This window comes from Sphingobacterium wenxiniae, assembly GCF_900116225.1.
GTDB classification, from domain to species: Bacteria; Bacteroidota; Bacteroidia; order Sphingobacteriales; family Sphingobacteriaceae; genus Sphingobacterium; species Sphingobacterium wenxiniae.
The window spans coordinates 57,672-273,004 of the sequence record NZ_FOZZ01000007.1; the positions used below are offsets into that span (position 1 = coordinate 57,672).

The 215,333-nt window shown below is 41.5% G+C and carries 166 protein-coding genes (1 of these 166 only partly in view); 75 read left to right on the plus strand and 91 right to left on the minus strand.

All coding sequences use genetic code 11. The features are described 5' to 3' along the window. The 9 genes from BM375_RS10455 to BM375_RS10495 all read left to right on the plus strand — a co-directional run. Positions 1-2,155 carry the 3' portion of an ABC transporter permease gene (locus tag BM375_RS10455; protein WP_093365860.1) on the plus strand. Its footprint begins 245 nt before the window's first position, so only the last 2,155 of its 2,400 coding nucleotides appear in the window; its start codon lies beyond the left edge, outside the window; its stop codon occupies positions 2,153-2,155. Between the two features lie 81 nt (positions 2,156-2,236). Beyond that, positions 2,237-4,636, plus strand: a complete 2,400-nt coding sequence (locus BM375_RS10460; protein ID WP_093365861.1) for an ABC transporter permease — start codon at positions 2,237-2,239, stop codon at positions 4,634-4,636. A 115-nt stretch (positions 4,637-4,751) separates the two neighbouring features. Then, positions 4,752-7,166 carry an ABC transporter permease gene (locus BM375_RS10465; RefSeq protein ID WP_093365862.1) on the plus strand — a complete coding sequence of 805 codons (2,415 nt, stop codon included), beginning with the start codon at positions 4,752-4,754 and terminating at the stop codon, positions 7,164-7,166. A 249-nt stretch (positions 7,167-7,415) separates the two neighbouring features. Continuing rightward, on the plus strand, positions 7,416-9,803 hold the full coding sequence (locus BM375_RS10470; protein WP_093365864.1) for an ABC transporter permease: 2,388 nt from the start codon (positions 7,416-7,418) through the stop codon (positions 9,801-9,803). Between the two features lie 303 nt (positions 9,804-10,106). Continuing rightward, a complete protein-coding gene (locus BM375_RS10475) occupies positions 10,107-11,072 on the plus strand; it encodes a DUF4097 family beta strand repeat-containing protein (protein ID WP_093365865.1) in 966 nt (321 codons plus the stop codon). A gap of 58 nt (positions 11,073-11,130) precedes the next feature. After that, positions 11,131-13,539: an ABC transporter permease gene (locus tag BM375_RS10480; protein WP_093365866.1), complete on the plus strand. Its 2,409-nt coding sequence runs from the start codon at positions 11,131-11,133 to the stop codon at positions 13,537-13,539. A 1,391-nt stretch (positions 13,540-14,930) separates the two neighbouring features. Then, complete coding sequence (locus BM375_RS17595) at positions 14,931-15,062, plus strand: hypothetical protein (protein WP_262987263.1); 132 nt, start codon at positions 14,931-14,933, stop codon at positions 15,060-15,062. Between the two features lie 60 nt (positions 15,063-15,122). Further along, the gene (locus BM375_RS10490; RefSeq protein WP_093365868.1) at positions 15,123-17,519 is read left to right on the plus strand and encodes an ABC transporter permease; all 2,397 of its coding nucleotides are present in this window, start codon (positions 15,123-15,125) and stop codon (positions 17,517-17,519) included. A 169-nt stretch (positions 17,520-17,688) separates the two neighbouring features. Beyond that, complete coding sequence (locus BM375_RS10495; RefSeq protein WP_093365870.1) at positions 17,689-20,070, plus strand: ABC transporter permease; 2,382 nt, start codon at positions 17,689-17,691, stop codon at positions 20,068-20,070. A 270-nt stretch (positions 20,071-20,340) separates the two neighbouring features. On the opposite strand, the gene BM375_RS10500 is transcribed toward BM375_RS10495, so the two are convergent. After that, positions 20,341-21,003: an ABC transporter ATP-binding protein gene (locus BM375_RS10500; RefSeq protein WP_093365871.1), complete on the minus strand. Its 663-nt coding sequence runs from the start codon at positions 21,001-21,003 to the stop codon at positions 20,341-20,343. Between the two features lie 270 nt (positions 21,004-21,273). On the opposite strand from BM375_RS10500, the gene BM375_RS10505 reads away from it, so the two are divergent. Then, positions 21,274-22,233 carry a glycoside hydrolase family 43 protein gene (locus BM375_RS10505; protein WP_093365873.1) on the plus strand — a complete coding sequence of 320 codons (960 nt, stop codon included), beginning with the start codon at positions 21,274-21,276 and terminating at the stop codon, positions 22,231-22,233. A gap of 29 nt (positions 22,234-22,262) precedes the next feature. Here BM375_RS10505 and BM375_RS10510 read toward each other — a convergent pair whose 3' ends face one another. The 8 genes from BM375_RS10510 to BM375_RS10545 all read right to left on the minus strand — a co-directional run bounded on the left by BM375_RS10510 (position 22,263) and on the right by BM375_RS10545 (position 38,305). Then, complete coding sequence (locus BM375_RS10510) at positions 22,263-23,423, minus strand: glycoside hydrolase family 76 protein (RefSeq protein WP_093365874.1); 1,161 nt, start codon at positions 23,421-23,423, stop codon at positions 22,263-22,265. Positions 23,424-23,488: 65 nt separating this feature from the next. Then, positions 23,489-25,762: a GH92 family glycosyl hydrolase gene (locus BM375_RS10515; protein ID WP_093365876.1), complete on the minus strand. Its 2,274-nt coding sequence runs from the start codon at positions 25,760-25,762 to the stop codon at positions 23,489-23,491. 50 nt (positions 25,763-25,812) lie between these two features. Continuing rightward, entirely contained in the window at positions 25,813-28,077 is a 2,265-nt protein-coding gene (locus tag BM375_RS10520; protein WP_170852639.1) for a GH92 family glycosyl hydrolase, read from the minus strand. 56 nt (positions 28,078-28,133) lie between these two features. Beyond that, positions 28,134-30,203, minus strand: coding sequence for a glycoside hydrolase domain-containing protein (locus BM375_RS10525; RefSeq protein ID WP_093365879.1), 2,070 nt, complete (start codon positions 30,201-30,203; stop codon positions 28,134-28,136). A gap of 33 nt (positions 30,204-30,236) precedes the next feature. After that, complete coding sequence (locus tag BM375_RS10530; RefSeq protein ID WP_212611671.1) at positions 30,237-32,540, minus strand: GH92 family glycosyl hydrolase; 2,304 nt, start codon at positions 32,538-32,540, stop codon at positions 30,237-30,239. Positions 32,541-32,560: 20 nt separating this feature from the next. Then, complete coding sequence (locus tag BM375_RS10535; protein ID WP_093365881.1) at positions 32,561-33,247, minus strand: basic secretory protein-like protein; 687 nt, start codon at positions 33,245-33,247, stop codon at positions 32,561-32,563. A 296-nt stretch (positions 33,248-33,543) separates the two neighbouring features. Beyond that, positions 33,544-35,184 (minus strand): RagB/SusD family nutrient uptake outer membrane protein, encoded by a 1,641-nt coding sequence (locus BM375_RS10540; RefSeq protein ID WP_093365883.1) that lies wholly within the window; start codon positions 35,182-35,184, stop codon positions 33,544-33,546. Positions 35,185-35,254: 70 nt separating this feature from the next. Next, a complete protein-coding gene (locus BM375_RS10545; RefSeq protein ID WP_244525876.1) occupies positions 35,255-38,305 on the minus strand; it encodes a SusC/RagA family TonB-linked outer membrane protein in 3,051 nt (1,016 codons plus the stop codon). Positions 38,306-38,604: 299 nt separating this feature from the next. On the opposite strand from BM375_RS10545, the gene BM375_RS10550 reads away from it, so the two are divergent. From BM375_RS10550 to BM375_RS10560, 3 genes are read left to right on the plus strand one after another with little or no spacing between them, the layout of a single operon-like run. Further along, positions 38,605-40,020, plus strand: coding sequence for a sensor histidine kinase (locus tag BM375_RS10550; protein WP_093365886.1), 1,416 nt, complete (start codon positions 38,605-38,607; stop codon positions 40,018-40,020). An 8-nt stretch (positions 40,021-40,028) separates the two neighbouring features. Further along, positions 40,029-40,736, plus strand: coding sequence for a response regulator transcription factor (locus BM375_RS10555; protein WP_093365887.1), 708 nt, complete (start codon positions 40,029-40,031; stop codon positions 40,734-40,736). Between the two features lie 55 nt (positions 40,737-40,791). Further along, positions 40,792-41,640, plus strand: coding sequence for a transglutaminase-like domain-containing protein (locus BM375_RS10560; protein ID WP_093365889.1), 849 nt, complete (start codon positions 40,792-40,794; stop codon positions 41,638-41,640). On the opposite strand, the gene BM375_RS10565 is transcribed toward BM375_RS10560, so the two are convergent. Then, positions 41,624-42,736, minus strand: coding sequence for a hypothetical protein (locus BM375_RS10565; RefSeq protein WP_093365890.1), 1,113 nt, complete (start codon positions 42,734-42,736; stop codon positions 41,624-41,626). The two genes, BM375_RS10560 and BM375_RS10565, sit on opposite strands and share 17 nt — an antisense overlap. 79 nt (positions 42,737-42,815) lie before the next feature. Here BM375_RS10565 and BM375_RS10570 point away from each other — a divergent pair, with 79 nt between their 5' ends. The 14 genes from BM375_RS10570 to BM375_RS10635 all read left to right on the plus strand — a co-directional run bounded on the left by BM375_RS10570 (position 42,816) and on the right by BM375_RS10635 (position 54,395). Beyond that, entirely contained in the window at positions 42,816-43,529 is a 714-nt protein-coding gene (locus tag BM375_RS10570; protein WP_244525877.1) for an epoxyqueuosine reductase QueH, read from the plus strand. 53 nt (positions 43,530-43,582) lie between these two features. Then, complete coding sequence (locus BM375_RS10575) at positions 43,583-44,131, plus strand: YceD family protein (RefSeq protein ID WP_244525878.1); 549 nt, start codon at positions 43,583-43,585, stop codon at positions 44,129-44,131. 14 nt (positions 44,132-44,145) lie between these two features. Then, positions 44,146-44,337 carry a 50S ribosomal protein L32 gene (rpmF, locus tag BM375_RS10580; RefSeq protein ID WP_093365892.1) on the plus strand — a complete coding sequence of 64 codons (192 nt, stop codon included), beginning with the start codon at positions 44,146-44,148 and terminating at the stop codon, positions 44,335-44,337. Positions 44,338-44,441: 104 nt separating this feature from the next. After that, positions 44,442-45,380 (plus strand): phosphate acyltransferase PlsX, encoded by a 939-nt coding sequence (gene plsX / locus BM375_RS10585; RefSeq protein ID WP_093365893.1) that lies wholly within the window; start codon positions 44,442-44,444, stop codon positions 45,378-45,380. A 5-nt stretch (positions 45,381-45,385) separates the two neighbouring features. After that, positions 45,386-46,381: a beta-ketoacyl-ACP synthase III gene (locus BM375_RS10590; protein WP_093365895.1), complete on the plus strand. Its 996-nt coding sequence runs from the start codon at positions 45,386-45,388 to the stop codon at positions 46,379-46,381. Between the two features lie 64 nt (positions 46,382-46,445). After that, positions 46,446-46,934 (plus strand): acetyl-CoA carboxylase biotin carboxyl carrier protein, encoded by a 489-nt coding sequence (gene accB / locus BM375_RS10595; RefSeq protein ID WP_093365896.1) that lies wholly within the window; start codon positions 46,446-46,448, stop codon positions 46,932-46,934. A gap of 81 nt (positions 46,935-47,015) precedes the next feature. Further along, positions 47,016-48,374, plus strand: a complete 1,359-nt coding sequence (gene accC, locus BM375_RS10600) for an acetyl-CoA carboxylase biotin carboxylase subunit (RefSeq protein ID WP_093365898.1) — start codon at positions 47,016-47,018, stop codon at positions 48,372-48,374. Positions 48,375-48,459: 85 nt separating this feature from the next. After that, the gene (gene tatC, locus BM375_RS10605) at positions 48,460-49,329 is read left to right on the plus strand and encodes a twin-arginine translocase subunit TatC (protein WP_093365899.1); all 870 of its coding nucleotides are present in this window, start codon (positions 48,460-48,462) and stop codon (positions 49,327-49,329) included. Positions 49,330-49,410: 81 nt separating this feature from the next. Further along, positions 49,411-49,845, plus strand: coding sequence for a ribose 5-phosphate isomerase B (gene rpiB / locus BM375_RS10610; RefSeq protein WP_093365901.1), 435 nt, complete (start codon positions 49,411-49,413; stop codon positions 49,843-49,845). Positions 49,846-49,936: 91 nt separating this feature from the next. Continuing rightward, a complete protein-coding gene (locus BM375_RS10615) occupies positions 49,937-51,502 on the plus strand; it encodes a M28 family peptidase (protein WP_244525879.1) in 1,566 nt (521 codons plus the stop codon). A gap of 120 nt (positions 51,503-51,622) precedes the next feature. Beyond that, on the plus strand, positions 51,623-52,471 hold the full coding sequence (locus tag BM375_RS10620; protein WP_093365902.1) for an ABC transporter ATP-binding protein: 849 nt from the start codon (positions 51,623-51,625) through the stop codon (positions 52,469-52,471). After that, complete coding sequence (locus BM375_RS10625; protein WP_139227561.1) at positions 52,458-53,267, plus strand: hypothetical protein; 810 nt, start codon at positions 52,458-52,460, stop codon at positions 53,265-53,267. Before BM375_RS10620 ends, BM375_RS10625 begins: the two co-directional genes overlap by 14 nt. Before the next feature lies 1 nt (position 53,268). Then, a complete protein-coding gene (locus BM375_RS10630) occupies positions 53,269-53,628 on the plus strand; it encodes a GntR family transcriptional regulator (RefSeq protein ID WP_093365906.1) in 360 nt (119 codons plus the stop codon). Beyond that, entirely contained in the window at positions 53,625-54,395 is a 771-nt protein-coding gene (locus BM375_RS10635) for a hypothetical protein (RefSeq protein ID WP_093365908.1), read from the plus strand. Before BM375_RS10630 ends, BM375_RS10635 begins: the two co-directional genes overlap by 4 nt. Before the next feature lie 141 nt (positions 54,396-54,536). Here the strand turns inward: BM375_RS10635 and BM375_RS10640 are convergent, their stop codons facing one another. The 4 genes from BM375_RS10640 to arfB all read right to left on the minus strand — a co-directional run bounded on the left by BM375_RS10640 (position 54,537) and on the right by arfB (position 58,141). After that, positions 54,537-55,394: a hypothetical protein gene (locus BM375_RS10640; RefSeq protein ID WP_212611665.1), complete on the minus strand. Its 858-nt coding sequence runs from the start codon at positions 55,392-55,394 to the stop codon at positions 54,537-54,539. Between the two features lie 6 nt (positions 55,395-55,400). Continuing rightward, a complete protein-coding gene (locus BM375_RS10645) occupies positions 55,401-57,017 on the minus strand; it encodes an energy transducer TonB (RefSeq protein WP_093365912.1) in 1,617 nt (538 codons plus the stop codon). 2 nt (positions 57,018-57,019) lie between these two features. Continuing rightward, complete coding sequence (locus tag BM375_RS10650; protein WP_093365914.1) at positions 57,020-57,391, minus strand: BlaI/MecI/CopY family transcriptional regulator; 372 nt, start codon at positions 57,389-57,391, stop codon at positions 57,020-57,022. 339 nt (positions 57,392-57,730) lie between these two features. Further along, positions 57,731-58,141: an alternative ribosome rescue aminoacyl-tRNA hydrolase ArfB gene (arfB, locus tag BM375_RS10655; protein ID WP_212611666.1), complete on the minus strand. Its 411-nt coding sequence runs from the start codon at positions 58,139-58,141 to the stop codon at positions 57,731-57,733. Positions 58,142-58,342: 201 nt separating this feature from the next. Here arfB and bshA point away from each other — a divergent pair, with 201 nt between their 5' ends. The 4 genes from bshA (at position 58,343) to BM375_RS10675 (ending at position 61,948) form a co-directional block, all read left to right on the plus strand. Then, positions 58,343-59,482 (plus strand): N-acetyl-alpha-D-glucosaminyl L-malate synthase BshA, encoded by a 1,140-nt coding sequence (gene bshA / locus BM375_RS10660; protein WP_093365916.1) that lies wholly within the window; start codon positions 58,343-58,345, stop codon positions 59,480-59,482. A 77-nt stretch (positions 59,483-59,559) separates the two neighbouring features. Then, positions 59,560-60,264, plus strand: coding sequence for a UMP kinase (gene pyrH, locus BM375_RS10665; protein ID WP_093365918.1), 705 nt, complete (start codon positions 59,560-59,562; stop codon positions 60,262-60,264). A gap of 28 nt (positions 60,265-60,292) precedes the next feature. Next, positions 60,293-60,856, plus strand: a complete 564-nt coding sequence (gene frr / locus BM375_RS10670) for a ribosome recycling factor (RefSeq protein ID WP_093365919.1) — start codon at positions 60,293-60,295, stop codon at positions 60,854-60,856. 117 nt (positions 60,857-60,973) lie between these two features. Then, the gene (locus tag BM375_RS10675) at positions 60,974-61,948 is read left to right on the plus strand and encodes a sugar phosphate isomerase/epimerase family protein (RefSeq protein ID WP_093365921.1); all 975 of its coding nucleotides are present in this window, start codon (positions 60,974-60,976) and stop codon (positions 61,946-61,948) included. Between the two features lie 31 nt (positions 61,949-61,979). Here the strand turns inward: BM375_RS10675 and purE are convergent, their stop codons facing one another. From purE to BM375_RS10705, 6 genes are all read right to left on the minus strand, one after another. Continuing rightward, positions 61,980-62,489, minus strand: a complete 510-nt coding sequence (purE, locus tag BM375_RS10680; protein ID WP_093366125.1) for a 5-(carboxyamino)imidazole ribonucleotide mutase — start codon at positions 62,487-62,489, stop codon at positions 61,980-61,982. Positions 62,490-62,546: 57 nt separating this feature from the next. Further along, complete coding sequence (locus BM375_RS10685; RefSeq protein WP_093365922.1) at positions 62,547-63,689, minus strand: 5-(carboxyamino)imidazole ribonucleotide synthase; 1,143 nt, start codon at positions 63,687-63,689, stop codon at positions 62,547-62,549. Between the two features lie 16 nt (positions 63,690-63,705). Continuing rightward, positions 63,706-64,212 carry an NADH-quinone oxidoreductase subunit B gene (locus BM375_RS10690; RefSeq protein ID WP_093365924.1) on the minus strand — a complete coding sequence of 169 codons (507 nt, stop codon included), beginning with the start codon at positions 64,210-64,212 and terminating at the stop codon, positions 63,706-63,708. An 8-nt stretch (positions 64,213-64,220) separates the two neighbouring features. Then, the gene (locus tag BM375_RS10695; RefSeq protein ID WP_093365925.1) at positions 64,221-64,802 is read right to left on the minus strand and encodes an NADH-quinone oxidoreductase subunit A; all 582 of its coding nucleotides are present in this window, start codon (positions 64,800-64,802) and stop codon (positions 64,221-64,223) included. A gap of 95 nt (positions 64,803-64,897) precedes the next feature. Continuing rightward, positions 64,898-66,247, minus strand: coding sequence for a signal recognition particle protein (ffh, locus tag BM375_RS10700; RefSeq protein WP_093365927.1), 1,350 nt, complete (start codon positions 66,245-66,247; stop codon positions 64,898-64,900). A 167-nt stretch (positions 66,248-66,414) separates the two neighbouring features. Continuing rightward, complete coding sequence (locus tag BM375_RS10705; protein ID WP_093365928.1) at positions 66,415-67,107, minus strand: zinc metallopeptidase; 693 nt, start codon at positions 67,105-67,107, stop codon at positions 66,415-66,417. Between the two features lie 198 nt (positions 67,108-67,305). Between BM375_RS10705 and BM375_RS10710 the strand changes: the two genes are divergently transcribed. Beyond that, positions 67,306-67,677 carry a DUF488 domain-containing protein gene (locus tag BM375_RS10710; protein WP_093365930.1) on the plus strand — a complete coding sequence of 124 codons (372 nt, stop codon included), beginning with the start codon at positions 67,306-67,308 and terminating at the stop codon, positions 67,675-67,677. A gap of 57 nt (positions 67,678-67,734) precedes the next feature. Here BM375_RS10710 and BM375_RS10715 read toward each other — a convergent pair whose 3' ends face one another. From BM375_RS10715 to BM375_RS10725, 3 genes are all read right to left on the minus strand, one after another. Then, positions 67,735-68,322: an RNA polymerase sigma factor gene (locus BM375_RS10715; protein WP_093365931.1), complete on the minus strand. Its 588-nt coding sequence runs from the start codon at positions 68,320-68,322 to the stop codon at positions 67,735-67,737. Positions 68,323-68,602: 280 nt separating this feature from the next. Next, complete coding sequence (locus tag BM375_RS10720; RefSeq protein WP_093365933.1) at positions 68,603-69,874, minus strand: serine hydroxymethyltransferase; 1,272 nt, start codon at positions 69,872-69,874, stop codon at positions 68,603-68,605. A 719-nt stretch (positions 69,875-70,593) separates the two neighbouring features. Then, entirely contained in the window at positions 70,594-71,130 is a 537-nt protein-coding gene (locus tag BM375_RS10725) for a DUF7935 family protein (protein ID WP_139227563.1), read from the minus strand. Positions 71,131-71,221: 91 nt separating this feature from the next. Between BM375_RS10725 and BM375_RS10730 the strand changes: the two genes are divergently transcribed. From BM375_RS10730 to BM375_RS10740, 3 genes are all read left to right on the plus strand, one after another. Further along, positions 71,222-71,575 carry a HesB/IscA family protein gene (locus BM375_RS10730; protein ID WP_093365936.1) on the plus strand — a complete coding sequence of 118 codons (354 nt, stop codon included), beginning with the start codon at positions 71,222-71,224 and terminating at the stop codon, positions 71,573-71,575. An 88-nt stretch (positions 71,576-71,663) separates the two neighbouring features. Beyond that, the gene (hemL, locus tag BM375_RS10735; protein WP_093366127.1) at positions 71,664-72,965 is read left to right on the plus strand and encodes a glutamate-1-semialdehyde 2,1-aminomutase; all 1,302 of its coding nucleotides are present in this window, start codon (positions 71,664-71,666) and stop codon (positions 72,963-72,965) included. Positions 72,966-73,045: 80 nt separating this feature from the next. After that, complete coding sequence (locus tag BM375_RS10740; protein ID WP_244525880.1) at positions 73,046-73,858, plus strand: hypothetical protein; 813 nt, start codon at positions 73,046-73,048, stop codon at positions 73,856-73,858. A 39-nt stretch (positions 73,859-73,897) separates the two neighbouring features. Here BM375_RS10740 and argC read toward each other — a convergent pair whose 3' ends face one another. The 4 genes from argC to BM375_RS10760 all read right to left on the minus strand — a co-directional run bounded on the left by argC (position 73,898) and on the right by BM375_RS10760 (position 77,460). Next, positions 73,898-74,917, minus strand: coding sequence for an N-acetyl-gamma-glutamyl-phosphate reductase (gene argC / locus BM375_RS10745; protein ID WP_093365939.1), 1,020 nt, complete (start codon positions 74,915-74,917; stop codon positions 73,898-73,900). Between the two features lie 155 nt (positions 74,918-75,072). Beyond that, positions 75,073-75,519, minus strand: coding sequence for a GNAT family N-acetyltransferase (locus tag BM375_RS10750; RefSeq protein ID WP_093365941.1), 447 nt, complete (start codon positions 75,517-75,519; stop codon positions 75,073-75,075). Next, positions 75,519-76,703, minus strand: a complete 1,185-nt coding sequence (gene argG / locus BM375_RS10755) for an argininosuccinate synthase (protein WP_093365942.1) — start codon at positions 76,701-76,703, stop codon at positions 75,519-75,521. The genes BM375_RS10750 and argG overlap by 1 nt, the downstream gene beginning before the upstream one ends. 40 nt (positions 76,704-76,743) lie before the next feature. After that, positions 76,744-77,460 carry a GNAT family N-acetyltransferase gene (locus BM375_RS10760; RefSeq protein ID WP_093365944.1) on the minus strand — a complete coding sequence of 239 codons (717 nt, stop codon included), beginning with the start codon at positions 77,458-77,460 and terminating at the stop codon, positions 76,744-76,746. Positions 77,461-77,955: 495 nt separating this feature from the next. On the opposite strand from BM375_RS10760, the gene BM375_RS10765 reads away from it, so the two are divergent. After that, entirely contained in the window at positions 77,956-78,189 is a 234-nt protein-coding gene (locus tag BM375_RS10765) for a hypothetical protein (protein ID WP_093365946.1), read from the plus strand. An 11-nt stretch (positions 78,190-78,200) separates the two neighbouring features. On the opposite strand, the gene BM375_RS10770 is transcribed toward BM375_RS10765, so the two are convergent. The 3 genes from BM375_RS10770 to BM375_RS17190 all read right to left on the minus strand — a co-directional run bounded on the left by BM375_RS10770 (position 78,201) and on the right by BM375_RS17190 (position 80,973). After that, a complete protein-coding gene (locus BM375_RS10770) occupies positions 78,201-78,431 on the minus strand; it encodes a hypothetical protein (protein WP_093365947.1) in 231 nt (76 codons plus the stop codon). A gap of 96 nt (positions 78,432-78,527) precedes the next feature. Next, positions 78,528-80,651 carry a S9 family peptidase gene (locus tag BM375_RS10775; protein ID WP_093366129.1) on the minus strand — a complete coding sequence of 708 codons (2,124 nt, stop codon included), beginning with the start codon at positions 80,649-80,651 and terminating at the stop codon, positions 78,528-78,530. Between the two features lie 154 nt (positions 80,652-80,805). Beyond that, positions 80,806-80,973 (minus strand): hypothetical protein, encoded by a 168-nt coding sequence (locus tag BM375_RS17190; protein ID WP_170852640.1) that lies wholly within the window; start codon positions 80,971-80,973, stop codon positions 80,806-80,808. A gap of 42 nt (positions 80,974-81,015) precedes the next feature. Between BM375_RS17190 and BM375_RS17020 the strand changes: the two genes are divergently transcribed. After that, complete coding sequence (locus tag BM375_RS17020; RefSeq protein WP_139227565.1) at positions 81,016-81,264, plus strand: hypothetical protein; 249 nt, start codon at positions 81,016-81,018, stop codon at positions 81,262-81,264. Positions 81,265-81,541: 277 nt separating this feature from the next. Further along, positions 81,542-83,170, plus strand: a complete 1,629-nt coding sequence (locus BM375_RS10785) for a S8 family peptidase (protein WP_093365950.1) — start codon at positions 81,542-81,544, stop codon at positions 83,168-83,170. Between the two features lie 61 nt (positions 83,171-83,231). Here the strand turns inward: BM375_RS10785 and recA are convergent, their stop codons facing one another. The 8 genes from recA to BM375_RS10830 form a co-directional block, all read right to left on the minus strand. Then, the gene (recA, locus tag BM375_RS10790) at positions 83,232-84,257 is read right to left on the minus strand and encodes a recombinase RecA (protein WP_093365951.1); all 1,026 of its coding nucleotides are present in this window, start codon (positions 84,255-84,257) and stop codon (positions 83,232-83,234) included. A gap of 68 nt (positions 84,258-84,325) precedes the next feature. Next, complete coding sequence (gene nth / locus BM375_RS10795) at positions 84,326-84,985, minus strand: endonuclease III (RefSeq protein ID WP_093365953.1); 660 nt, start codon at positions 84,983-84,985, stop codon at positions 84,326-84,328. A gap of 442 nt (positions 84,986-85,427) precedes the next feature. Beyond that, entirely contained in the window at positions 85,428-85,949 is a 522-nt protein-coding gene (locus tag BM375_RS10805; RefSeq protein ID WP_093365956.1) for a hypothetical protein, read from the minus strand. Between the two features lie 73 nt (positions 85,950-86,022). Beyond that, on the minus strand, positions 86,023-87,003 hold the full coding sequence (locus tag BM375_RS10810; RefSeq protein WP_093365958.1) for a deoxyhypusine synthase family protein: 981 nt from the start codon (positions 87,001-87,003) through the stop codon (positions 86,023-86,025). Positions 87,004-87,296: 293 nt separating this feature from the next. Next, positions 87,297-88,271: a cadherin repeat domain-containing protein gene (locus tag BM375_RS17195; protein WP_170852641.1), complete on the minus strand. Its 975-nt coding sequence runs from the start codon at positions 88,269-88,271 to the stop codon at positions 87,297-87,299. Positions 88,272-88,286: 15 nt separating this feature from the next. Then, the gene (locus BM375_RS10820) at positions 88,287-89,837 is read right to left on the minus strand and encodes a RagB/SusD family nutrient uptake outer membrane protein (protein ID WP_170852642.1); all 1,551 of its coding nucleotides are present in this window, start codon (positions 89,835-89,837) and stop codon (positions 88,287-88,289) included. Positions 89,838-89,855: 18 nt separating this feature from the next. Next, on the minus strand, positions 89,856-92,864 hold the full coding sequence (locus tag BM375_RS10825; protein ID WP_093365962.1) for a SusC/RagA family TonB-linked outer membrane protein: 3,009 nt from the start codon (positions 92,862-92,864) through the stop codon (positions 89,856-89,858). A 25-nt stretch (positions 92,865-92,889) separates the two neighbouring features. Further along, positions 92,890-94,788, minus strand: coding sequence for an alpha-amylase family glycosyl hydrolase (locus tag BM375_RS10830; RefSeq protein WP_093365964.1), 1,899 nt, complete (start codon positions 94,786-94,788; stop codon positions 92,890-92,892). Positions 94,789-95,188: 400 nt separating this feature from the next. Here BM375_RS10830 and BM375_RS10835 point away from each other — a divergent pair, with 400 nt between their 5' ends. After that, complete coding sequence (locus tag BM375_RS10835; RefSeq protein ID WP_093365965.1) at positions 95,189-96,499, plus strand: MFS transporter; 1,311 nt, start codon at positions 95,189-95,191, stop codon at positions 96,497-96,499. A gap of 288 nt (positions 96,500-96,787) precedes the next feature. Here BM375_RS10835 and BM375_RS10840 read toward each other — a convergent pair whose 3' ends face one another. Further along, positions 96,788-97,801 carry a LacI family DNA-binding transcriptional regulator gene (locus BM375_RS10840; protein ID WP_093365967.1) on the minus strand — a complete coding sequence of 338 codons (1,014 nt, stop codon included), beginning with the start codon at positions 97,799-97,801 and terminating at the stop codon, positions 96,788-96,790. A gap of 12 nt (positions 97,802-97,813) precedes the next feature. Continuing rightward, positions 97,814-98,911, minus strand: coding sequence for a mandelate racemase/muconate lactonizing enzyme family protein (locus tag BM375_RS10845; protein ID WP_093365968.1), 1,098 nt, complete (start codon positions 98,909-98,911; stop codon positions 97,814-97,816). Positions 98,912-99,425: 514 nt separating this feature from the next. Here BM375_RS10845 and BM375_RS10850 point away from each other — a divergent pair. The 3 genes from BM375_RS10850 (at position 99,426) to BM375_RS10860 (ending at position 102,582) form a co-directional block, all read left to right on the plus strand. Next, positions 99,426-100,385 carry a helix-turn-helix domain-containing protein gene (locus BM375_RS10850; RefSeq protein WP_093365970.1) on the plus strand — a complete coding sequence of 320 codons (960 nt, stop codon included), beginning with the start codon at positions 99,426-99,428 and terminating at the stop codon, positions 100,383-100,385. 718 nt (positions 100,386-101,103) lie between these two features. Continuing rightward, a complete protein-coding gene (locus BM375_RS10855) occupies positions 101,104-101,721 on the plus strand; it encodes a hypothetical protein (RefSeq protein WP_139227567.1) in 618 nt (205 codons plus the stop codon). Between the two features lie 159 nt (positions 101,722-101,880). Beyond that, a complete protein-coding gene (locus BM375_RS10860) occupies positions 101,881-102,582 on the plus strand; it encodes a hypothetical protein (RefSeq protein ID WP_093365973.1) in 702 nt (233 codons plus the stop codon). Between the two features lie 70 nt (positions 102,583-102,652). Here BM375_RS10860 and BM375_RS10865 read toward each other — a convergent pair whose 3' ends face one another. The 5 genes from BM375_RS10865 to BM375_RS10885 all read right to left on the minus strand — a co-directional run bounded on the left by BM375_RS10865 (position 102,653) and on the right by BM375_RS10885 (position 106,579). Beyond that, positions 102,653-103,402 carry a YoaK family protein gene (locus BM375_RS10865; RefSeq protein WP_093365974.1) on the minus strand — a complete coding sequence of 250 codons (750 nt, stop codon included), beginning with the start codon at positions 103,400-103,402 and terminating at the stop codon, positions 102,653-102,655. After that, positions 103,386-103,874, minus strand: coding sequence for a hypothetical protein (locus BM375_RS10870; RefSeq protein WP_093365976.1), 489 nt, complete (start codon positions 103,872-103,874; stop codon positions 103,386-103,388). The genes BM375_RS10865 and BM375_RS10870 overlap by 17 nt, the downstream gene beginning before the upstream one ends. Then, positions 103,867-104,379, minus strand: a complete 513-nt coding sequence (locus BM375_RS10875) for a hypothetical protein (protein WP_093365977.1) — start codon at positions 104,377-104,379, stop codon at positions 103,867-103,869. The genes BM375_RS10870 and BM375_RS10875 overlap by 8 nt, the downstream gene beginning before the upstream one ends. Positions 104,380-104,510: 131 nt before the next feature. Continuing rightward, positions 104,511-105,866 carry a sensor histidine kinase gene (locus BM375_RS10880; protein WP_093365979.1) on the minus strand — a complete coding sequence of 452 codons (1,356 nt, stop codon included), beginning with the start codon at positions 105,864-105,866 and terminating at the stop codon, positions 104,511-104,513. A 5-nt stretch (positions 105,867-105,871) separates the two neighbouring features. Continuing rightward, positions 105,872-106,579, minus strand: a complete 708-nt coding sequence (locus tag BM375_RS10885) for a response regulator transcription factor (RefSeq protein ID WP_093365981.1) — start codon at positions 106,577-106,579, stop codon at positions 105,872-105,874. A gap of 480 nt (positions 106,580-107,059) precedes the next feature. Here BM375_RS10885 and BM375_RS10890 point away from each other — a divergent pair, with 480 nt between their 5' ends. Both BM375_RS10890 and BM375_RS10895 read left to right on the plus strand, forming a co-directional pair. Beyond that, on the plus strand, positions 107,060-107,509 hold the full coding sequence (locus BM375_RS10890; RefSeq protein WP_093365983.1) for an HYC_CC_PP family protein: 450 nt from the start codon (positions 107,060-107,062) through the stop codon (positions 107,507-107,509). A gap of 126 nt (positions 107,510-107,635) precedes the next feature. Beyond that, the gene (locus tag BM375_RS10895) at positions 107,636-110,233 is read left to right on the plus strand and encodes a TonB-dependent receptor domain-containing protein (protein WP_093365985.1); all 2,598 of its coding nucleotides are present in this window, start codon (positions 107,636-107,638) and stop codon (positions 110,231-110,233) included. A 20-nt stretch (positions 110,234-110,253) separates the two neighbouring features. Here BM375_RS10895 and BM375_RS10900 read toward each other — a convergent pair whose 3' ends face one another. Then, positions 110,254-110,847: a Maf family protein gene (locus BM375_RS10900; RefSeq protein ID WP_093365987.1), complete on the minus strand. Its 594-nt coding sequence runs from the start codon at positions 110,845-110,847 to the stop codon at positions 110,254-110,256. A gap of 1 nt (position 110,848) precedes the next feature. Then, positions 110,849-111,367, minus strand: a complete 519-nt coding sequence (locus BM375_RS10905; RefSeq protein WP_093365989.1) for a KdsC family phosphatase — start codon at positions 111,365-111,367, stop codon at positions 110,849-110,851. A gap of 954 nt (positions 111,368-112,321) precedes the next feature. Between BM375_RS10905 and dprA the strand changes: the two genes are divergently transcribed. The 4 genes from dprA (at position 112,322) to accD (ending at position 116,346) form a co-directional block, all read left to right on the plus strand. Next, positions 112,322-113,419 carry a DNA-processing protein DprA gene (gene dprA, locus BM375_RS10910; protein ID WP_093365991.1) on the plus strand — a complete coding sequence of 366 codons (1,098 nt, stop codon included), beginning with the start codon at positions 112,322-112,324 and terminating at the stop codon, positions 113,417-113,419. A 24-nt stretch (positions 113,420-113,443) separates the two neighbouring features. Beyond that, positions 113,444-114,979, plus strand: coding sequence for an MFS transporter (locus BM375_RS10915; protein ID WP_093365993.1), 1,536 nt, complete (start codon positions 113,444-113,446; stop codon positions 114,977-114,979). Between the two features lie 4 nt (positions 114,980-114,983). Further along, positions 114,984-115,211, plus strand: coding sequence for a DUF6814 family protein (locus BM375_RS10920; RefSeq protein WP_093365995.1), 228 nt, complete (start codon positions 114,984-114,986; stop codon positions 115,209-115,211). A 292-nt stretch (positions 115,212-115,503) separates the two neighbouring features. Then, positions 115,504-116,346 carry an acetyl-CoA carboxylase, carboxyltransferase subunit beta gene (gene accD, locus BM375_RS10930; RefSeq protein WP_093365997.1) on the plus strand — a complete coding sequence of 281 codons (843 nt, stop codon included), beginning with the start codon at positions 115,504-115,506 and terminating at the stop codon, positions 116,344-116,346. Between the two features lie 41 nt (positions 116,347-116,387). Here accD and BM375_RS10935 read toward each other — a convergent pair whose 3' ends face one another. Next, the gene (locus BM375_RS10935; RefSeq protein ID WP_244525881.1) at positions 116,388-116,732 is read right to left on the minus strand and encodes a hypothetical protein; all 345 of its coding nucleotides are present in this window, start codon (positions 116,730-116,732) and stop codon (positions 116,388-116,390) included. 186 nt (positions 116,733-116,918) lie between these two features. On the opposite strand from BM375_RS10935, the gene BM375_RS10940 reads away from it, so the two are divergent. After that, a complete protein-coding gene (locus BM375_RS10940) occupies positions 116,919-117,254 on the plus strand; it encodes a MerR family transcriptional regulator (RefSeq protein WP_093365999.1) in 336 nt (111 codons plus the stop codon). Positions 117,255-117,256: 2 nt separating this feature from the next. Here BM375_RS10940 and BM375_RS10945 read toward each other — a convergent pair whose 3' ends face one another. Both BM375_RS10945 and BM375_RS10950 read right to left on the minus strand, forming a co-directional pair. Continuing rightward, complete coding sequence (locus BM375_RS10945) at positions 117,257-117,751, minus strand: metallophosphoesterase family protein (protein WP_093366001.1); 495 nt, start codon at positions 117,749-117,751, stop codon at positions 117,257-117,259. A 33-nt stretch (positions 117,752-117,784) separates the two neighbouring features. Then, positions 117,785-118,492, minus strand: a complete 708-nt coding sequence (locus tag BM375_RS10950) for a tRNA1(Val) (adenine(37)-N6)-methyltransferase (protein WP_093366003.1) — start codon at positions 118,490-118,492, stop codon at positions 117,785-117,787. Between the two features lie 205 nt (positions 118,493-118,697). Between BM375_RS10950 and BM375_RS10955 the strand changes: the two genes are divergently transcribed. The 4 genes from BM375_RS10955 to BM375_RS10970 all read left to right on the plus strand — a co-directional run bounded on the left by BM375_RS10955 (position 118,698) and on the right by BM375_RS10970 (position 120,994). After that, a complete protein-coding gene (locus BM375_RS10955; protein WP_093366005.1) occupies positions 118,698-119,012 on the plus strand; it encodes a hypothetical protein in 315 nt (104 codons plus the stop codon). Positions 119,013-119,432: 420 nt separating this feature from the next. Further along, a complete protein-coding gene (locus BM375_RS10960) occupies positions 119,433-120,470 on the plus strand; it encodes a hypothetical protein (RefSeq protein ID WP_139227569.1) in 1,038 nt (345 codons plus the stop codon). 67 nt (positions 120,471-120,537) lie between these two features. After that, entirely contained in the window at positions 120,538-120,738 is a 201-nt protein-coding gene (locus BM375_RS10965) for a hypothetical protein (RefSeq protein WP_093366009.1), read from the plus strand. Next, positions 120,728-120,994: a type II toxin-antitoxin system RelE family toxin gene (locus tag BM375_RS10970; protein ID WP_093366011.1), complete on the plus strand. Its 267-nt coding sequence runs from the start codon at positions 120,728-120,730 to the stop codon at positions 120,992-120,994. Before BM375_RS10965 ends, BM375_RS10970 begins: the two co-directional genes overlap by 11 nt. Positions 120,995-121,004: 10 nt before the next feature. On the opposite strand, the gene mutS is transcribed toward BM375_RS10970, so the two are convergent. Then, entirely contained in the window at positions 121,005-123,611 is a 2,607-nt protein-coding gene (mutS, locus tag BM375_RS10975) for a DNA mismatch repair protein MutS (protein WP_093366012.1), read from the minus strand. Positions 123,612-123,717: 106 nt separating this feature from the next. Between mutS and mtgA the strand changes: the two genes are divergently transcribed. Then, positions 123,718-124,458 (plus strand): monofunctional biosynthetic peptidoglycan transglycosylase, encoded by a 741-nt coding sequence (gene mtgA, locus BM375_RS10980; RefSeq protein ID WP_093366013.1) that lies wholly within the window; start codon positions 123,718-123,720, stop codon positions 124,456-124,458. 46 nt (positions 124,459-124,504) lie between these two features. On the opposite strand, the gene BM375_RS10985 is transcribed toward mtgA, so the two are convergent. The 6 genes from BM375_RS10985 to BM375_RS11010 all read right to left on the minus strand — a co-directional run bounded on the left by BM375_RS10985 (position 124,505) and on the right by BM375_RS11010 (position 134,134). Then, positions 124,505-125,830 (minus strand): DUF5125 domain-containing protein, encoded by a 1,326-nt coding sequence (locus BM375_RS10985; protein WP_093366015.1) that lies wholly within the window; start codon positions 125,828-125,830, stop codon positions 124,505-124,507. 56 nt (positions 125,831-125,886) lie between these two features. Continuing rightward, the gene (locus tag BM375_RS10990; protein ID WP_244525882.1) at positions 125,887-127,380 is read right to left on the minus strand and encodes a glycoside hydrolase family 30 protein; all 1,494 of its coding nucleotides are present in this window, start codon (positions 127,378-127,380) and stop codon (positions 125,887-125,889) included. A 9-nt stretch (positions 127,381-127,389) separates the two neighbouring features. After that, a complete protein-coding gene (locus BM375_RS10995) occupies positions 127,390-128,907 on the minus strand; it encodes a RagB/SusD family nutrient uptake outer membrane protein (RefSeq protein WP_093366016.1) in 1,518 nt (505 codons plus the stop codon). 18 nt (positions 128,908-128,925) lie between these two features. Continuing rightward, entirely contained in the window at positions 128,926-131,898 is a 2,973-nt protein-coding gene (locus BM375_RS11000) for a SusC/RagA family TonB-linked outer membrane protein (protein WP_212611668.1), read from the minus strand. Positions 131,899-132,105: 207 nt separating this feature from the next. Next, positions 132,106-133,623: a DUF6377 domain-containing protein gene (locus BM375_RS11005; RefSeq protein WP_093366018.1), complete on the minus strand. Its 1,518-nt coding sequence runs from the start codon at positions 133,621-133,623 to the stop codon at positions 132,106-132,108. Positions 133,624-133,726: 103 nt separating this feature from the next. Then, positions 133,727-134,134: an RNA-binding S4 domain-containing protein gene (locus BM375_RS11010; RefSeq protein ID WP_093366020.1), complete on the minus strand. Its 408-nt coding sequence runs from the start codon at positions 134,132-134,134 to the stop codon at positions 133,727-133,729. Between the two features lie 136 nt (positions 134,135-134,270). On the opposite strand from BM375_RS11010, the gene BM375_RS11015 reads away from it, so the two are divergent. From BM375_RS11015 to BM375_RS11040, 6 genes are all read left to right on the plus strand, one after another. Further along, positions 134,271-135,092: a 2,3,4,5-tetrahydropyridine-2,6-dicarboxylate N-succinyltransferase gene (locus tag BM375_RS11015; RefSeq protein WP_093366022.1), complete on the plus strand. Its 822-nt coding sequence runs from the start codon at positions 134,271-134,273 to the stop codon at positions 135,090-135,092. Positions 135,093-135,160: 68 nt separating this feature from the next. After that, positions 135,161-135,733: an L-threonylcarbamoyladenylate synthase gene (locus tag BM375_RS11020; protein WP_093366024.1), complete on the plus strand. Its 573-nt coding sequence runs from the start codon at positions 135,161-135,163 to the stop codon at positions 135,731-135,733. Between the two features lie 11 nt (positions 135,734-135,744). Beyond that, the gene (locus BM375_RS11025) at positions 135,745-136,221 is read left to right on the plus strand and encodes a DUF4920 domain-containing protein (RefSeq protein WP_093366026.1); all 477 of its coding nucleotides are present in this window, start codon (positions 135,745-135,747) and stop codon (positions 136,219-136,221) included. A gap of 61 nt (positions 136,222-136,282) precedes the next feature. Further along, positions 136,283-137,122: a dihydropteroate synthase gene (gene folP / locus BM375_RS11030; RefSeq protein ID WP_093366028.1), complete on the plus strand. Its 840-nt coding sequence runs from the start codon at positions 136,283-136,285 to the stop codon at positions 137,120-137,122. A 12-nt stretch (positions 137,123-137,134) separates the two neighbouring features. After that, positions 137,135-138,427 carry a branched-chain amino acid transport system II carrier protein gene (gene brnQ, locus BM375_RS11035; protein ID WP_093366030.1) on the plus strand — a complete coding sequence of 431 codons (1,293 nt, stop codon included), beginning with the start codon at positions 137,135-137,137 and terminating at the stop codon, positions 138,425-138,427. A gap of 16 nt (positions 138,428-138,443) precedes the next feature. Further along, positions 138,444-139,202: a class I SAM-dependent methyltransferase gene (locus tag BM375_RS11040; RefSeq protein ID WP_093366032.1), complete on the plus strand. Its 759-nt coding sequence runs from the start codon at positions 138,444-138,446 to the stop codon at positions 139,200-139,202. 78 nt (positions 139,203-139,280) lie between these two features. Here BM375_RS11040 and metG read toward each other — a convergent pair whose 3' ends face one another. Next, positions 139,281-141,350, minus strand: a complete 2,070-nt coding sequence (metG, locus tag BM375_RS11045; protein ID WP_093366034.1) for a methionine--tRNA ligase — start codon at positions 141,348-141,350, stop codon at positions 139,281-139,283. A 134-nt stretch (positions 141,351-141,484) separates the two neighbouring features. On the opposite strand from metG, the gene BM375_RS11050 reads away from it, so the two are divergent. After that, positions 141,485-142,390 carry a S66 peptidase family protein gene (locus BM375_RS11050; RefSeq protein WP_093366036.1) on the plus strand — a complete coding sequence of 302 codons (906 nt, stop codon included), beginning with the start codon at positions 141,485-141,487 and terminating at the stop codon, positions 142,388-142,390. 239 nt (positions 142,391-142,629) lie between these two features. Beyond that, positions 142,630-144,231, plus strand: a complete 1,602-nt coding sequence (gene pckA, locus BM375_RS11055; RefSeq protein WP_093366038.1) for a phosphoenolpyruvate carboxykinase (ATP) — start codon at positions 142,630-142,632, stop codon at positions 144,229-144,231. A 149-nt stretch (positions 144,232-144,380) separates the two neighbouring features. On the opposite strand, the gene BM375_RS11060 is transcribed toward pckA, so the two are convergent. The 16 genes from BM375_RS11060 to BM375_RS11135 all read right to left on the minus strand — a co-directional run bounded on the left by BM375_RS11060 (position 144,381) and on the right by BM375_RS11135 (position 161,648). Further along, complete coding sequence (locus BM375_RS11060) at positions 144,381-144,842, minus strand: ABC transporter ATPase (protein WP_093366040.1); 462 nt, start codon at positions 144,840-144,842, stop codon at positions 144,381-144,383. A gap of 50 nt (positions 144,843-144,892) precedes the next feature. Beyond that, positions 144,893-145,435, minus strand: coding sequence for a DUF420 domain-containing protein (locus BM375_RS11065; RefSeq protein WP_212611669.1), 543 nt, complete (start codon positions 145,433-145,435; stop codon positions 144,893-144,895). A gap of 1 nt (position 145,436) precedes the next feature. Next, positions 145,437-146,156: an SCO family protein gene (locus BM375_RS11070; RefSeq protein ID WP_093366042.1), complete on the minus strand. Its 720-nt coding sequence runs from the start codon at positions 146,154-146,156 to the stop codon at positions 145,437-145,439. A 14-nt stretch (positions 146,157-146,170) separates the two neighbouring features. Continuing rightward, positions 146,171-146,551, minus strand: a complete 381-nt coding sequence (locus BM375_RS11075; RefSeq protein WP_093366044.1) for a cytochrome C oxidase subunit IV family protein — start codon at positions 146,549-146,551, stop codon at positions 146,171-146,173. Between the two features lie 119 nt (positions 146,552-146,670). Next, positions 146,671-147,408: a cytochrome c oxidase subunit 3 gene (locus tag BM375_RS11080; protein ID WP_093366046.1), complete on the minus strand. Its 738-nt coding sequence runs from the start codon at positions 147,406-147,408 to the stop codon at positions 146,671-146,673. A 9-nt stretch (positions 147,409-147,417) separates the two neighbouring features. Continuing rightward, positions 147,418-148,002: a cytochrome c oxidase subunit 3 gene (locus BM375_RS11085; RefSeq protein ID WP_093366048.1), complete on the minus strand. Its 585-nt coding sequence runs from the start codon at positions 148,000-148,002 to the stop codon at positions 147,418-147,420. A gap of 6 nt (positions 148,003-148,008) precedes the next feature. Beyond that, entirely contained in the window at positions 148,009-148,914 is a 906-nt protein-coding gene (cyoE, locus tag BM375_RS11090) for a heme o synthase (protein ID WP_093366050.1), read from the minus strand. A 71-nt stretch (positions 148,915-148,985) separates the two neighbouring features. Further along, the gene (locus tag BM375_RS11095; protein ID WP_093366051.1) at positions 148,986-150,029 is read right to left on the minus strand and encodes a COX15/CtaA family protein; all 1,044 of its coding nucleotides are present in this window, start codon (positions 150,027-150,029) and stop codon (positions 148,986-148,988) included. Positions 150,030-150,107: 78 nt separating this feature from the next. Next, positions 150,108-151,982 carry a cytochrome c oxidase subunit I gene (locus BM375_RS11100; RefSeq protein ID WP_170852644.1) on the minus strand — a complete coding sequence of 625 codons (1,875 nt, stop codon included), beginning with the start codon at positions 151,980-151,982 and terminating at the stop codon, positions 150,108-150,110. Between the two features lie 26 nt (positions 151,983-152,008). Then, complete coding sequence (locus BM375_RS11105) at positions 152,009-153,337, minus strand: cytochrome c oxidase subunit II (protein ID WP_093366055.1); 1,329 nt, start codon at positions 153,335-153,337, stop codon at positions 152,009-152,011. 42 nt (positions 153,338-153,379) lie between these two features. Further along, positions 153,380-154,615: a quinol:cytochrome C oxidoreductase gene (locus BM375_RS11110; RefSeq protein ID WP_093366056.1), complete on the minus strand. Its 1,236-nt coding sequence runs from the start codon at positions 154,613-154,615 to the stop codon at positions 153,380-153,382. Between the two features lie 19 nt (positions 154,616-154,634). After that, on the minus strand, positions 154,635-155,264 hold the full coding sequence (locus BM375_RS11115) for a c-type cytochrome (RefSeq protein WP_317614818.1): 630 nt from the start codon (positions 155,262-155,264) through the stop codon (positions 154,635-154,637). Next, positions 155,257-155,793, minus strand: a complete 537-nt coding sequence (locus BM375_RS11120; RefSeq protein WP_093366059.1) for a DUF3341 domain-containing protein — start codon at positions 155,791-155,793, stop codon at positions 155,257-155,259. The genes BM375_RS11115 and BM375_RS11120 overlap by 8 nt, the downstream gene beginning before the upstream one ends. Positions 155,794-155,799: 6 nt before the next feature. Then, positions 155,800-157,284 (minus strand): NrfD/PsrC family molybdoenzyme membrane anchor subunit, encoded by a 1,485-nt coding sequence (nrfD, locus tag BM375_RS11125; RefSeq protein ID WP_093366061.1) that lies wholly within the window; start codon positions 157,282-157,284, stop codon positions 155,800-155,802. A gap of 29 nt (positions 157,285-157,313) precedes the next feature. After that, complete coding sequence (locus tag BM375_RS11130) at positions 157,314-160,325, minus strand: TAT-variant-translocated molybdopterin oxidoreductase (RefSeq protein WP_093366063.1); 3,012 nt, start codon at positions 160,323-160,325, stop codon at positions 157,314-157,316. A 39-nt stretch (positions 160,326-160,364) separates the two neighbouring features. Next, complete coding sequence (locus BM375_RS11135) at positions 160,365-161,648, minus strand: cytochrome c3 family protein (RefSeq protein ID WP_093366065.1); 1,284 nt, start codon at positions 161,646-161,648, stop codon at positions 160,365-160,367. A gap of 297 nt (positions 161,649-161,945) precedes the next feature. On the opposite strand from BM375_RS11135, the gene BM375_RS11140 reads away from it, so the two are divergent. Then, positions 161,946-162,440, plus strand: coding sequence for a methionine-R-sulfoxide reductase (locus tag BM375_RS11140; RefSeq protein ID WP_093366067.1), 495 nt, complete (start codon positions 161,946-161,948; stop codon positions 162,438-162,440). Here the strand turns inward: BM375_RS11140 and BM375_RS11145 are convergent. Further along, entirely contained in the window at positions 162,415-163,434 is a 1,020-nt protein-coding gene (locus BM375_RS11145) for a LacI family DNA-binding transcriptional regulator (protein WP_093366069.1), read from the minus strand. The two genes, BM375_RS11140 and BM375_RS11145, sit on opposite strands and share 26 nt — an antisense overlap. Before the next feature lie 529 nt (positions 163,435-163,963). Between BM375_RS11145 and BM375_RS11150 the strand changes: the two genes are divergently transcribed. After that, entirely contained in the window at positions 163,964-166,204 is a 2,241-nt protein-coding gene (locus BM375_RS11150; protein ID WP_093366071.1) for a GH92 family glycosyl hydrolase, read from the plus strand. Between the two features lie 205 nt (positions 166,205-166,409). Next, the gene (locus tag BM375_RS11155; RefSeq protein ID WP_093366073.1) at positions 166,410-166,739 is read left to right on the plus strand and encodes a DUF493 family protein; all 330 of its coding nucleotides are present in this window, start codon (positions 166,410-166,412) and stop codon (positions 166,737-166,739) included. A 37-nt stretch (positions 166,740-166,776) separates the two neighbouring features. Here BM375_RS11155 and BM375_RS11160 read toward each other — a convergent pair whose 3' ends face one another. Both BM375_RS11160 and pnp read right to left on the minus strand, forming a co-directional pair. Then, a complete protein-coding gene (locus tag BM375_RS11160; protein WP_093366075.1) occupies positions 166,777-167,685 on the minus strand; it encodes a hypothetical protein in 909 nt (302 codons plus the stop codon). Positions 167,686-167,773: 88 nt separating this feature from the next. Beyond that, positions 167,774-169,933 (minus strand): polyribonucleotide nucleotidyltransferase, encoded by a 2,160-nt coding sequence (gene pnp, locus BM375_RS11165; protein ID WP_093366141.1) that lies wholly within the window; start codon positions 169,931-169,933, stop codon positions 167,774-167,776. Between the two features lie 177 nt (positions 169,934-170,110). On the opposite strand from pnp, the gene BM375_RS11170 reads away from it, so the two are divergent. Together BM375_RS11170 and BM375_RS11175 are read left to right on the plus strand one after the other, a co-directional pair. Beyond that, complete coding sequence (locus tag BM375_RS11170; RefSeq protein ID WP_093366077.1) at positions 170,111-171,889, plus strand: aminopeptidase P family protein; 1,779 nt, start codon at positions 170,111-170,113, stop codon at positions 171,887-171,889. 69 nt (positions 171,890-171,958) lie between these two features. Then, positions 171,959-174,211 (plus strand): family 20 glycosylhydrolase, encoded by a 2,253-nt coding sequence (locus tag BM375_RS11175; RefSeq protein ID WP_093366143.1) that lies wholly within the window; start codon positions 171,959-171,961, stop codon positions 174,209-174,211. Between the two features lie 38 nt (positions 174,212-174,249). Here BM375_RS11175 and BM375_RS11180 read toward each other — a convergent pair whose 3' ends face one another. The 3 genes from BM375_RS11180 to BM375_RS11190 form a co-directional block, all read right to left on the minus strand. Beyond that, entirely contained in the window at positions 174,250-174,981 is a 732-nt protein-coding gene (locus BM375_RS11180; RefSeq protein ID WP_093366079.1) for a hypothetical protein, read from the minus strand. 587 nt (positions 174,982-175,568) lie between these two features. Next, complete coding sequence (gene bla, locus BM375_RS11185; RefSeq protein WP_093366145.1) at positions 175,569-176,321, minus strand: BlaB/IND/MUS family subclass B1 metallo-beta-lactamase; 753 nt, start codon at positions 176,319-176,321, stop codon at positions 175,569-175,571. 69 nt (positions 176,322-176,390) lie between these two features. Continuing rightward, positions 176,391-178,154: an alpha-L-fucosidase gene (locus BM375_RS11190; protein WP_093366081.1), complete on the minus strand. Its 1,764-nt coding sequence runs from the start codon at positions 178,152-178,154 to the stop codon at positions 176,391-176,393. A gap of 212 nt (positions 178,155-178,366) precedes the next feature. Between BM375_RS11190 and BM375_RS11195 the strand changes: the two genes are divergently transcribed. Together BM375_RS11195 and BM375_RS11200 are read left to right on the plus strand one after the other, a co-directional pair. After that, the gene (locus BM375_RS11195; RefSeq protein ID WP_093366083.1) at positions 178,367-180,652 is read left to right on the plus strand and encodes a GH92 family glycosyl hydrolase; all 2,286 of its coding nucleotides are present in this window, start codon (positions 178,367-178,369) and stop codon (positions 180,650-180,652) included. A 71-nt stretch (positions 180,653-180,723) separates the two neighbouring features. After that, positions 180,724-183,093, plus strand: coding sequence for a glycoside hydrolase family 3 N-terminal domain-containing protein (locus BM375_RS11200; RefSeq protein ID WP_093366085.1), 2,370 nt, complete (start codon positions 180,724-180,726; stop codon positions 183,091-183,093). 69 nt (positions 183,094-183,162) lie between these two features. Here BM375_RS11200 and BM375_RS11205 read toward each other — a convergent pair whose 3' ends face one another. From BM375_RS11205 to BM375_RS11225, 5 genes are all read right to left on the minus strand, one after another. Beyond that, entirely contained in the window at positions 183,163-184,200 is a 1,038-nt protein-coding gene (locus BM375_RS11205; RefSeq protein ID WP_093366087.1) for a sialidase family protein, read from the minus strand. 13 nt (positions 184,201-184,213) lie between these two features. After that, positions 184,214-185,650 carry an alpha-L-fucosidase gene (locus BM375_RS11210; protein ID WP_093366089.1) on the minus strand — a complete coding sequence of 479 codons (1,437 nt, stop codon included), beginning with the start codon at positions 185,648-185,650 and terminating at the stop codon, positions 184,214-184,216. Positions 185,651-185,840: 190 nt separating this feature from the next. Further along, positions 185,841-187,427 carry a SusD/RagB family nutrient-binding outer membrane lipoprotein gene (locus BM375_RS11215; protein WP_093366091.1) on the minus strand — a complete coding sequence of 529 codons (1,587 nt, stop codon included), beginning with the start codon at positions 187,425-187,427 and terminating at the stop codon, positions 185,841-185,843. Positions 187,428-187,432: 5 nt separating this feature from the next. Beyond that, complete coding sequence (locus tag BM375_RS11220) at positions 187,433-190,744, minus strand: SusC/RagA family TonB-linked outer membrane protein (protein ID WP_212611670.1); 3,312 nt, start codon at positions 190,742-190,744, stop codon at positions 187,433-187,435. Between the two features lie 4 nt (positions 190,745-190,748). Continuing rightward, positions 190,749-191,933, minus strand: coding sequence for an ROK family transcriptional regulator (locus BM375_RS11225; protein WP_093366095.1), 1,185 nt, complete (start codon positions 191,931-191,933; stop codon positions 190,749-190,751). A 248-nt stretch (positions 191,934-192,181) separates the two neighbouring features. On the opposite strand from BM375_RS11225, the gene BM375_RS11230 reads away from it, so the two are divergent. Both BM375_RS11230 and rpsO read left to right on the plus strand, forming a co-directional pair. After that, positions 192,182-193,396 (plus strand): acyltransferase family protein, encoded by a 1,215-nt coding sequence (locus tag BM375_RS11230; protein WP_093366097.1) that lies wholly within the window; start codon positions 192,182-192,184, stop codon positions 193,394-193,396. 208 nt (positions 193,397-193,604) lie between these two features. Continuing rightward, positions 193,605-193,883 carry a 30S ribosomal protein S15 gene (gene rpsO / locus BM375_RS11235; RefSeq protein ID WP_093366099.1) on the plus strand — a complete coding sequence of 93 codons (279 nt, stop codon included), beginning with the start codon at positions 193,605-193,607 and terminating at the stop codon, positions 193,881-193,883. A gap of 56 nt (positions 193,884-193,939) precedes the next feature. Here rpsO and dacB read toward each other — a convergent pair whose 3' ends face one another. Further along, on the minus strand, positions 193,940-195,373 hold the full coding sequence (gene dacB, locus BM375_RS11240; RefSeq protein ID WP_244525883.1) for a D-alanyl-D-alanine carboxypeptidase/D-alanyl-D-alanine endopeptidase: 1,434 nt from the start codon (positions 195,371-195,373) through the stop codon (positions 193,940-193,942). Positions 195,374-195,522: 149 nt separating this feature from the next. Here dacB and BM375_RS11245 point away from each other — a divergent pair, with 149 nt between their 5' ends. The 4 genes from BM375_RS11245 (at position 195,523) to BM375_RS11260 (ending at position 206,332) form a co-directional block, all read left to right on the plus strand. Then, entirely contained in the window at positions 195,523-197,796 is a 2,274-nt protein-coding gene (locus BM375_RS11245) for an NADP-dependent malic enzyme (RefSeq protein WP_093366101.1), read from the plus strand. Between the two features lie 2 nt (positions 197,797-197,798). Beyond that, positions 197,799-198,383, plus strand: a complete 585-nt coding sequence (gene ruvA, locus BM375_RS11250; RefSeq protein WP_093366103.1) for a Holliday junction branch migration protein RuvA — start codon at positions 197,799-197,801, stop codon at positions 198,381-198,383. A 308-nt stretch (positions 198,384-198,691) separates the two neighbouring features. Next, positions 198,692-205,717 carry a T9SS outer membrane translocon Sov/SprA gene (sov, locus tag BM375_RS11255; protein WP_244525884.1) on the plus strand — a complete coding sequence of 2,342 codons (7,026 nt, stop codon included), beginning with the start codon at positions 198,692-198,694 and terminating at the stop codon, positions 205,715-205,717. Positions 205,718-205,849: 132 nt separating this feature from the next. Further along, complete coding sequence (locus BM375_RS11260; protein WP_093366105.1) at positions 205,850-206,332, plus strand: GAF domain-containing protein; 483 nt, start codon at positions 205,850-205,852, stop codon at positions 206,330-206,332. A 3-nt stretch (positions 206,333-206,335) separates the two neighbouring features. Here the strand turns inward: BM375_RS11260 and BM375_RS11265 are convergent, their stop codons facing one another. The 5 genes from BM375_RS11265 to BM375_RS11285 form a co-directional block, all read right to left on the minus strand. Then, positions 206,336-207,250: a WD40 repeat domain-containing protein gene (locus BM375_RS11265; RefSeq protein WP_093366107.1), complete on the minus strand. Its 915-nt coding sequence runs from the start codon at positions 207,248-207,250 to the stop codon at positions 206,336-206,338. Between the two features lie 85 nt (positions 207,251-207,335). Next, a complete protein-coding gene (locus BM375_RS11270; RefSeq protein WP_093366109.1) occupies positions 207,336-208,997 on the minus strand; it encodes a YfgM family protein in 1,662 nt (553 codons plus the stop codon). A gap of 558 nt (positions 208,998-209,555) precedes the next feature. Then, positions 209,556-210,791, minus strand: coding sequence for an OmpA family protein (locus tag BM375_RS17485; protein WP_244525885.1), 1,236 nt, complete (start codon positions 210,789-210,791; stop codon positions 209,556-209,558). A gap of 886 nt (positions 210,792-211,677) precedes the next feature. Next, on the minus strand, positions 211,678-212,688 hold the full coding sequence (locus BM375_RS11280; protein ID WP_093366113.1) for a PorP/SprF family type IX secretion system membrane protein: 1,011 nt from the start codon (positions 212,686-212,688) through the stop codon (positions 211,678-211,680). A gap of 143 nt (positions 212,689-212,831) precedes the next feature. Further along, positions 212,832-215,333: DUF7507 domain-containing protein (locus BM375_RS11285; RefSeq protein ID WP_139227571.1), on the minus strand; the 2,502-nt coding region annotated here is incomplete at its 5' end.

The window sequence follows — 215,333 nt, forward strand, 5'->3', positions numbered from 1 at the left end:
AACGATGTTGAGTGATATTCCAGAAGTTAAGGCTTTTGCCCGTTTGGTACGATTGGATTTTACAGGTTTTGGTTCTGTCAACGCAAATGAAAAAAACTTTTTTGAGAAGAATATATATCTGACCGATTCTTCCTTCTTTGACATCTTTGATGTTGAATTTACAGAAGGGAATAAACAATTGGCTTTCAAGCACCCTAAGAGTGTTGTTATTTCCGCAAGTAAAAAAGAAAATATGTTTGGTAATGAACCTGCTTTAAACAAAAAGCTAATTATCAACCAACAAGACACGCTTACGATTTCCGGTGTTTTCCAAGATTTACCACAGAATAGTTCATTCGAAAGCGATATTTTTTTAAATATGATGGATTCCTGGATGGGTAAAAATGTACACTGGTCAAATGCCAGCTATTATACCTTTTGCTTGCTGAATAGCAACGCCAATCCTAAAGATATCGAACAAAAAACAACAGCATTTATTGAAAAATACGTTCCCAAAGATCGCCAATATTACACAAACTTTTTCTTACAGCCTTTATCACAAGTTTACTTGCATTCTCAAGATCTGCGTGATAACATGTCCACACGCACAGGTAGTATCGATGCTGTAAAGACCGTCTTCATACTCGCCATGCTGATTATATTCATCGCTTGTATCAATTATATGAATCTGGCAACGGCCCGCTCACAGAAGAATGCCAAAGAAGTGGGTGTAAACAAAGTACTTGGGGCACACCGCAGTCAAATAAAATTCCGGTTTTATATGGAAACAGGTATTCTCTCTTTCTTTTCCATATGCTTAGGATTGCTGTTGGCCACATCAGTACTGTCTGTATTTAACACCATTATTGGCACCAATATACATGTTGCACAGTTGTTTAGCCTAGAGAATATAGGCATTGCCTTATTGATATGGCTTGTTATAACGCTTGTGGGTGGCAGTTACCCTGCTTTCTTGATGGCCAATATCCCAAGCCTGTCGTTGATGAAGAACATCATCACACAGAGCAATATTGCCCAATACATACGTAAGGGCTTAGTCGTTTTCCAATTTACCTGTTCTATTGTACTGATTATCGGCGTGATAATCATATCCTTACAAATGCGTCATGTTGCGGATAAAGATTTAGGTTATCAGCCATCCAATATCGTCACGATTCCGATCAGGTCCATTAACACAATGGACAAGTTCAATACGATCAAGCAGTCGATCCAGAACTTATCGGGTACAGCCAGTATCGCTACCTTGCAGACATTCCCTGGTTTTGGAGAAAGCGGCAAAACCATGCACCGCCGTGGAGAGACTAACGAGGGTTTACCCGTCAGTACCTCGAGTAGCCGAGGACCAGTCGTTTCTGCACTAGGCTTACACCTGCTTGCAGGCACCGATCTACCGGAAGAGCTAGCCGCTACAGATTCAACCTGCTATGTGCTGGTTAACGAAGTCGTATCAGCATATCTGGGTTATGAAAACCCTCAAGACGCTGTAGGTCAACGTATACCTACTGAAATGTCTCCCAATTCCGTTATCAAGGGCGTTGTGCGAAATTTTAACTTTACCAGTTTAAAAGAAGCTGTGGGGGGCTATATTTATTACCGTATGCTTAGACCAAACGAAAGTTACCGCTATTTTCTAGTACGCTACAATACGGACAACGTCGCTCCCTATGTCGCTCAAATCCAGCAGATATTTAATCAGCAATTACCGGATGCCGCCTTTGACTATCAGTTTTTGGATGAGCATATCAAGAACTATTACACGGCCGAAAGCCGTACAAACAATATCATTACGTCTTTTTCTATGCTCACGATATTCATCGCCTGTTTAGGACTATTTGGATTGGCGGCATTCACCGCAGAGCAACGGAAAAAGGAAATAGGCGTACGGAAAGTATTGGGGGCCAGTATCTTCAAAATTGTTCGTTTACTTTCAGGAAATTTTGTCAGCCTAATTAGTATAGCCCTTCTAATCGCTATACCTTTAGGGTGGTGGGTATTCTCAGGCTGGCTACAAGATTTCAACGACAAAATTACTATTCCGTGGTGGTCATTCGCCCTTGCCGGCGGGTTTGCTATCGGTATAGCATTGATGACGGTAGGCTATCAAGCTGTTAAAGCCGCCAAAGCCAATCCTGTGGATAGTTTAAGGGATGAGTAGTTGGTAGTAATGACTATTGAGATAAAGGAATAAAGAGCAAAGACAATAAACCGACAACTGATCACGAATAATTTAATAACAATGATAAAGAACTATCTCAAATTTGCCTTTCGTAACCTTTGGAAAAGCAAAGGTTATGCAACCATCAATATTCTGGGGCTGGCTGTAGGGCTAACCAGTTTTTTGATCATTCTTTTATACCTCAACCATGAATTGAGTTATGATAGATGGAGTCCAGAATTAGAGAAAGTATTCAAGGTCTCTCTCCGGGACGCTGATAACGATATTTCCTCGAATACACAGGCACCTTTAGCCGCTTTACTTCAGGAAAAAACACCTCAAATCGAAGCAGCTACCAAAATTTCAACAGATGTAACCTTTGAAGTGCCACTCGCTGCGGGAGAAAATGTTATTTCGCAAGCGGGAACAATTTCTGCCGATTCATTATTTTTCAAGGTATTCCCCTACAAAATTGTGGAAGGCGATGCACGAACACCTTTGCATAAACCAAATGCCATGGTTATTAGCGAGCATATAGCGGCAAAGCTCTTTGGCACGGAAAATCCTATCGGAAAGACAATAAAGGTATTCAATTCATTTGAATGCGAAGTAACGGCTGTCATAGAACGTCCAGAAGGCCCTTCACATTTAGATATCGAATTAGTATATCGTTCGCCCTACGAAAAGAACAACTATCATTGGGGGAATTGGTCTTATTACACCTATATTAAAATCAAAAACCCATTGCCTACCGACGTGGTGGAAACCACAATAGATCAGATTTATTATACCGAGAGGGTTATGAAGGATAAAACCTTGTCTTATCATGAATTTCGGAAATCGGGGAAACAGGAGGGGCTATTTGTAGATGCGGTGCATGATATACACAACTTTCCTAAACACGGGACAAGCAACATGACTACACTCTCGATCCTATTGTTATTGGCAACCTTACTTCTTTTTGCAGGAGCCGTCAATTTCAGTAACCTGTCCATTGCCTCTTCCTTACGAAGAGCAAAAGAGGTCGGTGTAAAAAAGGTACTAGGCTCTAGCAGGGCGAGGCTATTTTGGCAATTTATGGGCGAAATCGCCATGCAATGCCTTATTGCGCTGGCTATATCTATGTTGCTTTTACATATTGCCCTACCTTATTTCAATCAGGAATTCCAAGTTTCATTAAATATTTTTGGCAACCAATTCTCGTGGAATCTGCTTTTACAAATCATCTTATGCTTGTTTGCGGTTACACTGCTATCTGGACTATACCCTGCTTTTTTTCTCTCACGTTATAACACTGCTAAAGTGCTAAAAGGCGATTATTCCAGTGGCAAACAAGGGCTCGCGCTTCGAAACACCCTGATTGTTGTGCAATTTGTGGTTGCCGCATTTTTTATCATTGGTATAGCGGTGGTAAACCGCCAATTGAATTATATGCAACATTTCGACAGAGGTTTTTCTGGAGAGCAGGTGTTAAGCATACGGGCTCTACTGATGAAAACCCGAGAAGATGATTTCGATAAAGTAAAGAACGAACTTCTACGCATACCGGGCGTAACATCTGTAGCGAAAAGCACGAAAGTCCCTGGCGATCAGTTTGCTGACACCGCAACTATGAATTTTAAGCATGAGGGAGAGTCGTACCGTCTTGGCTCGGTTAAAGTGAGTAAAGATTATTTCGAAACACTCCGTATCGCACTTATAGACGGTAGATACTTCAATGATAGTCAAGCTGATCAAAGCACACGTTCAGCCATTATCAATGAGACCGCAGCACATAAGCTGGGGTTACAGCAGGCTGGTGGGAAATATATTGCCTACCCTAATTGCGACAGCATACCCATCGAAGTCGTGGGTATCGTGAAAGATTTTAATGTACTAGGTTTGGAACAGCAGATACAACCCGCTGTATTTACTATTGGCAACCAAGCTTGCATGTTCCAATCAGGGGGCGCAATTCTCGTAAAACTCAATGGTCCTGATGTACAGAAATCTGTTGCCGCTATCGAAGAGCTGTGGAAGAGCATAGAGCCAGGGTTTCCGATCCGATACGCTTTCTTAGATGAAAATTTTCAACAATTGTTTGCCAGCCATCTACGCTTACAGCGCATCGTTGCTTTTTTCGGGACCACCGCTATTGCCATCGCCATGATCGGGTTATTTGCTTTGACAGCTTTTTTAATAGGAAGACGTACAAAAGAAATCAGTATCCGTAAAATATTAGGCGCGAATACCTCCGAACTCAGTTTGTTGCTTGGCAAAGACTTTATCCGCCTTATCGCCATTGCGGTATTGATTGCTCTGCCATTAGGTTGGTGGGCTGCGAATGAATGGCTGCAAAATTTTGCCTATCGTATTCCGCTGAACGCTTGGTTGTTTGCTATGGCTGCATGTAGTGTAATGGTCATTGCCACATTTACTATAGGCATCAATATTATAAAAGTATCTCGTGCAAATATCGCCGAGAATCTACGAGATGAGTAGGTGATAGTAGTGGGTATTGCAAATTAGGTATTGAATATTGAGGTAGAGTACAAAAGAACAAAGACAATAAACTGATTACTGACAATTGTCCGCTGATCACAAAATAACTTTTAACATGAAAACATTTTTTAAAACTGCTTTTCGGCATATCAAGAAGAATAAGTTAATCACAGCGATCAATATCATGAGTCTTTCCATTGGGATCTGTGCCACTTTGATTATTTTCCTGATGGTGCGTTATGAATACAGCTTTGATAAGCATCTTCCGCATGGGGATCGGGTGTATAGGGTTGTCAGTAATGGTGATTTTAAAAGTGCTGCGGTGCTGGTTCCCATGATCCGTGCTATAGATGAGGAGATCACGGGACTGGAGGCAGTAGCTCCGCTATTCCAGATATACGAAACTAAGCTAAAGATTAAGCAAGCGGGAAAGGATGATCTAAAAATATTTCCGAAAGAAAAGGGCCTCATCTTCACCGATCAAGACTATTTCACCATTTTTCCGCATCAATGGCTATCCGGCCATGTACAGAATCTCACTCAGGCCAATCAGATTGTACTGAGCGAGGAGAATTTCCACCGCTATTTTCCAGGAATACCTGTTGCTGAATCTGTCGGAAAAACGATTTGGTATGCCGATAGTATACCCCTACAGGTGGCCGGCGTGGTCGCAGAAATGAAAGAGAACTCCGATTTCAAATACAAAGGCTATATATCTATAGCCACTATTGCGGCCAGCGAAAGCTTGAAAGAATATCACAATTGGGATGCGTGGAGCAATTATAACGATACCTATAATTGCCTTGTCCTGCTCAATCCCGGGACAAGGCCTGTTGCTGTGCAAAAAAGCATAGACGGAATTATACGGAAATACAAAAAGCCTGTTGCCGGAGCCTGGAAAGATGAATTTCTACTGCAACCCTTGAAAGACGTGCACTTTAATGCGGAATACAACTATAACGCTGTCAAACCTGCTACTTTACGGAATCTTATCTTCTTGGCGATATTTTTACTGGCCTTGGGTGCTATCAATTTCATCAATCTCTCTACGGCGCAATCTATAGAAAGAGCCAAGGAAATCGGTATTCGTAAGACCTTGGGAAGCAACAAGGGTAGTCTTATAAGTCAGTTCTTAATGGAAACGCTTATCGTCTCGGGTATAGCAACGGTATTATCCATTCTTTTACTACCTATATTGGTGCATGCTTTTGAAGGATTTCTCCCCAAAGGATTTACTGTAAGTAACATTCCAATTGGCGCGACGGCCGCTTTTCTGCTTATTCAACTGGTGGGCGTAACCTTACTGGCCGGTTTTTATCCGGCTTGGGTTATGACGGGCTATGCGCCTGTACTTGCCCTGAAAAATCAGGTGTCTAAAAACTCGAACCTTTCCCGCAGTGCTTGGGTACGAAAAGCACTGACCATTTTTCAATTTACATTAGCACAGGTATTTTTAATTGCTGTGCTTTTCGTCAGCAAGCAAATCAACTTTGCGACACAAATGGATATGGGTTTCCGTAAGGATGCGCTTATTAACTTTTACGTCCCTGATATAAACCGTGCTAACAAAGGTGACATCTTAAAAAACAAATTGATGGAGATACCCGAGATTAAAGCGGTAAGCTTTGGTAACCAATCACCTGCGTTCCAAGGAATGATGACCAGTACGCTCCAGTATGACGCATCGACCAAAGAGGATAAAAACATTTCGTTCGATGCGCGCAATGGTGATGAAAATTATATACAAGTATATGACATTCCATTAGTGGCCGGACGGAATGTGCGTGTATTGGATTCCGCCAATTATTTTGAGGCATTGGTCAACGAAAAGATGTTGCCACTCCTTGAAGTCAATTCTCCGGAGGAAGCTATCGGAAAAACATTTACGGACGGACATTATACTATTGTTGGCGTGATGAAAGATTTTAATATCGGTTCGGCGCACACTGAAATCCGTCCGACGATGTATTGGAGCCGCAAAGGCGGCTATGTCATGCACATTGCTTTGGACAAAGAGCATCCATCTACATGGAAAACAGCCATCGCCAAAATGGAAAAAGCATTTACGGAAATTTATCCGGAAAGCCCGTTCGAATATAAATTTCTGGATGAAACCATTAAAGGATTCTATCAGACTGAACTTAAACTCTCCAAATTACTCAACTGGGCTGTAGGGCTCTCGGTGGCCATCGCTTCGCTTGGGTTGTTCGGCTTAGCCATGTTTACGGCTAACCAACGCACGAAGGAAATCGGCATCCGTAAAGTGTTGGGCGCTTCCGTCACACAGATTATCGTGATGTTGCTGAAAAATCTGGTAATCCTAGTTTTGATAGCCTGCATAATCGCCATTCCTATTGCGTGGTATTTTATGAACAAATGGTTGGAAGACTTCGTGTACAAAACGCCCTTAAGTTGGTGGGTATTCGCTATAGCATCGATGAGCTTGCTGACCGTAGCCATCCTCGTTCTGTCAACAAGAACCTACTATGCTGCCAAAGCCAATCCTGTGGATTCCCTGAGGGATGAGTGATGATAGTAGTGAGTATTGGATATTGAGACTAATAAATACGTCCCCCCGCAATCGCGTAGTGTTGAGCGAAGCGCACTACGGATGGGAATAAATAAAAGGTAGTCTGAGACTACCTATCATGGGAAAGTCCTTAAACACCCTTCGGAAGTCTAAGGACAGTGAAAAAACACAGACCTATAAGGTTTTCAGAAACTTTATAGGTCTTAAATAGAACAGTTAAACTATTAATCGATTAAACGCTGAATCAGTATGTTGAAAAACTATTTAAAAACCACATTTCGCAACTTTGTCCGTAATAAAGGCTATACAGCGATAAATATCCTTGGTTTGTCCATCGGAATGGCGGCAGCAGTCTTGATTCTGTTGTGGATACAGAATGAAATGAGCATGGACCGCTTCCATGAAAAGGGAGACCGTACGTATGTGCTGTATAACCGCAATCAACAATCTAATGGAAATATTGCAGCGTGGGACGTCACGCCTCGAATATTGGGACCGACCTTGAAGGCTGATTATCCGGAAGTAGAGGCATACAGCCGATTAAGCCGGACAGAATCCGTTTTCACCGTTGATGATAAGAATATCAAGTCTACCGGACAATTCGTAGATGCTGATTTCCTGTCCATGTTCTCTTTTCCTATGATGCAGGGAGATAGCGAGCAGGCGTTGAGCGATACCTATAATATCGTCTTGACCAAGGGGTTGGCCAAAGCGCTTTTTGGGGACAATGAAGCAATAGGCAAGACAGTGGTACTCGATAGCAAGCAGCCGTTGCTCGTAACCGGTATTTTGGAAGACTTACCTAATCATACACAATTCAGTTTTAATTATCTCCTCTCCATGAAATATTCAGATGTCTTGGAAGGAGGTGAAGATACCAATTGGGGCAACAATTCAACAAAAACCTATGTCATGTTGAAGGAGGGAACATCACAGCCGGTATTTGATGAAAAAATCAAGAATGTGAAGAAAGACTATACAAAGGCCGATATCTTTCCATCTACGCACGAGGTTTTTACCCATTCGTTAAACGATTATTACCTCTATAACAAGTCCGAAAATGGCAGAATGGTTGCTGGTAATTTGGTGACAGTACGTCTGTTTGGCGTCATCGCTACCCTTATTTTGTTGATCGCTTGTATCAACTTTATGAACCTCAGTACTGCACGGAGTGAAAAACGGGCAAAAGAAGTTGGCATCCGTAAAGTTGTGGGCGGAGCACGCAAAGGATTGATTATGCAATTCTTAAGTGAGAGTATGTTATTGAGTTTGATATCCCTTGTCATTGCACTGGTAACGGTTGCCTTGGTGTTGCCTTATTTTAATCAATTGGTACAAATGGAATTATCCATTCCGGTACAAAATCCGTTGTTTTGGTTGTTCGGGCTGTTGTTTGTTTTGTTCACTGGCCTAGTTGCTGGGAGCTATCCGGCCTTTTACCTTTCTTCATTCAATCCGGTAAAGGTATTGAAAGGCACATTTCGGCAGGCCAAATCAGCACTTACACCACGAAAAGTATTGGTGACCATTCAGTTTACCTTTGCCATTGTGTTATTAATAGCGACTATTGTCATTTCCAACCAAATACGCTTCGTCACGGAAAGGGAAGCGGGCTACGATAGAGAGCAGTTGATTTATCTCGACTATGACGTAGCGCTCCCAAAACATATCGAGTCAGTAAGGCACGAATTGGAAAATCAGGGCAGTATTCTGTCCATGACGGTGACCAGCAGTCCGATTACACAAGTCTGGAGTCTAGGAGGTGGATACGAATGGGAAGGCAGTAACGAAAGTGAAGAAGGAGTAGATTTCGTACGTATAGGAGCGAATGCTGATTTTGTAAAGACCATGGGTATTGAGTTAGTTGCGGGACGGGATATCGACGTCAGAAAGTTTCCTTCGGACAGCACGGCCATGCTTATTACAGAAACAGCTGCTAAAGCGATGAACATGGACAACCCCGTTGGCAAAAGAATGAATTATAAAGGTAGTACGGAATATATGCCTATAGTAGGCGTCATTAAGGATTTTATTATCGAGTCGCCTTTTCAGGCGAAGATAAGGCCACTGCTCGTCCAGGGCCCAAAATTGTCTTGGGAAAGCTTTGTTCACCTCCGGCTCAATCCGGCTAATTCAATACGGGATAACCTGAACACCATCGAACGGGTGTTGAAGAAGTACAATCCTAACGTTCCGTTTGGTTACACTTTTGTGGATGAGGCTTACGCCCAAAAATTCAGTCGAGCCGAACGCACCTATAAATTGGTGATTCTCTTTGCCGGTTTGACTATCTTCATTTCCTGCTTGGGTTTATTTGGTTTGGCAACCTATATGGCCGAAAGCCGTATCAAGGAAATCGGCGTACGTAAAGTATTGGGCGCATCCGTTTTTCAGATTACGCGTTTGCTTTCCAAAGAGTTTTTGGCATTAATGCTCTTAGCCTTTGTGATTGCCTCTCCCATTGCATGGTATGTGATGAACAAATGGCTGGAGGACTATTCTTATAAGATAGGAATTTCATGGGGAATATTTGCCTTTGCGGTGTGTATCACAGCCTTGATTACGTTGTCAACAGTGAGCTGGCAAGCGATTCGGGCAGCGATGGCCAATCCGGTGGATTCCTTGAGGGATGAGTAATCCTCCCTGCTGTCCGTAGTGTTATAGTGTTAAGCCAAGCGCACTACAGATAGAATATTAGAGCAAAAGAAATGATATAAGCAGCTGCATAGTACACTTTGATCTCACTGTACTTCCCGCTGTTTCCCTATCATTGGGATAGAACAGAAAAATGTCCGTTACCGAACAGCAACTGTTCGGTAACGGACACTAAGCAAAAACAAAACAACCTATATCACAACAACTTACACTTTTGGCAAAGCTATTGTCCTGTGATTATTAAAAATAACACATATTCATTAATAGCATTTAACCACAAATAACATGAAAACATCCTTACTGACAGCCTCTTTGATTTTATGGGTTTCCTTCTTGGTCGCTCAACAGAAAGAGGTAACTTACGTAGAAAAAGATTTTACGGCATCGACCGTGCAGAAATTAGAAGCCAGTACATCGGGCGGTTCCATCAAAGTAGAAGGCGGAAATAACAGCAAAGCCACAGTGGCCGTTATCCTCAGCCCGAATGGTAATAGCCGTACGAAAGGCGGAGACCTTCAAACACTCTTTGAAAAAGAATATGATCTGGAACTGGAGGTTAAAAATGGTGTATTAGTAGCCAAAGCGAAACGTAAAAATAATAGAGGTAACAATCCGTTATCTGTCTCTCTACGCATATCAGTTCCAAAAAAGATTGCATCCGATATAAATACGGCAGGCGGTAGTATTACATTAAACAATCTGGAAGGAAATCAGAACTTTCAAACGGCTGGTGGTAGCCTAACGTTATCCCAACTCGCTGGAAATATCAAAGGACAAACAGCTGGCGGAAGCATACGATTGGCGGATAGTCAGGGCGATATTGGTGTGACTACAGCTGGCGGATCTATCAGATTGGATAACATCCGTGGTACAATCAGCGCGAACACTTCAGGTGGATCCATCACTGCCAAAGATGTCTCCGGCACATTGACAGCATCAACTTCGGGAGGAAGTATCAGCTTAGACGCATGTGAAGGCAATATTCAGGCAGGTACATCCGGTGGCAGCATCAACGCATCCGTAACCAAGGTAACCAAATCACTGCAACTATCAACCAGTGGCGGAAGTGTACGAATTGCAGTACCTAAGGGCGCTTATGATGTAGACCTTCACGGTTCTCGAGTAGACCTTGCCGGTGGAGATTTTAATGGAACAAAAACAAAGAAATCCATACAAGGAAAATTAAACGGAGGGGGATCGTCTATTACTGCAAGTAGTTCAAGTGGTAGCGTCGCATTGTCTTGGTTGTAAATATACGCTCAGGTGATTGAGAATAAAAACATCAGGACAGATTAAACATATAAACAACATGATAAAGCACCATTTTAAAATCGCATGGAGAAGCCTATCAAAGAGCAAAATGCTCAGTGGCATTCATATTTTCGGTTTAGCCATTGCCATCGCAGCGGCTACTTTGCTTTACCTGACAGCGATGTACGAACTGTCCTATGATAAATTCATCAAAGATTATGATCGAATAGGTCTGGTCTACTTCCAAACCCAACCCGAAGGTAACGTTCATGCTAATGCTACCACTCCGGCTCCAGTTGGACCTTTGTTGAAAGCCGAGCTGCCGGAAATAGCATACCTCAGTCGATATTATAACGGCGAAATATTTCTGCGCCATGGCGACAAACAAATATCATCCAACACCAAATTTGTAGATGCCGATTTTCTGGATATATTCAATTTCAACACCATCCAGGGAGATAACAAAGCATTGACAGAAATGGATAATATTGTGATAGATGATGCGATGGCGCAAAATCTGTTCAATAGTACGGATGTAGTCGGGAAACAGGTCGAGGTCTATGCCAACGGAGAATGGCAGCCAAAGACAGTTAGTGCTGTTATCGAACGCCTTCCCTCCAATTCCAGCCTCAACTTCAGCAGTTTGATGCGCTTTGAGCAAAAAGCGGATTATCAAGACCGGAAAGAAGATTGGAGTCATCAGGATCACAATATCTTCGTGAAAGTGAAATCATCAAAAATCAATGATAAAGCTTTCAGTAAATCCGCTCTTACATTTATAGAACAGCATTATAAAAGTAGCCAGGATGTATTGAAACGCAATGGCGGCTTGCCAGACAAAAATGGAAATTATCTTTCGCTACATCTCCTCCCGATGGCGAGGTACCACCTCAACAATCTCGGGTTGGGCGAAGCCGGATCCCCTACTTTCCCATGGGTTCTGTTGATTATATCTGGTTTGATTTTATTTGTCGCATGTTCAAATTTCATCAATCTTTCTTTAGCCAACTCCCTGAGCCGAAACCGCGAAATCGGAACACGCAAAACCTTAGGCGGCACGGTTGCACAATTGGTTAAGCAACTTTGGACAGAAGCCTTTGTGCTATGTTTGATTGCTTTGCTGCTGGGGCTGGGGCTGGCATGGCTTATCTTGCCGGAATACAATGCTAATATGAACTACAAGCTGAGCATTGCACAGCTGATTGATACACGAAATCTTATCATTTTTGTAGGGATATTTACCCTACTCACGCTTTTTGCAGGTGGCTATCCAGCATGGCGCATTGCCCGAACCAATATTATCCAAAACCTCAAAGGCGCGGCCGTAGTCAAAGCCGGACGCCTACGCAACAGCCTTACAGTCCTGCAATTTGCCATTGCCATGGTATTGATTGTTGCTACGACGGTCATCAGCTCTCAACTGCATTACATCGCCAACCGACCTTTGGGTTTTGATAAATCCGAAGTGATCAGTATTCCGATTGGAAGTGGTATCGATCACGATCAGGCGCTTCAGCAGATGCGCAACGAACTATCTTCTCTGCCATGGGTGCATAGTGTCAGCGCTGCCGATATGAACATCGGACGCGGACGCGATGGAAGCACAGGTACCAGTACCTTGGGCTTTGAACATGAAGGAAAGCAACTCCACACCAACTTTATGAGTATTGACTTTGATTACTTAGAGACTTTAGGTATCCAATTAGTTGCCGGACGTGATTTCGACCGCTCTTTCGCTACCGATACAGCCGCTGTTATCATCAATAAACAACTAGCTGAGCAGCTTGGAGGTGTTGACAAAGTACTGGGCGATGCACTCAATCTCAACGGAAAACCACCTATTATCGGCATTATCGATGATTTCAATTTTCAGGATTTGAAAAGAAAAGTAGAACCGCTCACACTAATCAACAGGCAGGTTGGTTTCCCTATCGAATATATCTTCGTACGTTTGAAAACCAACAATCTGTCAGAAAGCATCAACAAAGTCGAGCAAATCTGGAAGAAAGTAAATCCGCAAGCGAGAATCAGTCCTTCGTATTTAGACGAAAACACCGATAACATGTATAAAACCGAGCAGCGCTTCTCGCGGATTGTCATCGGTGGCGCAACGGTGGCTATCGTCATCTCCTGTCTTGGTTTATTTGCTTTGGCGCTATTGATGATTAACCGTCGGGTTAAAGAAATCGGTATCCGCAAAGTATTGGGTTCTTCCGTTTCGGGCATTGTGATGTTGTTATCCAAAGATTTTGTGGTTTTACTCCTGATTGCCTTTGCTATCGCAACGCCACTCGCTTGGTTGATGATGAACAAATGGCTCGAAAATTTTGCGTACCATGTGAATATCAGTTGGTGGATGTTTGCACTTGGCGGTATCAGTACCATTTTCTTAGCTTTATGTACCATCAGTATACAGGCTATCAAAGCGGCTACCGCCAACCCTGTGGAGAGTTTGAGGGATGAGTGAGGACAGTAGTGAGTATTGGGTATTGAGACTAAAAAACGAGACCTCTCCTATCCGTATTGGAAAAACAGCCCCCTGCTATCCGTAGCGTTGAGCGAAGCGCACTACGGATGGGATAAATAAAGGGTAGTCTGAGACTACCTATCATTGAAAAGTCTTTAGACACCCTTCGGAAGTCTAAAGACAGTAAGGGAGGAACCCTCTCTCGTTTGAGCATAGCGGTAACGAGGATGTTATTTATAGATTCTGTTTGTGAAGAATCTGCATACTCGTTGCAAACGAGTACGGGGTTTTGGAAAAAACACAGACCTATAAGGTTTTCGAAAACCTTATAGGTCTTTTGAATCCTGCTATCCTACTGTTGAGCGAAGCGTACTACGGATGGGGTAAATAAAGGGGAGTCTGAGACTACCTATCATTATAAAGTCCCTAAACACTCTTCGGAAGTCTAAGGACAGTAAGAGAATGAATGCAGGATAATCATCCCAGAGATGCAATACGACCGCTTCTTATACAATTTTTCAAGTACGTTCACTCCGAAAACACCTGTAACTAACTATATTTCAAAGAACAATATTAAATTTTAATGAGACAGCCATGATAACAAATATAGAATGGGATATATGCTGAAAACGAAAAAAAGCGTGCCATTTTTGTACGCTTTTTCCGAAAATTCTGGCACGTTTTTACCACATTGTTTTTTGCTCTTATCCCCCAATACCTTATCTACAAAGGCTTCATGGCTACTTTATATTTTTCATGAAAAATGCCACATTTCCCTTGGGTTTTATGGATTTCCCCTTGGGATTTATAAAAATTCCCTTGGGATTTAGTCTTTTCTCCTCGGGATTTATCTCAAACGCCTTGGGGTTTAAAAAGAATAAACAGGAGAAAAGTACGAACCCCTTGGAAAGTGCCACACTTCCCAACAGCTTTCTTGTCGTTTCCATAGGTAATACCTCATTTCCCTTAGATAAAGGGACAATCCCATAGGGGAATACCTCTCCTCCCCAGGGATTAGACATAAAGTACAGAGGGAAATTGATTTATTCATAGGGATTATTGACATTTACCTATCATTTGTATATCATTTCCTCTCTCACAGGGCTGCGTGTAACAGTATCTTGTTACTCCTGTCATTAATTTAGCGAAAATATATCATTTCGACAGTAGGAAAACCCGAAGGCTCTGCGAAGCAAAATATAAATAGACCGTATAAAGTAGATGCTTCTCCTCTTCAGTTCACATCCGCATCAAGTTTAAGGAGATACTGTGCACTTTATGTCATACTGAGCTTGTCGAAGCATCTATTAACTCTTCTTTTTTAGAGAGTCATGACAAGAAAACGGGCATACATCTCTTAACTTAATGACATTGGACTTGCGACAGAAAGGATGACGAAGAAAGAAATACCTTCACGCTTTGCACTGTTCGGTATCGAACAACTACTGTCCGATATCGAACAGTTCTCAGAAATACGTATTTCAAAACACCCTTATTCACAAACAGTTACATTTATGGCTTAGCGATTGCAAAAAGTTATAAAACAAGAAGTAATCTCACAACGCACATAATTTCAGAAAAAGATGACAAAAAATTTTTTCCTATTCTTTTGGCGTAATCTACAGAAAAACAAGCTGTTTACTTTTCTCAATATCTTGGGATTAGCGCTTGGTTTCGCGGGTTTTATTCTATCCTACCAATACATCAATCGTGAAACAGGTTACGATAAATGGAATGCTAATTATGACAACATTTTCCTTGTGGGATTGACAGTCCATGGGCAATATACCGATCAAACTGCAGGCACTTTGGCTCCAGCCATTGAACAAAATTTTCCGGAAGTGATTCGTGCGGGCAGAAGAATTGATTTCTTTTATGGCGGTTATCCTGTTTTTGGAGAGCGAACCATCCTTGTCAACAAGACAACACAGGTCGATTCAGCAGCCGCTCATATATTTCAAGTAACTTCCAAGACAGGACCGCTTTATAAATCCACAGAACAAGAGGCGGCAACATTAGTCACCCAAGAGCTCGCCGATCAACTATTCCCCGACGACCAATCGTTTGACATCCCCAAAAAAATTCCTGTGGTATCGATACCTATGGGGATATATGAAGCAATTTATGGGATCAGTGAAGAACGTTTGCCCTCTATCTTGGATTATGATCTTCTATTCATTCGCGATATCCACACAGGAGAAGGCGATCCATTCACTTATCAGACATTCATACAAACAGAACCTGGTACAAATATCCATACACTGACAGAAAAAATAAACAACCTTTACCAAAAAGAAATCTCTAAACTTGATAAAGCACGCTCATCTGCATATTCCAACGGGCAGATATATCTTGACCCATTATCCAATTTACACCTTCGACCGAAGCACGGCAGCAATACACCATATTTGACAGTATGGTTATTAGGTATTTTATCTCTTGTCATCCTATCTCTTGCAGCTGCAAATTTTGTGAACGTCATATTAGCTCAGGCCGATAAACGAGCAAAGGAAATAGGGCTCAAAAAAGTTTTCGGTGGTCAGCGTTCCACCATTGCTCTGCAATTTTTATTCGAAGTTTTTTGCCAATGTTTATTAGCAGCAGGCATTGCTTTCCTATTGCTTTTATTAACAGGCAATATTTTAGCTAAGTGGTTTCAAGACGACCTTATAAAAAATATGCTGACGTTAACAACGGCAAAGCAACTAACACTGGCAATCTTATTGACGACTCTATTATCAGGGGTATACCCCGCATTCGTCTTATCGGGCTACCAACCTGTCCGTATGCTTAAGGGTGGATTACAGACAAATCCGCAGCGTTTAGGTTTTCGCAACGGTTTACTGATTTTCCAGTTTGTCATCGCCACGGTATTTATTGCCGGAGCGCTTGTCGTACGTGGGCAGATTGGTTATATCCGCTCTTCGGATAAAGGGTTTGACACCGCCCAAATCATAACCTTTAAAGGAGTGGGTATGTTCTATGACAACAAATTGGACGGTCAATTTCATGGGCTCAAATCTCGATTACTGCAAGATCCGAACATCGCTTCCGTGTCCGCTATGAGCAATGTACCCGGCGTATTATCCGATCTCCCACCGAGTAAGCAGTTTACGTATATCGACACAGAAGTGGAAATGGATCATATCAACATTGATTTGGAATATTTCAATACACTTGGTATAGAAACTGTCCAGGGTAAAAGCACGATCACATTTGACCAACTGTTGCAAGACAGCACCAGGCATTATGCTGTTATCAATGAAACTGCTGCAAAAGAATTGGGATGGACGAATACGACACAGGCAAAAATCACAGGCTGCGATGTAGATTTCACTATCATCGGGATTGTCAAAGACAGTAAAACTTATGGCTTTGAAAATTTGGTCACTCCTACCCTTTATTCCTACAAAGACGAATGCGGGCCTGGTCATTTCAAAAGTGCGTTACTGGTCAAAACCAAAGAAGGAAAGGTAAAAGAAGCTATACAAGCCGCAGAACGCGAATGGGCAAAAAACCCATCTGCCGAATCTCTTCCGTTGGAATTTGAATTCTTAGACCAACAATATAAACAACTGCATGCCCGTCAAGAAAGGTTAGAACAGGTGTTATATGGTTTCACATTTTTATCTATTATCATAGCGGCTTTAGGCCTATTCAGCATGTCGGCCTATCAGATCAATATCCGTAAAAAAGAAATGAGTATCCGGAAAGTTCTTGGAGCGTCTATAATTCAGCTTTTTGTACAACTGAACAAGCCTTTCCTTAAGGTCATTATGATCGCCAATCTACTTGCTATCCCAATCAGTTATTTACTTTTAAAAAATTGGTTAAATAATTTTGCATACAGAGTATCTTTCAATCCTTGGGTATTCGTTTGGGTTGCATCGGCTATTGTGATAATATTAATCTTATCCATATCATACCAGTCTGTTAAAGCTGCAAGAGCCAACCCAGTAGATAGTCTGAGGGATGAGTAAAGACAGTAATGAGTAGTGAGTATTGGGTATTGAGAACTAAAAATGTGTCCCTACGATCCGTAGTGTTGAGCGAAGCGCACTACGGATGGGATAAATAAAGGGAAGTAAGAGTAGGAATAAAAAAATTAAAATCGGTTAATTACTTAACCGATTAAAACAGATAAACATTATGTTAAAAAACTACATAAAAATAGCATTTCGTAACCTATGGCGTTATAAGGCATTTTCGTTCCTAAATATCAAGGGTTTGTCAATCGGCTTAGCATCCAGTATCCTCATTCTGCTATGGGTGGCGAACGAGCGAAGTTACGACAGCTTCCATGAGAATGCGGCTAAAACCTATCGGATTACCAGTGGATTAGCGGATGATTTTCGAGCAGCGACCGTGCCTCCTCCCTTAGCTCCCGAACTCCTGCAAAAGCTACCGATAGTAGATAATTACCTTCGCCTTAGTCATCCCGTAAATTTCGCATTTGAGCGTGATGGTAATCGTTTCGAAGAAAAACGGGGATTCTATGCAGACAGTACATTTTGGGATTTCTTTTCATTTGCTGTGGTAGATGGGGAGAAAAAAACAGCGTTTCACCAGCCTGATGCTATTCTGATTACTGAAAGCATGGCCAAAAAGTATTTTGGCCAGACCAACGTTGTCGGTCAATCCATCATACTGGAAAACAGAAAACCACTAACAGTAACTGCTGTTTTTGCCGACCTCCCCAGCAACTCCCACCTGCAATTCGACTACTTGCTCCCGATGGAGCATATTGAAAAAGAAAGCTGGATGAATGATGCAAAACAAGATTGGCGAAATTTTGTTAACTATGCATACCTCAAGCTTGACGATTCTTTTGTGCCGACCAGCACTGCTATCCATCAACTCGAGCAACAAATCCAAGAGGTGTTCAGTAAACATGTAGACGGTTCGATGCTCAAAACAACATTCCAGCTCCAAGCCATGCCGGATATCCACCTGCATTCTACCAATTTACAGGTAGATTTAGCAGGGCGCAGCAATAGCCTTTATGTGGACACCCTTTTCATGGTCGCGCTGTTTATTCTGGTCGTTGCTTGTATCAATTTCATGAACCTATCTACAGCTCGCTCCGCCCGACGAGCAAAGGAAGTCGGATTGAGAAAGGTCATCGGAGCCGAACGTACACAGATCATCATTCAATTTATGGGCGAATCGCTTCTCATTACATTCCTCTCCTTTGTCATCGCCATAGCATTGGTCTGGTTGGCACTGCCGGGTTTTCAGGTGCTCATCAGCAAGACATTGGAAATCCACTTATTTGACCCGAATGTGTTATTGACTTTATTGGCCATTGCTTTAATAACAGGATTGATTGCGGGAAGCTATCCAGCCTTGTACCTCTCTGGATTTACCCCTATCAAAGTACTCAAAGGCGTATTGACTTCAGGCAAAAGGGGGCATGTTGTATTTAGGAATACATTGGTGGTCACTCAATTTATCGTATCCATGTTTCTATTGGTGGGCACCATTGTCATCTACCAACAACTCAATTTCGTGAAGAACCGCAATCTCGGCTTTGACAAGTCCAACTTGGTATACGTCGAGATGAACGGCGAAGTCTGGGGCAAGCAATCTACCTATAAGGATGCCTTGGCGAGCAACCCACTGACGGCGGATTTCACAGTCAGCGATGTCGTGCCAACCAATCTGAAAAGCGGTACGGTAGATTTTTACTATGAAGGCAAAGACCCCAATTCGGAATTGATTGCTCCCACAATGGATGTCAGTGAGAACTTTATAGAAGCATTTGGCATGGAGATGGTCTCAGGACGCTCTTTCTCCAAGAGTTACAACGATTCGAGCAATTATATTATCAATGAAAAATTAGCAAGCATCATCGGTTATACGCCCGAAGAAGCTATCGGCAAGCCCTTTGCGTTATGGTCAAATAAAGGGCAAATTGTCGGTGTAGTGAAAGACTTTAGTTTCAAACCTGCTTCCAAAGCAATTGAACCATTAATACTTTCTTACAATCAGTGGGGAGGAATGTTTATCATTAAAGCAAAACCCCAACAGTTGGAAGCGACTATCAATGCATTGGAAAAAATACACGCCGATCTCAATCCACATTTTCCTTTTACGTATGGGTTTGTTGACCAGGAACTGGATAAACTCTACGAAAGTGAACATCGATTGAGTAATCTGTTCAATCTTTTTGCTGCATTGGGTATTTTTATATCCTGCCTTGGGCTGTACGGCCTGTCAGCTTTCATGGCTGAAAAGCGTATCAAGGAAATTGGTATCCGCAAGGTTTTGGGTTCTTCCGTCACAGGTATTGTTTACTTACTGACAAAGAGCTTTATTGGTTTGTTGGCTTTGGCAATCGTAATATCAATCCCAATAGCATGGTACGGAGCATCCAGATGGTTAGATAGTTTTGCCTTTAAGATTGACATCAACTGGATGATATTTGGCTTGGCTGCTAGCCTTACCTTTATCGTCGCACTGCTTACCATCGGTTATGAATCGATTAAAGCTGCAAGAGCTAATCCTGTAGATAGTCTGAGGGATGAATAGTCCTACAAACAAAGGCAGACGAAAACGTTAACAGGCCAGCATACCAAGGGTATACAAAGAGAGCCCTTCGAGCATCAATATATCAAAACAATCTAAGACAGAATAACGCACTGATCTCAATCATATCCAGACGTACCTTTGCCATTAACAAGAAACCTAACCGAAATAGGTAAAATTAGCAGCGTAATCATCATTTTTCAGAACTTTGCACAAGAGAGAAAGTTCCTTGCGCAAGGTTTTAAGTATCGAAAACCTATAAAGAGTTTTTCCCTACTGTTTTAATTGGCCGTCCAATAGACTAATTATACGGTCACCATACTCGGCATTCTTTTCGGAATGGGTCACCTGAATAATGGTAACTCCATCCTCATTTAGGCCTTTGAACAGCTCCATCACCTCCTCTCCTTGACGGGAATTAAGGTTACCAGTCGGTTCATCCGCAAAGATCACTTTTGGCGCCCCTGCCAATGCCCTAGCGATACCGACAATCTGCTGTTGGCCTCCAGACAGTTGGCTTGGGAAGAGATCCTTTTTCCCAACAATACCAAACTTATCCAAAAGATCTCCCACGATAGCTCTGCGTTCTCCGGATGAAATGCTTTTGTAAATCAAAGGAGTCTCGATGTTTTCATAGACAGTTAGTTCGTCAATCAGGTGATAAGATTGAAACACAAAACCAATCCTCGACTGAAACAGCTCTGCTCGCTTTCTATTTTTCATAGCATAAACATCCTCTCCCATGAAATAATACTTCCCTTCACTAGGGTCATCCAAATTACCTAAGATATGCAATAGCGTGGATTTCCCTGACCCTGATGGGCCCATAATTGAGACGAATTCGCCTTGCTCTATAGTTAAGTTAATGTCTTTCAATACAAAAGCACGTGCTCCTCCTACGTTATACCACTTAAAAATTTCCTTTAGTTGGATCATTGTTCTTTATTTTTTGTTGATTCTAAGATAAGCACACCAAGAATATAGCCAAAACTACAATGAATTCATTTTCAAATACTTTTATAAAAACTATACTTTAGCACTGTCCGATATCGGACATATTCTGTCCGCTTTTGGACAGTACCAACTCCTGTTAGAGAAGAGTAGCTTTTTCTCAACGTATCTACTCCAAGGGGATTGGGAAATTGCTCACTATGAAAAATGCTTGTATTTCCCTATCTTTAACTTTAAATCATCCATAAAATCCATATGAAAGCTTTAAAAACAGCCCTAACCATTGGTTTATTAGGTCCTCTCACATCCCTTATCGCACAACAAAACCCCATATTCCCGGGCAACTACGCCGATCCGGAAGGTATCGTCTATGACAATACCTATTGGGTGTTCCCAACCTATTCGGCACCGTATGGTGAGCAACTTTTTTTTGATGCTTTCTCATCGAAAGATCTTGTCAACTGGCAAAAACACCCACGTATTATAGACAACAAAGAAGTAACTTGGGCGCATCAAGCTATGTGGGCTCCGGCGGTCTTGGAAAAGGATGGAAAATATTACTTTTTCTTTGCAGCAAATGATGTACATGAAGGTGAGATAGGTGGCATCGGTGTAGCTGTAGCTGATAATCCAGCAGGACCATACAAAGACCTTTTAGGCAAGCCACTCATTAATAAAATTGTCAACGGAGCCCAACCCATTGACCAATTTGTTTTCAAGGATAAAGACGGGACATACTATATGTACTATGGAGGATGGAAACACTGCAATATGGTAAAGCTTAAATCAGATTTCACCGGACTGCTTCCATTCGACGATGATACGTATTACAAAGAGGTCACACCCGAAAACTACGTCGAAGGACCATTTATGTTCATCAAAGATGGTAAATATTACTTTATGTGGTCGGAAGGTGGCTGGACAGGACCGGACTACAAAGTTGCCTATGCTATTGCTGATTCACCGTTTGGTCCATTTGAACGGATAGGTACTATACTGGAACAGGATAACGAAATTGCTACCGGAGCTGGCCATCACTCTGTAATCAAAGTGCCCAACGAAGAAAAATATTTCATCGTTTATCACCGTCGCCCACTTGGCAAGACAAGTGCGCACGACCGTGTGACCTGTATCGAAGAAATGCACTTTGACGATAATGGACTTATCTTGCCTATCAAGATGACATTTGAAGGAGTAAAGCATCCCTTGGAATAGGGGAATGCTTTCTGTTTGTTACCAAGCAATCAAGGCTGCTCTATCTTATCAAGTGTAGCAGCTAGTCGTGCTTGCATTTCTACCATAGCAAATTGATTGAGCAACCATTTTTTTCCACCTCGCTGTTGTAGGCTCCAATCTGTGTCGAACAAACCTTGACCATCACGCATATATTGCCATGCGAACTCCATATTCTTGCAGAAGGTATGTAGATAGTCTGCATTACCGTCTATATGATAAAGCTCAATAAAACCTCGCAACATAATCGCATTAAACCAGAGGTTGCCTGACTTAAATCGAGGGTAGTCAGTATCGTGATACGTGTCAAAAAAGAAATCGTAACTAGCCGAAGCTACACGTTGCGCATCCTCTTTATATTCCTGTTTGCCCGTAATTAGATACAGTAAAGAGGCCGCTTGTATCATCTGACCCGAATTGTAGGAATACTTCGTTTTGTCTACATAGCCTTGTAGATTGATATTGTCGTAGTACAAGTGGTCTACTGTATCCTGTAAATGTTCTTGCGTCCAATGATAAAGTGCTTTTCCTTTCTCAAGAAACTTATTCTCCTTTGTTGCTTGATAGAGCTTCAATGCCAATACACTTCCGGGAGCATTTGAACAGGTGTTTTTTGACTCTTTACGTTGCTCGCACCAGTAAATCCCCCCTCCAAGTTTATCGTCTGTCCCACTTTCAATGAAAGTCCATATCGCTCTGCCTTTTTCGAGATAGGTTTCATCACCCGTTAACATATACATATCAACAAAATCTATTCCTATCCAAATATTATCATCGTAGAAACGATCAGATGTTTTGGCCGTGTTGATGTAGGATGCATAAGCAAACGGTTCTCTCATATCGTAGTAGTTACCTAATCCTATGAGTACATGCTTTTCGATATGCTCCTTAATTTCCACATCGCTCTCCAATTCGTACCTTGCTACTTGTGCTGACAAACCGCCAGAAAAAGGCCAGAGATAAGAGTAGATATTGACTCCCTCTGCATCGGTAACTAAATAGTCCGCTTTGTAATTCTCATCAAATGGATAATGTTCTCGAAATAATTGCAACGACCCCACACCATAATATTTATAAATGGAATCAAGTGTACTAGAACTATATTGCTTGAAGTCTTGGCTATAGCCATAGAGACTCCAGAGCACACATACCAATAGAATAATAGGTTTCATAGTTCACAATAGTTTATCGTTGTTAATAAATCATACACCTACGCAGAAAACCGCACAAACGCCTACTACGGCATTTTAAACGAAGGTGGTGAATCATCGAGCTGTGCCCCCCACTTGGTATTAGGATGTTTACCCATGACTAGAACTAGCTCACCACCTTTTGCCAAGTCGTCGTGTGCGAACCATGTTTTTGTCCACTTTTCTCCGTTAAGATAGGCTTCCTGTATATACTTATGTTCTTTAGAATAATTTTTTGCACTAACCGTAAATACTTTTCCGTTGGAAAGAGTTATGGAGGCTTTTTCAAAAAAAGGCGATCCGATTGTATACATAGGCATACCTGGAGTTACCGGATAAAAACCCATCATCGAGAAAACAACAAATGCCGACATTCCACCTCCGTCTTCATCACCAGGCACTCCCATCAAATCATTACGAAACCATTGGTGTAGTAGTGTACGGATACGCTTCTGCGTCATCCAAGGTTGACCAACGTAATTGTACAAATATGGAATGTGCAAGCTGGGCTCATTGGCCATAGAAAATTGTCCGACATTCCCTGTATGATCCGGAAGTTGGCTATAGAATTGGTATTTACCCTTCCCTAGTGGTTCACGAAACGTTTGATTGAGGTTGCCAGCAAATGATTCACGTCCACCCATCAATTGGACAAGGTCCGCTACATTGTGCGGCACATCCCAACGGTAAATCCATGCATTATTCTCTCCATAATAATCTCTAGCGCCCTGTCCTCCCGAATACCGATAATCAAAGGGTTCAATAAAAAATCCCTCCTTATCTTTCGGATGAAAAAAACCGGTTTCATGGTTATAGACATTTCGATAATTAAGAGCTTGCTTCCTAAAGTATTGTTCATCGTCCTTCTTTCCCAACGCCTCAGCCAACTCAGCCAAGCACCATTCATCATAAGCAGTACCTAGAGTTACTGCTATAGGTTGTCTCTTTTCAAATCGATGAACCTCGGGGACGCTTTCCTTTTCTTGGGGAGCCAATGCCGGGATATATCCATGTTCTCGGTAAAAATTGTCCAACCAACCTGCAGAATCGGCCGACCAGGGTGCCAATGTCTTCTCCATAATGGCATTACGAGATGCTTGATAAGCTTTTTCAAGATCAAAAGACCGCAATCCTTTTGCGTATGCATCTGCTATAGTAGCGACCCCATGATTCGAGTTCATACGTCTAGAGTCCCCATTAACTTCGGGAAAAGTTGGCAACCAAAAATTATCCATTTGCTCAGCCATCCGTATGAAGGAATTGATAATATCCGACTCGATCTGTTCGTCTATCAACACACGCAATGGATGTGTAGCGCGATAGGTATCCCAGATCCAGTCATCGGTATAGAAGTCTTGCTCATCCTCGTGAACTTTGCCGTCGAAAGCACTAAAGTAACGACCATCTTCAGTTAAGTTAATGGCGCGTTCGAAACAACGGTATAGGGAAGTGTAAAAAACCACCTTATCATCCTTGTTAGCCCCTTGTACCTCTATTTTTCTTAGTGCCTCATTCCACTTCGAGCGACCATAATCAGCAACTGTTTGGAGGTCAAAAGTCTTGATTTCCCTACGAAGATTACGTTCGGCTTGCTCTTGATCGATAAAAGATATGCCATAGCGAATGTGTACACTCTGTACGTCTCCTCCAAATTCCAATGCTGATGCGACATTTTTACCTTCACCTTCGGTTAACGCCTCATCAATGGCTCCTTCTGAAGTCAACAAACCGCTACGGATTGGCAGGACATCTGTCTCCGCGAAGAGGTAGACGGTCGTATTATTGCCTAAGTTTTGAGAGGCATATACCTTATTTCCTTCGACCCGCAAATGTCCATTTCTGGTATTGAAAATTAAATAAGAAGGGGCCGATTTGGCAAATTGAACATGATAAATGGCCGACTGGTGCGATGGTGCATACCGAATATGGGTTGCTGATTCATCCAAGTCTACCTCATAGTAATAGGGTTTAACAACTTCGTTATCGTAAGAAAACGGATATATTTTCTTTAAGTTTGTTCCATTTGCGACCTGTATCGGGCTAAGATTGAAAGCTGAGCTGCCACGATGGCTCGTCACGATCAATGGAAGTCCATTAATCTGATCCGATGTGTAATCATAACGCTCTGGATATACACGCAGCATACTGTTTGGAAGATGGATAGTCGGATAAGTCGGCACCAGCAGATGACTAATATTTCCCATATGCACATTCACATAATCGACTGGTTCCAGATCAGCAGTTCCCACGGATGCTCTTCGTGTTGAGCACCCATTCAACAACACTAATAATATGCATATATATCCTATTCTTAAAAACATAGCTCTTTTTCCTTAACTAAACTATAATACCTTCGTTACTTTTCCGTCTACTAATCTTTTTTAGGTTTGGCTCCCATTCTAAATTGAAGGTGGCCACCATTGATAATATCACTATGCTTTAAAGTATATCCGCTAAGAGACTTGCCATTAAGTAATACCTCTTGCACATACATATTCTTATCGCTTTGATTGACAGCCTCTATCTTAAATACTTGGCCATTTTCCAGATTGATAGCAGCAGATTCCACCAATGGTGCCCCCAACCAGTACTCTTCCGATCCAGGAGAAACGGGATAGAAACCCAAGCTACTGAAAAGGTACCAAGCACTCATCTGTCCACAGTCATCATTTCCTCCAAGTCCATCCGCGCCATTGTGATATTGGTCTTTTAAAATTTTCCGCACCCATTGTTGGGTCTTCCAGCCTTCGCCAGCAATTTGGTATAGGTATACAACATGATGGGCTGGTTCATTTCCATGTACATAATTACCAATGATTCCTTCTCTGGTAATATCCTCGGTATTTTCAAAGTACTTATCCGGCAAGTGCATCGTAAACAGAGAGTCTAAATAATTGGAAAGACGCTCTTTTCCTCCCATAAGTTCCATCATTCCCTCAGGGTTGTGTGGCACATACAGACTATAGTTCCAAGTATTACCTTCGATGAACCCCTGCCCATGTGTCTCCAATACATCAAATTCCTTTCTAAACGTCCCATCGGCGCGTTTTGGACGCATAAATCCAATCGAAGCATCGTACAGGTTACGCCAGTTTTCAGATCGTTTTATAAAAGTCTCAAATACATCTTGGCGGCCCAGATATTTTGCTAGTTGAGCTATGCACCAGTCATCATAGGCATATTCCAAAGTATTGGATACTGAAGTTCCATTTTTTTCATCTGGAATAAAGCCTAAATCAATGTATTCCCCTATTCCTTCATAACGTCGGAAGTTTGCCGTAGTGACACAGGCATCCAAAGCTTTGTGCGCATCACCTTTGTATACACCTTTTATAATCGCATCAGCAATTACCGAAACGCTATGGTAACCGCTCATACACCAATTCTCATTGGCATAATGGCTCCAAATTGGCAACATATTCAAAACGCTTTGATCATAATGGGCTATCATAGATTGCACAATATCAGAATTGCGTGATGGGTTGACAATATTCATATAGGGATGAAACGCACGAAATGTATCCCAAAGAGACAAAGAGGTGTAATTCGTAAAACCTTCAGCCTTATGTATTTGATAGTCCTGCCCCCGATACTCTCCATTCACGTCCATATACTCTGTTGGCATCAATGCCGCGTGGTACATTGACGTATAGAAATTGACATAGTCTTCATGTTTTCGCATCTTGACCTCGATACGTCTGAGTTCACTTTCCCACAAATCCTGCCCTTCTCGCATTGTCTTGTCAAAATCCCAATGTGGTACTTCAGCTTCCATATTGGCCAAAGCGTTGTCCATGCTAATGGGAGAAAGTGCCAACTTCACCTGTACCTGCTCGCCCACTTCTACATCGAAGTCGAAGTGCATACGTATCTTACTCCCTGCGATATCAGCAAAATTGTCCGATTGATCAAATTTTCGCCAAAAGCCTCTATATACGGGCATTTCCTCAAGATTCTTGCTGCCATAGCTTTTAAAAGGCTTGGAAAATTTCATCGCAAAATGTACCACACGCGTGCGGGCCCATCCATTGGTCTGACGATACCCCACTACAGTACTGTCATTTAACACACGAGCGACAGTCCATACCGTTTTTCCATCGTAGTTATATATACCATGCATCAAATCTAAGATGATGTGACTTTGTTCCGACTTGGAAAATGTATAACGATGGAATCCTACACGACTACTCGTTGTCAGTTCGGCCGTAATATCATGAGCATCCAACTTTACTTTATAGTAATTGGCAGCAGCAAATTCATTGTCGTGACTATATAATGATCGGTAACCACTTCCAGGTACATCCGCCGTACCTGGATTCAATTTCAGCTCACCACTGGTTGGCATAATTAGGAAGTCCCCAAGATCAGCGTGTCCAGTCCCACTAAAATGTGTATGACTAAACCCCACGATAGTTGGATCATCGTACTTGTATCCAGCACAATATTTGTATACATCTGGATTATAACTACCATTCACTGCGTAAGAGATCGTATCGGTATCCGGACTCAACTGTACCGCACCAAATGGCACGGTAGAACCCGGGTAAGTATGTCCCATCTTAGCAGTCCCTATCATAGGATCAACATAATCTACTAGCCTTCTCTCAGGGGATTGACCGAGCGTTACTGTTTGCATAGCAAAAAACAAACAAGTATAGGTGAAAATATTCTTATATATCATTTCAATTCAATTTATTGATCTAGCTGGCTTTGCCATTGGTTTTGAACACCAAAATCGACATTGGGTATAGAGGAAGCATAAACTGTAAGCTCGCCTCCAAGAACAATCTCTTCGTGTGTCAACCAGTTTCGATCTAAAGGCCGTCCATTCAGAAATACCTTATCAATATATCGTTTATCGGATCCGTAATTTTCTACTTTTATTGAAAAGGCAGTTTTCTCGTTAATATGTAGCGCTGTTTGTTCAAATATGGGCAAATGGATATAATAAACTGGGTGGCCAACAGCAGCAGGATACAGACCCAAGCTAGCCCACACAAACCAAGCAGACATAGCGCCGGCATCATCATCCATCGTCCGTATAAATGCTTTGGGCTGATTTTTAAATATGCGGTCTATTTCAGCTCCGATTCCCTTACTGTTATCATTAAAGTAATGGTTGATGACCGTATCCAAGGCCATTTGGTGCATCCAGAATTGAGCTTTCCAAGGTTGTTGACTAGCCTGATACATAGCTGGAACATGTAAATCAGGTTCATTTGCCCTATTGAAATAATCATGATCAAAGAAATCATCCAAACCATCAAGATACGGGCGATCTCCCCCCATTAATTCCTTGAGCCCCTTTAGGTCGAAAGGAACGGACCATCTATATTGACGAATGGTGCCTTGATACATTTTCCGAGCGGACATTCTATCCACGTCTGACCTAGACAGGTCTGAAAACTCTTCAACCCAACGCTGACGATATGCAATAGATTTATCTAAATAGTATTTGCGCTTATGGCTATTTCCCATAATACCATAGATATGCCCTAACGCCCAACGGTCATAGGCCGTCTCGAGAGACTTATCCGGTGTAACATCTTCCAACCGATCGACTTCTATTTTCAGGGAGTCAATAATCGAGGGGAAATCCACGTCATATCCCTTTCTATAGGCATCTAATAAGACAACAATCGCATGCTCTGTACGTACCGTGTTAGATGGTTCATTCTGTGTCGCAAAATCTTTCTTTCCATATGGGTAAAGATTAGCTATCGAAGATACAATAGGCTGATACAATTCTGGATATAGAACACTCAGAAAGGGAAGTTGCGTCTTGTAATTATCCCATATTGCCCAACCGTTATAACGATCTATGACAGTTTGTTGTAAGCCGCCATCTATGGCTCTATAGGAACCTGAGGCTGAAGAAATCTTATAAGGAGACTGTAAGACTCGATACAACAGGGAATAGAACAGTGCTTCCCTTCCCTTCTCTCCCTTGACTTCAACCCTTCCTAACAACTGATTCCAATCTCTAAAACTAGTTTCAGCCATTTCTTGAAAAGATTCCCTCCGCACATTTTGTCTAGCATCTTCCTCGCTAACGGCCGAGAAGCCTATATAAACGTTAAAATCAGAAGCTTTGGTCTTTGTCTTAGCCTTTAATTTGGCGTCTTCCAATTGTTCCCAATCCACGGGCTTATCGACATATAATGCATAGTAAAACGTATAAATTCCCACATGACATGTAGTCTTAGACCTTAGCGTACCGATAAGCCATTGGCCATCAACCTTGTGAGTTTCGGAAACAAAAGCCCTATTGAATGAGTGTGACAGATCTACGTAAAGGCCTCTCTGTTGAGCGGCATCGCCAAATTGATAGTGGTGCATTCCAGCATTTCCCAACACAGCCATCGACGCATGGAGACCGTTCGTAAATTTGACCTGATAACTTCCCGGTCGACCGGTATCATACACTTTCTCTAATGGATTATGGAGATCCCCTTCATCCAATGAGCGGAGGGGCTTTACAAATAAAAGCCCCCCACTTCCTTGACAACCTACTCCTTCGAAGCGATTATGGGTAAACCCATAAAATCGCTTTGCCAAATATTCATACCCTGTATGCGTCGTTGGATAGGTTTGCGCTCCGATGCTTAAAGCTGAAAACGGATAGGATGCAGCAGGTGATAGCTGTCCGTGATCTCCTGAGGAACCCAAGAATACATTGACCAAACTAGCTTGATCTTGACTTTGGGCACATACATGAGAAAATCCAAAGCTTACAAATAGCACAAATAAGAATTTATACATAGTTGCAGTTTTTAAAAAACTTCCCAAGACTACTTATTCTTTCTCCATTTCTATGGTAAGTGAATATGGGAAAGCTGCTGGATCGACACCTCTACTCTTATTAGGCTCGCTACCCATTCTAAAATCAATCGTCGCACCATTCAATAGCGTTTCATGCGTTAAAAAATTCTTTTTATGTGCACGACCATTAAGGTTCAATTCCTGTACATAACGATTATCCTTACCATTGTTATTCGCTTGAATAGATATTGTTTTTCCATTCGGAAGGTTGACCTCAGCTTTTTCGAACAATGGGGCTCCAAGGATGTATTCATTCGTCGCAGGACAAACAGGATAGAAACCTAGCGCCGAAAACACATACCACGCAGAGGTTTGCCCATTATCCTCATCTCCACAATAACCATCAGGGTAAGGTGTGTACATACGATCCATAGTTTCTCTTACCCAATGTTGCGTTTTCCAAGGCTGTCCGGCATAATTATATAGGTAGATCATATGCTGGATAGGTTGATTGCCGTGAGCGTACTGCCCCATGTTCGCAACCTGCATCTCCCTTATTTCGTGGATGACACCTCTGTAATAGCTTTCGTCATATATTGGCGGAAGAGTAAAGACTGAATCCAACTTGTTTACAAAAGATTGATGTCCTCCCATTAACCTCGCCAATCCTTCTACATCATGAAATACAGACCAGGTATAATGCCAGCTATTCCCTTCGGTAAATGCATCGCCCCATTTGAAAGGGTTGAATGGCGTCTGGAATGAGCCATCTTTATTCTTACCTCGCATTAACCCTGTTTGCGGATCAAAAAGATGCTTGTAATTCTGACTACGTTTTCTATAAAGATCGATATCTGCTTTTGGCTTGTTTAGGGCTTTAGCCAATTGATAGATAGCGAAATCATCATACGCATACTCTAAGCTCCGTGCCGCACTTTCATTAATCTTTACATCATAGGGTACATATCCAAGCTCAACATAATAAGGAGCCCCCGCACGACCGACAGCCGTCATCGGGCCTTCGTTGTTAGCACCTTTCAACAATGCTTCATATAATGTCTCGATATCGTATCCACGAAGTCCCTTGATAAAAGCATCAGAAACTACAGATGCCGAATTGTTTCCGACCATGATATTGGCATATCCTGGACTACTCCACTCTGGCAACCATCCACCTTCTTTATAGGCATTAACCAATCCCTCCTGCATCTCGACATTGATCTCGGGATAAACAAGGTTTAAGAAGGGATAAAGGGCCCGGAATGTGTCCCAAAAGCCTGTTCCTGCAAACATACGTCCAGAAAGCACCTTGCCATTATATGGGCTCCAGTGGATAATTTCATCCTGCTCGTTGATCTCATAAAGTTTATTCGGAAATAACACAGTGCGGTATAGACATGAATAGAAGGTTTTAATCTGATCGTGTGTTCCTCCCGCAACCTTCACTCTGCTGAGGATCTTATGCCAAAGATCCTTGGCTTCACGCTTAACCTGGTCGAAATCCTTATTCGTTAGCTCGCGTTTCAAGTTAAGCTCCGCTTGGTCATAACTAATGAATGAGGAGGCTACCCGCATATTAACCACGTCACCTCTCTTCGTCTTAAATCCTACGATCGCGCCTGTGTGATTAGCATTGGCTTCCTGAACATCACCTGCCTGAAAAACACTGTCCTTCCAAATTTTTGTAAACTCGACATCTTTATCGAAATAGATGACAAAATAGTTTCTGAAATTCTCGTACTTGCCACGGCTATATCTACTGGAATAACCAATAATCTTGTTTTCCTCCGGAATAAATTTGACTTCAGATCCACGGTCAAATGCATCAATTGAAATAAAAGAACTATCGCTTTCGGAAAAGGTAAAACGAAAAATCGCCGCCCGCTCTGTAGGTGTTATCTCGGTCGTCACGTCAGCATCGGCGAGATATACACTATAGTAATAAGGCTTTGCTGTCTCTGATTTATGCGAAAACCAGCTCGCACGTTGATCCTGATCAATTACTGGACGATGGCTCCCCGGCATAATAGAGAACTGACCATAATCATTCATCCACGGAGAGGGTTGGTGGGTCTGTTTGAATCCCCTAATTTTGTCGGCTGCGTAGCTATACATCCAGCCGTCCCCCATCTTCCCCGTCTGGGGACTCCAAAAATTCATACCCCAAGGCACAGCGATTGCCGGGTAAGTATTTCCGTTTGAGAAAGACACTTTCGAATCTGTACCCATCAGTGTACTGACCCATTCTTCTGGACGATCTATCTGATCGATCTTTTGTGCATAAAGATGGCTGTACGAACCACAGACCAGCATAACAAGTACAATTAAAACTCTCATCATATCGATTCTATATTATATTAGTTTATTACTATATTTTCTTTCTCGTATGCATCCCATAACTGATCTAAAGTCATCTTGGTATTATCAACCCAGATAACATCGCTGTACTCCTTATTACGCAGGGCAACATCCAATTTCTTTACTATCCCTTTTTGCTTATTCAGCTCGATCCACTTCAGGAAGCGCGCTGCAATACGATAACTATTGGTATAGTGTTGACCTTCTTTGAGATCTGGCAAAGACCAATTTGCACCGGTATTATTAACACCATACTTATCCCTAACATAGTCAGCGATTCCCTCTACCAACCATCCCGGCCCACTTCTTGGTGGATACGCCTGCACAATGTGCATCACTTCATGGGTCACAACATCGATATCTTCTGGATTCTTTTCCAACCAACCTTGACTTATCACAACCCGTCCATTATGGGCGTATGCGACTCCATCATATGTGGTATCTATCGTAATCGTGACTTTTCGTGGCGAATTTTCATTAAAATCATTGACTAGCTTGGGATAAACCTGATAAAAGACGCCTTCGAGACGCGCCAAATACTTTTGACTAAAATAAGGATTTTCAGCAATTATTTCTACTTTATATCCTTTATCCGAATCAACTTGAGCGCAGACTTTTTTTAAGGGACTCCCTAAAACGACAATTGACAGAATAATAACAAAAATTTTTAATGCGTGTCTATACATAGTGTAAAATTAGTTTATTAATTAAAACGTGAATCTATTCTTTAGTTACTTAGAATAAGTAGCCGAAAATAGTCTAAAACAGACTATTCTCCTGTTAATAGATTTTAAAAGAATTGTTAATGCATCATCCAATTTTTTTGAAATGCCCAATTCTATATGTAATCATACGATAACAAACAATATCACTTCATTGAATAGGGTTGAATCAACAAATAAAAAAGAGAACTTCACAATGTTAAAAAAGAGCCGTGCACCCAGTAAAGGTACACTGCTCTTTTCGAACCTGAAACATCAATCTAACTTCCTGGATAGCCCGTATTTTGAACCAGATTAGGATTCATATCTCTCTGCTGCTGCGGAATAGGAAATAAAGTCTTAGTCGCATCACTTCCCTGATGATCCCACCAAGAAGCCGTGTGGAACTTACCAAAACGGATCAAATCATTTCTTCTAAACCCTTCAAAAATAAACTCTCTTCCACGTTCTGCTAATAACTCATCTAGTGTTAAACTTGAAGTTTTATAAGCATGGCTAGACCAATCCTGCTCTGTAAACGCTCTCTTTTTACAGGTGTTTATCAATTCAACAGCTTCTGCGGTAGCTATACCATTATTCTTACGAATTAATGCCTCTGCTTTGGCAAAGTACACCCATGTTAAGCGATATATATTCCAATCTGTGTTATTATAATCCTCATCAATCGGTGTGCCGTCATGTCCTTGCACTTGATTACCCAATTTGTATTTATTGAATCTTATACCGCTATTCTCTTCTCCATCGCTCATAGTAGAAGATGTTCCGTTATTGGAAATCCGTCGAATCTCATCCACAAAAACCAAAGGTTTTCCGTTATATTCTTCAGATCCTAAAACAGGCTCTCCCGTTCCAAAATTAAATTGAGCCCCCTGTAATAACCATTCCTTTTTTCTCAGATCAGCATCTTGATAAGTGCTGTAAACACCAGGGATTAATACAATACCGTTGTTCCCATTACGACCACCGCCATAAATCTCTCTTTGTTTAAAATGGAAAAATTCACCTGTCCAGGAAGGCTGAAAATTAGCCCTCGTGTAATCATAAGCAATCGAGAAGATAACTTCTTTTGACAAATGGTTTGTATTGACAAACTGATCTGTGATATTAGGATCTAAGGCCATAACGCCATTTTGTCCTCCACCTTCACCATTGATTAGTTTATCCGCCGCGGCAATACAATCATCCCAGCGCGCCTCTCCAGTCCAAACCTCTGCGTTTAGATAAAGCTCTACCAACATAGCGTAGGCAGCAGCCTTACTTACTCTACCCATCATTTCTGAAGATAAAGCTGGGAGTGCGCCTACATTCTCTAAGATTTCAGTTTCAATAAAACGAAAAACATATTCCCTTGGCATTGTCTCAGGTTGCGTTGGTACTCCTACCTGAGTCACCACAGGTATATTGCCAAAAAGATCCATTAATTTAAGATAATGAAAGGCCCTTAACACCTTTAACTCTGCTATAAAAGCAGCTTTTTCACTATCAGATATTCCCATAGACGCACTTTCACGAGACTCCAAGTTCTCTATTGGATCGTTGCATAGCCCCATCCCCCAGAACATCAATCTCCAGGCATTATTCAAGCCACCTTCATCAACAGTCCAAGTGTGGTAATGTAAACGCTTCCATTTTCCTCCATCTTCACCGTGTCGTCCTTTAGTAGGCCAGGCCAATTGATCTGCAGACAATTCAGCGGGCCTCCACCAACCATCTTGCCCAGATGGTGTGACCCACGCATTTGCATGCGTGTACGGTCTCAGAACTGCCGATAGCACCTCATTACGATTGTTGTAAAAATTATCCGTCAACATCTGGTCATAAGCATTCTCTGTAAGGTCGGTACAGCTCGTGACAGAAAGAATCAACCCAATTAAACCAATTTTAAATATTTTCAATTTCATCTGTATATCTTTTGATTAATTCACATCCTTTATTTATATAGTATGTGCAAAATGTAATTGTGACTATTGTTTAAAAACCGAAATTAACGCCCATCAAGAAAGAACGAGTGCTTGGATAAGCTCCTCTACTGTCAATGCCTGGGCCTAATCCTGTATCCGAAATAAAGTCTGGATCATTACCCGAATAACCAGTGATAGTAGCTAAGTTCTGTCCAGTAAAATAAACCCGTAGATTACGCACATAGTTAGTAGGTAATTTGAACGTGTACCCAATCGTAACCTCATCCAATTTCCAATGACTACCATTTTCAATATAATAATCAGAATACATGTAGGTATCATCTATTTCGCTATACTTTGTAAATGCATCCCGCAATAGGTTCCCCTGCCACGCTTTATTACCATAAGTCAAAGCCATGGTATTCAGGATATCATAACCAAACTTCCCACGCATAAAAACTCTCAAATCAAATCTCTTATAAGAAAACGTATTATTTAAGGACAAATAATACTTTGGCACTGCATTACCTATTGGTGCAAGGTCAGTTAATTCGCGATTCCTTGAATTATTGATTTGGTCATTACGCACGGCCTCTCCGTCTTTATTATAAAACAACCATTTACCTTCCTCAGTAAAACCTGCAAATCGTTTACCCCAAAACTGTCCAACAGGCCCTCCTTCGTACGTAACAATAGCATCCCCCAGAGCACCAGCCCCACCAATACTTCCAAAAGTCTTATAATCAAGTGTATAAATATCATTGGAGTAACTATCTAATGTGTTCCTAGTTGTACTACCGACAAGATCAACCGACCATGTAAAATTAGGTCTACTAATCGCATTATAACTCAGTCCCAGTTCAATACCTTTTGAAGATATAGTACCCACATTGGTATATATATTCGACTGAATATATGGAGGCTGTGGTGTGGTGTAGGTATCTAATAAGTCTACAGTTTTTCGCTGAAAGAGATCCAAGCTACCACTCAATTTGCTGTTGAAAAGAGCAAAATCTAAACCGATATTATATTCCTTTTTCGTTTCCCATCTTAAATTCGGGTTAGGGTTCCTATTGGGGCCATAAGTTTCCCGATATGCTTCATCAGGATAAAGGTACCTTCCACCACCACCTAAAGTCACACGAGACGCATTGTTACCGAATCCAGAGTTACCAGTCTCACCATAACCTGCCCGTAATTTCAGGTAACTAACAAAATCGACATCCTGCATAAACTCTTCATCAGAAACATTCCAAGCCGCCGATACAGCAGGAAAGTATCCCCATTTATTATTTTCCCCGAAGCGAGAAGATCCTTCTCTACGAACAATCGCCTGCAACATATACTTATTAGCAAATGAATAATTCGCACGTGCAAAAAATGCGATGAGCGTATTATCATTTTTAAAGCTACCAATTCCAGCTTTACCATCTATTAGTGCAGTTCCCTGCCCTAGATTATCTTCATGAAAAAGATCATTAATGAATCCTCTATTTGACGCACTCATTCCTTCTTCGATGTAATAACGATAGCTATATCCACCTATAACAGACAAACTATGCCGATCGGCAAACGATGTATTGTACTGTATAGTAGGCTCAAAGGCATAGGATTGGGAAAGAAAATCACTTTTGGCCGCATATGCCCCACCTTCGTAGTCAGAATTCTCCAAAGAGTTTTCGCTACCTTGCGGTCTAAACTGGCTATCATTCCAAGAATTTCTCTGATACGATCCAAAAACCGATGCCCTAAGCCCTGGGATTATATCAAGATCAGCTTTAAAATCCGCAGCAGTAGTCTGTTGCTTTCTACGGCTAGTCTCTTGCATCAATCTAGCATACTCATTCGTACTCTGCAAATCAAAATAATAAGAACCATCATCATTAAAATTAGAAAAGGTTGGATTTTTGAAAAGCTCACTTTCCCAACCTCCGCCACCTAATAAATTTGCATTATTAAAGTTCGTTGCTAGATTAATCATCACATTCAAACGGTCCTGTAGACCACGCTGATTCATATTCAACCGTGCTCCAAACTCCTGCCGTCCATTCTCCAAACCAATACCTTCTAAGTTTCTATAATTCACACTAGCTCTGTAGTTGCTATTATTGGTTCCTCCGGACATCGCAATATTGTGATTATGTGACAAGTTTTCATGATTGACGAGCATATCATAAAAATCAGTATTATATCCTCTATCTACCCGGCTTTCTGAAAGTTGGCCTGATGCGATTTTTTCACGAAACTCGTCTGCAGATAATACATCTGGCTTCCGCTGCACATACTCTTTACGTAGATAACTACTATATGTAAACGTAGGAGGGCCGGCCTTACCTTTTTTTGTCGTCACCAAAATAACGCCAGCATTTGCACTTGATCCATATATGGCAGCTCCAGAGCCATCTTTCAGAACATCGATAGACAAAATATCATCTTGTTGGAGTAGGTCCATATTTCCTCCTGGGATCCCATCAATTACATACAAAGGACTTGCTGATCCCGTGACAGTTACAACACCCCGCAATTGCACAGCTGGACTTGAGTTTGGATTGGAGCCGCTAGTACGTGTCACCTGCAAGCCTGGAACCTTACCCTGGATTAGGTCAAGCGCATTTCTAGAACCGCTCTGTCTGAATTGAGATGTATCGACATGGGCTACAGATGAGGTAATCTCCCGTTGCTTCATACTACCATAACCTACCTGAACAACGATCTCTTCCAAACTCCCGATATCTTCTTGTAATGAGACATTAATCTGCTGTGTATTACTGACGCTGACCTCGCGCGACATATATCCGATAGATGAAAAAACTAAAATAGATCCAGAAGGAGCCTGTATAGAATAGCGTCCATCTTCATCCGTAGAAACTCCTTGCGCACTACCCTTCACCACAACAGAAACTCCTACTAAAGCTTGGCCCGTAGCCCCATCACTTACTTTACCTGTAATTGTTTGCTGGTCGTCAACCGTACCCGCAAACCCTTTATACAGTCGTGATTCTGTCATATCAGAAGCCATAATCGCAGAACCTTTTGACTCCATGGCTGATACAGCAAAGAATACTAAGAGCATACTATTCCTAGCATGCCGATTAACAACGTTACTTAATGTATATTTCATATATTATATTTATTTTGGTTAAAAAACCGCTTTATTGATTAAAGTTCGAACAGGTTAATTATTCACGATTAATTACAAGATATAAAGCAAAAAAACATCAGGTGCTTAAATCATCATTACCACCTTTTTGGTTAGCTAAAAGTAGCAGGATTATCACAACAACACTGTTAACAAAAAACAAAAGGATTGTTAATAAAATGCTAACCAGGAATTATACATGCTTTTACAAAGGCTACACCTGTTTCTTAGTCTAAATTTTTTCTTAGTTTTAGCCATAAATTGATCGTAACAGCATTTAGATGATTAAACAAGCTTCCGGTAAGACACTCTATACAGCTATCGTATTAATCAGTTTCATTGTTCTGATTGGTCTACTCGTGCATCTAACCTATAATACGTTTGTATTAAATGAGCAACAGTATCAAAAAACCGAAAAACTTTTAATGAAGGAGTACTATAGCAAGAGTATAAGGAATGACAAACTATATCCCGGTGGTCAGAAGATCCTCGACTATCATTTGAATGTAGCGACTCTGCACAGTATAGACTCATTGTACAAGCAAGAGAGTGTACACCTACAACCCACTATAGATAACATATACCGCCAGCTAGTTCATGATCTCAAGGAGAACAACACCATGGACACTGTATTTGATAATATTAAAGAACTGTATCAACTTGATGGCGAATGGGAATATACCCTAATAATCAATAGGATAAGTGTTACAATTTCTGATGGAAAAAAAATAGACATCTACAAACATCCAAATGATAAGCTTGACCTGATTGATGGTATCCGTATTGGTGGCGAGTTATTAACTATAAAAGCAACTAATCTCATCAGTAATATTATAGTAAGTTCACCTGAAGACTATTCTCATGAGATTAATTTCATACTGTATGCTGACAGAAATGACCGAAAATGGGTCGTATTCAAATTAGTAGCCCCCATATTTTTATTTGGGGTAGCTTGTATCGCTGCGATCATCGTCATCTACTTTATCACTTATAAGAATTGGATCAGACAAAAAATGTTAGCTGATATGAAGTCTGATTTTGTAAATAGCATTACTCACGAGTTCCATACACCTATATCGACTATTCTAATTGCTAACAAAAACCTGCAAAACAATCCGCAGATCAACAACCATCCTGTCATCGTCTCGATTACCAGTATCATCGAACGTCAGTCTATTCGGCTACAAAAGCTCTTTTCTCAAGTATTAGACATTACTTCTATGGGTGGATATGCCATTCAAAAGGAAGAGGTGAACTTAAGAGAATTACTTAAAAATACGGTTACCGACTACAAGCTAAATATTAAGGACAAGAATACGACAATCATTTTCAGCACAGATGATATCAACATAGACATAGGATTGAATCCATTCTTTTTTACAACTATGATCGTCAATCTATTAGAAAATGCGGTCAAGCATAACCTCAAAGATTCAAAGCTTATCGTGGTCGAATTGCGCGATAAAGGAAAAAACATAGAAATCAGTATATCCGACAACGGCGAGGGCATAGCTGATAAAGACATATCGAACGTATTTAAAAAATTTCATCGTTCAAGTCAGACCAAAACCAATGGTCTCGGATTGGGACTCTATTATGTTAAGCAGTGTGTGCAAAATCATGGATGGACGATGGGTGTAAGTAGTGAAGAGCGGGTCGGATCCCGTTTTATTTTGACCATCCCCAAAAAACAATAAAAAGAAAAATGAAGCCTAAGATTTTATATATAGAAGATGAGCAAGACCTTGGAGGAGTTACTAAACAATACCTTGACCTTATGGAATTTGAAGTGACCTGGTGCCTATCAGGAGAGTCTGCATATAATGCGTTTCTCAACGACACATTTAACATTGTCGTTATTGACATCCAACTTCCGGACATGGATGGTTTCTCGCTTGCAAAACGTATTGTTGACCATGACAAGGATGTGTACTTTCTATTCCTAACTGCAAGAAACCTTAAACAGGACAAGATGAAAGGACTTCTCTTAGGAGCCATCGACTATATTGTAAAACCTTTCGATATTGACGAGCTCGTCTTACGCATGAAAAACATTGTTTCCAAGCAACTGATTACCAAACCACTATACTCTTCCCCTAATGAAAAAACTGTCAAGCTAGATGATGTGGTCTTTAATTCGGACAAGTTATCGCTATCCGTTGGCAATGGCCCCAGCACCATGCTCACACTCCGCGAGGCAGAACTATTTGAATATTTCTGTAAAAACAAAAACAGCATCATAAAACGGGAAGATATCCTGATCAATGTTTGGGGCGAAGACGATTACTTCTTGGGGAGGAGCCTTGATGTATTTGTATCTAGACTCCGTAAGCTACTGTCCAAATCAAAATCTATTAAAATAGAGAACGTCTATGGTGTCGGATTCATTCTATCGGCATCTGATTCGAAGTAGTTTAACAAACAGTACACTTTCTTGGTTACTTGCCTAATATTCACTACTTTCGTACATGACCAACAGTGAATACAACGCAATTATCTCCTTGTTGGACGATCCAGACAAGGACATTTTCCACGAAATCGAACATAAATTGATTACATGTGGACCAGAGGTTATTCCATCTTTGGAACAATCTTGGGAGGAATCTTTTGATGCCTTTTTACAAACGCGTATAGAGCAAATTATCCATAAAATACAGTTTAACCAGATTAAAAGCGATTTACAGCTTTGGGTCATGAGTAATAGCAGAGACTTATTGGAAGGCCTTCTAATCGTCAACCGATATCAATATCCAAACCTAAACGAAGAAGAGGTCTACGCAAAGATAGCCGAATTGCGCAGGGATGTTTGGTATCACCTCATATACGATATGAGTCCTGTTGAAAAGGTAAAATTACTGAACAATATCCTTTTTCGTGAATTTGGCTTGTCGGGAAACACTTCGGACTACCACGCTCCGCAAAATTCATTTATCAACAAGGTACTGGAAACAAAGAAAGGCAATCCAATTTCTTTGGCCTGCCTATATAGTTTGATAGCCCAGCGACTGGACATCCCGATCTATGGGATAAATCTTCCCAAACATTTTGTTTTGGCTTACATGAAAGAAGAAAATCCGGAGGAGGTACTTTTTTATATCAATGTATTTAACCGTGGACAGATTATGCGTGAAGATGATATCGTCTCCTTCCTCCGCCAGCTCAACCTTCCGGCAAGCGAAGAGTTTATAAAACCTTGTGACAATCTCGCTATTATCAAGCGTGTATTACGCAACCTGATAGCCGCCTATACACACATCGATAACCTGGAAAAAAGACAGGAGGTCCAACTCCTATTGGATCTTATTGACCCAGCGTAGAGTCATCTCTCGCGTCAAGCGCCAGTCCGACCGGTGTCTGTACCGTATTTAATTCCTTATCTGGAGCGACATTTCCATCATCGCTTATCTTAAATCGAAAAACTTTCTTAGCGCTGCTATCTGCTACATACAGATATACACCGGAGGCCCGTCTGTCCAGTTCTATATCCACAGGCATCTGCAATCCCGTGTTTGTTCCTGTAATAATACGTGTCGGGGTAATACGTTCCTGACTGGATAGAGAAGAGAAATTATCAAAAATCAAGATACGTCCTTGTCCCACAGCTGATTCATTCGGGTAGTCTGTCAAAGCCAATACATCTTTAATCATATCGTAGGAAATACCACGGATATTATGCGAACCTTCTACAGTAAGAGTACGTGTTGGTGTTAACGTACCGATGGAGTCCGCTTTGTTATAGGGCACTTTCGCAATATCTTCCACCACATAAATCCCACCATTCGTCCCTCTTTTAGAGAGATACAAATCATTATCTGCGTAAGCAATGTCATAAAAATCCATATCCTTAGCGATGAGTTTTATCAAAGGCTTGGTATGCCCATTCTTTGCTTGCGGACGCTCCACGATATATAACGTAGGAAGCATCTCTTCCCGATTCTTATCCAGCCCTCCTCGATTAGCAATGAAAAAATATTGATTCGTCCTGCTATATCCCAGCCCCGTTACCTCTGCAAATAGATAATTCCCCAACGAGCTCCTGTTTGTTGGAAGTCCGGTTGTCTGTCCGATCTCCATAGCGTGAATCGCCGTATCTGGATTAACACCTCCATTGGAACTGGATTGAAACAACGTTTTCAAAAAAGGCTCAAAGTATATTACCCCTCCCCCTTGCGCATTCGAAATGTGTCTGTAATTTATATCAAAATTATCATCATCTGCAGGATATACAATACGCACATTCCTTACCTGCTCACTTGTCGTTCCTGCACGGTTAAACTCCTCAATGGAAATATACAATCTGGAAAAACTCTCTCCTTCGGTGTCTGGTTCAGCATCATCCCTTTCACAGGCACTCATTCCAACCAACAAAAACAATATTGCAAACAATTTATATAAGGGAGATAACTTTGACATCTTTAACATTTTAACTTGTTACAAAAGTATAAAATTAAACGCTTTGTAAGCAATGAAAGCGACAACAGGATGTTAAGTTTTGCAAAACTTTACAGATTTGCGTAAAATTGCACCTTATTTCGATGCATTTATGGACAAGAAGGAATTTAATCGGGAAAAACTGGAGCTACCTAAAGAGGGCAAGAAGCTATTATTGCATTCTTGCTGTGCGCCCTGCTCTGGGGAGGTGATGGAAGCATTGATTTCTTCAGATATTGACTTTACCATCTACTTCTACAATCCTAACATCCATCCACGCAAAGAGTATGACTTACGGAAAGAGGAAAACATCCGTTTTGCAGAAAAATACAATATCCCTTTCATTGATGCCGACTATGATGTAGATCATTGGTTCGATCTGGCCAAAGGTATGGAACATGAGCCTGAACGTGGAGTCCGTTGCACCATGTGTTTTGATATGCGTTTCGAGAAGACGGCAGAATATGCAGCTGCAAATGGTTTTGACGTAATTTGCAGTTCTTTGGGTATTTCCCGCTGGAAAAACATGGAGCAAATCAATGATTGTGGTCTTCGTGCCGCAGCCCGTCACCCCAATATGGAATACTGGACGTTCAACTGGCGCAAAAAGGGAGGGTCAGCACGTATGCTGGAAATCAGCAAACGCGAGAAATTTTACATGCAGGAATACTGTGGCTGCGCCTATTCGCTTCGCGATACGAACAAGTGGCGTATGGCCAACGGGCGCGAAAAAATAGAGTTGGGCAAAAACTACTACGGAGACGAGGAACAATAATTTTGCAAAAAGTTTCCTTCTTATCAAAATAATAATTAATTTTGCAGGCTCAAATGCAGATTGTGAAACATCTAAAACAATATAAGATACCTTTCTCAGGCTTGGCCTCAGGAAAACACGATTTTGAATTTGAGATTGACGATAAGTTCTTTGACTGTTACGAACATTCCTTAGTAAAAAAGGGTTCATTGAAAGCACATGCTGAACTGCAAAAGCAGGAGAACATGTTGATTGTCAACTTTGGCATTCAAGGCAATATCAGCTTGACTTGCGATATCTGTTTAGCGGAATTTGACGCCCCTTTGCACTTCACGGAACGTACTTTGGTGAAGTTCACCGAAGAAGATTGGGAAAATAACACCGAAGAGGTGGTCGTACTGTCCAAAACAGATTACGAATTGAACATTGCTGATCTACTTTACGAATTCATCAACGTACGCGTGCCTTACTATAGCAAATGCTCGGAACAAGGCAACAACATTAGCTGTGACCCCGAGATGCTATCCCGGCTGAATACAGCTGAAGCAGAGGACGGATCGGCATCGACAGAAGAAAAAATTGACCCGCGTTGGGCAGCATTAAAGAATATTAAAAATAACTAAAACACAAATACGAGATGGCACATCCAAAACGTAAGACTTCTAAAACAAGAAGAGACAAAAGAAGAACACATTATAAGGCTGAAAGACCTACATTGACAGTATGTAAAGAAACTGGTGCAGTTCACACTCCACACCGTGCTTACACAGTTGATGGCAATGTATACTATAACGGTAAGTTAATTATTGACAACACTGCAGCTGTCTAACGACATCATTCAAAAGCGAACATCCCAAATAGGTATAAAAAATTTAATTTTTATACTTCAATTTGGGATGTTTTTGCGTATTATTGATTTATAAATAATAACGAATGAAGATTGGTTTAGACGTTTTAGGGGGTGATTATGCTCCCGAATCTAACATTTTGGGCGCTATTGCCGCTCAAAAAACATTAAAAGACGATCAACGTCTTGTCCTTTTTGGTGACCAGGAGGATACCGTGGAGCGCTTGAAACAAGCCGGTGCAAACCCCGACGACTTTGACTTCATCCACGCTCCTGATGCAATCAGTATGCACGAGCATCCTACGAAAGCCATTTCCCAAAAGCCAAATTCCAGCATAGCTAAAGGATTTGTGCTACTCAAAAACGGTGACATAGACTCTTTTGCTTCTGCCGGAAATACCGGAGCCATGCTGGTCGGAGCCGTGTTCAGCGTAAAAACTATTCCCGGAGTCTTAAGACCTGCCATTGCGACGAACGTTCCTAAATTAAAAAGCGGATTCGGGCTTCTGCTCGATGTTGGTGCAAATGCAGATTGTAAACCCGAAATGTTGAACCAGTTTGCCATCCTGGGCAGCCTATACACCCAGCACATATATGGCATACAAGATCCTAAAGTCGGACTGCTTAACATTGGCGAGGAAGAAGAAAAAGGAAACAACTTAACAATATCAACCTATCCCCTACTCAAAGAGAACGATAAGATTAATTTTATAGGTAATGCAGAAGGCCGTGACTTATTTACGGATCTGGCAGACGTATATGTCTGCGACGGCTTTACGGGCAATGTTGTCCTAAAACTTGCCGAGTCATTCTACGTTGTCACCTTAAAGAAAGGGATGAAGGACGATTTCTTTGATAGATTCAACTATGAGCAATACGGCGGCAGCCCTATTCTAGGTGTAAATGCACCGGTCATTATTGGTCATGGCATTTCAAGCCCTGAAGCTATCAAGAATATGGTTTTACTTTCACGCAATATGATCGAATCTCAAGTTGTAGACAAGATCAGGAGCGCTTTCAATTAAAGATTATGTCAAAAATTCATGCTGCTATTACTGCGGTAAACGGGTATGTTCCAGATTATGTTCTTACGAATCAGGAACTGGAAACGATGGTAGATACCAACGATGAGTGGATTGTCACACGTACCGGGATCAAAGAAAGAAGAATCCTTAAGGGTGCAGGAAAAGCGACTTCGGATCTGGCTGTACCAGCGGTAAAAGGACTGCTCGAAAAAAGAGGAATCTCTGCTGAGGAAATCGAATTAATTATTTTTTGTACCAGTACAGCGGATATGATGTTCCCAGCTACGGCGAATATCCTGGCTGATAAAATCGGCGCAAAAAATGCTTGGGGTTACGACTTGCAAGCAGCTTGTTCCGGTTTCTTGTTCGGATTGACAACCGGCGCTCAGTTTATCGAGTCCGGAAAACATAAAAAAGTATTGGTTGTTGGTGCTGATAAAATGTCGGCCGTAGTCAACTATCAGGATCGTAATACTTGTATCCTATTTGGTGACGGTGCAGGCTGTGTTTTGTTGGAACCCAACGACGAAGGAAATGGCGTAATCGATGCCGTATTGAAAACAGACGGATCGGGAGGCCCTTTTTTGAATATTAAAGGGGGAGGTTCATTAAACCCTGCGTCACAAGCTACCGTAGAAGCTGGCCTACACTATGCATTCCAGGAAGGACGTACAGTGTTCAAATTCGCCGTAACCAATATGGCGGAAGTAGCAGCAGAGGTAATGGAAAGAAACAATCTAACCTCGGAGGATGTAAACTGGCTGGTACCGCATCAAGCTAACAAACGTATCATCGACGCTACTGCAGAGAGAGCTGGATTACCCGAGGAAAAAGTCATGGTGAACATCCATAAATATGGAAATACCACAAGTGCAACCATTCCACTTTGTTTATGGGAATGGGAAGATAAACTCAAAAAAGGTGATAATCTGATATTAGCTGCATTTGGTGGCGGTTTTACTTGGGGTTCTATTTACCTCAAATGGGCCTATACGAAATAATAATATTTGTATTATCTTTATCAATTCAACTAAAAGAAATTTAAACATAAAACCTACTAACGATATGAGTATGGATATTAAACAAATTCAAGACCTGATTAAATTTGTTGCGAAGTCGGGCGTGAATGAAGTCGCTATTGAAGAAAAAGACTTTAAGATTACCATAAAGACAAATCAAGAGCCTACGTATGTTACTGCTACAGTACCGGCTCCGGTAGCTGCTTTATCTGCACAAGCTCCTGTGGCTGCTGCTACACCAGCTGCAGCACCAACAACACCGGCGGCTCCTGCTGCTGCAGAGAACAACAGCAATTTGATTACTATCAAATCACCAATGATTGGAACATTCTATCGTGCTTCAGGACCAGACAAACCAACCTTTGCTAATGTAGGTGACGAAATTGCTCCGGGCAAAGTTTTGTGCATCATTGAAGCTATGAAATTGTTCAATGAGATTGAATCGGAAGTTTCAGGTAAAATCGTTAAAATCTTAGTAAACGATGCACAGCCTGTAGAATTTGACCAACCATTATTCTTGGTTGACCCATCATAAGCGTAGTGCGATATGCGTACTGGGATATCTCTATACGCATATCGCATATCACAATACTCTATAATTTCCAAATCATAGCAGATGTTTAAAAAAATATTAATAGCCAATAGAGGGGAAATTGCCCTCCGTATTATTCGTACATGTCGTGAGATGGGAATCAAAAGTGTCGCTGTATATTCGACAGCCGATAGGGACAGCTTACATGTGCGTTTTGCGGATGAAGCCGTGTGTATCGGTCCTCCTGCGAGCAAAGATTCCTATTTGAGCATTCCCAATATTATCTCGGCAGCCGAATTGACTAATGCTGATGCTATCCACCCGGGTTACGGATTTTTATCTGAAAATGCTAAATTTTCGGCTATCTGTGCAGAATATGGCATCAAGTTCATTGGTGCTACAGCCACACAGATCGAACAGATGGGAGATAAAGCTTCGGCAAAAGACACCATGAAGAAAGCTGGTGTACCTACCGTGCCGGGTTCTGATGGTTTAGTACCCGATGTAAAAACAGGTATTAAATTAGCTAACGAAATCGGTTACCCGGTCATTATCAAAGCTACTGCAGGTGGTGGTGGACGTGGTATGCGGATTATCTGGAAAGACGAAGAGTTCGAACCCAATTGGGATTCAGCACGTCAAGAGTCCGCAGCTGCATTTGGCAATGACGGTATCTATTTAGAGAAATTTGTGGAAGATCCACGTCATATTGAAATCCAAGTTATCGGTGACCAATACGGAAAAGTGTGCCATCTTTCAGAGCGTGACTGTTCGATACAGCGCCGCCATCAAAAATTGGTGGAAGAAGCCCCTTCTCCATTTATCACGCCTGAACTGCGTGCAACAATGGGTGAAGCTGCAATCAAAGGTGCACAGGCAGTAAACTATGAAGGTGCCGGAACAATTGAGTTCTTGGTCGATAAACATCGGAACTTCTACTTCATGGAGATGAACACCCGTATACAAGTAGAGCATCCTGTAACAGAAGAAGTCATCAACTTCGACTTGATTAAAGAACAAATCAAAGTTGCTGCCGGTATCCCTATTTCCGGAAAAAGCTACGAGCCAACGATGCATGCCATCGAATGTCGTATCAATGCAGAAGACCCATTCAACAATTTCCGTCCTTCGCCAGGTAAAATCACCAACTTCCACTCTCCTGGTGGACATGGCGTGCGTGTGGATACGCACGTATATTCTGGATATACAATTCCACCAAATTACGACTCCATGATTGCAAAACTTATCTGTGTCGCACAGACGCGTGAGGAAGCGATCAACACGATGGAACGGGCCTTGAGCGAATTTGTGATTGAAGGTATCAAAACCACGATACCATTACATCTACGATTAATGCGCGACCCGAACTTTAGAGCGGGTAACTTTACCACTAAATTCATGGAGACTTTCGATTTGACGGAGTATCCTGATGAAGAGGTTTAATAAAATTTCTTTTACAAAAGACGAAAATACCATTCTTATGGATAAGAATGGTATTTTTGTTTGTTCCGGAAAATAAAACATTACGATGTCGAAGTCTAACGCACTTATAAAAGCAATAAAAGAAAAAGGAAAAAATTTAGAAGCAGAAATGTCTTTTTTTGACCATTTAGAGGTCTTAAGATGGCATATTATCCGCTCCGTTATCGCTATTGCAGTTTTTGCTCTCCTCTCCTTCACATTTTATGATTTTGTGTTCAACGAAATCATTATGGGGCCAAAAAAACTTGATTTTTGGACATATCGCATGATGTGTAAAGTCGGCGTACTGCTGAATTTGGATGGATTCTGCGTAGAACGGATTCCTTTTAGTCTTATCAATACAGAAGTCGCAGGTCAGTTCATGTTGCAGATTAATTCCTGTCTACTGATGGCATTAGCCATGGGCTTTCCTTATTTGCTATTCGAAATTTGGCTTTTTGTAAAACCAGCTTTGACCGATGTAGAACGTAGTTCAGCAAGAGGATTTGTATTCTATGCAACAGTCTTGTTTTTACTAGGTGCTTTGTTTGGTTATTATATTGTCGTGCCGTTGTCTATTAACTTTTTGGCAAATATTTCCTTGAGTAGTGAGATCACCAATCAGATTATGATTGATTCATACCTCTCTACCGTAGCGACATTAACTTTAGGCTGTGGGGTTATTTTCCTATTGCCGATTTTGATTTTCATCTTATCCAAATTAGGGCTGATGACACCAGCCTTTATGAGGGCCAGCAGACGCTATGCCGTCGTTATTATCCTCATCATAGCGGCTATCATTACACCTACAGCGGATGTGATTACCTTATTGACAGTAAGTGCGCCGATGTTCCTGCTGTATGAACTCAGTATTACGGTCTCGGCTAATGTTCAGAAAAGAAAAGAGTTGGCAGAAAAAGAGTTTTATAATAAATAGGTAAATACGTGAAATTATAAGTTAGTTTAACAATTTCACAGTTTAACGATTCAACAGTTTAACAACTTAACAAAAAATACGATGTCTAAAAAAATTGCAATCGGAAGCGACCACGCAGGCGTGGAATATAAAGCAGCTATTGTAGATTTCTTGAAAAACGAAGGTTATGAAGTGGCTGATTTTGGACCTACGTCCACAGACTCGGTTGATTATCCCGATTTTGCCCATCCTGTCGCCAACAGTGTAGAGCAAAGTGAAAATGACTTGGGAATCCTTATCTGCGGAAGTGCTAATGGCGTTGCGATCACAGCTAACAAACACCAAGGTGTGCGTGCAGCCATTGCTTGGCAGAATGAAATCTCAGCTTTGGCGCGTCAACATAACGATGCAAATGTCGTTTGTATTCCGGCACGTTTCATTGATATAGAATTAGCAAAGAAAATTGTGCACACATTCCTGACAACCGATTTTGAAGGCGGCAGGCATGCCAACCGTGTAAACAAAATATCCTGTTAGAAAAAAAATTAAAACCTATAAGGTTTTTGAAACCTTATAGGTTTACAGGCGATGTTTATAAAAAACATACAACACCAAAAAAAACGAAAATATGATGATAAGACAATGGATTAAACCTTTACTTTTAGTTCCTGCTTTATACAGCTGTGCTTTAGCTCAAGACCCCGTACAGCTAAAATATGCGGAACTAATGACACAGGAATCTGCTAAAAAACATTTGACCATCCTTGCTTCTCCGGAATTTGAAGGTAGAGGCACTGGACAAAAGGGTGGAGAAAAAGCAGCGAACTATATTGCAGAGGAGTTTAAATCTTACGGATTACTTCCTGTCGTTGGTGAAAGTTATTTTCAACCCGTCCATCTACTGAAAACGTCTTACGTGGTAGAAAATTTCACCATCAACGGACAGAACCTGGAAAATGGTAAGGATTTCTTCATTCAAGGTGATAACCAGAAAGCAGACTTCAACAGCGATGAAATTGTTTTCGTAGGCTACGGTATTCAAGATCCCAAACATAATGATTTAAAAAATCTTGATATTAAAGGAAAAGTTGTTTTGGTCATCAACGAAGGCGAACCTACGGATGCCCAAGGAAACTCTGTAATTACCGGAACCTCTAAAAAATCGGAATGGTCAACCAGTCGCTTCAAAAGACTTCAGGAATTGACAAAATTACAGCCAAAGCTCATCTTGGCAACAGGGTCTGGCGTAGCACAGATGATAGAACGTTTCGGTGCTCGAATGACTGGTGGGCGGTATTCCTTGGATTTAGGGGAGCAGGAAAATGTTGGATCAGCCAATACTCCAGTTGTGAACATCAAAGAGGAAACTGCAAATCAGATTTTAGCAGCTAAACAAACGACAGTTGAAGCCCAAAAGCAACAACCCTCTTCTTTCACCGTGAAAGCAAATCTTCAAGCCTCTATGGGTGTAGCACAGGAGAAGCTTTTCGATCCGAACGTATTGGGTTTATTGGAAGGATCAGACTTGAAGGACGAAATCATGGTGATCTCCGGGCACTATGACCATGACGGCATTTTGCCCGATGGCACTTTCTTCCCGGGAGCTGATGATAATGGTTCCGGAACAGTTGGTGTAATGGAAATCGCACGTGCTTTTGCGCAAGCAAAAAAAGACGGACATGGTCCACGTCGCAGTTTGCTCTTCATCGGCTTAGCTGCCGAAGAAAAAGGGTTATTAGGTTCAAAGTTTTACGTAGAAAATCCTATTTTCCCTTTGGAAAATACCGTAGCTTGTATCAATCTGGACATGATTGGCCGCATCGATGATAAACATCTCAATGGCAACCACAATTATATTCACGCCATCGGTTTGGATAAGCTTAGCTCTGAAATGAAAGCCGTAGCAGAAAAAGCCAATGATACTTACATACAAATGGAACTGGATTATATGTACGACGACCCGAACGATCCGTTGCGCCTGTATTACCGATCAGACCATTACAATTTTGCGGAAAAAGGAATCCCTTCGGCATTTTTCTTTTCTGGTCTTCACCGACATTACCATACACCGGAAGATACGGTCGATAAAATCGACTTCCCGATGATGGTAAAGCGTGAAAAGCTTGTTTTCCATACAGTTTGGGATATCGCAAATCGGGATAAACGACTTCCAGTCGATTCAAATAAACAGTAAATAAAAAATGCCTGCTTTAGTTAAGCAGGCATTTTTATTTTCATTTTCCCTTGCAAGATTAAAATCTATCTTTATTTTTGTAGTGTATTAATATACTAATACACTACAAATATAAACGCTATGATTAGAATAGACAATCTTTCATTTCACTACAAAAAGGATATTACCATCTTTGATAATATCAGCACCAGCATTCTCCCAGGGCATATATATGGACTTTTGGGATTAAACGGTATAGGCAAAACCACTTTACTAAAGCTCATTTGTGGCTTGTTGTTTCCTAAAGGAGGTTCCATAAACGTAAATGATTTCACGCCTTCCGAGCGAGAAGTCTCTTTTCTCTCCGATGTTTATTTCGTAACGGACGAAGTGGATTTGCCCAATTGGAGTATTGCCAATCTGATAACGATATACGGCCCGCTTTACCCAAAGTTTGACAAAAGGTATTTCAATGAAATATTATCCGCTTTTCAAGTAGACAATAGGGAGAACCTCAACGACCTCTCCTATGGCCAACGCAAAAAAGTGAACATCTCTTTTGCTTTAGCGACCAATGCCAGTCTATTATTGATGGACGAACCAACAAATGGTTTGGACATCCCCTCCAAAACCCAATTCCGAAAGATCATTGCTAAGCATATTTCGGACGATAAGACAATTATCATTTCCACACATCAAATTCGGGATATTCATCATTTGATTGACCATCTGCTCATTTTACAGAAACACCATCTGATATTGGACGAATCTATATACGAGCTAAGCCAGAAAATCAAATTCCAGCAAGGAAATTTTGAAGATGCACTTTACACAGAAGCCAGCTTAAATGGCAACATAAACATCCTGACGAATCCAAACAATGAAGACAGCTCTTTTGACATCGAGCTATTCTTCAACGCCATTCATGAAAATCCGACATTCCTCCAAACATTAAAAACCATTAACACACACGGCCATGCAGCACATTAGTCCTTTTAACCGCCTTCGGCTATGCCTGAGAGAATTCTGGGAATTGAATTATAAGAAGATTCTATCCATTCCACTTGTGATTCTTATTTTCTTTCTCCTGCTTTTATTGTGGCCGGGAAACTACCTTTACACCCTTATCTTTAACCCGAAAATGGCCGAAAGTCCGGGGTATTTCCTTGCAGCGATGGAGAGTGGATATGGAAGAGCTCGTGTCATCATATTATGCTTGATTCCTATATTCCTGATTTTGGTTTCCAACAGCTACCTCAAAAGTTTAAAAACAAGCGTTTCTTATGCCGTCAGGCCTTTCAGCAATCTGGATAGGGTCTTCTGCTTATGGATATACGCCCTATTTATTATCGGATTATCAATATTCAGCGTTTACCTATACGACATCATCACAGTATCTGTTTTTAAATCAACATATTACGACAAAACACTAATACTCTTAGAAGAGCAAGGGAATCTATATCCGAAATTCCAATTCGGATCGTTTTTTATGCCTCTTGATGCAAAGATCTACTTTGCCGTGAGTGGCATTATACTTCTGTTATTGCCTTTTTATCATCTCGCCTATTTCCTGTTCCAGAAAAACAGCCTGCTGTGGTCGGTCTTATTGTATATCCTCATCATTGTTGGCTCGATATATATATATGTAAAATTCATTATCAACTATTATTTCATTATTCCGTTTCATCCCGTAATCACTTCAACTATTTATGGGGTTATGGTATGTATTGTACTGGCGCTATTTGTAGCATCCTTTAAAGAAAAGTTAAAAGAAAGGGAGGTATAAGATGCAATTTCAGACAGACAAAGCCATCTATATCCAAATCGCCGAATATGTGATGGAGAAAATACTGACCGGCACCTGGGAATTGGATGGAAAAATACCGTCAGTACGTGACCTCGGTGGAGAAATCGAAGTAAATCCGAACACGGTTATGCGGGCTTACGATAAGCTACAGCAACAAAACATCATTTACAACAAACGGGGATTGGGATTCTTTGTTGCAGCAAATGCTATTTCCCTCATCACCAACGAAAGAAAGCAACATTTCATTGAAAATGAAATTCCTCAAATTTTCCGTACGATGGAATTGCTACAAATTTCCATCGACGATATTGTAGAACTTTATAACAAGCACACATCATGAAAAAATCTATTATACTCTTCATCGCAGCAACAGGCATTGCCGTTTCTCTATACCTTTTCCCATCTTTATATGGCAATGTAATCATGAAAGATAACAACCAGCCTGCCGATGGACTATCCAAATTGTGGATAGGTAAGAGAGATTTACGCCCAGTAAAACCGTTGGATAGCGAGATAACTATCGTGAAGATAATTGGGAATAGCCATGATCTTTTCCTCAACGTAGGACAAGCCGACAGCTCTACCTTGAACAGTAGAGAGGTAAATCGTTACCGCTATTATATACATCAAGATACGCTGTTCATCGAGATGAAAGGAAACGGTAATCTTTTTGTCGAAACAAAAGATAAGATAAAAGAGTTTATTATCCAGAACACCAATCTGCGCGTCGTCTGTCAAGGAGAATATCCTGCGCTTAAAATTGCTCTCGACCAGCAAACCAGAGCAAATATTACTAGCTCCGAAGCCTTTAAGGGAGCGTTCGTAACAATCGACAGTCTAGACATCAAAGCTGCCGATGAATCGGTCATTAATTTAGCGGCTATCAAAGCACATCAAATAAAAGCCCAAATAGATAATGCCGAAATGAATTACGATTCTTCATTACATGTCGACACGATGGTGGTAGCATTGAATGGAAGAAGTACCGTTAAATCCTCAAACCATACAGAAGAACAGAAAGTTAAAAACCTCACTATCTCGGGCAATCAGCAGTATTTCAAAAAAGAATTCGCAGGCAAAGGTGTACAGATCATAACAAAACCTTAATAAGGTCCGATATAGAGAGCATAACCGAAAATAACTAAAAACAGAAGGTGTCTCAAAAGTATTCACAAGTCTAAAAACACAGATTACTTGCGTTAAGCGGGCAATCTGACGATAGCTGAACTTTTTGGACACCTTTATGATTTATCCGATTATTATTTCCTCCTCCCAGACAACCTCCCCATCCAATGTGGTGTATTGCAAGGAGTAACTTCCGGCACAGATGCGAAAAGCTCCGATTCGATAGCCTGGATTCAATAAGGTATAATAAACCAATTTCCCGCTTTTATCTGTTGCCTTCAGTACCCGATAATCCGTGGTACTGCCAAACTTTTCTGGAATTTCATACTCATGATGATATACCTCCGAATCATCTGGGCAGCTTTCCACAGCCTTCAACTCACCTCCATAAAAAGCACCAAAATCATTAAATTTTGAGACGTTGGCCAATACCACTTTTTCTATCGCAGGATGCGATTCTTCTTTGGGGAAGATATAGATAAGACTCAGATACTTCTCCTCAAAAAGTTTTTCAGAAATAGGAATTACCGCATGATGTATCTCATTTTTCCGTTCTACAATCCGTTCTTCAAACCACTTTCCTTCCCCTGTAACCTTACGCTGCATCCGTCCCAAGTCCAGCAATTGCTCTCTCCCGTCCCGACTTACAGCATCTGTATTAACTAATGCAATAAGCTGATAACCCATCGGCACGGTATTTTTGAAAAGTACAGCATAGACATCTGTATTGTAGCCCAGTGTTCGAAGAAGTTTCTTTTGGTTCAAAGATAGTTTCTCCGCTTTTAATGGTGACGGGTCTACTTGCCACTCAATCTTTTCAAACATCATACTATCTAACCGGACAGTAAGACGCTCGTCAACATTGATAAAATATGGATAACCTTTCACCATGAACCCATTGGGCACCTGCTTGTACGATCTGCAACCGCAGAGTGATAGTACTAAATATAGTAAGATCAGTCTCGTCAACACCTGCAACATGCCCGACTATGGTTGAAGATTTATAGTTAGCGGGAAGCTAAAACTTGAACGAACAGGTTGTCCTGCAATTACAGCAGGATGCCATTTCTCTGCTTTCTTCAATACTGCAATAAGTGCTTCCGCTGTTCCGTATCCCGGATCTTTTACAGCTTTGAAAGTAGACAAGCTTCCATCTTCTTCAATCACAAACGATACTTCCATCTTGCCCTTCACTCCGACATCAATCGCTTCCTGCGGATACTGGTAATTCTCCTGTACCCATTTACGGAATACTGCTAAACCTCCCACAGGATCGGGGTGTACATTTACTTCAGAAAGATTTTCTGTAGCAGCATTTGATGGATTACTGCCTTTTTTAGGTGTAATTTGTGCCGGTATTTTTGGAGACTCATCGGATTCCAGATTAAGTGTCATAGGCAGGACATACGATACCCTTACCTTTTTCCCATTATGGATTCCCGGCATCCACTTATCCGCCTTCTTCAACGTTTCTATTAACGCTTCTGCTGTGCCGTATTTTATATCCTTTACAACCCCAAATGTGGATAAAGAACCATCTTTCTCCACCACAAATGAAACCTCCAGACGTCCTTTGATACCAGCATCTATGGCTTCTTGTGGATACTCATAACTAGCCAAAATCCACTTACGAAACCCATCCATACCTCCTTTAGGCTCTGGTTTCATCTCCAAATCTGAAAATGCAATAATAGTATCTTGTCCTGTAGATAACGGAAGATGCTCAATAGCATCATCCCTATCAAGGTGCAGATTGGTTATATTTCCAATACTTTCTTTCATACGATGGCTGAGCGAATCGTTAAACCCCACTGCTACACCCGACACCAACAACCCCATTGGCAGAATAGCGATATATTTCCACCGATTAATTCCTTTTGATTTATGCTTAAATAACATTTTAATACGTTTCTTTAAAAATGAATGATTAGAAAACTCATGCTCCAATGTTCCTGCAGGCACCCGAAGCGCATTCGTGACCAACAACTCGGCATATTGCACTTTATCAACCGCACATTGCTCATCGGCAATACATTCATGCTGCAATTTCAGTTCCTTGATGTACCAATGAAGAACGGGATTGAACCAGTTAAATATCCGTACAACTTCCAGAAACAGGATATCATAACTATGACCTTGTTGCACATGCACCTTCTCATGGCTATAAACTGTAGATGGTGAGAAAACATTCTTACCGATAAAAATCCGGTTAAAGAAAGAAAAGCTATGGTTCTCCTTCTCGTTTTGCCTCACCAAAGATGATAGTCCATACAAACGCCAGCACAACCAAAGGAACATAACAACCACACCTATTCCATAGGCTATACCGACCCATTGCATGGGGCTGATTGCCTGCCTTGATTGTGAATCCGTTGACAGAACAATCGCGTCTGCCTCCGTGAAATTCACCATCCGCAAAGGTTCGTACATGTCTTTGTGTGCACTTAAATCCAACATCTGTAATAAAGGCATACAAATAGATAAGATTACTGCGCTCAATAGATAGATCCGGTTCCACTGAAAAAAAGTCAATGGTTTCAAGGCAAGCCTATATAATCCGAAAAACAGGACTAAAGATATATTGACTAAAAGTAAGTACACCATGATTATTTTTTGTTGCGTTGAATGATATGCAGGATTTCATCAAGGTCTTGAATGCCTAATTGTTGTTCCTCCAAGAAAAATGAAAGCATGCTGCTTGCTGAATTATCAAAATAATTGTGCAAGAGTTTTCCTGTGATTATTTTCTTATATTCTTCTTTGCTGATCTTGGGGATATAGCGATGGCTTTTCCCATAAGACTCGTGATCTACGAAACCCTTGGTCTCGAGAATCCGAATAATTGTCGATACTGTATTGTACGCAGGTTTCGGCTCAGGCAAACGTTCCACGACATCTTTCACAAATCCCCCTCCCATTTCCCAGAGTTCCTGCATAATTTGTTCTTCTGCTTTTGTTAATTCTTTCATGTCACTCATGATACCATGTTTATTAATAAAGACAATATTGCCTATAATCGATTATACAGTCAAACATATAACTAAAAAAATAGTTTTAAAACTAAATTTTTAGTTTATTGCACAACAATCTGAAATACAGAAATATAAATTAATAAAACAACATCAAATGTCACTTTATTTATAAATGGAGTTACAACATATCCAAACTTTTCACTCATCAGATACAAGCTTGCAAAGGCGAAAGTTTAAACATTATTTCAAACAAAGGAATCCTACACAGGTAGAATAGACTCCTCAAAGATGCCGTCTATCTCCTAGGTTACGCTACGCTAAATTTAAGGGAATACATAATGACGCTCAATCCCAGCGTTGATTTTTACGGCGGTAAGCCTTTTTCTGTCCTTGTTTCTTTTTACGGTCTAAACGTTCCAGCACCTTAGATTTAGGTATTTTGGTAGCGATACGTTTTTTCTCTGGGCGGAGTGCTACTTCGAGCAGATTAAAGAAACGTTCGATTACTAACGCCTTGTTCCGCATTTGGCTTCGGTCATCGGACGCTTCCAACATAAGCACACCTTCTTTTGTCAAGCGGTGTTGCAGTCTTTTGATCAGCAAAGCTCTTTCTCCGTCAGTCAAATAAATTGAAGCACCAATATCCCATATCAAAGTGACTTTTGATTCCACTTTGTTCACATGTTGCCCACCTGCTCCACCCGACCGCGAAGTTTTGAATTGCAATTCCGAAAGAATATGTTCTTTGTCAATCATTGCGATAAACTTAGTAAAAAATATACAGCTTTCACACAACACCTCTCTGCACAACAGGTCGGGTAAACAAAATTTTGCACAATTATGGCACAGCACAAAGAAGAAAGTTCCGCAATAAATCCTTAATTTGCATTAGTAAAAAAGCATTCTTGGTACAAGGTGTGATCAGTTAGAAGAGAGAATTCTTTAAAAATAACACATATGAAAATAGGTATAGTATGTTATCCCACATTTGGTGGTAGCGGTGTGGTCGCTACCGAATTAGGTAAAGCACTGGCATCCAATGGACACGAAATACATTTCATCACCTATTCTCAACCTGCGCGATTAGATTTTTTTTCTGAAAACCTCTATTATCATGAAGTCGCTGTTGCACAATATCCGCTGTTTGACTTTTCTCCCTACGAATCCGCATTAGCAAGTAAGCTAGTGGATGTGGTGCGTTTTGAGAAATTGGATCTCCTGCATGTGCATTACGCTATTCCTCATGCCTCGGTTGCCTATCTTGCCAAACAAATATTAGCCACTTATGGCATTCATGTCCCTGTCGTAACTACATTACACGGAACGGATATTACCTTGGTAGGAAAAGACAAAAGTTTCAGCCCGGTAGTCACCTTCTCCATTAATCAATCGGACGGTGTAACGACAGTATCGGAAAGCCTGAGGCAACAGACATACGATTCTTTTGACATTAAACGTGATATTAAAGTAATCCCGAATTTTATTGACTTCTCCCGCTTTCACAATAAAAACCGTGAGCATTTCAAACGAGCCATAGCTCCTGGTAACGAACGTGTATTGACGCATACATCAAACTTTAGGAAAGTAAAGAATACTCAGGATGTTATCCGTATCTTCCAGAAAGTTAATGAACAGATTCCAAGCAAATTGCTGATGGTAGGTGATGGCCCTGAGAGACGGAATACAGAAGAGTTAGCAAGACAATTAGGTGTGAGCCAAGATGTACGCTTTCTTGGTAAGCAAGATGCCATAGAAGAAATCTTATCGGTTTCCGATTTATTCTTGATGCCTTCCTCTTCCGAAAGTTTTGGATTAGCTGCTTTAGAAGCTATGGCGTGTCATGTTCCCGTAGTATCAACCAATACCGGGGGGCTTCCAGAGTTAAACGTATATGGAGAAAGTGGCTTCCTTAGCGATATAGGCGATGTGGAAGATATGTCGAAGCATGCCATTTTTATCTTAGAAGATTGCGACCGCTTACAGCAGTTTAAAGAAGCAGCTTTTCAACGTGCAAAAGAATTCGATTTGCCTAAAATATTACCACTCTACGAAAATTATTACGAGCAGGTTTTACAGGATTCTAAGAAAAACGCATAAAAAGGCAAATATAATCGCTGAAGCGTTTAAAAAAAGTTTTATCTTTGGCTTTTGGAAATATTCCAAAAAAAGCAATCATGAAATATAAACGTATCCTACTCAAACTCAGCGGAGAAGCCTTAATGGGCGAACAAAGTTACGGCATCGATATCAATCGCGTACAACAATATGCAAACGATATCAAAGAAATTCACAGCCAAGGTCTTGAAATAGCCATCGTTATCGGTGGTGGTAACATACACCGAGGAATGAGTGCTGAACAAGCTGGGATGGATCGTGTACAAGCAGATTACATGGGTATGCTCGCTACGGTAATCAACAGTATGGCATTGCAAGATGCCCTGGAAAAAATCGAGCTAAAAACCCGTTTGCTTACGGCGATTAAGATGGAGCAAATTTGTGAACCTTTTATTCGTCGTCGTGCGGTACGACATCTTGAAAAGGGTCGTATTGTTATCTTTGGAGCAGGAACAGGCAACCCCTACTTCACTACCGATACAGCTGCCTCACTTCGCGCTATAGAAATCAATGCTGATGCCGTTTTGAAAGGTACACGTGTAGATGGAATTTATACTGCCGATCCAGAAAAAGACCCTACAGCGCAACGTTACGACAAAATCTCCTTCCAGGAAGTATACGAAAAAGGCCTTAATGTTATGGACATGACAGCCTTCACACTATGTCAGGAAAATAACCTTCCTATTATTGTATTCGATATGAACAAACCCGGAAACCTAAAAAAACTGGCTAACGGCGAACATATCGGCACGATTGTTAGTTAATTTATTTTGTAAAAGAAACACGAAAGATATGAACGAACTAATCTCCTTAGAATTAGACGACTGTAAAGAAAGTATGGCGAAAGCCGTTACGCACACGGAATCAGAATTAACCAAAATCAGAGCTGGAAAAGCTTCTCCATCTATGTTAGATGGCATTTCAGTCGATTACTATGGTAGTATGACCCCACTTTCTCAAGTGAGCAACATCAATACGACTGATGCTCGTACCATCGTCGTTCAACCATGGGAAAGAACGTTAATTGGTACTATTGAGAAAGCAATTATTGACTCCAACATCGGGTTGAATCCACAAAACGATGGATCTATCATCCGCCTAGCAGTTCCTCCTTTGACTGAGGAAAGACGTCGTGACTTAGTAAAAAAGGTGAAAGAAGAAGCTGAAAAGGGCCGTGTTGCCATTCGTAATATCCGTAAAGATACGAACGAGGGGATCAAAAAATTGAAAAACGATGGTGCTTCGGAAGATGAAATAAAAACAGGGGAAGCTGAAGTTCAAAAATTAACCGATGCCTATATCGTTAAAGTTGATCAATTGGCCGAGCTTAAGGAAAAAGATATTATGACGGTTTAAGTCTAAAAAAAATCAATATATAAAAAAAGGATTCTTAACTGATAAGAATCCTTTTTTTATAGCGTTATTTTATCTAACTTGAACTATTATAAATCATGTCTTAAAACAAACATACGTATGCAAAACTCAAGAAGAACATTCTTAAAGCAAGCTGGCTTAGGCTTGTCTGCAGCTTTCCTGAGCCCATATTTATTTTCATGCGGCAATAGCAAAGCGGGCAATAGCCCATTTCACAACTTAGGCGTACAATTATTCTCCGTTCGCGACCTTATCTCACAAGACCCTACCAAAACTCTAGAAACCATTGCAAAAATAGGTTATAAACACGTAGAAACTTTTGGTGTGGATGCAGCCAACGAAAAGTTTTGGAATCTCCCTGTCGATGAACTTAAAAAAGTTTTGGACGACAACAACCTGAAGACGCATAGTGGACATTACGATATGTCCAAATACTTAAGCCGAAAACACGAAGAAAAAGAAAACATCGAGAAATACATAGAAATTGCCCATAAGCTTGGACAGGAATACGTAATTGCACCAGTCACACCGATGGACGATTTGAATAATCTACAAGTCGAAGATTATCAATATGCAGCGGAACAGCTGAACAAGGCTGGTGAAATGGCACAAAAAGCTGGCATAAAAGTAGGCTATCACAATCATTTTTGGGAATTCAGGACTTTCGCCAACGGCACTAAAGGATTAGATATTCTGATTGCATTTACCGATCCGAACTTAGTACATTTTGAGCTTGACCTTTATTGGACAGAGAAAGCTGGATTTAGTCCACAATCCTATTTTGAAAAATATCCCGGCAGATTCAACTTATGGCATGTCAAAGATATGGACAAGCAATTCACTAAACCAGTAATTGGCGAAGAGTTTGATAAAAGCGGATTTATGGACATCATGAAAGAGATACGCTACACCGAGGTAGGAAGTGGTGCTATCGACTTCATCAACATTGCCAATTACGCAGAAAAAGCAGGGTTGAAATACGCTTTTGTGGAGCAAGATGATATTTATATGCCAAATAAGTTCGAAAGCTTAAAGAAAAGCTACGATTACGTACAGAAATTTTTGGCCAAATAGTTAATTTTTAATTGGGGATTATAACCCCCAATTAAAAACTTGTATTCTCTACCTCAGTTGCAGTTTTCTCTACAGCTTCTTTCAATTCTTGTTTAAAGCTTTTTACATTTTCTGCGATAGATACATCTGAAGTAGCCAATATCTGTGCTGCCAATATTCCCGCATTCTTTGCCGCATTCAATGCAACTGTTGCTACAGGGATGCCATTTGGCATTTGCAGGATAGACAATACCGAATCCCAACCATCAATGGAATTGGAAGATTTTACTGGCACACCAATAACGGGTAAGTGTGTAATAGATGCAACCATCCCTGGAAGATGTGCAGCTCCTCCCGCTCCGGCAATGATAACCTTTAATCCTTTTTCTGCTGCCGAAGCTGCATAATCAAACATACGCTGTGGTGTACGATGTGCCGAAACAATGGTTACTTCAAACGGTACATTCAGTTTTTTCAATACATCAATCGCATCCTGCATAACGGGAAGGTCTGATTTGCTTCCCATAATGATGCCTACTTGAGCTTTATTTTCTGGATTCATATTTATCGTATTTTTAGCCCCCTTACGGCTGGTGCACGCGTGCCGCATGTGCTAACATTATGCTTTTACCTTTAATATTTCTTGTATAAACCGTGCGTTTTTAATAGCCTCATCCCGGTCATCATTCACTATACATACATGTCCCATTTTCCGAAAAGGCTTTGTATATTTTTTACCATAAAGGTGTACAAATACGCCCTCTATACCCAATGCTTCTTCAACTCCGTCGTATTTGGCCATACCTTCATAATTAGGCTCCCCTAATAGATTAATCATAACAGCATTCGTACGAACTGCTGTAGAGCCTAAAGGCAGATTAAAGATAGCACGTAAATGTTGTGCAAACTGTGACGTGATATTTCCTTCAATCGTCTGGTGTCCGCTATTATGTGGTCGAGGAGCTAATTCATTTACCAAAATCTGCCCATCCTTCGTCAAGAACATTTCCACCGCAAGAAGTCCTACAATTTGCAAGTCATCCGCTATTTTTTTTGCAATTTCCTCCGCCTGTGTCTGAATTTCAAAACTTAAGGTCGATGGAGAAATCAAAAACTCTACCAGGTTGGCTTCAGGGTTAAACTCCATTTCTACTAAAGGGAATGTAGACACTTGCCCTTTATCATTACGTGCTACAATGACAGCAATTTCCTTTTCAAAATCCACCAATTCCTCTACTAAAGATGGCTCCTCAAAGGCTGTGGCAATAGCTGCTACATCGTTAATTTTCCTAACGCCTTTACCATCATAACCATCCTTACGTAACTTTTGAATATAAGGAAGGGAGATATGTGTGTCATGTAGATTTTCCTTATTGGAAATCAACTGAAATGCTGCTGTAGGAATACCGTTCTGCTTAAAAAACTGTTTCTGCAAGCCTTTGTCCTGAATCAGGCGAATAACCCGAGATTGCGGATAGACCATCACCCCTTCCTCTTCCAGCTTTTCCAAAGCATCGACATTAACTTTTTCGATTTCAATGGTAATCATATCCAGGTCTTTACCAAAGTTATAGACTGTCTCAAAATCACTTAAAGAACCTGTTTCAAAACGATTACATAATTTACGGCAAGGTGCGTTCTTATCAGGATCCAATACATGGACATTGACATTGTAATTGATAGCCTCTTGAATCAGCATGCGGCCCAATTGACCACCACCGAGGATACCTAACTGCAATTCGCCATAAAAATCTTTTGCCATAATATCTATTAATAAATTAAACTTGCTCAGGAAAATATTGCTCCTGAAGTATACTTTCTTTTTCTATTTTCTTTTGTAACTCTAAAAATGCACCAATCAATGCTTCTGGTCTCGGCGGACAGCCCTGCACATAGACATCCACAGGGATAATCTTATCCACTCCCTTGACAACATGGTAGCCATGTTGCCAATATGGCCCTCCACAGTTGGAACAGGACCCCATGGATATAACGTATTTCGGTTCAGGCATTTGCTCGTATAATTTACGGATACGGTCTGCCATTTTAAAGGTAACTGTTCCCGCAATAATCATCACATCACACTGCCTTGGCGAAGGGCGAGGAAACACACCCAATCTATCCAAATCATAAGTAGAGGCCATCGCCCCCATCATCTCAATGGCACAACAGGCGATACCGAAACTTACAGGCCACAACGAAGATAATCTAGCCCAATTCAGCAGGTCATCCATCTTAGCAATGATAACTCCTCCGTTCTGTTGTTGACTTTCAGGCATACTCATAGCAGGGCTCAATTAGTTTTCTTGAATTTGGGACGAAAACCTAAACCTGCTGTAGCGGGTTTAGCTTGTTCAGCAGATTTTTCTTCCTCCGCAACCATGCGGTGATCTCTCAAAAGATATTGCTTTTCATTTATTGCTCGGTAAGCCTCTGCTGGAATGCCAACCTTAACTTTTGGTGTCTGATGCGCTGGTTTTATCCATGCGACATCACCTCGCTTCCAAACATAGATTAAACCAACAACCAAAATACCGATAAATATCGCCATCTCTACTAAAGTAAACCAGCCCCATCGTGCATCTGCAGCAATCAACGCCTTATTTCCGAAGACTGTCGCCCATGGAAACACAAAAATCAACTCCACATCAAAGAGGAGGAAGACTAAGGCTATGACATAAAATCTGGGATTAATCTGTACCCAAGCACTGCCCGTGGTTTCTTCTCCACATTCGTATGTGCTGAGTTTCTCGGGATTCGGTTTTTTAGGAGATATAATTTTCGACAAAAAGATGGTTGCGCACACCAATAGAGCACCTACTATACCTATAAGTAGTATTTTTCCATATTCCGATAGCTGCGCGGGGTCATCCATATTGCAAAATTAGCAATTATTTTTTTATTTAGCTGTAGGCTTTAAGCAGTAAGCTATAAACTTTGGAGTTCATAACTTACCACATAGCATATTATTTATCGCCCTAAGCCGCCACCTGGCATTTTAGGCATATTACGCATCATCTTGGCTGCCATTCCGGGGTTAGACATTTGCTTCATTACCTTACGCATATCAGCAAACTGTTTCATCAATTTGTTGACCTCATTGAGGTCCGTTCCAGACCCTTTAGCGATGCGTAGACGACGTTTTTGGTCGATAGCATCAGGATTTTCACGTTCAAATGGTGTCATCGAATCGATAATAGCCTCAATAGGTTTGAATGCATTGTCATCGATTTCAACATCTTTGATAGCTTTGCTCACCCCTGGTATCATACCCATCAAGTCCTTCATATTACCCATCTTCTTGATTTGCTGAATTTGGGATTTGAAGTCATTAAAGTCAAATTTATTCTTACGTATCTTCTTTTGAAGTTCAGCAGCTTGTTTTTCGTCAAACTGTTGTTGCGCACGCTCCACTAAGGAAACCACGTCACCCATCCCCAAAATACGGGAAGCCATACGGTCAGGGTGGAAAACATCCAAGGCTTCCATTTTCTCCCCGGTACCGATAAATTTGATCGGTTTATTAACAACAGATTTTATGGAAAGCGCCGCTCCACCGCGGGTGTCACCGTCTAATTTGGTTAACACAACTCCGGTAAAGTCCAATCTATCGTTGAACGCCTTTGCTGTATTGACCGCGTCCTGTCCGGTCATGGCATCCACCACAAACAAAATCTCATGCGGTTGCGTAGCCTCTTTAACCGCTTTGATCTCCGTCATTAAGGCTTCATCGATCGCTAAACGACCAGCCGTATCTATAATGACAACATTATTGCCATTACGCTTCGCTTCCTCAACCCCTTCTTTAGCAATCGCAATAGGGTCAGTAGATTCACGGTTCACATATACAGGTACATTGACCTGCCCGCCCAATACCTGCAATTGGTCAATAGCTGCAGGACGATAAACGTCACCCGCCACCAACAGAGGTTTCTTTCCTTTGTTTTCCCGTAAATAATTAGCCAATTTACCAGAGAACGTTGTTTTACCCGCACCATTCAAACCTGCTATAAGAATTACGGTAGGATTTTTGGAAATCTCCAATTCCGTCACTGTTCCGCCCATCAAAGACGTCAGCTCATCGTTCATGATTTTGGTCAGCAATTGCCCCGGCGAAATACTTGTTAGTACATTCTCCCCCAGTGCCTTTTGCTTCACATCGTCTGTAAAACTCTTGGCTGTTTTATAGTTCACATCGGCATCCAATAACGCCTTGCGAATCTCTTTCATCGTCTCAGCGACGTTTATCTCCGTAATGCTTCCTTGTCCTTTTAATACTTTAAAGGCTCTATCTAATTTATCCTGTAAATTCTGAAACATGCTAATTTCCCGTGTTTTATCTTTTTCTCTACTAAATGACAAAGGTACGAAATAAATAGCTATTCAGCTATAGGCAAAGGGCTGTGAGCTACTAAAAAAGGCATAAGTATTCAACTTATGCCTTTTCAATATATGCATTACGCCATGCGCAACACGATAACATTTCTTTAATCTCTTCTTGCGAAAAGGATATAAGCATAGTACAACAACGTGACCAATGCTGATAACGCTGCAACCACGTAGGTCATAGCGGCCCATTTCAAGGCATCTTTAGCACCATCATGCTCTTCGCGACTATGTGTAATGTTCGCTGTTTCTAACCATTTCAAAGCTCTGCCTGACGCATCAAACTCCACTGGAAGGGTAACGAATGAAAACAAAGTAGTCAAAAACAACGCTCCTACACCTATTGCCAACACCCATGGGTTACCTCCGAAAGCCATCAACAAAACACCGGCCATCAAAACCCAGGAAGTTAATCGCGACGCGATACTAACCACCGGTACCATCGCTGAGCGGAACTGCAACCAAGAATAGGCTGTAGCATGCTGAACCGCATGTCCGCATTCGTGCGAAGCCACCGCAGCAGCAGCAACACTACGTCCATGGTACACCTCCGGACTTAGGTTTACTGTCTTATTGGTCGGATTGTAATGGTCAGAAAGCTGTCCTTGATTTGCTACATGAATCTGCACATCATAAATACCGTTATCCTGTAGCATCTTTTGAGCCACTTCTGCACCGGATAAACCGGATGACAAAGGCACTTCCGAGTATTTCTTAAATTTACTCTTAAACCGTGACTGCACTATCCAACTGATTAATGCAATACCAATAAATAATATCCAATATATTCCCATAATCCTTTATTTTCTTTTTTACTGTATTGTTCAAATTTTATTCCACTACACTTTTCGCTGTCACATTTTCTTTCCTAAGATAGGAAAAACAAGCAATTACGCCAAAAACCAACTTTAAGTGGGTTCATTTATGACAAAATGACCATAAAACAAACAATTTCTGTTTAATTCTGTTGTCCTACCAAAATTAATAGCACGATGAACCCCAAAATTTTCATTAAACGGATATACGAGGACTTCGATGAGAAGGACGGTTATCGTGTATTGGTTGATAGGTTATGGCCAAGAGGTGTAAAGAAAGAAGATGCTCATTTAAACGAATGGGCAAAAGACCTCGCTCCTTCTACTGAAGCACGGATTGAATTTGGTCATATACCTGAGCATTGGAATACATTTAAGCAGCGTTACAACAAAGAGCTTGATGCAAATGATCAGATCGCACATTATTTAGAAAAGTGGGAAGAACAGTCCTCCATCACACTTTTATATGCCGCAAAAGATACCATACGTACACACGCGCTTGTGCTTCAGGAATATTTGGAGAAAGCGTATGGGGCAAGAAAAGAATAAAAAAAAGCTGTTTCAAAAAGAGGATTAATCCTCTTTTTGAAACAGCTTATCCCCTTTCTACAATTGAAAAGCTATATTGTTCTCTTCGATCATCTTCCGAAGATTGTTCAATGCATAACGCATACGGCCTAATGCTGTATTGATACTTACATTTGTCACATCTGCAATATCTTTAAAGCTCATATCACAGAAATGACGCATAATCAACACCTCTTTTTGGTCGTCCGGCAATAGCTGTATAATCTTCCGCAAATCTACATCCCGTTGCGTATCCATCAATTTCGATTCCACACTGTCATCTGCAAATTGCAATACATCAAAAATATCATACCCATCACTATTGACAACCGTAAGCCCACGCTTTTCTTTCCGAAAATGGTCAATAACCATGTTTTGGGCAATACGGACAACCCAAGGTAAAAACTTCCCTTCGTCGTTATAACGTCCGGATTTAAGTGTTTTGATTACTTTAATGAAAGTCTCCTGAAAAATATCCTCTGCCAGATATTCGTCCTTGACTTGAAGGTAGATAGATGTATATATTTTAGATTTGTACCTATTCAACAACTCTTCAATCCCCTGCTCATCACCGGCTACATAAGCCTGGATAAGCTCTTTATCACTCTTTTCTTTTAGCATTTTCATAATAAATCTCCCAGATTTAGTTTGAATTTTCGTTCGGTGTTTATTTAGAGTAATTGTGTGCTATAGGCGCGTCTTTAATTATAGTTTACTTAATTCAAATCAACAAAAAAACAGTGAACAAACAAACTAAGTATTTGATATTTAACATTTATTCACAAATTACAACATTGTTGTTACACTACTATCGTCTACAAAAAAAGCTCCGCAATTTACATGCCGAGCTTTTAAAGTTATAGAAGTGAAGGTTAAAAAAACCGGATCACTTACCTTATTTTCATCACTATTTATAAAGTGGGAACTGTGCCATCAAAGTTTTCACTTTATCATGAATTTTACCCAATTGACTATCGTTGTCACGGCTTTTCAATGCCTCATCAATCAACTCACCAATCTGGATGATTTCATTCTCTTTGATACCGCGTGTAGTAACCGCCGCTGTACCAAAACGCACACCCGATGTAACAAATGGAGAACGTGTATCGAATGGAACCATATTTTTATTTGTAGTGATACCTGCTTTTCCCAACACTGCTTCAGCTTCTTTACCAGAAATATCTTTGTTGCGCAAATCCACTAACATCAAGTGATTATCTGTACCTCCAGAAATGATTTTGTAATCACGGTCAACAAAGAACTGTGCCAATGCCTGTGCATTTTTCTTCACTTGCTTAGCATACTCCAAGTAATCATCGGTCAATGCTTCACCATAAGCAATTGCTTTAGCCGCAATAGTGTGCTCCAATGGACCACCTTGTGTACCTGGGAAAACAGCCAAATCCAACAATTGGGTAATCGTACGGATTTCACCTTTTGGAGTCTTAATACCCCAAGGATTTTCGAAATCCTTACCCACCATAATCATACCTCCACGTGGACCACGCAATGTTTTGTGTGTTGTTGTCGTCACGATATGACAGTGAGGAAGTGGATCATTCAACAATCCTTTAGCGATTAAACCTGCTGGATGCGAAATATCCGCCATCAATAAAGCACCAATTTCATCAGCTACCTTACGGATACGTGCATAATCCCAATCACGTGAATACGCCGAAGCACCACAGATAATCATCTTTGGTTTTTCGCGCAATGCTGTTTCTTCCAACTGCTCATAGTCAATAAGACCAGTATCTTCTTTTACTCCGTAGAACAAGGGTTGGTAGATTTTACCTGACAAGTTTGCCGGAGAACCGTGTGTCAAGTGTCCACCGTGAGAAAGGTCAAGGCCTAAGATTTTATCACCTGGTTTAATAGTAGCCAAGAAAACCGCAGCGTTAGCCTGAGCACCCGAGTGAGGCTGTACGTTCACCCATTCTGCACCAAACAATTTTTTAGCACGATCGATAGCGATGCTTTCAATTTCGTCTACCACTTCACAACCGCCATAGTAGCGTTTGCCCGGTAGACCTTCCGCATATTTATTTGTCAATACTGAACCCGCAGCTTCCATCACCTGCTTGCTCACGAAGTTTTCCGAAGCGATTAATTCAATACCTTCTTCCTGACGTTTCAACTCGTCAGCAATCAGATTAAAAACAACCTGGTCTCTTTCCATTATTGTATGATTAAGGAGTAAATTTTAATATTCTTTTAAATTCGTTGCAAAGATAATACAAAAAGACTAAAGAACAAGCGGTAAAGACAAGACGCACAGCGTAAATGTATGCAACATTGTATTTTAAGTATAAGAAGTGGTAGTGAAGTAAAATGGAGAGTTTTTATTAGACATTTCTTTTTCCGCTGGCCGCAGAGGCTTCGTACCTTTTTTAGAAAAAGGTACCCAAAAAGCGTCGCTGAAAAGCTTTGACCAGATAGATAGTGCAAGGAATATCTTTCTACATGGTCAAAACGTTTGATGCGTCCCACATCCCCGCACTTATCCCGTATCGAGAATAGTTTGAGGCGACATTTTCCGTTAAGGATTGGTTGGTGCGAGTAGAGTAAGGCGATTTTCATCGCCCTCTTCTACCGAACAACGCGAATGCGGTATCTGTCCCATCCAAGTGGCGGAAAGGCAAAGGAAATTCCGAGGGATTGTGTGGAAAGGGAAAAGGCATAGAAACTATTGTCCGAAGCAATTTAAAAGCTTCGGACATTGGTTTCAGCCTTGGGAGGGATTTTCTTTGTGCGCGTTGGGGTTGTGGGTAAAGTCGCTTTGGATGGGACAAAGGGTTTATCTTCGATGAGCTCCCTTCGGTCGGTTTTGATTCCTTTTTGCCCTACAAAAAGGAATGCCTTGTCCCGGCGAGGGACGGAAAGGTTATGCGAAAGTCATCAACCATTCAATTCCTTCTTCAATAATACCTGAACAGCATGGTAAGGGTTTTCATCCAGCGATTTTATATGGTTTAACACAACAGCGATATATTGATCAAGCCCCGCATTGCCAGACAATTCCTTTTTACCGTTCTGCAAGAGCTTTATCGTATTATCCTTCAAATCACTTATATAAGTCCACGCCACATCTGACACATAGAGTTGTTGCGCTAAATTATGCTGGTATTCTGCTTGAACTTCGCCAACCAGAGCATTTACGAAAGTAGTCACAGGTAAGCCTTCTTGATGGTTACGCAACATCAGCTGCTGAGGTTCTATTCGATGTGTCAAAAGAAGCAATCGCTCATACGCAGCAAAACGCATCTGCTGCATCTCTCGGGTGAAAAGCTTATTCTGGTTCAATGCATTCAGCTTCAAGATATAGGACTCTATTTTCGGCCACAGCACCCTAAACAGCAACAATCCTCCAGCAATCACACCAAAGGTAATCGCCAGCACCTGACCGAAGAAATCAATAAACTCTTTACTCATCATCGTATATGTTTTGTTAGTGTCAAAAATAGGGATTAAAAGGATTTCCAGCTAAAAATATGTATTTTTGTTTCATTAGAAAGTATTTTTAGATATGAGTACAGACAGCACAATAACTGCCGCTCCGGTTACTTTAACAGCGGGCGCAGTAACAGAACTAAAGAAATTAATCGACCAACAGGAGATCGGAGCAGACTTTGGCCTTCGCATAGGTGTCGAAGGTGGCGGCTGTTCAGGAATGAGCTATATTTTAGGATTCGACCAGAAGAAAGATGGCGATAGCGAATATGAAATAGAAGGAATCCGCATTTTCATGAACAAAGCTCACGGCCTATACCTTGCGGGAATGGAAATCGACTTCAAAAATGGATTAGATGCCCGCGGTTTCACATTCAACAACCCGAATGCAACCAGTACCTGCGGTTGCGGAAGCTCTTTTTCGGCTTAAGCCACTTACAGGAAAAACAACATTGACAGGAAAAACAGAATCGTTTTTCCTGTTTCGCAATACGCATATCGCAATACTAAAAAAACACATGTCAGATATTTCACGTGAAAAGTCAGCTGAACTTTTTGAGAAAGCTAAAAATTATTTCCCTGGCGGAGTAAACTCTCCTGTTCGGGCATTCAAATCCGTTTACGGCACACCTTTATTTATAGAACGTGGTGATAAAGCCCATCTTTGGGATGCTGACGGCAATGAATTTATCGACTTCTGCTGTTCTTGGGGGCCACTTATCTTAGGACACAATAATCCACAGATCCGGGAGGCGGTAGCTGAGCAATTGTACAAAGGTTTGAGCTTCGGCGCACCAACACGATTAGAAAATGAATTGGCAGATCTTATTCTGTCTAACAACACGTATATCGAAAAGCTTCGCTTTGTTAGCTCCGGCACAGAGGCTGTTATGTCAGCTATCCGCTTGGCCAGAGGTTATACTAAGCGTGATAAAATCGTTAAATTTGAAGGCTGTTACCATGGCCACTCTGACTCGCTTTTGGTAAAAGCAGGTTCAGGATTAGTCACTTTTGGAGAAACTTCCTCTGCTGGTGTACCTAAAGCCTTTGCTGATGAGACTATCGTGATCGCTCTCAACGACAAAGAAGCATTGACAGAAGTATTTTCCCGTTTCAAAGACCAAATTGCGGCCGTCATTATAGAAGGTATTCCTGCTAATAACGGATTACTTCTACAAGATAAGGATTATATGCACTATCTCCGTGCAATCACGCAAGAGCAGGGTTCCTTATTGATTTTAGACGAAGTAATCACTGGATTCCGTCTAGGTTTCCAAGGAGCCGCCCATTATTATGGCATACGACCGGACATCCTAACTTACGGTAAAATTATCGGTGGAGGCATGCCAGTAGGAGCATATGGAGCTTCCAAAGAAATCATGGCACATATCTCTCCTGACGGAGGTGTTTACCAGGCCGGAACGCTATCCGGAAATCCTGTAGCTATGGCGGCCGGCATTGCTGCGCTGAGCATCTTAAACCAACCGGACTTTTACCAAAAATTGGAGCAAACAACCCAGGACTTTGTAAATACCCTTCGCGCATACATCGAGGAGCATCAATATGAAGTGAAAATTTTCACGGTTGGTTCTATTTTCTGGTTTGCTTTCACGACAGCAGAAAGCATAAAACGAGCTGATGAAATCGATCCTGCCTCTATGGAGAAATATAAAATCATGCATCGCGAACTATTGAATAGAGGTATTTATTTCGGGCCTTCAGGTTATGAAGTTGGTTTTATTTCCGCTGCTCATTCAACCGAAGACCTACAGAAAACCATCCAGGCACTTAAGGAAGCCTTAGACGTTGTTTTTCAGTAGATTTAAACTTTTTTTGAAAAGGATTGTTAAGTATAGACAAAAAATAAACATACGTATAACTAAAAACAAAGAATATGAAAATGAACAATTGGAACACAGCATTAGCTTTACTTGCCGTATCGGCAACTATCGTTTCCTGTAACCCAACGACAAAAAACACAGATGGCGAAGTCCGTGACTCTACAGCCCTACAAGATTCTGTTGGTGCCATCGCAGTAAACCCCTTGAGCCATTCAAAGGAATTCCCGGGTGCAACATTAGAAGTCGCTTCAATAACTGCTGAGAAAGTCGGAGCTGATTCGGCTAAAGTTACAGTAAAATACAATGTTAAGAACTTTGAACTGACCGCACAGACAGAGCATGACCACCATATGGCAAACTCGCATGACGGCCAACATATCCACTTTATTTTGGATAACAAGCCTTACGATGCTTTATACAAACCAGAACATACGGTTACTGTCCCGGTGAACTCGGAACATTATTTGATGTCTTTCCTATCCCGCTCATTCCATGAATCTATAAAGACGGTTGAAGCACATAAATTGGTCAAATTCAAAATCGATGCAGACGCTAAAGTTGAACAACTTGCAGCACCAACAGAACCATCTCTTTTTTATAGCCGTCCAAAAGGCGAATACAAAGGCGACGACACCAAACAGTTGTTGTTGGATTTCTTCGTTGCGAACAGTGAGCTAAGTGCAAATGGCAACAAAGTAAAAGCTGAAATCAATGGTCAGGAATTTGTTTTGGACCAATGGGTACCATACGAAATCCTTAACTTGCCATTAGGTGAAAACACAATCAAAATCACTTTGATTGACAAAGACGGAAATGCTGTTTCTGGCGACAATGTTTCAGTGGAAAGAAAAATAAAACTTTCAGCAGAATAAAAATAAAAAAGGGGTTGCAAATTTTGCAACCCCTACTTTTTAGAATCCTACACTCTTAAGATTCAAGCCTGCCCTTTCATCCAAATCAAAGAGCAAATTCATATTTTGTACCGCTTGACCAGACGCTCCTTTCAAAAGGTTATCCGTAGCGTTCAGAATCAACAATTTATTATCATGTTTTTCGAGATGCATGATACTTTTATTGGTGTTGACGACCTGCTTCAAATCTATATTAGAACGACTTACCCAAGTAAAAGGATGTGACGCATAATATTCTTCATACAAGTTATAAGCCTCGCTTTCCGATAGATCAGAGTCTACATAGATCGCCGAGAAGATTCCTCTTGGAAAAGCACCTCGCTGTGGAATCATGTTGATACGCTGCATCGCCCGCTCTAGAAGCGACTGTTCGGAAACAGGAAGAAAACCTGCTTGTAACTGCTCCAACGATTCCGAAACTTCTTGCAAATGCTGATGTTCGAAAGATTTATAAGCAGAAAGATTGCTACTCCGCCAAGAAAAATGTGATGTTGCTGTTGGCTTCTGTCCTGCTCCTGTTGAGCCTGTGGTCGCATTGATGTGAACCTGGGCAGGCAACAATCCTTTGGAAGCCAAAGGCAATAATGCCAGCTGGATATTTGTGGCAAAACACCCTGGATTAGCAATATACTGTGCTGATTTTATCCTTTCACGATTTAATTCAGGGAGACCATAAACAAATTGTTGTCCTTGATAAGCTGTATTTGCTTTTAAGCGATAATCCTGCGATAAGTCAATAATTTTAACCGAAGCACTGACAGGATTTGCCTCCAAGAACTTCCTTGCATCGCCATGACCAACACAAAGAAACAAAACATCAATATCCGATTGGAAATCTGAAGAGAATTCTAAGTCTGTATCTCCAAATAAGTCATTATGTACCGCATAGACTTTATTTCCTGCATTAGAGGCTGAATTAGCAAATACAATTTCTACATCAGGATGATAAATCAATACCCGTAATAATTCTCCCCCGGTATACCCCGCCGAACCAACAATACCAACTTTAATCTTGTTCATATTTATTTTAGTTGTAAGTAGTTAAGTGATAAGTTTTTTACTTGAGACACCTCTATTCTTAGTGTTAAGCATAGTGCACTACGAATCCAATCTAAAAAGTAGTCTGAATACTACTTAGAAAATAACGAATAGCTGACGATACCAATTTTTCTTTTCTACACATTCCTCTTATACAACAAAAACTCTGTATCAGGCCCCTGTAGTTCAAAATTTAATCGCTCATATAAACGCTGTGCATTAACATTTTCTACCTGCGTTTCCAATTGCACAAAAGCTGCCCCTTTTGATTTCGCAAATTCGAATGCTCTACTAATCAGCTGTTCGCCAATTCCAAGCTTTCGATATTCCTCCTTCACAAACAAGTCATTCAAAATCCAGTTTTGAACCATTCGAGCCGAAGAATATTTTGGATATAGCTGCGTGAAGCCCGCTGCAATATCGTCTTTATAAAAAAGGTATACAACAGACTCCTCATGTTGAAGCCTTTCCGTTAGGAACTCTCTTGCACCTTTTGTATCCGATTCTTTCCGATAAAAAACCCTATATCGGTCAAATAATTCAACCAAATCATCCAGATGTGCTAACGTTCCCTCAACGATCATTATTTAGCATTTACTTTATGCCAGATAATCGTCTGGTTACCGAAAATCTTAGAGAATCCTTTCACGTCATCTCCCGTATAACCTTCGTTCATTTCACCGTAACTGCCGAACTTGTTGTTCATCAAATCATGGGCAGACTCGATTCCCACAATTACAAAACGGTAAGGATGCAACTCCACAATAACACGCCCTGTAACAGTTTCTTGTGACGAAGTCAAGAATGCTTCAATATCACGCATCACCGGGTCATGCATTTGACCTTCATGCATCCAGTTACCATAGAATCCCGAGATTTGGTCTTTCCATGACAATTGCCATTTCGTCAACGTATGTTTTTCTAAAGTATGGTGCGCTTTAACCAGAATAATAGGGCCAGCTGCTTCAAAACCCACACGGCCTTTGATACCGATAATCGTATCACCAATGTGAATATCACGACCTATGCCGTAGGGTTGTGCCAACTCCTGTAACTGTTGGATAACTTTTACTGCACCGATTTTCTCACCATTTAGCACTACAGGCTCCCCCTTCTCAAAATCAATGGTAATGGTTTTCGGTTCAGTAGAAGTTGCCGCTGTAGGCCAGGCTGATTCTGGAAGATACTGATTAGATGTCAGTGTCTCTGCTCCTCCGACGGACGTGCCCCAAAGCCCCTTATTAATAGAATATTTTGCCTTTTCAGCACTATAAGGAAAACCATGTTGGCTCAAATATTCGATCTCTGCTTCCCGTGACAGCTTCAGGTCCCGGATAGGTGTAATAATCTCAACTCCCGGAATCAGCGTGTTGAAAATCATATCAAAACGCACCTGGTCATTACCTGCTCCCGTAGATCCATGAGCGACACATTCCGCCCCAATTTTTTTGGCATAATTCGCGATTGCCGTTGCCTGGCATACACGCTCTGCGGATACCGAAAGCGGATAAGTCGCGTTTTTCAAAACATTGCCAAAAATCAAGTACTTAATCGTATCACGATAGTAGTTTTCGGTTTCGTCGATGGTCGTATGAGACTTCACACCCAATTCGTAAGCTCGTTTCTCAATAGCCTGTATTTCCTCAGCAGAAAAACCACCAGTGTTAACCACTACAGAATGTACTTCAAGACCAAGATCTTTCGACAAATAAATACAACAAAACGAGGTATCCAACCCACCACTAAACGCCAATACTACTTTTTTCATGTTTATTAAATAAGTAAATAGTCAAAAATAAAACCCAAAATTATATCCCTTTTACAAATCCAGTTCCCACAGGCAGAATCGCGGCGATAAACTTCTTCGAAGAACGAAACAATTTGGCTTCAATACGTTTCAATAAGGATTGCTTCTTTACAATTCGATCTAACCGCTCTTTAGCCTCTGCTCTTCGTTGGATTTTCTCCTTCAGTTCACGCTCTTTTTCTACCGGATCCCACAACATCGCTGTACACATACAGTTTTTCCGTTCTTTGCTGACTAAGATATCAAAATTTATACAGGACTGGCAGCCTTTCCAGAATTCCTCGTCCTGCGTCAATTCCGAATAAGTAACAGGTTCATAACCCAAATCCGAATTGATTTTCATCACGGCCAATCCTGTTGTCAATCCAAATATTTTCGAGTTGGGATATTTCTCCCGCGACAAATCAAATATACGTTTCTTAATCGCTTTTGCCAACCCAACCTTTCTAAATTCCGGACTTACGATAAGCCCTGAGTTAGCCACATAATCACCATGTCCCCATGTTTCAATGTAACAGAAACCAGCCCAACGCCCATCCTTATGTAGCGCTATTACAGCCTTACCCTCTTCTATCTTACGCGCCACATATTCAGGTTTACGGCGCGCAATACCTGTCCCACGAGCCTTTGCAGACTCAAACATTTCGTTACAGATGGTTTCCGCATAGCTAATGTGTTCAGCTGTCGCAGGAATAATTAAGAAATCTGAAAGTGTCATCTTATGATGCAGACCTAAAATCAAATTGCACTTTACGTGCTGTCAAAATTAATGAATTAACAAAGGGGAATCACCGAGCCGGGTGATGGCTTCAAATGGAAGTAGCCTGCCTCCGAATCAAGCTCGAGGCAGTATAGGTCGTCGGAATCTCAAGATAGGACAGTTGATAGAACGAAAAGTATATAAGCCACCTATTACAGATGTATGTTGCATCTGCGCAGATAAACCAATATATACTTTAGAACAGTTCATTCTTATCTCTTCATCTTTTGATTGGACAAAAGTAAAAAATAACTTTTTCTTTTCCGCAATAGTCATACATATTTTTTGATAAAAAAATATATTGCCCCCAATCTTATCGCTAATCTGTTAAAAAGACACCAAAATCAATAAAAGGTTCAAAAATCCTTGTCAGCCCTTCGTCAAGGATTAGCAGGGCGTTTCTTTAATGTATATAATTTTCGGTAATTTTGCAGAGAAAAAATCAAACAAACGATGGTTGGTCCAAGTATTATATTTTACATTATTTTCGGTATTCCCTATGTCTTTTTCATGTATTGGCTTATCAAGCAGGATAAGAAAAAATACGCATGGGGAGTTGCTGTCATAACGGTTATAGCCATCGTTGCACTCGTAGTTTCTCAAAGGGCCAGTAAAATAGCAATCCAAAACTACAAACAGCATCAGATCGACGCCCGCGAGCAGGAAAAAGAAAATTCCAAAAATTAGATTTGTGTGGATTAATTATCCACCTCAGATTCTTTTAAGATCGGCCTATCATCATCTGTTCTTTGTTCATATTTTATTTTGAGGGGATCAAGATTAGGTTTGCGCGCGCATTCACGTGACAATTCATAACAATAGATCGTTTGCTCAAGTTGGTAAACATAAGGATAACCAATTTCGTCATAATCGTATTTATCATCGTTCAATACACCATCCTCATTCACATAAATCGTTGATGTCAACATGAAAAAGTGTTACTACTTTTCTCATTTTGTTACTTTTCAGAATATCTATAACGAAAGACTTCCGAAGTTGTGGAAACTTCGGAAGTCTTAATTCTACTACTGTGTAATCCCCTCCAATTTCAAGATAAACGCCCATTCAAGCGCTTGGTCTTTCAGATAATCAAAACGACCGGAGGCACCGCCATGCCCAAAATCCATGTCGGTTTTCAAAAGTACAACATTGTTTCCTTTTTTGGTTGCCCGTAATTTTGCCACCCATTTTGCAGGTTCAAAATACTGCACCTGACTATCGTGCAATCCAGTAGTGACTAACAAATTAGGGTATTCTTTGGCCTCGATATTTTCATAAGGCGAATACGATTTCATATAATCATACGCATCCTTATTGTTTGGGTTTCCCCATTCATCATACTCGTTGGTCGTTAGCGGAATAGTCTCATCCAGCATGGTATTGACCACATCCACAAAAGGAACAGCAGCAATCACACCATTCCACATATCTGGAGCCATATTGATAACAGCCCCCATCAACAAGCCTCCCGCACTACCGCCTTCAGCGTACAAATGTCCTTTGGAAGTGTATTTCTGATCTATCAGATACTGACCACAATCGATAAAGTCCGTAAATGTATTTTTCTTTTTCATCAATTTACCGTCTTCGTACCATTGACGCCCCATTTCCTCGCCCCCACGGATATGTGCTATTGCATAAATGAACCCACGATCCAGCAGCGATAATCTGGAAGAACTAAAAGTTGGCTCCATAGAAGAACCATACGAACCATAAGCGTAGAGATACAACGGTGCTGAACCATCTTTTTTCGTTCCTTTTTTATACACCAACGAAATAGGCACTTTCGTACCATCAGTCGCTGTTGCAAACGCACGTTCGGTCACATATTTTTCAGCATCATAGCCCCCCAATACCTCTTGCTGTTTCAACAAAGTCTTTTCCCGGCTATGCATATTATAATCAAACGTAGAAGAAGGCGTTACCATAGACGTATATCCGTAACGCACTACATCTGTATCATATTCCGCATTTATGCTCGGATATACGGTATATGCTGCTTCACCAAAATCTAAATCATGCACCACATTGTCTTTCAACTGACGAATCGACAAGTTAGTCAATCCATTCTTACGCTCAGACACGACCAAAAAATCTTTGAATTCGTCAATATCCTGTACCAAAACATCCTGACGGTGGGGAATAAAATTCTTCCAGTTTTCTTTCCCTGTTTTATCCAGTGGAGTCTCAACAACCTTGAAGTTCTGGGCATTGTCTGCATTGGTCACAATCAAAAACCTGTCTTCCAAGGGAACAACGGAATAGAGCACATCTTTCATCCGTGGCTGAAAAACTTGAAATTCACCGTTGGGATCATCTGCCTTGAGATACCTTACCTCGGCACTCATGGTACTTTGTGATTGGATAAAGATATATTTCCCGTTTTTAGATTTGCCAACACCGATATAATTGGTATTATCTTTCTCGTCATACACGACTACATCCTGACCTTCGGCTGTACCCAACGTATGCCGTTTGATTTTCTCCGAAAGTAAGGTAATCGGATTTTTGGAGGTATAGAAAATAGTTCTATTGTCCGCAGCCCAAGTTGCACTTCCCGAAGTCCGCATAATGCGGTCTGGGAGAATCTCTCCCGTTTCCAAGTTTTTGATATGGATAATATATTCTCTTCGCGATACTTCATCGACACCAAAAGCAAGCAATTTATTATCTGGACTTACTGAAAAACCATTTGCAGCAAAATAAGGCTTGCCTTTCGCCATCGCATCCACATCCAACAGGACTTCTTCAGGCGCATCTAACGAACCTTTCTTACGACAGAACTTGTAATATTGCTCTCCTTCCTCTGTCCGACTGTAATAATAATAGCCGTTTTTCAAATACGGAACCGACTCATCTTTCTCTTTGATACGCGATTTCATTTCATTGAACAGCTTTTCTTGTAAAGCCTCCGTCCCCTTCATCATCGCGTTGGTATAGGCGTTTTCAGCCTCTAGATATTTTACCACTTCTCCACTATCTGGACCTTGTTTAAAATAATCATTCAACCAATAGTAGTTATCCACAACCGTATCTCCATGAATTATACGTTGATAGGGCTTTACCGTAGCTATTGGTGCATCTGCTTCCGGCCATTTCACGGGACTATGTTCTTTTTGTTGCGCACATCCTGTCACAGCTATACTCATTGCTATTATGTAATTAAATTTTCTGTTGATTCTCATATCAAACGGATTAAATATAGTTAAATGTACAAATTCTACGGAAGCATTGTATAATATTTTAATTCTAATCCAGGACAAACTTATCTTATTTTATGCTTAAAATATATGGAGGTTTTTATTAGGCAATTTTGTCCTCCGAAGCCGGACGGGCTTTTCCCACTTTTGACCGCAAAAGTGGGTCAAAACTCGTCGCTAAAAAGCTTTGACCAGATAGATAGTGCAAGGAATATCTTTCTACATGGTCAAAACTTTTGATGCGTCCCACATCCCCGCACTTATCCCGCATCGAGAATAGTTTGAGGCGACATTTTCCGTTAAGGATTGGTTTGTGCGAGTAAAGGAAGACGATTTTCATCACCCTCTTCTACCGAACAACGCGAATGCGGTATCTGTTCCATCCCAGTGGCGGAAAGACAATGGAAATCCCGAGGGATTGTGTGGAAGGGAAAGGCATGGAAATTATTGTCCGAAGCAATCTAAAAGGCTTCGGACAGTGGTTTCAGCCTTCAGAGGGATTTCCTTTGTGCGCATTGGGGTTGTGGGTAAAGCCACCTCGGATGGGACAAAGGGTTTTTGATTCCTTTTTGCCCTACAAAAAGGAATGCCTTGTCCCGGCGAGGGACGGAAAGGTTGTGCGATGGGAAAAATCAACATATTGTAGAGAAAAAACCTCCATTTCACTTCAAAACTCCTCCTTTAAAAAACATTCTTGCAGGGTTAATCCTTATCCTATATAATCCGGTCAAACACGCAATAAGACAGCAATAACTAATGACATGGACAGTTTTAAATCATTTTAACATTATATTTGTTCATAAATCAATATATTTCGATCGTTAAATTTTTAATAGTATATGGATAAAAGAAAATTATTTGTTGCCCTGTTGGGCATCAGCATATTGCCCTTTACAGGTTTTGCACAGTCCAAAGAAAACACCAACCCTCCAAATTGGTATAATCTCGATTTACAACAAGATGGCATCATGGGCATCAGTACCGAGAAAGCCTATGAGTTATTGAAGGGTCGCCCGTCCCAGCCTGTCATTGTAGGCGTGCTAGATGGCGGTGTGGATTATAATCACGAGGATCTTAAGGATGTGATGTGGGTTAATCCTAAAGAGACCGCAAATAACGGGCAAGATGATGACGGAAATGGCTATGTAGACGATATTCATGGCTGGAATTTCTTGGGCAACGCCAATGGTGAGAATGTACAGTACGACAACTTGGAAGTGACCCGACTTATCCGCTTGTACGAACCCAAATACATTTCCGTATTGCCAACCACTCCGCTGACAGAAGCCGAAAGAAGAGAGTTTGTGGCTTACCAACGTATGGTTGGAGAGTACACCTCCAAAGCAGATCAAGCTAATTTCGGAAATGTCAACTATTCCCGCTTAAAAGAGGAAATGGACGCTGTCATCAAGGCTTTGGGAAAAGAGCCTAAAGATATTACCAAGGCCGATATCAACAATTACACTGCCACTTCTGATCGTCAAAAAATGGCGATCCGCATGGCCAAACGTGAACTGGATAATACTTCCTTTGAAAACTTCTACGAAGACCTACAAGAAGGTGTTAAATATTTTCATGGCCAAGCAGAATACCATTTAAACAAAGACTACGACTCCCGTCACATTATTGGTGATAATTACGAAGATGTAACGGAGCGCCATTATGGCAATCCTGACATCAAGGGACCTGATGCGGATCATGGAACACATGTCGCCGGAATCATTGGTGCGAAACGCCAAAACGGTATCGGTGTTGATGGTGTAGCCGACAATGTACAGATTATGGGTGTGCGCATTGTGCCTGATGGTGATGAGCGTGACAAAGATGTGGCCAACGGTATACGTTATGCCGTAGACAATGGTGCCAAAGTAATCAATATGAGCTTTGGAAAAGGCTATGTGTACAATAAGCAGACCGTTGACGAGGCTATTAAATATGCGGAAGAGAAAGATGTTTTATTGGTACATGCCGCAGGAAATGATTCCAAAGATGTCGATATCAATAAAAATTATCCAACAAAATACTATACCGATAGTTTAGAGGCTGTCATTGGAGAGGCTTCCAACTGGATTACAGTAGGTGCGACATCTTCAAAAGTTAATGATGAATTACTGGCGAGCTTTTCCAATTTTGGATACAAATCGGTTGATGTATTTGCTCCTGGTGTTAAGATTAACTCCACTATGCCGGAATCCAAATATAAAGAGCAGGACGGCACCAGTATGGCAGCTCCTGTCGTATCGGGATTAGCAGCTTTATTACGTTCGTATTACCCGGAGCTGACCGCCAAGGAAGTAAAGGACATCATCATGAAATCCGTTACTAAAGTAGATCAGAAAGTAAAAATCCGTGTGGACGGTTCATCTAAAAAAGTATATTTAGATGAAATCAGTGTAACGGGTGGAATTGTCAATGCTTATAAAGCTATCCAAGAAGCGGATAGCTATGTGCAGGATAAGAAAAAGTAAATAAAATAGGCTTCCGTAACGGAAGCCTATTTTATTTACTTTATAGGTCTATTCAATAACCTTAATCTTCGTCTCCGAGAGCAGCTTGATCCAAATCAACCCCACTCACTTCCGCACGAATTTTCTCTTCTAGTTCATCGCTCAAATCTGGGTTATCCAATAAAAGTGTCTTAACCGCATCTCTACCCTGTCCTAATTTCGTGTCGCCATAGCTAAACCAAGAACCTGCTTTTTTAACGATACCGTATTCTACTCCCAAATCAATAATCTCACCAACTTTCGATATTCCTTCTCCAAACATAATATCAAACTCCGCGATACGGAAAGGAGGTGCAACCTTATTTTTTACAATTTTCACCTTCACGCGGTTACCAGCCACTTCATCACCATCTTTAATCTGTGATGCACGGCGAATATCCAAACGCACCGAAGCATAGAACTTTAATGCATTACCACCCGTTGTGGTTTCCGGATTACCAAACATTACACCAATTTTCTCACGCAGCTGGTTGATGAAAATACAACAACAGTTCGTTTTGGAAATTGTACCTGTCAGTTTACGCAAAGCCTGTGACATCAAACGCGCTTGAAGCCCCATTTTGGAGTCACCCATTTCACCTTCAATCTCTCCTTTTGGCACCAATGCTGCAACAGAGTCAATTACAATCACATCAATAGCTCCAGACCGGATCAGATTATCGGCGATTTCTAAGGCTTGTTCCCCGTTATCCGGTTGGGAGATCAATAGATTCTCAACATCGACACCCAATTTTTGCGCATAATACTTATCAAAAGCGTGTTCTGCATCGATGATAGCTGCAATACCACCTTTCTTCTGCGCTTCGGCAACAATATGTGTGGCTAAGGTAGTCTTACCCGACGATTCCGGACCGTAAATCTCAATGATACGTCCCTTTGGCACACCTCCGATTCCCAAAGCAATATCCAATCCCAATGAACCTGTAGAAATAGATTCGATGGGTTCGACGGCTGAATCGCCCAGTTTCATAATCGTACCTTTACCGTACGATTTCTCCAATTTATCTAAAGTCAGCTGTAATGCCTTTAATTTATCTGCGTTACTCATATTTTTAGTATATTATATTCAAAGATAAAACTATTGTCGCAATTAAACAAAATATTTTACTAACAAAATTAGCTTTTAATTTCTTTTACCTTATACGTCTTTTCAAAATATTTACAGAAGTAGGTGATTGGACATTCCTCACACTTCGGTTTACGAGCGAGACATATATATCTTCCATGCAATATTAACCAATGGTGCGCAACTGCAATTGTTTCCTTCGGAAGATATTTGACCAATTGTTTTTCCACGGCCAAAGGCGTTGTTGCACGACTGGTCAACCCCAGCCGGTTACTTACCCGAAATACATGTGTATCCACAGCCATAGCCGGTTGGTTATAGACAACCGAAGATATGACATTTGCCGTTTTTCGCCCTACACCTGGCAGTTTCACCAAATCCTCTACCTTTTCAGGCACTATACCGCCAAATTCGCTCAACAGCTTTTGAGCCATGCCTACCAAATGTTTTGCTTTGTTATTGGGGTAACTCACCGAACGGATATAAGTAAAAACCTCATCCGATGTACTTACTGCCAATGAAGCTGCATCTGGAAATCGTTCGAACAATGCCGGAGTTACCTGATTAATACGTTTATCGGTACATTGAGCCGACAAAATAACGGCGACCAACAATTCATAGGGGTTACTGTAATTCAGTTCGGTCTGCGCATCAGGATTATGCGTAGAAAAATATTGCACAAATGCTTGATACCTCTCTTTTTTTAACATAAACAAAGATATTCAAACTAATGCTTCAAGCCAACCTAAAAAACAAAGTCTCTAAACTTGTTAGAGACTTTGCCATTTACTTCCTTAAGCTTTTTGAAAAATTCAAGATATTTTCAATGCTACTTTGTGTGGGATCTTTTACCAATGCTTTCAGATTGGTTCTCAATTTTGTTTCAAAAACTTCATTTATACTTCCGATCTCCATCTCCGTTTCGCTGCTTAATTCGGTATCAGTTTCGTTTGTAAAATATTCTACCATAAGCTTTTCTTTCCTATATAAACGTCGGATGTATTGATATAGTATATAAGATTTAACATTTTTTCACTTTTTATTAAAAAGACCCTGTAATACAGATAGAAGGACTTCCGAAAGCATACAAGATAAGAAGGAATATTGAACAGTTTAAAGGTTTGAGAGATTCAATCAGCTTCCCTAAGAAAATTACGATCCAATAAAGGTTTTAAATTCCATCCAGAATGCTCTTTTTTTAGCTGTGTCAGCAAACATTTCCTCAAAACTGAATGTATGGAATACGGTAGCAACGCGTCCTTTCATATAGGCATTATGCGCAATATGTGGCAATTTTAATGACGCCGGCTCTACCCCAAGCAAAGTGATTTTCCTGGGTTGGAAAAAAGACATAATCTGCTTGAAATCATTTGGGTTGTGCGGATTTGCCAGATTAACAATCGCAACATTCTGTAAGCTCAACTGCAATGCTCCAATCGTTTTGACAAACGCATCCTCTGCTTGAGGAGAAAAGTAAGGATAATCAGCATATCGCAAGATAAAGAGGACACCGTTGCTCTTATCTCCCTGATAAATAAATTCTTCACCGGAAGTCTGGCTAATAGGCTCTATATGTGCTGATACCGATTCAGCTTGCTCCACAGTCTCTCCATGGGAAAACAATGTTTCCGACATCAAAGCCTGCAAGGCTACAGGATTATGCGTGTGTAACATAGTAGTGAGTAATGAGTATTGCGTATTGCGAACAGCTGATCACTGTACGCAATACGCATTTCGCTATACTATATTAGTGTCCTAAAACGTAGGAGAAAATCAAGGGAGCAACAATCGTCGCATCGGACTCCACCACAAATTTAGGCGTATCGATGTCCAACTTACCCCAAGTAATCTTTTCGTTTGGTACTGCTCCGGAGTACGATCCGTAGGAAGTAGTAGAGTCTGAAATCTGGCAGAAATATGACCAGAAAGGCACATCCTCCCACTCCAAATCTTGATACATCATCGGTACAACACAGATTGGAAAATCTCCAGAGATACCACCGGCAATCTGAAAGAATCCAACACCTTTTCCTTCAGAGTTCGCACGATACCATTCCGTTAGGTAGATCATATATTCAATACCCGATTTTACGGTAGAAGCTTTCAAATTACCTTTGATAACATTGGCCGCAAAAATATTACCTGTAGTGGAATCTTCCCAACCCGGACAAACGATCGGCAGATTTTTCTCTGCTGCAGCGACAATCCAGGAGTTTTTAGGATCAATTTCATAATATTGTTCCAATACCCCTGAATTTACCACTTGATATAAAAACTCATGCGGTAAATAACGCTTTCCATTTGCTTCAGCTTCATGCCACACATCTTCTAAGTGTTTCTGCAAACGACGAAATGCTTCTTCCTCAGGTATACAGGTATCTGTTACCCGGTTATAATGCTGGTCTAATAATTCTCTTTCTTGCTCTGGTGTCAAATCACGATAATTCGGCACACGTTTATAATGCGAGTGAGCAACTAAGTTCATCACATCTTCTTCCAGGTTGGCTCCTGTACAAGAAATGATATGTACATTATCCTGACGGATCATCTCTGCCAATGAGATTCCAAGCTCCGCAGTACTCATAGCACCACCTAAAGAAATCAACATTTTCCCACCTTCCAATAGGTGCGTCTCATAACCTTTTGCTGCGTCTACCAAAGCAGCAGCATTGAAATGCAGGTAGTTTTTCTCTAAAAACTGAGAAATAGGACCTTTCTGTGTACTCATAGTTTCTATTTTTCTATTTTACTATACAAAGGTACATGTATTTTATCAGACTTCCGAAGTTTTGAAAACTTCGGAAGTCTATATCACTTCCTTCTTAGCAATCTTTTAAAAACCAAACCAAAAAACACTAAGATAACCAACAATACTGCCAGCACAACAAATTCTTCAGCACCCAATTGCCAAGCATTTTCTCCCATGGACTAAAAGTAATAAATCTTACACAAAACATGAAAGACCTACAATGAAAAAGGGGACTCAAACGAGCCCCCCTTTCACTGCTAACCAGCATCTATCTATTGTTTAGTAATTGTGGCACTGTATCCAGCAGGATTCAAATGCAGTTCGATAGCATAAGTACCTGCAGCATCGATGACAATATTCGGCCCATCTTGCGATAGTGACGCCGCTGTACCGCCAAAGTTAATCGCCCAATCATCGTTCGCACGGAATTTCAGTTCTCCCGGAACCAGATTCATGGTTACTTTCCAAGTATACGTCCCTTTACCACCATCGAAAGTCATATCGGTATCTTCATCCCAACCTCCAGGTGTTGCATTACCGATAACACCAAAATTCAATTTCAACAATTCGTAAGTCAATCCTTCAGCATCCATACGGACTCTGTAAAAACCGTCTTCTGTAGCTTCAATATTGCCTGCATCACCTGTCTGAAGCAAAGTCCCGGCAGTAGTACCAGCGCCAAACGCATCATCCCATCCAGTATTGGTAGGCAAGAATTTGAATCCACCATCGGAAGCTTTGATATATTCAAAAATTTCAAACTTCGTTTTGCTTTCTGCATCATAAAGTGACATCGCAATGGATAAAGACGGCTCCCATCCTGCACCAATGGAGCCTCCGACAATAAACATCTCCGGATTGCTTTCTTGGAATACGATCGCCTTCGTTTTCTCCATGCGTTGTCCACCAGCATCGTAAGTCACTGTCAACAGTGCCTCTCCTACCCAACTTGCATCGTTTGGAATAGCAAACTCCTTAGAAATAATCTTTTCATTTTCTGCAAAACTCACGCCCTCCGTTAACAAAATAGTACCATCTTTGATTATACTAAAATCAAAAGCTCGTACATTGTTGCTGATAAACCCAACACGAAGCGTTTTACCAACTTGGATAGCAGATGCTGTCCCTTCATTAATAGAGACAATCTGATCATCTATCTCATGCTCTACCTTCTTACATGAGGAGATAAAGCCCATCATCAGTACCATCAAGGTACCCATGTAAATATGTATTTTCCCTAATTTCATCGTTTTCAGTTTATTTTAATATCCCGGATTCGGTGTCAAATTTGTGTTATTGGCCAAAGCTGTCGCCGGTATTGGGAATAAACGCTTATACGCCTCGCCGGAATTCGCCGGTTTGAACAACATCGCATCCTCCCATTTTCCAAAACGTATCATATCCGTACGACGAGTCACCTCGAAAGTAAATTCCAACGCCCGTTCTTTATAAATAGCATCCAAAGTCAATGACGAAGCGGTGAAGTGCTTTTCCGGATTAATAGGGAATGCTCTTTTTCGCACCAAATTCGCCGCTTCCAATGCTTGATCACGAGTACCATTCGTAGCTCCTCGCAGAATCGCTTCTGCTTTCATCAACAAGACATCAGCCAAGCGAAAAACGATCACATCATTTCCGGCGTTGTTATTGGCTTGGTTCTTATCAGGGAAATACTTGACACAACGCGCTCCAGCTAAACGACCGCCTTCATCTGCCCCCCCGATATCAAAATCAGATCCAGGAAGCAGATTATATCCGTACGGATCAATCACGATATTCATACCATTATAAATCAATGGTTGCCCGGTAGAGTTGTACTGCTGACCCGCCAACCACTGTTGTGTACGGTTGTCTGCATCGTCAAATAGATCAAAATAAGCCGGTTGAGCACTCCAACCATTCCAAGGGTTCACACTTAGATCAAAAGTCTGGCGATGAGCATAGTGTAATACTTTGTTGAACAATTGATTACCCTCTGCACGTGCTGGATCAAATGGAATAGAGAATATAGGTTCTGGGCTCTGCGCTCCATTATCAGGCATAAACTGTGCAAGGAAGTCGTTCTCCAAATTATATTTGCCCGAAGCAATAACCGCATCCGCATGTTCTACTACCTTATTCCAATTAGCTGTACCAGTATAGACTTGTGCATTTAAGTAAGCCTTAGCCAATAACGCGTGCGCAAACCATTTCGTTGGACGACCATAGGTTGCTTCCGATTTTTCTTCGCTCAATAAGGCTAAATTCGCCTCCAATTCTGTCACTACAAATTCATAGACCTGTGCTCGAGGTGTGGTTGAAGGCAATTCATTCCCTGTATCGAATGTGGTTACCAAAGGAACATTTCCGTAGGTATCCATCATCAAATAATAGTACCAGGCGCGCATGGTCTTGATTTCAGCCAACGTCTGGTTCTTTTGGTCAGAATCTTCCGCATTTTCCAATATACCTAATACCTGGTTACAGGTACCGATAGCATTGAATCCCCAATTCCAGGCGTTGCGCACAACCTCATGAGAAGGTGACCAAGAATGAAAATGCATGTCACGCCATTTTCCCCCATCAAACCAGTCTCCCCCACGTGTCGGGATTACAACTTCGTCAGAACCTGCTGTTTGCAAATCGAAATAATCGCCAAAATACCCACGTGCCGAAGTATAAACTGGCCCAGTCACCGCCACGAATTGATCCGGGGTTTTAGGAAAAGTATCGTCTGTATAAGCAGAGTGCATGTCCACATCAAATTTTGTACACGATGTACCTGTACACAGCGCACCTGCAAAAAGCAATATATATAATTTATTAAATTTCATCTTCATTTCCGTTTAGTGTTAAAATGTTAAGTTAACGCCCATGATAAACGATCTCGTCCGCGGATAGTAATTTCTGTTGTCAAGTCCTGGAGCTAACCCCCCCAAGCTTACTTCTGGATCGACACCTGTATAATCGGTCAACACAAACAAATTTTGTCCGGTTACGTAAATACGTGCTTGTTTAAAATGTTTCGCATTGCTCACATTAAAGCGGTAGCCCAATGTAGCATTATCCAGACGTAAGAACGAACCATCTTCGATGAAGCGACTGGAAGCAATCAATGGTGTTTCATAGATACCTTCTTTTACCGCATCTTTAGAAATATTAGTCACATTGGCTTGTTGCAAGCGTGATAAGTCTGCACGTGTAGCATTGAAAATTTGATTACCGTACATACCACGTAAGAAGATATTCAAATCCCAGTTTTTATAACGCAAAGTGTTATTCCACGCATAAGTAAACTTAGGTAAAGCATGCCCCATGATCTGGTAATCGTCTGGTGCTGAAATCTGATCTTGTGTCACCAATTCACCAGAAGGCTTTTGGTAAATTGTACGCTGTGCGGTTTCGTCATAACCGATGTATTTCGCCACGTAGAAAGTTCCAATAGGTTGCCCTGGTAATACGATAGAGGCTGTCTGTCCTGTCCAACCTTCTAGACCAACACCTCCCTCATAACGTTGTGATACACCGATATTTTCGATATTGGAAGATAGGGAACCTACTTCATTGATGTTACGTGCAAAGTTCACCGTTGTATTGTAGGAGAAATTCGCATTACTGTACACACGAGCATTCAACACGACTTCCACCCCACGGTTTTTCATCGTTGCACCATTAGCCAAAAGTCGGTTGTGTTGGTATGGAGGTGATGGTACGTCATACTCATAAAGCAAGTCATTTGTTTCTTTATCGTAGTATTCTACCGAACCGCCTAAACGGCCTTTGAACAATTCAAAATCCACACCTACGTTGAACATGGATGTACTTTCCCATTTCAAATCCGGGTTTGGATTCTGGTTTACACCGTAAGCGTTAATCCACTGTCCGTTGTACAAGAACTGCCCATTTTGCGGACCAAAGACGACAATCTGACGGTAAGGAGCGATGTTTTGGTTACCCGAAACCCCATAACCAGCTCTCAACTTCAATTCGGAGAAAATCTCCTGATCTTGCATAAACGATTCCTGCGTTAAGCGCCAAGCCGCTGAAACAGATGGGAATGTTGCCCAACGGTTGTTCACACCAAATTTGGAAGAACCATCCCGACGCACAGAAGCACTCAACATATATTTATCCGCAAAGCTATAGCCCAAACGCCCATAGAAGGAAATAAGTAATGATTCCAATGTGTACGGTGTATTTACAAATGGATTGTATCCTTCCGGCAAAGTCCCCAGATTTAGGTTATTAGAACCCAAATCATCTGACATAAAGCCTACAGATCTTGCCCATACACCATCATCATTCTTCGTATTCTGATAGGAATAACCTGCCATCGCATCAAAAGTATGCTCATTTCTCGTTAAAGAGTAATTCAGATACGTTTCCAATATTTTATCAATATGCTTTAGGTTTGTACGCTCTCCATATCCTCGTCCCAAAGCGTTTGAATCGAAATCCGTACGGTGCATATAGTATTTCCTATCGTAATTGGAACGTTGATAAGACAACACATTTGTCCATACCAATCCGTCAACAATTCTTAAATCCGCCTTAAAATTTGCCAATACTGTACTATTACTACGTGATTCGTCACGTTGATTCAACATGGCTACCGGGTTCATATAGTTTGTACGTCCAGGCACCTGAAAATACCCACCATATTGTGCATAATCCGACCCTTCACCGAAAATAGGCGAAGTTGGTAAGTACCGGGCAGCACCATTGAAAATATTATAATCCACATGATCCGAGTTATTGATGCTATTGGCTAAGTTGAACGCCAATTTCAGCCGACCGTCAAAAGCATCCTGATCTACGCCAGCCCGTGCAATAATACGTTCCACGCCATTTCTTTGCACAATACCTTCATTGTTGAAATAATTGACCGAAGCATTATAGCGTGTTCCTTCAGAACCGCCTGTCAACGACAGGTTATGGTTGTGTGAGAACCCGGTTCTCGTAATTGCTTTCTGCCAGTCTGTATCGTGACCAGTTTCGCTAGCTGCCACAGCAAGTCCATGGTCTTCCACAAACTTCTTATGTTCTGCCCCACTCAATACATTCACACGATTAGCTACAGACTCAGTGGCTGCATAACCACTATACGACAATACTGGAGCACCTGCTTTACCTCTTTTTGTGGTTACGAAAATAACCCCATTCGCTGCACGCGAACCATAAATTGCAGTAGATGAAGCATCCTTCATGACATCCATAGACACGATGTCATCCGGTGCAACCAATTCAATATTTGCACCAACAACGCCATCAATCACATAAAGAGGCGAAGAGCTCGCCGTCAACGATGATGGACCACGTAGTTGGATTGTAGATCCTGATGTAGGGTCACCTCCAGAACGGTTCACCGTCAAACCCGCAACTTTACCTGCTAATAATTGATCAGGAGAACTTACCACACCTCGGTTAAATTCTTCTGGCGTCACACTGGAAATAGAACCGGTCACTTGTTTCTTTTTTGCCACACCATAACCGATAACGACAACTTCCTCCAATTCATCTGCCGAACTTCCAATGGTGAAATCCAACACATTGTCACCCGCTGTGACTGTCAAACTTTGTTCAACGGAAGAATAACCGATCATGCTGACCGTTACCGTTTGTGCGCCCAAAGGCACATTCGTTAAAGTATACGTTCCGCTGGCATCTGTAGAAGTTGCTACAGTGGTATTTTTAACCGTTACCGTAGCTCCTGCTACAGCTGTTCCGGCATCATCTACCACACGCCCCTTCACCACAGCAGTTTGTAGCCCGCTACTGGCCACTGCCTGAGAAGCATACATCCACAGCATCATGAAGAAAACACATAATGCCGCTCCTTTACTTCGAGTAAATTTTTGCATACGTTTAGTTGTTTTGGTTTATATTTTAGTTATTTAATAATGTACTACTTAATATATAATGTTCGCCAGCTTTCAAATTAAGTTTTTGTCCAGTAGCTAAAACCTTATTCGCTTGCGTCATATTATCTTTCCACGTGCCCGCCATCTGCGCAGTAATCGTGATTTCATTAGATTCTACCCCAAAGTTTCCGATCACCATAACTTGCTGCCCCCCTTCGCTCAGGATAAAATATTTCACCGCACCTTCGACCTGTTCGAACACTGCTGCATCTCTAAAAATCGTATTCCTCCGTTTCCAATGAATTAACTTGCTATACTGTTTGTAAAGTCCATAACGGTTACTATCTTTTAAATAGTCCCACAGAATAGGTTTTTCGCCAGTCCTTCCATTATGATTAATGTCAATATCATATCCCAATTCGCCAAATTGCCATATCATTTTCGGTCCCGGCGAAAGCATCAGAAATGCGGCTGCCATTTCCGTTCGTTGCAATGCCGTTGGCAAATCTTTAGCAGAATAATTGCCCGCGCTGTTTCCCCATTGTTGATTTTTGTATTGGATACGCTCTTCGTCGTGCGACTCCATATAGGTAATCAGATTAGGTTTGGCAAAACCGTGCTCGGATTTAAACAAGCGCTTGAAAGAGGATTGTTTCGGATCATTGTGATAGCCCATGGTTGCCTCGTTGAACACATAATTGAGGTTATTCCACAGGAACATGCCTTCTTCCGCCAATTCCTGTTCTTCCTGATCGTCACCAAAATGTTCTAATATCACATACAGTTCCGGATCTAAACGCTTTAAAAAGTCATTGTACTCTTTCCATATCTGCACACGTGATGCATCATAAGCAGACCATGCACCTACAGCACTCTCCGAAGTACCCGAATTTTTCTGGGTAAAGCCTTTCGACAAGTCAAACCTAAAGCCATCCACATGAAACTCCTCTACCCAATACTTCAAGACATCTTTCACAAATTGCTTGGTCAATGCACTCTCATGGTTAAAATCATAGCCCACGTTATAAGGATGGGTAGCGGCACGATTTAACCAGGGATTCTGTGCGGTAGGCGCTGCATTGTTAAAAAACAGTTGGGCCAGAGGCGATTGTCCAAAGGCATGGTTGTAGACCACATCTAAAATAACAGCTATCCCCGCCTCATGCAAGGCATCCACTAATGCTTTCAAATCATTTGCCCGACCATAATATTTATCCACCGCCAAATGGAAAGAAGGATTATAGCCCCAGCTCAGATTGCCTTCAAATTCTTGCACTGGCAAGAGCTGTATAGCATTCACCCCTAAACGTTGAAAGTAGGGAATAGAATCCTGCACAGTTTTATAATCATGTTTTTGAACAAAATCGCGCACCAATAACTCATAAATAACTAAGTCATAAGGGTTCGGCCGGGAAAAGGAATTAGCCTTCCAGCTATAAACCGGCGCATCCAATTCCAAGACGGATACAATGCCATTGGTCTTACCGGTTGGGTAAGCCGGAAAATCCACACCTTGAATATAGCGATCATGATCCGGATCCAACACCAAATGACAATATGGGTCGGCCACTTTCAATTCTCCATCGACTAAAAACTGATAGGTCACATGTCCTGACGTAGGCAGATTCTCTACGGTCAACCACCACGTCTGACCATCAGATGCTACATGCATCTTGTTCGCATCAGTCGGTTTGAAATCATGCAGACTGCTAATTAGATTCACCGATTTTTTATTAGGGGCAATCAAGGTAAATGTGGCTTTTCTGGAACCTTTATCCCATGTCACCCCACCTTCAGCTACGCCGGATGGCAGTGTTGACGGAACAGGAATTTCCTCTCCTGGAGGAGTTACACCTTTCTTATCACAGGCTTGAAAACCTATAAATAATACGATAAGGTAAAAAACAACAATAGACCTGTTCATATACTTGGTAGCTCTTCTCTTTAGAATTTGTTAGCGTTTATTTCTTGGGAACGTTCCCGAACGTTCAATGTAAAATTAGAAAATACTTTTCAACCTTCCAAACGAAAGATAATATTTTTTTGTCTGTTCTGGATAAGTCGTTAAATTTCAGCACTGGTTTTTTCGGTGTGAAGTCGGGGCAAACGCATATTGTTTTTACACAACAAAAGACTTCCGAAGTTTTAAAAACTTCGGAAGTCTGCTCCTTGCAGTTTCTGAACCAGAAGTCTACTCTTAGTCGCTCCAATTAACCCAATATGCGTATACACGACAAAAGAAGCCAGGCAACAATTCACGAGGTATCAAAATTAATTTGCATATTTATACACTGACAACTAAAGCAAACAGATAACCGCAACGCATGAAGAGCAACAAGCTGCCCAATCTATTACAGATGACAAACATCAGTATCGGTTTTCTGGGTATTCAACTTGGTTTTGCATTGCAAGCAGGCAACGTGTCCCGCATTTTACAGACCTTCGGCGCGCATCTGGAACACCTTTCTCTTTTTTGGCTAGTCGCTCCGTTAACCGGGATGATTATACAACCTATAGTAGGTTACTATAGCGATCGGACGTGGACTTCCCTCGGTAGACGTAAGCCCTATCTACTGCTTGGTGGTTGTATTGCCGCCTTAGCTTTGCTGTTTCTTCCCAACGCTAATCTGTTTACTCATCTCATACCCCCACTCCTTCTAGGTGTCTTTCTTATGATTGTGGTAGACACGGCTTTTAATACAAGCATGCATCCACTACGTGCTTTGGTCAGCGATCTTGTCCCTCCGGAGCAGCAAGGATTGGGCTATGCCATGCAGACGTTTCTTATCGGCGTAGGGGCTATAATCGGCTCAATATTACCTTATATATTGGCAGAATATTTTCATGTAAACAAAATCACCGCAACAGGCGCAATACCTGATAATGTAAGCTGGTCCTTTTACATTGGCGCGCTCATTCTCCTGTTGTGTTTATTATGGACACTCTTCACTGTTAAGGAAAAACCTAAACCTCTTTCTCACACCTATACTGAACAATCCGCAAAAGGTTTTCAGCAGATCATTCAGGATATTCGGCAAATGCCTTTCCCAATGATCAAAATCGGCATCGTACAGTTTTTCTCTTGGTTTGCTTTATTTACGATGTGGGTATACACTACACCTGCCTTAGCACAGCATATTTACAAACTTCCTGTGCTCGATGCCTCTTCCGAAGCTTATGCCGATGCAGGCAACCTGACCGGATTGCTGTTTGGCATCTATAGTTTTGTAGCCACAGTGATTGCTTTGGCACTCCCTTATGTTTATAACAGGCTTGGTCAGGTGTACACACATGCGCTCTCTCTATTTTTAGGTGCGTTAGGCTTTATTTCTATCTTTTTTATTGAAAATAGCTCCCTATTATTAATACCGATGATTGCTATCGGCATTGCTTGGGCAAGTATCCTAGCAACACCCTATGCGTTGTTGGCACAGATATTGCCCCCCGATAAAAAAGGTATTTACATTGGTTTATTCAATTTTTTCATCACCTTACCACAGATTATCAATGGGTTAATAGGAGGCTGGCTAGTGAAGGAGGTCTTTCAACAACAAGCAATTTACGCTATTCTTTTATCAGGTGTTATGATGTTGTTAGCCACTATTTCAACACTTTTTTTGAGGAAATCATCTTAATTCTGCATCCTTAGCGTGCTTTCGCTAGCTTTAAGGATAGGTGGAACTGCTTTATGATCCTCTCCCCAACCCTCTCCCAAGGAGAGGGAGTGTATAGTCTGCTACCTGTCTAACGACCAAGGAAACCAACCTTACTGTCCTTAGTCTGTCGGGCTGGGATATTGTGTCGGGGACTAAGGGCTTTTATATCAGGTAGTCTCAGACTACCCTAATTCTTCATCCTTAGAACGCTTCGCTAACTCTAAGGACAGGTGGGGATAGGACTTATAACAAAAGCAAGTTATAGCCTTACTTCATTCCCGAAGACGCACGTACAACCAGTTCAGAGTTGAGCACAACCCTCCTTTCAGATTCTTCTAATACGTGACCTGCGAGCTGTTTCAATAGAATATGGGCGGAACGTTCACCAATATCAACAGCAGGCTGCCGAATGGTGGACAGGGCCGGGTCAAGCAAAGAAGCTATTTCTAAACTAGAAAAGGCAATCAGTTTCAAATCTTGAGGGATATCGATCTCCAAACGCTTACAAGCATAATAAGTAGAAAAAGCCAAACGCTCTACCGATGCCAACACACCATCTGGAGCATGTCTCAAAAGAAAATGACCAATAATCTCATCGTTTTCAGTATAAGAATTCGAACAATCGACCACCAAACCCTCCAACAGCGGCATGCCGTGCTTTTTTAATGCATCCACATAACCCTGCATCCTTGTCTTACCAATAGATTGTTCTTTATTAACTACCAAATAGGCTATCCGCTCACAACCGTTCTCCAGCAAATGTTCTGTAGCCATAAAACTACTATGGTAATCGTCCGTGACCACTTTTGGCGCATCAATATCATCATAAGTACGATCAAAAAACACTATGGGCAATCGCTCAAAATTGATGTGTTGTAAATAACTGTGATCTGTGGACTCACCAGTTACCGACATCACAACTCCGTCTACTCGCCCATTGGACAAGCTCCGGATAAAATCACGCTCTTTTTCTATATCGTCATCAGTGACATATATCAAAATATGGTAACCCTCTGTTTTGGCGACCTTCTCTACACCTTGTATAATCTGTGTGAAATAGTTATTAGCCAATTCGGGCACCACAACCGCGATGGTCTTACTACGCTGTTCCCGCAGGTTACTAGCATAATGATTCGGCTGATAATTCAGCTCTTTAGCCATCTTCAGAATACGTTCCTTAGTCTGAGGATTGATATCGCTGCTATCCCGAAAAGCACGTGAAACCGTAGATTTGGAAAGGTTCAGAGCCTCCGCAAGTTTAATGATATCTATTTTCCCCATTTTCGCTCGTTTTTAAATGACCCATTTCTCACAAGTATTCAAGAATGCGGCGTCTATATCCGCTCCAATACCAACCTCATCGGAAATGCGAATATGATAACCTTCATATTGCACACCACCTACCACTGGGTCTTCCAAATGGCCAACCATACAGGTGTCCAAATCATAAAATTTCACATTGGGAGCCGCATAGGCAAAATGCACCTTCGCAGCCAGTGCCAATCTCGATTCCAACATCCCACCGATCATACACGCTATACCATATTCCGCACAAACTTCTTGAATTCTTAAAGCTTCAGCAATTCCTGTCGATTTGGAAAATTTAATATTCACATAATCACAAGCATCATTACGACAGAGTCGCTCTGCATCCCTATGAGAATAAACAGATTCATCCGCCATAATAGGTACAATAGTCTGACTCCGTAACTCGGTCAACAGGTGGTCATTGTAAGTACGCATAGGCTGTTCGCAAAATTGTATCTTAAAAGGTTCTAGACCGTTAAGTGCTTCTACAGCGCCGTCAAAAGTCCAACCTTGATTGGCATCAATACGAATAGGGATGTCAAAGCCTACTGCTTTTCTTATTTCGCGAATACGTGCCACATCATCCTGTGGCCTTTTCCCCAACTTTACTTTCAGTGCTTCTGCACCATTGTCCTTTAAGTGCAAAGCTTTTACTGCCATTTCTTCTGGCGAGGCTATCCCTATCGTAATATCTGTGACAATTTCTCGAGGTTTCCCACCTAAGAAACGATACAAAGGCATGTTGGCATGTTTAGCAGCCAAATCATGCAGCGCCATATCAAAAGCCGATTTAATAGTCGTATTCCTCGCTATATATAGGTCCAGTTCCGCCATACGGGCAGAAATATCCAACGCATCTTTCCCTTTCCAGATACGGGCAAAGTCCTGTGCCACCACCAAACAGGTTTCCTGTGTCTCGCCCACGATCATTGGAAAAGCTGAACACTCACCCACACCATAGATGCCATGGTCAGTATACACACGGATAAAGGTGTTCTGCGCATAATCCATTGTCCCTGTAGCTATCACAAAAGGCTCCATAGGAATACGGAGACGATATATCTCTATTTCGGTAATAATCATTTAATGCTGAAAATCGTTTATAATAAAAAGCTTAATTCGGATTTAAAGCTAATAAATAAAATTGATTGTTTTCGTAGATTTAATTCTACAGAACAGATTTCATTGATTTAATACGCTCCCAACCCGTTATTATTTAAAAGCAGCAAAGCGTATTTTCCTGCATTCCCCAAATTCAAGAAATTCTCCGTATATTGAGGGCAGCCAAATTGTCGCAAGTCCATCGTTCTTTTTGTCATTCCGACGATAGGAGGAATCTATTTATCACACTTTTTTAAAATCGATGTCTCGTATCTTCGACAACTTGTCTCGGCTATGAGACTGTTTAAATTTCTGTTTTTGCCGAACTTCGACAGAGCTCAGTGTGACAAAAACCACTCATGTGTCATCCTGAGCTTGTCGAAGGATAGACAAACGAAGTTTTTTTAATTTTTAAACAGCTTCTCAGACGAGAGCTATGACGAGATGACAAAGTGCGACAATTTGAATTGCACTCGAACAGCTAACTACTTATTGAATGATGCATAAGAACCCGTTTTTTATTGTTACTTGTCCTTCGACGAAAGAACTACGAACACCGGTTACTTTAGACGACCTGTATTTACGCTTCTTAAATGGGAAAAGAGCTGTCCCTATTACAACTGGTCTCTACGCAGTGGGGTATGAAATCGATTATTTACGTCTAATAGAAGTTAAAGGAACCACCGACACGCTTACTTCTTTTGAATTATTACATGAACAACAAACCTTTTGGCTGGTTTACCAATTTCTTGGACACACCAGCATGCCGCTTCTCTCCGCTTCCAACAAATGGCAATCGGGTCAATACAATGGTTTCGTTAGTAGAGGTGAAAGTACATTGGTACAGGTCGACCGCGGAAAGAACCGCCTGCTATTTATCGGCATCACGCATAATGCTGTTGATCAGCTCAAGGAAGAATTCCCTTTATTATTCCAAATACAGTCCTCACATCCCACCCCGACATCCCTTACCATAGGTTATCGGGAAAAACGGCTTCTGGAAAAAGTACAGCAATTGCACACAACACCCTATACCTTTACAATCAAACTACACCATCTGATATGCCTGTTGATAGAACAATACCAGCAACAGGTGCAATCGGCCATGCGATCTACGCTGGCAGGCGACCTAGCATTATACCATCAAGCCGTTGCATATATCCAAAAGAATTTTTTAGATCCTGAACTGAACCGTAGCCACATAGCAAATGCACTGAACGTATCATTAAGCACCCTGAACCGGGCTTTTACAGGGCGAAATAAATCCATAAGCGGCTCAATCCAATTAATTCGATTATACAAGGCCCGAGAGTTGCTGCAAACAACTGCCCAGAACATAGAAGATATTGCCTTTCAACTGTATTTTACAGATCGAAAGTATTTCACCAAAACGTATAAAGCCCATTTTAACTGTACACCAAATGAGGAACGATTGAAAAGTCAAAACAAAAAGTAAACAGACAAACAAATTTACCTACACCTGGTTCGGATTTTGTAAGCAGGGATTTCAATTTAGTATTACCATACTCAGCTTTACTACTTTATAAGTTGAGTTTAGTGGGCTCCGACTAGAATTTGACGAGTACTGTTTTCAATCTAGTGATGACCATTCTGGGTTTAAGAACCACCTATTCAGATTTACAAAACACTCATCTCAGTCTGGTAATGACTGACACAAATTTCTAGATCACCAATTCAGGCTCCATCCTAACAAATTTGGTTTTACAGACCCCCAATCCGTATTTATCAACCACTAATCTCTGTTTAGTAATGACCGATGCAGATTTACAATCCAACAATTCAGATTTAGTCCTACCTAATTTAGATCTACTGTCCACCAATTAGGATTTTCCAACCACTAATCCCCGTTTAGTAATGATTAATTTCGATTTAGTAATGACTAATTTGGATTTAGTAAGACTTTTGTCAACCACAATTGACAGCAAAATAAAAACAAAAAACACCGTTTAAAACCTATTAAAGAAAGATTTTTAGTCAAAACAGACACTAAACCAGGGGGTAAAAATGGGTCAAAAAAAATTTCGATACCCCCCGAAAATTGACCCATTTTTACCCCCTATAACGAAAATATTAGCCCCACTTTTGTATTGTTAGCTAACGATATAGATATATATCAACAAATTGAATATTTAACATTTAAAAGAAAAAAGAGCATGAAAAAGCCAACTACAAATTTCAACAATTTAGACGCCGCTAAATTGATTCAGTATGCAGAAGAGATCATTGCCAAAATGGGAGAAAACAATGAGATCTTTGCCACGCCAACGCCCAGCTTAACCGCTTTAGAAGCTGCAGTACTTGTTTACAGAAACAGCGTTACCGAAGCTTCCTTCAACGACAGACGAGCGATTTCCTTTCGTAATGAAAAACGCAAAGAGCTGGAATTCCTGATTAATGAGCTGTCCAAATATGTGGACACCATTGCTCGGGGCAACAATACCATTATCCTCAGTGCGGGGTTCTTACCGTCCAAGGACCCAACCCCGGGAGATGATTGGAATCCAAAGGCACAGCAGCTGGAAGTCGAGCCTCAGGGATTAGGCACATCTCGCATCAAAGCAAAGGTCAAGCCTTGGAAACAAGCCCGATACTATCAGTTTGAGTTTAAAAAGAAAAACACAGAACTCCCCTGGCAGAAAGTATTGAGCACCCGATCGGTAGTGGAAATTCCAAATCTGGAAACATTTCAAGAATATGAGTTTCGCGTTACCTATTTGGGCAAGAGTACAGAGCCGAATTACAGTGAAGTGGTAAGCACCTTTGCACTGTAACAGATATCTGTTAATCAATGTTCACCCCGGAGGATAGTGCTACAAAACCAGACGGAATCCATAAAGACGGATAGCCGAAAGGAAGCAGCACTACCCTTTTGGGTGAACATATTAATTCGTAACTTTAAAGACACATACACCCGACTCGTCAATAGCATTATGAAAGAAACCATCAAAGAGCATCCCTTACGTACCATTATCCTCCGCTTCGACAGCAGCAAACCAATTACCGACTTTGAACAAGCGGCGCTAAACAGCTATTATGCCCAGCATGACAAAACTTGGGAAGCCAAAAGCAATCTACGCACACATAAGGATACCTTATTTGACTTGGATATCAAAATCACTGAACTGGAATATAAACTATACGCTATTGAACAGCAACTGGATTTTTTAGAAGCCGGACTAAAAATTGCCCATCATCCTCATCTGCCTAAGATTGAAGAAGAATTCAGCATACATATCGATGAATTTAACACGGAAGTGCTTGCACATTCCGATACCTTAAATAAATTACGGGAGGAAATCATTCCGGAAATAACTTGGTACAATAACTGGGCGGATTTTATTTATGAACACGAAGACTGGTGCTACGATGAGGATTCCGACCTTATCCATGAAGTATTCCGCCGTTATGAAGAGGTTTCGATAGACATTATTTCATTGGACGATGACCAACAGGCCTTTTTTGATGCACATAGCGAGGTATACACGCTTCAAACAGAATATTTTAAATACGCCCAACAAGTTTTTAATATGTTTAACATCCTGCAGGAACAAGCCGAGAAAGCCTATCGCCGCACAGAACGAGTCGATGCGTATATTCACAAGAACTTAAAAGATCTTGGAGATACATTCTAGGCCTATTCATACAAAACTTATGATCTGCACAGTTTTATATGTTTACCAGGCTAAAAAACGCCAGACTTTGTCATATCGAGCAGACCTCCTGGTGACGCTTAATAAACATTCGCTTTATACGTCCGATCTTGTAGAAATCATACAAGGCGATGACCAGTAGAATACCGCAAGTGAGGTAAAACGTTCCATTTCCAAAGTATACATATCCCAATCCGCCAAACAGACCGCCAGCTACATACGCAAACATAATGGTCAGCAACAAGTGGAACTTGTCAACCAAAGCGTTATTATTTCTGTTTTCACGTTTACTAAACATAGATACCAATATAGCCAAATCCGTAGTCAGTCCGGTAAGGTGCGTAGTTTTCACTACAGAGTTGGAGATACTCGCGGTGAGGCCGTTCTGCAATCCCATGGCAAAAAGCAAAGCGCCCACAAGAAATTCGGTTTCCTGAAGCGAATTTTGATAAAAAAAATCCAAATATAAACCAACAAACAAAATACTCAGGAACTCCAAAACAACAGGAATAGCATGGGAGATATATTGGCTCCATCGACCTTTCCCCTGAATTATCACAAAGTTGGACAGGAAACTACCGATAAAAAACAGCAGTATCCATAATAGTACGACAGCTCCCTGATACCAGTTGCCTTTACTTAACTCCTGTGCAAATACAGCATAATATCCCGTAATGTTAGAAGTAAACGCAAAGAAAACGGTGACAGACGCGACATTGACCATACCCGCTGAAAAGGCGGTCAAAGCGCCCAGCTTCATATTATCCGACTGTGTTCTATGATTACTATACTTTCTCAGCATATTGTTCTCCCCGTTCCTTTCTTTCTAAAACAATTTCTATAATTCCTTTCACCTGCAAATCAAAATTCAGATGAAGCACCAGGCGGTCTTTACTAATCTGCTGTATTTGAAAGCTCTCAATCTGCTTGCCTTCCCTACGAAGTTCCAAAACGTGCCCACGTCCTTTGATAAACCATTCAATCTCACTTCCCTGTTCGGGTGTTGTGGAACGTAAAGTGCCATTCTCATAAAATTTCCAGATGCCGAGATGCAGATCCTCGACATTGCGTAAGATTTCCTTCCGTAATGCTGCTTGTATCTGCAAATCATCGGTTCCATGAAGATCTTCCTTCTCCAGCCTCCATTCTTTCTCTACCCATTCACCTTGAATAAGCTTTTCAGGGCTTTCAAAATGCATCACAATCAAGGACGCTCCTATAAGCCAAAAGGCAACAAGAAAATAATTGATCTTAATTAACACGTCTCTACTCATAGCTAAACCTCCAATTTTTCCGAAAGAAGAAACTGTCTAATCCATCGTGCTCTTGCAAATTTGCATCTTGCATCTGAACCGTGACCACTTCCGGAACACCAGAAAATGGCAAAGTTTGCAACACCTCAACGACATCAAAACTATTCGGAGTATGGGTAAATTCAAATGCTTCCGGAAGGACAATCTGTGAGAATTTTGCACCCTTAATATAGTTTCGTACGTAACGACTATTCTTAGAGACCATACAATCCCCGTAAATCTCCACCACCTTGTCCTTAAATCGTGATTTAATCATCTCACAGCCTTTCAGAAAATCTTCATCCTGCAAATCTGCTATATGATCAGCAGTGGAAAAGCCTAATAACATGCCAATAGAACTGTCTAATTTATAGCCGCTAACCAAGACCATCTCCACCTGCTGATCGCCACTATTTTCGATATACTCCAAAACTATCCGGAGGGAGTTTACCGTAAAATCACTCGGAATAAGCACACGTTGTATCATTCTTTCTTTGTTTGGTCACAAAGTTAGAGTAGCTTCATAGCAACAGCATGAAACCTCTATTAGAATTCCATTAAACTTTCCGGAGGGAGATTAAACTGGGATTAAAAGAAAAAAGCAGGATTAAAAAGACATTAAAAAGGTGTAAAAGTTGGCAATTCTATCCGTACCGTCGTACCTTTTCCTAAAACGGAACTGACGGATAACGTACCTTCGTGCATTTTAATAATATTGCGAGCTAAGGGTAGCCCGATACCATATCCTGAAAAATGCTGTGCATTGGAAGCCCTGAAATAAGGATCATAAATATGGGACAAATCCGACTCAGGGATACCTATCCCTTCATCTCTAACAAGAATGAGAATACCATTTTCAAAAGCACCAAGTGCTACATAAGCGGTATGATCCGGAGAATACTTACAGGCATTGGAAACCACATTTGAAATAGCCAATTGAAGCAATGGCCCCAATCCATTCACCTTAAGCTTCATGCTATCTTCAGGAAGCATACTAAAGTCTGTTTTAATATGAAACCGCTCATTAATCGCCTTAACCGACATCTCCGCATCCATCACAATCTGGTCAATACGAACGGGCTTAAAGTTCAGCTTATTACCTTTTTCATAACCTGTTCTCGCCAATAGCAACAAAGCATTTGTCTTTTTTTCCAAATTCTCTGCAGCATCAATAATCTTTTGCATAGCCGATTTATACTCATCGACTGCCCTGTCCTTAGAAAGGGTAAGATCAGCTATCCCAATGATGGATGTCAAAGGGGTATTCAGCTCATGAGAAGCATTACTGATAAAGTTTTTCTGCGTTTCAAAGGATGTCTCTACCCGATTCAGCATCCGGTTAAACGTATTGGCCAATTTCTTCAAAACCCCGGTATATTTGTCCTCGCTCAAACGAAGGTAAAGGTTTTCTGACCCTATCTTTTTCACCTCATCGATCAAGCCCGTAATCGGCCGGATAAAAGATCGTTTTACCAATAAGGAAACAACTGTAACGAACAACAATCCCAAAACCAGTGCTATAAGTAGCAGATTCTGCAGATAGCGCAGATGGTGGGTATAAAAATAGTTTTCTGCCGAAACACCCACAATATAGCTCTTGCCTTGCTGCTGATACAATTTGGTAGAATAAAAAGTATTACCTTCCTTAAAATTGGTCTCTCCCTTCTTATTTACCCGTTCCCACAACGATTTATCAAAACCGCTATCACGGACAACATGTAATCGCTCATCTAATTCGACGATAAACTCTCGTTGATTATGTAGCTCTTCCAGATAATTTAATGACCAATTCGGTTCATCTGCCTTACCATTCAGCATACGTTCTGAGGCAAGATTTCTTCGGAAATCCAATCGTTTATAAAAATCGGAGAAGGCAAAATTAGTAATCGAATACATGATAAATGCCACGAACGACACGGTATAAATGACCAATATGGCAATCAACGCGTATAAAGTCCTGTTATAATTCCCCATGTGGTCTATTCGTCTATCTTTAACACATATCCCATCCCAATCACTGTATGAATAGCTTTTATAGGTATAGCTTTCTCTATCTTTCGGCGCAAATAATTCACATACACATCCACTACATTAGAACCAATGTCAAAATTGATTCCCCATATTTTATCCAATAGTTCACTCCGTTGAAACACTTTTTGCGGCGACTGAATAAAAAGTAACAACAGGCGGTATTCGGTAGCCGTTAAATTCAGTTCCTGTCCATCTATGTAAGCTACTTTTTTATAATCGTCCATCTCAATAAATTTGTATACGTAGCGATGTTGTTCAACAAGCTGCGCATATTTGCTCATTTCTTGGTTTCTGCGGATTAATGTACGAGCACGCGCCTTAAGCTCTATTAATTTAAAGGGTTTAGACAGATAATCGTCCGCTCCGCTATCGAGCCCCAGAACGACATTCTCCGGACCGCCCAACGCAGTAACCATCAGGATAGGCAGATTGGTATAACCTAATGCGCGAAAGTTCTTACAGATATCCAATCCGTTCGTTTCCGGAAGCAGCACATCAAGAATAACAAGATCCACTTTATTGGTCTGTAAAAGGTGAAGTCCTTTTTCATAATTCGTGGCATGAAAGACCGTTGCACCATCTTCCTCCAGTCCCTGAATAATGACATCTGCAACATTCCGTTCATCTTCAATCAGCAATATTTGTTTCCCGTTCATGACTTGTTTCGTAAATCGATGTTTTGCTAAAATATAAAATTTAGGGGGAATAACGTTTAAAAAATAAGGAGACAGGATTTGAAAGGCGCAAGATCTTAAAATTAGGAAACAGGTAAAGAGGGCAAGACCGCCGCTTTAGATTAAGCTGAAAGTCCGAAAAAGATTATCCTCCAGACAATGCTATCAAAGGAGCAAACATAATATTATGTTTGTCAAATCTACAAATGATTGACGTACTTAAAGTAAACCCTATGAATAAGTACCGCCATGAAAACAAGAATGACGACACAGGGAATCAATACTGTCGGTTGTAAGATGAACTCTTTCATTGTAAAATATGGCTTATACTCTGCTTATAACTCTCATGAGTTAAAATTATTTATTTTAAACGAAGCTATCCAATTAAGTTTTCCACATTTTTTAACTTTCTCACAATATTCCATTAGAAATGAAAAGTTTAATTTTATATCTTTGTAAAACATGAGAGCATTCATTGCCTGCATATTGCTATTTTTTTATGCCTTGACATCAACAGGTGCCACGGTTTACATGCATCAATGTCATGGAACCCAAGTTTTCCTATTGCAAGAAGGAATAGAAAATCATCATGCAAGCTGCTCTATATGCTTAGATCACCATCATGATGGCTCCGAGGAACATCAGCATACCCATGATGACAAGTGTGACCACACTTCTAAAGATTGTTGTAATGATATTGTTCTTGATCTGAAGAAAGGTCAAGAGAAAGTGGAAAGTGCATCGACTGGTTTTTCTTTCCCTACACTTACTCCAACCACCCTTACCCTATTTTGGATTGTTGTATTTCATGATGACATCGAAATAACCGAATCAGCAACTATCTCCGATAGATTAGCAAACATTACCCCTACCCAACCTCCTTATCTTGTCCATTGTAATTTCCGGATTTGATTTTTTTATTCTTTCGTAACGTACTTTTTGTCGTATGTTTCTTTTTTCCTGTCCTTTAAGACATGGAGATAAGTGACCAAAAACGAGCATTATGCTCATGATTAAGAATAATTAAATTGAATAGAAATGAAATCGATATTTAAAGGATTGTTTACTTTACTTTTTATAAGCATATATACCTTCAGTTTTGCACAACAGGATTCTACAGCTACTTTTGAAGTAGCTGGTAATTGTGCTATGTGTAAACAACGGATTGAAAAAGCAGCACAGATCCCTGGCGTGTCTAAAGCTGTTTGGGATGGTCAAACTCAGAAAGCAACTGTGGTTTTCAATCCGCAAAAAACTTCCTCCACTCAAGTAAAACAGGCAATAGCCGATGCAGGACATGATGCGGGGGAATTCCGTGCAAAGGACGAAACCTACGAAGCGCTTCACCAATGCTGTCTCTATGAACGCCTGGGTGAAGACGGACACAATCATGAAGAGGGGCATGACCATGAAGAAGACGATGACCACCATGATCACAATCATGATCACATTATCCGTGGCGTGGTAGTGCGTGAAAACGAACGGGGTGATCTTACCCCAATCGCAGGTGTGAATGTTCACTGGTTAGAGAACAAGAATACACAAAAATATACCAATGAAAATGGCGTATTCGACATCAAGCATGAAAAAGGATATAAAAAGCTTGTTGTCAGTTTCGCAGGCATGAAACCGGATACAATTGAGGTGAAGAACCTGCATGAGGTTCTAGTTATCCATGCCAAAGACAATGTACTGGAAGAGATTGTCGTTTCTCGGCGTCAACGTTCTAACTACATTTCCAAGTTAAATACCAATCGTGTGGAAACCATAACTGCTCAAGAGCTATTCAAAGCAGCTTGTTGTGACCTCAGTGAAAGTTTCGAGACAAACGCCTCGGTAGATGTGGTTAGTAGCGATGCTGTTACCGGAAGCAAGCAAGTACAACTCTTAGGCCTAAGCGGCATCTACACGCAATTGACGGTCGAAAACCTACCCGGTCCTCGTGGTTTTGCAGCTCCTTTAGGGTTGAACAGTATGGCCGGCCCATGGATAGAATCTATACAAATCAGTAAAGGAATGGGATCCGTAGCTAATGGTTTCGAAAGCATGTCAGGACAAATCAATGTGGAACTGAAAAAACCGCACAATACTGACCGGCTATATTTCAATGCCTATGCGAATAATATGGGACGTACGGATGTCAACCTTAACTTAGCACAGAAAATCAACGATAAGTGGTCTGTTGGGCTTTTGTTACATGACAACTTCATGTACAACAAAAAGATGAACTTCAGCGACAATGGATTTCGGGATATGCCTGTTGGGAATGTCTTTTCAGGGATCAACCGTTGGCATTATGAGAATGGGAAAGGACTTATCGCTCAATTTGGTGTTAAATACTTAAATGACGACCGCGTGGGTGGTGAAATTGACTTTAACGAAAAGACTGACAAACTTACCCAAAACAAATATGGACTGGGGTTTGACATCGAACGCATCGAGGGTTTCGCCAAAATAGGATATGTATTTCCCAACAACAGGCTCCGCAGCATAGGCTTGCAACTTTCAGGTTCACATTACAAACAGGACAGCTACTTCGGATTGACAACGTACAATAACAAACAAAACAGTGGTTATGCCAACCTCTTATACCAAGATGTCATTGGCAATGTACAGCATAAATACAGAGCAGGAATCTCAATGGCATACGACCAATATAGAGAAGCGATCAATCAGCACGATTTTGATAGGAATGAAGCGGTAACCGGTGCTTTTGTAGAATATACCTATGCGCCAAATGAAAGTTTTGATGCTGTTTTGGGACTTCGGCAAGATTACAACAGTATATATGGATGGTTCACGACACCAAGAGCAGTTATTCGCTATGCTCCTACCTCTACAACCACACTACGTTTAAGCTCGGGAAGAGGTCAACGCACAGCGAATATCTTTGCTGAAAACTTAGGTATGCTAGCTTCCAGCCGTCAGATAAACTACGCTACGCTAACAGGAAGCAAAGATGCAGCCTACGGGTTAAAGCCTGAGGTATCCTGGAACACGGGGTTTACTATCGATCAAGATTTTCGGTTATTCGGGCGTGAATCAGGTATTTCTCTGGAACTATTCCATAACAATTTTTCTAATCAAGTTGTCGTCGATTGGGAAGATCCAAGCACTGTTTCTTTCTACAACCTTGATGGAAAATCCTTCTCAAACAGCCTACAGGCTGAATTCCGCTTCATGCCTTTGGCACATTTTGAAACCCGTTTAGCTTATCGTCTATTAGACGTGCAGACAGATTATTACAACTCTGGAAGGCTACAAAAACCTTTAACAGCTAAACATCGTGGATTTATTAATATGGCATATAATCTACACAGTGGATGGAGCTTCGATTACACCCTCAATGCTGTAGGTAAAAAACGTTTGCCTTCAACAGCCTCTAATCCGACAGCCTACCAGTTGGGTGAATATTCCGATGCTTATATCACCATGAATGCCCAAATCAGCAAGAGTTTCGGACTGAATAAAAATTTCACGGTATATGTGGGTGGAGAAAACTTGACCAACTTCTTCCAGAAAGATCCTATCCTCGCGTTTGAACAACCATTTGGACAACACTTTGATACCAATTTGCTTTGGGGTCCGTTGACCGGAAGGTTATTCTATACAGGAGTAAGATATCATATCAAATAAATAAGGGGCTTTAAAGCCCCTTATTTATTTGATAAAATCTCCTTTAATTCCTTATAAAGCCTCGCTGTAGGCAGACCAACCACATTTTCATACGATCCTTCCAAACGCTTTACCCCAACAAATCCTATCCATTCCTGTATGCCGTAAGCCCCCGCTTTATCATAGGGTTGATATTGCTCAATATAAAAACTGATTTCCGCTTCGGTCAGTGGATCAAACGCAACTTTCGTATTCTCCACAAAGGTACGGACCTCACCATTATAGGCTATCGCTACAGCAGTCATTACTTCGTGTGTGCACCCCTGCAACATATTCAACATACGAAAAGCTTCTTCTTTATCGACAGGTTTTCCCAAAATCATCCCTTTACATACGACGATCGTATCAGACGTAATAACCAACGCCCCATCGAACTCCCGTCCATCAAAACAATTTATCTTACCCAATGCGATACTTCTGACAATATTTTCCGGTTTTTCGTTACTATCATAGCTCTCGTCAGTTTCTTTAACAATAACCTCAAAGTCTACACCGATTTTAGCTAACAGTTCCTTTCTACGTGGTGATTGAGATCCCAATATCACCCGGATTCCGCCCAATAAATCCTTCAACATCTTATATACTTTTTACCTGTGTATCCACCTGCCATAGTCCCTGCAACTTGAGTATCTTCTCCAACACATCGCGCACACACCCTTCTCCCCCTCTTTTAGGAGACACATATTTGGCTATCGTCTTAATCTCTTCCACCGCATCATTCGGGCAAACTGGTAATCCTACAGCCTGCATACAATCAAAATCTGGCATATCATCGCCCATGAAAAGAGTTTCTTCTACAGCAAATCCATGCGATCTTATCAACGATTGCATTAAGGTCAGCTTATCCGAAACACCGAGATGCACCTCTTTCACACCCAATCCCTCTAACCGGAGTAAAATCCCTTGCGACTTCCCTCCAGTTATCACGACAATAAACAGCCCTTTTTTTACAGCCAACTGTATTGCATATCCATCCTTGATAGAAAACCTCCGTAACTGTTCCCCTTGTTCAGTAACCGTCACTGTCCCATCCGCTAACACGCCATCCACATCTAAAAAAACCGCTCTGATTTTCGCAAATTCACTTAATACCATAATTTCAAAAGTAAAGAAAAAGGTTATTATAATAAGACAGAATCTTTGTGATTTTTATAAGGAAACGCATGTTATTTTTATGTTTAAAGTAAAGGTGGGGTTCTTTTGTCAACAACTCTCGTTTCGCCTCTATGCCCCCGAATGTGTTCGGGACACAGCGGCGAGGCATGGTACTTTTTTAGAAAAAGCACCCAAAACCGGAACGAAGTGGAGTTCATCGAAGATAAAGCGTCGCTGAAAAGCTTTGAACAGATGGATAGTGAATGGAATATCTTTCTACATGGTCAAAACGTTTGATGCGTCCCACATCCCCGCACTTATCCCACATCGAGAATAGTTTAAGGCGACATTTGATGTTAAGGATGGTTTTGTGCGAGTAGAGTTTAGACTTCCGAAGTTTCAAAAACTTCGGAAGTCTTCAATAAAAGGGTTGACCCCAATATGTTTGAGTACACGCCGCATAGACGCCAAAGCGCTTCCTCGTCTCATCCAAGTGGCGGAAAGACAAAGGAAATTCCGAGGGATTGTGTGAAGGGAAAGGCCTTGAAACTATTGTCCGAAGCAATTTAAAAGCTTCGGACATTGGTTTCAGCCTTGGGAGGGATTTTCTTTGTGTGCGTTGGAATGGAGCGACAGGCCACCTCGGATGGGACAAAGGCTTTTTGATTCCTTTTTGGCCTTCAAAAATTGCGAAGCAATCATCCATTCCTTTTTTAGCAAATATTAATGGATAACGAATGCCCTGTCCCGGCGAGGGACGGAAAGGTTGTGGGATGGGAAGACTAGACAATTACCGAAAGAAAACCCCCATTTTACCACAATACAAATCCCATTAAAAACGTTTTTTGATGTCTTCACCTTGTTGTGATTATGCACACCCATATTTTAAAAAGCACTTAATTTTCAACTTTATTAAAACTTTACGTCAATTTTCTTATTTTTAAACTTCCAATTATGAGCAGATTACAACAAATAGCACTGACGAAGGTCAAGGGTATAGGCCCTAAGACTGCCCGAACACTATTGGCTCATTTCGGGTGTGTAGAGGAAATATTCCATGCCGGAAAGAAAGAGCTTGCGCAGATTCCTTATGTTGGACAGCAGATCATCCATACCTTACAAGCCAAAGAGCATATTAAGGAAGCAGAAAAAGAGTTGGCCTTTGTCGAAAAGCACAATATCGATGTGCTATGGATAGAAGATAAAGCCTATCCCAAGCGATTAAAAGCATGCGAGGATGCTCCTATACTTCTTTATTATAAGGGAGGTGTCCCGCTCAATCCGCCTAGGTGTGTCAGCATTGTCGGCACGCGGAATGCAACCAGCTATGGAAAGGGATTAACCGAAGAACTGATTACCGGGCTAAAAGGTCTGGACGTACATGTTGTCAGCGGATTGGCATACGGTATCGATGTACATGCCCATCGACAGGCATTAAAGCACAATATCCCGACTATCGGGGTGATGGGACATGGTCTGGATTTGATTTACCCTGCCGCACATCGGGACGTAGCAAGCCGCATGCTTGAGGACGGCGGTATCCTCACTGAATTTCCTTCGGGAACCAAACCGGATCGTATGAACTTTCCTGCCCGCAACCGCATCATTGCTGGAATGGCAGATGTTACCATTGTCGTAGAGGCTGCGCGGAAAGGTGGCGCACTGATTACGGCCGAGATTGCCAACAGCTACAACCGTGACGTATGTGCCTTCCCCGGTCGGACAGATCAGGAATATTCAGAAGGCTGTAACTATTTGATTAAAACCAATCGGGCACACCTTATCCGGAATGCTGAAGATTTGCTCTACTTGATGGGATGGGAGCAGAAATTAACTCCTGAACAAGGAAAACAGCTTAGTCTCCTTACTGTCGCACTCAGTCGTGACGAACAAGCTGTTTATGACTACCTGAAAGAAAAAGAAGAAGCCCTTGTGGACGATATTGCCATCCATCTAGACTGGCCTACCAGCAAGTTAGCCCTTATATTATTGGAAATGGAAATGAACGGCATTCTGATTTCTCTTCCTGGCAAAAAATATAAAAATTTATAACAATCTAACCTTCTGCCCACCCTTATGCAACACGAAAAGAAAACCTTATGGAAAGTCATTGGAGCCTCCTCCTTAGGGACGCTTATTGAATGGTACGACTTTTTTATATTCGGCAGTCTCTCCATTGTATTATCCACTAAATTTTTTCCAGCCGACAACCCTACGGCAGCGTTCCTGTCTACTTTAGCGACATTTGCCGCAGGTTTCGTTGTCCGTCCTTTTGGAGCTCTTTTCTTCGGACGATTAGGGGATTTAATCGGAAGGAAGTACACGTTCATGGTTACTTTGATGCTCATGGGCGGCGCAACATTCCTGATAGGTTGCATCCCCAGCTATGAAACGATTGGTTTTCTTGCTCCATTCCTTGTCCTCATTCTTCGATTACTGCAAGGATTAGCATTGGGCGGTGAATATGGTGGTGCAGCAACTTATGTTGCCGAGCACAGTCCCCAAGGGCAAAGAGGCTACTGGACTTCCTGGATCCAGACTACCGCTACCTTTGGTCTGTTTATTTCACTCGTCGTTATTTTGCTTACACGATTATTTCTCACCGAACAGCAGTTTGACTCTTGGGGCTGGCGCCTTCCCTTCCTGATTTCTATCGTGATGGTATATGTGTCCTATCTCATCCGTAAGAATATGGACGAATCGCCCGAGTTCAAACAAGCAAAAGCTGAAGGAAAGACTTCAAAGAGTCCTTTGAGGGAAAGCTTTGGTAATCGTTATAATCTCAAATTTGTGTTGCTTGCGCTTTTTGGCGCTGCGATGGGGCAAGGCGTTGTCTGGTACACTGGACAGTTTTATTCCATGAGCTTTATGAAAACGGTGATGTTTCTGGACAGCGACCAAGCGGATATGATATTAGGCATAGCCTTACTTTTCGGCACACCGTTTTTTGTCATCTGTGGCAAGCTGAGCGACAAAGTGGGGCGAAAATGGGTTATGCTCAGCGGTATGCTATTGGCAGTCCTCACCTATCGTCCTATCTACGAGGCGATGTATCAGATCACAAACCTTGCAAATAAAACGGAGATAGCGGAAACAGTACAGGTAGAAGAGCAACGTATAACTAAGGAAAAAGGAATAGATAATATCCATATCCACAGCAGCACGTATACAGATGGCACAGCGGTCAGGCATATCGTAACTTCTCATCTGAATACCAAAGGTCAGCCAATATTGAAAGGAAACGGTGAGGCACAGCGTATTTCCAAAACAACTGTACACCTCCATGGAGCAAATTATTGGGCGCTTGTCGGGTTGATTTTTATACAAATTCTCTACATCACGATGGTCTACGGACCTATAGCGGCATTTTTGGTAGAAATATTCCCTGTCAAGATACGCTATACCTCCATGTCCTTGCCTTACCATGTAGGGAATGGTATTTTCGGTGGATTGCTTCCTGCCGTGTCTACCTATCTGGCAAGCAATGCCAAAACCAACAATGCAGCTGATTTCTATCTAGCTGGCTTGTGGTACCCGATTATTATTTCAGCCGTATGTTTTATCATCGGCTCACTCTATATCACCAAATCTATGACGTCAAAAAACCTGTAACAGCATGGAAAACTTTAAAAAGATATTAGGCATTCTTTGGATATTCTTGGCATTAATCACTGCTTATTTTTGTGTTTTTGAATTTGGTTTACCCAAGTTGAGCACCGGACATCAGGAAGATACTGTATTCGGTATTATTATCCTCTTCATCCTAACGCCCATCATTAGTATTGGCTTGGGCATCTTTGGATATTATGCACTAAGCGGGGAGTACAATGAAAACAAGATGTAAACTTTGTTCATTGACAATCAAGGGAGTAGATACAAGCTCATAAATTACTTTGCAGAATTGGCTTTTTTTGCTACTTTTGCGGTGGGTAAGTCTTCTACGACCAGCTCCCTCTGACTCCCCCAGGTTGGGAACAAAGCAAGGGTATTTGGTTGAGCGGTGCGATAGAAGGGGCTTACCCATTTTTTTGTCCCTTTTTTTCAGCTTTACCGCGCACGATACTCCCTTTTTAATTTTTACTTTTTACTTTTTACTTAATGTTTCGTTTATTTGTAGTTCGATTTAACAATAACTTATGAGTTGGTTTAAAAGAAATAAGGCAGGGATTAGCACTGCAACCGAAAATAAAAAAGAGGCTCCTGATGGGATGTGGAATAAATGTCCAAACTGTAAGAAGCCTTTATTGAACAGTGAGCAGGTGGAAAACAAGTACGTTTGCCAATATTGTGACCACCATATCCGCATTGGTTCTGCTGCCTACTTTTCCATCCTATTCGATGACAACAATTTCACCGAGTTATTTCCAAATTTGACTTCTGGGGACCCTTTAAACTTTTCTGACACCAAACCTTATCCGGTACGTTTGGCCGATAGCCAAGCAAAAACCGGTTTAAAAGATGCTTTGCGTTCAGCACATGGAAAAATGGAAGGCGAAGACATCGTTATTGCCTGTATGGACTTCAATTTTATTGGAGGTTCTATGGGTTCAGTCGTGGGTGAAAAGATTGCACGCTCTATCGACTATTGTTTAGAACACAAAATTCCATTCATGCTTATCTCCAAATCAGGAGGTGCGCGGATGATGGAAGCAGCTTTCTCCCTGATGCAGATGGCGAAAACTTCCGCTAAATTGGCGCTATTAGCTAAAGCCGGCATCCCTTATGTATGTTTGTTGACAGACCCGACTACAGGTGGTGTGACTGCTTCTTATGCGATGCTTGGGGATATCAATATCGCTGAGCCGGGAGCATTGATTGGGTTTGCAGGTCCGCGTGTCATCAAAGAGACTATCAAGAAGGATCTACCAAAAGGGTTCCAGACTTCGGAATTCGTATTGGAACATGGCTTCTTGGATTTCATTGTTGACAGAAGAAACCTTAAACAGAAAGTAGCATCCTACTTAAGATTAGTGAAATAAATAAGAGAAAATGCTCTCGGAAATACCGAGAGCATTTTCTCTTATAAATACCGTATAAAAGTCCAAAACTTCCTTTTGCGCAAATATCCCCCATTCTGCTCATTACCATAAGCCTCCCGTTCAAAGGAGATACGAAGGTAAGCCGCATCTGCATCACGTAATTGAACATAACGTATCAAGAACTCCAATACATACCACAGATAAAATGGAATGACCAGCATTTCCAATGCCTGTGCTAAATGTATACGCTCATGATTAAGCAAAACATTATCCGCCTTATGCCGCTTGTTCAATACAAAAACAAAAGGAAAGATAGTAATGGCAGTCGCTTTACCTGCAGAAAATAAATTGGTCAAGAATCTATTAACAATAACAATTCCTTTCATATTTTAACCCGTACAAAAAAATTTCATCGTCATTGCGCTGTGCCACGCCTTTGGAGGTGGAGGACACAAAGCCTGCCTACCGCAGGCAGGCAATCTAATGATTTTTTATCATGTAAGACCTTACAAAAACTATTCCCGATTATAAAAATTTTAAAAATCAAACTTACATTGTATATTTGTTAGACTATGCCGTATAAAGAGCGCGAAATAAACAAATTGTATTACACCATGGGTGAAGTCACGGAGATGTTCGACGTCAACGCTTCACAGATACGTTTTTATGAGCGTGAATTCGACATTCTTCAACCAAAAAAGAACAAAAAAGGCAACCGCCTGTTCACACAGGAAGATATTGCTAACCTCAAAATCATCTTTAATTTAGTCAAAGATAAAGGTTATACACTACAAGGAGCTCGTGACTATTTACGTACCAATAAATCCGAAGCCAAGGAGAACCAACGCGTAGTAGATTCTTTAGAGCGCCTGAAAAAATTCTTATTGGAGGTGAGGGATAGTTTGTAATATTACCTACCCGCCAACTCTATCACTTCCAAGTTCTCTATTTTATCACCATTTATATCAAATCGCATTAAGGTACGTACCTTATGCCAACCCTGTTTACCTGCTGCTCCGGGATTCAAGTGCAAAAGCTGCAGTTTAGGGTCAAACTGCACTTTGAGGATATGCGAATGCCCGCAGATAAACAGCTTGGGCGGATTGATTAAAATCTCTGGCTTTACTTGGGGAGCATATCGCCCCGGATATCCCCCGATATGGGTCATCCACACATCAACTTCCTCACAGCTAAAGCGTAAATGTTCAGGACAGATTACACGCACATCTTTCCCATCGATATTGCCATATACTCCTTTAAAAGGTTTAAACCCCTGTAGCGTATCAATAATAGCAACAGAACCAAAGTCACCAGCATGCCAGATTTCATCGCAAGCATCAAAGTGCTTGAAAACTGCGTCATCTAAATAACCATGTGTGTCGGATATAAGTCCAATTTTTTTCATTTGTAAATAGTTTATCTACCACCCTTTTCCAGCTTAATATGCTAAGAAATATGGTGCCAACAGCTGTTTATACTTCACAGAATGTATACCCTTCTCCGCGTAGATATACAGACTTTCATGCCTCTGGGGCACCTCCTCCTTTCCTAAAGAAACAATTCTCCGGATAACTTCCCCGTTTTCAAAAGAAGAAATATCAATAATACGTTGCAAGTGGAGAGCATAATCTGCATCTGCCCGATCGATAAGCCAATTGGCCAATGCCGGAGGAACGATACACTCGAATATTCCTTTTGAAGTAAGATAAGTCCGTACATAGTGTAGCAAACCCTCAAAAAATAAGGTATCCGTATGCTTAGCCAGCTTTTTTCGTTCATCTGGTGCGTGCAGTGAATTCGTATAAAAAGGAGGATTAGAGATAATAAGGTCATATTTCTCCTGCGGACAGAAACCCTGAAAGGCTGTATGAAACAGTTGCAGTCGTGAAGCAAAGTTGCTATTTGCAAAATTCATTTGCGCTCGTTTGGCTGCTGTCTCGTCTATCTCTACCGCATCCACCACGGCTTCCGGGAAAGCCTGTGCCAACATCAATGCCACCACACCGGTGCCCGTACCAATATCCAGGATGCGCGAAGGGTGAATATCTCTTTCAGTTGCACCCAATAGCACACCATCGGTATTAATCTTCATTGCACAAGCACTCTGGTCAACCTCAAACTGCTTAAATTTAAAAACAGACCCCATCCTACAAAGGTAAAGGTCTCTGGCTTGTTTTTAGGAAATAAAGTGTTTTTGCGCTGAAATTAATGGAAGTGTCCCAAATTTAGCAATCGTTGCGGGATATCGAAGCAATTCTAATCCAAGACCTCTTTGTGCTGAATAGCATTTTAATGCTGCTTTAGTGTATCGTACATGTCCATCGATACATTAAGTTATGGTGTTTTAGCGCATGGCAAATGTGCAGTGTCTCGTTGGTGATGTGTTTTTGACAACTGGTGATGTGCTTTTGTCTATTGATGATATGCTCTTGCTCATTGTTGATATGCTCTTGCTCATTGTTGATGTGCTTTTGCACATTGATGATGTGCTTTTGTCCATTGGTGATGTACTCTTGCCTATTGTTGATGTACTCTTGCCTATTGTTGATGTACTCTTACCCATTGCTGATGTGTTTTTGCTCATTGGTAATGTGCTGTTGTCTTTTGGTGATGTGCTTTTTCTAATTGGTGATGTGTTTTTATCTTTTGGTGATGTACATCGGTAAGTATTTACTCACTAGAAAATATGCTTTTAAGAACCCTTTAAGATTATTTTTTAGCTAAAAAAAGTAGCAAGCGGGTCGATCAGGTCACAACTATTCCACTTTGCGTGGAAAATTGAGCCAAATAGCCCCCTATGGATAGTTGCAAAGTACTATATTTGGCATTTCTTGAAAAAAGTATCATAGCCCCGCACTGTACCGGCAGTATCCCGAACGCATTTGGAGACATAGAGAACAAAAAACTGTCTAATAAATCTCCCTTTCACATAATCAATTAAAATGACTAATTTGGCAGTCTGAAAGAAAGACATGTCTAATACCATCAAATATATCTTTATATTTCTTTGCTTTTCCCTTCCATGGGCCATACGGGCAGAGCAGTCAAAGGTTGTGCAAAATTGTGAACAGATAACAAAGATTACTTTGGATAAACTGGTTCCTTTAGTCGATAAAAATGATTTCACCGAGTTAGAATCCATCTTGTCAACCATCCAGACCGCTTGTGGGGAAAACGAATTCACACAGCGCATGCGGATATTAAGGGCATTATTAGAGAAAAAATCCAGTGGCGAATTGATTGCGGATTATTTGGACAAGAACTATCATGAAACACTGGTTATGCGTTGGGATTATGCTGCAGAGGAGCAGCATCAACGAATTTATAGGGACAACAAATCTGATTTCAACTATATTCCATTGAATCACGCTATAGATTCACTTACCCAAGTAAAAGCAACAGCTTTATTAAATTCTACATCCTTCAATCTTACCGAGCAGGAACGTGAAATTGTCCTCTTATTTGCTGATTATGTAGACGATTTTTATCAGTCTTATGAACAGACTACTCCGCGTAAGCCTACGGCTTTGGAAAGTAGCCAAGAATACTTCACGTACAAAAGCAAAGGTGGGGTCAATTTATATGCCGGTATAGAATTTCCTATTACCGGGTCTAACCCTTTGTTCAAGGGAAGCCCCACCGTGGCTTTAATGTATTCTTCACCCCTTCATACCAATTTTTTATATGAATTAGGATTAAAGGTGCGTATCAACTCCAATGACCGTGATTTTGAATATTTATTGCACAACGAAGTGGAAATCGTAAACTCATCTGCAAGTTATGCTATTGGGGGCACCTTGGGCTATAAACTTTTCGACAATGATAAGTTTATTCTTTACCCCAAAGTAGGGCTTTTCTTTGAATCAACCAGTACGGGGCTTTCTGAGGTTACGTATTATGATAATGGCTACTACGAAGACGGTTATGGCAATTCCAGTGTTCGTTACAATAATGTCAACACCATGCGCACAACCTTAGCGCTTTCTGCAATGCGTCATATCGCCAAAAAGAAATACATCGGATTGGAAGCTGCATATCACTACGTCCCCTATAATTGGGACGAAAATCTAATCACGGCAATACAACCTAACTATGCCAGTTTACAATTGTTTTTTCGATTCTAAGGAAAACAATACCTTTTCTTATTTCCTCTTCTTTTTCGTAAGTTTGTATAATAAAGGGTGTTAAGTCATGCAGATTATTCTTCAAAACGTACAGCAAAAGCATATCAAATTAATTACGGAATTAGCCAAAAATCTCGATATTCAAATCATAGGTACTGGCGAAGATGACAATTATTACCTCGATGCTATGCAGGAAGGTGAGAATAGCCCTCTTCTTGCAGAAGAAGAGAAAGTGTCTTTTTTGAAATCTTTACAAAATGAAGATTGAAATTAGATCGTCATTTGTCCGGGATGCAAAAAAGCTTCCGCTAAATAATCAGAAAAAGCTTGCTCAGGCAATTCAAGACATAGAGAAAGTAGATTCACTTACTGCACTCAGAAACATCAAGCAAATGAAAGGCAGTAGCAAGCCTGCATATCGTCTTCGTATTGAAGATTACAGATTGTGTTTTTATTATTTAGAAAATACTGCCGAACTTATTCGTATTTTACCTAGAAAGACAGTCTACCGCTATTTTCCTTAGATCAAGAATCTTAATTTTTCAACAAACGCTGTATCTCGTCCAACTTCATCAATGCTTCAACGGGTGTGAGAGTATTCACATCTAGATTATTCAGCATGTCACGGATTTTACTCAACACCGGATCGTCTATCGAGAACATCTGTAGCTGATAAGCCTGTTTCTGTATCTTCCGCATACTATCCTTGATTTGTTCTCCTCCTGTACGTTCCTGTTCCAGACGTTTTAGAATTTCGCTCGCGCGTCCAATCAATTTAGGAGGCATACCTGCCAATTTTGCCACATGGATACCGAAGCTATGTTCCGAACCACCTGGCATCAGTTTCCGCAAGAAAATCACTTTATTGCTCACCTCTTTCACTGTCACATTATAATTCTTAATGCGCGGCATCGAAGTCGTCAATTCATTCAGTTCATGGTAATGTGTTGCGAATAAGGTTTTGGCCTGTGCAGTAGGGTGGTTGTGCAGAAATTCAGCAATAGCCCAAGCGATGGAGATACCATCATACGTACTTGTTCCTCGCCCAATTTCATCTAACAGGATTAAAGAACGATCAGAAAGGTTGTTCATGATGCTGGCGGTCTCGTTCATTTCCACCATAAAGGTCGACTCTCCTGAAGAAAGATTATCCGAAGCACCTACGCGGGTAAAAATTTTGTCTACCAAACCGATATGTGCTTCCTTGGCTGGAACGAAGCAGCCTATCTGGGCCATCAGCACAATAAGGCCTGTCTGCCGAAGCAAAGCGGATTTACCCGCCATATTCGGCCCTGTAATTATAATAATCTGTTGCGTTTCCGGATCTAAAAAAGTATCATTGGTAATATAGTCCTCTCCTGTTGGCAGGTTCTTCTCAATAACGGGGTGCCGCCCCCCCTTAATATCCAACAATTTTCCCTCATTAACCGTAGGTTTCACATAGTAGTTCTTCTCGGCAATAAGCGCAAAGTTCAAAAGTACATCCAATTTTGCGATTAACTGCGCATTTAGCTGTATCGGTTTAATATACTCCGCAATATCCAACGATAGTTCGGCGTAGATTCGTTGTTCGATCGCTTGTATCTTTTCCTCTGCCCCCAGTATCTGCTCCTCATATTCTTTCAACTCTTCGGTAATATAACGCTCTGCGTTTACCAAAGTCTGCTTCCGCACCCAGCTTTCTGGTACTTTATCCCTGTGTGTGTTGGTAACTTCAAGATAATAGCCAAACACGTTGTTGAAAGCTATTTTCAAGGATGGTATACCTGTTGCCTCTGATTCACGTTTTTGAATCTCCAGCAGGTAATCTTTACCCCCAAAAGCAACCTTACGCAGCTTGTCTAAATCCTCGTCCACACCATTGGCAATCACATTTCCTTTATTCAGTGCTACGGGAGGTTCAGCCTGTAGTGTACGTTCAATCTTATCACGAATCAGTTGACAGATATTCAACTGTTCAGAAATAATCCGAAGAGCCTCTGATTCCGGCACATCAGTAAGGTTTTTCAGTTTTTCAACAGCATAAAGCGCACGTTTTAATTGGATGATTTCTCTTGGGTTAGCTTTCTGCAAACCAATTTTAGAAATCAATCTTTCCAAATCTCCCACCTGCTTAATCTCTTGGATAAGCTCATCACGCAGAGAGCGATTATTATGGAAATAATCGACCACATTGAGTCGTTCCTGTATAGATTTCAAATCCTTCAACGGCATAACAATCCAACGCTTAAGCAAGCGCGCGCCCATTGGTGAAGAAGTTTGATCCAGTACATCCGATAGGGTAATGGCATTTTCATTTGCTGAACCGATCAGTTCCAGGTTACGAATGGTAAACTTGTCCAACCACATGAAGCGATCTTCCTCTATACGCGACACATTGGATATATGTTGCAGATTACGGTGTTCAGTTTCGTTGAGGTAATGCAAAGCTACACCTGCAGAAATAATACCTATTGGCATACGATCTATGCCAAAACCTTTCATGGATTTCACTTCAAAATGTTTCAGTAAGCTTTCTTCCGCATAATCGCCCGTATAAGGCCATTCATCCAAGGTATAGGTGTAATATTGGGAGCCAAACTGCTCTACAAAATCTTTAAATTGTTTCTTGGGTAAAATAATTTCCGTTGGCTTGAACCCCTGCAACAGCTTGTCAATATAATTTGCCGGTCCTTGGGCAACTAAAAATTCACCGGTTGAGATATCCAAAAAAGAAATCCCATACTGTCCCTTATCACTAAAAATAGATGCTAAATAATTATTGGCTTTTTGCTGGACAATATTATCATTATACGAAACCCCAGGAGTTACCAATTCAGTTACACCACGCTTCACAATGGTCTTGGTCTGTTTGGGGTCTTCCAATTGATCACAAATAGCTACACGTTGTCCCGCACGGACCAATTTCGGCAGATAAGTTTCCAAAGAGTGATGTGGAAAACCTGCCAAAGCTGTTTCCGCCTCCGTCCCGTTTCCTCTTTTGGTTAAAACAATACCCAAAATACCGGCAGCCTTCACAGCATCCTCACCAAACGTCTCGTAAAAATCCCCTACTCTAAACAGCAATAACGCCCCAGGATACTTCGCCTTAATGGTGTTATACTGCTGCATTAAAGGGGTTTGCTTCTTCGCCTTTGCCAATGGTCTTCGATTTTTAGTAAGCCGTAAAAATAAGGGAAATGGGTGGATTTGGCAAGGTGAAAGAAAGGAAAAATTCCCTAATTTTGCCGCACAAACCACAAGTGAAATGGCAATCAAACGTTCAACAACGAAAAAAAAGAACACACGCAAGAAACAAACTACCAAAAGTTGGAAGCGGAAAATAGGAGTTTGGTCGCTAAGGATTGTTGGAGGCTTTTTTGTGTTAACTATCTTTTGGGTATTGTCGCTTACTTTCATTAACCCACCAGTCACTTACCTACAGTTGAAAAGAGGATTTGAACGAAAAACTGCAGGTAAAGAATGGAAGCTGGAAAAAGAGTGGTTGTCTTATGATGACATGTCTGACAATTTAAAGCGAGCAGCTATTGCTGGCGAAGATGCACATTTTTTAACACACAATGGTTTCGACACCAAGGCTATCAAAGAAGCATTTGAGAAAAACCAAGAAGGGAAAAGGTTACGAGGAGGGAGTACCATCAGCCAACAGGTTGCCAAAAATGTTTTTCTTTGGCCAAATCGTTCATGGCTAAGAAAAGGTCTGGAGAGCTATTTTACCGTTCTAATTGAAGTTTTCTGGAGCAAAAAACGCATTTTGGAAGTATACCTCAATGTCATTGAAATGGGACAAGGCGTGTACGGTGCAGAAGCTGCTGCCAAATACTATTTTCATAAATCTGCCCGTAGCTTGACTAAAAAGGAAGCTGCACTTATTATTGCTATTTTACCCAGCCCGCAGAAATGGGATGCGCGACGGCCATCCGCTTACGTCAACCGAAGGGCAAATAACATTGTGCGATATATGGGGTATTACAGTATTCCTAAATAAAAGAGGTCTTGCCTGTAGGCAAGACCTCTTTTATTTAGGAAGTTTATTACTTCTTGGTAACGGTCAATTTCGCATTGCTAACTCCACCACTAACATCGACAACAAATACATAAGTTGCTCCCGCCTCCAATGTTTTGCCACTTTGAACACCTAAGTTTCCTGGATCACGTCCATTATCACCGTCTCCTACATATACAACATCACCATCTGTTGTCAGGTTATCATTTTTAAACTCTCCTCCCCAGTTTTTCTGGTGGAAAAATTTAAAGTTAATATCATCAGCTCTCACCTGTTGCCCTGCTACAACCGTAACCTGATATTTTTTATCACCAATTGGTGCCATACATAGTGCTTTGCCGGTATCCCACCCCACTTGATTGCTCAATGCAGGTTTGCCGATACCATCGCCAATAATCCATATTGCACCCGTTCCATCAGCATTCAATGTCGCAAAGTCAGTGCCATTCATGGCCTCCACAATGAAGTATTTTTTATCAAACTTCGCCGTGATTTTGTACTTTCCGCTAATAGCTTGGAAAGTGTATTTATCTCCCTCTTGCTTCAGGTAGTCACTATCTATCCACCACGTATCGATGTCCGCAATGCCATCAATGTTTATCTCCGCACCATTCTCCAATTGTAAGTCGATAAAATACGTATTATCATCAACCATCGTCAGTTCGGTGTCGTTAATTTTATAACTCACAAACGGAGCTGCTGCATACGTCAAGGTATTGAACTGCACTGTATAATTCCCTGCCGAATAATTCGAAAACGGAATGACCTGCATCGTTCCTTCTTTCACATTATCGCCTTCCCAACCAAAGTTAATGACATTGCCATGCTCACCGTAAGCAGGAGCTTGAATATAGCCCTGTACCTTTTGTGGAAAATCTTCTGTTACAGCATATTCATAACCCGATAGTTTTTCCATCTTATAGGTCTCATCACCCACAATAAGGTTCAGAAACGGAAAATCAGGACGGGACAACGGCAATTCTTTTGTTTCCTCCACCGTAACCATCCCCACGTTCTGCAACACAAACTTTAATGTCGCCGTACCATTTGGAATATTCGCCAGATAAGGAACATAAATCTTACCCGAATAATCGCCATACTCTTTGGTACGTATCGTGTGTTCAGAAACTAAGTCTTCACTGTAGTACAGCTGTACTTTCAAGGTTGAAAGCGCTGTTCCCTGATCAGTAACACCCACTTTAAACGATAAGCTATCTCCGAAGAAAGCACTATTGGGTACTTCCTTCAAATCTAACGAAGGATTTCCTCCGCCTAAAGGATATTTGTAGTCCTCTTTACAGCCGACAAAGGCTATAAACAGGCTAAATGCAAAATATTTTATATACTTTTTCATCTTTCCATACTAAGTTTACGTATCTCAACGGAACAAATCTGCCCGTTATACTTCGTTTATTTTTTCCATTTGTAAGACACCACTGATTTTGCCGGGATCTCATAGCTAAAATGGTTTTTCCCATCTGCGATAGTGATTCTTGTGATCTCATTTTTATCGTTGGCCAGCACGACAGCATAACTGCCATCCGGATTTTTGAACACCGAATAAATAACATCCCTATCGTCAAGTCCTTGCGAACCGATACGTACCGCCCCCGGCTGTACCACAGCCGACAAATGGCTGATGATATAGTAATGAGAGTTGCGCGTAATGGTCTTATAGTTTGAAGATTGAATATCCACGGCTCCATAACAAGTCTGACATCCGCCATCACGATTAGGTCCTCGCTCATTATCCAGCATAAGGTTCCAAACGATGACCGCCTTACACCAGTTGTTAACCGTTCCTAATCCCACCTCTTTCATATCTTCCAAAAGACGACGGCCTAAATTCTGTCCATCGTTCCACGTGCCAATAGAAGTTTCCGTAAAAATCAACTCCTTATCCGGTGCTTTGCTACGGATATCCAATAGTTCAGCTTTGTCTCCTCCATAATTGTGGTATGCAGAACCTGCAAAATATTGCGCGGCTTGCGGATCATTGAAAATCTGGATCGGATAATCATTTTGGCTCGCAATGTTATCATAATTGTAATTATGATCAAAAGCATAGATCTTGGTTTGCAAACCTGCTTGCTTGATCTGCGGGCCAAGTTCATCCCGCACAAAAGCCTGCTGTTCCGACCAATGCATTAGCATCGATGCAGAATTACCTGCATTAAGCGGCTCATTCTGGGGGGTAACGCCATATATTTTGATCCCTTCTGCTTCCATCGCTTTAATCCATTTCACAAAATATGTAGCATAATCTTTATAATAAGAAGGATTCAGATGTCCACCAGTCCAGGAATTATACGGATTCAGATTCGTTAAGTTATTGACTTTCATCCAGCGTGGAGCTGTCCAAGGCGAACCCAATATTTTAATATTTGGGTTTATCGCTAAGATTTCTTTGAGAATAGGGATCACAAATTTTGTTTCTTCTTCTTGAAGACCAAAATTTTCCAATCCAGGTTCATCATTCAATGTATATTCACTCAGTGAGAAGTCTGAACAACCTATCGCTATACGGATATAACTATGACCATAACCTTCTGTGGTTGAAAAAGTTTCTTTTAAGAACTTAGTTCTGTCCGCAGCATTCATTTTTAAAAGATTATATGCCGAAGAACCTGTAACCGCAGTACCAAAGCCATCCATCGTTTGATAAGTTTGGCTCTCGTTGATCGTTATGGTGCGTGGCGACATATTGGACGTAGTGCTGAAAGCAACCAATGATTTTTTCAACTCTTGTGAGCGATCGCTTGTCGTTGTATAGACCGTAACTTCTCCCTCCTGCGGCGGTTCTGGCAACTCTGGTGGAACAACAGGTTTGTCCGAACCACAGGCGTGCAAGAATACAGTCAAAAGAGAGGATAATATCACGGATTTTTTCATTTGTAATTTCATGTTTCGTTATTAATAGCCAAGGTTTTGTTTCAAATTCGGGTTCTGGTCGATAATCGACTGCGGAATTGGAAGTTTATAAGAGTGCTCGTTGAATGGATAGACCTGCGGTCTTCTCCCTGAATCTTTCGCATATACTGCATTCATCACTTCCTCCACTTTGTTCCATCTTACCAAGTCAAACCAACGCTCACCCTCAAAAGCCAGTTCTAACCTTCTTTCTTTCATCAAAACTTGAAACAGGGCGTCTCTGTTTGAGCGTACACTGCTTGGAATTTGTGGTAAATTAACCCGACCACGAATTTGATCCAAGATAACCGCAGCTCCTTCCAAGTCAGAAGAACCTAAGAGAAGCGCTTCCGCTTTGAGCAACAGAATATCCGCATAACGGTATTTGATAATACTGTTCAATGCCGAACGGGTTTTGTACATAAACGGATAATTGTTTGCTGGATAATAGTTACTCCATGTAGCCTCATAATACACAATAGACTCCTCGTAGCGAATCTGATCGCCTTCATCGGTAAAGGTTTTAATCAGATCGCGAGACGGTGTAATCCATTTTGCCCAAGTAAAGTTAGAGTTATAGTTGATCAAATCCCGTCCAAACATCCAAGTTACCCAGTTTCCACTACCAGAGAAAAACTGTGCTTCTAAGATAGACTCACGCGTATTGCGCATTTTTGCATCCGTATTATCACCATTCATACCAAATAGGTTGGTAAAGTCCTCTTCCAAAGCGAAACCATCTGAGGCCAATTCATCCGCATATTGGACAACTTTATTGTAATCCTGCAATGGCTTCTCGGCATACACTTTCGCCAATAAAGCCCTTGCCACCGATTTTGTGAATTTTGTTTTATCCGAAGCATTATTATTTGGAGCAAACTGCAATGCTTCTAATAGGTCTTGTTCAATCTGTTGATACGCTTCCTCTTCGGTATTTTGTACTGGGAAATAATCATCATATACTTCACCTATTGTTTCAGAAGTAATATCCCCTGCTTCTGTTGTGATAACTGGAATATTTCCCCATAACCGTACCATATCAAAAAGAACCATAGCACGGAAGATCTTAGCTTCTGCTTTCAACTGTTGGCGCTCAGCTGTAGACAACGTATTATCTGCAACATCATCAATATTTACTATCAAGCGGTTAGCCCGCGCCACATCTTCCATATAACGATTCCAGTCACGACTTAAAACAGAGTTGGAGCCTTCAATTGCATTATTTTCAAACGGCAAAACCTCTGCTCCAGTCGTCCCTGCGTAAGCATTATCTGCATGCACATCAGCAATCAATAACAAATCCATGTACCAATGCTCTTGTCTATCACGCATCTGGTTATAAAGCGTGGTCATATGACTTAGCACAGCAGCCTTATCTTTAAAAGCCACGTATTCCCCTTCTTCATTTACACCCTCCGTCACATCAGAGTATGTATCTAAAGGATCTTTATCTAAGGAACAACTGAACAACACTGCCAAACTGCACAGCATTGCGGTTGTATATATTATATATCTTTTCATGATCTTCACTTTATCTGTTTAAAACTCAAGACTTAACCCAACAACAAACGAACGACTCTGCGGATAGGTTCCCCAATCGATCCCTTGCACAGCACCATTTCCTCCCCATTGGTTGACTTCTGGATCTAAGCCCGTATATTTTGTCAACGTTAGGATATTGCTGACCGACACGAAAGGTTGCAACTTGCGTACACCAATACGAGACAAGCTACTCGTAGGAATATCGTAAGACAAGGAAACATTCTTTAATCGCAAGAAGCTTCCATCTTCTACAAAATAGGTAGAGTTCTTTATGTCAAATCCTGCTTTTGGAATAAACGTTTCTTGTCCGGGCACACGCCATCTTTCCAAGACACGTGTAGATTGGTTCCTACCACTATACATGCCTTCCGTTTCGATACGCGAGGCATTAAAGATGTCGTTGCCGTAAGAACCTTGAAGGAATACGCTCAGGTTAAAACCTTTGTAGCTAAAGTTATTCGTCATACCGAATATAAAATCTGGATTAGGGTCACCGATATATGTTCTATCGGAAGACGAAATCTTACCGTCATTATTCAAATCACGATAATTCAGTTCACCAGTCTCTGGATTCACACCATCACTGATATAGCCAAAGAAACCACCTAAAGACCGTCCCGGTTCGTTGCGTACCACATCTTCATTGACTACCTCAGAAGTGCGTGCCGTGTTATAGATTTTCTGCAATTCCAGTTTCTCTAAACGGTTGCGGTTGAAAGAAATATTGAAATCCGTAGACCATTGTAATACCTTCTCAATATTCTTACTGTTTACATTGACCTCAAATCCGCGATTGCTCATCTCGCCTTCATTACGCACAATGTTGTTAGCCGCAGCAGCTCCTGCAGGCAGGCTAACATACATCAGCATATCACGCGTATATTTATGGTAGTAATCCAAGTTTACGTTCAAACGATTGTTGAAAGCCGAAAAATCGAGTCCGATATTTGTCTGTCTTGTTGTTTCCCAGCGCAAGTCAGGTGTTCTTAGATTCGCTTGGGTAATCGTCGGCAACGCATTTTCCTGTCCTGTGACGAACCACTGTATCCGATTGATGTTATAGCGTTGCAAATAGGCATAATCACCTACACCAGATTGGTTCCCGGTCTCACCCCAACCACCGCGGATTTTCAAATCGTTTAGCCATGACACATCCGAAAGGAAATCTTCAGCAGACAAACGCCAAGCGGCCGATACAGAAGGGAAAATTCCCCAACGATGATCCGGGTGCAATTTAGAAGAACCATCCGCACGTAAATTAGCTGTAACCAAATATTTACTGTCAAAATTATAGGAAGCACGACCAAAATAAGACATAATAGCCCACTGAGATGCTCCCGAACCTGTACCTGTCCAAGAAATTTTGTTCGCGGCATTTAAAGTTTCTATCAGGTCATTTCTATAATGCGAACCGTTTATCCAGCTATTGTGATAATCAGAGCTGGTATACGAAGTACCGCCCATCACCTCCAGATTATGTAGACCAAACGATTCATTGTAAGTCAAGACATTATCAAAAGTGATAACTGTATTTGTATTTCGGTTATCCGAACCTTCGCCATATTGATTTCTACCCCAGGAAGTGGACAATGGATCCAAGAAAGTTGTTGACACTGCATTTCTTCTGTCCAATGCGAATGAAGTCTTAAAATTCAGTGATGGCAAAAATTGGACTGTTGCACTTCCCGCGCCCACCAATCTGTTTTCTCTGTTTTTATTATTCTGCGTACGAGCCATGTTTTCCAATGGGCTGGTAATATTTACTCCATAAAAATTAGAATAAAATTGCCCTGGATTAGCCTCGTCCCAGATTGGCGCATAACTTGGTGTGTTGATGACAGACAATACCACACCGCCACGGTTAGCGCCTTGACCAGTAATAATACCATTCCCGTTGTAATCCGAATAAGAGAAATTCGCGTTGACCCTTAACCAATCACGAACCTTGTTCTCGACATTTGCTCTAAAGTTATAGCGCTTGTAGAAAGAGGTGTTGATAATACCTTTTTCGTTCAGGTAACCTCCAGATAGAAAATACCTCAACTTCTCTGTTCCATCGGAAATGGACACCTGATAGTTCTGCAATTGGCCTGTTTTAAAAGTTTCGTCAAACCAATTGGTCTTGTCTGTTAATCCCGCAGGCAGGTTTACCAAGCCGATTTCATCTTGTAGTTCTTTGTATTGTTGTGCATTTAAGGACGCTATCTCACTGGTAATACGGTTTTGAGTAGTCTGTACATTGAAAGCAATTTTTGCATCGCCAACTTTCCCTTGTTTAGTCGTAATCAAGACCACACCATTCGCCGCACGTGAACCGTAAATTGCAGCCGACGAAGCATCTTTCAATACTTGCATATCCGCAATATCATTAGGAGAAAGGAAATTCAGGTTATCAACAGGTACACCATCGACCACATACAAAGGATCATTACTTCCGTTGAATGAAGTCGTACCACGGATACGGATAGAGGTTTCTCCACCCGGTGCGCCGTTGGGCTGTATTACGGAAACACCAGCTGCTCGCCCTTGAATCAACTGACCTGCCGATACGATAGGGCGCTCGTTCATATCTTCCACCGAAACCGAGGAAATAGCCGTGGTTACATCCTTACGTTTCACTGAACCGTACCCGATTACCACCACATCTTCCAACGTAGACGACGAGGATGTCAACTGAAAATGTAAAGAGCTTCCATCAGCAACTAAGCGTTGACTATCGTAACCGATAAACGTAGCGATAATGGTGGCATTCTTAGCCACTTGCTGTAAAGTAAAACTTCCGTCGACAGCAGACGAAGTACTCTGGGACGTACCCAATACAGTAATTGTTGCTCCCGATACGGGTTCATTCGTTTGTGCATCTGTTATCCTCCCTGTCACGGTGATGCTTTCTTGTGCAAAAACATTGACTTGCAAAAGAAGCATGACAAGAAATATAAGATGCCGCATCATTTTTGTAGAAAATGCCATAGGTCTTATAATTTAATTTATCAAAATGGATTATAATCGCAGAACCTCCCTCTAAGGCTCTGAAACAAAATTAGGTAAGACAACTTCCCTACAAAAGCTTTTTGCCTTGCGGCAAATGCAAAAGTAACATCAAACCAATTTCAATAATTTGATTATCAGAAACATATCAAAATTAAACTGGAGGTAAAAAGTAACTAATCCTAAGACTTAAAAGGTACGAATTTCACCAATGGTTTTAATCTTTTCGTCAAATTCATCCTTGGAACCGGCAACTCTGCTCCGCACTTTTACACGATAATTATATACTGTGCGCAAAGAGTAACGTAAGAAACCAGCAATCTTCGCGGAGTCAGTAATTCCCAAACGTATCAATGCAAAAATGCGCAATTCAGTATTCAACAACTCGCCTTGCTTCAAATCAATCTGCTCTTCGGGTTTTAGCAGATTATTAAAGTCCCTGATGAAATAAGGATAGAGATTCAGAAAAATCATATCAAAATTCCGATACAGATCATCCAACTCTTGCTTCACAATTGTTTGAGATTTCAGCATACGACTAATCTCGTCAAACTGTTTGTTAGAAAATTTCTTGAACAGAATTTTCCGGTACTCATCGATCTTATCGATATAATTCGAGCATATATCAAAAAATTGGGCTATATATTCTTCTTTAATATGATTAGATTCAGACAGCGCCGTATTCACTTCCAGCAACTGGTTATTCAGCTTAGTCAACTCTTCGTTGGCTGTACGAAGTTCTGTTCGTGCTCGTTGCAGCTTTTTAAGCCGCACATAAAGGGTAAACAGAGCAAAAAGCAGCAATAAACTTAGGGTACTGATAATAATAAGATTTTTTTGTAAAGCCTTTTTTTGTGCGGTTTCCTTCTCTTGAAAAGCGGCATTGATAATAGAGAAAAAAGATGAGTTCTCTATAGTGCGATAACGCACATTACTGAACACCGCATCGTCTATAGTCTCTTGAATCAATGCATAAGCCTGGTCGATATCACCTTTCTCATAATAACAAAGCGCCAAACTTTGCAACGAGGCATTATCCTTGACCATATTTTTAATATCGGCTATCGCAGAAATAGTAAAATAATACAGTTGCTTATCTAGATCGTTTTTGTTCTTGTAAACGATACCCAAAAAATAGGCAACAAGGGCACGTTCTGCATGACTATCATCTATGCTATCTAACAGCTCCGTCAGGATTGTCTCTGCTTCATCAGTTTCGTAGTTGTAAAGCTTCTTGGTGGCTAAAGCGATTCGATACCGTTGCGAAGAAGTATCTAATGAAGATAACAGCGAATCCCGATAATCTTCACTTCGCTTATAATATTCGATATCATTACTACTTTGCCCATAATGACTATTGAAGGCAGAATAAGTCTCGAAGTAATGTGGCAGTAAAGTTTTGTCCAAAAGATTTGGCTGAAGGCGGGCAAGAATAGTTGCTGATTCAATATGTTTACCCGCAGAGGAATAGAATTTAGAAAGATAAATATCCGATTGTTGTACAACAAAGTTGTCTTGCAACTGTTCGCCCAAAATACGATATCGCTGCACATAGACTATCGCCGAATCAATCTGGTATTTTTCATAGTGTTGAACAAGCCGCAATAAGATATTTTTTTTCTCAGTAGCTGAAGCTGTAGTGCGCCATTTATTTTTTAAGCTCGCTATCTCATTCAACTTGGCACGTTCAATTTCCCCCTTTTTCATAAGCAGGATATGAAGCTCCCGTTCCAAAGAGTCTAACGTTGCTGCTTTAACGTGAAAAAACGACAGCAATAATATAAATATGTAAAAAATAGACCTATACAACTTAATCGTCTCCCTCTTCCCACAAATCCGATTGCAGGTCGTCGATTTCCCTACGATCTTTTTTTGTTGGTCGCCCCGTTCCCCTATCACGCTTCAATACCGGCGCATGGAAAACCGATTTAAAGCCATATGTCTCTTCTACTGGGGTTTGATCTTCGTAAAACTGCACTGCCGTTTTCGCGTCCACCCTTCTTTCCAGCAAACCTATCACATGGATAACCTTACGCTCTATACCTTTCTGCACGGAATAAGTCTCCCCTACTTTCACGACATACGAAGGTTTGACATTCTGTCCATTGAGTTTAACACGTCCCGCCTTGCAAGCCTCCGTAGCCAAACTGCGGGTCTTGAAGATACGGATGGCCCACAAATATTTATCTATCCTTAATTTCTCTATTTCTCCAGCCATATACAAAAGTAATCGAAATGACCCAAATTTGAAGAAGCTTTCGCTGTCTTTCCATAAAAATTTACAATATTTGCATTAATCTAATGCGTGTTTAAGCGCATTATTTTTTTAAGAATTTATACTTTTTAATCAGCAAATGGAATTGCAAAACATTCAGAAATTAATTGAAGAAGCCTGGGAAAACAGAGACCTTCTAACAGAAAAGGAATATTTTGAGACTATACAAGGCGTAATAGCTAAACTTGATACCGGAGAACTTCGCGTGGCCGAACCTATTGGTAATCGTTGGCATGTAAACGACTGGATAAAAAAAGCGGTGATTTTATATTTCCCAATCCGTGATATGAAAGAGATTGACAACGGACCATTCGTCTACCACGATAAAATGAAATTGAAGACGAACTATAAGCAACAAGGTGTTCGTGTAGTTCCAGGTGCTTCGGCTCGTTACGGCGCTTACTTAGCAAAAGGTGTAATCATGATGCCTTCTTATGTAAACATTGGTGCCTATGTAGATGAAGGCACTATGGTGGACACTTGGGCAACAGTAGGTTCATGTGCACAAATCGGCAAGCATGTTCACTTGAGCGGTGGTGTCGGTATCGGCGGTGTATTAGAACCTGTACAGGCAGCTCCTGTCATCATCGAGGACAACGTTTTTGTAGGCTCCAGAGCAATTGTAGTAGAAGGGATACGTGTAGAAACAGAGGCTGTACTGGGTGCAAATGTGGTATTGACTGCATCTACTAAAATCATCGATGTATCAGGTGATGAACCTGTAGAATATAAAGGTTATGTCCCTGCTCGCTCTGTGGTTATTCCTGGTTCTTACACCAAGAAATTTCCAGCTGGAGAATATCAGGTGCCATGTGCTTTAATCATTGGCAAGCGTAAGGAGTCTACGGATAAAAAGACCTCTTTGAACGATGCTTTGCGTGAGCATAATGTAGCAGTATAGCCATAAGCAATAGATTATAGGCTTTAAGCTTATAGCCTATTGCTTATAGCCTAAAGCTTAAAGCTAAAATGAACATAGACAGAGAAGATATCAATAGGGCCTTGGAAACGCTGAAAAGCGGAGGCCTTATTCTATACCCTACAGATACGATATGGGGCATAGGCTGTGATGCAACCAATGAAGCTGCTGTGGAGAAGATATTTGTCCTGAAGGGTCGTGATAAATCCAAAAGTATGATTGTTCTACTCCACAACGACAACCAGCTGATGAGCTATGCCAATGACATTCCTGAAGTTGCCTATGAGCTTATTGAATACACCGAAAACCCATTAACCATTGTTTATTCCAACGCCAAGAATCTGGCTAAGAATATCCTTGCGGAAGATGGTTCTATAGGCATCCGCATTGTTAAGCATCCTTTCTGCGAACAGTTGCTGCAACGCTTCCGTAAACCCATTGTTTCGACCTCTGCCAATATTAGTGGACAGTCTTCACCAAAGGGATTTGCAGACATTGATGACAGTATCAAAGAAACTGTAGATTATGTGGTATCATACGGCCAGGAGTTAAAAGGAAACGGGAAGTCTTCCACGGTACTGCGATTAGATCCCAGCGGTAAAATTGAATTTTTACGTAAATAACAACATATATCATGAGAAAATTAATCACGCTTTTGGTTGTTGCCATCGCCAGCTTTCAAATCAGCTTGGCACAGCAGGCCATTGAACCTGCAAAAGCCGGTGTTCAGTATGGTAAAAAAATTGATGCGAAAGAGGCCATCAGTGTAGCTGCTTTAGAGCAAAAACTGAGAAAAGACAGTGCTTTTGAAGGAAAAATCGAAGGTGAAGTTGTCGAGGTATGCAAGAAAAAAGGTTGTTTTCTAACCTTGAAACGTGACAAAGGTGAATCCGTTATGGTGCGTTTTACGGACTACGCTTATTTTGTTCCCGCTGATATCGTTGGCAAAAAAGTAGCCGTGGAAGGTAAAGCCAAAATGAAAGAAACATCTGTTGAATGGTTACAACACTACGCCGAAGACAAAGGTGCTTCCAAAGAAGAAATCGCCAAAATCACAAAACCAAAAACCGATATCAGCATCGTTGCTGACGGCGTACTGGTGTTGAAATAATTTCTTTTAGCCCACGGCTTACACTGTGGGCTAAAGGAAACTATTATTTTACCTATTATTAATGAACAAACTGCGCACACATGCTACCCAAAGTATCAATGCTAAAGGTAAATTAATCACCTTTGATAAGCCGTTGGTCATGGGGATTTTAAACGTCACACCAGATTCCTTCTTTGATGGCGGTCAACACAACGAAGTAGATCAAGCCCTTGCCAAAGCGGTAAATATGATTGCTGAAGGTGCCGATATTATTGACATCGGAGCCTACTCCTCTCGACCTGGCGCACAGGAAATTGACAAAACAGAAGAGTTGCAACGTGCAATACCAGTCATTGAAGGCCTCAAAACACAGTTTCCCAATACACTTTTATCCATCGATACCTTTCGCGCATCTGTTGCCGAAGCTGCGGTCAAAGCAGGAGCGGATATTATCAACGATATTTCCGGTGGAGGACTTGATCCAGATATGTTTGACACCGTAGCTAAACTGCAAGTACCATATATCCTGATGCACATGCGCGGAACACCAGAAACTATGCAAGAACTGACGGACTACGAGGATGTAGTGGAAGATGTAGCATGTTATTTTGGCGAAAAAATTAGCGTATTACGCACTTTGGGGGTTAAAGATATTATCTTGGATCCCGGTTATGGTTTTGCTAAGACCATCGAACAAAACCATGAACTCCTACATCGGGTAGATGAACTGCACTATTGGGGATTACCTATTTTGGGCGGCATATCCAGAAAATCAATGATCTATAGAAAACTGGACATCACTCCTCAGGAAGCCCTAAATGGTACAATAGCGTTGAATACGCTACTCCTTTCCAAAGGCGTACAGCTACTACGGGTACATGATGTAGCAGAAGCCAAACAATTGATTGACTTACTTTTTTAACCTATCAAAATTTTGAAAAGAATCAGTGATATAGCCACGATTGGGTTTGCTCTTTTTGCCATGTTCTTCGGAGCAGGCAACTTATTATTACCACCTTTTATCGGTGTACAGGTAGGCAACCATGTTTGGATAACTATTCTTGCTTTTGGATTGACCGGCATATTGCTCCCTTTTATGGGTATTTTATCGGTCACGCATTCCGGCGATTCTTTCCAGGATTTGGGGACACGTATCCACAAAAACCTGGTTCCTGTATTGGGAACGATCATCATGATATGCATCGGGCCATTAATCGCTATACCACGTACAGCCGCTACAACCTTTGAAGTGGGTATACTCTCCTCTTTTCCTGAGAGTAACCCTATCTGGACTTCCATAGCCTTCTTTGTCGTCACTTGGCTTTTTAGCATTGTACCTTCCAAAGTGGTCGATTTAGTCGGCAATATCCTTACACCCCTTCTATTGGTATTACTGACCATCCTATTGGTTGTCGGTATTGTCAACCCTATCGAGCTTCCGAAAGAAGGTGAGCTGTCGACTATGGGATCCTTCACATTAGGCTTCACCGAAGGCTATCAGACCTTAGACGTATTGGCTTCCGTTATCTTTGCAGGAATCATTATCACAGCGGCCAAAAGCAAAGGCTACAATAGCCTCAAAGAAAAAAACAAAGTGGTTATTGCCGCTGGTGCATTAGCAGCTATCTGTTTACTTTTTATCTATGGCGGTTTGATTTACCTCGGAGCCTCTTCAGGAGTCCACAATCCGGACATCAAACGCTCAGAGCTATTAATCCACATCTCACAAAGCCTATTAGGACAGTACGGTACAATCGCCATTGCGTTGAGTATTGCATTAGCCTGTTTAACGACCGCCATTGCGCTAACTTCGGCCGTTGGTACATTCTTTAGCAACCTAACCAAGGGTAAATTAAGTTATAAGTTTTTAGTAACAGCGTGTTGTATCGTATCCGGTGTACTATCAATCACAGGCGTAGACAATATTATCCAGTTTGCCTATCCCCCGCTTGCATTCGTTTACCCGATTGTCATAACCTTAGTGTTATTCGTGGTAATTTTTGGCCGTTTTGTCAAATCCCGTTTACCCTATATTGGCGCCTTAATAGCATCGACAATTGTCGCTGTTCTGAACTTGCTTAAGATATTGGGTGTATGGGATGAACAACAGCTCTCAGCACTCAACCACATTCCTTTCTTCGATTATGAATTAGGCTGGGTGGTTCCCGCTTTTGTAGGGTTTATCACGTTGCTGTTGGTAGAAAAAATGCGAGGGAAAAAATTATAGTTTAAAGCTAATCAATATGGACATTGTAAACTACAACCGAACCGCTTGGGACAATTATGTCGATAAAAATGACCGCTGGACCATACCGGTTACTGAACAGGATCTGGAAAATGCTAGAAAAGGAATATGGGACATTGTACTTACCCCTAAAAAGCCTGTGCCTCACCATTGGTTTCCTGCATTCAAAGATTTAAAACTATTAGGATTGGCTTCGGGAGGAGGACAACAAGGCCCCGTATTGGCTACCTTGGGTGCTGATGTCACTATTTTTGACAATTCACCAAAGCAATTGCAACAGGATAAAAACCTAAGCGATGAATACCAGCTGGGCATCAAAACCCTTCAAGGCGATATGCGGGATCTGTCGGTGTTTGCCGATGAATCCTTCGATCTTATTTTTAACCCCTGCTCCATCCTCTTTGTAGACGATATATTAACCGTATGGAGAGAATGTTTTAGGGTCTTAAAACCAAACGGTATTCTTATGACAGGTTTAATGAATCCTATGGGATTTCAAATTGATGAGGAAAATCTCAATCTCATTTACAAACAGCCCTACTCAGATCTGTATTCTTTACCGAAAGAAAAATTGGATGAACTTAAAAAGAATAAAGAAGCCTTATTATTTGGACATAGCCTAAGTGATCAAATCGGAGGACAATTAGCGGCAGGCTTCATGCTCACCGATATGTACGAAGATGACTGGGGAGGCGAAAGCAAAATGGATAACTATTTCCCTGCCTTTATTGCAACACGAGCCATAAAGAAAGTATAAAAGAAAAACGAGCAAAGACTTTCGGTCTTTGCTCGTTTTTCTTTTACCCCTGCTCTCCCCCTTTGGGGGTTGGAGGAATTACCGAACCGAACTTCCCGGTTTGATCGCTGTCGTAGGATTCACAAAATCCAGGCGCCCATCGGCATCTTCAGCCATCAAGATCATACCTTGGGACGTAATTCCTTTAATTTCACGAGGCTCAAGGTTTACCAGAATGGAAACCTGCTTACCGACGATATCTTCCGGACTGAAGAACTCAGCAATACCCGAAACAACCGTACGTTGATCTATACCTGTATCGATTTTCAACTTCAACAATTTCTTTGTTTTCGCTACTTTCTCAGCTTCCAGGATAGTACCGATACGGATATCCATCTTCATGAAATCATCGTAGCTGATATTCGCCTTTGCTGGCTCCGCTTTCGTATCGTTCATAGCATTCTGCACCTTAGCATCCGCTAATTTCTGTAACTGGAAGTCAATCTGTTCATCTGTGATTTTCTCAAAAAGCAATTGGGTCTCACCCAGAACATGACCTTCTGGAAGGATAGTCGCCTGCCCAGCTTTCTCCCACCCCTGCTTTTCCAGTTGTAACATGGCAAACAGTTTATCCGATGACTTTGGAAGAAAAGGCTGTGCCAATACCGCTAGGTTCGCTACAATCTGCGAAGCCACATATAGCACCGTTTTTACACGATTCTCGTCTGTTTTGATGACTTTCCAAGGCTCTTCATCCGCCAAGTATTTATTTCCTAAACGTGCAGCATTCATAAAATGACTCAACGCCTCACGGAAGCGATATTGCTCAATAGCCTGTGTTATCTGTGCAGGGTATTGTTTCAACTCCTCCAATACAGCATTATCCTGATCCGTTAAAGTTGAGCCCAACTCAACCTTACCGTCAAAATATTTATGGGATAAAACCATCACACGGTTCACAAAGTTACCCAAGATAGCCACCAATTCATTGTTGACACGCGCTTGAAAATCTTTCCAGGTAAATTCACTATCCGAAGTTTCCGGAAGAATCGACGTCAATACATAACGTAGTTCATCCTGCTTACCTGGGAATTCCTGCAAGTATTCATGTAACCATACCGCGTGATTTCTTGATGTCGATAATTTATCTCCTTCTAAATTCAGGAATTCATTAGCCGGAACATTCTGTGGTAAAATATATTCTCCATGCGCATGAAGAATAGCCGGGAATGTAATACAGTGGAAAACGATATTATCCTTACCGATAAAGTGGATTAAAGTAGACTCTTGCGATTCATCAGCTTGCTTTTTCCAATAGTCTTCCCAGTTCTTACCGTTATCGAGTGCCCACTGTTTCGTAGCTGAAATATACCCTATTGGTGCATCCAGCCACACGTACAATTTTTTACCCGCAGCTTCTTCCAAAGGCACATCCACACCCCAATCCAAATCGCGAGTCATGGAACGCGGTTGCAGACCGGACTTCAACCAAGAAGAACATTGACCAAAAACATTAGGTTTCAAGACACCTTTTTTCCCTTCAATCAACCATTTCTCCAACCATGGCTGATATTTATCCAACGGCAGGTACCAGTGTTTGGTTTCTTTCAAAACCGGAGTCTTACCACTCAATGTAGATTTCGGATTGATTAGATCCGTTGGGTTCAAGGAAGTACCACATTTCTCACATTGGTCACCATAAGCACCTTCGTTATGACAGTGTGGACATGTACCTACTATATAGCGATCCGCCAGAAACTGGTGAAACTCTTCGTCATAATATTGCTCCGAAAACTTCTCGATAAACTCTCCCTTTTCGTAAAGGTTCAGGAAAAACTCCTGCGAAAGCTCATGATGAATTTTCTCCGAAGTACGGTGGTAAATATTGAAAGAGATACCAAACTCTTCAAAGCTTTCCTTTATCTGCTTGTTATATTTGTCAATAATCTCTTGCGGCGTGATGCCTTCTTTCTTCGCACGGATAGTGATAGCTGCACCATGTTCATCTGATCCGCAGACATAAACGACATCTTTATGGTTCAAACGTAAAAAACGGACAAAAATATCACCTGGTATATAAGCTCCCGCTAAATGCCCGATATGCAAGGGGCCATTGGCATACGGCAATGCCGAAGTGATTGTGAATCGATTGTTGGATAAAATACTCAATGTATACTGACTTTTTTAATTGAAGATAAAGTGATAGTAGTGAAGATATCGTTCACTTCCATAACATTAGAATAAAAAAAAACTTGTTTCTTTCGCAAAGATAAAGCAATTTGCGGTTAAAAATAACGAGTAGCATGAAAATACCTCAATTTCTTACCACAGGTGATAAAGTAGCTATTGTATGCCCTGCAAGTTACATCAAAGGGAATATCGACAACGCCATCAGCATATTAACTGACTGGGGGTTGAAGGTGGAAGTCGGCGAGACGGTAACTTCACAATACCATCAGTTTGCTGGAACAGATGAGCTACGCACCCAAGATCTACAGAAAGCCTTAGATAATCCGGAAATCAAGGCTGTATTCGCTGCTCGTGGAGGATATGGCACCGTCCGTATCATCGATCAATTGGACTTCAATAACTTTACCCAAAACCCAAAATGGCTAGTCGGGTTTAGCGATATAACCGTCTTGCACAGCCACATACATTTCACTTTAGGCATACCAACCCTCCATGGACAAATGCCCAAATCTTTTGACGACAGTACCAAGGACGCTTTGATATCACTTAAAAAAGCCTTATTTGGGGAAAGCATGGACTACAGCTATAGCCAGCAAGAATACCCCAACCGACCGGGAGAAGGAACTGGTACTTTAATAGGTGGTAACTTAGCTTTATTACATAGTTTGATCAGTTCGGAATCTGATGGTTCATACGACAATAAGATACTTTTTATCGAAGATGTGGGCGAACAGCACTACAATATCGACCGCATGCTCTGGACTTTGAAAAGAGCAGGAAAACTAGCGAAGCTACAAGCGTTAATCGTAGGAGGCTTTACCGAACTTAAAGACAGCAATCCGCCTTTCGGCCAACGCTTCGAGGATATTATCTTCGACAAAGTGAAAGAATATGATTATCCAGTAGCATTCCATTATCCTGCTGGGCATATTGAGAACAACCATACATTGGTATTAGGGAAGAAAGTAAACCTTCTTGTGGAGGGAGAGCAGGTTACCTTAACATACAAAACTCCTTAAAGCAAGAAGAAATTAAAGCTAAACATCTCAATAACTGGCAATTTCGGACTTTATTGTTATTTCAAAATTATCAAATCTCACATAAGGACAACGAAAACAAAACCAACAAATATTCTGTTTTGTAAAAACATTCACAAAGATTAATCGTTTTTATTCAATTATTTACGAAAAATATCCTGAACAACATTTGTTTTAAATTTCTCCATACCTTAGTTGCGTAAACAAATTATGATACAACTATGGTAATCGGGCTATCAAATCCGATAAACAAGGCCAATCTCCACGAGATAGCCGCCAAAGTTTATTGGGACTTAGACGCAACCACATTAGTGCAGGAAACACTTAAACGTGGACAAGGAGTACTCAACGACCAGCAGGCACTTTGCATCACAACCGGTAAATTTACCGGTCGCTCTCCAAAAGACCGTTTTATTGTCAAAGACAACTTCTCTGAGAAAATAATTGATTGGGGGGATGTCAACATCCCCATCTCCGAAGAGGTATTTGAAGGACTGTATGAAAAGATGTTATACTTCCTTGCTGATAAGGAGGTTTGGGCACGTCATTGTTACGCAGGGGCAGACACAGCTTATCGTATTCCTGTTACAGTTATCAATACGACCCCTTGGGCAAACCTCTTCTGCCATCATCTTTTCTTAAGACCAAATGCTCCAGAATTAGAAAATTTCCCAACGGATGGATGGACCATTATACAGATTCCGGAATTCTTGGCCGATCCTACTGTTGACGGTACTCGTCAGGAAAATTTTGCCATCCTCAACTTTAGTAGAAGGACCATCTTAATCGGTGGTACAGCCTATACAGGTGAAATGAAAAAAGGTATTTTCTCCGTGTTGAACTGTATCCTTCCCTATCAGTATGATACACTCTCCATGCATTGCTCCGCAAATGAAGGAAAGAAAGGTGATACAGCTTTATTTTTTGGTCTAAGCGGCACAGGGAAAACCACGCTCTCAGCTGACCCTACACGTAACCTGATAGGCGATGACGAACACGGATGGGCACAAAATTCCATTTTCAATTTTGAAGGAGGATGCTACGCCAAATGCATTGATCTTAGTGCAGAAAAAGAGCCTGAAATCTATGCCGCAATAAAAGAAACAACCTTGTTAGAAAACGTTACTTTTTATGAGAATACAAACACGGTAGATTTCAGTAATGCCCGCATTACCGAGAACACACGTGCTGCCTATCCTATATATCATATTCCAAACGCGAAGGAAATTTCCGTAGGAAGTATTCCGCGCAATATATTTTTCTTAACCTGTGATGCTTTCGGTGTTTTGCCCCCTATTTCTAAATTGACAAAAGCGCAAGCCATGTATCACTTTCTATCGGGGTACACAGCAAAAGTAGCCGGCACTGAGGTTGGAATTGTCGAACCACAGACTACATTTTCGGCTTGCTTTGGACGTGTATTTCTACCATTACACCCAACCAAATATGCAGAGCTATTAGGCAAAAAACTTGAACAGCATCCAGATGTCAATGTGTGGTTGATCAACACAGGTTGGACAGGAGGAGCCTATGGTGAGGGGAAACGAATCAGCTTAAAATATACACGAGCCATGGTTCAAGCTGCTTTAGAAGGAAAACTGGATAACGTAAATTTTGAAGCCCATCAGAACTTCGGTGTTTGGATACCACAGTATTGTCCGAATGTACCAGATGAACTATTGAACCCTAAAGATACCTGGGACGATAAAGGAGCTTATAATCGACAAGCCAATACCCTAGCCACACTGTTCAATAATAACTTCAACCAATATAAGGAACATGCTAATGAGGAAATCCTACTGGCAGCACCCAAGATGATATAAAAGAAGGTGTCCGAAAAGTCCGCCGTCATCGTCATTGCGAGGAACGAAGCAATCTGATGACGGTAAAAACGCAGATTGCTTCGTCATTTTTCCTCGCAATGACGCGTTTTTTTAATGATTACAACCTTTTCGGGCACCCCCTTCTTTTATTATAGAAATACTTTCGCATGCCAACTGTCCCGAAGAGGAACTTCCCACTTCGTGTCCAATTCCGATGTCTCGGTTAGCATATTGTTGTATACAATACTGTCTTCGTTAACCTCCCCTGCTTGAATCAGTCTTTCAAAATCATCCCTTGACACAATATTTATGGTGTTGGTATTTTGGGCTCTGTATGCAATCTGTAAACGGTCAAAAAGATTGATCTGTAATTCCTTTTCAATTTTCTTCAACAGATGCACAGACTTATCAATTGAACAGCCGGTAACCATAGCTTTCGACTCGTCTACCTTAAGGAAAATAAACAAGTTATAACGAATTTCAAACGATCCGTAAAGCTGATTTCCATGTGCAGTCCACTGCTGTACGAATTCCTGCAAAATCTCACGAACACGTACGCATTCTGCATCTGTCAATAAACGATTACTCTGGTATATCCAAACTCTCTCCATCTTGCAAAGTTAAAAAGGAAATCTCAATACACAATACGTTCTACTCAACACTAACTACCGTAATAAGGCGAAATCATCAAATACACAACCACGCCCGTAACAGCAACATACAGCCACATCGGGTAAGTAATACGTGCCAGTTTTTTATGACGTTCATATGCCCCAGCAATCCCTCGCACAAAAGTGAATAGCACAAATGGAATGATAACGATGGATAGCACGATATGTGTAATCAAAATAAAAAAGTACACCGGTCTAATCCATCCCTCACCACCATAAGGTGTAGAGTCCGACGTCATGTGATAAGCTACATACATGACCAAGAACGCTACCGAGCAAGCCATACAGACTTTTATCAATCGCTCATGCAATTTCGCATTGCCTCTTTTTACCGCAGATATAGCTGCAACCAACAGTATTGCCGTAACGCCGTTTATACTTGCATATATCGGTGGAAGAAACGTCAGGGGCTGCACGTCAAATCCCATTTTCCGTAAGTTCACACCGAAAAGAATAGCAACCGCCAAAGGGATTACAATGGATAAAACAATGATCCAGTTCTTATACTTCTTTTCTGCTTCCGTCATTCCCATATTATTGTTTCTCTATTTTTAAAGGTCTATTTCTGACCTCTTCTACCATTAATAATTTAATTTCATCTTCCAATCGATCTACTTCTCCTTTAAGACTCACATCATAAAAACCACGCAATCGCTTTTTGGAATCCAGTAACACCAGCTGATTACCTATAATATAAGAAGTGGAGTCAGCGGGGTTCACCATAGCGTCAATCAGCAATTCCTCTCGCGCATATGCAAAAATATCTGTAGAAGCTCCATACACAACTTCCCAGTTAGTAGATGCAATATGCTTATAAGGTTTCAAGAAAGCTTGTAAAGTTTGCTCCGATTCCTGTGGATCCACCGAAATAGAAAACAAGCGCACATGTTCATTTGCTTTAAAGCGATCAGCAAGCGCACCCATATGGTCCAGCATAAGACGAGAAAAGGCCTGGTCTTTTGTATAGAACAAATGCGCCACACTGATTACTGTATCCGATTTCAAAAACGAACATATTTCACCATTATAATTATAGAAATCAACCGCATTTAACGTATGAAAAATAGTATCCGGATACTCTCTCCCCCAATTCCTTTTCATTTCGCCACTGAGTTTCTTCTCACCGTATACAGGTAAAGAAATGTACTCATTGGAACCAAACTTATTAACCGCTATATATAAAAATCCTGGCAGCAGTAGAACCATTGCCAGGATAATTATTTTCGCTCTACTTCGTTGAGAAGTGTTACGCATATGTTTCTCCTATTCTAATTGTTTGGGAAAAGTGGATGGGATTGGAATGCTCCTAACAGGAAATTACCCTCCACCAATATCAACCAAATAGCGTACACAATTAACACAAAGCCAACACTGCATACAATGATAAAGCCTGGTTTCTCAAACTTCAAGTGCATGAAGTAAGCCACAATATAATATGCTTTAACAAGGGTTAATGCAATATAAATAATATTTAGAAACACACCCTTTTGTATAATTCCCCAATGGTGTACAAAGCCCAAGGCAATCAAGAATTCCAAGGCTGTTAAGGCCAATAGAATAAAGAATACTTTCCAGATACCTTTTTTATCCATACCACCATGCTCTCCATGATGGTCGTGCGCTGCTATATTTTCGTTATGATTTGACATTTTATTTAAGTATTGTGTATTGTGTATTGCGTATTGAGATCTTTATGCTTTCAAATACAATAACACAATATCTGTTTTTATATTAAACTTTAAACGATTAAACCTTAAACAATTAAACACTAAATAAGGTAGAAGAAAGTAAATACGAAGACCCAAACTAAGTCTACAAAGTGCCAGTATAAACCTACTTTTTCAATCATTAGATAAGTACCTCTGCGCTCAAACGTATTGTTCAAAGTCATGCAAAGCACAATAATGTTCAACAGGATACCAATCGATACGTGGAATCCGTGGAAACCAGTAATGGTAAAGAATAAGTTAGAAAACTGTAATGCAGCGGTATAGGAAATATCCTTCGTAAAATATGGTGCCAACGCCTCTACTATGGCTTCTCCTTCTAAACCTGTAGCAGGGTTGCGTCCAAACCAAAATCCTTGATGATGTAAGTGTGTCCATTCAATAGCCTGACAGCCAACGAAAGCCAAACCACCTAAAATCGTCCACAACATCCATTTTACAACCTCATTTTTTTGATTTCTATGACCAGCATCTACCGCCAATACCATCGTTACAGAAGACATAATGAGGATAAAGGTCATGATACCCACGAACACCAAAGGCTGTCCAGACTCTGCAATTCCTGGGATAGATTGGAAAATCTTGTCCGCATCGATCCAAGTCGGCTGAGCAAATTTCTGCGCTCCGTAGTAAATCAAGAATGCAGAAAATGTAAATGCATCCGATACCAAGAAAAACCACATCATGATTTTTCCATACTCTAAATTCCAAGGCGACTTACCACCACTCCAAGGGCCGTCTTTAACCTTATCCAATTGCGATACAGTTGTTGTACTCATTTTTTACTATTATTGATTCAAAAGTAAGAAAACATAAATATAAATCCATAGAACATCGAGAAAATGCCAAAAAATAGTGGCCAAATTCATTCGAAATTTATTGTCAGGGAAAGGGATAGGCTTCGCCGCCCCAATATAGCACCTGACCAATACAATAAGTCCTGCAATAATATGCGCTAAGTGCATACCCGTGAAGACAAATAAGAACGATTGTGAAGCATTGTTATTTACAAAATAGATGCCCCGGTCCGTAAACACAGACCACGAATGCAACTGCAAAGCAAAGAAAGCAATACCCAATATAATCGTGAACAATAACAACACCCGTTGCTTTTTCAATTGCTCCAACTTAGCCGCCTGATACGCCAAATGCAACGTCAAGCTACTCAATACAATAACAATTGTACTGTATATAAACGTATTGGGCAATAATGTCTTGATACCTTTATCCACCCCACTTGCCGTATATACAATAAAACCACTCGACAGGGCTGCAAACATCATAAACATACCAATCATGCCTAACACTAAGTTAAACTTCTTGGCCTTGCGTGATTGTACAAGCTCCTCTGTCATATATTCCGTATCCACCATTTTATCTTAAAAAGGAATAAAATCAAATAATAATATCAATTGCGTCAATGGTAAATACAGAAAGGAGGTGAACATGACCTTCTTAGCCGATGCATCTGACATCTCTTTCACATGTTTATAACCATAATAAGCAAATAGCAATCCTCCTAATACCGAGACAATGGTAAAAAACCAGCCTCCGAATCCAAAGTATAAAGGCAAAAACCCTACAGGAATCATCAATACCGATGAAATGAAAATAAACCATGCGGATACTTTATCCTTTTCCTTGGTCGGTAACAAACGAAAACCTGCGTTTTTATAATCTTCATCAGCCACCCAAGCTATCGCCCAAAAATGAGGAAACTGCCAGAAAAACTGGATAATAAACAACACAAAAGGTGTTATAACTACAGCCGCTTCACTCACCTCAGCATAATCTACACCAAAACCAAGTGGCTTAAAAGCTGCAAAATAACCAATCAATGGCGGTAATGCCCCAGGAACAGCGCCAACCCATACTGCTATAGGTGATTTTTGCTTCAATGGTGTATACACAAACGCATACAAGATAATAGAGAATACAGATAGCAAGCCCGTCAAAAAGTTTAAGCGAACCAACAGAGAAGTTCCTAGTATCCCCATAAAAACACTCAATACCAGAGCTTGTCCCGTAGTCATACGGCCTGAAGGCAGTGGGCGATCAGCCGTACGCTTCATCAACTTATCCAAATCGCGTTCGATAATCTCATTAAAGCCATTAGCCGAACCTGTAACAAAGAAACCACCAATCGTCAAAATCAACCAATTGACCCAAATAATGTCTCCCTGTTGCTTAGCACCTATAAGAAAAGCTATTGAAGCTGAGAAAACAACCGTTAAGGTTAATCTAAGCTTGACTAGTTTGTTGAAATCGGATATAAACGCTCTCATGAATAATCTCTATCTCCTGTTAATTTGAAAATTGATGTAATGAACGGCAAATTTCCACATCTTTTCGCAAACTAACGTTTTAATTTTGTCATTAATAGCATCAGGTAATACTGCGCTCCAAACAACAAACTCGCTACCACCAAATGGGTCGTTTGCGCAAAGGCTGGTACATCAAAACGTGCCAAAATAATTCCCGACAACATCTGAACACCGACCAGACCAAGTGCTATCCAAGCATATTTGCTTTGCAATGTCAATGAACTAAATCTATTCTTTATCAGGAAAAACAGCAAAACCGTTAATCCCAAAGTAATATAAGCCAGAATACGGTGGATGAGGTAAGCTCCCCCTAACCGATCGACCCATTCCTGTCTTGCCACTCCTTCATCCCCTAGATGGTCAATCATCTCACGCACCTCTGTACCATAAACAACCTGCACAGTCATCAGTAGTAAAGAAACTAAAGCTAAAGCTTTCAGGACTCTAAATTGATGGTTGATCAAGATTGCCTTATTACGTAGTGTAGTTGCCAAATAGAAGGTATAAATACTGATAGCCACAATAATCAAAGCTAAAAGCATATGCACCGTTATAATCCAAGGCATCAGATTGGTAGAAACCACAATAGATCCTAACCAAGCCTGAATGACTACAACAAAAACATTAAGAACGCTCCATCCAAAAATAGATGGTTTTGACTTGATGTAAGTGAGTGAAAAGAATGCTGAAAAAAGAAGACAAAAGCCCGTTAATACACCGACCAATCGGTTAATATATTCTGTCCAGGTCTTCGCAGCATTAAACTCTTCATGTTGCAAGATAGATTCATCATGACGGATTTTATCGGCCATTTCAGAATAACCAAAGGCTTCCACCATCTTGGCAAAACGTTGATTCTTTTTCGCCCGTCCTTCTATATAATGCTCCTCATATCCTTCAGGAAGCTGAGAAATATCTGTAGGGGGAATAATGCGATTAAAGCATTTTGGCCAATCTGGACACCCCATACCTGATCCTGTGCTCCTAACAATTCCGCCTGCGGTTATTACCAAAAACAAGACAATAATTGTTAGTCTATTTGACTTTATAAATCGTTTTTCTGCACGAGGATACATCTATGCGCTCCCTTAACCCTTACTTACATCTAAAATATAAAGAGAGAGGTAGGTATAACACCTACCTTTCCATTATTCTTACTCTACAATTTCTCTATTATTTTGTTTATTCCACTCATTCTGAATGCGAATAGCTTCCTCATTGCCTTCGAAATCATGAGGTAAGTTAGAACTCATTGTTTCAGAGAAAGGCGTAGTCTGTGGAATAAAATCATCATCATGCCCTGGTTTACTGTAGTCATAAGGCCAACGGTAAACAGTAGGAATCTCTCCTGGCCAGTTCCCATGAATATGCTCCACAGGAGTTGTCCACTCCAAGGTATTCGATTTCCAAGGGTTTTGTGTTGCTTTCTTCCCTTTCCATATCGAGCTGAAGAAGTTCCAAAGGAAAGCAACCTGCGCCAAGCCTGCAATGATAGCAGCCCAAGTAACCAATAGGTTAACAGATACCCATTTTTCCATGAAGGCAAACTCAGTGAAGGCATAATAACGACGAGGAACTCCATCAATACCCATGAAGTGCATTGGGAAGAATACCAAGTAAGCACCAATAAATGTCAACCAGAAATGTAGATATCCCAATTTGGTATCCATCATACGTCCAAACATTTTCGGATACCAGTGGTATACACCTGCAAGCATTCCAAAAATAGAAGCCGATCCCATTACCAAGTGGAAGTGGGCAACAACAAAGTACGTATCATGCAAGTTAATATCCAAAGCAGCGTTTCCTAAGTGCAAACCAGTCACACCACCAGACACGAAGAAAGACACCATACCAATTGCGAACATCATTGCCGGTGTAAAGCGGATGTTACCGCGCCATAACGTTGCAATATAGTTAAATGCTTTTACAGCCGATGGAACCGCGATAATCAACGTTGTAATCATGAATACCCCTCCTAAGAAAGGATTCATACCCGTTACGAACATGTGGTGACCCCAAACGATGAAAGAAAGTACTGTGATACCTACTAAAGAATAAACCATCGCATGATAACCAAAAATTGGTTTACGTGAGTTCGTTGAAATAATTTCCGAAGTAAGACCCAAAGCAGGCATGACAACGATGTATACCTCTGGGTGACCTAAGAACCAGAACAAGTGTTGGAACAAGATCGGCGATCCACCCTCATTAGGAAGAATCTCCCCTCCAACTACTAAATCCGATAAATAGAAAGACGTACCAACAGAACGGTCAAAGAATAATAAGACTACCGCTGAAACCAATACTGGGAAAGATAACAAACCTACAATTGCTGTTAAGAAAAATGCCCAAATTGTTAATGGCATTTTCCAAAGATCCATCCCTTTCGTACGCATGTTCAAAATTGTACTGATATAGTTAACACCACCCAATACCTGCGATACGATGAACAAAAACATACTTACTAACCACATTGTCATACCCAAACCAGAACCTGGTATTGCTGTAGGAACAGCCGACAGTGGAGGATATATTGTCCAACCGGCAGAGGCAGGCCCACTTTCAACAAAGAAAGATGCTACCATAATAACACATGCGATAAAGAAGAACCAATAGGATAGCATGTTCATCAATGGCGATGCCATATCACGAGCCCCTAATTGATAAGGGATCAATAAGTTACTAAATGTACCTGATAGACCCGCTGTTAACACGAAGAATACCATCATCGTACCGTGGATGGTAACCAAAGAAAGGAAGAAATCTGGCTTGATACGACCACCTTCGGCCCATTTTCCTAAGAAAACCTCCAAAATAGGGAACTCCTTATCCGGCCAAGCTAATTGGATACGGAATAAGATAGAAAGCACCATAGCGAAGACTGCCATCACAATACCTGTGATCAAAAATTGCTTAGCAATCATCTTATGGTCTTGACTAAATACATATTTAGTTAAGAAAGTCTCATGATGATGATCATGGGAATCATGATGTGCCGCGCCGTGCGATATAACTGTACTTGACATATGCGTTTAATATATACTTATCTCAATTAATTTAATGAAGCTGTAGAAAGGTCTTGGCTTTCCTTGTTGTCAGAAAGCTGAAACTCCTTTTGAACAGCATCGTTAAAATATTTGTTTTGTTTGCTCAACCATTCTTTATATTCTGCCTCTGTAACAACTACAACTTTTTTCTGCATATTGTAATGGGCAGAACCACAAATCTTATTACACAACATCACGTAATCATACGTAGGATCATTTAGCTGATCACGCATTTCCTCTGTAGTCAATGTCGGTGTAAATTGGAAATAGTTGGTCATTCCCGGTACAGCATTAATCTGCACTCGGAAATCCGGAATATAGAATGAGTGAATAATATCTTTTGAAATGATATGGAAACGCACTGATCTGTTAACAGGAATTACGATATCCGCTCCATCGACATCATCCCAAGCAGATTTGTCATTGAAGTCGATCCCGTAAGGATTAGTTCCTGTTGTCAATTTATAATTACGCTTACCAAATTCGCCATCAGCACCAGGATAACGCACTCTCCACATAAACTGCTCACCTAATACCTCGATTTGAAGTGCTGATTTCTGCAATTCTTCTGGAATATTGGTAATCTTACGCCATGTGAAGAAACCAAACAAAACTAAGATTGTCAATACCACAGCCGGAACGATAGTCCAAAGACGTTCGATAGCATCATTGTGCGGATAGTAATAAGCCTTTCTGTTAAGGCGCATTCTGTAGATGTATGAAAAGCTAAGCAACAAAATATGTACAACAACCAATACAAAAGTGATAATCACTGTTGTAACGATAAACATCGTATCAATATCCTTACCATGCTCTGTTGCTGCAGGCTTCCAAGCCCAAGCTCCCCAAACACTATAGCCATAGTAAATGAAAGCTAAAAACAAGACTAAGAAGACAATAAACAAAGTAGCCTGTATATTATTATTGGCCAACGGGTTGTATTGTCCGTTCATCTTACGGGTCAATTCATAAATAGAAATAACCTTTAAAACCACTGCAACAATCGTACATACCACTAAGAACAATAACACGTAGTATGTGAAGTTCTTATAAACTTGCGGATCGATCGTTGTTTCTTCTTCAGCTGCAGCTGAAACCGAAGAAGTTGATGAACTTGTAGATACCGTTGCTGTTTCAGCAGCAGCATCTTCCGTAGCAGTCGTATCAGCCACAGCGGCTTCAACACCGGCTGGCTCAGTAGATGGGGCTTCCGCTGTGGTCTCCGCCACCACTGAATCCTGTTGCGTTGCGATACTTGGCGTAGCGAATAATAACCCTACTATAAGTAAGCATCCAAACAAGGATTTGAATCTGTTATTAATTTTGAATCTCATTTCTTATTATAACGTTTAAACGTATTCTCGTTTGATATAGAATTAAATTTGATGATGTAAGCTTTCGTCCATAAATGGATGGTGCTTCGGTGCTAACGCATGTTTGCTCAACTTGTTCAATACCAAGAAAGAGAACAAACCCACAAAACCGATAGCCGTACCAATCTCAATGAATCCAAATCCACGGTGAGTCTCCACTGTTCCCGGCATAATCATGATATAATAATCTAACCAATGACCACACAATAACAAGATGGCAACGAACAACATCATTCCTTGTTTACGCTTAGCATCACGATCTACCAATAGCAACAATGGCGCTAAGAAATTGATTAAAATATTTAACCAGAACCAAGGCTTGTACTCAGGCTCCCATCTCTTGTAGAAATATACAGTTTCCTCTGGAATATTCGAATACCAGATCAACATAAATTGTGCAAACCAAACATACGTCCAGAAGATAGAGAAACCGAACAACAATTTACCCAAATCGTGCAAATGATTTTCGTTTACCCATTTCATATAACCAGCTTTCTTAACTAGAATTAAGATGATGATAATAGCAGCAATACCGCTAACCCACATCGCTGCAAAGTTATACCAACCGAACATTGTCGAGAACCAGTGCGCTTCCAATGACATCACAGTATCAAAAGACCAGATTGGCGTAGTGAAACCAAAAATTACCAAGAAAATCGCCGATAATTTAAAGCTCTTTTTATAAGAGTTTAATCCACCTTCCAAATCCTCTTTGTAAGAAAGTTTAGCCAAAATAAAAGCAAAGATACTATAAGATCCCATGAACAGAATCTGGCGGATCAAGAATCCCGGTACATTCAAAAACGCAGATTTACCTGCAACCAAAGCATCATAATGAGGACTGTCCGGGTCGGTCAATCCATCTGCATGCCAGTGGTGATAAAGATTATGTGTGTATAAACCTACGCCGACAATAACCAATAACAAAAGAGAAGCTATCGGTAGTACGCTCGCCATGGCTTGCGGAATACGAATCAAACCAGCAGACCAACCTGACTGTGTAACAAATTGCAATGCTAAGAAGAAAGCACCTGCAGCACATACACATGTGAAATAATAACCCATCAATAATAGGTTAGCGTATGTACGTTCAACCATGATATGGTCACTTGACATTAGGCCTATAACAATAGCTATAACACCTACAGCAATCCCAACTATACTGAGTATCTTAGCGATACCAGCAAATTGAAATCTTTCGCTGAAATTATAATCGTGATGATGATTGTGAGTTCCCATTTACTATATTGATGTTAGATTATTTTTTTTGTAATTCTTGAACATACATAACAACTTGCCAACGTTCTTCCGGAGATAATTGCGAAGCATGCGATCCCATAGCGTTATATCCGTAGAAAATCGTATGATAAATCTTACCTGCTCCAAGCTCACTCATCTGACCACCTCTTGACGAAGGGTTACCATCCGATTTCTGATAAGATGGCGGCGGAGGGAAATTCTCTAAAGCACGTTTTCCACGAGAATCCTCAACAGAACGGTCTTTCGTTATAGGCCCGTCTCCTTTTCCATCTTTACCGTGGCATACTGCACAGTATGTTTGGAACAAAGCTTCACCTTTTGCCAAGTTCTCCTTGGTAGCTTCCAAAGGATTTGTCAATTCTCTTCCCGCACGCTCATAATCCTCTACCGTATTGGCAAATTCAAAACGTTCAAATCCTATCGGTGTCGTACCAGCTGGAGGAAGCTGAGCCGTCATGTTATTTTTAAAATTATTGTTGGGTTGATCCGGATTGTAAGCAAGCGGATCGTACATATTCCTGGAGAATTCCCAGCCTGTACTACGGGTTTTTCCATCTCCACAGCTGGAAACTACTGCCGCTAACGCGAAAGCAGCACATACAGATCCAAGAAAATTCTTCTTATTCATAGCTAACATATTTTCTTTCATTGTATTTAACTTCTACCGCGCCAGCTTCCTTCAATAGAGAGTCGATCAAAGCGTGGTCCGTATTCTCTTGAGCATCGATAGCGATAACAAAACGGTCGTCTGAAGCTCTTAAATCCATTACGCGAGGTGCACGTCCAGGAAACAAGTGGTTACGTAAAAAGAAAGTAGCCACCATACCCAATGCACAAAGCAAGATTGTAACCTCAAATGTAACCGGTACAAAATTTGGCAATGGCAAAGATGGTTTACCACCAATGTTCATTGGCCAATCATGTGCCATGGTATAATACAACAAGCTAAATCCTAAAACTGTACCTAAAGCGCCAAAACAAAAAGCTGCAATTGGTAAACGTGATGGCTTAACACCTAATTTCGCCTCAATTCCGTGAATAGGCATAGGTGTGAAACAATCATATATGCTGATATTGTTTGCTTGCAATTTGTCGATCCCATGCATCATATCATCTGGATCGGCAAAGCTACCTAATATATATTTTGTGTTGCTCATTGCTTATTATTTTCTAACGTCTAATGCCTTAATATCTTCTTCCGTTACAGAGTCATATTTACCCAAAGTATTTTTGAAGAATTCCACTTGTTCGTCAGGGAATGCTCCTTCTTGAGCCAATTTCGTTTTCTGTTGTAAACTTGCAGATTTCAATAATAACTTAACCTCAGCAATTGCAATACCTGGCAAGAAGCGCAAGAACAACAAGAACAAGGTAAAGAATAAACCGATGGATCCTACAAAGATACCTACATCAACCCAGGTTGGATAGAACATTGCCCATGAAGAAGGTAAGTAATCACGGTGCAATGAAGTCACGATAATTACAAAACGCTCAAACCACATACCGATGTTCACAACTATAGATAATACCCATGAGATCGGAATACTTGTACGAATCTTTTTGAACCAGAATAATTGTGGAGAAATCACGTTACAAGTCATCATCGCCCAGTAAGCCCAGGCATAAGGACCAGCCACACGGTTAGCAAAAGCATACATCTCGTACTCTGAACCTGAATACCATGCGATAAACAACTCTGTCAAATAGGCGATACCTACGATAGAACCTGTAGTCATGATGATTTTGTTCATAGACTCGATATGGAACATCGTAATGTAGTGCTCAAAGTTCATAACCTTACGTAGAATTAAAAGTAAGGTTTGTACCATCGCAAAACCAGAGAAGATCGCTCCAGCAACGAAGTATGGAGGGAAAATCGTGGTGTGCCATCCCGGGATAACCGAGGTAGCAAAGTCCATGGATACAATTGTGTGTACGGAAAGTACCAACGGTGTAGAGATACCTGCCAAAATCAAGGATACAATCTCAAAACGTTGCCATGTCTTCACCGAACCATTCCATCCGAAGGACAAGATTTTATATACTTTTTGTTTAACACCTGTAGCACGGTCACGTACAGAAGCGATATCCGGCAACAAACCACAGTACCAGAATACCAAGGATACGGTAAAGTAAGTAGAGATCGCGAATGCATCCCATACCAATGGAGAGTTGAAGTTAACCCAAAGTGACCCAAATTGATTTGGTAAAGGGAAAATCCAGTAAGCTAACCAAGGACGTCCCATGTGGGCAACAACATATGTCGCGGCACAGATAACGGCGAAAATCGTCATCGCCTCTGCCGAACGGTTAATGGAGTTACGCCAGTTCTGGCGGAAAAGTAATAATACGGCTGAAATCAACGTTCCGGCGTGACCGATACCTACCCACCATACGAAGTCGGTGATATCCCATGCCCAACCTACTGTTTTATTCAGACCCCAAGCACCGATACCTGTCCAAAAGGTATAACCGACACTCACAACCCATAACATAGCTCCCAAAGCGGCTACAATAAAGCCGATCCACCAAGCTTTGTTCGGTTTATTTTCAACCGGTAGTAAGATATCATCCGTAATTTTTGCATACGTAATGTCCTTACCGGTCATTAATGGTTCTCTTAATATTGATTCGTTATGCGATGACATATTTTTTTTATTTCAGAATTAGAATAAAATTACGCTTCAAATGTATTTCTGACTTTCGTCATGTAGCCAATGTTCGGCTGAACGTTGATTTCCTCTAACACGTAGTAAACACGTTCGTTACGCAATGCTTTTGAAACCTCTGATTCAGGATCGTTAATATCACCGAAGATGATAGCATTTGCTGAACAAGCCTCTTGACAAGCCATTTTTACATCGCCATCTCTCAACTTGCGTTTTTCAATCTTCGCTTCCAATTTACCTGCTTGGATACGCTGTATACACATTGAACATTTCTCCATAACCCCACGAGAACGTGTAGTTACATCTGGATTCAATACCAATTGTGTAAACTCGTTGTTCAAATAGTTGTCGAAACGAGAGTCATTCCAGTAGTTAAACCAGTTGAAACGACGTACTTTATACGGACAGTTGTTCGCACAGTAACGTGTACCAAAACAACGGTTGTAAGCCATGTGATTCAAACCTTCTGAAGAGTGTACTGTCGCCAATACCGGACATACCGTCTCACAAGGAGCGTGATCACAGTGCTGACACAACATCGGCTGGTGAACAACCGTTACATCCTCATAATCGTAATCTGTAGCTTTTGCAATTTCTTTCTCTTTCGTCAACTTGCCTTCGGCAGTCTCTAAAGTATAGTACCGGTCGATACGTAACCAGTGCATCTCACGACGACGACGAACCTCGTCACGTCCTACAACAGGAACGTTGTTCTCCACGTTACAAGCCACAATACAAGAACCACAACCTGTACAAGCGTTCAAGTCGATCGCCATCACCCACTTGTGACCCGGCGCCTCAAACTTGTTCCATAAGTCGTAAGTCTTATGCGAATCTGCAAAGCGTCCTGACTCGGAGTTTGGATCTTTTAAATATTTTGCAAAAGTCGTTTCACGGATAATGTTACGACCTTCGATAGTGTGGTGTGTTTGTGTCTGTGCTAATTCGTAAGTACCACCTGCTTTCGTTACAGAAGCTTTAGCCGCAAACTGTACCGTTCCATTCACAACCTGTGCAAAAGGATAAGCATTTTTACCGACGTTGTTACCCGCTTTACCAACTTTAGTGCGTCCGTAACCTACGGCTACCGACACTGTACCTAAAGCCTGACCAGGTTGAAGAACCACTGGCAATTCTACAGAATAACCATTGGCTTCAACAGTTACTTTACCATTTTCACCTAAGCCTAATTTCTCTGCATCTCTTGGGTTCAACGCAGCATAGTTGTCCCAAGTCACTTTAGAAACTGGATCAGGAAGCTCTTGTAAATACGCATTGTTCGCATAACGGCCATCACGTATAGAAGTTGATTCGTACAGTTTCAATTCAAAATCGCCTGCAATCGCTTTTGCAGCTGTGTTGATAGCTGTTGTTACAGCATTTACATCAACATTTGCCGTGTATGATGAACCTGTTTCGGATCCTTTATAAATAAAACCAGTCTGCAAAACATCTTTCCATGCTTTACCAGTACCTGCAAGGATATTGTTTTCCCAGTTCTGTCTAACAAATTCGTAAATATTAGTGTTATCACCCGCCCAAACCAATAAGCTTTGCTCTGCTTGGCGTGTATTGAACACCGGATTAATTGTTGGTTGTACGACAGTGTAGTATCCTTCTTTAGAAGAAGAGTCACCCCAAGCTTCTAAGAAAGTACAGTTCGGTGCAATCGCATTCAACTCAGAAGCCGTTTCGTCAGCACGATCTGCAAAAGATAAGGTGAAATCAACTTTCGCTAAAGCATTCTGTACATCAGCTGGCTTGAAGTAATCGTAAACAGGGTTGCTGTTCAGGAAGAAAGCCACACCAACTTGTCCAGCGGTTGCATTCGCCAGAAATTGTTGGAAAGCTGCGTCAGAACCTTGATATTGTTTCGAGTAATTATCTAAATCGATGATTGAACCATACGCACCTAACGCGCTATTGACAGCATTTACCAAAGATTGTACGTTCACATCATTAGAACCCGCTACGACAACAGCAGCTCCTCTTGCATTCGTCAATTCTTTAGCGGCCAATGTAATCGCCGTTTGTGCCTTTTTATTGGTAATACCACCCGCCAATGATTGTCCGGTAATTGCGTTGTATAAAGAAATTAACGCAGCACCTTCTTCTGATGGTTTGATAGCAATACGTACATCTGCATTCGTACCAGTCATGCTTAGACCGGATTCAAACTGGATGTGACGTGACATTTTACCATTTTTCAATGATTTGTAGTCACGGTTTTTAATATAATCTTGTGTGTGTTCTTCACCTGCTAACCAAGAACCTAAGAAATCCGCAGCAACCGAAACAACAACATTTGCATTTTGGAAGTGGTAAGAAGGCACCACGGCTTTACCAAAACTTGCTCTGTTTGCTTCAATGATACCGCTATATGATACTGCATCTACCTGTACATGGGTTGTCGTAGGATATTTCTCAGCTAATTTTGCAATGGCAGCCAAAGTTGAAGGACTGTTAACCGAATTGGATACAATAGTAATTTGTTTCCCTGCTGATGCAGCTTTATCCAATGCAGCAATGACAGTAGCATCCAATTTGGTCCAATCTACATCTTTACCACCCACCTGCGGGTTTTGTAACTTGGACATATCGTAAAGATCCAAAACTGATGCAGCTGCCGTAGCATCTGTACCTTGATTCAGACCAATCGAATTAGGGTTGGCAGCAATCGAAATCGGACGTCCCTCACGTGTTCTGACCAATACACTCTGCCCATTGAAAGAAGAAGCATAGAAATTCGGGATACCCGGAGTCACTTCTTCTGGTTTGATAACATAAGGCACAGCCTTATGCACCGGTGTACGATTACAAGCTGCAAGCGTCACAGCTCCTAAACCGAAACCTAAGGCTTTTAAGAAATCACGACGAGGAGTCTTGGTACTTAAGCCTGCTTCATTTAATACATCTTCTACAGGAATAGGCTCGGCAAACTCACCTTTGCTGCTCTCAACGAAAGCAGGTGTTTGTTGCAATTCTTCCAAACCTTTCCAATATTTTTTATTGCTATCCATTTAAGCTGTATATAAGATTGCGTATTCCTAAATTAACTATTAATAGTGACATTTACCACATTCCAGACCACCGATCATGGCTGCAGTCATTTTCTCACCTTTTTTCAATTTCTCGTGCGCTTCGATCAACTGATCGTAGTATGCGTTATTTACGTCTACTTCGGTCTCACGGTGACAATCCACACACCATTTCATTGTAAGTGGAGAATATTGATAAACTTCCTCCATATTTTCTATCGGACCGTGACAAGTTTGACACTCTACTCCCGCAACAGTTACGTGTTGTGAGTGGTTGAAATATGCAAAGTCAGGTAAATTATGAATTCTAACCCACTGAATAGGTTTTGGATTATTACCGTACTCTTTCGTCTCAGGGTTAAAGTCCACTGCTTTGTAAATCTTCGCAATTTCTGGAGAAACAGCACCATCATAATGATCCGATGCAGTCACCGTGTTGTGACAGTTCATACAAACGTTAGCCGATGGAATCGAAGCATTTTTCGATTTGTAAGCACCGCCATGACAGTATTGACACTCGATTTGATTAACACCAGCATGGATTTGGTGCGAGAATTTAATTGGCTGAACCGGTTGATACCCTGTGTGAACGCCTACGTTCCACATCGTATTCCACCCTAAAACACCTAAGAAAGCAACCAAGCCCAATACAGCGAACCCAACCAGCTTCTTATTCTGTACAAAAGCCTTAGCAAACTTCGCAACACTGCTTTCCTGATAAACTTCGTTTTTAGCTTGCGCTGCTTCAATCGCTGCTTGATTTGCCGCAATAACTTTCTCCAAAGAGCGAATAACGCGGTTCAAAACAACAATTACCACCACCGCTAATACAACGATAGCAATCAAGCCCACAATCATCAACGTGTTGGCATCATTGGAAGCTCCACCGCCAGCAGCTCCAGCATCGCCTGTCACCGCTTTTTCAGCCAATTTCACTTCTTCTGCCCCAACATAAGCGATGATGTCACGAATGTCGTCCTCAGAAAGGTTAGCGTAAGATGCCATCATCGTTGGATACTGACCTTTCAACTCAACCGCAATCGGGTCTCCAGAATCCACCATTCCCTGCGGATTATGTATCCACTTGATAATCCAAGCCTCTTCCCTTCTCTCAGCCAAACCAGCCAAATCTGGACCGGTTAACTTCTTCCCAATAGCGTGACAAGACTGACAAGCGTTAGCTTTAAAAAGCGCAGCACCATTAGCAGCATCTTGCGCACGAGACATCGTAACGGCAAACAACAACATCAGACCAACAGACATTGTCTTTGCAAGTTTTCCCAAAACGGATGAGATATTTCTCATATTTAGCACTTTATACTATTTATTTATGATATAAAAACTTTTAAAATTCGTTGTTATAGGAGCCTACCCCCCCTATACAATGCACAAAAGTATAACTATTTAAGTAATCAGTGACAATTTAATGACGCAAATTGTCAATTTAAAACCATTCTAAATAGTAGTTAATATTTGTTAAATTTCATTATTTTTAGAGACAGTATTTTTGGCCCTCTTCCAACCAAAACCTTATCAAATTTAAATTGTTTTTCTGATAAAAAGAACCCAACTTTGAATATATATTATAAATAAGGTGTCGGCATGCAAATTAGAGCACTATCCATTTTACTGGTGAGTTGTGGGTTAATTGCCTTTTCGTGCCAACAAAAGGCTACAGATGCCGTGCACACGTCAAGAAACAAGCAAAAAATCATTACCAACATGAGCGATAGTAATAAATACAACGAACTTAGCCCAGAAGAGGAATACATTATCTTACATAAGGGCACTGAGCGCCCTTTTACCGGGGCCTTACTGAACAACAAAGCTGCAGGCACCTATATCTGCAAACGCTGCGACGCTCCGTTGTATCTATCAAAAGACAAATTCGAATCACACTGCGGATGGCCGAGCTTTGACGATGAAATCCCGGGAGCAGTGCGCAAAGAAACAGATGCCGATGGTAGACGGACAGAAATCCTATGCGCCAAGTGTGGAGGTCACCTTGGTCATGTATTCGAAGGGGAAGGTTTCACAGCGAAGAACACACGTCATTGCGTCAATTCACTGTCTATGAAATTTGTTCCGGCAGAGTAACAATCGATGATTCCCTGATGATCAACTCACAGGGAATTGTTATTTTACGCAGTTCTTTTGACCGCCCTGCTATATCCGCCACCAATGTCTGGATGAGTTCTTTTGTAAGTTGTTCTATGTTTTGGGACACAACCGTTATTGAGGGATCATGCAATTTGAAAAGCGTATGTTCATCAAAAGCGGCCATCCTTGGCAGCGGTATACGATGTTCTTTTAAAGCTTTCAGCCCACTTACTGCCAGATAGTTTGTTGAAAAAAGTACCGCATCCATTTTATTATCCACGATAAATTCTAGTATCTGATCTTTAGCATCCTGCTCTGGAGCACCTAGTTGCAGTTTTTTGATATAAGACTGCAACTGAAATTCATCCATTGCCTGCATATAACCCTCCAAGCGATCACGCATCTGCGTCTGGTTAGAATAGAGCGAAATAAGCCCTACTCGCTTGTTTTCATTTTCCAGCAAGTGCTTAGTAGCTTCATATGCCCCTTTTTTATTGTCCGAAACGACATAATGGGTATCCACCGTAGGGATATATCGGTCAAATAGTACAACAGGGATATTATTTTGACGAATATTCGCAATAGTATCTTCCAATCCCTCCGAAGGTGTAATGATAAAACCGTCCACCTGACGGTCCATAAACATCTGAATCAATTCCTTTGCTTTCTGACCGTCATTATTCATGCTACAATAGATAATATGATAGCCCGCATCATAAGCCTGACGCTCTATATATTTAGCAACATTGGAAAAGAAAGGATTGGCGATATCCTCAACCAGCAGTCCCAAAATCTTTGTTTGCCCAGTCCTCAGGCTTTTGGCTAATTGATTAGGCTTATATCCTACTTTTTTGACATAATCCAACACGCGCTTCGTCATCGCATCGCTTATGCGTTTCTCCTTGGCCTTATCATTCAAAATAAAGGATACCGTTGTCACTGAAATCCCTAAGGCTTTCGCTATATCGCTAATCAATACACGTTTTTTCATTCCAATACATTGTATAAGCCCAATCTACTAAAAAAAATTAGCAAATCGTTTAATTAATGCTAAAATTCAGAATAAATGCATCAAAATTTGTTTTTAACAAGAGTCGTGTTGAGGGGAAATGGAGTTTTTTTGTTAGACAGTTTTTTTATGTCGCTCAGGCCGCCTAAAGCTTTTGCTTTGGCATCAAGATTAAGTGTACCTGCATTATTATCCTCTCCCCAGCCCTCTCCAAAGGAGAGGGAGCGTATAGTTTGCTACCTGTCTAACTGTCAAGGAAACTAATTGGTTTCCCTCTCCTTGGGAGAGGGATTAAGGGTGAGGACTATAACAAAAAGTTTTTTGATAACTAATGCCCTGTCCCGGCGAGGGACGGAAAGGCTGTGGGATGGGAAGAATCGACACATTGTCAAAAGAAATCCTCCCTTTGTTTTAAGCATAGAAATAAGATACATTTGTCCTGTCTTCTAAAAGGTTTTTTACCTACATATCCTCCTTTTTTAGTAATATTATCTTTTTAAGAATAAAGAATATGAAAAATAACAAAATATGGACTCTGGGTACCTTGGCTGTTGCATTGACTTCGGCCACGTTACCTTCATCTGCCCAACATCTTACCAAACATGTCGACACCTTTATCGGCACAGGCGGTCACGGCCACACCTATCCAGGAGCAACTCTTCCATTCTCCTTAGTTCAACTTAGCCCGGACAACGGCAAGAGCGGTTGGGACTGGGTTAGTGGTTATCACATTTCTTCCGATTCTATTGCCGGCTTTAGCCACATGCACCTTAGCGGAACCGGAATCGGTGATTGGTTAGACATCGCCATTATGCCGCTCAAGCAGCCTGTACTTTCGGAAAAGACTGATGTAAAACAGAAATTCTCACGTGATAACGAAAGTGCCAAACCCGGCTATTACCAGGTAACACTGGGAAACGGCATCAAAGCCGAACTAACCTCTACCGAGCGTGTTGGTTTTCATCAATACCACTTCCCTGCTGACACCGAAACACCAACTATCCGTGTTGATCTGAAACACGAATACAACTGGGATAAAGCCACCAACTGTTATTTACACCAGGTGAACGATACTACTTTGGTTGGTCTGCGCCAATCCAAAGGCTGGGCAAATAAGCAACATGTTTATTTTGCCATCACGACTTCGCAACCTATTGCCAAAGTACACATGGTAACCCCGACAGGACACCATAATGACAAGGAAGCTACAGGCGCATGGGTTATCGGAAATCTTGAATTTAAGAAAACCGACAAGATACAGCTAAAGGTAGCTTTATCGACCACAGACAGTAACAAAGCTTTATTAGCTTTGAACGAAATTCTGGATTGGAATTTTGCACGGGTGGAAACCGAAGCGGAAAAGAAATGGGAAAAAGAACTTGCTAAAATTCAAATTGAAACAAGCGACGAACGCTTAAAAACCATATTTTACTCGGCCCTGTACCACACAGCCATTGCCCCTACCCTGTACTCGGATGCGGATGGGGAATACAAAAACTACAAAGGCGAACGCAAAACCATGGCTAATGGCGGACAGCGATACACCTTCTTCTCCCTATGGGATACTTTCAGAGCATTGAAACCATTGTTCACCATTACACAGCCCGAAAAATACACAGACATCTTAAACAGCATGCTTGCTTTTTACGATGAAAACGGGTTATTGCCTGTTTGGGATTTGAGTACTTTTGAGACCAACACCATGACAGGCTACCATGCCGTTCCGGTATTAGCAGATGCTGTGCTTAAAGAATGGCCAGGATTGGACGCAGAGCGGGCATACCAGGCTATGCGCAAAAGTGCTTTTCAGGAAATCCGGGAGGTTCCTGCCTATATTGAGTATGGCTACGTGCCACAAGACGTGAATGGAGGCTCCGTTACCAAGACCTTAGAATATGCCTTTGATGATTATTGTATTGCTATGGTCGCACAAAAGCTGGGCAAAAAGGAAGACTATGCACTTTTCTTAAAACGTGCTAAAAACTATATTAATCATTTTGACCCAAACAGCGGCTTTATGCGTGCGAAATACAAAAACGGAAAATTTGTTGAACCTTTCGATCCGTTCTATTCGGAACATGAATTCGACAAAAGCCAATACATTGAAGGCAATGCTTGGCAACACTCCTTCTACGTACCGCACGATATTCGCGGGTTGGACAAATTGTTCCCGGAAAAAGATGGATTGGACAAAATGTTGGACACTCTCTTTGCTGCTCCGTCATACATGACCGGTGAAAACCAATCCCCTGATGCCAGTGGGTTTATCGGGCAATATGCACATGGTAATGAACCAAGCCACCATATTGCTTATATGTACACCTATATCGGCAAACCGTGGAAAACGCAAGAAAAAATTCGTTTCATCGTTGACTCGATGTACCATGAGCGCCCGGATGGCTATGCCGGAAATGAGGATGCCGGTCAGATGAGCGCATGGGCTGTATGGTCAATGATGGGATTATATCCGGTAGCACCAGTAGGTGGTGAATATGTCTTCGGAAGCCCTGTATTAGATAAAGCCAATATCAGCATGCCTAATGGCAAAACCTTTACCATCATAGCGCGCAATAACTCGACTAAAAACATATACGTAAAGGCAATCACATTGAACGGAAAACCGTATAACAAGATGTACATCAGACATGAGGATATGCTCAAAGGCGGAGAACTTGTCTTTGAAATGTCTGATAAGCCAAATAAAGAATTAGGACAAAAACGAGAGAGCTGGCCTACTTCCATGGAGAATTAAAGCTATACAACCTTTGTCATACCGAACGCAGTAAAGTAGCTGTACGTTAGGGGTTGAACATTCTCAGACTGAAATGACATCGTTTACAAATTCCTCCAAAGTCGGAATGACAAGGTTTTACTATGGGGGATGAAGCATAACAAAGGCTTACATAATATTGACTGGTACACTTCTTGCAATCCAATGAGTATAAGGAGAAAAAAGAATGGCAGATATAAACAACATCAATATTCAGGACATTCCCAACAACGAAGGGAATACACCTACTGATTTTTATGACAACTTTCGTGTAAAGCTCAACGAAATTGAACAATTTCCGTCGCTTTATACATTCAAATTTATTGTAAAAGCGGATTCAGACAAGCTTGAGCTTGTTAAAAACGTATTTGAACACGCAAGCTCTAAATTTTCGGAAAAGGAATCTTCGGGAGGAAAATACAAATCCATAACTGTAGAAACTTTTGTCAATAACGCTGAAGACGTAATTGATTATTACAAGAAAGTTTCTAAGATCGAATCCGTGATTATGTTATAAAACAATAAAGGCTGTCAGTTTGACAGCCTTTATTGTTTTATCTTTTAAAGGTAGAAATAGAATACATGCCGCTGAGCGGTTTTCTTTCAAACAGACCCTCAAAACATTTCATCGTTAATTCATCATCTTTCAAAAGCCCATGTTCTTTGTAATAACTAAGTGGTAGCTTTCTATCGTAAAAAAAGTGCGCATCTTCTCTGTAAAAAGATTGCACCCCTCCTCTAAACGAAGCACCACAAACCCTATTTTCATCAAAACTTACAGACACAAAATCTTCAGCACCGATATAATCTATTTTGATATCTCCCGCATTGCCCACAACCTCAAAAACGTGACTTGAATACATTAATGCAGAAGCGATACCATACCATAACCCAGGACGATGCATTTCTTCTCTATCCGCAAAAAAATTACTAAAAGCCTTTTCTAACATAGGATTCGTACCAATAGTAACTAACAAATTCGAAGGTCGTTTAGTGTCAAAAAATAAAACAATGGTATCTCTAAAACTCATTGAGGATAAATTCTCTTTGAGATAGTCTTTAGCTCTACTCATAAAAGCATTCGGACCACCTCTAAAATCACCATAGTACTCATGATACCCACCAAAAGCAAACAAACTCCCACCAAAAGACACATCTACCTCAACAGTATCTAAAGATGGGTGTTTGCTAATATAAACATCGTAGTATACCGAATCTTTAAAACTCGGACTGTCCCGAAGATAAACATCCCAATCACCATTCCGCCATTGTTCTAACCCAACAACCTTGCGATTTACCCTATAGACACTCCGAAACCGAATAGAATCCGGAATTCCAACTTTATTAAATTCGGTCTGCAATTTAATCGCTAAGGTATCCAAAGCATCAAGATGAAAAGTCTGCCCTCGGGAAGCATTTCCCAAGAAAAACAGCAAAACAAAAATGAACCAATGTGTTTTCATATATAAACTAAGATGACAAAGGAAATCTTATTCCATAAAAAAGACCTGTTGTTAACAGGTCTTTTTCTGATATAAATCTAAAACAATACTATCCTTGCGGAGCATCTTGTTTTGGTTTGTCTTCTCTTGGAGGACGAGGCAACAATACTTTGCGAGATAGCTTAAGCTTACCTTGTTTGTCAACCTCTAACAATTTAACGGTTACCATATCACCTTCTTTCAACACGCCGTCCATTGTTTCCAGACGTCTCCATTCGATTTCAGAGATGTGCAATAGACCATCTTTGCCTGGCATAATTTCCACAAATGCACCAAACGGCATAATGGATTTCACTTTACCTTCATAAATCTCACCAACTTCAGGTTTCGCAGCAATAGCTTTGATACGTGAAACGGCAGCATCGATGGACTCTTTATTGTCAGCAAAGATTTGAACTACACCTTTGTTATCCACTTCTTCGATAGAAATCGTTGAACCGGTTTCACGTTGCATCTCTTGGATAATTTTACCACCTGGTCCGATCACTGCACCGATAAATTCTTTATCGATAGTCAAAGAAACAATACGCGGTGCGTGTGGTTTGTAATCTTCACGTGGAGCAGAGATCGTTTTCTTCATCTCATTCAAGATATGTAAACGAGCCTCTTTCGCTTGATCCAAAGCTTGGGTCAACACTTCCCATTTTAGACCATTGATTTTTAAGTCCATCTGACAAGCTACGATACCATTTTCTGTACCAGTAACTTTAAAGTCCATATCACCTAAGTGGTCTTCATCACCCAAGATATCAGAAAGAATAGCGTATTTACCTGTTTTCTCATCCGTGATTAAGCCCATCGCGATACCAGATACCGGTGCTTTCAATTTCACCCCTGCATCCAACAATGCCAATGTACCTGCACAAACAGTAGCCATGGAAGAAGAACCATTTGATTCCAAGATGTCAGAAACCACACGAATGGTGTATGGATTTTCCCCATCAGCAGGCAATACTTGCTTCAAAGAACGCATCGCCAAGTTACCATGCCCAACTTCACGACGACCAGGACCACGGTTTGGTCTTACCTCACCTGTCGAAAAAGCAGGGAAGTTGTAGTGAAGGATAAACTTGTTGTATCCATGGATGAAAGCTCCGTCAATCATCTGCTCATCGTCTTTCGCTCCTAAGGTAACAGAAGTCAATGACTGGGTTTCACCACGTGTGAATACAGCCGAACCATGCGCCGCAGGAAGGTAATCAACCTCAGACCAAATCTGGCGCACTGTACGTACATCACGACCGTCTAAACGAATCCCTTCATCCAACACCAAGTTTCTCACTGCATCATACTGCACATCGTGGAAATATTTTTTAGCCAAGAATGCTGTTTCTTCGTCTATTTCTTCACCCAGCGTTACAAAGAATTCTTCACCGATAGCGGCAAATTTTTCTGTACGCTCATGTTTCGTAGAACCGGATTTTGCTACGGCATATACTTTATCATAAGTTGCTGCAAAAATAGCTTCACGCAATTCTAGGTTAGATGGCTCATGGTTGAATTCACGTTTTACGTTAGAACCTACCAAATTAGCCAATTCTACCTGCGCAGCAACTTGTTTTTTGATAGCATCATGTGCAAAAGCAATTGCTTCTACCATTTCAGCTTCCGAAATCTCTTTAGACTCCCCTTCTACCATCACGATATCCTGTGCAGAACCTGCTACGATATATTCCAATGTAGCGTTTGCTAATTCAGACATGCGTGGGTTGATTACCAACTGTCCATCAATCTTTGCCACACGAACCTCAGAAATAGGACCGTTGAAAGGAATGTCCGACACCGCCAAAGCAGCGGAAGCAGCCAAACCTGCCAAAGCATCCGGCATAATATCTTTATCCGCAGAAATCAAGGAGATCATCACTTGCGTATCTGCATGATATGTTTCAGGGAATAATGGACGCAAAGCTCTGTCCACCAAACGTGAAATCAACACTTCGTAGTCTGATAGTCTGGCTTCACGACGAAGAAATCCGCCGGGGATACGACCTGCCGCCGCATATTTTTCTTGGTAATCTACAGAAAGTGGAAGAAAATCCACTCCTGGTTTTGCCTCTTTTGCGGATACCACTGTCGCTAACAACATGGTATCACCTTGTTTCAACACCACAGAACCATCAGCCTGTTTAGCCAATTTGCCTGTAGACAATTCGATTGGGGCTAAACTTCCGCCCAGTTCAATTGTTACTTTTTTTTCGTTATAACTCATTTTGTTTTCATTAGGGTGCATTTTTCCTCTTTTCTAGCTTCTCTGAATGCACCGATTTTTTTATGACCTTTAAAATCTCGCACAAAGTTAATTATAAAAAATTTAAAAACGATGAGGATTTAAAAGGGGTTTTCAAGCCATATTTTCTAACTTGCAGGCTGAATTGCAGGAGAAAAGATGACACATTTAGAGAAATTAGCAGCTATTCGTTTAAAGATGAGCGAAAGGGGCATAGACGGATATATCATTCCTTCATCCGACCCACATATCAGTGAATACCTTCCTGAACGGTACAAATGTATTGCGTGGACTTCAGGTTTTACAGGATCAGCGGGAACGTTGGTAATCACACAGGATTTTGCAGGTCTTTGGACAGACTCACGTTATTTTGTACAGGCGAATGAACAGCTTGCAGGAACAGGATTTGAGCTGGTAAAATTGAAAGTGCAAGGTGTTGCAGAATATGCAACGTGGCTGGCTAAGACATTACCAAAAGGATCCACAGTTGCATTCGATGGAAACCTTGCTTCTGTGGCAGTAGCACAGTCTGTAAAGGAGAACCTGTTGCCACTAGGTGTTGTTGTCGACGGACATGTAGATTTGTTGGAGGAGCTTTGGAACGATCGTCCGGCTCTGCCACAACAACCAGCCTATCTATTGGATGAAAAAGCAACCGGCGAATCCACAAGCAGCAAGTTGGGTAAAATCCATGCACAACTGAAAGAAAAACATGTACAGGCACACCTTATTTCCTCACTTGATGACTTATCCTGGGTATTGAATATCCGCGGAGGAGATGTGAAGTGCAACCCAGTAGTATTAGGCTTTCTGCTGATTGAAGGAGCAAATAATACATTATTTATTGATGCCGAAAAGCTTTCTGAACAAGATAGGACATCATTACAAGCGTCCCAAGTGTCCCTAGCCCCTTATGAAGAAGCTACGGAGGCAATTCGTTCTTTACAAGTTGACAATATCCTATTGGACACCAAACGTACTTGTTTTGCCATGTACGATGCTGTGCCGACTGCTGTAAAAATTGTTGAGGGCATGAACCCTTCAACGTTGTTGAAAGCCGTAAAAAATAGTGTAGAGATCGAACATACACGACACGCTATGATAAAAGATGGTGTCGCGATGACGAAATTCTTTAAATGGATAGAGGAAGAAGTTCCACATGGAAAGCTGACGGAAATCGCTATTGCGGATAAGCTGCAAGCGATACGTGCTGAAGGTGAAGGCTTCGTGGATATTTCGTTTGATACCATTGCCGGTTATCTGGAACATGGGGCCTTGCCGCACTATAAGGCAACGGAAGAAAGTAATGCAAAATTAAAGGCTGAAGGCCTTCTATTGGTGGATTCAGGAGGACAATACCGAGATGGCACGACAGATATCACCCGCGTTGTTTCTTTGGGCACGCCTACAGCGGAAGAGAAAGCAGATTATACATTCGTGTTGAAAGGTACAATTGAAGGCAGTATGGCGGTTTTCCCGAAAGGAACCCGAGGCTACCAAATCGATGCTATTACACGCCGCCCATTATGGGAAACCTTGCGTAACTATGGACATGGTACAGGACATGGTGTAGGCTTCTTCTTAAACGTGCATGAAGGACCGCATGTTTTTAACCCTTCCGCGATCGATATTGCTATTGAAGAAGGGATGATTACTTCCATCGAACCGGGATTGTACCGCGAAGGACAATACGGTATCCGCATCGAAAATCTGGTATTGAGCAAAACTCTAGAATCCAATCAGTTTGGCGAATTTATGGATTTTGAAACATTGACGATATGCTACATCGCTACCGATTTGGTGGATAAGCAATTGTTGGATCAGAAACATATCGATTGGTTGAACAACTACAATGCCTGGGTATTCGAAAAGCTGTCTTCCCACCTAACAGCCGATGAAGCAGCTTGGTTGAAAGAGAAAACAAAGAGTATTGCGTAATGAGTATTGCGTATTGAGATGTTAGATTTTTCACAATTCGCATATCTCAAATCGCAAAAAAAACATAACATGAAGAAATTAGCATTTGGGGCATTAGTATGCCTCTCTTTAAAGACCTTCACAGGACAAGCCCAAGAGGCTCTGATTCCACAGCCTCAAGAGATGACTGTGGGAAAAGGCACGTTTTCACTGGGCAAGAACCTTTCTATTTTAAAAGATGCTGCTTTCCCGGAGATGACCTATCTACAAAAGCACATCGAAGCTATCACAGGCAAAAATGTAAAAACGCAAGCTCAAAAGGCAGCAATCCGCTACCGTTTGAATCCAACACTTGTAGCTAATCCGGAAGCGTACAATTTAAAGATCGATGATACAGGTATTGAAATTACAGCTTCATCGAATCATGGTATCTTTTATGGAATGCAGACCTTGTTACAACTTATTGAGGAGCACAAATCGGATTTGAGGTTACCTCATCTTCATATTTCCGATCAACCTAAGTTTGCTTATCGGGGGATGCACCTGGACGTATGTCGTCATTTCTTCACGGTGGATGAAGTAAAAAATTACTTGGACTACCTTGCGGCCTATAAGATCAATAAATTTCATTGGCACTTGACAGACGACCAAGGTTGGCGCATAGAAATCAAATCACATCCGAAACTAACTGAAATCGGCGCTTTTCGTAAGCCTATAGCGTTTGGTGATGAGGAAAGTGGTCGAATTACCGAAAAAGGCTATGGTGGATTCTATACACAGGAGGAAATAAAGGATGTCGTGGCTTATGCACAGAAACTGCATATCGAGATTATTCCCGAGATTGAAATGCCCGGCCATGCACAGGCAGCTTTGGCGGCTTATCCGGAACTATCCTGTACAGGTGGTCCGTTCGAGGTTGGAACAGTATGGGGCGTGATTGAGGATATCTTCTGTCCAAAGGAAGAGACTTTCGCGCTTTTGGAAGATGTAATTGACGAAGTTATCCCTCTTTTCCCGAGCCAATATATCCATATCGGGGGTGATGAAGCCCCTAAGAAACGTTGGGAAGCTTGTCCCCATTGTCAGGAACTCATCAAAAAAGAGGGTCTTAAAGGTGAACATGAGCTTCAGAGCTATTTCATTACCCGAATGGAAAAATACATTAATGGTAAAGGCAAAAAAATAATCGGGTGGGATGAAATCTTAGAGGGTGGTCTAGCCCCAAATGCCACAGTGATGAGCTGGACAGGTATACAGGGTGGAATTGAAGCGGCAAAATCTGGACATGATGCAATTATGACGCCTGCCTCACATGTGTATTTCGATTATTACCAAGGAAATCCGGAAACAGAACCTGCTGCATTTAATGCACAGATACGCCTGGAAAAAGTATATAGCTACGATCCTATTCCTCAGGAGTTAACTTCTGAACAAAGTAAACACATCTTAGGTGCACAGGCCAATATGTGGACAGAATACATTCCTACTTTTAAACAGGTACAACACATGTTGTTTCCACGTTTGATGGCTTTATCGGAAGTGACTTGGGGTACATCCAATCCGGAAGATTATAAAGGATTTGAAAAACGTGTCGTGCAACATTTCAAAATTTTGGATCGTAAAGGTATCAATTATAGCAAAGCCATACATGAAGTTATCGGTCGGATAAAACATGTGGATGGTATCGTTGCTTATGAGCTGTCCACTGCGAAGGATCCTCAAGGTATTCGTTACACGGTAGACGGTACGGAACCTACGGTTTCTTCTTTACCTTATATAAAACCGATAGCCATTGATAAATCGCTTATCATTAAGAGCGCATATTTTGAAGATGGCAAACAGATCAGCGCAACGACCACCAAAGAGTTTGTGCACTCCAAATCGACCGGTAAATCAATCACACTGGAATCCCAACCTAATGAAGCTTATTCCCGCGGTGGTGCTGCTATCTTAGTGGATGGCGTTTTCGGTTCGAAGAACTATCATCAGGAAAACTGGTTAGGCTTCAACAAAGGAGATATGGTCGCTACGATCGACTTCGGTACGGCAACAGATATTTCTTCCGTCCTGGTTTCTGCAATGGAAAGCACAGGCAGCTGGATACACTATCCGACTGAAATCAATATTTATGTGTCAAACGATAACCAGAATTTCCGTTTGGTAAAATCGGTAGATAGGGCTCTTGTTTTAGAAGCGAAAGGTAACCCACAAATAGCCATAGGGCAAGAGAAGACTCGCTACCTAAAGGTAGAAGCGAAGCGCCCTCGGGAAATCCCAGCCGGAAATCCTGGAGCTGGCTTGGATGCGGCTTACATCTTTATCGATGAGATAACGGTAAATTAAAGCGAAAGGGAGTTGCGAAAAGCAACTCCCTTTTTTGATTAAACAAAACCTCCAATAATCGCTGCGGGATGTAATTCTTTTGTGTTGCGCACAAAATTTCGGTTTCCCATTTTATCGCTGTATATTATGTTTAGACCTACTAAGATTATATCTACCTGTTGTTTTGGGATGTCAAAAATAAGTTGCTGTTCGGGAATGACTTCCTCTTGTCCTTGGCCTGTATAGATCTCTATTTCTTGGGTTCCAAGAGGAAGGAATGCCCCATAAGTAAAACCAATGGTTTCTACTTGTATGGTGACATAATAGCAGTCTTTTGGAATATAGAGATGCTGGTATCGTTGGAAAGCCGGAAAATGTACAGATACCTGCTTATCATTGCTTATGCTTAGAATGGGATCGACATACATATAATCATGCAGGTGACAATTCCTATTGAACTGGAAACCAATTAGCCTATTTAAGTTACCGGATTCTATTGTATTTAAACCCGGACGGGGTTTGGGCGTAGACCTCATGACACGTCGGATATGTTGTATCAAACGGTTGTGCATTTTATCATCATGCAACTGCATATGGGTGTTAACAAATGCCTGTCTGAGAAGTGCTCCCATGGAGCTGCTATAACCGAAATCCTCCGCTGCAGCTTTGGTTGATTTCGATTGCTTAATCTTACGTCCCGGTTTAGTCTGTACAACTTGCTGATTGCCGACCTTGCGATTGACCAAGTTCCCAACTTGGCCCCTCAAAAATCCATTTTTTACGATAGCCATAGCATAAAATTAGAAATTTATAGTGCTGAAAAACAAGTTTTTGTGAATTTTTACCAATATGAAAACCGGTGTTCGACAAGGCATTGCAAAATTGAAAATCAAAAGTGGACTTGTTTTATGAAAATGGCAATGTATGGAAGGTATAGAAACCCTTCGACACTTCTTCGAAGAGTCTTCGGTACTGCTTTAGGATAGCTTCGGCTTAGGTTCGGTAATGCTTATGGGTGCGACCGAGGTTCCCGTGCTGTTCTTACCCCGTATGTCCATGTTAATACTCGGAGTCAACACGGACTCACCTCGGACTTACCATGGACTCATCTACTCCCTGTCTCGAACCATTCCCGAAGCAGTCTCAAAGATAAGTCAACAAGATAACGAGCTCTCTTAGGGCTAAGATAAGAATAAATTTGTTTCCTTATAGATAGGGGTTTTTAATAAAACCTATTGTGCGTTATAAAATAAAAAGCCCCTTATTGTCACTCTGAGGCTTCGACAAGCTCAGTATGACAAAAAGACTTGAGAATGTACAAAACAACACATTAATAAATTGTTCAGAAGTAAGGCAAGAAATTTCTATTAATCTGCGTTTAATTTTTAGACTGATCTTTTTCTAAAAGCTGTAGTGTATTATCAATATGCTGTTTGGAAGTTTTCCAATCATCATGACCGGGAATAACGAGGTTGATTTCAGGATAATGAGCGAGTAACCTTGCTAAAGAAGGTTTCCATTCTTCGACTTTTCCATCACCTGTAAAACCAAGATTTTTGGCATCAGCACTTTTGATAAAACATCCACCATCAAGAATCCTATATTCAGGAAACCAAACTACGGTATTATCTAAGGAATGTCCAGGGCCAAAGAAATTAAACACAAAAGTTTCTTCACCTATAGTATAAATTGTGTCTTCTTCAATAATATACATTGCCATGGGTTTTCCGTTTTGTTGGAGCAGATGATTGGTGCGGGCTGTTGCATAAGTAGGAATACCTATTTCATTATAATAGCCAAAACCTCCGGCACGATCTTCATGCCAATGCGTGGCATAAACACCAATTACAGGTAAGCCATGCCTATTTTGGATACTGTCCAAAAGAGGTTGATATTGTGAAGCATCCCACGGTGTATCAAACAGTATTACTCCTTCATTGGTGATAAGGTACAATGCATTTGCAGAAACTTTCGTTCCATTATACTCATTGTAGGTTGTGAAGAGATAAAGCTTATCGTTAAGCTGTTCAATCTGCAAAGATTTTTCTTGAGCCAAGGCAGATAAAGCATTCACAACAATAAACAGGATTAGACTTATGATCTTGGAAAAGATTTGCTGTTTTTTCTTCATATTGTGTTTTGATTTTTTAATATGCTTCCGAAATATTAGAAACTTCGGAAGCATATAGGCCACAGGAGGCTATTCCTCTTTTTTCTCTATCCAAATATGGTTTAACCACAGTTGTTGCTTTCCTTCTGATTGCAATTCGACTGTGTATTTCCCCGCTTTGTCTACAGTAATTTCACCAATAGGACTGTCGACAAATTCGTCGGTATAATTATTCTCATTGGGTTCTGCTACGACCTTTCCGTTTGGAGCAATAGCAGCTTGTAGTTTTTGATTGTCTATTTTAAGGATTACCGCAACAGCAGCTTCTTCAGGATTATGCCCTGACAAATCTACGCTATAGGTTCCTGCTGCAGGAAGATATACCTCCCAGATTACTTTATTATCGGTTGTTTTCGTATAGGCAGGTCGCGTTCTGTCGGCTTTGACGAGTTGCAATTCGGATTTGTTCACAGCATTTTGACCGGTAAGGGAAAAGCCTCCGAAAGTAGATTCGGCCACAATGGAAGACACTGTTTCTATATCATCGTATGTAAGTCGGATAATTGAAACGAATGGATCAGGCTGCTGTTGGGGCAATTGGATGTGCGTTAGTGGTCCATATTGCTCAACAGAAAGTGTTTCATTTCCTGCTGTAGAAAGCAATTCGGCTTTTTGTGGTTTGCTATTGATGCCAGACACACGCAATTTGCCGTCTAAAGGCCAATTGAACACATGTAGGTATACAGTATTGCTTTTTCTGTCTTTGGTAATTTTACCCCAATCGTGTTGGTTGAGATTAAGTCCAGTATTGTTATACAATGCTTCACCATAATTATTTAACCATTGTCCTATGTCATTCAATCGGCTAATGCTTTCATAAGGAACAGCTCCATTGGCACGAGGGCCAATATTCAGCGTGAAGCCCCCATTAAGTGCTACGTTGCTTATTAGCGATTCAAAAAGTTGACCACTGGATTTCCAGTTTTTTTCTTGACCGCTATATCCCCAAGAATGGGCAATAGTGCCCGGGGTTTCCCAAGGGTGGTCAACATAGCTTGTACCAAATTGGTTGTCGCCTAAGGTTTCAAAATCTACATATTTGGCGTCCGTTGGTAAGCCCAGTCGTGAGTTAATCAGGCAATTGGGCTGTAGTTCACGGATGAGTGCTACTGCTTGTTCCAGCTGTTCTCTTTTAAAAATGGTTTTCTCGTAAGGGATCCACATATCGAACCACATGATGGCGATGTCGCCGTAATTCGTTAACAATTCACGCATCTGCGGGATGGCTTTCTCCTGCCAATATTGATTGAATTGTTCGTCCGTTACGTAACCTGTGAGTTCTTGGTTGTGATCCCATGCGTATGGATGCTCCCAGTCGAGCCAATGGGAATAGTAGAACCCCAACTTCATATCGTGCTTACGGCAAGCTTCCGCAATTTCTTTAATGACATCCCGGTTCGTTCCTGACAACTTAGGCAGAGAATAATCACCAACCTTGGTATCCCAAAGTGCTACACCATCGTGATGCTTGGAGGTGATGATGATGTATTTCATACCCGACTTCTTGGCTAGTAATACCCATTCCTCGGGATTGATTTTGTCCCAAACGAAGCGTTTTGCCAATTCACCATATTCTTCTTTGGAGATACGATTGCGGTAACGAATCCACTCTGCATAGTTGTTTGCATAGCGTAACTTCTCTCCTTTCCACAGTCCTTCGGCAGCACTGTACAATCCCCAATGTATGAACATACCGTAGCGGGCCTCTTCAAACCATTCGGTGCGAGGGGATTGGGCTTTTATAAACGAAATGGAGAATAAGTATATGATTAATAGAAATAGACCCTTTTTCATGATATGAATGGATTTAGTGTTTATGTTGTGTCCTTAATAATATTTTGAACTTTTGTCTTTTTACGAATATACGTTCTTTACGTAAACGAACAAGCGTTTGGTTTTGTAAAAAAGTTACAATGGTTCGGTTTTTTTATTGCTAAAACGTATTTTCGTAGTTGTGTTAACCAATCTTTGAGATTGTACATTTGATTTAGAATTTTTATAAGATTATGATGATAGATTTAAGGAGTTTTTCCAGCAAATTATTTGCTTACTGTAACGTGCTGATGCTATTTATATCCTGTAATATGGGTGAAAATATCGATCAGCGCCGTTTTACGGATTATGTAGATCCATACATTGGAACAGGGGGGCATGGGCATGTGTTTTTGGGCGCTAATGTTCCGTATGGTGCGGTTCAGCTTGGTCCTTCTAACCTTTCTGACGGTTGGGATTGGGTTTCCGGCTATCATATTTCAGATTCAACGATTATTGGCTTTGCCCATCAGCACCTTAGTGGTACAGGAATAGGTGACTTGGGCGATGTGGTACTGTTGCCCTTCACGGGTGATGTAACTTTCAGAAGAGGTGAGCATGGTCATGAAGATAGCGGTGCATATTCGTTGTTTAATCGGGATACGGAGCGTGTCAGACCGGGTTATTATGCTGTGCACCTGAATCGTTTTGATGTTGATGTAGAACTGACAGCAACTTCCCGTGTAGGGTTTCATAAATACAGTTATAAGGACAATGAAGTACCGAAAGTACTGATTAATCTGGATGCCGGTATTGGTTGGGAAGGCAAAAAGGAGGGACATTTGGTTGTCGAGAACGATACGGTGGTTTCGGGATATCGTTACTCTATGGGCTGGGCCAAGAACCAAAAGATTTACTTTACGGCAACATTTTCACGCCCGATAGCAGGGTATAGGCTGGCTGATAGTACCGCTGTAAAAGAAGGGAATGAGATTACTGCGCGACGGACGTATGGGGAGTTTGCTTTTGCTGCGCAGGACGAACAGGACATTCTGGTAAAAGTTGCTATTTCGCCAGTTAGTGTGGCGAATGCCAAATTGAATATGCAGGCTGAATTGCCCGGTTGGGATTTTGTACAGGTCAAAGAAGCTGCTGATTTGGCATGGAATAAGGAATTGGCAAAAGTCAACATCGAGACCTCGGATAGTATTGCTAAAAAAGTCTTCTACACGGCGCTTTATCATACGATGATTGCGCCTTCTACGTTTAGTGATGTGAATGGCGAATATATGGGAAGTGACTTTAAACCGCATAAATTAACCTCGGGCGAAAATTATACAACTTTTTCGCTTTGGGACACGTACCGTGCGGCTCATCCGTTGATGAGTATTATCCATCGGGATCGTGTGCCGGATATGATCAATAGTATGTTGCGTATTTATCAGGAGCAAGGGAAGCTTCCTGTATGGCACTTGGTGGGTAATGAGACCGATTGTATGGTGGGAAACCCGGGTATTATCGTGGTTGCCGATGCGTATCTGAAAGGTGTTGGAGGCTTTGATAAAGATTTGGCTTATGAGGCCATGAAAGTTTCTGCGATGAAGGATGACCGCGGGCTGAATTGGCACAAACAGTATGGTTATGTGCCTTATGATAAGGAAGAAGTGGAATCGGTAGCGAAAGGCTTGGAATTTGCCATTGCGGATTGGTGTCTGGCACAGGTAGCCAAACTGCGTGGCGAGCAGGAAGATTATGCGTACTTTATCAAGCGTAGCGATGCTTATCAATATTATTTCGATAAAGATTTACAGTTTTTGCGTGGGGTGGATTCGAAAGGAAATTTCAGACCGGGTGTATTTGATCCTTTCCATTCGGCACATTTGGCTAATGATTACACAGAGGGGAATGCCTGGCAGTATACCTGGCTGGTGCCACATGATGTAAATGGTTTCATGGGGCTTTTCGGCGGAGAAGATAAGTTTATTACCAAACTGGATTCTTTATTTGTGGTTGAAGGTGATCTGGGTGAGCATGCTTCGCCGGATATCAGTGGATTGATTGGTCAATATGCGCATGGAAACGAACCAAGTCATCACGTCATTTATATGTATGCATACGCCGGCCAACCTTGGAAGGTCGCTGATCGGGTTCGGGAGACCTTGGCCACGATGTACACGGACAAGCCGGATGGTTTGTCGGGCAATGAGGATGTCGGGCAGATGTCGGCATGGTATGTTTTGTCGTCATTAGGATTTTATCAGGTATCGCCTGCGGGTGGTCCGTTTATTTTCGGTAGCCCTTTGTTTGATAAGGTGACGATGACGATCGGTGAAGGCAAAACATTAGCATTGATTGCGCATAACAATAGTAAAGAGAACAAATATATACAGCAGGTACGGCTCAATGGCAAGCCTTATGTGCAGTCATACATCGCTTATGAGGATCTCATGAAGGGCGGGAAGCTGGAGTTTGATATGGGGGATAAGCCTTCGGATACTTTTGGCGTAAAAATGGAAAACAGACCGCAGTCGGTACGTTAATTATTATTTTAAAGTGAAGAAAGTTAAGGAAGTGATGGAGGTTATGAGGGTGTTTTAAAGAGTTATAGCTAATGAAGTTAAAATATATCGTGTTAGGTGGGTTGATCTGTTTAGGAACAGGTCTTCGTGCGCAGGTTTTGCCGTATAAGAATAGTCAGTTGCCTATTGAAGACAGGGTGCAGGATCTGCTTGGTCGTATGACTTTGGAGGAAAAGGTTGGACAGTTATCTAAATTGTTGGGCTGGGAGATGTATGAGAAGGATGACAAGGGCATACGGGTGAGTGAAAAGCTGAAGGATGCTGTTAAGCAACAGCATATAGGACTTTTATGGGCTACGTTACGTGCTGATCCTTGGACGCAAAAGACATTGAATAATGGTTTAAGCCCGCTGGAGGCTGCGAGGGCTACGAATGCCATTCAACGTTATATGGTGGATAGCACGCGTCTGGGCATTCCGTTGCTGTTGTCGGAAGAGGCTCCGCATGGACACATGGCGATCGGAGCTACGGTATTTCCTACGGCGATCGGTCAAGCGAGCACGTGGAACCCGAATTTAATTGAGCAGATGGCTGCTGTTATTGCACGGGAGACTTATGCGGTAGGTGGTAAGAATGGTTATGGCCCTGTATTGGATCTGGCACGGGATCCGAGGTGGTCGCGTACGGAAGAGTCTTATGGTGAGGATCCGTATTTGGTGGGCCAGATGGGCAGAGCGATGGTTCGAGGTTTTCAGGGGGATGTAGGAGCTGTGGATAAAATAATAGCTACCCTGAAACATTTTGTAGCGTATGGGGTGCCGGAGGGTGGCCATAATGGCGGTAGTGTGAGTGTGGGGGAACGGGCTTTGCTGCAAAGTTTCTTACCGCCTTTTGAGGCGGCGGTGAAAGCGGGGGCAGCATCTGTGATGACGGCTTATAATTCTATTGATGGTATTCCTTGTTCGTCGAATCCTTGGCTATTGGATGATATTTTGCGCGAGCAATGGGGCTTCAAGGGGTTTGTGGTGTCGGATCTGTTGAGTATCTCGGGCTTAAATGGTGGACATGCTACTGCGGCAACTGGTCAGGAGGCGGCAAAGCAGAGTATAGAGGCTGGGTTGGATGTGGATCTGAGTGGTTCGGGTTTTGGCAGGAATCTGTTGGATGCGGTGAAGTCCGGGCAGGTGGATATAGCTTTTGTGGATAGGGCTGTTGGGCGCTTGCTGTATCAGAAATTTGCATTGGGGCTCTTTGAACGTCCGTATGTGGATGAAAAACTGGTTGCGCATAAAGTGGCAACAGCGGAGCATGTGGCTATGGCAAGACAAGTCGCACGCGAGGCGATTGTTCTATTGAAAAATGAATCAAATGTGTTGCCGTTAAGTAAGACATTAAAGCGTGTGGCGGTGATAGGACCCAATGTGGATAATCGGTATAACCAATTGGGTGATTACACGGCTCCGCAACCGGAAGAAAAGATAAAAACAGTATTGGATGGTGTGCGTGCTGCGGTGTCTAAGGATACGTACGTGGATTACGTGAAGGGTTGTGCGATTCGTGATACAGCTGCTACGGATATAGCAGCGGCTGTAAGGGCAGCCGAAGCGGCAGATGTGGCTATCGTTGTACTAGGGGGCTCGAGTGCGCGGGATTTCAAGACTTCTTATCAGGCTACTGGAGCAGCTAATGTGGAAAGTGGAACGCCATCTGTCAGCGATATGGAGAGCGGAGAAGGTTTTGACCGCGCTACGCTGGATTTATTGGGTGATCAGCTGCCGTTATTGCAGGCGGTGGTAGCCACGGGTAAACCTGTGGTACTGGTGACAGTGATGGGACGCCCGCTGAACCTGAACTGGGCTGCGGAGCATGTTCCGGCTATTGTCAATGCATGGTATCCGGGGCAAGAGGGGGGATTGGCTATTGCAGACGTGCTGTTCGGGGATTATAACCCGGCAGGTAGGTTGCCTATTTCTATGGCTAAGTCTGTGGGACAATTGCCTGTACACTATAACCATACCAAACCGAAGCACCATGATTATATAGAGTTTGATGCGAAGCCTTTATATGCTTTTGGTCATGGGTTAAGCTATACACAGTTCGCTTATAACAATCTACAAGTGGATGTGCAGGAAGGCGACGATGATTTTGTTTGTAAGGTGCAGTTTGAGGTAAAGAATATAGGGGAAAAGGACGGAGAAGAGGTCGCGCAATTGTATATCGTGGATGAAGTAAGCAGTGTGGTTACACCGGTGAAGCAGCTGAAAGGTTTTGCTCGTGAATTCATTAAGAAAGGTGAAACGAAGGTATTCTCGTTTGAACTGACAAAAGCTGATTTAAAATTGTGGGGGACGGATCGAAAGTGGAAAACGGAGAAAGGGGGATTTAAGCTTTTGGTAGGGCCTTCTTCGGATAGTACGCCTTTATCTGACAGATTTGAATTAATGCAAGATTACAAGTTCTAAGATTGTATATTTTTGTGAAAAGCGGTGTTCCCCCGACTAAAGGAACACCGCTTTAATTATATCCTAATATTAACGTTCTCTTTGTACGACGATATGTTTCATGTTTTTACGATCGTATGTGTACGTAATATGGATGAGTCCTTTACTGTCCTGAAAGATAGTAGGATAACTGAATTCGCCTTTCTCCTGATCTTCAAGTTGCATGACGTCTATCCATTTTAATCCATCTGTAGAATAGGCCAATCTGAGCTTTGTACGGCCTTCCCACCAATCTTTGCCGGGTATATCCGGGTTGTACACGATAAGGAATATATCCCCGGAGCGTATGGCATCTGTCGCTGAATTGGGGTTGATCAGATTTGTTTTTTCCAAAGCGGTCCATGTTTTGCCCAGATCATCTGACCAAGCACTCATAACAGCACCTTCTTTACTCCTGCAGAGCACCTGCAGTCTATTGCTATCGTGAAGTAAAACGCTGGGCTGTATAACATTGTAGGGGGATTGCTGGTCTATTGGAAATACAGTCCACTCTTGTTGCTGCTTGGTTGTTTTTTCAATATGGGCCACCCACCTGTCTTCACTTAGCTCTACACTGGAGGGCGAAATAATATCGCCATTTTCCAATTGAAGGGGTTTATTTTTAATCGGTCCCAATACGTTATTCGGGAGCTTTTTAGCAATGCTCCATGTCTTTCCGCCGTCTTCTGAAGTTTTTACCATCCCCCACCACTCGCGTGGGTTTGGTCCTACTTTATAGTATAGGTATATTTTCTTTTCATTTTTGGGACGAAAGAGTACAGGATTCCAACAAGGGTGCCGCAGGGTGTCGTTTACTTGCCCATCGGCCCATACAACGGGTGGTGTCCACTGATCGCCATCAGACAAAGAACCCCAGATGACCACATCTTTATTCCCTTCGTGGGAACCGCCGAACCAGCTTGTTAATAGTGTGCCGTCTGCTGTTTCTTCGATGGTAGAGGCATGACATTGGGCAAAATACTGACCTTCTTTAAACAGGAATTCTTGTTTTAAGAGGGTAAGCGCTGGTTGTTGTGCTGATACCAGAAAGGGACATATAAGAAAAACTATATAGGAAATGTATTTCATTATCGTGCTGTATTTATTTCGATGTCAATTGCAGTACGCTGGCGTAATTAAGGTCGCTTTTAGGCGCTTTAACAGATACCGTATTGCCTGTTTTTGTCCATTTAACTTTGCCTTTGTAACCTAAGAGTTTTACATCTTTAGGGGTGAAATTTTCGGGGATAGTGAATTGAAACGCTTCGGTTTTTTGATAGTCTTTTCCTTCGGAAAGATGAAAAACGTTTAGTGTTTTATGGTCTTTGCTACGGGTGTAATAGTAATCTCCTTCGTGATAAGGTGCAACGGCACGTGTACTGTAAATGGCAGATTCGTTAATGGCTACCCATGAGGCTAATTCTTTTAAGCGGTCATAAGCTGCCTGATCAAAATCACCATTCGGCCCCGGAGCGATATTCATGAGGTAATTGCCGCCTCGGGAGATAATCTTTACCAAAGTTTCAACGATCTTCTGTGCGGACTTGTACTTATCGTTAGGGACATAGGAAAAAGAATTTCCCATGGTAATACAGCTCTCCCAAGGAATATCCAAAGGGTGCTCAGGAATGGCCTGCTCGGGTGTTACATAGTTCTCCCATTCGCCGGGTACGGTGCGGTCCACGACAATGATGCCTGGTTGGTTTCTGCGCGCCATGCTGCCTATTTTATCCATATCGATGTCCTGCTCTACCTTGATAGTGCGTTGCCATTCGACAGTTTGATCAATGGTTTTGAACGGGCGTACCCAACCGCCATCTAACCATAGAATATCGACTTTGCCGTAGTTCGAGGTTAATTCATTGAGCTGATTGTAGGTAAATGTCTTGTATTTCTCCCAACGCTCGGGATATTTTAACGGATCGTAGTTGACATTGCGGTCCTTTGGTGGAAAATATGGCCACCAATAGTATTCGGTATGCCAGTCGGGTTTGGAAAAATAGGCGCCGATTTTAAATCCTTCGCTACGGAAAGTGGAGAAGATCTCTTTGGTGACATCAGCTTTTGGATTTTTAGAAAATGGGGTGTTTGGCGAGGTGATTTTGTAATCGGACTCTTTGGTGTCGAACATCGCAAAACCGTCGTGGTGCTTGGTCGTGAATACGACATATTTCATTCCTGCGGCTTTTGCGGCATCAGCCCATTTTTGCGGATTGAAATCTGTGGGGTTGAAAGTTTTTTGGAGGTTCTCGTAATTTTTTACATACTCAAAGTAGGTTTCGCCATGTTCGGGTTTGCGCTGTGTCCAACCTTCGTCTTCGGGACACAGGCTCCAGCTTTCGACAATACCCCATTGGCTGTAGGTGCCCCAGTGCATAAATAGTCCGAACTTCATGTCTTGCCAGGTTTCCAGGTTTTCCAAGACTTGCGGATCGGTGGGTTTTTGATAACCGGCGGATACGTTATGTTCTTGGGCCGAGGTTGTAAGTGTTGTTGCGGAGAGCACTATGGCTAAGATTTTTTTGTAAAAAGACTGCATGAGATTGAATTAATGTTGTGCATTAAAGATACGTATTTTAATGCATTTGCTTATGATGAGAGCAACTAAAATGTTAAAGTAAATGGATAAATAAAACCCCGAATTCATCTGAGAATTCGGGGTTTTATATTTAGTAAAGTCGTTTATAGAAATTAATCACAACAACTTTTTCAAAGTGAATAAATCACTTTTAGTTTACGTCCCAGAACAATTTTGTATTGACATTATCTTGATCTTTTACTGTGTTGTAGTTTTCAAGATTGTAGGCCTGCTCTGACTGTGGTAAATTCCATTTAACAGGAACTTCCTTTTGTATATCAGAATTTTCTACCCGGAATGCGAAAGTCGGATAATTTAACCGTCTAACTTCGGACCAGTTTTCTACAGATTGAATGATGTTTAAATGTAACCATTTTTGTGTAGCTATTAATTCAATATTATTCGTACCCCAACCAATATTTGTAATGTACGTATTGATTGCTGCTGTAGTTGGAGCAGCTGGTGCCGGAATTAAACTGTTATTACTAACTGCTCTTAACCGTTGTTGAAAATCGATAGACTCTTTAATCCCATTTTCAAAACTTGTCTTCGCACTACCTGTATTTCCAGTGCGTGATTGATATTCTGCGATCAAGAAATTTACTTCTGAGGCTGTTACTAAAACCCCAGGGAAGTTGTGATTTCTGGAATACGTTGACCTGTTATATATTGCGATAGTACTTGGATTTGCGGGTGTTCCTGCAATAAGTGTAGCTTGAACAGCTCCTGTCAATGACTGATCTAAACCGACAAATTCACCTTCAGCTCCTTGTCCTGGTTCAAACATAAATGGTAGTCTTGGGTCGGCATTGGACACCATGTGATCAATCATGTTTTTACCTGCGATATTGTTATTCCAGCTTTCGATAGCATCTTGAAAATCACGCGAATGGATATCTGAAGTGTTATTGAAGATGTCCAATTGGATATTTTCATCATTCACAAGTACCAATGGGTACGTGCTTTGGTTGTTGATAATTTCTCCGATTTCCTGTGAAGCGGTAGAAAATGCTGGGCTTTGGCTAACTCTTGTTAACATGCGCAGGCGTAAAGAATTACAATACCTTTTCCATAAATCTAAAGAACCTGAGTTTATCAAATCTTGTGTTCTAAAAGATTGCGTTACCGTAGTTGGTATGGTCATTGCATTCAATTCTGCACTTATTGCTTTAAGATCTGCAAGCATAACAGCATAGATGTCCTGTGCTTTATCGTATTTAGCATAGGAAACGGCATAGTCACCGCCATTTGTGCTAAGTTTGCCTGCTTCAGACCAAGGGATATCACCATGTAAATCGACTTGCTGTTGTGTCTGATCATAGAAAAAGATTTTTGCCGCTAAGTAGAAAATCTTTTTTTCTGTTTTTTCAGCTTCCGGAACGGCATTATACACTTTTTCTAACTCTCTAAATTGTGCTAAACCTTGGTAATATCTATCCCATCGGTCTGCTATTGCAGCCATTCCAGGGGTCAATTGGTTTGCACCATTAGACCAACCAATTGTCTGTATGTACCGATGTATTGTCGGTGCTAACGTTACAAAATAATTACGATAGGTAGGAACGACAAATTCACGAAAATTATATTGCAAACCTGCAAATTGTTTTTCAATTGTTGTTTCCGTTACTTTTGATGGGTCTCTATAAACTTCATCAAAAGAATCCATTTTACAGGATGTTATAGTAGTAAGTGAAGTGGTAAACAAACCAGCAATCACAAGATATTTGTTGATTTTCATATTTCTTAGAAACTTGCACGTAACATTAAACCATATGTTCTTGTTGCGGGTGATGTACCTGCATTAGAAACATTATTAATCCAGTTAGATCCTCCTGTCATTTGCTCAGGATCTAAATCTTTAAGACTTCTATAGATGAAGAATAAGTTTCTTCCAAAAGCTGAAATTTGAACGTTTTTAGCTTTTAATTTTGCTGCTACTGCAGATGGTAATCTATAGCCTAATGATAACTCACGCAATTTAATATAGTTGTTCTTTTGAACATATAAGCCATAGTTAGAATTGCTATATTGCGGACCTCCCCAGTTATAGGTTTGTGCGTAATAGTAAGCTTGTGAGATAACATTCGAGTTTGCTGTTCCATCTGCTAAAACGCCTTCCATTAACATCCCGTCGTGGAACATTTTTTCACCATTTGGACCAGCTGTTCCGCTATGAGCAATACCTTTTCCGCCGGATAAATAGTAGCTAATACCACCATGCTCGGCATCCATTGCATTTAAGCTTTCTTCTGTTAAACCTCTACTTGTCATCCAGTTGATACCAGTCGGCATCGCATGACCTCCCCAACGAAAATCGATTAATGCATCTAAGGTGAAGTTTTTATAAGTGAATGTATTAATAAATCCACCAACTGCTTTCGGCATAGCATTTCCTGCTTTTACCCAAGCGTTTTCATCCAGTTGATAAAGACCATTAGCTTGAACGACCCTGTTGCCGTTATTATCTGTTACATAAGGGTGTACCATGATATCTCCCATTGGCTGACCGACTTTGGAAACCAATTGTGCAGCAGCACCATCATAATCTCTATGTAGAAGTTCTGTAGCTCCACCAGGTAAAGCCTCAACGATGTTCTTATTCATTGAAAAATTCAATGTAGAGTTCCAACGGAAGTTTTCGTGTTGAATTGGTGTTCCGTTGATGGCGAATTCCCAACCTTTATTTCTTAATGTACCAACATTGGCAAGGATAGATGATGATCCCATTGACATAGGTAGGGAGTAATTTAATATCTGGTCAACAATTTTACCATTATAATACGTTACATCTAAACCTAATCTACCATTAAGCATTCTGGTCTCCAAACCAAACTCTACCTCATGTTTTGTTTCCGGTTTGATCTTTTCATTTCCGAAGCTTGAAGTAGGAATGTTTGTATATAGTACAGCTGTACCTGATCCTTGATTCCCCAATGTAGCCTGAGAGTAGTTTAAAGCACTTTGATAGATGCCAGGATAATTACCTACGATACCCCATGATCCTCTTAATTTTGCATAATTGAAAATTGAAGATAAGTCAAATGCTTCTGAGAGAATTAAACTGGAGTTAACAGATGGGTAATAAAGAACATTGTTATCCGGATGCATCTGCGAGATACGCTCTCTTCTCAATGTACCTTCTACAAACCAGTAATCTTTCAGGTTAAAGTTTAAAGTTCCAAATACAGCATCACGCAATGAATTTAACTTTGTATTGGTTGTTCTCGCTTGATTTACTGATGCATTGATATCAAACCAGTTTCTTACACTAAGACCTCCATCTGTGTAACTTGTCATGTTGGTTGTTTGCGATTTTGTAGCGGTATAACCAGCCATAGCACCTAACTTAATGTCAGATGTAACCTGTTTGCTGTATGAGGCTAATAAATCTGTGTAATAGATGTTGGCATTTTGATTAGTCAGTGCATAATAACCAGTGTTCTCGAATGCGATAGGCCGTTCATTTGGTTGCTTATCGTCGATTTTATTATTAGTCATATCTGCAGAGAATCGACCACGAACAGAGAAATCTTCTGTTATCTGCCAAGTATTGGTAAATGAGCTAATTAGTCGGTTGGAGTACTCATCGTAATTTCTGGCTTTAACATTCCAAAAATAATCTAAGATGTCTGTTTTGTAGCCGTTGTATACCAAGTTTTCCTCTGGAGTAAGACTCTGATTAGAACCTGTCACGTATTTGTACCCTAAGCTTGTTTGATAACGATTTAGATACCACTCCGGATTATCCCATGTTGAAATCATACCCGCAAAGTTATTGATAAGACGATCTGTTAAGAAAGGTCTGTTGTGTGTATGCTGATTGATATAATTCACAACTACATCTGTAGTGAAATTGTTCCAGAGTTTAAACGTACTGTTTAAGTTTGCGATGTTTTTCTTGTTGTATGAGTCAAGAGCAGTCATCTGGTTATCTTGACGTGTTAATGAAAAACGAATATTAGAACTTTCAGATGTATGCCCTAAGCCAAAGTTGAATATGGTGTTATTAGGGTTGTTGAATAGTTTGTGGTAAGAGTTTTGTGCTTCATACGGTCTTACCTGGCCATCCCATGCGATAGTTGGCTGACCATCAAATTTTGGACCAAAGTTAATTGTAGCAGGTAGAACTCCTCTTGTTACTCCGTTTACAGCGCGTGATTGGTCGTAATAGAAAAACATATCCTCTGCCTGACCACCGTCTGCATATTCGATGCTATACCCTGGACCTCTTACATCTTGGAATCTTGGCAAATAGGCGATTTTGTCATGTGTATAGGTTGCATTGAAATCAACAGAAAAGCCTTTGCCTCCTTTGCCGGATTTTGTGGTTACTAATACCACACCATTCATCGCTTCTGAACCGTATAGGGCAGCCGCCGATGCACCTTTTAAAACAGAGATGGACTCGATATCCTCAGGGTTCAAGTCTTCCAATCCATTACCTCTGGCACGCTGATCACCCCAGTAGTCGGAGTTGTTAAAAGAAGTTTGACGCATAGGCACACCATCGATAATCACCAATGGCTGCGAATTCCCTGTGATAGAGTTCGTACCACGGATATTGATGTTAATACCTGAGGTCGCTCCACCTGGCGCTGCAGAGATGCGTACGCCCGGTGCTTTACCATAAAGGGCCCCGGCAAAGTTCGGTGAACCTGTTTTTGTTAGCTCTTCTCCCCCAACAGTACTCATCGCATAACCCAACTCTTTAGGAGCACGCTTAATCCCCATAGCCGTTACAACTACTTCATCCAATGCGGCAGCATCTTCTTGTAGCGTCACGTTCAAGGTTGTACCTGAGACAGTAAGTTCACGAGTAACATAGCCAATGTTTGTGAATCTTAAAGTTGTTCCATTATTGGCCTGAATGGAATAACGACCGTTTGCATCGGTCTGTGCGGCGTTGGATGTTCCAACAGCCGAAACGGTTACGCCGGCAAGCGCTCCGTTAGCATCTGATACTGTTCCAGTAACAGTCTGCTGTGCAAATAACGTTGTTATGCTGAGTAGCATAATGAACGTTAAACTGCAACATTGTTTGTAAAATTTGCTCATAGTTTTACGTGTTAATTGTTTGTTTTTGTGTAGTCCATTGCATCTGCTGTACCGCGATACAGGTCGATGCGAGTAATTGAATGTTTCTGATTTGTGATATTTGTATATTGGTATGTTTTGATAAGCGTGGTATGCAGTACTCCTGGATAGAAGACTGTATCTGCGGTAAAAGTATGTCACCAAAACTTGCCCCTCTTCCACTAACGACTATGGTGTCCGGATTGAGAATATGAATCAACGTAGCGATACCTTTCCCAAGCATGTGTGCAATCTTTTTAAGTGAAATAATAGTTACTTGGTCACCTTTCTGATAAGCATCATAAACATTTTCGAAACTTATTTTTTTGTGACGTTCATAGACTTTTTCTAAGGAAGAACGTTGATCTTTTTCCAAAGATTCTACGATATACTCCATCGCACAAAGTAGCGAAGCTTCAACTTCCAAGCAACCTTTTTTACCACACGAGCAAAGCTTGTTTTCATTGGCTAACGGGATATGGCTAAATTCACCGGCAAAACCACTATGTCCTCTAAAAAGTTGATGTTGCACAATAATCCCCAAACCAACACCCCAATTTAAATTGATAACCAAAGCATCAGCCACATCTTGAATAAGACCAAAGTTCTTTTCAGCTATGGCAATAGCAGACGAATCATTTTCTATATAGGTCTGTATACCAAAATGTGTTTGTATGCGCTCACGAAGGGCATAGAGCGAGGATTGAGCAGAGAATGAAGTGTTGATTCCTTTTCCCGAATCCACAAATCCCGGCATAGTAATGCCAATGCTTAATATATTTTGCTGAGGCAGAGTGTCGATACAATTCGTAAGAATCGCTAAGATTTTATCGTATACATCTGCACCTTCCCAAAGGTGTATGTTTATCGATTGTGCTGGAAGCAGGGGCTGGTTATCTAATCTAAAAACGGTTGAGGTTATAGAATATTGGTCTATAGCCAATGCAATCACATAACCATGTTTTTCTACGTTAAGGCTAAAGCTTGCCGCTCTCCGCCCTCCTGTGGACGCACGTAATCCACTATTTATAATCTGTTCCTCCGCCAACAATTCATTGATGACCCGTGTAACCAATGGCACACTCTTGCCAGTCCGTTCACTGATTTCTGCAATCGATTGAGCGGGGGAAAAATATAAGGTTCGTAATATGGATAACTTCAGGGTCTGCAATGTGTTATGCTTTTGTTAATTTTTTATAAATGTATGGTTAAAAAACGTTAACATCCAAATTCTTTTTAATTTTTTTAATAAGTATCGCGTTGTTTTTGGTTTCACAGACTAAAACAATCTATTGGTTTATAACAAACCTGTGGTAGATCTGTCAGATTATTCACCAAAACATTTATAAAAATTGCCTGAGCAAGGCAATTTTTATAGTTTAGCTCTTTCAATTATCATATTATAAATCTTAATCAATAATGACAAAACAGCGCTATTATTCGTTGGATGTATTTAGAGGGGCTACGGTAGCTTTGATGATTCTAGTCAATAATCCTGGCACTTGGGCACACATGTTCGCGCCATTGCAACATGCTCCTTGGCACGGCTGTACTCCTACGGATCTTGTTTTCCCGTTCTTTTTATTTGCGGTAGGTAATGCCATGGCATTCGTTATGCCCCGTTTGCAAGAAGCGGGTAGCACGGTATTTTGGAAAAAGGTTATTAAGCGAACAGTACTAATCTTTGCCATAGGTCTATTTCTGAACTGGTGGCCTTTTGTGCAATGGTCTGGGGATAGCCTTCAATTTAGAGAATGGGTAAGTTCGGATAATCCAGAGCGTGGTGTACGCCTCTTTGGTGTATTACAGCGTATTGCCATTGCTTATTTCTTTGCCTCAGTTTTAGCCTATTTCTTCAAACCAAAAAGCTTAATTTATATTTCTGGAGTTCTTTTAGTGGGGTATTGGGGACTTTGTGCTTTTTTAGGTTCAAACGACCCTTATTCTTTAGAAGGATGGTTCGGAACAGCTATCGATAAGCAGATTATAGGTACGGCACATATGTATAGAGGAGAAGGAATACCATTTGATCCTGAGGGGATAATGAGTACACTCCCAGCGATTGTTCAGGTTGTATTTGGTTATCTGGTAGGTCTATTCATTCGCCAACAAGGAAGTGTGGACTGGCTTTGGACACACGTTTCTGAGACCCGTGAACCACATTTTAAATTACTATCAGGGGTAATGGTCACTGGATTTATACTTTTGGTGTTGGGTTGGATCTGGTCACTGGGCTTTCCCATCAACAAAAAAATATGGACAAGTTCTTACGTACTTTATACGACAGGATTAGGTATCCTAACTTTGGGGTCGATGATCTGGTTTATCGAAGTCCAAAATGTAAAAAATGGTGTAACGAAGTTTTTTGACGTTTTTGGAAAAAATCCACTCTTTATCTTTGTCCTGAGCGGATTGCTGCCTCGTTTTTTGGGGCTATTCCGTATTTCAGATGGTTCTTCAGAGGACGGAACACCCAGATATTTGACTGCGTTATCCTGGTTCTATAAATATGTTTGCGCCAAAGTACCAGGTTCACCTGAAATCGGATCATTCGTCTATTCTCTGTGTTTCTTAACACTGATGTGGGCAATTGTATACTGGATGGACAAGAAGAGGGTGTATGTGAAAGTGTAGTATTGGGTAGTGAGTATTGAGATGTGCGTAGTGAGATATGCGTATGGAGAATGTTGGGTAAGTGTGGGATTTGAGTATTGGGTATTGAGATGTGCGTATTGAGACTGTCCTGCAAAATGTCAAGTCATTTTAATTTTTAATTTTCACTTTTTAATTTGTACTTTTGCACGCAATTAAATAATTTTTAACGCTTTAATATTATTCCAGAATGTATTTAAGTAAAGAGTACAAAGCTGATATCTTCGCAGAATTTGCAGGTGCGGCAACAAACACAGGTTCTACAGAAGGACAAGTGGCTTTATTCACTAAAAGAATTGCTCACTTAACTGAGCATTTGAAAAAAAACAGAAAAGATTTTAACACACAACGTTCTCTACAGATTTTAGTAGGTAAACGTCGTTCTTTGTTAGCTTATTTGTATAAAAAAGATATCGAGAGATACCGTGCTATCATCAAAGCATTGGGTCTTCGTGACATCATCAAATAATCTTTTAGGAAAGAAATTGGAAGCCATCCCGATATATCGGGATGGCTTTTTTATTGTCACTTCAAGCTATTCAACAATTTAAACATCTCCTGCCGCATAGCGGTAGCACCTCCCATATAGTTGTTCACTAATAAGCTGAATGTAAATTTCTGCCCGGCACTATTCATTTGATAACCGGTATAGCCTAGAACGCCACCAATCGTTCCGCTTTTCATAGTCATTTGATTAATGGTAGGCAAGCTTTTTTCAAAAGCTGCAAACCAAGGTCTATCTTGTGCATAATTCATGATTTTTGCCATTGCCTTACTCGTGATACGATTTTGCGGAGAAAGACCAGAACCGTCTTTGATATTCAGCTCACTGGTTGGAATCTGTAACTTTTGTTCCCAATATTTAGCCAAAAGACCTGCTGCTTCATCGGTATTAGGTTTATTTCCACTTATCAGTCCTATGCTTTTCAGAAGTGCCTCACCATAAAGGTTAATACTTTTCTGGTTAAACCAATGAACAATATCTTTCAAAGGTGGTGATTGATGCACATCCAGTTCCTTGTTGCCTTGTGGCAAAGCCACTCCTTCATTCAACAAACGTTTGCCCGTAGTAATGGTGCACAGGCTATCCTCTACCCCAATCTCATTGCTACGCAAAGCTTCTTTCAATTGATAAGCCAAGTCCAACGCAGGATCCGGAACCGAAATTTCAATAGTCTTCTTCAGATCTTTACCATGGCTACCACGTAAATAAATTATATTGGAATAGGGTGCAGAATATGCATACACATTATCGCCTGTACCGTTCGCACCTGTAAGCACTTCATTAATGATTTGGACAGTAGAATCCAACACATGTGTGAATTTTGCAATAGGTGTAGGTTTCCCGATCGCAGCAGGCGCGAAAACAACCCCCAATTTATTCTCCCGCCAATTCAGTCCCGATATACCGGCACCATAATAATTCCCCATATCTCCCCAGTTCCAACCAGCAGGCATATCGATACCATTGTAGAATGTGTCATCACCTATAATACGTCCTTCAATCCCTGTAATTCCTGCGTTTCTAATACCATACACCCACTTGTTGAGCAAGGTTTCTTCATTACTTTCTGCATATCGATCACTGCCCAGAGTTGGGTCCCCTGTTCCTTGCACAATAATATCGCCATGTAAAACCCCTAAACTGTCAATCTCACCATTGTAATATAAATGCGTTTTGTACGTATAATCAGCACCCAAAATATCCAGTGCCGTAATCGCTGTAATAACCTTCAATGTAGAAGCCGTTGGCAATCCCAAAGAACCGTTTTTATCCAAAATAACCTGCCCGGTCTTGCCATCTAATACTGTAAACGCCGCAATGCCATTCGGTAATTTTCCACTGTTAAGAAATTGCTGATAAGCTTTATCCAGTTTGTTTTTTATCTCTTGTGCCTGCACCCCCAACGACAAAACTATTGAGAGCATACACAGTAAAGCAATTATAGGTTTCTTCATCTTCTTTATGTTTGCTATTCAACAAACTTAGAGAAATTTAGTTTTACAGACAACGGGTAAGTTATGGCAAATAATCTGCAAAAATTCGCAAATCTACTTTTGAAATTTTAGCTTTGTAGCGGAATATACAATTCATAATAGTCAATATAATGAGTAACAATAGAAAAAAAGATGCGTTGGATTACCATGCGATGGGCAGACCTGGCAAGATTGAGGTCATTCCAACTAAGCCGCACCATTCGCAAAGAGATTTATCCCTGGCATATTCACCGGGCGTAGCAGAGCCTTGTTTGGCTATTGCCGAAAATAGTGAAGATGCCTACAAATACACTTCCAAAGGAAACCTTGTAGCTGTTATCAGTAATGGTACAGCTGTCTTAGGATTGGGGGATATCGGTGCTCAGGCTGGAAAACCTGTCATGGAAGGGAAAGGTCTCCTTTTCAAGATTTTTGCTGATATTGATGTATTTGACATTGAATTGGACACCAAAAATGTCGATGAGTTTGTAAATATCGTCAAAGCCCTGGAACCGACTTTCGGTGGGGTGAATCTAGAAGACATCAAAGCTCCGGAATGTTTTGAAATCGAACGCCGCCTAAAAGAAGAGATGAACATCCCTGTGATGCACGACGATCAACACGGCACAGCCATTATCTCTGGTGCAGCACTTATGAATGCTTGCGAGCTGATAGGCAAAGATATCAGCGCGGTGAAAATCGTTGTAAACGGAGCCGGTGCTGCCGCGATTTCCTGTACTTCTATGTACATTGCTGTCGGTGCGAAAAAAGAGAATATTGTGATGCTTGACAGTAAAGGCGTTATTCGCTCAGACCGCGAAAATTTAGACCCTACAAAAGCACAATTTGCGACTAATCGTGACTTATATACATTAGCCGATGCAGTCAATGGAGCAGATGTATTCATTGGTTTATCCGCTGCAGATGTATTGACACCAGAAATGTTATTGACCATGAATGCACAGCCAATCGTATTGGCCATGGCAAACCCAAATCCTGAAATCGCTTACGATCTTGCTGTAGCTACGCGTAACGATGTGATTATGGGAACTGGAAGGTCGGATTATCCGAATCAGGTAAACAATGTATTGGGTTTCCCTTACATTTTCCGTGGTGCTTTGGACGTACGCGCGACCGGTATCAACGAAGAGATGAAAATCGCTGCTGTACGCTCAATCGCAGCCTTAGCCAAAGAGCCTGTACCGGAAGAAGTAAACCAAGCTTACGATACCAGCAACTTAAAATTTGGCGCCGAATACATCATTCCAAAGCCTACCGATCCTCGTTTGATTACGGAGGTAGCCGTAGCCGTAGCTAAAGCAGCTATAGCATCTGGGGTTGCACGCAAAGAGATCGAAGACTGGGAGGGATATAAAGACGAGTTGCGCAAACGTCTTGGTAAAGACGATGGCATCATGCGTAACCTGACGACAAAAGCGAAGAAAGATCCTAAACGTGTAATCTTTGCTGAAGCAGACAACTATAAAACCTTACGTGCCGCTCAGATTGTCCTTGAAGAGAAAATTGCTCATCCAATTTTATTGGGTAATAGGCAAAAGATTGAAGACTTAATCCGTGAGTATGATTTTGATTTGCAAGGTGTACAAATCATTGACCCGTTGGAAGAAGTGGATTCTGAGCGCTTCAATACCTATGCGGCTCATCTATACAAGAAGAGACAGCGTCGTGGTATTTCAGAGTATGATGCACGCAAGTTGATGACCAACCGTAACTACTTTGCGGCCAGCATGGTAGAATTTGGCGAAGCCGATACTTTGATTTCAGGTTTAACCAAGAACTACGGTACGACCATCAAACCAGCTCTTCAGGTAATCGGAGCAAAACCAGGGAGTCGTGTCGCAGGTATGTACATGATGCTGACAGAAAAAGGCCCGATTTTCTTTGGAGACACAACCGTCAATGAAAACCCTACGCCGGAGGAACTTTCCGACATCACCATATTATTGAATGAGGCGATCAAACGCTTTAACGTTACACCAAGAATCGCTTTACTTTCTTATTCTAACTTCGGTTCTAGCGAAGGAAAAGTAGCGGCTAAGATGCGGGAAACTGCCAAAATCCTACGGGAGAAAGCCCCAGATATTATCGTTGATGGTGACGTTCAAGCTAACTTTGCACTCAACAGCAAGATGTTAAAGGACAATTTTCCTTTCAGCTGCCTGAATGGTGAACCTGCAAACACGTTGGTATTCCCCAATCTGGAATCCGGCAACATTGCATATAAGCTGTTGCAGGAAGTTGGAAATGCAGAAGCCGTTGGCCCTATCCTATTGGGCATGAACAAACCTGTGCACGTATTGCAACTCGACAGCTCAGTTCGGGAGATTGTCAATATGGTGACCATCGCCGTAGTCGATGTGCAAGAACACGAAAAAAGAGGGTAGACATGTACGACTATTTCAACGGAAAACTAGTATTTAAAGCCCCCACCCATGTTATTTTAGACGTGGGTGGGATAGGTTATCACATCCATATCTCCCTGACAACTTATAGCCAGATCAAAGATCAGGAAAATTGCAAACTTTACGTTTCGTTTCAGGTACGCGAGGATTCACAGACACTCTATGGTTTCGCTACGGAAGGTGAAAGACAACTTTTTAACCATTTGATTTCTGTATCGGGCATAGGTCCAAATACTGGCCGAATGATGCTTTCGTCCATCACACCCGAAGAAATACAATCCGCCATCATTAATGGACAAGTACAGGTTATCCAAAAAATCAAGGGTATCGGTCCTAAATCCGCTCAACGAGTCATCTTGGAGTTGCAGGACAAGCTCAAAAAACAAGGTCCTGACGCTTTAATTCCGCTTCCTATAGCACAACAATCTGTGCCAGAAGAAGCCCTCTCTGCCCTTGTCATGTTGGGTTTCGGCAAGCCACAGGCTGAAAAGGTATTGAACAGCTTAGTGACAGCCGATCCGGAGCAATCTGTCGAACAACTGATCAAGGCTGCGTTGAAACGATTATAGCATCTTGTATGTGACTCTTCGTTTTATCACCTTAAGCGTGTTAATATCGCTCTTCGACTGGTTCAGAGTGACATTAACACGCTTTTTATAATACACAGCCATTACGAATAGATGCTTACTTCAGGTCAGCCTACCAGAAATATTAACCCACACAACATAGAATTGTAGATTATTGCCTACAACAGCAGAGTTTTCACTCTTTTTAACATAAAAAGAGCTCTTTACATTTTTTAACAATTGTTTTTTCATAAAAATTGGTGGATATTTGTTCACTATTAATCGCTGATTAATTAATTTGTGAAAGAACCTTGAAAACACTGTATTATATAGCTAATACCTTATTCACGTTGGTGTTGTGCTACTCATTTGCGCTTGCTCAGCAGGTTACACCCGCCAACGATAAGAATCATCCAGATTCTCTGAATATCCCTTATAAATTCAAGGACTACCCTTTTTTGAACCTTCCTAAGACCTATAGCCCTGTTACTTTAGGTTCTCCGACAAATATTGAAAGAGAAATCTATTACGACACTGAACTCCAACAATATGTTATCCGAGAGAAGTTGGGCACTAAAATGTATCGCCCGCCAGTCTACATGACATTAGACGACTACAAAGATTATGAATTCAACAGATTGAAAAAGAATTATTGGGAAGAACTGGCCGCGAAATCACTCATGGAAGAGCGAAAACGCAGGCTTATCCCCATTATTGAAGTGAGCAGCCCTACGTTTCAGAAAATATTTGGAGGCAACACCATCGAAATCAATCCGCGTGGGAGTGCGGATATCATTTTTCGCGGACAGCGCAACACCAATGCAAATCCGATGTTCAACGAGATACAACGGAAGCAATGGGGAATTGATTTTGACCAAAATATCAACCTAAACTTATCAGGTAAAATCGGTGAACGGGTGAAATTGAATGCTAATTTTAACTCAAGGGCGCAGTTTGATTTTGAAAACCAGATACGTTTTGATTATGTCGCGAAAGATGATGCCATCCTACGCCGCTTAGAGGTTGGTAACGTCAATATGGCACTGAACAGCACTTTAATTCAGGGATCGGAGTCTTTGTTTGGTGTAAAAGCCCAGCTACAGTTCGGTAAACTCATGTTTACGGGATTAGTCTCTCAACAGCGTTCCCGCCAGAAAGAATTTACCATTAGCAATGGTGCGCGTGAAAGTGAGTTTGACATCCAAATGGACAACTACGAAGCCAACCAACACTATTTCCTTGGTCAATATTTCCGGGACAACTACAATAATGCTCTGCAGCATGCCCCTATCATCAATACCAATATCAACATTACGCAGATAGAAGTTTGGATAAGCAACCGTTCCAATAGCTATGAAGAGGCCCGTGATGTCCTAGCCTTGATGGATCTTGGCGAGTACACACCTTACAACAACATCATTACACGCGAGAGTGCACGCAACCCTTCTACCGGTGTCCCCGGAGAGCTCAGCCCAAATGTTTCCAATAATCTTTTGAGCTTGTTGGGCGATAATGGTCGTTCATCCAACAGCACTTTTGTACAGAGTTTCTTCGGAGGGAGCGGAGGCACAGACAACTACGAGAAATTAACTTATGCCCGAAAATTGATAGAGGGGCGTGACTTTTTCCTGAACCCTAAGTTAGGTTATATCTCCCTTTTAACACCGTTAAACGGAGATCAGGTCTTGGCAGTGTCCTATCGCTACCTCTTAAACGGTGTGGAATATCAGGTCGGTGAATTCAGCACGGACATTCCGGTTACTCCTTCAAACCCGACCATGTTGTACACCAAATTGTTGAAGGCTTCGACATTGAAGACAAGTCTCCCAACATGGGATTTGATGATGAAAAACGTCTATTCGTTGAATTCCTACAACATTACAAACAACAATTTCTATTTACAGATATATAGAACAGAAAACGAGACCGGGACCGAGCGTCCCTCTATGTTTGAAGGACAAAACACCCAAGGTAAAACCTGGTTGCAGATCACCGGACTTGATCGGCTTGACCAGGCGCAAGCCCCTAATCCTGATGGTCTATTCGACTATATTGAAGGCTTGACCATCGATGTTAGACGCGGACGTTTGATATTCCCTGTAGTCGAGCCTTTCGGTAAAGATTTGGCAGACAAATTTGCACCGGGCGAGACAGCTTTAGCCGATAAATATACCTATCCGGAGCTTTATACGCATACCAAGATGGATGCGCAACAGAAATTCCCGAATAAAAACCGCTATTCCATCCGAGGCCGATACAGTTCAACAGCTGGCACAGAATTCCAGCTGGATGTATTCAATCTTCGACCGTCTTCCTTACGGGTGATGGCAGGCGGTATGCAACTTGAACAGGGCAAAGATTATCAGGTCAACTACGAATTGGGGACTTTACGCATCTTGAACGAAGCTTTGGTCATGAGTGGTACACCAATTACCGTATCTGTAGAAGACGACGCTATGTTTGGTCTACAGCAAAAGACCTTATTAGGTGGACGATTTGACTATACGGTCAACGAAAATCTCCACGTCGGGGCTACCATCATGAACCTTACCGAAAAACCATTGACCGAAAAGGTCAATATTGGTCAGGAACCAATGTCCAATACCATGATTGGTGCCGATCTCTCCTATAGTAGTCCTTCTCGCTGGTTGACACGTATGGTCGATAAGCTACCGTTTTTAAGCACCAAGGAAGAATCACATATTTCTTTCTACGGTGAATTTGCCCAGCTTTTACCGGGTCACCCTCGCGGATTAAACACGGCGAACAGCTCACGTGGAACAACTTATATCGATGATTTTGAGTTCAGCGTTTCATGTATTGACATCTTAGGAAGAAATGCATGGCAAATATCGGGTACACCCCGTATGTTCCCAGAATCGGACTTGATTAATGACCTGCAATACGGACATAACAGAGCGTTGTTTGCGTTCTACAACATTGACCCTGTTTTTTACAACAACAGTTCGTTAACACCTCGGAGTATTAATACCAGTGAATTGTCCAACCATCGGGTGCGCGAGGTACAGGAGAAGGAGATTTTTCCATACAAGGAGAGCCGCACAGGTGGGCCTATTTTTATGAATACGCTCAACTTAGCATTCTATCCTACCCTTCGCGGGCCATACAACTATGCAACAACTGGATTGAACAGTGATGGACATTTCACCAACCCAAGAACAAAATGGGGTGGTATATTCCGGAAACTGGATCAGACAGATTTTGAAGCCGAAAACATCGAGTTTCTGGAAATGTGGCTCATGGATCCTACATTGACCAATCCAAACAAAGCAGGTGGTGATATCTACTTCAACTTAGGTAATATCTCGGAAGATATACTGAAAGATGGTAGAAGGTCATTGGAAAATGCCGTTCCGTTAACTGCGGATCTTTCTCAGATTGACCAGACCAATTGGGGGTACGTAGCTAAAAATCAACCTGTTGTTCAAGCTTTTGACAATGATAATGCCAATCGTCTGAAGCAAGACGTCGGTCTGGATGGGTTGAGTAATGCCGAGGAATCATCATTTTTCAGTAGCTTCCTTGCACAATTGCAGGGGACATTGTCTTCCGATGCCTACAGCAAATTACAGAAAGACCCTTCGTCAGATGATTATCAATATTTCCGTTCAAATCAGTTCGATCAACAATCGGCGGGGATCTTGGAACGTTACCAATATTACAATGGCCTAGAAGGGAACTCCCGCACTAACGAACAGTCACAGATAGATTTTGGCGTAGAGACTTCTGCAAATACATTGCTTCCTGACGGTGAAGATCTGAACCGAGACAACACCATGAATGAGATTGATGAATATTTTCAATATCGCATCTCTACCCGTCCACAGGATATGGTAGTCGGACAAAACCATATTGTTGATGAAGTTATTTCTGACGTACGCTTAGCTAACGGAAATACGGAATCTGTAAAGTGGTACAAAATCCGTATCCCATTAGCCGAATACGAAAGCAAGCACGGTGATGTCAATGATTTTAAGACCATACGATTCGTACGTATGTTCATGACCAACTATGCAGATACTGCAGTTATGCGCTTTGGCAAATTGCAGTTCGTACGTGGCGAATGGCGGAAATACAATGGTGAAAATGTAGCGAATAAAGTCATTGCAGACCCTTCTATGGGTGTTGTCGCTTCGGACAATTCTGTATTCAATGTTGCCAATATCAATATTGAAGAAAACGGTACACGCAGTCCTATTCCTTATGTTGTTCCGCCAGGTATTAACAGACAGGTAGACTGGGGCAACAATAATTACAATGTGCCCTTGAATGAGCAAGCCCTGAGTGTAGAAGTGCGAAACCTACGTGATGGATACGGTCGCGGAGCTTACCGTACGGCCATGCACGATTTCCGTCCGTATGGCAATCTGGAAATGTTTATTCACGCCGAAGGACAGAATATATCCGATGGTGATTTTCGTGCTTTCCTCCGTGTAGGTACAGATGACAAATTCAACTACTACGAATACGATCTTCCTCTGCGTATTACACCATACGGGACAACATCTGCAGACTTGATCTGGCCAGAAGAAAACCGTCTTTTAGTAAAAATATCCAAATTCCAAGAGGCAAAAGTCGCACGTGACAATGCTATGCTGAATGGTACACCTTGGCCTTTGGATGTACCATATGAACATTATGATGGGGAAAATAAAATCACGATCGTAGGTACGCCGGACATCAGCAAAGTGCGCTATTATATGGTCGGTGTGAAAAACCCATTACGCGGTACACAGGGAAGTACTAATCTTGATGATGGACGTGCCTTATCGGGTGAGTTCTGGTTCAACGAATTGCGATTAACGGACTTTGACGATAAAGGCGGATGGGCAGCGACAGCGCGCATGGATGTGAAATTGGCGGACTTTGCCAATGTATCTTTCACCGGAACAAAAAGCACCATCGGCTTTGGCAGTATCTCGCAACTACTTAACGAACGCCAACGTTCAGATAACTTATACCTCGACGTAACAACCAATGCCGAATTTGGCAAGTTCTTCCATCCACGTCATGGTATGACCATTCCGTTCTATTTCAACTATTCCAGACAAACGGCAACACCGCAGTACGATCCGTACAATCCAGACATTGAACTGAACACTGCATTGGCAACTTTGTCCAACAATCGCAGAGATTCGTTATTGCGATTAGTACAAGACTTGACGACCCGAAAAAGTTTCAGCTTCACCAATGTCCGTAAGATTAGAACGAACAACGATAACCCAATACGCCCATGGAATATTGAAAACTTTAGTGCATCCTATGCTTACAGTTCGTATCAACACTATGACCACAATGTGGCGAACTCTATACAACGGACCTACAGAGCGGCATTGGATTACAATTTCAGCAATCAAAATGTCAAGTTTATCGAACCTTTCAAAGGCATCAAAAATCCTAATCTAGCGCTTATAAGAGATATCAATTTCAATCTGATGCCATCATTGCTAAATTTCAGGATCGATGTCAACCGTATTTATAACGAAAACACCATGCGTGATAATTCGTCGGACAATGTACTTCCGACTTATTACAACAAAAACTTCAACATGAACCGTATTTACGGTATCAGCTGGGATTTAACGAAGTCTTTACGCTTGGATTTCAATGCTACCAACTATTCCATCATCGATGAGCCAGCTGGTAGGTTGGACGGTATCAAACGTGACACGTTATGGTCCAACTTCTGGAAAATGGGTCGTACAACGGACTACAACCACATGATGAATTTCACCTATACGCTGCCAATAAATAAAATTCCTTATATGGAATGGGTGAATGTCATCGCACGCTATGGCACGCAGTTTAACTGGCATAGCGAACCCTTGTTGTCTCTACGCAACCCTGATATGAACATTGGTAACAGCATACAGAATAACCGCACTATTCAAATCAATCCAACATTGAATTTTAGCAGTCTGTATAACAAGTTCCGCTTCTTCCGCGACAACACACGCCGTGATTCAAAAGGCAGCAAAGCATTTGCAGCGCAACTCCTATCGGCTATTCGCACAATCAATGGGGCATATACCAAAAATGAGGGGCAGTTTTTACCAGGTTATCTACCAAAAACGAATGCGCTGGGTTACGACTTTGATATGAACGCACCGGGTTGGGGATTCTTATTGGGTAGCCAATCCGACATTTTGGAGCGCGCTTTACGAAACAACTGGGTAACAGGTGATACGCTACAAACTCAAATGTATACAAAAACATATGCTGAGAACCTTTCGTTGGTAGCTAATCTCGAGCCAATCAAAGGACTTCGCATCGATTTGACTTTTAACCGTATCGATAACTACAATACCTCCACCACAACGCAGTTCAACCCTGTGACCGGAGATTTAGAAAGTGTGTCACCATACACCACCGGTAACTATAGTATCACACAATTGGCTATTCGCTCTGCCTTTAAAGATCACAACGAGCTTTTCCGCAGTTTCGAGGAAAACCGGATCGTTATCTCAGCGAGGTTGGCTGAGCATAATCTCAACTCCGTAGGTATGGATAGTGAACACTATGCAGATGGTTACGGCAAAGCACAACAGGATGTGGTTGTTAATTCTTTCTTGGCAACTTATCTGGGCAAAAATGTAGAAAGCAGCAGCCTGAACAAGAAACCAAGCTTCCCATTACCTAACTGGCGTATTTCTTACAATCAATTAGCCAATGTTTTGGGGCTTACTGATGTCGTAACCGCGATCGGCATTACCCATGCGTACACCTCGTTATATACGATCTCAGGTTATAATTCCGTACTGCGTTATGAGGAAAGTGATGGGATGCAACTGTCTCGTGATATCAACCAGAATTTCTTACCACAGTTCCAATACGATCAGATTTCCATCATCGACCAGTTTATCCCATTATTGGGGGTTGATGTCCGTTTTGCGAACAGCTTGTCGGCAACATCCGAATTACGCCGCATCCGCAATATGAATTTTAGTTTAGCAAATAGCCAGATGTCCATGATGACAGAAGAGTCTTTTGTCTTTGGAATGGGCTATCGCAAGAATGGTGTACGCTTACCGTTCGGTTGGTTTAGCGATCGCAAATGGAATAGTGATATCAACTTCAAGCTGGATATTGCTATCAACGATCGCAAAACGATTGTCTACCGTTCGGATTTGAATACAGCAGAAATTTCTGCAGGAAACAAAAGTATTAGTCTGAATCCAACATTGGATTATGTTATCAACCAGCAATATAACATTCAGCTGTTCTATAACTCCAATGTGGTGAAGCCGTATACTTCGCAGAATTACGCGACATCCTACACAAATTTTGGAATTAACTTTAGGGTGTTTTTCCAGTAAGAATGGTTAGAGGGTTAATAGGTTAGAGGGTTAGAATGGTTAAGGGGTTAGAATGGTTAGAAGGTTAAACCCTAAACAAATAAACAGGTAACCTCTAAACAACTTAAACTTTAAACCTTAAACAAAGAAAACATGGCAGAAGATTTAATTATCGCTACTGGGACTAAAGAAGAGCAGTATCAGCTTCTTGTCAAACAGATAGCCGCTTTACTACAAGGCGAAACAGATAGCGTTGCCAACATGGCCAATGTGGCAGCGGCATTAAAAGAACAGTTTGATTTCTGGTGGGTGGGTTTTTATATCGTCAAAGGAGATCAATTGGTATTAGGTCCTTTTCAAGGTCCTGTAGCCTGTACACGCATTGGTTATGGCAAAGGAGTTTGTGGGGCCTCTTGGCAGCGTATGGAAACGGTTATCGTTCCTGATGTGGAGCAGTTCCCTGGTCATATCGCCTGCAGTTCATTATCCAAATCGGAGATTGTCGTGCCTGTCCTATGCCAAGGTGTTTGTACAGCTGTTCTAGATGTAGACAGCGAAAAGTTAAACAGCTTCGATGAAGTCGATAAACAATATTTGGAAGAGATTGTCCAATTGCTTGTAGTCAGTGGTCAGTAAAAGTTAATCTACCACCACATCCCACACTTTCACGAGCTTATCATCACTTACAGTGATTAGTTGCTGTGAAAGCGAATGTATACAGGCTGCATTAATAGATAGCCTATGGCTGTCGAACCCTTTTTCTTGACTCACGTTTTTGAGCAAGCTGAGGTTGGACTTATCCCAGAATTTTATGGCTTTATCTCTACTGACGGTTATCAAGAGATTAGAACCGGGATATTGCAGAATATCATATACAGTAAACATATGTGGGGTAAGGTTTTGCTCCACATGCAATCCCTGCCTGCCCAACTGATATAGTTGTGCATCACGCCCTCCCGAATACAACGCTGTATCCGTTGCCAATAGTGCCGTGACAGGCATGGTATGTACAGCAGATTTCGTCAATAATTGATAATCTGCTACTGCATATAGGTGTAGCCTTCCTTCCTTATCTCCAAATACAACCTGCTGCTGGTCGGGATAAAGTGCCAGTGTCCGAATCGTTGTATCTGTTATCCGAAAGCGATAAAGAAGTTCACCGTTTTCCAGCGACCAAATATAGGCCATACCTTCTTCTCCAACAGCAATCAGTTCTTGCTTCTCTGCGATAGCCTGTAAGGAAAAAACAGCTCCTCGGTCTACTTTAAACTTCTTCTCCAAAGTCTGCGTCTCTGTATCCACCAACCACACTTCGCCATTCCGCATTCCTATTGCCAATAAAGATGTCCCTACGATACGGTGTAGCGCATATACAGACGCCGGAACAGCACAGAGAATACGTTTGAATTTTCCCGAAAGGATATCCCATTCCACTACGCCCTTGTCATTGCCTCCGGTATAGAAAGACGTTTCTAGGACTCCATTTTCTACTGCAAAAATAGGGTTCTGATGTCCGGATAAGGTATGTTTAAGGAAAATATCGACTGCGTGCATACCCACAAAGATACATAGGAATATCGGGAATGTAAATTTTGCCGCGCCCCAGACAACATAAAAATATGCCGCCCCAATCTACTACTTACCCAACAGAATAATGATAGCTATTGATTTTTTTCTTTAATCGTTGTTTGGCCTTTTTGACACCTTCCAGAGATACAGAAAGTTTTTCCGCCAGTTCATTGTTGGAGAGATGCAAATTCATCAAGGCTAACAAACGCAATTCCGAATCTGCTAGATCTGGATATTGATTGGTTAATTTTTCAAAGAACTTTGGAAAGTTTGCATTATAAAGATACTTAAATCTGTCCCAATTTTTAGGATTCATTAGATTCAACTCCATCACCTCCCTTAATTCCAAGCTGATATGTTTTGTTTTTTCATGTTCACTTACATGAAAACGTTTATCGGCTATAATCATCCGAATATCATAAACATCCTGATTAACCCGTTCTTCCTGTATAGACGGGATTTCTTCCTTTTTTGATTTCCGCTTGTTATACAGTAACCACCCACCAAATATCAATCCTGCAGTTATAATCGACAAGAACAATATACTATAAATATTTCCCCCATAAGAAACAGATGCCTCTTGCGAGGAGATGCGATTCTGAAACTTTTGTTGCTCCTCTTTCAACTTCAGCAGTTCTATAGACACTTTATTGCCCAACGAAAGATGAAGACTGTTGTATTTATTGAACTTTTTTACCGCTGCTAATTCCCGATCTTTCAACCCCAGTGTATCTAATAGCCTTATCTTTAACGCATAAGCCTCTGAAATATCTTTATATCGGGCAGGTTTCTTTTCTATCCTCCCAATATATGTATTGATATCAGTCATCGACTGTTTGAATTGTCCGAGTTCAAATCGTAGCTCGGCAATTTTCTTTAGAGAGCCCAAAGCAGAAATAATATCACCAAAATCTTTGGTATTGTATTCATAATCTATTTGATAGTTGGCAATAGCTTCCTCCAACTCCCCTTTTTGTAAGTACACGTTTCCTATATTTCCCTTGGCTATCCCCATCCAGGCAGAATCCAACCGTTCTGTAGACTTTACGTACACTTGTTGAAAATTATCTAAAGCTTCATCTAGTTGATTTGTACGAAGGTTAACCAAACCTAAAATGGTAAGTGAATTGTAAAATTCCCGAGGTTTTAGCTGATCATTATTTGCCAATATCTGCTCCAAAGTTTTTGAAGAGAGATCATATTCTTCAATGTCATAAAAATAACGAGATAAGGTAAGATAGTATTTCCAGATATAAGCAATATTCTTTGTTCCAACAGTCTCTGCGGATTCCATAGCTGCACGGAAATAAGCATATGCATTCCCGAGTCGTGCATAAGTATAATAGTAATTTCCTATATTGAAATTCTGGCGGAAGATTTCTGCCTTCAAGTCATTATTTTGTGCTACTTCTAAGGCTCGCTCGTGGTATCTGCTGGATAAGTCATTTATTCTATCATAGCGCATCGAGTGGTAATTGGCGAGGGTTTCATAATACACACAGATAAACGTCTTTTCATCCCTCTTTTTCGCCAATTGCAAAATATACTCTATATTGTTAAGTACTTCAGTCGGATTATGCATGCTAAGATCCAGTGTCAGTATATCAAATGCCTTCAACCCCGCATAATCCGTATCTACCGATTCCAGAGCATGGTAAGGGTTATCTTTTACTTTTTGAGCATATAAAAGACCTGTACTAAATAACAGAAATAAACAAATAAGACACTTCACTTTAATTCACCGTTGACTTTTCTCCATACAAATAAGATGAATAATTTTTCTCGGTTAAAATAAAATTTTCTATTTGTAGCTTTTGAGCTACAATAATATTAGTTACAGCAATCAATTTCTACATAAAAAACATACGCTTCAAAACATCAAACAATAACACTACCGACCAAGGCCTTGTATTTTACATACTATATTACAACAAAAATCCACTTCAACGACATTTTGTGTATGATTAGGTCATCTAATAACTCCTTTTTTTCATCAATAGATAATTAGCTTCTCTATTTTAAGCTTTTTTGTTTTGTTGTGTAACTTTGTAACAAAAAACCATTCGGGATTATTGGGGAAATCACACTACATCGGCCTATGAAAAACATGGAATGACTTGACTGAGTGCGTATTATTACAGCGTAAAAAAGATGATTCGGCATTACCGGGGAGGTAACGCCGAACTACATCTACCTATGAAAAAATACCGAGTGGTATTGCTGTGTGCTTAATTTAGTTGTAAGTTCCCCGTGATAAGTAGTAAGTCATCAGCCCCCACTTATCACTTATTTAAAACTCCAAAACCTCGACCTCCGTTCTCCGATTGGCCTGGTGTTCCTCGATCGTACATGGGACACCGTCCTTACATCTGTTCACCAATCTTGTCTCTCCATAACCCTTCGCTACCAACCTATCACGCGATATACCGCGGCTGACCAGATAGTCTACAGCGGACTGTGCACGGCGCTGCGACAGCCCCTCGTTGTACCTGTGCGTACCCCGGCTGTCCGTATGGCTCGACAGCTCGATCTTCAGCGTTGGGTTGTCTCGCATCGTACGAACCAACTGGTCAAGGACTACCGATGCATCCTTACGGATGTTGTGCTTGTCAAAATCGTAATAGATGTTCTCCAGAACAAACTTATCGCCTACCCTGAAGATAGGCTCAAGACGCAACGTAACGTGTAGTGTCGTATCCTTCGCCGGGTTGATACCCGCTATGCTTGCCGAGTCCGCATGGAAGCCCTGCTTCTCGCCCAGTACCTTATAATCCGTGTTCCTGTCCAAAGTGAAACGGAACTCCGCCTTACCATCACTGCGTACCTTACCCACTATCTGTCTGTTGCCGCTGTACAGCGTAACCGAAGCATCGGGGATAAGTTCCTCCGTCTTCCTGTTCAACGTCAGACCTTCCAGAATGATAATGATCTTCGGCTTGCGGAAACTGTACGAATAGATATCGTCACCCCCTGCTCCTCCGGAACGGTTCGAAGACAGATACCCGATACTGCCATCCTCATCCTCCTGCAACTGGGCGAATGCAAAGTCGTCGCCTGCAGAGTTGATCGGGAAACGAAGGTTCTCCCTGCCCGTGAAACTGTTCCTTTCCCCCTTCGCACGGAAGATGTCCAGTCCACCCATGCCCGCAAATCCGTTGCTCGAATAGTACAGCTCATCCCCCACTACCGATGGGAACATCTCGTCGCCTGCAGAGTTGATCGCTGCACCCGCATTCTGCGGTGCGCCCCAGCTGCCGTCGCCCTGAAGCTCCGAGTACCAGATATCAACTCCACCCAGTCCACCGGGCATGTCAGAGGCATAGTACAGCGTACGGCCGTCTCCGCTCAGGGCCGCATGCCCCAACGAATATTCCTTTACATTGTTGTAGGCAAAGTCCTCCTCTTTCCAACTGTTACCTTCCAATCTGTAGATTTTCAGCTCCAGGTTGTGCCTCCGGAACTTCTGCCCGTTCTCCTTATGCTTTTCGGTATCCTTGCCAGGGTACGTACGTGTAACGTAAAGCACATCCTCCGAGGCGTTCGCGATCGCAGGACCTACGTGCAGCTCCGAGCTGTTGAAGCTCCCATCCATGATCGTCGGGTTGGAAAGAACACCGTCCGCACTCCGCTCAGCGCTGTACACACTAAGGTATGCCTGGCCGGTCATACCGCTGCGCTTGCCGGTCACCATGTTCGGTTCGCCCACATACAGCACACCGTTGCTTGTCGGGAAGACACCGAAGTTCCCAAGGTCCGTGTTAACAGACTGCTCGTTGCGAAGACGGTGGCCCGTAGGATGTTCCATCCACACCACTGCAGAGTCGGCCCCAGCTATCGCAAGCGTAGCTTTCTCCGAGGAGCCATATTTCTCCACATAGCGCCCGTACTGTTCCTTCGCCTCACGGTACTTGCCGTTCTGCTTCAGTACCTCAGCATAGTTCCACAGCGATTCTTCACTGAAATCGTCCGTACCCACGATACGTGCGTACCAGTTCTCCGCCAGTTCGTAGTCCTTCAGGTAAAGGTAGCTCTCCGCCAGACGCTCCATGTCAGAGGTCCGCACTTTCTTCCTGTCCACCAGCTTCTCGTACAGGCCCGCGGCGTTCGCATACTCGTAACGCTCGAACAGCTGCTCTGCACGGTGGCGCAGGCTCGGCTGTTCCTGCGCATGCAGGCCACCGCTCAGCAGGACCAGCGATAGGCCTATATATGTCAGTTTCTTGTTCATACTTTTGCTTCTTTTTTCCTCTCCCTCGACCCCTCTCCCAAGGAGAGGGGAGTACGGAAAGAATTTCTTTCGTCCCTATTTGTTGTTATCCCCCGCAGGGGATGGAATATTTTTGTTGTCCCTAACAGGGCAGATAATGATCCGCCCCTGCGTAACCTTTATCACTTTCAACCGACCACTTTGATCAGAAATAACGTGGGCTCAGGATCTGGCGGAATGTCTGCCCGAACGTGATACCAAGCGTGACCTCGTGCGTGCCGTTCTGCAGACCCCGCATGCGGTTCAGCATGATGTCGTACGAATAGCCGATACGAAACCTGTCCGTCGCATAGAACTGAGCGATAGCCGTAACAGCGTTCGTCGCGCTCAGCTTGGCAGGGGAACGGTCGTAGTACTCCCGGTCGAAGATACGTGCACGTGTGCGGTACCCTCCGCCGATCCAGAACCTGTTGTTGAAGATGAACATCGCGTTCACGTCGAGCGAGGTAGGTCCCTTGAAGTCGTCCTTCACCAGCACGCTCGGACGCAGGTGCAGCCCCTCCTCCAGTTCGAAGAGCGCTCCACCGATAACATAGAGGCTCACATTGCGGTACAGACTCTCCAAAGTGTTCTCGTTGAAACGGAACTCCTCGTTGCTCGAAGCGTTCGCGAAAAGGTCCTGCACGGAAACACCCGCATACCATTTCGGGTTGTAGTAGTACACGCCCAGGCGGATGTCAGGCTTCCAGTTGCTCAGCTTGCCCGATGGGATTACCACATCGCCCGTCTCAACGGCCTGCAGCTTATTCCCGTCAAGGCCGTACTGCGTAACGCCCACACCAACACCTAGCGACAGGCGCTGCGTGTCCTCATCGTCCAGCTGCAGCCGCAGGGCGTAGTTCGCAAAGATCGAGGTTGCCGACTGTGCGCCAAGGCCGTCGGCCGTCACCTGCAGACCGACACCGTGGCGCCGGTTGACCGGGTCAAGGACACCGTCGACCGATACACTCCCCGTTTTGGGGGCTCCGTCCCAGCCCGTCCACTGGCTGCGTAGAGCCATCTGGCCGAACCACTCTTCCTTATAGCCCGTATACGCCGGGTTCACGCTGATCGAGTTGAAGATGTACTGCGTGAACTGGATGCTCTGCTGGGCGTAGCTCTTCATCCCGCCCAATAGCAGGAAACCCAGACTTAGATATTTTATGCTCTTTTTCATTCCTTTTTATGATTGCACAGATTATTTGTGATTGCACAGATTCTGCATGATTATCTTCAATGAGCTCGCAGGCTCCTCTACACTGGTCTGACAAAAAAAGTTAACCGGTTAACCACTTAAACAGTTAACCGATTAAACTTCTTTTATCGCTTCTTGATCAATACATCTCCTTTCAACACGTCTTTACGTCCATTTTGATGTGTCGTAATAATGTAATAGTAGGTTCCTTCATTAAGGTTTGCACCATTCCACTCGTTACGATAGTTGCCATTGCGATAAACTTCATTACCCCAACGATTGATAATCAATACTTCTATCCTATCAAAACCTTCTATACCAACGATCTCAAAGGTATCGTTCGTACCATCACCATTTGGCGTAAATACATTCGGAATAAACAATGGCCGTGGTTTCACTGTTGTGTTCTCCTCATCTGTTCCTTTAACAGATTCGCCCTGAGGATTCACTCCTTCTGCAGTCGCGACATTTTTGATATTCGTAGACTTAAAGTCTTGCAACGAAACTGTATAAGTCGTAGTGAATTGGACTTCTTCTCCCATTCCTAAAACCCCTATCCGTTCATTCATTCCTGTAAGTGGGTCTGTGACAACAACATCAGACAAATCTTGATTACCATCATTTCTTACAGTAATCGTATATGTAATTACCTGCCCTTCTTTATTGACTTCCGTTACATTCGCTGATTTGTTTACGCTCAGTGCATTGATAATCTTAATCGGAATAATCACTTCTTCGGATTTTTCTTCTACTTCATTTCCATTCACATCTTTTGCACGAACAATTGCCTGATTATTAACCGATTCTTTATTGAAGTCTGCTGCTGTCACCGTATAATCCAGTGTAAACACCTTACTTTCGCCTACTTTTAGTGTAGGTATAGTACCTGCCCATTCTGGGAACATTGGATCCAACACGCTTACATCTGTCAGGTTAAGATTACCTGTATTCCGCACAGTCAGGGTATAAACCACTTCCTGACCAATTTTATCGATTTCTGCAGCGTTTGCTACTTTTTCTATCACAAGTTCAGGGTTTTGACAGATATTAATAACCTCAGGTTCATTCGTCACCATATCAGCGCCTGAAAGGTCTGTGTATAACGTACCTCCGGCACGGCCACTTACTTTCGCCTGATAAGTAATACTTCCCTGTTCGATATCAGTATCCTGCACGTCATATACCATATCGTAAATCAAGATGCCTCCAGGTAGAAGTGCGTTTTCGCTACTTCCTACACTCGCCGAACGGAATACTTTCGGACCTGGAGTACCTGCACCTGTAAACAATTCATCGGAAAGTTGGATATCATTCAAAGTCACACCACCAATGTTCACGACCGTCAATGTATAGTTCGCAGGTTGATTCGGAAGTAATTCCTCACAATCTTCATCTGCTGCTAAGCTAATCATAGCTGGAGCTATTCTGCGGAACGTTTCTGGCGATAGCTCTGTATACCTCACGATCAATGCTATTCCTCCTGTTTTACAGATAGACAATTCTGTAGCCTCATCATTATCTATAGCTGTACCAGAGAGATCGGAGTAAGCTGTACCGTTGAACATAGCAGTTACTTTAGCTTGGTTGCTGATACCACCTTCGTTAATATCTGCTTCTTCAACTGTATACGGAGCTCTATAAGTAAGTGTACCACCTGGTAATAGTGAACTAACCGTGCTACCTTCGCTTGCAGATTGGAGGGTAATTTCGCCTATTCCACCAGCTCCAGTGAAATGTTCTTCATCCACCTTCACATTGCTCAGCGTTACATTACCGGTATTTGTTACAACAAACGTGTAGGTAAGTTCTTCACCTACTTCCAATACTGCGCAATCTTCACCTTCTGTATTTACTTTATTATGTGTTTTCACTAAAGCTACAGATGCTGATTGACAGATATTCAATTCTGTTGCTGTATTATTATCCAGTGCCGTGCCAGATTGGTCCGTAACTTCTCCTTGTGGCGATATTGCTGTAACTACTGCAGTATTACGGATAACACCTGCATTTAGATCAGCTTGCCTTACGGTATAAGTCGCTTTGAATATTCGGCTTCGACCTACGGCAAGATTACCTGTCTCATCACTACTGATACTGGACAGACCTTCCATATCATCCACGATATTGATATCGTTCAATATCGTATTACCGACATTCGTTACAACAAATGTATATGTAACGACATCACCTACACGCACTTCCACACAGTCTGTCCCTTCAACAGGTTGCTTATCATGTGTTTTAATCAACGCGATACGGCTGTCTTGTGGAAGCGTGGTCTCGGTCTCTGTATCGTTATCAACTGCTGTACCCGATACATCGCGTACATCACCTGCCTCACTTGTACCTGTAGCAACAGCCGTGTTAACAACCTTGCCTGCCTCGATATCCGCTGCTGTAACCGTGTAGCTTGCTGTTACCTGACCTGTAGCACCAGGTGCCAAGGTAGCTGGAACAACTGCTAGATCCGTGATGCGTAGTTTGCTGTCGTTGACAACAAGGTTATTGACAGTCACGTTGCCGGTGTTGGTAACTGCGAACGTGTAAACGATCTCGTCGCCTACTTCCGCACGGCTCGCATCTCCTTGATAAACGCCTGTTTTAACCAAAGCTATACTGCCTTCACG

Coding starts and splice junctions, on each gene's coding strand:
- BM375_RS10460 (WP_093365861.1), top strand. CDS start 2,237: ATGATAAAGAACTATCTCAAATTTGCCTTTCGTAACCTTTGGAAAAGC.
- BM375_RS10465 (WP_093365862.1), top strand. CDS start 4,752: ATGAAAACATTTTTTAAAACTGCTTTTCGGCATATCAAGAAGAATAAG.
- BM375_RS10470 (WP_093365864.1), top strand. CDS start 7,416: ATGTTGAAAAACTATTTAAAAACCACATTTCGCAACTTTGTCCGTAAT.
- BM375_RS10475 (WP_093365865.1), top strand. CDS start 10,107: ATGAAAACATCCTTACTGACAGCCTCTTTGATTTTATGGGTTTCCTTC.
- BM375_RS10480 (WP_093365866.1), top strand. CDS start 11,131: ATGATAAAGCACCATTTTAAAATCGCATGGAGAAGCCTATCAAAGAGC.
- BM375_RS17595 (WP_262987263.1), top strand. CDS start 14,931: ATGACGAAGAAAGAAATACCTTCACGCTTTGCACTGTTCGGTATCGAA.
- BM375_RS10490 (WP_093365868.1), top strand. CDS start 15,123: ATGACAAAAAATTTTTTCCTATTCTTTTGGCGTAATCTACAGAAAAAC.
- BM375_RS10495 (WP_093365870.1), top strand. CDS start 17,689: ATGTTAAAAAACTACATAAAAATAGCATTTCGTAACCTATGGCGTTAT.
- BM375_RS10500 (WP_093365871.1), bottom strand. CDS start 21,003: ATGATCCAACTAAAGGAAATTTTTAAGTGGTATAACGTAGGAGGAGCA.
- BM375_RS10505 (WP_093365873.1), top strand. CDS start 21,274: ATGAAAGCTTTAAAAACAGCCCTAACCATTGGTTTATTAGGTCCTCTC.
- BM375_RS10510 (WP_093365874.1), bottom strand. CDS start 23,423: ATGAAACCTATTATTCTATTGGTATGTGTGCTCTGGAGTCTCTATGGC.
- BM375_RS10515 (WP_093365876.1), bottom strand. CDS start 25,762: ATGTTTTTAAGAATAGGATATATATGCATATTATTAGTGTTGTTGAAT.
- BM375_RS10520 (WP_170852639.1), bottom strand. CDS start 28,077: ATGCAAACAGTAACGCTCGGTCAATCCCCTGAGAGAAGGCTAGTAGAT.
- BM375_RS10525 (WP_093365879.1), bottom strand. CDS start 30,203: ATGTATAAATTCTTATTTGTGCTATTTGTAAGCTTTGGATTTTCTCAT.
- BM375_RS10530 (WP_212611671.1), bottom strand. CDS start 32,540: ATGAGAGTTTTAATTGTACTTGTTATGCTGGTCTGTGGTTCGTACAGC.
- BM375_RS10535 (WP_093365881.1), bottom strand. CDS start 33,247: ATGTATAGACACGCATTAAAAATTTTTGTTATTATTCTGTCAATTGTC.
- BM375_RS10540 (WP_093365883.1), bottom strand. CDS start 35,184: ATGAAATTGAAAATATTTAAAATTGGTTTAATTGGGTTGATTCTTTCT.
- BM375_RS10545 (WP_244525876.1), bottom strand. CDS start 38,305: ATGAAATATACATTAAGTAACGTTGTTAATCGGCATGCTAGGAATAGT.
- BM375_RS10550 (WP_093365886.1), top strand. CDS start 38,605: ATGATTAAACAAGCTTCCGGTAAGACACTCTATACAGCTATCGTATTA.
- BM375_RS10555 (WP_093365887.1), top strand. CDS start 40,029: ATGAAGCCTAAGATTTTATATATAGAAGATGAGCAAGACCTTGGAGGA.
- BM375_RS10560 (WP_093365889.1), top strand. CDS start 40,792: ATGACCAACAGTGAATACAACGCAATTATCTCCTTGTTGGACGATCCA.
- BM375_RS10565 (WP_093365890.1), bottom strand. CDS start 42,736: ATGTCAAAGTTATCTCCCTTATATAAATTGTTTGCAATATTGTTTTTG.
- BM375_RS10575 (WP_244525878.1), top strand. CDS start 43,583: ATGCAGATTGTGAAACATCTAAAACAATATAAGATACCTTTCTCAGGC.
- rpmF (WP_093365892.1), top strand. CDS start 44,146: ATGGCACATCCAAAACGTAAGACTTCTAAAACAAGAAGAGACAAAAGA.
- plsX (WP_093365893.1), top strand. CDS start 44,442: ATGAAGATTGGTTTAGACGTTTTAGGGGGTGATTATGCTCCCGAATCT.
- BM375_RS10590 (WP_093365895.1), top strand. CDS start 45,386: ATGTCAAAAATTCATGCTGCTATTACTGCGGTAAACGGGTATGTTCCA.
- accB (WP_093365896.1), top strand. CDS start 46,446: ATGAGTATGGATATTAAACAAATTCAAGACCTGATTAAATTTGTTGCG.
- accC (WP_093365898.1), top strand. CDS start 47,016: ATGTTTAAAAAAATATTAATAGCCAATAGAGGGGAAATTGCCCTCCGT.
- tatC (WP_093365899.1), top strand. CDS start 48,460: ATGTCGAAGTCTAACGCACTTATAAAAGCAATAAAAGAAAAAGGAAAA.
- rpiB (WP_093365901.1), top strand. CDS start 49,411: ATGTCTAAAAAAATTGCAATCGGAAGCGACCACGCAGGCGTGGAATAT.
- BM375_RS10615 (WP_244525879.1), top strand. CDS start 49,937: ATGATGATAAGACAATGGATTAAACCTTTACTTTTAGTTCCTGCTTTA.
- BM375_RS10620 (WP_093365902.1), top strand. CDS start 51,623: ATGATTAGAATAGACAATCTTTCATTTCACTACAAAAAGGATATTACC.
- BM375_RS10625 (WP_139227561.1), top strand. CDS start 52,458: ATGCAGCACATTAGTCCTTTTAACCGCCTTCGGCTATGCCTGAGAGAA.
- BM375_RS10630 (WP_093365906.1), top strand. CDS start 53,269: ATGCAATTTCAGACAGACAAAGCCATCTATATCCAAATCGCCGAATAT.
- BM375_RS10635 (WP_093365908.1), top strand. CDS start 53,625: ATGAAAAAATCTATTATACTCTTCATCGCAGCAACAGGCATTGCCGTT.
- BM375_RS10640 (WP_212611665.1), bottom strand. CDS start 55,394: ATGTTGCAGGTGTTGACGAGACTGATCTTACTATATTTAGTACTATCA.
- BM375_RS10645 (WP_093365912.1), bottom strand. CDS start 57,017: ATGGTGTACTTACTTTTAGTCAATATATCTTTAGTCCTGTTTTTCGGA.
- BM375_RS10650 (WP_093365914.1), bottom strand. CDS start 57,391: ATGAGTGACATGAAAGAATTAACAAAAGCAGAAGAACAAATTATGCAG.
- arfB (WP_212611666.1), bottom strand. CDS start 58,141: ATGATTGACAAAGAACATATTCTTTCGGAATTGCAATTCAAAACTTCG.
- bshA (WP_093365916.1), top strand. CDS start 58,343: ATGAAAATAGGTATAGTATGTTATCCCACATTTGGTGGTAGCGGTGTG.
- pyrH (WP_093365918.1), top strand. CDS start 59,560: ATGAAATATAAACGTATCCTACTCAAACTCAGCGGAGAAGCCTTAATG.
- frr (WP_093365919.1), top strand. CDS start 60,293: ATGAACGAACTAATCTCCTTAGAATTAGACGACTGTAAAGAAAGTATG.
- BM375_RS10675 (WP_093365921.1), top strand. CDS start 60,974: ATGCAAAACTCAAGAAGAACATTCTTAAAGCAAGCTGGCTTAGGCTTG.
- purE (WP_093366125.1), bottom strand. CDS start 62,489: ATGAATCCAGAAAATAAAGCTCAAGTAGGCATCATTATGGGAAGCAAA.
- BM375_RS10685 (WP_093365922.1), bottom strand. CDS start 63,689: ATGGCAAAAGATTTTTATGGCGAATTGCAGTTAGGTATCCTCGGTGGT.
- BM375_RS10690 (WP_093365924.1), bottom strand. CDS start 64,212: ATGAGTATGCCTGAAAGTCAACAACAGAACGGAGGAGTTATCATTGCT.
- BM375_RS10695 (WP_093365925.1), bottom strand. CDS start 64,802: ATGGATGACCCCGCGCAGCTATCGGAATATGGAAAAATACTACTTATA.
- ffh (WP_093365927.1), bottom strand. CDS start 66,247: ATGTTTCAGAATTTACAGGATAAATTAGATAGAGCCTTTAAAGTATTA.
- BM375_RS10705 (WP_093365928.1), bottom strand. CDS start 67,107: ATGGGAATATATTGGATATTATTTATTGGTATTGCATTAATCAGTTGG.
- BM375_RS10710 (WP_093365930.1), top strand. CDS start 67,306: ATGAACCCCAAAATTTTCATTAAACGGATATACGAGGACTTCGATGAG.
- BM375_RS10715 (WP_093365931.1), bottom strand. CDS start 68,322: ATGAAAATGCTAAAAGAAAAGAGTGATAAAGAGCTTATCCAGGCTTAT.
- BM375_RS10720 (WP_093365933.1), bottom strand. CDS start 69,874: ATGGAAAGAGACCAGGTTGTTTTTAATCTGATTGCTGACGAGTTGAAA.
- BM375_RS10725 (WP_139227563.1), bottom strand. CDS start 71,130: ATGATGAGTAAAGAGTTTATTGATTTCTTCGGTCAGGTGCTGGCGATT.
- BM375_RS10730 (WP_093365936.1), top strand. CDS start 71,222: ATGAGTACAGACAGCACAATAACTGCCGCTCCGGTTACTTTAACAGCG.
- hemL (WP_093366127.1), top strand. CDS start 71,664: ATGTCAGATATTTCACGTGAAAAGTCAGCTGAACTTTTTGAGAAAGCT.
- BM375_RS10740 (WP_244525880.1), top strand. CDS start 73,046: ATGAACAATTGGAACACAGCATTAGCTTTACTTGCCGTATCGGCAACT.
- argC (WP_093365939.1), bottom strand. CDS start 74,917: ATGAACAAGATTAAAGTTGGTATTGTTGGTTCGGCGGGGTATACCGGG.
- BM375_RS10750 (WP_093365941.1), bottom strand. CDS start 75,519: ATGATCGTTGAGGGAACGTTAGCACATCTGGATGATTTGGTTGAATTA.
- argG (WP_093365942.1), bottom strand. CDS start 76,703: ATGAAAAAAGTAGTATTGGCGTTTAGTGGTGGGTTGGATACCTCGTTT.
- BM375_RS10760 (WP_093365944.1), bottom strand. CDS start 77,460: ATGACACTTTCAGATTTCTTAATTATTCCTGCGACAGCTGAACACATT.
- BM375_RS10765 (WP_093365946.1), top strand. CDS start 77,956: ATGGTTGGTCCAAGTATTATATTTTACATTATTTTCGGTATTCCCTAT.
- BM375_RS10770 (WP_093365947.1), bottom strand. CDS start 78,431: ATGTTGACATCAACGATTTATGTGAATGAGGATGGTGTATTGAACGAT.
- BM375_RS10775 (WP_093366129.1), bottom strand. CDS start 80,651: ATGAGTATAGCTGTGACAGGATGTGCGCAACAAAAAGAACATAGTCCC.
- BM375_RS17190 (WP_170852640.1), bottom strand. CDS start 80,973: ATGCGGGATAAGTGCGGGGATGTGGGACGCATCAAAAGTTTTGACCAT.
- BM375_RS10785 (WP_093365950.1), top strand. CDS start 81,542: ATGGATAAAAGAAAATTATTTGTTGCCCTGTTGGGCATCAGCATATTG.
- recA (WP_093365951.1), bottom strand. CDS start 84,257: ATGAGTAACGCAGATAAATTAAAGGCATTACAGCTGACTTTAGATAAA.
- nth (WP_093365953.1), bottom strand. CDS start 84,985: ATGTTAAAAAAAGAGAGGTATCAAGCATTTGTGCAATATTTTTCTACG.
- BM375_RS10805 (WP_093365956.1), bottom strand. CDS start 85,949: ATGTTACACACGCATAATCCTGTAGCCTTGCAGGCTTTGATGTCGGAA.
- BM375_RS10810 (WP_093365958.1), bottom strand. CDS start 87,003: ATGAGTACACAGAAAGGTCCTATTTCTCAGTTTTTAGAGAAAAACTAC.
- BM375_RS17195 (WP_170852641.1), bottom strand. CDS start 88,271: ATGAAATTAGGGAAAATACATATTTACATGGGTACCTTGATGGTACTG.
- BM375_RS10820 (WP_170852642.1), bottom strand. CDS start 89,837: ATGAAATTTAATAAATTATATATATTGCTTTTTGCAGGTGCGCTGTGT.
- BM375_RS10825 (WP_093365962.1), bottom strand. CDS start 92,864: ATGCAAAAATTTACTCGAAGTAAAGGAGCGGCATTATGTGTTTTCTTC.
- BM375_RS10830 (WP_093365964.1), bottom strand. CDS start 94,788: ATGAACAGGTCTATTGTTGTTTTTTACCTTATCGTATTATTTATAGGT.
- BM375_RS10835 (WP_093365965.1), top strand. CDS start 95,189: ATGAAGAGCAACAAGCTGCCCAATCTATTACAGATGACAAACATCAGT.
- BM375_RS10840 (WP_093365967.1), bottom strand. CDS start 97,801: ATGGGGAAAATAGATATCATTAAACTTGCGGAGGCTCTGAACCTTTCC.
- BM375_RS10845 (WP_093365968.1), bottom strand. CDS start 98,911: ATGATTATTACCGAAATAGAGATATATCGTCTCCGTATTCCTATGGAG.
- BM375_RS10850 (WP_093365970.1), top strand. CDS start 99,426: ATGATGCATAAGAACCCGTTTTTTATTGTTACTTGTCCTTCGACGAAA.
- BM375_RS10855 (WP_139227567.1), top strand. CDS start 101,104: ATGAAAAAGCCAACTACAAATTTCAACAATTTAGACGCCGCTAAATTG.
- BM375_RS10860 (WP_093365973.1), top strand. CDS start 101,881: ATGAAAGAAACCATCAAAGAGCATCCCTTACGTACCATTATCCTCCGC.
- BM375_RS10865 (WP_093365974.1), bottom strand. CDS start 103,402: ATGCTGAGAAAGTATAGTAATCATAGAACACAGTCGGATAATATGAAG.
- BM375_RS10870 (WP_093365976.1), bottom strand. CDS start 103,874: ATGAGTAGAGACGTGTTAATTAAGATCAATTATTTTCTTGTTGCCTTT.
- BM375_RS10875 (WP_093365977.1), bottom strand. CDS start 104,379: ATGATACAACGTGTGCTTATTCCGAGTGATTTTACGGTAAACTCCCTC.
- BM375_RS10880 (WP_093365979.1), bottom strand. CDS start 105,866: ATGGGGAATTATAACAGGACTTTATACGCGTTGATTGCCATATTGGTC.
- BM375_RS10885 (WP_093365981.1), bottom strand. CDS start 106,579: ATGAACGGGAAACAAATATTGCTGATTGAAGATGAACGGAATGTTGCA.
- BM375_RS10890 (WP_093365983.1), top strand. CDS start 107,060: ATGAGAGCATTCATTGCCTGCATATTGCTATTTTTTTATGCCTTGACA.
- BM375_RS10895 (WP_093365985.1), top strand. CDS start 107,636: ATGAAATCGATATTTAAAGGATTGTTTACTTTACTTTTTATAAGCATA.
- BM375_RS10900 (WP_093365987.1), bottom strand. CDS start 110,847: ATGTTGAAGGATTTATTGGGCGGAATCCGGGTGATATTGGGATCTCAA.
- BM375_RS10905 (WP_093365989.1), bottom strand. CDS start 111,367: ATGGTATTAAGTGAATTTGCGAAAATCAGAGCGGTTTTTTTAGATGTG.
- dprA (WP_093365991.1), top strand. CDS start 112,322: ATGAGCAGATTACAACAAATAGCACTGACGAAGGTCAAGGGTATAGGC.
- BM375_RS10915 (WP_093365993.1), top strand. CDS start 113,444: ATGCAACACGAAAAGAAAACCTTATGGAAAGTCATTGGAGCCTCCTCC.
- BM375_RS10920 (WP_093365995.1), top strand. CDS start 114,984: ATGGAAAACTTTAAAAAGATATTAGGCATTCTTTGGATATTCTTGGCA.
- accD (WP_093365997.1), top strand. CDS start 115,504: ATGAGTTGGTTTAAAAGAAATAAGGCAGGGATTAGCACTGCAACCGAA.
- BM375_RS10935 (WP_244525881.1), bottom strand. CDS start 116,732: ATGAAAGGAATTGTTATTGTTAATAGATTCTTGACCAATTTATTTTCT.
- BM375_RS10940 (WP_093365999.1), top strand. CDS start 116,919: ATGCCGTATAAAGAGCGCGAAATAAACAAATTGTATTACACCATGGGT.
- BM375_RS10945 (WP_093366001.1), bottom strand. CDS start 117,751: ATGAAAAAAATTGGACTTATATCCGACACACATGGTTATTTAGATGAC.
- BM375_RS10950 (WP_093366003.1), bottom strand. CDS start 118,492: ATGGGGTCTGTTTTTAAATTTAAGCAGTTTGAGGTTGACCAGAGTGCT.
- BM375_RS10955 (WP_093366005.1), top strand. CDS start 118,698: ATGGCAAATGTGCAGTGTCTCGTTGGTGATGTGTTTTTGACAACTGGT.
- BM375_RS10965 (WP_093366009.1), top strand. CDS start 120,538: ATGCAGATTATTCTTCAAAACGTACAGCAAAAGCATATCAAATTAATT.
- BM375_RS10970 (WP_093366011.1), top strand. CDS start 120,728: ATGAAGATTGAAATTAGATCGTCATTTGTCCGGGATGCAAAAAAGCTT.
- mtgA (WP_093366013.1), top strand. CDS start 123,718: ATGGCAATCAAACGTTCAACAACGAAAAAAAAGAACACACGCAAGAAA.
- BM375_RS10985 (WP_093366015.1), bottom strand. CDS start 125,830: ATGAAAAAGTATATAAAATATTTTGCATTTAGCCTGTTTATAGCCTTT.
- BM375_RS10990 (WP_244525882.1), bottom strand. CDS start 127,380: ATGAAATTACAAATGAAAAAATCCGTGATATTATCCTCTCTTTTGACT.
- BM375_RS10995 (WP_093366016.1), bottom strand. CDS start 128,907: ATGAAAAGATATATAATATATACAACCGCAATGCTGTGCAGTTTGGCA.
- BM375_RS11000 (WP_212611668.1), bottom strand. CDS start 131,898: ATGGCATTTTCTACAAAAATGATGCGGCATCTTATATTTCTTGTCATG.
- BM375_RS11005 (WP_093366018.1), bottom strand. CDS start 133,623: ATGAAAAAGGGGGAAATTGAACGTGCCAAGTTGAATGAGATAGCGAGC.
- BM375_RS11010 (WP_093366020.1), bottom strand. CDS start 134,134: ATGGCTGGAGAAATAGAGAAATTAAGGATAGATAAATATTTGTGGGCC.
- BM375_RS11015 (WP_093366022.1), top strand. CDS start 134,271: ATGGAATTGCAAAACATTCAGAAATTAATTGAAGAAGCCTGGGAAAAC.
- BM375_RS11020 (WP_093366024.1), top strand. CDS start 135,161: ATGAACATAGACAGAGAAGATATCAATAGGGCCTTGGAAACGCTGAAA.
- BM375_RS11025 (WP_093366026.1), top strand. CDS start 135,745: ATGAGAAAATTAATCACGCTTTTGGTTGTTGCCATCGCCAGCTTTCAA.
- folP (WP_093366028.1), top strand. CDS start 136,283: ATGAACAAACTGCGCACACATGCTACCCAAAGTATCAATGCTAAAGGT.
- BM375_RS11040 (WP_093366032.1), top strand. CDS start 138,444: ATGGACATTGTAAACTACAACCGAACCGCTTGGGACAATTATGTCGAT.
- BM375_RS11050 (WP_093366036.1), top strand. CDS start 141,485: ATGAAAATACCTCAATTTCTTACCACAGGTGATAAAGTAGCTATTGTA.
- pckA (WP_093366038.1), top strand. CDS start 142,630: ATGGTAATCGGGCTATCAAATCCGATAAACAAGGCCAATCTCCACGAG.
- BM375_RS11060 (WP_093366040.1), bottom strand. CDS start 144,842: ATGGAGAGAGTTTGGATATACCAGAGTAATCGTTTATTGACAGATGCA.
- BM375_RS11065 (WP_212611669.1), bottom strand. CDS start 145,435: ATGGGAATGACGGAAGCAGAAAAGAAGTATAAGAACTGGATCATTGTT.
- BM375_RS11070 (WP_093366042.1), bottom strand. CDS start 146,156: ATGCGTAACACTTCTCAACGAAGTAGAGCGAAAATAATTATCCTGGCA.
- BM375_RS11075 (WP_093366044.1), bottom strand. CDS start 146,551: ATGTCAAATCATAACGAAAATATAGCAGCGCACGACCATCATGGAGAG.
- BM375_RS11080 (WP_093366046.1), bottom strand. CDS start 147,408: ATGAGTACAACAACTGTATCGCAATTGGATAAGGTTAAAGACGGCCCT.
- BM375_RS11085 (WP_093366048.1), bottom strand. CDS start 148,002: ATGGTGGATACGGAATATATGACAGAGGAGCTTGTACAATCACGCAAG.
- cyoE (WP_093366050.1), bottom strand. CDS start 148,914: ATGAGAGCGTTTATATCCGATTTCAACAAACTAGTCAAGCTTAGATTA.
- BM375_RS11095 (WP_093366051.1), bottom strand. CDS start 150,029: ATGTATCCTCGTGCAGAAAAACGATTTATAAAGTCAAATAGACTAACA.
- BM375_RS11100 (WP_170852644.1), bottom strand. CDS start 151,982: ATGTCAAGTACAGTTATATCGCACGGCGCGGCACATCATGATTCCCAT.
- BM375_RS11105 (WP_093366055.1), bottom strand. CDS start 153,337: ATGAGATTCAAAATTAATAACAGATTCAAATCCTTGTTTGGATGCTTA.
- BM375_RS11110 (WP_093366056.1), bottom strand. CDS start 154,615: ATGGGAACTCACAATCATCATCACGATTATAATTTCAGCGAAAGATTT.
- BM375_RS11115 (WP_317614818.1), bottom strand. CDS start 155,264: ATGAATAAGAAGAATTTTCTTGGATCTGTATGTGCTGCTTTCGCGTTA.
- BM375_RS11120 (WP_093366059.1), bottom strand. CDS start 155,793: ATGAGCAACACAAAATATATATTAGGTAGCTTTGCCGATCCAGATGAT.
- nrfD (WP_093366061.1), bottom strand. CDS start 157,284: ATGTCATCGCATAACGAATCAATATTAAGAGAACCATTAATGACCGGT.
- BM375_RS11130 (WP_093366063.1), bottom strand. CDS start 160,325: ATGGATAGCAATAAAAAATATTGGAAAGGTTTGGAAGAATTGCAACAA.
- BM375_RS11135 (WP_093366065.1), bottom strand. CDS start 161,648: ATGAGAAATATCTCATCCGTTTTGGGAAAACTTGCAAAGACAATGTCT.
- BM375_RS11140 (WP_093366067.1), top strand. CDS start 161,946: ATGCAAATTAGAGCACTATCCATTTTACTGGTGAGTTGTGGGTTAATT.
- BM375_RS11145 (WP_093366069.1), bottom strand. CDS start 163,434: ATGAAAAAACGTGTATTGATTAGCGATATAGCGAAAGCCTTAGGGATT.
- BM375_RS11150 (WP_093366071.1), top strand. CDS start 163,964: ATGAAAAATAACAAAATATGGACTCTGGGTACCTTGGCTGTTGCATTG.
- BM375_RS11155 (WP_093366073.1), top strand. CDS start 166,410: ATGGCAGATATAAACAACATCAATATTCAGGACATTCCCAACAACGAA.
- BM375_RS11160 (WP_093366075.1), bottom strand. CDS start 167,685: ATGAAAACACATTGGTTCATTTTTGTTTTGCTGTTTTTCTTGGGAAAT.
- pnp (WP_093366141.1), bottom strand. CDS start 169,933: ATGAGTTATAACGAAAAAAAAGTAACAATTGAACTGGGCGGAAGTTTA.
- BM375_RS11170 (WP_093366077.1), top strand. CDS start 170,111: ATGACACATTTAGAGAAATTAGCAGCTATTCGTTTAAAGATGAGCGAA.
- BM375_RS11175 (WP_093366143.1), top strand. CDS start 171,959: ATGAAGAAATTAGCATTTGGGGCATTAGTATGCCTCTCTTTAAAGACC.
- BM375_RS11180 (WP_093366079.1), bottom strand. CDS start 174,981: ATGGCTATCGTAAAAAATGGATTTTTGAGGGGCCAAGTTGGGAACTTG.
- bla (WP_093366145.1), bottom strand. CDS start 176,321: ATGAAGAAAAAACAGCAAATCTTTTCCAAGATCATAAGTCTAATCCTG.
- BM375_RS11190 (WP_093366081.1), bottom strand. CDS start 178,154: ATGAAAAAGGGTCTATTTCTATTAATCATATACTTATTCTCCATTTCG.
- BM375_RS11195 (WP_093366083.1), top strand. CDS start 178,367: ATGATGATAGATTTAAGGAGTTTTTCCAGCAAATTATTTGCTTACTGT.
- BM375_RS11200 (WP_093366085.1), top strand. CDS start 180,724: ATGAAGTTAAAATATATCGTGTTAGGTGGGTTGATCTGTTTAGGAACA.
- BM375_RS11205 (WP_093366087.1), bottom strand. CDS start 184,200: ATGAAATACATTTCCTATATAGTTTTTCTTATATGTCCCTTTCTGGTA.
- BM375_RS11210 (WP_093366089.1), bottom strand. CDS start 185,650: ATGCAGTCTTTTTACAAAAAAATCTTAGCCATAGTGCTCTCCGCAACA.
- BM375_RS11215 (WP_093366091.1), bottom strand. CDS start 187,427: ATGAAAATCAACAAATATCTTGTGATTGCTGGTTTGTTTACCACTTCA.
- BM375_RS11220 (WP_212611670.1), bottom strand. CDS start 190,744: ATGAGCAAATTTTACAAACAATGTTGCAGTTTAACGTTCATTATGCTA.
- BM375_RS11230 (WP_093366097.1), top strand. CDS start 192,182: ATGACAAAACAGCGCTATTATTCGTTGGATGTATTTAGAGGGGCTACG.
- rpsO (WP_093366099.1), top strand. CDS start 193,605: ATGTATTTAAGTAAAGAGTACAAAGCTGATATCTTCGCAGAATTTGCA.
- dacB (WP_244525883.1), bottom strand. CDS start 195,373: ATGAAGAAACCTATAATTGCTTTACTGTGTATGCTCTCAATAGTTTTG.
- BM375_RS11245 (WP_093366101.1), top strand. CDS start 195,523: ATGAGTAACAATAGAAAAAAAGATGCGTTGGATTACCATGCGATGGGC.
- ruvA (WP_093366103.1), top strand. CDS start 197,799: ATGTACGACTATTTCAACGGAAAACTAGTATTTAAAGCCCCCACCCAT.
- BM375_RS11260 (WP_093366105.1), top strand. CDS start 205,850: ATGGCAGAAGATTTAATTATCGCTACTGGGACTAAAGAAGAGCAGTAT.
- BM375_RS11265 (WP_093366107.1), bottom strand. CDS start 207,250: ATGCACGCAGTCGATATTTTCCTTAAACATACCTTATCCGGACATCAG.
- BM375_RS11280 (WP_093366113.1), bottom strand. CDS start 212,688: ATGAAAAAGAGCATAAAATATCTAAGTCTGGGTTTCCTGCTATTGGGC.